201 protein-coding genes, 2 tRNA genes, 1 pseudogene and 1 riboswitch (1 of these 205 cut by a window edge) are annotated in these 229123 nt (G+C 56.6%); of the genes and pseudogenes, 110 read left to right on the top strand and 94 right to left on the bottom strand.

Going from position 1 to position 229123, the window contains the following annotated elements; all coding sequences use genetic code 11:
• The 7 genes from CPY64_RS14925 to CPY64_RS14895 all read left to right on the top strand — a co-directional run.
• Nucleotides 1–675, top strand: partial view of a magnesium transporter CorA family protein gene (locus CPY64_RS14925; protein ID WP_042486625.1) — the 3' portion only. The gene continues 279 nt to the left of window position 1, outside the view; 675 of the gene's 954 nt are visible here — the last part of the coding sequence; its start codon lies beyond the left edge, outside the window; it ends in the stop codon at nt 673–675.
• On the top strand, nt 672–1574 hold the full coding sequence (locus CPY64_RS14920) for a CorA family divalent cation transporter (RefSeq protein WP_042486622.1): 903 nt from the start codon (nt 672–674) through the stop codon (nt 1572–1574). Before CPY64_RS14925 ends, CPY64_RS14920 begins: the two co-directional genes overlap by 4 nt.
• A gap of 248 nt (nt 1575–1822) precedes the next feature.
• Complete coding sequence (locus tag CPY64_RS14915; protein ID WP_052362980.1) at nt 1823–3538, top strand: porin; 1716 nt, start codon at nt 1823–1825, stop codon at nt 3536–3538.
• A gap of 383 nt (nt 3539–3921) precedes the next feature.
• The gene (locus tag CPY64_RS14910) at nt 3922–4239 is read left to right on the top strand and encodes a hypothetical protein (protein WP_042486618.1); all 318 of its coding nucleotides are present in this window, start codon (nt 3922–3924) and stop codon (nt 4237–4239) included.
• Nucleotides 4240–4526: 287 nt separating this feature from the next.
• A complete protein-coding gene (locus CPY64_RS14905; RefSeq protein ID WP_042486616.1) occupies nt 4527–5039 on the top strand; it encodes a sigma-70 family RNA polymerase sigma factor in 513 nt (170 codons plus the stop codon).
• A gap of 5 nt (nt 5040–5044) precedes the next feature.
• Nucleotides 5045–6022 (top strand): FecR family protein, encoded by a 978-nt coding sequence (locus CPY64_RS14900; RefSeq protein ID WP_042486612.1) that lies wholly within the window; start codon nt 5045–5047, stop codon nt 6020–6022.
• Nucleotides 6023–6085: 63 nt separating this feature from the next.
• Nucleotides 6086–8509, top strand: coding sequence for a TonB-dependent siderophore receptor (locus tag CPY64_RS14895; RefSeq protein ID WP_226791385.1), 2424 nt, complete (start codon nt 6086–6088; stop codon nt 8507–8509).
• Between the two features lie 18 nt (nt 8510–8527).
• Here the strand turns inward: CPY64_RS14895 and CPY64_RS14890 are convergent, their stop codons facing one another.
• Both CPY64_RS14890 and CPY64_RS14885 read right to left on the bottom strand, forming a co-directional pair.
• Complete coding sequence (locus tag CPY64_RS14890) at nt 8528–9499, bottom strand: ABC transporter substrate-binding protein (protein ID WP_373862637.1); 972 nt, start codon at nt 9497–9499, stop codon at nt 8528–8530.
• 188 nt (nt 9500–9687) lie between these two features.
• The gene (locus CPY64_RS14885) at nt 9688–11532 is read right to left on the bottom strand and encodes a TonB-dependent receptor domain-containing protein (protein WP_052362979.1); all 1845 of its coding nucleotides are present in this window, start codon (nt 11530–11532) and stop codon (nt 9688–9690) included.
• A gap of 70 nt (nt 11533–11602) precedes the next feature.
• Nucleotides 11603–11767: riboswitch (cobalamin riboswitch) on the bottom strand.
• 142 nt (nt 11768–11909) lie between these two features.
• On the opposite strand from CPY64_RS14885, the gene metH reads away from it, so the two are divergent.
• Together metH and CPY64_RS14875 are read left to right on the top strand one after the other, a co-directional pair.
• On the top strand, nt 11910–15683 hold the full coding sequence (gene metH / locus CPY64_RS14880) for a methionine synthase (protein ID WP_042486609.1): 3774 nt from the start codon (nt 11910–11912) through the stop codon (nt 15681–15683).
• 1 nt (nt 15684) lies between these two features.
• Entirely contained in the window at nt 15685–16524 is an 840-nt protein-coding gene (locus CPY64_RS14875; RefSeq protein WP_042486606.1) for a helix-turn-helix transcriptional regulator, read from the top strand.
• 129 nt (nt 16525–16653) lie between these two features.
• Here the strand turns inward: CPY64_RS14875 and CPY64_RS14870 are convergent, their stop codons facing one another.
• Nucleotides 16654–17496: an AraC family transcriptional regulator gene (locus CPY64_RS14870; RefSeq protein ID WP_009458723.1), complete on the bottom strand. Its 843-nt coding sequence runs from the start codon at nt 17494–17496 to the stop codon at nt 16654–16656.
• A gap of 226 nt (nt 17497–17722) precedes the next feature.
• On the opposite strand from CPY64_RS14870, the gene CPY64_RS14865 reads away from it, so the two are divergent.
• From CPY64_RS14865 to pdxH, 8 genes are read left to right on the top strand one after another with little or no spacing between them, the layout of a single operon-like run.
• Nucleotides 17723–18613, top strand: coding sequence for a DMT family transporter (locus CPY64_RS14865; protein ID WP_042486602.1), 891 nt, complete (start codon nt 17723–17725; stop codon nt 18611–18613).
• Nucleotides 18614–18669: 56 nt separating this feature from the next.
• Nucleotides 18670–19380 (top strand): B3/B4 domain-containing protein, encoded by a 711-nt coding sequence (locus tag CPY64_RS14860; RefSeq protein ID WP_042486598.1) that lies wholly within the window; start codon nt 18670–18672, stop codon nt 19378–19380.
• Between the two features lie 52 nt (nt 19381–19432).
• Nucleotides 19433–21580, top strand: a complete 2148-nt coding sequence (locus CPY64_RS14855; protein WP_042486595.1) for an oxidoreductase — start codon at nt 19433–19435, stop codon at nt 21578–21580.
• 14 nt (nt 21581–21594) lie between these two features.
• Entirely contained in the window at nt 21595–21882 is a 288-nt protein-coding gene (locus CPY64_RS19280; protein ID WP_307188532.1) for a hypothetical protein, read from the top strand.
• 40 nt (nt 21883–21922) lie between these two features.
• Entirely contained in the window at nt 21923–22684 is a 762-nt protein-coding gene (gene trpD, locus CPY64_RS14850; RefSeq protein WP_232623241.1) for an anthranilate phosphoribosyltransferase, read from the top strand.
• A complete protein-coding gene (gene trpC / locus CPY64_RS14845; RefSeq protein ID WP_035270368.1) occupies nt 22681–23472 on the top strand; it encodes an indole-3-glycerol phosphate synthase TrpC in 792 nt (263 codons plus the stop codon). The genes trpD and trpC overlap by 4 nt, the downstream gene beginning before the upstream one ends.
• A 54-nt stretch (nt 23473–23526) precedes the next feature.
• Nucleotides 23527–24813 (top strand): hypothetical protein, encoded by a 1287-nt coding sequence (locus tag CPY64_RS14840; protein ID WP_096917398.1) that lies wholly within the window; start codon nt 23527–23529, stop codon nt 24811–24813.
• 11 nt (nt 24814–24824) lie between these two features.
• Complete coding sequence (gene pdxH / locus CPY64_RS14835) at nt 24825–25466, top strand: pyridoxamine 5'-phosphate oxidase (protein WP_009458730.1); 642 nt, start codon at nt 24825–24827, stop codon at nt 25464–25466.
• A 65-nt stretch (nt 25467–25531) separates the two neighbouring features.
• On the opposite strand, the gene CPY64_RS14830 is transcribed toward pdxH, so the two are convergent.
• Nucleotides 25532–26965: a DHA2 family efflux MFS transporter permease subunit gene (locus CPY64_RS14830; RefSeq protein WP_042486592.1), complete on the bottom strand. Its 1434-nt coding sequence runs from the start codon at nt 26963–26965 to the stop codon at nt 25532–25534.
• A gap of 77 nt (nt 26966–27042) precedes the next feature.
• Here CPY64_RS14830 and CPY64_RS14825 point away from each other — a divergent pair, with 77 nt between their 5' ends.
• The 4 genes from CPY64_RS14825 to CPY64_RS14810 all read left to right on the top strand — a co-directional run bounded on the left by CPY64_RS14825 (nt 27043) and on the right by CPY64_RS14810 (nt 29484).
• Nucleotides 27043–27234 (top strand): DUF3460 family protein, encoded by a 192-nt coding sequence (locus tag CPY64_RS14825; RefSeq protein ID WP_042486589.1) that lies wholly within the window; start codon nt 27043–27045, stop codon nt 27232–27234.
• Nucleotides 27235–27279: 45 nt separating this feature from the next.
• Nucleotides 27280–28122 carry a segregation and condensation protein A gene (locus CPY64_RS14820; protein ID WP_042486887.1) on the top strand — a complete coding sequence of 281 codons (843 nt, stop codon included), beginning with the start codon at nt 27280–27282 and terminating at the stop codon, nt 28120–28122.
• Nucleotides 28123–28133: 11 nt separating this feature from the next.
• On the top strand, nt 28134–28982 hold the full coding sequence (panC, locus tag CPY64_RS14815; protein WP_042486585.1) for a pantoate--beta-alanine ligase: 849 nt from the start codon (nt 28134–28136) through the stop codon (nt 28980–28982).
• Nucleotides 28983–29208: 226 nt separating this feature from the next.
• The gene (locus CPY64_RS14810) at nt 29209–29484 is read left to right on the top strand and encodes a response regulator transcription factor (protein WP_042486583.1); all 276 of its coding nucleotides are present in this window, start codon (nt 29209–29211) and stop codon (nt 29482–29484) included.
• 1 nt (nt 29485) lies between these two features.
• On the opposite strand, the gene CPY64_RS14805 is transcribed toward CPY64_RS14810, so the two are convergent.
• Nucleotides 29486–30124 (bottom strand): hypothetical protein, encoded by a 639-nt coding sequence (locus tag CPY64_RS14805; RefSeq protein WP_042486579.1) that lies wholly within the window; start codon nt 30122–30124, stop codon nt 29486–29488.
• Nucleotides 30125–30258: 134 nt separating this feature from the next.
• On the opposite strand from CPY64_RS14805, the gene coaE reads away from it, so the two are divergent.
• The 6 genes from coaE to CPY64_RS14775 all read left to right on the top strand — a co-directional run bounded on the left by coaE (nt 30259) and on the right by CPY64_RS14775 (nt 40834).
• Entirely contained in the window at nt 30259–30861 is a 603-nt protein-coding gene (coaE, locus tag CPY64_RS14800; RefSeq protein ID WP_042486884.1) for a dephospho-CoA kinase, read from the top strand.
• 50 nt (nt 30862–30911) lie between these two features.
• Nucleotides 30912–31667, top strand: coding sequence for a cell division protein ZapD (gene zapD, locus CPY64_RS14795; RefSeq protein WP_042486576.1), 756 nt, complete (start codon nt 30912–30914; stop codon nt 31665–31667).
• A 222-nt stretch (nt 31668–31889) separates the two neighbouring features.
• A complete protein-coding gene (locus CPY64_RS14790) occupies nt 31890–33161 on the top strand; it encodes an efflux RND transporter periplasmic adaptor subunit (protein ID WP_042486573.1) in 1272 nt (423 codons plus the stop codon).
• Between the two features lie 3 nt (nt 33162–33164).
• Entirely contained in the window at nt 33165–36251 is a 3087-nt protein-coding gene (locus CPY64_RS14785) for a multidrug efflux RND transporter permease subunit (RefSeq protein WP_042486571.1), read from the top strand.
• Nucleotides 36248–39352, top strand: a complete 3105-nt coding sequence (locus CPY64_RS14780) for an efflux RND transporter permease subunit (RefSeq protein WP_042486567.1) — start codon at nt 36248–36250, stop codon at nt 39350–39352. Before CPY64_RS14785 ends, CPY64_RS14780 begins: the two co-directional genes overlap by 4 nt.
• A 6-nt stretch (nt 39353–39358) precedes the next feature.
• Nucleotides 39359–40834 carry an efflux transporter outer membrane subunit gene (locus CPY64_RS14775; protein ID WP_042486564.1) on the top strand — a complete coding sequence of 492 codons (1476 nt, stop codon included), beginning with the start codon at nt 39359–39361 and terminating at the stop codon, nt 40832–40834.
• Between the two features lie 299 nt (nt 40835–41133).
• On the opposite strand, the gene CPY64_RS14770 is transcribed toward CPY64_RS14775, so the two are convergent.
• From CPY64_RS14770 to CPY64_RS14760, 3 genes are read right to left on the bottom strand one after another with little or no spacing between them, the layout of a single operon-like run.
• Complete coding sequence (locus CPY64_RS14770) at nt 41134–41859, bottom strand: spermine/spermidine synthase domain-containing protein (RefSeq protein WP_042486561.1); 726 nt, start codon at nt 41857–41859, stop codon at nt 41134–41136.
• Entirely contained in the window at nt 41856–42857 is a 1002-nt protein-coding gene (locus CPY64_RS14765; protein ID WP_042486557.1) for a Nudix family hydrolase, read from the bottom strand. The genes CPY64_RS14770 and CPY64_RS14765 overlap by 4 nt, the downstream gene beginning before the upstream one ends.
• Nucleotides 42850–43716, bottom strand: coding sequence for an ATP-binding protein (locus tag CPY64_RS14760; RefSeq protein ID WP_042486554.1), 867 nt, complete (start codon nt 43714–43716; stop codon nt 42850–42852). Before CPY64_RS14760 ends, CPY64_RS14765 begins: the two co-directional genes overlap by 8 nt.
• 173 nt (nt 43717–43889) lie before the next feature.
• On the opposite strand from CPY64_RS14760, the gene ispB reads away from it, so the two are divergent.
• The 3 genes from ispB to CPY64_RS14745 all read left to right on the top strand — a co-directional run bounded on the left by ispB (nt 43890) and on the right by CPY64_RS14745 (nt 47233).
• On the top strand, nt 43890–44855 hold the full coding sequence (ispB, locus tag CPY64_RS14755; protein WP_042486551.1) for an octaprenyl diphosphate synthase: 966 nt from the start codon (nt 43890–43892) through the stop codon (nt 44853–44855).
• Between the two features lie 253 nt (nt 44856–45108).
• Nucleotides 45109–46338, top strand: coding sequence for a sodium/glutamate symporter (gene gltS, locus CPY64_RS14750; protein ID WP_042486547.1), 1230 nt, complete (start codon nt 45109–45111; stop codon nt 46336–46338).
• A 91-nt stretch (nt 46339–46429) separates the two neighbouring features.
• A complete protein-coding gene (locus CPY64_RS14745; protein ID WP_042486545.1) occupies nt 46430–47233 on the top strand; it encodes a formylglycine-generating enzyme family protein in 804 nt (267 codons plus the stop codon).
• An 8-nt stretch (nt 47234–47241) separates the two neighbouring features.
• On the opposite strand, the gene CPY64_RS14740 is transcribed toward CPY64_RS14745, so the two are convergent.
• Both CPY64_RS14740 and norR read right to left on the bottom strand, forming a co-directional pair.
• Nucleotides 47242–47940 carry a Crp/Fnr family transcriptional regulator gene (locus CPY64_RS14740; RefSeq protein WP_042486542.1) on the bottom strand — a complete coding sequence of 233 codons (699 nt, stop codon included), beginning with the start codon at nt 47938–47940 and terminating at the stop codon, nt 47242–47244.
• On the bottom strand, nt 47933–49474 hold the full coding sequence (norR, locus tag CPY64_RS14735) for a nitric oxide reductase transcriptional regulator NorR (protein WP_042486538.1): 1542 nt from the start codon (nt 49472–49474) through the stop codon (nt 47933–47935). Before norR ends, CPY64_RS14740 begins: the two co-directional genes overlap by 8 nt.
• A 306-nt stretch (nt 49475–49780) precedes the next feature.
• Here norR and CPY64_RS14730 point away from each other — a divergent pair, with 306 nt between their 5' ends.
• From CPY64_RS14730 to CPY64_RS14720, 3 genes are all read left to right on the top strand, one after another.
• On the top strand, nt 49781–52060 hold the full coding sequence (locus tag CPY64_RS14730; protein WP_042486535.1) for a nitric-oxide reductase large subunit: 2280 nt from the start codon (nt 49781–49783) through the stop codon (nt 52058–52060).
• Between the two features lie 207 nt (nt 52061–52267).
• Nucleotides 52268–53413 (top strand): copper-containing nitrite reductase, encoded by a 1146-nt coding sequence (gene nirK / locus CPY64_RS14725; protein WP_096917397.1) that lies wholly within the window; start codon nt 52268–52270, stop codon nt 53411–53413.
• 197 nt (nt 53414–53610) lie between these two features.
• Nucleotides 53611–53940 (top strand): c-type cytochrome, encoded by a 330-nt coding sequence (locus CPY64_RS14720; protein ID WP_042486532.1) that lies wholly within the window; start codon nt 53611–53613, stop codon nt 53938–53940.
• A gap of 24 nt (nt 53941–53964) precedes the next feature.
• On the opposite strand, the gene CPY64_RS14715 is transcribed toward CPY64_RS14720, so the two are convergent.
• The 3 genes from CPY64_RS14715 to CPY64_RS14705 all read right to left on the bottom strand — a co-directional run bounded on the left by CPY64_RS14715 (nt 53965) and on the right by CPY64_RS14705 (nt 56099).
• Complete coding sequence (locus tag CPY64_RS14715) at nt 53965–54759, bottom strand: exodeoxyribonuclease III (RefSeq protein ID WP_042486529.1); 795 nt, start codon at nt 54757–54759, stop codon at nt 53965–53967.
• A gap of 72 nt (nt 54760–54831) precedes the next feature.
• Nucleotides 54832–55641, bottom strand: a complete 810-nt coding sequence (locus tag CPY64_RS14710; protein ID WP_042486525.1) for a DODA-type extradiol aromatic ring-opening family dioxygenase — start codon at nt 55639–55641, stop codon at nt 54832–54834.
• A 56-nt stretch (nt 55642–55697) separates the two neighbouring features.
• A complete protein-coding gene (locus CPY64_RS14705; RefSeq protein WP_042486521.1) occupies nt 55698–56099 on the bottom strand; it encodes a DoxX family protein in 402 nt (133 codons plus the stop codon).
• Between the two features lie 220 nt (nt 56100–56319).
• Between CPY64_RS14705 and CPY64_RS14700 the strand changes: the two genes are divergently transcribed.
• Nucleotides 56320–57210 (top strand): LysR family transcriptional regulator, encoded by an 891-nt coding sequence (locus CPY64_RS14700; RefSeq protein ID WP_042486518.1) that lies wholly within the window; start codon nt 56320–56322, stop codon nt 57208–57210.
• Nucleotides 57211–57263: 53 nt separating this feature from the next.
• Nucleotides 57264–57938 carry an orotate phosphoribosyltransferase gene (gene pyrE, locus CPY64_RS14695; RefSeq protein WP_026484434.1) on the top strand — a complete coding sequence of 225 codons (675 nt, stop codon included), beginning with the start codon at nt 57264–57266 and terminating at the stop codon, nt 57936–57938.
• 91 nt (nt 57939–58029) lie between these two features.
• On the opposite strand, the gene gatB is transcribed toward pyrE, so the two are convergent.
• The 3 genes from gatB to gatC are packed head-to-tail and all read right to left on the bottom strand — an operon-like array spanning nt 58030 to nt 61325.
• Nucleotides 58030–59487, bottom strand: coding sequence for an Asp-tRNA(Asn)/Glu-tRNA(Gln) amidotransferase subunit GatB (gene gatB / locus CPY64_RS14690; protein ID WP_042486516.1), 1458 nt, complete (start codon nt 59485–59487; stop codon nt 58030–58032).
• Entirely contained in the window at nt 59487–61007 is a 1521-nt protein-coding gene (gene gatA / locus CPY64_RS14685) for an Asp-tRNA(Asn)/Glu-tRNA(Gln) amidotransferase subunit GatA (RefSeq protein WP_042486514.1), read from the bottom strand. The genes gatB and gatA overlap by 1 nt, the downstream gene beginning before the upstream one ends.
• 9 nt (nt 61008–61016) lie before the next feature.
• A complete protein-coding gene (gene gatC, locus CPY64_RS14680; protein WP_003801948.1) occupies nt 61017–61325 on the bottom strand; it encodes an Asp-tRNA(Asn)/Glu-tRNA(Gln) amidotransferase subunit GatC in 309 nt (102 codons plus the stop codon).
• Nucleotides 61326–61596: 271 nt separating this feature from the next.
• On the opposite strand from gatC, the gene CPY64_RS14675 reads away from it, so the two are divergent.
• The 5 genes from CPY64_RS14675 (at nt 61597) to rodA (ending at nt 67161) form a co-directional block, all read left to right on the top strand.
• The gene (locus CPY64_RS14675; protein ID WP_003801946.1) at nt 61597–62640 is read left to right on the top strand and encodes a rod shape-determining protein; all 1044 of its coding nucleotides are present in this window, start codon (nt 61597–61599) and stop codon (nt 62638–62640) included.
• Between the two features lie 61 nt (nt 62641–62701).
• Nucleotides 62702–63583, top strand: coding sequence for a rod shape-determining protein MreC (gene mreC / locus CPY64_RS14670; protein ID WP_009460381.1), 882 nt, complete (start codon nt 62702–62704; stop codon nt 63581–63583).
• Nucleotides 63567–64148 (top strand): rod shape-determining protein MreD, encoded by a 582-nt coding sequence (mreD, locus tag CPY64_RS14665; protein ID WP_080723797.1) that lies wholly within the window; start codon nt 63567–63569, stop codon nt 64146–64148. Before mreC ends, mreD begins: the two co-directional genes overlap by 17 nt.
• Before the next feature lie 14 nt (nt 64149–64162).
• On the top strand, nt 64163–66022 hold the full coding sequence (mrdA, locus tag CPY64_RS14660; RefSeq protein WP_042486512.1) for a penicillin-binding protein 2: 1860 nt from the start codon (nt 64163–64165) through the stop codon (nt 66020–66022).
• Entirely contained in the window at nt 66019–67161 is a 1143-nt protein-coding gene (gene rodA / locus CPY64_RS14655; protein WP_042486509.1) for a rod shape-determining protein RodA, read from the top strand. The genes mrdA and rodA overlap by 4 nt, the downstream gene beginning before the upstream one ends.
• Before the next feature lie 35 nt (nt 67162–67196).
• On the opposite strand, the gene mutY is transcribed toward rodA, so the two are convergent.
• From mutY to CPY64_RS14640, 3 genes are read right to left on the bottom strand one after another with little or no spacing between them, the layout of a single operon-like run.
• Nucleotides 67197–68288, bottom strand: coding sequence for an A/G-specific adenine glycosylase (gene mutY, locus CPY64_RS14650; protein ID WP_042486875.1), 1092 nt, complete (start codon nt 68286–68288; stop codon nt 67197–67199).
• On the bottom strand, nt 68288–69196 hold the full coding sequence (locus CPY64_RS14645) for a cell division protein FtsX (protein ID WP_042486508.1): 909 nt from the start codon (nt 69194–69196) through the stop codon (nt 68288–68290). Before CPY64_RS14645 ends, mutY begins: the two co-directional genes overlap by 1 nt.
• Nucleotides 69193–69864 (bottom strand): cell division ATP-binding protein FtsE, encoded by a 672-nt coding sequence (locus CPY64_RS14640; RefSeq protein WP_009460544.1) that lies wholly within the window; start codon nt 69862–69864, stop codon nt 69193–69195. The genes CPY64_RS14645 and CPY64_RS14640 overlap by 4 nt, the downstream gene beginning before the upstream one ends.
• Nucleotides 69865–70084: 220 nt before the next feature.
• On the opposite strand from CPY64_RS14640, the gene CPY64_RS14635 reads away from it, so the two are divergent.
• From CPY64_RS14635 to CPY64_RS14605, 7 genes are all read left to right on the top strand, one after another.
• Entirely contained in the window at nt 70085–71101 is a 1017-nt protein-coding gene (locus CPY64_RS14635) for an amino acid ABC transporter substrate-binding protein (protein ID WP_042486504.1), read from the top strand.
• A gap of 98 nt (nt 71102–71199) precedes the next feature.
• Entirely contained in the window at nt 71200–72387 is a 1188-nt protein-coding gene (locus CPY64_RS14630; protein WP_042486500.1) for an amino acid ABC transporter permease, read from the top strand.
• Nucleotides 72388–73482: an amino acid ABC transporter permease gene (locus CPY64_RS14625; protein WP_042486498.1), complete on the top strand. Its 1095-nt coding sequence runs from the start codon at nt 72388–72390 to the stop codon at nt 73480–73482.
• Nucleotides 73483–73542: 60 nt separating this feature from the next.
• A complete protein-coding gene (locus tag CPY64_RS14620) occupies nt 73543–74280 on the top strand; it encodes an amino acid ABC transporter ATP-binding protein (protein ID WP_042486495.1) in 738 nt (245 codons plus the stop codon).
• Between the two features lie 69 nt (nt 74281–74349).
• Complete coding sequence (locus tag CPY64_RS14615; protein WP_042486492.1) at nt 74350–75339, top strand: Bug family tripartite tricarboxylate transporter substrate binding protein; 990 nt, start codon at nt 74350–74352, stop codon at nt 75337–75339.
• A 181-nt stretch (nt 75340–75520) separates the two neighbouring features.
• The gene (locus tag CPY64_RS14610) at nt 75521–76183 is read left to right on the top strand and encodes a YiaD family glycine zipper/OmpA-like lipoprotein (protein ID WP_026484424.1); all 663 of its coding nucleotides are present in this window, start codon (nt 75521–75523) and stop codon (nt 76181–76183) included.
• A gap of 561 nt (nt 76184–76744) precedes the next feature.
• Nucleotides 76745–77695 carry an IS110 family RNA-guided transposase gene (locus CPY64_RS14605; RefSeq protein ID WP_042486490.1) on the top strand — a complete coding sequence of 317 codons (951 nt, stop codon included), beginning with the start codon at nt 76745–76747 and terminating at the stop codon, nt 77693–77695.
• Between the two features lie 801 nt (nt 77696–78496).
• On the opposite strand, the gene thiC is transcribed toward CPY64_RS14605, so the two are convergent.
• From thiC to CPY64_RS14590, 3 genes are all read right to left on the bottom strand, one after another.
• Nucleotides 78497–80413 (bottom strand): phosphomethylpyrimidine synthase ThiC, encoded by a 1917-nt coding sequence (gene thiC, locus CPY64_RS14600; protein WP_042486487.1) that lies wholly within the window; start codon nt 80411–80413, stop codon nt 78497–78499.
• A gap of 190 nt (nt 80414–80603) precedes the next feature.
• Nucleotides 80604–80981 carry a helix-turn-helix domain-containing protein gene (locus CPY64_RS14595; protein WP_042486484.1) on the bottom strand — a complete coding sequence of 126 codons (378 nt, stop codon included), beginning with the start codon at nt 80979–80981 and terminating at the stop codon, nt 80604–80606.
• Between the two features lie 213 nt (nt 80982–81194).
• Entirely contained in the window at nt 81195–81569 is a 375-nt protein-coding gene (locus tag CPY64_RS14590) for a helix-turn-helix domain-containing protein (protein ID WP_042486482.1), read from the bottom strand.
• 112 nt (nt 81570–81681) lie between these two features.
• On the opposite strand from CPY64_RS14590, the gene CPY64_RS14585 reads away from it, so the two are divergent.
• Entirely contained in the window at nt 81682–82458 is a 777-nt protein-coding gene (locus tag CPY64_RS14585) for a response regulator transcription factor (protein WP_042486479.1), read from the top strand.
• A gap of 72 nt (nt 82459–82530) precedes the next feature.
• On the opposite strand, the gene CPY64_RS14580 is transcribed toward CPY64_RS14585, so the two are convergent.
• The 5 genes from CPY64_RS14580 to rplU form a co-directional block, all read right to left on the bottom strand.
• Entirely contained in the window at nt 82531–83784 is a 1254-nt protein-coding gene (locus tag CPY64_RS14580) for a D-amino acid dehydrogenase (RefSeq protein WP_042486476.1), read from the bottom strand.
• A gap of 129 nt (nt 83785–83913) precedes the next feature.
• Nucleotides 83914–85071 (bottom strand): glutamate 5-kinase, encoded by a 1158-nt coding sequence (proB, locus tag CPY64_RS14575; RefSeq protein WP_042486473.1) that lies wholly within the window; start codon nt 85069–85071, stop codon nt 83914–83916.
• A gap of 134 nt (nt 85072–85205) precedes the next feature.
• A complete protein-coding gene (obgE, locus tag CPY64_RS14570; RefSeq protein ID WP_042486470.1) occupies nt 85206–86294 on the bottom strand; it encodes a GTPase ObgE in 1089 nt (362 codons plus the stop codon).
• Between the two features lie 286 nt (nt 86295–86580).
• Entirely contained in the window at nt 86581–86841 is a 261-nt protein-coding gene (gene rpmA, locus CPY64_RS14565) for a 50S ribosomal protein L27 (RefSeq protein ID WP_009460566.1), read from the bottom strand.
• Nucleotides 86842–86891: 50 nt separating this feature from the next.
• On the bottom strand, nt 86892–87203 hold the full coding sequence (gene rplU / locus CPY64_RS14560) for a 50S ribosomal protein L21 (RefSeq protein ID WP_003801901.1): 312 nt from the start codon (nt 87201–87203) through the stop codon (nt 86892–86894).
• 395 nt (nt 87204–87598) lie between these two features.
• On the opposite strand from rplU, the gene CPY64_RS14555 reads away from it, so the two are divergent.
• Together CPY64_RS14555 and CPY64_RS14550 are read left to right on the top strand one after the other, a co-directional pair.
• On the top strand, nt 87599–87802 hold the full coding sequence (locus CPY64_RS14555; RefSeq protein WP_009460568.1) for a CsbD family protein: 204 nt from the start codon (nt 87599–87601) through the stop codon (nt 87800–87802).
• 104 nt (nt 87803–87906) lie between these two features.
• Entirely contained in the window at nt 87907–88068 is a 162-nt protein-coding gene (locus CPY64_RS14550; RefSeq protein ID WP_009460570.1) for a DUF1328 domain-containing protein, read from the top strand.
• 73 nt (nt 88069–88141) lie between these two features.
• On the opposite strand, the gene argJ is transcribed toward CPY64_RS14550, so the two are convergent.
• Both argJ and CPY64_RS14540 read right to left on the bottom strand, forming a co-directional pair.
• Entirely contained in the window at nt 88142–89368 is a 1227-nt protein-coding gene (argJ, locus tag CPY64_RS14545) for a bifunctional glutamate N-acetyltransferase/amino-acid acetyltransferase ArgJ (RefSeq protein ID WP_042486466.1), read from the bottom strand.
• Nucleotides 89369–89461: 93 nt separating this feature from the next.
• On the bottom strand, nt 89462–89992 hold the full coding sequence (locus CPY64_RS14540) for a MarR family winged helix-turn-helix transcriptional regulator (RefSeq protein WP_042486464.1): 531 nt from the start codon (nt 89990–89992) through the stop codon (nt 89462–89464).
• Nucleotides 89993–90724: 732 nt separating this feature from the next.
• Here CPY64_RS14540 and CPY64_RS14535 point away from each other — a divergent pair.
• Nucleotides 90725–92374 (top strand): AMP-binding protein, encoded by a 1650-nt coding sequence (locus tag CPY64_RS14535; RefSeq protein ID WP_042486462.1) that lies wholly within the window; start codon nt 90725–90727, stop codon nt 92372–92374.
• 54 nt (nt 92375–92428) lie between these two features.
• Here CPY64_RS14535 and hemL read toward each other — a convergent pair whose 3' ends face one another.
• From hemL to CPY64_RS14520, 3 genes are read right to left on the bottom strand one after another with little or no spacing between them, the layout of a single operon-like run.
• Nucleotides 92429–93712, bottom strand: a complete 1284-nt coding sequence (hemL, locus tag CPY64_RS14530; RefSeq protein WP_042486460.1) for a glutamate-1-semialdehyde 2,1-aminomutase — start codon at nt 93710–93712, stop codon at nt 92429–92431.
• A gap of 44 nt (nt 93713–93756) precedes the next feature.
• Nucleotides 93757–94443 (bottom strand): thiamine phosphate synthase, encoded by a 687-nt coding sequence (gene thiE, locus CPY64_RS14525; RefSeq protein ID WP_042486457.1) that lies wholly within the window; start codon nt 94441–94443, stop codon nt 93757–93759.
• Nucleotides 94436–95245, bottom strand: a complete 810-nt coding sequence (locus tag CPY64_RS14520) for a bifunctional hydroxymethylpyrimidine kinase/phosphomethylpyrimidine kinase (protein WP_063691640.1) — start codon at nt 95243–95245, stop codon at nt 94436–94438. The genes thiE and CPY64_RS14520 overlap by 8 nt, the downstream gene beginning before the upstream one ends.
• A 140-nt stretch (nt 95246–95385) precedes the next feature.
• Here CPY64_RS14520 and CPY64_RS14515 point away from each other — a divergent pair, with 140 nt between their 5' ends.
• The 4 genes from CPY64_RS14515 to CPY64_RS14500 all read left to right on the top strand — a co-directional run bounded on the left by CPY64_RS14515 (nt 95386) and on the right by CPY64_RS14500 (nt 97396).
• Complete coding sequence (locus tag CPY64_RS14515; protein ID WP_009460582.1) at nt 95386–95550, top strand: rubredoxin; 165 nt, start codon at nt 95386–95388, stop codon at nt 95548–95550.
• Between the two features lie 112 nt (nt 95551–95662).
• A complete protein-coding gene (locus tag CPY64_RS14510) occupies nt 95663–96184 on the top strand; it encodes a YqgE/AlgH family protein (protein WP_052362978.1) in 522 nt (173 codons plus the stop codon).
• Nucleotides 96177–96608: a Holliday junction resolvase RuvX gene (ruvX, locus tag CPY64_RS14505; RefSeq protein WP_042486448.1), complete on the top strand. Its 432-nt coding sequence runs from the start codon at nt 96177–96179 to the stop codon at nt 96606–96608. The genes CPY64_RS14510 and ruvX overlap by 8 nt, the downstream gene beginning before the upstream one ends.
• 23 nt (nt 96609–96631) lie before the next feature.
• Complete coding sequence (locus tag CPY64_RS14500) at nt 96632–97396, top strand: lysophospholipid acyltransferase family protein (protein WP_080723795.1); 765 nt, start codon at nt 96632–96634, stop codon at nt 97394–97396.
• Between the two features lie 5 nt (nt 97397–97401).
• Here CPY64_RS14500 and CPY64_RS14495 read toward each other — a convergent pair whose 3' ends face one another.
• From CPY64_RS14495 to mpl, 8 genes are all read right to left on the bottom strand, one after another.
• Nucleotides 97402–98238, bottom strand: a complete 837-nt coding sequence (locus tag CPY64_RS14495) for a symmetrical bis(5'-nucleosyl)-tetraphosphatase (protein WP_042486443.1) — start codon at nt 98236–98238, stop codon at nt 97402–97404.
• A gap of 3 nt (nt 98239–98241) precedes the next feature.
• Nucleotides 98242–99402, bottom strand: a complete 1161-nt coding sequence (gene lptG, locus CPY64_RS14490) for an LPS export ABC transporter permease LptG (RefSeq protein WP_042486440.1) — start codon at nt 99400–99402, stop codon at nt 98242–98244.
• A 53-nt stretch (nt 99403–99455) separates the two neighbouring features.
• A complete protein-coding gene (gene mtgA, locus CPY64_RS14485) occupies nt 99456–100226 on the bottom strand; it encodes a monofunctional biosynthetic peptidoglycan transglycosylase (protein WP_373862641.1) in 771 nt (256 codons plus the stop codon).
• Nucleotides 100177–101028: a shikimate dehydrogenase gene (gene aroE / locus CPY64_RS14480; RefSeq protein WP_042486433.1), complete on the bottom strand. Its 852-nt coding sequence runs from the start codon at nt 101026–101028 to the stop codon at nt 100177–100179. Before aroE ends, mtgA begins: the two co-directional genes overlap by 50 nt.
• Before the next feature lie 106 nt (nt 101029–101134).
• The gene (locus tag CPY64_RS14475; protein WP_042486430.1) at nt 101135–102004 is read right to left on the bottom strand and encodes an energy transducer TonB; all 870 of its coding nucleotides are present in this window, start codon (nt 102002–102004) and stop codon (nt 101135–101137) included.
• Nucleotides 102005–102009: 5 nt separating this feature from the next.
• Nucleotides 102010–103899: a ribonuclease catalytic domain-containing protein gene (locus CPY64_RS14470; protein WP_042486429.1), complete on the bottom strand. Its 1890-nt coding sequence runs from the start codon at nt 103897–103899 to the stop codon at nt 102010–102012.
• A gap of 41 nt (nt 103900–103940) precedes the next feature.
• Entirely contained in the window at nt 103941–104528 is a 588-nt protein-coding gene (locus CPY64_RS14465) for a YqiA/YcfP family alpha/beta fold hydrolase (RefSeq protein WP_042486425.1), read from the bottom strand.
• A gap of 28 nt (nt 104529–104556) precedes the next feature.
• Nucleotides 104557–105921, bottom strand: coding sequence for a UDP-N-acetylmuramate:L-alanyl-gamma-D-glutamyl-meso-diaminopimelate ligase (gene mpl, locus CPY64_RS14460; RefSeq protein WP_042486422.1), 1365 nt, complete (start codon nt 105919–105921; stop codon nt 104557–104559).
• Nucleotides 105922–106062: 141 nt separating this feature from the next.
• On the opposite strand from mpl, the gene CPY64_RS14455 reads away from it, so the two are divergent.
• The 8 genes from CPY64_RS14455 to CPY64_RS14420 all read left to right on the top strand — a co-directional run bounded on the left by CPY64_RS14455 (nt 106063) and on the right by CPY64_RS14420 (nt 112825).
• Entirely contained in the window at nt 106063–106527 is a 465-nt protein-coding gene (locus CPY64_RS14455) for a TlpA family protein disulfide reductase (protein WP_226791384.1), read from the top strand.
• A 161-nt stretch (nt 106528–106688) separates the two neighbouring features.
• The gene (gene aroQ, locus CPY64_RS14450; RefSeq protein ID WP_009460608.1) at nt 106689–107123 is read left to right on the top strand and encodes a type II 3-dehydroquinate dehydratase; all 435 of its coding nucleotides are present in this window, start codon (nt 106689–106691) and stop codon (nt 107121–107123) included.
• An 86-nt stretch (nt 107124–107209) separates the two neighbouring features.
• Nucleotides 107210–107662, top strand: coding sequence for an acetyl-CoA carboxylase biotin carboxyl carrier protein (gene accB, locus CPY64_RS14445; protein WP_009460610.1), 453 nt, complete (start codon nt 107210–107212; stop codon nt 107660–107662).
• 4 nt (nt 107663–107666) lie between these two features.
• Complete coding sequence (gene accC, locus CPY64_RS14440) at nt 107667–109016, top strand: acetyl-CoA carboxylase biotin carboxylase subunit (protein ID WP_009460612.1); 1350 nt, start codon at nt 107667–107669, stop codon at nt 109014–109016.
• A 96-nt stretch (nt 109017–109112) separates the two neighbouring features.
• Entirely contained in the window at nt 109113–110033 is a 921-nt protein-coding gene (prmA, locus tag CPY64_RS14435) for a 50S ribosomal protein L11 methyltransferase (protein ID WP_042486416.1), read from the top strand.
• A gap of 24 nt (nt 110034–110057) precedes the next feature.
• Nucleotides 110058–111326, top strand: coding sequence for a zinc-ribbon and DUF3426 domain-containing protein (locus tag CPY64_RS14430; protein ID WP_042486413.1), 1269 nt, complete (start codon nt 110058–110060; stop codon nt 111324–111326).
• An 8-nt stretch (nt 111327–111334) separates the two neighbouring features.
• Nucleotides 111335–112276: a carbohydrate kinase family protein gene (locus tag CPY64_RS14425; protein WP_042486409.1), complete on the top strand. Its 942-nt coding sequence runs from the start codon at nt 111335–111337 to the stop codon at nt 112274–112276.
• Nucleotides 112277–112333: 57 nt separating this feature from the next.
• Entirely contained in the window at nt 112334–112825 is a 492-nt protein-coding gene (locus CPY64_RS14420) for an outer membrane lipoprotein (protein ID WP_042486408.1), read from the top strand.
• Between the two features lie 53 nt (nt 112826–112878).
• On the opposite strand, the gene CPY64_RS19135 is transcribed toward CPY64_RS14420, so the two are convergent.
• The 5 genes and pseudogenes from CPY64_RS19135 to CPY64_RS14400 form a co-directional block, all read right to left on the bottom strand.
• Nucleotides 112879–113493, bottom strand: coding sequence for a methylated-DNA--[protein]-cysteine S-methyltransferase (locus CPY64_RS19135; RefSeq protein ID WP_174435196.1), 615 nt, complete (start codon nt 113491–113493; stop codon nt 112879–112881).
• Nucleotides 113482–114123: pseudogene (locus tag CPY64_RS19125) on the bottom strand (DNA-3-methyladenine glycosylase family protein); the annotation flags it as partial. The pseudogene CPY64_RS19125 and the gene CPY64_RS19135, both read right to left, overlap by 12 nt.
• Before the next feature lie 138 nt (nt 114124–114261).
• Nucleotides 114262–114825, bottom strand: coding sequence for a YggT family protein (locus CPY64_RS14410; protein ID WP_042486404.1), 564 nt, complete (start codon nt 114823–114825; stop codon nt 114262–114264).
• A gap of 114 nt (nt 114826–114939) precedes the next feature.
• Nucleotides 114940–115839 (bottom strand): histone H1-like repetitive region-containing protein, encoded by a 900-nt coding sequence (locus CPY64_RS14405; protein WP_080723804.1) that lies wholly within the window; start codon nt 115837–115839, stop codon nt 114940–114942.
• A gap of 461 nt (nt 115840–116300) precedes the next feature.
• Complete coding sequence (locus CPY64_RS14400; RefSeq protein WP_042486401.1) at nt 116301–119759, bottom strand: indolepyruvate ferredoxin oxidoreductase family protein; 3459 nt, start codon at nt 119757–119759, stop codon at nt 116301–116303.
• 112 nt (nt 119760–119871) lie between these two features.
• Between CPY64_RS14400 and CPY64_RS14395 the strand changes: the two genes are divergently transcribed.
• From CPY64_RS14395 to CPY64_RS14385, 3 genes are all read left to right on the top strand, one after another.
• On the top strand, nt 119872–120330 hold the full coding sequence (locus CPY64_RS14395; RefSeq protein WP_009460635.1) for an Lrp/AsnC family transcriptional regulator: 459 nt from the start codon (nt 119872–119874) through the stop codon (nt 120328–120330).
• A 99-nt stretch (nt 120331–120429) separates the two neighbouring features.
• Nucleotides 120430–120939, top strand: a complete 510-nt coding sequence (locus CPY64_RS14390; RefSeq protein WP_042486398.1) for a hypothetical protein — start codon at nt 120430–120432, stop codon at nt 120937–120939.
• A 76-nt stretch (nt 120940–121015) separates the two neighbouring features.
• Nucleotides 121016–121564 carry a YaeQ family protein gene (locus CPY64_RS14385; RefSeq protein ID WP_042486394.1) on the top strand — a complete coding sequence of 183 codons (549 nt, stop codon included), beginning with the start codon at nt 121016–121018 and terminating at the stop codon, nt 121562–121564.
• A 169-nt stretch (nt 121565–121733) separates the two neighbouring features.
• Here CPY64_RS14385 and gltX read toward each other — a convergent pair whose 3' ends face one another.
• The 5 genes from gltX to CPY64_RS19045 all read right to left on the bottom strand — a co-directional run bounded on the left by gltX (nt 121734) and on the right by CPY64_RS19045 (nt 128150).
• Nucleotides 121734–123143: a glutamate--tRNA ligase gene (gene gltX, locus CPY64_RS14380; protein ID WP_009460641.1), complete on the bottom strand. Its 1410-nt coding sequence runs from the start codon at nt 123141–123143 to the stop codon at nt 121734–121736.
• Nucleotides 123144–123246: 103 nt separating this feature from the next.
• Nucleotides 123247–123888 (bottom strand): response regulator transcription factor, encoded by a 642-nt coding sequence (locus CPY64_RS14375; protein WP_042486390.1) that lies wholly within the window; start codon nt 123886–123888, stop codon nt 123247–123249.
• On the bottom strand, nt 123885–124964 hold the full coding sequence (locus CPY64_RS14370; protein ID WP_042486387.1) for a sensor histidine kinase: 1080 nt from the start codon (nt 124962–124964) through the stop codon (nt 123885–123887). The genes CPY64_RS14375 and CPY64_RS14370 overlap by 4 nt, the downstream gene beginning before the upstream one ends.
• A 130-nt stretch (nt 124965–125094) precedes the next feature.
• Complete coding sequence (gene mgtA / locus CPY64_RS14365) at nt 125095–127827, bottom strand: magnesium-translocating P-type ATPase (protein WP_373862640.1); 2733 nt, start codon at nt 127825–127827, stop codon at nt 125095–125097.
• Between the two features lie 104 nt (nt 127828–127931).
• Nucleotides 127932–128150: a hypothetical protein gene (locus CPY64_RS19045; RefSeq protein WP_123794676.1), complete on the bottom strand. Its 219-nt coding sequence runs from the start codon at nt 128148–128150 to the stop codon at nt 127932–127934.
• Between the two features lie 391 nt (nt 128151–128541).
• Here CPY64_RS19045 and CPY64_RS14360 point away from each other — a divergent pair, with 391 nt between their 5' ends.
• A complete protein-coding gene (locus CPY64_RS14360) occupies nt 128542–131013 on the top strand; it encodes a bifunctional acetate--CoA ligase family protein/GNAT family N-acetyltransferase (protein ID WP_042486384.1) in 2472 nt (823 codons plus the stop codon).
• A gap of 99 nt (nt 131014–131112) precedes the next feature.
• On the opposite strand, the gene CPY64_RS14355 is transcribed toward CPY64_RS14360, so the two are convergent.
• Nucleotides 131113–131781 carry an alpha/beta hydrolase gene (locus CPY64_RS14355; protein ID WP_035270496.1) on the bottom strand — a complete coding sequence of 223 codons (669 nt, stop codon included), beginning with the start codon at nt 131779–131781 and terminating at the stop codon, nt 131113–131115.
• Nucleotides 131778–132332 carry a ribosome biogenesis factor YjgA gene (gene yjgA, locus CPY64_RS14350; RefSeq protein WP_042486381.1) on the bottom strand — a complete coding sequence of 185 codons (555 nt, stop codon included), beginning with the start codon at nt 132330–132332 and terminating at the stop codon, nt 131778–131780. Before yjgA ends, CPY64_RS14355 begins: the two co-directional genes overlap by 4 nt.
• 67 nt (nt 132333–132399) lie before the next feature.
• Here yjgA and pmbA point away from each other — a divergent pair, with 67 nt between their 5' ends.
• From pmbA to erpA, 7 genes are all read left to right on the top strand, one after another.
• Entirely contained in the window at nt 132400–133767 is a 1368-nt protein-coding gene (pmbA, locus tag CPY64_RS14345) for a metalloprotease PmbA (RefSeq protein ID WP_042486380.1), read from the top strand.
• Nucleotides 133768–134047: 280 nt separating this feature from the next.
• A complete protein-coding gene (locus CPY64_RS14340; protein WP_042486377.1) occupies nt 134048–135151 on the top strand; it encodes a TRAP transporter substrate-binding protein in 1104 nt (367 codons plus the stop codon).
• A gap of 330 nt (nt 135152–135481) precedes the next feature.
• A complete protein-coding gene (rplM, locus tag CPY64_RS14335) occupies nt 135482–135910 on the top strand; it encodes a 50S ribosomal protein L13 (RefSeq protein ID WP_003801836.1) in 429 nt (142 codons plus the stop codon).
• A gap of 9 nt (nt 135911–135919) precedes the next feature.
• Nucleotides 135920–136312: a 30S ribosomal protein S9 gene (rpsI, locus tag CPY64_RS14330; protein ID WP_009460666.1), complete on the top strand. Its 393-nt coding sequence runs from the start codon at nt 135920–135922 to the stop codon at nt 136310–136312.
• Between the two features lie 159 nt (nt 136313–136471).
• A complete protein-coding gene (gene argC / locus CPY64_RS14325; protein ID WP_042486372.1) occupies nt 136472–137536 on the top strand; it encodes an N-acetyl-gamma-glutamyl-phosphate reductase in 1065 nt (354 codons plus the stop codon).
• A 35-nt stretch (nt 137537–137571) separates the two neighbouring features.
• The gene (locus tag CPY64_RS14320) at nt 137572–138309 is read left to right on the top strand and encodes a DUF6776 family protein (protein ID WP_123794674.1); all 738 of its coding nucleotides are present in this window, start codon (nt 137572–137574) and stop codon (nt 138307–138309) included.
• 80 nt (nt 138310–138389) lie between these two features.
• Entirely contained in the window at nt 138390–138758 is a 369-nt protein-coding gene (gene erpA / locus CPY64_RS14315) for an iron-sulfur cluster insertion protein ErpA (protein WP_003801826.1), read from the top strand.
• A 215-nt stretch (nt 138759–138973) separates the two neighbouring features.
• On the opposite strand, the gene CPY64_RS14310 is transcribed toward erpA, so the two are convergent.
• Together CPY64_RS14310 and CPY64_RS14305 are read right to left on the bottom strand one after the other, a co-directional pair.
• A complete protein-coding gene (locus CPY64_RS14310) occupies nt 138974–140071 on the bottom strand; it encodes an anhydro-N-acetylmuramic acid kinase (RefSeq protein WP_042486370.1) in 1098 nt (365 codons plus the stop codon).
• 3 nt (nt 140072–140074) lie between these two features.
• Nucleotides 140075–141442: a M23 family metallopeptidase gene (locus CPY64_RS14305; RefSeq protein WP_042486368.1), complete on the bottom strand. Its 1368-nt coding sequence runs from the start codon at nt 141440–141442 to the stop codon at nt 140075–140077.
• Nucleotides 141443–141684: 242 nt separating this feature from the next.
• Here CPY64_RS14305 and tyrS point away from each other — a divergent pair, with 242 nt between their 5' ends.
• From tyrS to CPY64_RS14275, 6 genes are all read left to right on the top strand, one after another.
• Nucleotides 141685–142911: a tyrosine--tRNA ligase gene (gene tyrS, locus CPY64_RS14300; protein WP_042486366.1), complete on the top strand. Its 1227-nt coding sequence runs from the start codon at nt 141685–141687 to the stop codon at nt 142909–142911.
• 19 nt (nt 142912–142930) lie between these two features.
• A complete protein-coding gene (locus CPY64_RS14295; protein WP_042486364.1) occupies nt 142931–143566 on the top strand; it encodes a YbhB/YbcL family Raf kinase inhibitor-like protein in 636 nt (211 codons plus the stop codon).
• Nucleotides 143567–143749: 183 nt separating this feature from the next.
• A complete protein-coding gene (glyA, locus tag CPY64_RS14290) occupies nt 143750–145000 on the top strand; it encodes a serine hydroxymethyltransferase (protein ID WP_042486362.1) in 1251 nt (416 codons plus the stop codon).
• 36 nt (nt 145001–145036) lie between these two features.
• Nucleotides 145037–145498 (top strand): transcriptional regulator NrdR, encoded by a 462-nt coding sequence (nrdR, locus tag CPY64_RS14285; RefSeq protein WP_003801815.1) that lies wholly within the window; start codon nt 145037–145039, stop codon nt 145496–145498.
• A 4-nt stretch (nt 145499–145502) separates the two neighbouring features.
• Nucleotides 145503–146651: a bifunctional diaminohydroxyphosphoribosylaminopyrimidine deaminase/5-amino-6-(5-phosphoribosylamino)uracil reductase RibD gene (gene ribD, locus CPY64_RS14280; protein ID WP_042486356.1), complete on the top strand. Its 1149-nt coding sequence runs from the start codon at nt 145503–145505 to the stop codon at nt 146649–146651.
• Nucleotides 146652–146893: 242 nt separating this feature from the next.
• A tRNA-Ser gene (locus CPY64_RS14275) sits at nt 146894–146984 on the top strand.
• Between the two features lie 106 nt (nt 146985–147090).
• Here the strand turns inward: CPY64_RS14275 and CPY64_RS14270 are convergent.
• The 7 genes from CPY64_RS14270 to CPY64_RS14240 form a co-directional block, all read right to left on the bottom strand.
• Nucleotides 147091–147498, bottom strand: coding sequence for a YgiW/YdeI family stress tolerance OB fold protein (locus CPY64_RS14270; RefSeq protein ID WP_042486354.1), 408 nt, complete (start codon nt 147496–147498; stop codon nt 147091–147093).
• 87 nt (nt 147499–147585) lie between these two features.
• Nucleotides 147586–148986 (bottom strand): ATP-binding protein, encoded by a 1401-nt coding sequence (locus tag CPY64_RS14265; protein ID WP_042486351.1) that lies wholly within the window; start codon nt 148984–148986, stop codon nt 147586–147588.
• Nucleotides 148983–149651: a response regulator transcription factor gene (locus CPY64_RS14260; RefSeq protein ID WP_042486348.1), complete on the bottom strand. Its 669-nt coding sequence runs from the start codon at nt 149649–149651 to the stop codon at nt 148983–148985. The genes CPY64_RS14265 and CPY64_RS14260 overlap by 4 nt, the downstream gene beginning before the upstream one ends.
• Nucleotides 149652–149797: 146 nt before the next feature.
• On the bottom strand, nt 149798–150532 hold the full coding sequence (gene arsH, locus CPY64_RS14255; protein WP_139125384.1) for an arsenical resistance protein ArsH: 735 nt from the start codon (nt 150530–150532) through the stop codon (nt 149798–149800).
• A complete protein-coding gene (arsC, locus tag CPY64_RS14250) occupies nt 150501–150932 on the bottom strand; it encodes an arsenate reductase (glutaredoxin) (protein ID WP_042486346.1) in 432 nt (143 codons plus the stop codon). The genes arsH and arsC overlap by 32 nt, the downstream gene beginning before the upstream one ends.
• Nucleotides 150933–150954: 22 nt before the next feature.
• Nucleotides 150955–152244: an arsenic transporter gene (locus CPY64_RS14245; RefSeq protein WP_042486343.1), complete on the bottom strand. Its 1290-nt coding sequence runs from the start codon at nt 152242–152244 to the stop codon at nt 150955–150957.
• Between the two features lie 96 nt (nt 152245–152340).
• Nucleotides 152341–152664: an ArsR/SmtB family transcription factor gene (locus CPY64_RS14240; RefSeq protein ID WP_042486340.1), complete on the bottom strand. Its 324-nt coding sequence runs from the start codon at nt 152662–152664 to the stop codon at nt 152341–152343.
• Nucleotides 152665–152925: 261 nt separating this feature from the next.
• On the opposite strand from CPY64_RS14240, the gene CPY64_RS14235 reads away from it, so the two are divergent.
• Complete coding sequence (locus CPY64_RS14235; protein ID WP_080723794.1) at nt 152926–154047, top strand: transporter substrate-binding domain-containing protein; 1122 nt, start codon at nt 152926–152928, stop codon at nt 154045–154047.
• Between the two features lie 9 nt (nt 154048–154056).
• On the opposite strand, the gene CPY64_RS14230 is transcribed toward CPY64_RS14235, so the two are convergent.
• Nucleotides 154057–154935, bottom strand: coding sequence for a LysR substrate-binding domain-containing protein (locus tag CPY64_RS14230; RefSeq protein ID WP_042486338.1), 879 nt, complete (start codon nt 154933–154935; stop codon nt 154057–154059).
• Nucleotides 154936–155298: 363 nt separating this feature from the next.
• Here CPY64_RS14230 and CPY64_RS14225 point away from each other — a divergent pair, with 363 nt between their 5' ends.
• Together CPY64_RS14225 and CPY64_RS14220 are read left to right on the top strand one after the other, a co-directional pair.
• Nucleotides 155299–155934: a LysE family translocator gene (locus tag CPY64_RS14225; protein WP_042486335.1), complete on the top strand. Its 636-nt coding sequence runs from the start codon at nt 155299–155301 to the stop codon at nt 155932–155934.
• A gap of 274 nt (nt 155935–156208) precedes the next feature.
• Entirely contained in the window at nt 156209–157513 is a 1305-nt protein-coding gene (locus tag CPY64_RS14220; RefSeq protein ID WP_123794672.1) for a hypothetical protein, read from the top strand.
• A gap of 216 nt (nt 157514–157729) precedes the next feature.
• Here CPY64_RS14220 and CPY64_RS14215 read toward each other — a convergent pair whose 3' ends face one another.
• Nucleotides 157730–159376 (bottom strand): long-chain-fatty-acid--CoA ligase, encoded by a 1647-nt coding sequence (locus CPY64_RS14215; RefSeq protein WP_042486329.1) that lies wholly within the window; start codon nt 159374–159376, stop codon nt 157730–157732.
• Nucleotides 159377–159741: 365 nt separating this feature from the next.
• Between CPY64_RS14215 and CPY64_RS14210 the strand changes: the two genes are divergently transcribed.
• Nucleotides 159742–163332 carry an ATP-binding protein gene (locus CPY64_RS14210; protein WP_042486326.1) on the top strand — a complete coding sequence of 1197 codons (3591 nt, stop codon included), beginning with the start codon at nt 159742–159744 and terminating at the stop codon, nt 163330–163332.
• On the opposite strand, the gene CPY64_RS14205 is transcribed toward CPY64_RS14210, so the two are convergent.
• On the bottom strand, nt 163329–164087 hold the full coding sequence (locus CPY64_RS14205; protein ID WP_042486323.1) for a hypothetical protein: 759 nt from the start codon (nt 164085–164087) through the stop codon (nt 163329–163331). The two genes, CPY64_RS14210 and CPY64_RS14205, sit on opposite strands and share 4 nt — an antisense overlap.
• Before the next feature lie 154 nt (nt 164088–164241).
• Here CPY64_RS14205 and CPY64_RS14200 point away from each other — a divergent pair, with 154 nt between their 5' ends.
• Both CPY64_RS14200 and CPY64_RS14195 read left to right on the top strand, forming a co-directional pair.
• Nucleotides 164242–166200 (top strand): alkyl/aryl-sulfatase, encoded by a 1959-nt coding sequence (locus CPY64_RS14200; protein ID WP_052362975.1) that lies wholly within the window; start codon nt 164242–164244, stop codon nt 166198–166200.
• A 186-nt stretch (nt 166201–166386) separates the two neighbouring features.
• Complete coding sequence (locus CPY64_RS14195; protein ID WP_042486319.1) at nt 166387–169707, top strand: autotransporter outer membrane beta-barrel domain-containing protein; 3321 nt, start codon at nt 166387–166389, stop codon at nt 169705–169707.
• A gap of 121 nt (nt 169708–169828) precedes the next feature.
• Here CPY64_RS14195 and CPY64_RS14190 read toward each other — a convergent pair whose 3' ends face one another.
• Complete coding sequence (locus CPY64_RS14190) at nt 169829–170356, bottom strand: DUF2478 domain-containing protein (protein WP_042486317.1); 528 nt, start codon at nt 170354–170356, stop codon at nt 169829–169831.
• Nucleotides 170357–170640: 284 nt separating this feature from the next.
• On the opposite strand from CPY64_RS14190, the gene CPY64_RS14185 reads away from it, so the two are divergent.
• On the top strand, nt 170641–171390 hold the full coding sequence (locus tag CPY64_RS14185) for an IclR family transcriptional regulator (RefSeq protein ID WP_042486315.1): 750 nt from the start codon (nt 170641–170643) through the stop codon (nt 171388–171390).
• Between the two features lie 117 nt (nt 171391–171507).
• Here the strand turns inward: CPY64_RS14185 and CPY64_RS14180 are convergent, their stop codons facing one another.
• The 3 genes from CPY64_RS14180 to acuI are packed head-to-tail and all read right to left on the bottom strand — an operon-like array spanning nt 171508 to nt 174440.
• Complete coding sequence (locus CPY64_RS14180; RefSeq protein ID WP_042486314.1) at nt 171508–172260, bottom strand: enoyl-CoA hydratase/isomerase family protein; 753 nt, start codon at nt 172258–172260, stop codon at nt 171508–171510.
• Nucleotides 172257–173408 carry a CaiB/BaiF CoA transferase family protein gene (locus CPY64_RS14175; RefSeq protein WP_042486312.1) on the bottom strand — a complete coding sequence of 384 codons (1152 nt, stop codon included), beginning with the start codon at nt 173406–173408 and terminating at the stop codon, nt 172257–172259. The genes CPY64_RS14180 and CPY64_RS14175 overlap by 4 nt, the downstream gene beginning before the upstream one ends.
• 45 nt (nt 173409–173453) lie before the next feature.
• Complete coding sequence (gene acuI / locus CPY64_RS14170) at nt 173454–174440, bottom strand: acrylyl-CoA reductase (NADPH) (RefSeq protein ID WP_035273442.1); 987 nt, start codon at nt 174438–174440, stop codon at nt 173454–173456.
• A gap of 341 nt (nt 174441–174781) precedes the next feature.
• Here acuI and CPY64_RS14165 point away from each other — a divergent pair, with 341 nt between their 5' ends.
• The 4 genes from CPY64_RS14165 to CPY64_RS14150 are packed head-to-tail and all read left to right on the top strand — an operon-like array spanning nt 174782 to nt 179335.
• Nucleotides 174782–175780 carry a Bug family tripartite tricarboxylate transporter substrate binding protein gene (locus CPY64_RS14165; RefSeq protein ID WP_052362974.1) on the top strand — a complete coding sequence of 333 codons (999 nt, stop codon included), beginning with the start codon at nt 174782–174784 and terminating at the stop codon, nt 175778–175780.
• A gap of 34 nt (nt 175781–175814) precedes the next feature.
• Nucleotides 175815–177917, top strand: a complete 2103-nt coding sequence (locus tag CPY64_RS14160) for an acetate--CoA ligase family protein (protein ID WP_042486310.1) — start codon at nt 175815–175817, stop codon at nt 177915–177917.
• A 43-nt stretch (nt 177918–177960) separates the two neighbouring features.
• A complete protein-coding gene (locus tag CPY64_RS14155) occupies nt 177961–178713 on the top strand; it encodes an enoyl-CoA hydratase/isomerase family protein (protein ID WP_035273445.1) in 753 nt (250 codons plus the stop codon).
• A gap of 55 nt (nt 178714–178768) precedes the next feature.
• On the top strand, nt 178769–179335 hold the full coding sequence (locus tag CPY64_RS14150; protein ID WP_052362973.1) for a cysteine dioxygenase family protein: 567 nt from the start codon (nt 178769–178771) through the stop codon (nt 179333–179335).
• A 1-nt stretch (nt 179336) separates the two neighbouring features.
• Here CPY64_RS14150 and CPY64_RS14145 read toward each other — a convergent pair whose 3' ends face one another.
• The 5 genes from CPY64_RS14145 to CPY64_RS14125 all read right to left on the bottom strand — a co-directional run bounded on the left by CPY64_RS14145 (nt 179337) and on the right by CPY64_RS14125 (nt 183390).
• On the bottom strand, nt 179337–180098 hold the full coding sequence (locus tag CPY64_RS14145) for an alpha/beta hydrolase family protein (protein WP_035273449.1): 762 nt from the start codon (nt 180096–180098) through the stop codon (nt 179337–179339).
• Nucleotides 180095–181219: a DUF3182 family protein gene (locus CPY64_RS14140; protein ID WP_042486306.1), complete on the bottom strand. Its 1125-nt coding sequence runs from the start codon at nt 181217–181219 to the stop codon at nt 180095–180097. Before CPY64_RS14140 ends, CPY64_RS14145 begins: the two co-directional genes overlap by 4 nt.
• Before the next feature lie 45 nt (nt 181220–181264).
• Nucleotides 181265–182059, bottom strand: a complete 795-nt coding sequence (gene otsB, locus CPY64_RS14135) for a trehalose-phosphatase (RefSeq protein ID WP_052362972.1) — start codon at nt 182057–182059, stop codon at nt 181265–181267.
• A gap of 1 nt (nt 182060) precedes the next feature.
• Nucleotides 182061–183032: an SDR family oxidoreductase gene (locus CPY64_RS14130; protein WP_042486303.1), complete on the bottom strand. Its 972-nt coding sequence runs from the start codon at nt 183030–183032 to the stop codon at nt 182061–182063.
• An 85-nt stretch (nt 183033–183117) separates the two neighbouring features.
• Nucleotides 183118–183390, bottom strand: coding sequence for a KGG domain-containing protein (locus CPY64_RS14125; protein ID WP_042486300.1), 273 nt, complete (start codon nt 183388–183390; stop codon nt 183118–183120).
• Between the two features lie 137 nt (nt 183391–183527).
• On the opposite strand from CPY64_RS14125, the gene CPY64_RS14120 reads away from it, so the two are divergent.
• Nucleotides 183528–184589, top strand: coding sequence for a mechanosensitive ion channel family protein (locus CPY64_RS14120; protein ID WP_042486298.1), 1062 nt, complete (start codon nt 183528–183530; stop codon nt 184587–184589).
• Here CPY64_RS14120 and CPY64_RS14115 read toward each other — a convergent pair.
• A complete protein-coding gene (locus tag CPY64_RS14115) occupies nt 184534–185934 on the bottom strand; it encodes an alpha,alpha-trehalose-phosphate synthase (UDP-forming) (protein ID WP_042486295.1) in 1401 nt (466 codons plus the stop codon). The genes CPY64_RS14120 and CPY64_RS14115 overlap by 56 nt on opposite strands.
• Before the next feature lie 63 nt (nt 185935–185997).
• The gene (rpoN, locus tag CPY64_RS14110) at nt 185998–187374 is read right to left on the bottom strand and encodes an RNA polymerase factor sigma-54 (protein WP_042486291.1); all 1377 of its coding nucleotides are present in this window, start codon (nt 187372–187374) and stop codon (nt 185998–186000) included.
• Between the two features lie 232 nt (nt 187375–187606).
• On the opposite strand from rpoN, the gene CPY64_RS14105 reads away from it, so the two are divergent.
• Complete coding sequence (locus CPY64_RS14105; RefSeq protein ID WP_042486288.1) at nt 187607–188143, top strand: DUF4142 domain-containing protein; 537 nt, start codon at nt 187607–187609, stop codon at nt 188141–188143.
• A 40-nt stretch (nt 188144–188183) separates the two neighbouring features.
• On the opposite strand, the gene CPY64_RS14100 is transcribed toward CPY64_RS14105, so the two are convergent.
• Both CPY64_RS14100 and CPY64_RS14095 read right to left on the bottom strand, forming a co-directional pair.
• The gene (locus tag CPY64_RS14100; protein WP_226791383.1) at nt 188184–189212 is read right to left on the bottom strand and encodes a sigma-54 interaction domain-containing protein; all 1029 of its coding nucleotides are present in this window, start codon (nt 189210–189212) and stop codon (nt 188184–188186) included.
• A 353-nt stretch (nt 189213–189565) separates the two neighbouring features.
• Complete coding sequence (locus tag CPY64_RS14095; RefSeq protein ID WP_042486285.1) at nt 189566–190042, bottom strand: YbaK/EbsC family protein; 477 nt, start codon at nt 190040–190042, stop codon at nt 189566–189568.
• 117 nt (nt 190043–190159) lie between these two features.
• On the opposite strand from CPY64_RS14095, the gene CPY64_RS14090 reads away from it, so the two are divergent.
• Entirely contained in the window at nt 190160–190579 is a 420-nt protein-coding gene (locus CPY64_RS14090) for a DUF411 domain-containing protein (protein ID WP_096917395.1), read from the top strand.
• Nucleotides 190580–190695: 116 nt separating this feature from the next.
• Nucleotides 190696–191079 (top strand): DUF4168 domain-containing protein, encoded by a 384-nt coding sequence (locus CPY64_RS14085; RefSeq protein ID WP_035273462.1) that lies wholly within the window; start codon nt 190696–190698, stop codon nt 191077–191079.
• A 301-nt stretch (nt 191080–191380) separates the two neighbouring features.
• Here CPY64_RS14085 and CPY64_RS14080 read toward each other — a convergent pair whose 3' ends face one another.
• Nucleotides 191381–192334 (bottom strand): DUF3829 domain-containing protein, encoded by a 954-nt coding sequence (locus CPY64_RS14080; RefSeq protein WP_042486282.1) that lies wholly within the window; start codon nt 192332–192334, stop codon nt 191381–191383.
• Nucleotides 192335–192546: 212 nt separating this feature from the next.
• Nucleotides 192547–193650: a metal-dependent hydrolase gene (locus CPY64_RS14075; protein ID WP_042486280.1), complete on the bottom strand. Its 1104-nt coding sequence runs from the start codon at nt 193648–193650 to the stop codon at nt 192547–192549.
• Nucleotides 193651–193862: 212 nt separating this feature from the next.
• On the opposite strand from CPY64_RS14075, the gene trhO reads away from it, so the two are divergent.
• Together trhO and CPY64_RS14065 are read left to right on the top strand one after the other, a co-directional pair.
• Complete coding sequence (gene trhO, locus CPY64_RS14070; protein ID WP_042486277.1) at nt 193863–194870, top strand: oxygen-dependent tRNA uridine(34) hydroxylase TrhO; 1008 nt, start codon at nt 193863–193865, stop codon at nt 194868–194870.
• A gap of 148 nt (nt 194871–195018) precedes the next feature.
• On the top strand, nt 195019–195702 hold the full coding sequence (locus tag CPY64_RS14065) for a glutathione S-transferase (protein WP_042486274.1): 684 nt from the start codon (nt 195019–195021) through the stop codon (nt 195700–195702).
• A gap of 246 nt (nt 195703–195948) precedes the next feature.
• Here the strand turns inward: CPY64_RS14065 and CPY64_RS14060 are convergent, their stop codons facing one another.
• Entirely contained in the window at nt 195949–197340 is a 1392-nt protein-coding gene (locus CPY64_RS14060) for a dicarboxylate/amino acid:cation symporter (RefSeq protein ID WP_042486271.1), read from the bottom strand.
• Between the two features lie 268 nt (nt 197341–197608).
• Between CPY64_RS14060 and CPY64_RS14055 the strand changes: the two genes are divergently transcribed.
• Complete coding sequence (locus CPY64_RS14055) at nt 197609–199465, top strand: sensor histidine kinase (RefSeq protein WP_042486835.1); 1857 nt, start codon at nt 197609–197611, stop codon at nt 199463–199465.
• A gap of 2 nt (nt 199466–199467) precedes the next feature.
• Complete coding sequence (locus CPY64_RS14050) at nt 199468–200808, top strand: sigma-54-dependent transcriptional regulator (RefSeq protein ID WP_042486267.1); 1341 nt, start codon at nt 199468–199470, stop codon at nt 200806–200808.
• A 53-nt stretch (nt 200809–200861) separates the two neighbouring features.
• On the opposite strand, the gene CPY64_RS14045 is transcribed toward CPY64_RS14050, so the two are convergent.
• The 10 genes from CPY64_RS14045 to gloB all read right to left on the bottom strand — a co-directional run bounded on the left by CPY64_RS14045 (nt 200862) and on the right by gloB (nt 211633).
• A complete protein-coding gene (locus CPY64_RS14045) occupies nt 200862–201422 on the bottom strand; it encodes a MarR family winged helix-turn-helix transcriptional regulator (RefSeq protein WP_042486265.1) in 561 nt (186 codons plus the stop codon).
• Nucleotides 201423–201791: 369 nt separating this feature from the next.
• Nucleotides 201792–202586 carry an SRPBCC family protein gene (locus CPY64_RS14040; protein ID WP_080723792.1) on the bottom strand — a complete coding sequence of 265 codons (795 nt, stop codon included), beginning with the start codon at nt 202584–202586 and terminating at the stop codon, nt 201792–201794.
• Between the two features lie 15 nt (nt 202587–202601).
• Entirely contained in the window at nt 202602–204962 is a 2361-nt protein-coding gene (locus tag CPY64_RS14035; RefSeq protein WP_042486262.1) for a xanthine dehydrogenase family protein molybdopterin-binding subunit, read from the bottom strand.
• The gene (locus tag CPY64_RS14030) at nt 204955–205464 is read right to left on the bottom strand and encodes a (2Fe-2S)-binding protein (RefSeq protein WP_042486259.1); all 510 of its coding nucleotides are present in this window, start codon (nt 205462–205464) and stop codon (nt 204955–204957) included. Before CPY64_RS14030 ends, CPY64_RS14035 begins: the two co-directional genes overlap by 8 nt.
• Nucleotides 205457–206332 carry an FAD binding domain-containing protein gene (locus CPY64_RS14025; RefSeq protein ID WP_042486256.1) on the bottom strand — a complete coding sequence of 292 codons (876 nt, stop codon included), beginning with the start codon at nt 206330–206332 and terminating at the stop codon, nt 205457–205459. Before CPY64_RS14025 ends, CPY64_RS14030 begins: the two co-directional genes overlap by 8 nt.
• Nucleotides 206333–206344: 12 nt before the next feature.
• Nucleotides 206345–207337 (bottom strand): substrate-binding domain-containing protein, encoded by a 993-nt coding sequence (locus tag CPY64_RS14020; protein ID WP_042486254.1) that lies wholly within the window; start codon nt 207335–207337, stop codon nt 206345–206347.
• Between the two features lie 9 nt (nt 207338–207346).
• Nucleotides 207347–208318, bottom strand: coding sequence for a tripartite tricarboxylate transporter substrate binding protein (locus tag CPY64_RS14015; RefSeq protein WP_052362968.1), 972 nt, complete (start codon nt 208316–208318; stop codon nt 207347–207349).
• Nucleotides 208319–208584: 266 nt separating this feature from the next.
• The gene (gene fabI / locus CPY64_RS14010; RefSeq protein ID WP_026485384.1) at nt 208585–209370 is read right to left on the bottom strand and encodes an enoyl-ACP reductase FabI; all 786 of its coding nucleotides are present in this window, start codon (nt 209368–209370) and stop codon (nt 208585–208587) included.
• Between the two features lie 33 nt (nt 209371–209403).
• Nucleotides 209404–210813, bottom strand: a complete 1410-nt coding sequence (locus tag CPY64_RS14005) for a transglycosylase SLT domain-containing protein (protein ID WP_042486250.1) — start codon at nt 210811–210813, stop codon at nt 209404–209406.
• Between the two features lie 10 nt (nt 210814–210823).
• Nucleotides 210824–211633, bottom strand: a complete 810-nt coding sequence (gloB, locus tag CPY64_RS14000) for a hydroxyacylglutathione hydrolase (RefSeq protein ID WP_042486827.1) — start codon at nt 211631–211633, stop codon at nt 210824–210826.
• A gap of 23 nt (nt 211634–211656) precedes the next feature.
• Here gloB and CPY64_RS13995 point away from each other — a divergent pair, with 23 nt between their 5' ends.
• From CPY64_RS13995 to CPY64_RS13970, 6 genes are all read left to right on the top strand, one after another.
• Nucleotides 211657–212418 carry a class I SAM-dependent methyltransferase gene (locus tag CPY64_RS13995; protein ID WP_042486247.1) on the top strand — a complete coding sequence of 254 codons (762 nt, stop codon included), beginning with the start codon at nt 211657–211659 and terminating at the stop codon, nt 212416–212418.
• Entirely contained in the window at nt 212415–212858 is a 444-nt protein-coding gene (rnhA, locus tag CPY64_RS13990) for a ribonuclease HI (RefSeq protein WP_042486244.1), read from the top strand. Before CPY64_RS13995 ends, rnhA begins: the two co-directional genes overlap by 4 nt.
• Nucleotides 212859–212957: 99 nt before the next feature.
• A complete protein-coding gene (locus tag CPY64_RS13985) occupies nt 212958–214004 on the top strand; it encodes an efflux RND transporter periplasmic adaptor subunit (RefSeq protein WP_042486240.1) in 1047 nt (348 codons plus the stop codon).
• 9 nt (nt 214005–214013) lie between these two features.
• On the top strand, nt 214014–217091 hold the full coding sequence (locus CPY64_RS13980; RefSeq protein ID WP_042486238.1) for an efflux RND transporter permease subunit: 3078 nt from the start codon (nt 214014–214016) through the stop codon (nt 217089–217091).
• Nucleotides 217092–217177: 86 nt separating this feature from the next.
• Nucleotides 217178–217903: a DNA polymerase III subunit epsilon gene (dnaQ, locus tag CPY64_RS13975; RefSeq protein WP_042486234.1), complete on the top strand. Its 726-nt coding sequence runs from the start codon at nt 217178–217180 to the stop codon at nt 217901–217903.
• A gap of 94 nt (nt 217904–217997) precedes the next feature.
• Nucleotides 217998–218072: transfer RNA gene (locus tag CPY64_RS13970), tRNA-Val, on the top strand.
• Nucleotides 218073–218092: 20 nt separating this feature from the next.
• On the opposite strand, the gene CPY64_RS13965 is transcribed toward CPY64_RS13970, so the two are convergent.
• Entirely contained in the window at nt 218093–219073 is a 981-nt protein-coding gene (locus CPY64_RS13965) for a Bug family tripartite tricarboxylate transporter substrate binding protein (RefSeq protein ID WP_042486230.1), read from the bottom strand.
• A gap of 26 nt (nt 219074–219099) precedes the next feature.
• The gene (locus tag CPY64_RS13960; protein ID WP_042486227.1) at nt 219100–220587 is read right to left on the bottom strand and encodes a chlorohydrolase family protein; all 1488 of its coding nucleotides are present in this window, start codon (nt 220585–220587) and stop codon (nt 219100–219102) included.
• A 117-nt stretch (nt 220588–220704) separates the two neighbouring features.
• On the opposite strand from CPY64_RS13960, the gene CPY64_RS13955 reads away from it, so the two are divergent.
• Nucleotides 220705–221607, top strand: a complete 903-nt coding sequence (locus tag CPY64_RS13955) for a LysR family transcriptional regulator (RefSeq protein WP_042486224.1) — start codon at nt 220705–220707, stop codon at nt 221605–221607.
• A gap of 60 nt (nt 221608–221667) precedes the next feature.
• Here the strand turns inward: CPY64_RS13955 and CPY64_RS13950 are convergent, their stop codons facing one another.
• Entirely contained in the window at nt 221668–222981 is a 1314-nt protein-coding gene (locus CPY64_RS13950) for a short-chain fatty acid transporter (RefSeq protein WP_042486221.1), read from the bottom strand.
• A 358-nt stretch (nt 222982–223339) separates the two neighbouring features.
• Between CPY64_RS13950 and CPY64_RS13945 the strand changes: the two genes are divergently transcribed.
• The 4 genes from CPY64_RS13945 to CPY64_RS13930 are packed head-to-tail and all read left to right on the top strand — an operon-like array spanning nt 223340 to nt 228281.
• Nucleotides 223340–225385, top strand: coding sequence for a TonB-dependent receptor plug domain-containing protein (locus tag CPY64_RS13945; protein ID WP_080723789.1), 2046 nt, complete (start codon nt 223340–223342; stop codon nt 225383–225385).
• A 39-nt stretch (nt 225386–225424) separates the two neighbouring features.
• A complete protein-coding gene (locus CPY64_RS13940) occupies nt 225425–226504 on the top strand; it encodes an ABC transporter substrate-binding protein (RefSeq protein WP_042486218.1) in 1080 nt (359 codons plus the stop codon).
• On the top strand, nt 226501–227517 hold the full coding sequence (locus CPY64_RS13935) for a FecCD family ABC transporter permease (protein ID WP_042486215.1): 1017 nt from the start codon (nt 226501–226503) through the stop codon (nt 227515–227517). The genes CPY64_RS13940 and CPY64_RS13935 overlap by 4 nt, the downstream gene beginning before the upstream one ends.
• Nucleotides 227514–228281, top strand: coding sequence for an ABC transporter ATP-binding protein (locus CPY64_RS13930; RefSeq protein ID WP_042486212.1), 768 nt, complete (start codon nt 227514–227516; stop codon nt 228279–228281). The genes CPY64_RS13935 and CPY64_RS13930 overlap by 4 nt, the downstream gene beginning before the upstream one ends.
• 15 nt (nt 228282–228296) lie before the next feature.
• Here the strand turns inward: CPY64_RS13930 and CPY64_RS13925 are convergent, their stop codons facing one another.
• Entirely contained in the window at nt 228297–228857 is a 561-nt protein-coding gene (locus CPY64_RS13925) for a MarR family winged helix-turn-helix transcriptional regulator (protein WP_042486210.1), read from the bottom strand.
• Between the last annotated feature and the right edge of the window lie 266 nt (nt 228858–229123).

The raw sequence follows: 229123 nt of genomic DNA, 5'->3' as shown, positions 1-229123 counted from the left end.
CAGGACGTCCGGGTTCATACGCTGGAGCGAGTCAGCCAGCAGTTGAACGCCATGGCAGAGGCCGGACAAGCTGCGCCCAGCCCCGCGTCAATTCTGTTCATGATCCTGCAGGCTCTGAACGACCAGGCTCGTGCCACGATTTCCGATATTGCCGAACGTCTGGATGAGCGCAGCGATACGGTGGCGGCAGCCAGTGGCGGCTTTGATACCTCCGGCCGTCAGGCCGGGGTAGCGGATATTGCCAGTACCGCTATCGGTCTGGGTGAGGCCGAGGAGCTGGTCGCCAAAACCGTGGAAGGGCAATTGATGCTGGCTCGCGCAGGCCGTTGGCTACGTCGTACTCCCGGTGGTGAAAGCGCAGAGAACCTGTCCATGTTGCTCTCGGATATTCAAAGCTTGCGTCGCTATGCCCGCTTTCAGCACGACAAGATCCGCAACTTGCAGCAGTCCTTGATGACCACGCTGGATTTGAAGCAGAACCAGGTGATCAAGGTCTTTACAGTGGTTACCGCGGTGTTCTTGCCGCCTACGCTGATCGCGGCGTTCTATGGTCAGAACTTTGCCAATATGCCCGAGCTGGAAATCATCGGCGGTGAGTGGCTAGTCATGGGCATGACCGCTGTATTTGCCTTGGCTCCTCTGGCGTATGTGAAACGTAAAGGGTGGATGCGATGACGGCCCGCTTCAAGGATATGGCTTCCTGGCGGCGCTTGCAGGCCCCCGACCGTCAGGCGCTGGAAGATCTGGGCAAGCTGTATCGCGTGGATCTGCTGCCGCAAGCCCAGGCCAGCCTCGGGATGGCGACACGCATACGCTGCGTGCGCCTGAACGACGAGCAGATGCAGGTGTCCGATCTGATCTGGTGTCTGGGCGAGGACGACCAGCCCCTGTATACCGTGGAAACCGGCCATCGCCTGTTGCGTCCGGGTCAGGCGCTGGAGCGCTTGAGTGCCCAGGAAATGTCCCTGTCCAGCTCCCACGCCTTGGCGTTGACCCTGCTTTATCAATTGCTGGCGCAGACCTCGCAAGTGCTGGACCGCATGGACCAGGGCCTGAGTGTCTCGACCCTGTCCTTGCGCGGCTTTCTGTCCAATGTAGGTACGGACTATTCCCGTGGTGCCGAGGACATGATTGATCTGGACAGCCACATGGCAACCCTGCACAAGCCGCTGTCCCACGTGATGCATTCCATTGATGATCTGGAGCAGGCTGCGCAGCGCTTGCGTCGTTGGGTCTATCAGGAAAAAAGCATGAATCTGGGTCGCGTGGACGAGCTGATTGCCGCCATTGAGGGCATGCAGCGCCGTGCGCATTTCGCCATTGAACGCCAGCGTTTTCATTGGCGCGCTGCCGGTGAGTCCGTAGCCATGAGCGATCTGAACGTGACCAAAGTCTTTACGGTGCTGTGGGCCTTGCTGGTGCCCGGTACAGCCCTGATCAACTGGTATGGCCAGAACTTCCATGTCATGCCCGAGTTGTCTTGGGAAGGCACCATGTGGGTGCAGTTGGTCACCGTCTTGCTGTTAACGGCAGTACCGATCTGGACAATCAAAAAATCGGGTGCATTGCGTTGATGGGAGCGCTGTGTGCCGGCCCGCTGGTGCGGCACGCAGGCTGTTTACTGAAGAACTCATTGAACGAAACAGAGGTGTCGATGGCCGATGACCACGAGATAGTGCCCGCTGGTTCTGAATGCAAGCCAGCGGGCGGCAACTCCTACCCGAATCAATTCGCGATTTTTGTCTTTCCACTGCGACGGTAAACACATCCTTAGCCTTTTAGAGCGGGGTGGCCGTCCCTGCACCAATGTGTAGAGGTCCCCATGAATGCAAGCCAGTTTTACCATCCCGATCACAGCGCCGTCGTACACCAGAGCCCGGTGCGTCTGGTACGCCGCGCCCACTGTGCGCTGAGCTACTACGCCACCCGCAGCGTGCCACAAGTGTTGCAAGCCTTGAATACCCAGCGCCACGGTCTGGCCTTTGATGAAGTCTTGCGCCGTCTGATACAGAACGGCCCCAATCAAATACGGGTGCTGCGTTCCAGCCCCGCTGATCTGGTCCAGGTGGTCCAGACCATGAAAAAACAAACCTGTCAGGTGCGCCGTGATTTGACCATGTACGATCTGGCGCGGGATCACCAGTCACGCGTGCCGGCTCGTATGCTGGTGACTGGCGATATCGTGCTGTTGTCTGCCGGTGATTACGTGCCGGCGGATCTGCGCTTGATCCATCAGGATCACCTGATTCTGAACCGCGCCATTTTGCAGGCTGCACCCGATACGTGCGCCATGGGCGACCGGGTTGTGGCCGGGACCGCACACGGTGTGGTGGTGGCGACGGGTAGTCAAACCTTGTTAGGCGTTCTGATGCGTGAGTCTGTTCCTGTCGCTTCCGGCTGGCGTCGTGTGCTGGAGCGCAGCCCTTTTCAATTGAGCAAAGCCGCTGCTTTAGCGGCAGGGGTGGCCCTGTTTGGTCTGGCAGGGGCGCTGATGCCTGGCCACAGCCATGCTGAAACCTCGGTGCAGCTCTATGGCACTTTGGATGCCGGTTTGGGCTGGACGCGCGTGAGCGGCGAAGGCTCGCAGCGTGACCTGCTAAGTGGCGGGCAGACGGACTCCCTGTGGGGGATTCGCGGCCATGAGGATTTGGGCGATGGGCTTCGTGCCACCTTCAATCTGGAAAGCGGCATTGATCTGGCTGCAGGCCGGGCCGAGGAATCCGATCGACTGTTCAACTATCAGGCCTGGCTGGGTCTGGGCAGTAACAACTGGGGCGAATTGCGTTTTGGACGCCAGTACACCGTGGGCCAGGAATTTGTCTCTGCCATTGAAGTGGGCTCCTGGAAAGACTTTGGCATGGGCGCCCTGATGCGTGCCTCGGACAACTACCAGATCTCCAATCAGTTCAGCTGGCGCAGCCCGCAATGGGCTGGCATGCAGTTAGGAGCCAGCTACAGCGCGGACGTGGGCGAGCAAGGCATGGGAGGCTCTCGCAGCAAACTCTATAGCGTGGCCTTGCGCTACGAGGAGGGGGCCTGGTTGCTGGGGGCCAGCTACGAGAGCTTGAGTCGTGTCGAATCCAATCGTCCTACGGCCTGGCAATTGGGTGCCAGCTATGACTTCGAGGTAGCCCGCCTTGCAGCAGGCTGGAGCCGTCAGAGCAATGGCTTTGTGGGCCTGAATGGTGATGATGGCCCTGCCCATCTGGAAGACAAGGGTTTGGAAGGCTTGGGCCCGGCGGAGTTCATTAACGGTGGCCGTTTGGATACCTGGTATGTAGGTACGGCGATTCCTGTGGGTAAGGGCGAGTTTCAGCTGCAATGGTCCCTGGGTCGTCCGAACTGGAGCTGGGAGGATACCGATGAGCGCGCACGTCGCATTCAGGTGATGTCTGTGGGCTATGTGCATGCCTTGTCGCCCCGTACCAGCGTCTATGCCTTTGCGGCTCAAGGACGTCGCTTTGATATGGAAACGGCAGCCAGTGCCAGCGAACCGCGTAGCAGCCGTGTGGCTTTGGGTGTGACGCATCACTTCTAAATAAAGCACTGCATTCCTGCGCTTGGGCTGATCCTGTATCAGGCCAGGGGGTCCGCAAAGCTGGCAGGTGTCTGGGGATAAGGGAGCAAATCACTTATCCCTAAGTATATTTTTGATGGCTTCAGGGTGATGGAAAGTGTGCCAATGCCAGGCAGACAAGCCCACACACAGATGCGAAAATACTGTTGGTGCAAAAACCCTTGCGCCTTCTTTTTTAACTACTCACGTTTAAAAGTAAATGGACCCTGATCCTTCTTTATGGCTTTGTTCCTGTAAAGGGCAAGCCTCCTTAATGACCAGTCAATTGGACGCTGGACCACAAAGCGGGCCCCTCTGATGAGGTAAGCACTCTTTCTGGGCCCCCGTGTCCGAAGGAGAATGCTATGTTCCACCTCAACCTGTTCCGTTCCGCTCCACACAACAACGCTCTACAAGACGCTCTGCGCCTGGCTGCATCCCGCCAGCGCCAAGGCTACCTGCTGGAGCTGCTGCAAACCCACGGTGCCCGCAAGTTTGCTTACGCCCTCAACGACCTGTCCGGTCGCACCATTGAAAATGCACTGTCCACACTGCCTACCGTGGAGCGCAGCCAGGTCCTCAAGCATCTGTCCCGTCGTGCCAAAGCCCGTCTGAACGATGTAGAAGGCTTCCGCTGCCAGCCCACTCACGCTGTGCTGACCCTGCCTTCCTTTGTGATGTAAGGGTTTGGCAGATGCCCCGGAAACTCGGGGCTTAATCTCGCGTTGTTGGAGTGATCTGTGCATGGATCGTTGGGCGGGCATGGCTTGATAGCGATGCCCGCCTTCTTGTTTCCAGTCCGCACGCCTTTCCCCTTTGTTTTTGACAGCCCTTGCAGGGCGATTAGCTGCTTTTCGGCGATGATCTGTCGTGGCCAGACGACGCTTGCAGCCCTTGCCATCAGAATCCTTGTCTTTTCATGTCATAATTTTGGAATGAGAATGATTATTGATTAGTGCGTTCAGGGTCTATGGACTATCCGTCAACGCCCATCGGGATGGGAGATTTCTATCAGGATCACCGTGGCTGGTTGTTGCGGTGGTTGCGCGCGCGTCTGCATTGCAGCTTTACGGCGGAAGATCTGGTTCAGGACACTTTTGTGCGTCTGCTGCTGGCCCCCTGCGCCGTTCATCATTTACGTCATCCTCGTGCGTTTCTGGCTACCACGGCCAGAAGGCTGTTAATTGATCGCAGCCGACGCATGGCTGTCGAGCAAGCATATCTGGAAGCCTTGGAGGCGACCTTGGCCGAAGGGGCACAAGCACCCTCGGCAGAGCAGTGCGCCCAAACCCTGGAAGCGCTGGCCTTGTTGGCCCAGGCTCTGGACGAGCTGCCCGCGCGAGCTCGCATGGTGTTTCTGAGCTGCTATTTGGATGGGGAAACGCAATCCACCGTGGCCAAGCGCCTGGGTGTCAGCGAACGCACCGTGCGCAATGATCTGGTGCAGGCCTTGCTCCATGTTCAGACCTTGATCCCAGCTTGAGCCCCATGTCCAGCGAGGAAATAGAGCGACAGGCGGCCCAATGGGTTGTGCTCTTGTCTGATCCCGAACAGTTCACCGAACAGGCTCAGGCCGAGTTCATGGCCTGGCGCGCGCAGGATCCGCGTCATGAAGCTGCAGCCGTAGGCATGGAAGCGGTCTTGGGCAGAGTCAGAAAACTGGCTGTACAAGCCAATACCCCCCCTGGCCGCAGTGCGCTGGATGCAGGATTGTCGGCGCGTCCCAAGCTGTTGCGTGATTGGCGTCAGGGCATGATGCTGCTGCTCTGGGCCGTGGTGTTTATCTTGCCGATTCTGGCCTTTGTGTTGCCTTGGTCTCATCAGTCCGTACACACCGCTGCCGGAGAATGGCGCAGCGTGGTGCTGGAGGATGGCACTCGCCTGGAGCTGGCCGGGGCCTCGCAAGTCAAGATTTTGTATAGCAAGCAGTATCGGGATATTGAGCTGCTGGAAGGGCAGGTCCGAGTGGTGGTGGCCAAGCAGCCGGATCGGCCTTTGCGGGTCTTGAGCAGCGAGGCCGTCTCGCAAGCCTTGGGTACTGAGTTTATTGTGCAGGAACAGCCGCAAGGCACACTGCTGACGGTGCTGTCTTCTCGGGTGCTGGCTTATCCGCGCAACCGGGGTCCGGAAGCGGCTCGCGAACTGGAGCCGGGCGATCAGGTGCAGATTAATGCGCAAGGTCTCGGGGCGAATCTTCAGACCGATGTGAACCGCGTCATACGGACTTGGGATCAGCGACAGCTGCTTCTGGAGCATGTGCCTCTGGCACAGGCTCTGGAGCAGATCACCCGCCAGTATTCCGGCAAAACACAGATCAATCCGCAAGGCATGGAGGGGCTGACGGTCAGCGCGGTCTTGCCTGCTGACAAACCCTTGTCGGCTCTGGCTTTGCTGAAAGATTTGTATCCCCGCTTGCAGGTGCAGAACACGCCAGATGAAGGATTGATGATTAATTTCAGGCCTTGATTGCCGCTTTTTTGGGCTCGTGCGTCTTTAACGGATAGACCTTGCCAAAGAAGGAGAGATTTCATGGTCCCGAAGAGTGCGCCGCCTTTGGCGCTTGTGAAGACGACGTTCATGCCCAATACCTGCCGCCGCCTGCTGGGCTTGGCCTTTGTGGGGGCCTTGATGCTGAATGTGGCACCGGCCTCGGCCCAGACGACCCAAGCCTATGCGCTGGAAGCCGGGGATCTGGCCAACCGCTTGAGCCAGTTCGCTCAACAGGCCGGGGTAGCGCTGGTGATGGATTCCTCCCGATTGCAAGGCCTGCGCGCTCCGCGCTTGCAGGGTCAGTATTCCGTGCAGGAGGGCTTTGCCGCCTTGTTGGCCGGGCAGCCGTTTCAGGTTCAAAGCCGGGATCAGGGCTATGTCTTGATTGCCGTGCCCGATAGCGGTGCTTTGGCTGATGACGCTGGTGTGCAGTCGTTGGCCAGTATTGAAGTACGCCGTAATGCGCTGGGCGATATCACCGAAGGTTCAGGCACGTATGCGGCGGGCACGATTGCCACGGCAACCCGTTTGCGCCTGACGCCACGTCAGACACCGCAGGCCATCAGCGTGACCACCCGCAAGAAGATGGACGACTTCAATCTGACCAGTATTGATGATGTGGTGCGCCATACGCCGGGCGTCAGCATCATTACTTACGACAGCGAACGTACCGCCTACGAGGCTCGTGGCTTCGATATCAAGAACTTCCAGTACGACGGTATCCCCACCTTGCGGGATTCGCCTTACTCCGCCGGTAATACGCTCAGCGATATGGCAATTTACGACCGCGTTGAAGTCTTGAAAGGGGCCTCCGGTCTGTTGACCGGCAGTGGCAACCCTGGCGCCACAATCAATATGATTCGTAAAAAGCCAACGCCAGAGTTTCAAGGACACGCCAGTGCGGGCGCAGGTACCTGGGATAACTATCGTGGTGAGGTGGATTTCTCCGGCCCCTTGAACGAGACAGGCTCCATACGTGGCCGTATGGTCGGCGCTTATCAGGACAAGAAAAGCCAGCTGGACCATTACCAGCGTCAGACTTTGGTGCTGTACGGCATTGTGGAAGCCGACCTGACACCGGATACCCGCCTGACCCTGGGGGCGGACTTGCAGGACAACGACCCCAAAGGCTCGACCTGGGGCGGCATCCCGATTTATGACGCGCAAGGCAACTTCAACGATATGGACCGCTCCTTTAATAACGGTACGCGCTGGAGTCGCTGGAATCAGTACACCCGCTCGGCTTTTGCCACTTTGGAGCATGAGTTCGACAGCGGCTGGATGGCCAAGGTGCAGCTCAATCATCTGATCAATGGTTATGACTCCGAGTTGGCGGCGGTAGCTGCCGGTAATCCCGATCCTTTGACGGGCAAAGGCACCTCCTTATGGTCCGGGCGCTACGTGGGCAAGACGGTCTCCAATACGGCGGACTTCTATGCGACCGGCCCCTTTGAGTTGTTCGGGCGCGAGCATGAGCTGGTTGTCGGGGGCGGCGTATCGCGTCGTCGCTGGACCAATGCGTCTTATGGTGAAAACAGCAATACCGATGTCGCGAATTACTACGATTGGGATGGCCGTTGGCCGCGCATGAACTGGCAGCATCTGGGCGATGATCGTGAAGTAACACGAGAAAATGGCTTGTACGTCAGTACGCGCCTGAACCTGCGTGACGATTTGAAGCTGCTGCTGGGTACCCGCTACGCCAACTACAACAAGATGGATATGCGTGAGACGGGCGTATGGGTGCCTTACGTTGGAGCCGTGTACGACCTGAACGACAACTTCTCGGTCTATGCCAGCTACACCAATATCTTCCAGCCTCAAGACCTGCAAGACGAGGGCGGCCGTACTCTGGACCCCTTGCGCGGCGATAACTACGAGGTGGGTGTCAAAGGTGAATTCATGGGTGGCCGCTTGACGTCCAGCCTGGCTTATTTTGAGCTGCGTCAGGATAACTTTGGCAAGGAAACAGGTGGTCGTACTCCATCGGGTGGTATCGCTTACGAGGCGACTCAAGGTGTGCGCACGCATGGCGTAGAACTGGAAGTGGCTGGTCAGCTGACACCGCAATGGCAGATGCACGCAGGCTATGCCTACAAGCTGTCGCGCCGCGATGGTGAAAAGGTGTCGACCTTATCGCCCGAGCATCAGTTCAATATCTACACCACCTACGATTTCGAGGGTGATCTGAATGGTCTGACTCTGGGTGGCGGTGCACGTTGGCAAAGCAAGACCTGGGGGGACGTCAGCCGCCCCGGATCGCCGGGTAAGGTGCAGCATACGGTCTCGGGCTACTGGCTGGTGGATGCGATGGCGCGTTATCGCTTCAACAAGAATTTGTCGGCCACCTTCACCGTCAATAACCTGTTCGACAAGCGCTATTACTCCATGTTCTCCTGGTACAGCACCTATACCTGGGGCGAACCGCGCAACATGATGCTGGCGGTGAAGTATCAGTTCTAAGCCGAAGTAGAAAACCGCTCAGGATACCTGGGCTCGATAGCGATCCAGTTGCTCGCATAGTTCGCGAGTAGCCTCTATCAGCCTGGGGCCGGGGCGGTACAGCGCATCCGGGTTCAGGTTCAGCAAGGCGTGGGGACTTAGCCCCAGATGCTTTTCCCAGAACAGATGGCGTGCGCGCAGTTGGGCCGGGTCACGGTAGGCCATGATGACCACTTGCGGGCGCTTGTGCAGCACGTCTTCCAGGCTGATGGTGGGGGCGACGGCAGCATGGCGAGCATAAATGTTCTGCGCCTTGCAGGTGTTCAGCACATCTTGAATCAGAGGATCGCGCGCCAAGGTGTACAAAGGCTCAGAGCCGATTTCCAGAAACACGCTGACAGTCTCGCCCAAGCGGCTGTTCTGGCGCAGGGCGGCAATCTGATTGTCCAGCAAAGCAGCCATCGGCACGGCGACCTCAGCCGTATCCAGGCTGTCTCCTGCCAGACGGACAAAGGCGGGAATATCGTCCAGTTTTTCAGGAGCGGCAAAGATCAGGCTGATATGGGTTTGCTGTAGCTGGCGCTGTAATTCAGGACCGATCTGGTTGGCTTGCCAGGCCCAGACCTGATCAGGCTTTAGCTCCAGAAGCCGTTCCGGGTTCACGCGCAAGGCGTCCCCAATGCGGGGCAGCTCCTTGGCAGCTGAAGGGTAGTCGCTGGAACTGTCCACGGCGATCAAGTGATCTTGAGCACCGGCGGCAAACAGGATCTCAGTGATGTGAGGGGCAAGACTAATCGCGCGTGCTGGAGCAATGGTTTGTGGGGATTGGACTGCTTGCTCTGTCGCGGCTTTTTGTATTGTTTTATCTTGCTGCTTGCTCTGTACTTCTTGAGTGCTTTGCTCTGTGCTTGTCTGTGTCTGTGTCTGTGTCTGTGTCTGTGTCTGTGTCTCGGGCTGTGCTTGAGTCTGCGCCTGTGACAGCAGCGGGTCTTGCTCCTGCGCTTGCGTCAGGATAGGAAATCCCCAAAGCAGGACGCACAGGGAATGCAAACCCCATAGCCCCAATCCGCTCCAGACAGAGCGCGTCGGGTGCTGAAGACGATAAGTCGCAGGCAAAGAGGGCATCATGCGCCATTTAAGTAAATGGCGCGGCTCTTGTGCAGATCCGCGCCAGAATCAAGCAAAGCTGATTTTACTGATTACATGCGCCAGGCAAAGTTCAGGAACACGCTGGAGCCGGCGTTGTTATAGCCACGAGCCAAGGTGTAATCCTTGTTGAGCACATTGTTCCAACGCAGTTGGGCCTCCAGACTGGAGGTCAGAGGGTAGCTGGCGGTCAGGTTCAACAGGCCGTAGCTGCCCAGACGCTGTTCGTTCTTCGCATCTTCATAGCGATGGGAGGCGAACAGGTACTCTGCGCCGGTTTTCAGCTCACCAAACTTGTGCTCCACAGCCACTTTGTAGTTTTGCTTGGCACGGCGCACCAATTGCTTGTCGGTGTTTCTATCTTTTGGGTCGGTGAAGTCAGCACTGGCGCTCAAAGTGGTGTCGCCCAGTTGCTTCATGGCCGTCAAAGTCAAGCCGGTGATACGCGCTTTTTCGGTGTTGCTGGTCGTGCACTCGAAGTTGGCGTCACACACATAAGGGTTGATCATGTCGCGGATGCGGTTCTGGTAGACCACCAAGCCCAGCTCAGTCGTATCGTCCGTGTAGCGGATATGGCCTTCGACGTTGCGGGATTTTTCCGGTTTCAGATCCGGGTTGCCTTGGAAGCCCCAGTTGTATGGCGAGTACAAGTCCGCGAACGTAGGTGCACGAAAGCCCGTGTTGGCGGCGACGCCTACTGTCCAGTTGCTGGTGATATCCAGGTCATAGCCCAAGCCACCCGTTACCTTGTTGCCATAGCCACTGATATTGTCGTTACGCACGCTGGCTTGCAGGTGATGTTGATTGATATCGCCACGGTAAATCAGGGCAAAGGCATTGGTGTTGCGCTTGTCGTCCTTGTGTACGGTGCTGTGGGTCATGCGCTCTTCCAGACGCTCGGCCAGCAAGGAGACGGTATGACCTTTCGCCACAGTCAGGTCGTTTTGCCAGCTGTATTGGCGTTGCAGTGTGGAATAGCGAGAGCCAAAGGCACGGTTTTCTACTGTTTCTTTGCTTAGCGAGGCATTCAGGCGGCTGGTCCACAACTCAGACAGCTTGTTGGTGCTGGTCAGGCCGTAGGCTTGCTGACGTGTTTGCGTGCTGGGGGTGCGGCGTTCGGACAGGCCGTTGTCGAATTGACCATCCATAAAGCTGTTGATGGCAGTCAGGCCCAGGTGTTGGCCTTGTGCCCATTCATATCCCAGAGAACCGTTCAGTCCGTGTTGGGTGTAGCCATTTTTGTCCGGGTTGTAGCTGAAGGACAGCGGGTTGGTTGCGTTGAAACCATCGCTGGTGCCGTAGCTGGAAGCCAGGCTGTAGTCCCAGCCTTGGCCCGCACCTGAAAAACCGGCGCTGGCTTTGAAGGTGTCTTGCGAACCCAGGCCTACATTCCCCCATGCGCTCAAGGCACGGTCGCCGCCGCCTTTCTTGGTGATGATGTTCACCACACCACCAATGGCATCCGAGCCATAGAGGCTGCTGCCTGCGCCACGCACAATTTCAATGCGTTCGATCAGGGCGGGGTCAATCGCTTGCCAGTTCACCGAACCACTGGTGGAGCTGTTGATGCGCATCCCGTCGATCATGACGCGGGTATGTTGTGGATTGGTACCGCGCAGGTAAATGCCCGTTGTAGTCTGCGGGCCCCCACTGCTGTAAATCTCCACCCCAGGCTGACGCTGCAAAATTTCGGCCACACTGCTTTGACCTGCTTTCTGCAAGGTTTCCTGATCAATCACCGTCACGTCACCCACCACGTTTTTCAGTGGCTGAGCCATGCGGCTAGGGGTAACAACAATTTGATCCAGTTTGGCGACAGGGGCAGTTTGGGCCGTGGCGATCAAAGGCAGGGCGCCCGCCAGGGCGACCATCAAAGGTCTGATGGACAGTAGTGTCATGGAGATTCCTGTGAGATGTGCGTCCCCGCACATCAGTAAGCGAAGCCGCCCACCGTGGGACGGCCATGAATTCAGGGTCGAGAAGCAGGCTGGTATCGGGCTTTGCGCGTAGCAGGTACCGTTGCGGGGGCAGCACGTTTGGCAGTTCCAGGGCGGAACCGCTCACGTTTCCCATTTGACTTTCCCAGGCCCAGGGCTGCATGGGCCGGAAAGCACCTCTTTCCGAGCGGAAAATGTTACATGCCGCTGGGGCAAAGGTTAAGTGTTTAGGGTGGATTCGCTGTACAAAGCGCTACAATTGTGGCGCCAATCCACCATTCTCGCGGCTCTTGCTGTCAGATGCCGTCAATGTCCCGTTTCGTGTTACGGAGCTTTTAGTGTCTTATCCTGCCTTGCCTTATCCGATCTCTGCCTATACGCGTGGTGCCGAGTTTGCGCGCCGTTTGGGGCAGCAAATTCTGATTCTGGACGGTGCGATGGGCACCATGATTCAGCGTTACAAATTGGGCGAGGCCGATTTCCGGGGCGAGCGCTTTGCGGATCATCACAAGGATGTGAAGGGCAATAATGAATTGCTGTCGCTGGTACGCCCTGACATCATCCGCGAAATTCACGAGAAATATCTGTCCGCCGGCGCCGACGTCATCAGCACCAATACCTTTGGTGCAACGGATATTGCCCAGGGTGACTACGATTTGCAGGGCATCAGCTATGACCTGAACCTGGCTTCTGCCCAACTGGCCTGTCAGGCGCGCGATGCCTTCAGTACACCTGAATGGCCGCGTTTTGTGGCTGGTGCCTTGGGCCCGCAGCCCAAGACGGCTTCTATTTCGCCGGATGTGAATGACCCGGCCGCCCGTAACGTCACCTTTGAGCAACTGCGTGTAGCGTATACGGAGCAGGTTCGAGCCTTGCTGGATGGTGGCGTCGATATTCTGTTGATTGAAACCGTTTTTGACACGCTGAATGCCAAGGCGGCTGTTTTTGCTCTGGAAACGGTCTTTGATGAACGCGGTGAACGCGTTCCGGTGATGGTGTCGGGCACGGTCACGGATGCCTCGGGCCGTATCTTGTCTGGTCAGACCGTGGAGGCCTTCTGGAACTCCATGCGTCATGCCCGTCCTATTACGATTGGCCTGAACTGTGCCTTGGGCGCTGCCTTGATGCGTCCCTACGTGGCCGAGCTGTCCAAGATTTGTGACACCTATGTGTGTGTCTACCCTAACGCAGGCCTGCCCAACCCCATGGCGGAGACCGGCTTTGATGAAACACCTGCCGATACGTCCAGCCTGCTGCAAGAGTTCACGCAAGCCGGTTTGGTGAATATGGTGGGTGGCTGCTGTGGCACGACGCCAGAGCACATTGCCGCCATTGCCGAGCTGTGCCGCAAGCTGCCTCCCCGCATTGTTCCTGAAGTTCCTGTCAAAACCCGTTTGTCGGGTCTGGAGCCACTGAATATTGACGAAGAAACCCTGTTTGTGAACGTGGGTGAACGTACCAACGTCACGGGCAGTAAGGCTTTCTTGCGCCTGATTCAGCAAGAGAACTACGAAGAAGCCTTGTCGGTGGCCCGTCAGCAGGTGGAAAACGGTGCACAGATTATTGACATCAATATGGACGAAGGCATGCTGGACTCGGCAGCCTGTATGCATCGTTTCCTGAACATGATTGCCTCCGAGCCGGATATTGCCCGTGTGCCCATCATGATCGACAGCTCCAAGTGGGATGTGATCGAAACCGGTTTGCGTTGCGTTCAAGGCAAGGCCATCGTGAACTCCATTTCCATGAAAGAGGGCATTGAGCCTTTCCTGGAACATGCCCGTCTGTGCCGTAAATACGGTGCCGCCATTGTTGTGATGGCGTTTGACGAGCAAGGTCAGGCCGATAGCTACGAGCGTCGGGTAGAAATTTGCGAACGCGCCTACCGCTTGCTGGTTGATGAGGTTGGCTTCCCGCCAGAGGACATTATTTTTGACCCTAACGTCTTTGCTGTTGCAACCGGCATGGACGAACATGCGACTTACGGTCTGGACTTTATTCGCGGTGTGGGCTGGATTCACAAGAATCTGCCGCACGCACGCTTGTCGGGCGGTATTTCCAACGTCAGTTTCTCCTTCCGTGGCAACGAAGCCATGCGCGAGGCCATTCACACCGTCTTCCTGTACTACGCCATTCAGGAAGGTCTGACCATGGGTATTGTGAATGCCGGTCAGCTGGGCGTGTACGCCGATATCGAGCCGCATCTGCGCGATCTGATTGAAGACGTGATCCTGAACCGGGCCGAACCCAAAGGCAAAACCGATCCGGCGGACGAACGCACCCCCACTGAACGCCTGGTGGAAATGGCCGAGAGCGTCAAAGGCTCCGGCGCCAAGAAAGAGGAAGACCTGAGCTGGCGTGAAACCACCGTCGAACAGCGTCTGATCCACTCTTTGGTGCATGGCATTACCAGCTTCATCGTGGAAGATACGGAAGAAGTTCGTCAGAAGATCGATGCCCAGGGTGGTCGCCCTATCAGCGTGATTGAAGGCCCCTTGATGGACGGCATGAACGTGGTGGGCGACCTGTTCGGTCAGGGCAAGATGTTCCTGCCGCAGGTGGTGAAATCCGCGCGTGTGATGAAGCAGGCTGTGGCCCACCTGATTCCTTTCATCGAAGAAGAAAAGCGTCAGATTGAAGCCGCGGGTGGTGACGTGCGCTCCAAAGGCCGCATGGTGATTGCCACAGTGAAAGGCGATGTACACGACATCGGCAAGAACATTGTGTCCGTGGTGATGCAGTGCAATAACTTTGAAGTGGTGAATATGGGCGTGATGGTGCCTTGTGCCGAGATCCTCGCCAAGGCCAAGGAAGTGGAGGCCGATATTGTGGGCCTGTCCGGCTTGATCACCCCCAGCCTGGAAGAAATGGCCTACGTTGCGTCCGAGATGCAGCGTGACCCCTACTTCCGCGAGCGCAATATTCCCTTGATGATTGGTGGCGCAACCACCAGCCGTGTGCACACGGCGGTGAAGATTGCCCCGCATTACGACGGCCCGGTTATCTACACCCCTGACGCCAGCCGCTGCGTGGGTGTGGCTACTCAACTGGTGTCGGACAATGTGGACGAGTTTTTGGCCGAGGTGCGCGAGGAGTACGAACAAGTGCGCCAGCGCCATGCCAATCGCAAAGCCACTCCGCTGATCTCTCTGGAAAAAGCGCGCGCAGACAAGCCTGCCATCGACTGGTCCACCTACGTGCCGCCACGCCCCAAATTCATTGGTCGTCGTACCTTCAAGAATTACGACTTGGCCGATATTGCCCAGTTCATCGACTGGACACCGTTCTTCCAGACCTGGAGCCTGTTCGGCAAGTACCCGGCCATTCTGGAAGACAAGGTGGTGGGCGAGCAGGCCAAGACCCTGTTTGCCGAAGGCCAGGCCATGTTGAAGAAAGTCATTGAAGGTCGCTGGTTGACGGCAAACGGCGTGATTGCGTTCTACCCTGCCAACACCGTCAATGGTGAAGATATCGAGGTCTACTCGGACGAATCGCGCAGCGAAGTTCTGTTCACCTGGCGCAACCTGCGTCAGCAAGGCGTCAAGCGTGAAGGTGTCGATAGCAAGTGTCTGGCTGACTACATCGCTCCTAAAGAAAGCGGCGTGGCTGATTACATCGGCATGTTTGCGGTTACCGGCGGGATTGGCGTGGATAAATTGTCCGAGCGCTTCCAGGCTGCTGGCGACGATTACTCCGACTTGATGATCAAGGCGCTGGGCGACCGTTTTGCCGAAGGCTTTGCGGAATGTCTGCATGCTCGTGTCCGCACGGATTTGTGGGGCTATGTGACAGACGAGCGCCTGTCCAACGAAGAGCTGATCGACGAGAAATACCAGGGCATTCGTCCTGCACCCGGCTACCCGGCTTGCCCGGAACACGTGGTCAAGCACGATATGTTCCGCGTCTTGCAGTGTGAGGACATCGAGATGTTCATCACCGACAGCTACGCCATGATTCCGGCTTCCAGCGTGTCGGGTTTCTATTTCAGTCACCCGCAGTCCAAGTACTTCAACGTGGGCAATATTGGCCAGGACCAATTGCAAGACTACATCCAGCGCAGTGGCCGCACGGAAGAAGACGTACGCCGTACTCTGTCGGGCGTGTTGGGCTGATATGGGAACGACGGGGCCAACAGGGGCTAATCCGGGAGGCGCCGAGAGCGCGTCCCAAACCCGGCGTCAGGCGTTGGGGCGTTTCTTGCGTCATGCGCGGGAACGCATCCGGCCTGTCGACCTGGGCCTGGCCCCCGGCGTGCGCCGTCGCACTCCCGGTTTACGTCGCGAAGAGGTGGCTCAGCTGTGCGATATCAGCACCACCTGGTATACCTGGATCGAGCAGGGCCGCGACGTTACTGTATCTCCCACCGTCTGCGCCCGCCTGGCAACTGTTCTGAAACTGGCCCGAGCCGAGCGCCACTACCTGTTTGAACTGGCTGATTGCGCTGACCCTGAACATTGGCAGGGTGATATTCAACCCTTGCCGCAAGGCTTGAGCGCATGTGTCGATAGCGTCTCCGCTCCGGCCTACATTCTGGACCGCAGCTGGAACGTACTGGCCCGCAACGAAGCCTTGTTGGGTTTGTTCGATGGCTGGCCCGACCGTAGCGAGCAGCCCAATCTGCTGCGTTATATCTTCCTGGACCCCGCAGCGCGGGAGCTGGTGGTGGACTGGGAGCAGCGCGCCAGCCGCGTCGTGGCCGAGTTCCGTGCTGACGTAGGCGCCCATGCGGACGAGGCCGATATACAGGCTTTGATCCAGGAGTTGGCGCAGCAAAGCCAGGTATTCGCTTTCTGGTGGGGACGCCAGACCGTGGTGGAGCGGGAGGGCGGCTTGCGGGATTTCCGGCACCCCAGCCAGGGAGTGCGCCGCTTTCAGCAATTTACCTTTCGCCTGGCGATACGGCCGGATTGCAAGCTGGTGATGTTGCTGGAGGATGAGGATAAGCCGGTTTAAATTGGCTTCCTTATTATTTATTTTTCAAGATTGATTTTATTGCCAATCAAATTTTTTTCAATAAAATAAATTATCAAAATTATTGATTCTTGATTTGTCGTCTTGAATTAATTATCGGATTTCTCTCAATTACTTGAGCGCCGAAAAAGACTGCATTTTGCGAGATTGAGAGAGGGAGCCGGGCGTCAGGCCATAACTTGAGACGAAATGGCGGGTTAAGTGGCTTTGATCTGCAAAACCCGATAAAAGAGACGCTTGCAGTAAGGTGTGTCCTTGCATGATCAGGCGGCGTGCCATTTGCAGCTGACGCTGTAGTCGATACGCATGAGGCGGCAATTGCGTCACCGCCTTGAACGCCCTTAGAAATTGGAATCGGCTTAAACCGGCCTCCGTTGCCAGTTCATTAAGTGAGACCGGGATTTCTGGGTGAGCATCAAGACGAGCTTTGGCTCTGGCTAACTCGGCAGATAGAATCTCTGCTTCCGTGGGCTGATTATTTCCAAGCAGTGGCACCAGAATTTGAAAAAGCTCCTGCTCCGCAATTTCATCTATCAGTCCTTGCTTGGGCTCGCGCTTTGGATCGGTTAATGCCACGTACAGGCGCTTGAATGCCATGACCGCCGAGGTGTCGCCAAGAACAGGGTGGATAAACTCCACCCCGGCGCTATGCCCCATGGACTGGGCAAACTGGGCGATCAGCTCTGGGTCCAGATACAGCATGCGCCAGGTTCTTGCCTTGCCGTCTACGGGTCTTCCATCGTGAACTTCATTCGGGTTGACGGTAATCATGTTGCCGTTGGTCGCTCGTACCTGTCCGCGACCACTGGCTGAGTCCTGAGCTCCGCTGACCAGCACCCCTATCCCAAACTGATCGTGAGTATGCCGACCAAACGATTGGCTGGACATCGCTTCAACAGCGACGATATCTGTCTGCCCGCATACCTTCGCTTTGAATTGCTTACTGACCTTCATTTGGGATATTTCCTTTCATTTTCTAAGAGCGCACTTCGTGTTCCTGGATGAGTGGGGAAATGATTATTCTAGTCGTTTTCTATTTTTGTTTTTATCAAAAAAATAGTGCTCCCTCTTGATGCCTGCGGATTTTCTGTCTCCTTGCAATATCGTTCAAGATTTTTCTTGATCAATACTATTAAATACCAAGTTATTACGTGAATTGATTTGCGTCCTAGAGGAAAAGATGTCAAGTCGCAAACTTGGATATGTATTGCTGTCCTTGGCCATGATGACGGTTGGATCGACTGTCATTGCCTCCAAGCTGATCGCTGGCAACATGCCTGCTTTTTTGGCAACGGCACTTCGTTTTGCGCTTGCCTTGCCGGTTTTGCTTGCCCTGATGTTCTGGCAGCGAGAGCGGTGGCCCAAGCTGTTGTTCCGGGACTGGGTACTGTTGCTGCTTCAGGCCGGGGCGGGCAGTGTTGGCTATACGACCTTACTGATAGCAGGCTTGTCCCATTTGTCGGCGGCTGATGCGGGCGTAATCATCGGCACATTGCCCGCTGTGTCTGCGCTCTTCTCCGTGATCGTCCTGGGCGAGCGGCCAGGGCTAAGGCTGCTGATCAGCGTCGTGCTGGCGACCTTGGGTGTCATGGCAGTGGTCTGGAAGGGCTCAGGTCCAAGTTCGTCCATTGGCATGTTTTATATCCTGGGAGCCGTGGTTTGTGAGAGCGCATTCATTTTGCTTAACAAGCGCATCCCTGTGCCGCTGCGGCCTTTGTTGCAAGCCACCACGATGACCGGTCTGGGCCTGCTGGTGTCCTTGCCCTTTGCTTTGCTTGAGTTACCGCTTTCCATGCCAGATACCGCAGCGATAGGTGCTGTGGCTTGGTATGCGCTTGTCCCTACCGTTGCAGGGTTTTTGCTGTGGTATGGCGGGGCAGCGCGGGTCAGTGGCAGCGAAGCGTCTGTATTTACGGCGGTGGCTCCTTTGACAGCCGTCACCCTGGCAGCGCTGGTTTTAGGGGAGCAGATTGGGTGGGTACAGATTGTGGGTGTTGCCACGGTCATTCTTGCCATTTTTGTGTTGACCTTCCCGGAGCGAACCCGAGCACGAACCGTACTGACGCAATAGGCAGTGTGCTTGCCTGTATTTCACATTTTCAATTGGCGAAAGGTGCCCTGCATACCATGTACTTCAATCATTCTGACACTGTGTGGAACCGCTTTCCGAGGCTGACGGCATTGGTCCTGGTTTTACAAGGGGTGAGGGTAGCTAAACTCCAAAACGATGCCCTGAACAGCACATTTACGAGGGTTGGCCAGTTGCTGGAGCAGGGGCCGGAGAGCGAACTCCCGTCTATTCAGGCCTGGCGTCAGGCGTATTCCCAGATGGGCATGAAGCCGACCCAATACCGCTGTGCGGTTGAGGCATTGCTGCGTCGCTTTCGTAAAGACGGACACCTGCCTGGCTTTCATCCCTTGATCGATACTTTGAACGCAGAGTCTATGCAGGCAGCCATTCCGATTGCGGCATTTGACTGCGCCCATATTTCTGGAGGCATCACAGTTCGGCCTGCCGATGGTACGGAGATTTACCGAACCTTTCAGGGTGAGGTCGAACATCCAACAGAAGACGAGATTGTGTTTGCCGATGAGGCCAACCATGCGCACTCACGTCGCTGGGTTTTCCGGCAGGGGGCTCAGTCCGTGGTCTCTAAAGAGTCAGATACGGTACTGGTCGTCGCGGAGGCATTACATGAGCGGGCTTATGAAGATCTGGAGGCCTTGCACGAACGCATCACGATACGTGCGGCTGAGTTGGAGATAGAGGTTCTGAAGGAGGGAATGCTGACTCAGCACAGTCGATGTTTTGAGTTTGTGCCTGAACTCTGTAAGTAGGGCATGGCGTTGGCGTCTTTCAGGTCTGTCAGCACAACAATCAGAGATAACAATGACTATTTTCCCCCCAGTAACTGTTGATCGTTATGCACCACTTTTTGAGCCTTTGAGTATTGGTCCGGTAATCGCTAAAAACCGTTTCTATCAGGTGCCCCATTGCAATGGTATGAATCGGGTGCACCCAAGTGCAATGGCTCGAATGCGGGGGATCAAGGCTGAGGGCGGATGGGGTGTTATTTGCACTGAGCAGTGCGACATTCATTACTCCAGTTGTCATCCGAGAGAGCTTAGGCTTTGGGATACCAGGGATATACCTGTTTTATCCAAAGCTTGTGAGGAGATAGCGCGATACGGTGCTTTGGCAGGCATAGAGCTTGCTCACAATGGTTTTCACGTAACTAATTTGGAGACGCGTGCTATCCCTTTTGCCCCTTCCTTGGCTCCGACAAGAGGAGTGGCTCCCGTTACTGCCAGGGAAATGGACAAAAGTGATATTCGAGACTTTTTGCGTTGGCACAGGAATGCTGCGCTTAATGCTAAGAGAGCTGGGTTCGATATTGTGTACATCTATGCAGGCCACGACATGACGCTTCCAGCTCATTTCTTGTCGCGGCGTCATAACCAGAGAACAGACGAGTATGGGGGCAGCCTGGAAAATCGAGTGCGTTTATTAAAAGAGTTGCTCTTGGATACTAAGGAGGCCGTGGGGGATCGATGTGCAGTCGCTTTGCGATTCAGTGTAGATGAGCTGGCTGGACCTTTTGGTCTTTCTGCTAAGGGGGAGGGCCGTGATGTTGTTGAAATGTTGGCCGACTTGCCGGATCTTTGGGATGTAAATCTCAGTCCATTTGGGAATGATGGACAGACATCGCGTTTTAGTGATGAAGGTTTTCAGGACAGTTACATCAGCTTTGTGAAACAGGTCACTGGAAAGCCGGTTGTAGGTGTAGGTCGGTATACATCCCCGGATCATATGCTGTCATTAATCTCGACTGGGAAGTTGGATTTGATTGGGGCGGCGCGGCCCTCTATTGCAGACCCCTATCTTCCGGAGAAGATCAGAACAGGGGCATTTGAGGATATTCGAGAGTGTATCGGTTGCAATATTTGTGTGGCATCAGACAAGCTCAGTGTCCCCTTGCGATGCACTCAGAACCCCACCATGGGTGAAGAGTGGCGTAGAGAATGGCATCCAGAAATCATCCAGCCCAAAAATACAGATCATACAGTTTTGGTGGTAGGGGCCGGGCCTGCTGGTTTGGAGGCCGCATTGTGGTTGGGAAGACGTGGCTATGAAACGATCTTGGCTGATAAGGAGCGCAATCTAGGTGGACGTGCTCTGACGGAGGCTAGTTTGCCTGGCTTATCAGCATGGCGTCGGGTTGCCGATTGGCGAGTGGGGCAGTTGCGCAAGAATCCGAATGTCCTTGTTCTACCGGAGAATCCTGTTTCCGCCAGCATGGTTCTGGAGACAGATTGCGATTTGATTGCCGTGGCAACTGGCGCTCGATGGCGGGCAGATGGTGTGGGGCGTACCTACTCGGCACCCGTTGAAGGTTTGAACCGGTTACCGGTTTTTACTCCTGACGATGTAATGGCTGGGAGTTCGCTTGGCGGCCGGGTACTCATATTTGATGACGATCACTACTACATGGCAGGGGTGATTGGAGAGCGGCTTGCCGCCCAAGGTTGTTCCGTGAGTTTTGTGACGCCAGAGAGCTTGGTCTCGGCATTCACGCTCAATACGGCTGAGCAGCCAAAAATTCAGAAAAGATTGATCGAGCTGTGTGAGGGTGTACATGTATCCCACAAGCTAGAGAAGATTTTATCGGATGGCGTTGTGATTGCTTGTGTGTTTACCGGGCGCAAGCGATTTCTCCTTGCGGATGCGGTGGTATTGGTGACCTCACAGGTACCGAATGATTCCTTGTATCGGGAGCTTGATGCGCAGCTTGCTGTTCTCAATGAAGGGGATGGCCCCCAGCGACGAGTAGTGAGGATTGGTGATTGTTATGCACCGGGTACGATAGCTGCCGCAGTTTATGCCGGTCATTTGTTCGCTAGGACATTGGACAACCGTTTATATGACATACCTCCATTTCGTCGAGAGAATGTGACATTGGATTGGAACCAGACTCTCCCGGAGGATTTGGATGTATTCAATGCATTTCAGTCAGAGCGCATGGATATGTGTTCATAGCCGCTGAGGTTTTCATGCAGACCCCCATAACAATGCAAACCGACGCGTTTGATATCAAATCGGCTATTCAAGACCTTGTCTCGTACAGGTCGTTGAGTCGTAACGGTATGGCTGCTTTGATGGACAGTATCGTTTCTGGGAAAGCTAGCCAGGCACAAGTTGGGGCAGTGCTGACTGCATTACGCATGCGTGGTGAGACTATCGATGAGATAGTCGGTGCCGCTCTTGCAATGCGAGCACGTATGGTGACTATACAGGCTCCACCAGGAACGATGGATATCCTGGGAACGGGGGGGCGATAACTCGGGGACATACAACGTTTCTACATGTGCTGCTTTTATTGTGGCAGGTGCTGGAGTTCGCGTAGCCAAGCAAGGGAATAGAGCATTTTCCTCAAGGTCTGGTGCTGCTGATGTCTTGCGAGCGCTTGGGGTAAATCTGGACGTACAGCCTCACACGATTGAACGCTGCATTGATGAGGTTGGAATTGGGTTCATTTTTGCTCCTGCTCATCATCCAGCTCTTGCGAAAGCGATGCCGGTGCGCGTAGAGCTTGGAACCAGAACACTTTTTAATATTCTTGGTCCGTTACTCAATCCAGCTGGGGTTAAGCATCATTTGGTTGGTGTTTACGCCAGAAGCTTAGTTCGCCCTTTAGCTGCTGCTTTGGCTGAGCTTGGATCTGAACGGGTTCTTGTTGTTCATGGTTCTGATGGACTAGATGAAATTACTACCACAGGTCCGACTTTTGCAACGTTGGCTATCAGTGGTCATTTGACTGATCTCGAGATACGGCCAGAGGACCTTGGCTTGTCTATAGCTGCGCCTGACGTCTTAAAAGGAGGAGATCCGCAGACGAATGCACATGCACTGCGTTCAGTCCTCGAAGGGGAGGCTGGGCCTTATAGGGATATCGCATTGATCAATGCGGCTGGAGCATTAATTGCATCCGGGAAAACAGAGGGCTGGTTAGATGCCATACGAATTGCGCGTGCTTCCATTGATGAGGGCCAGGCATTGCGATGTTTGCAGCGTTTGATCTCTGTTTCTTGTCAGGGGGATGCTCCCCAACTGTTTTCCTCTGAGCTTTCTGGTGACCTATGAGTATTTTGAACACGATCAAGGCTTATAAGCTTGAGGAAATCGAACGAGCTCGTAGCGAGATGTCTCTATCTAGGTTTGAGTCTCTTATATCCCGGTTGCCACCACCTCGATGTTTCGTTTCCGCCATGGAAAAACGCGTGGTGCGAGACCAGATTGCACTGATTGCAGAGATCAAGCGAGCGAGTCCATCAAAAGGATTGCTTAGAGAAGGCTTTGATGTTGTTGAGATTGCCCAAGCATATAAAAAGGGCGGTGCAGCATGTTTGTCGGTTTTGACTGATGCCCATTTTTTTCAAGGGAAGGCAGGGGATCTGCAGCTTGCAAAATCTGCGTCTGACTTGCCGGTACTGCGTAAGGATTTCATTGTGGATATGTATCAGGTCTATGAGTCCAGAGCGATGAACGCCGACTGCATTTTATTGATTATGTCGATGCTAGGTGATGACTCCTTACTGAAAGAGCTGATGGAGCGGGCTCAAAGTCTTGGAATGGAAGCGCTGGTTGAGGTTCATGATGAGGCCGAGGCAGAACGCGCCTTGTCTATGAATGTACGAATGGTCGGGATAAATAACCGTAACTTGAGTGACTTCTCGGTTGATCTTGGCGTGTCAGAGCGATTGTTCAAGATGTTGGGGCCGCATTGTTTGGCAGTTAGTGAAAGTGGAATATCCAGTCCAGCAGAAGTGCTTCGTCTTAAAGCTAGCGGAATAAAGGGTTTTTTGATTGGTGAGCAGTTGATGCGAGTGTCTGATATTGAACATGCGACGCGCTCTATCACCTGTTTGTAGTGGGTGTTTGCAACCCACCTTTCTTTGTTGTGACTTTGTTTTAAGAGGAACACTATGTCGATATATGAGGCCGCAGAGCAAGACGTGCCGTGTTTGGATGTTCGTTATTTAGAGAGTCATTGGGTTTCAACAGCTAACCTAGCTAATATTTGCTCTAAATCCGGCACCCCTGTCTTTGTTTACAGCGAAAGCCAGGTTCTGAAGAACTTTCAGCGCATTACATCAGCCTATCGTGCTGCAGGCTTGGAGGGGCGTGTCTCCCTGTACATTCCGTTTTTCCCCAATGCAAACCCTCATGTCATGAAACCTCTTCATGATGCAGGGGCTGGTATCTTGTTACAGATGCCTAATGAGTACGAGCTACTCACACAGTATGGGTTTGACAGATTCATTATTTCTCCAGGGCATGTTTCGAACAAGGAACTCAGCTATTGGAATGCCAAAAAGCATTTGGTGTTTCTGGCTAGCCTTGATGAAATCGCATTTGCTATTGAGCAGAATGCGCCGACGATCAGTGCTCGTATAGATAGTCTTCGTTCGGATAAACCTGGGGTGAAGGTCGAGCAACTGGGACAATTAGCCCAAATGTTGAAAGATAGTGGGCGGACTCTGGAGTGCTTTGAGGTGTATTGCGGAAGTGGCAATTCACTTCAGGATATGGTTGATATCGTGCGTGAAATCTTCCACATGTTTGTTAAACACTTTCCATCAGCGAAATCAATTAATTTTGCGGGTGGGCATGGTTTTAACTATGAATTATGGGATGAAGAGGAAAAGCATTTTGACTGGAATACCTATTTCCTTGCGATCCGTGACCTAGCGGTCGAAATGAAAATACCTGAGACGGTTAAATTCTTATTTGAACCGGCCCGTGATGTGTTGGCTGACTCCGGTGTTTTGGTGTCAAGCGTCAAACGAGATGTAGTGCGTCATTCCAATGGGCATATCGTTGTTACAGATAGTTCTCGCATGTTGATGCCCTCTGCCCAGCTACGTAATCGGCCTCACAATACTGTCTTTCTGGACGACCACTTTCAGGAAATTACAGACTACAAGGACGCGGGTAGAGCCAAAATTCGAGGCCGCACGCTGCTACGGAATGACTATCCTATACCAGGTGAAGTGACTGTCCCTGCCTCGGTAAAGGCAGGTGATTATTTGCTGGTTCTTGATGTGGGAGCGTATTGCGCGACGCAGCATATGGAGTTTTTGAATGTGCCGCCTGCTGGTGAGGTGATCGTTGGCAAGGATGGCCAGGCTCGTATGATCAGCAAGCCGGGTGATGACGCTGATAAATGGCGCAATCTGCTGGCGGCGCCCCAACTACTTTCTTTCGCTTAGGTGTTTCGAAGATGACTCAAGTGACGCACGATGTGAGTGAGGCTTTTAACGATGAGACAAATACAGTTGTAGGCAATGACCCAATTGTTTTGTTTGGGGAATGGCTCGAGTTAGCTCATCGGAGTGAGGTGAACGATGCAAATGCGATGGCGCTTGCTACGTCTGATGCCTCTGGAATGCCCAATGTCCGTATGGTCTTATTGAAGAAATTTGATCAAGAAGGACTGGTCTTTTATTCCAATACACAGTCTCAAAAAGGAGGAGAGCTGCTTAGCAATATGCAGGCTGCCGGGGTGTTGCATTGGAAGTCTTTGCACCGACAGATTCGTTTTCGTGGACAGGTTCAGCAAGTTTCGGACGCCGAGGCTGATGCACATTTTGCGTCTAGAGATCGTGCAAGCCGGATAGGGGCGTGGGCAAGTCAACAATCCCGCCCTTTGCTCAAACGAGGGGACCTGGCCAAAGCGGTTGCGGTCCAGGCGGCTCGCTTTGGCATTGGTGAAGTTCCAAGGCCCTCGTATTGGACTGGGTTTCGTATCGTTCCTCTGTCGATGGAGTTTTGGATCGATAAACCTTTTCGGCTTCATGATCGGTTGGTGTTCAAACGCAGTTCTATAGAGATGCCTTGGGCCTCTAGCCGCATGTATCCATGATTACCGCTGAGGGTGTGGCCCCTTAATCGCGTTTGTTTTACCCGGGGTCAGTTTGGCATGTAGATCTACTTCTTCTGCAAAGACTCACCATCACTGGCTGAAAGTCGGGCAAAAGACAGGCTGGATATGGCGGTAATCGCACCCAGGATCAGAAAGGCCCAGATCGTATCCTGGGTCTCCACGCTGCTGGCTCCGCGCAATGCCATGCTGACATTCAGCGTTACCGCCGCACATGCCACACCCAGGCTGATGGCCAATTGCTGCGCCATGGCAGCGAAACTGCTGGCCTGGCTCATGGCTTCGGATTCCAGATCGGCGTAGGTCAGGGTGTTGACTGCAGTGAACTGCAGGGAGCGGAAGAAACCGCCTGCAGTCAGGACGGCAATCATGAGCCACATGGGCGTCGTAGCCTGGAACATGGCGCACAGGGCGATGAATACGCCCGTCAGCCAGGCATTCACGATCAGTACCTTGCGAAAGCCGTAGCGCCGGATGATAGGTGGGGCCACCAGTTTCATGCCCAAGGCGCCAATGGCACCAGTAAAGGTGATCAGACCCGCCGATAATGCGCTCATGCCAAAGTTGGTTTGCAGCATGATGGCCAACAGAAATGGTGCAGCGCCTAGCGAGAAACGGCACAGATTGCCGCCCAGCACAGAAATGGCAAAGGTTTTGGTGCGCAGCAAGGACAAATCAATAATTGGATAGGCTACTTGCCGCGAGTGCCAGATGTACCATGCCCCCGCGACCAGACCGGCCAGGGTCAGCCAGCCCAGCGTGGTCCAGCTGATGGTGCCGTGACCTACGTTCTCGAAACTGGTCACCAGCGTGGCCAGACAGATAGCGCTCAAGATAAAGCCCAGCCAGTCCAGAGGGGGGCGCTCGGTGGGATAGTCCTCACGTATATAGCGCAATACCAGAGCGATACCCAGCGCACCCACGGGGATGTTGATCAGGAAGATCCAGTGCCAACTGGCATAGGTGACTAAAAAACCACCCACAGGCGGGCCGATGATGGGGCCCAGCAAGGCAGGCAAGGTCAGCACCGCCATGGCGCTTAAAAGCTCATCTTTAGGGACGCGTCGCAGTAAGATAATGCGTCCCACCGGCACCATCATGGCCCCCGCCATGCCTTGTATCACGCGGGAAATGACTAATTGGGGCAGGGTCTGGGACAGGGCACATGCAACAGAACTGGCGGTAAAGAGTAGAATGGCGGCCAGGAACACCTTGCGTGCACCAAAGCGGTCTGCAGCCCATCCACTGATCGGAACGAATACGGCCACGGCCAGCAGGTAGCTGGTAATGATGGTATTCATCCGGATGACGCTGGTATCCAGTGACAAGGCCATCGTGGGCAGGGCAGTGGCTACAACCGTAGAGTCCAGCATTTGCATGAACAATGCACATCCCACAATGTAGGGAATAATGCGTATGGCTCGACGTTCTTGGGGGGACATGGTCGCCGCTTGGACGGCTTCGGTCTGTTCAGATGCCATGCAGCGAACTCTCTGGTGTGCGGTGCAGTAAACTCAAACTTTTCTGTTATCCAATTTATTTTAGGCGTACAGGTATTATGGCAAAGAATTTCGAATCCGAAATTACCCAGTTTCTTAAACAGTATAAAGATCAGAATGCGGATACCGAAGCACGGCAGCGTGAAGGCCGCTATCGTCTGTGGGACAAGCAGATTGATCAGGAGCTGCAAGACGGTTACAAGGCTGCTCGCACGCCTCAGAAACCTTACGTGTACTACGAAAACAACTAAATCTGTACACCTGCGCCTGTGACTGAGATTGCACAGCAGCCTGTTGTGGATACGCCAGCTCCTCAGACCGAGGATGTGCTGGCGCGTCTTTATGGCGAACCGCTGTTTGCGATCCCCCAGGATCTGTACATTCCGCCCGATGCGCTGGAAGTGTTTCTGGACGCCTTTGAAGGCCCGCTGGATCTGTTGCTGTATCTGATCCGTAAGCAGAACTTCAATGTGCTGGATATTCCGATGGCCCAGGTCACCGGGCAGTATCTGGCTTATGTCGAGCAGATTCGCGCCACGAATCTGGAGCTGGCGGGCGAGTATCTCTTGATGGCTGCGCTGCTGATCGAGATTAAATCGCGCATGTTGCTGCCGGTACGCCGAGCTGACACGGGTGAAGAGGTGGATGACCCGCGTGCGGAGCTGGTGCGCCGTTTGCTGGAGTACGAGCGCATGAAGGAAGGGGCACGTCGTCTGGACGAACTGCCCTTGATGGGGCGCGACTATCTGCTGGCCAATGCGCAGGCCGAGCTGGTTGTGGAAGCGATCCCGCCCGAAGTGAATGCGGATGATTTGCGCGAGGCCTGGCTGGGTATCCTGAAGCGTGCCAAACTCAATGCCAGCCACAAGATTACGCGTGAGCAGTTGTCGGTGCGCGATCACATGAGCCAGATTCTGCGACGTTTGCAGCATGTGCGCTTCATGGAGTTTACAGAGCTGTTTAATGAACGCCTGGATCAGGGTGATCCGGCGGCGGTGCTTGTCGTGCATTTTCTGGCGATGCTGGAATTGGCACGAGAGTCACTGCTTGAAATTACGCAGGCCGAGCCCTACGCTCCTATTTATTTGCGCCTGACCTATATTCGAGCGCAGGCCGATGGGCCTGATCTTATTCCGTAGCGGAGAATTTTTTGAAAGTCGTCCATAACATCCAAGAACTGCGCGATCAGCTCCAGGGCCAGACACGCGTGGCATTTGTTCCAACCATGGGGAATTTGCATCGAGCCCACCTGGACTTGATGAAGATGGCTCGCCAGCATGGTGATCCGGTGGTGGCCAGTATTTTTGTGAATCGTCTGCAATTTGGCCCGAACGAGGATTTCGACCGTTATCCGCGTACGTTGCAAGATGATGCGGCCAAGATGGAGCAGGAGCGTGATGTCTATGTCCTGTTCGCCCCCTCGGAGCGCGAGATGTACCCGGAGCCACAGAGTTTCCGTGTCAGCCCGCCTGATCATTTGGGCCGAATTTTGGAAGGCCACTTCCGTCCGGACTTCTTTGAAGGCGTCTGTACTGTTGTGCTGAAGCTGTTTTCCTGTGTGCAGCCACGTGTGGCGGTGTTCGGGAAGAAGGATTATCAGCAACTGATGGTGGTGCGTCAGATGGTGCGTCAGTTCCAGTTGCCGGTGAAGATTCTGGCTCACGAGACGGTACGTGAAGAAGATGGGTTGGCCATGTCTTCACGCAATCGCTATTTGAGCCCCGAGGAACGCGCTCAGGCTCCGCAGATTTATTACGCGCTGCAGGAAATGAATGAGCGTTTGCAGCAAGGTCAAAGCCGCGAGGAGATTGAGGCTTATGCGACCAAGAAAATGACGGATCTGGGCTGGAAGGTGGACTATATGGCCTTGCGTCGTCAGTCGGATTTGCTGGAACCGACTCAAGAGCAAATCGCAGCCGGTGAGCCCTTGGTGGCATTGGCCGCGGCCAAGCTGGGCGCGACACGCTTGATCGACAACCTGGAAATGGTTAAAGCCTGATTTTTTGTGTTCTTTGGTGAGAAAAGCACAGTTTTTACTGTGCTTTTTTTATACCTGCGCCACCCCAGCGCAGTGAAATCTTCGTCTCTATATTAGTCCTGTGACAAAAACATCCCGTATAAGTTAACAGTCGTGTAGTCCCTGCCTAAAATGACAAACTCTGTCTATGGTTAATTCTTCACATCGCAGGCGGCCTGTTCGCCTGGTACAGATATACGAGACTGACATGGTATTGAATAGTCATTTGCCCGCCTCTGTGCTGTTTGAAAGCCTGACTCCGCGCGAGCGCGACGTGCTGTCCTATATCGCCAGTGGCAAGGCGAATAAGGTGATTGCGGCTGAATTGGAGATTTCCCAGCGTACGGTGGAGGCGCATCGGGCACGCGTTTTTCAGAAGTTACGCGTGCGCAATGCGGTTGAATTGACTCGCTTTGTGTTCAGCGAGCCGGGCCTGCGGGATGTGTTGCCGCCCAGCCTGGTGGGCGGCCTGTCTGTGCCTTAGCTTAGCGGCAGGCTGGGGTGGCCTGACCGTCCAGTTCGCTGACCGGGTCCAGGTCGGCCTGGCGAGTCAGGTGGCTTTCCAGCGTAGGACGCTGCTGGTTGAAGGTATTGATACGCAAGACGTTATTGTTCACAAAGCTCAGGTCTGCCAGCGTCGAGTCGTTATTGGCCAGCAGGGCGATACGGGTGGGCTGTGTACCGATTGGAACCCAGCAACCGCTCTTGTGATGTTCCTGGCCAGCGCCTACCGGGGTGGCACGCATGCGCCATTGGCCAGCGGGAGCCAGGGTCACGCTGATTTTGTAGGGCTCGCAAGCGCCGCTTTGTGGCGGGCAGGACAGGGTACCCAAAAAGGTCTTGGGTTCGGCCAGTTCGGGAACGCTGCGATCGGCCTGGGCGGTGGGCTGTTCGGCGCGGGCCGGTGTAATGGCGTGCAGTCCTTCCTGGTTGCCAAAACCCAAATTGATTTGCGAGGGAGCACGCGCGGTGCCGCTGCCTTGCGCCTGGCGCAGGGCGTCTTTCTGGGTGGAGTCACGGCCCTCGTTGGGGGCTGGCTGGACGGGCGCCTGGGCACATGCTGCCAGCAACACGACCGAAAGCAAGGTAAGGGAACGCAGGGGGGAAATCTTGGTGAAAGACATGGCGGGCTTCCGTGGACTGGTTGATAGCTGAATTCTACGCTAGACCAGGGGCGGCGGGACAGTATCAGGTCTATTCAGGGTAGGAGGATTGGCGTGGGTACGTTACAGTTTTGTTTTTTATCCGTGGATTGCGCATGCTGACGATTGGGCTGACCGGTGGAATTGGATCGGGCAAAAGCCAGGTGGCCAATTTTTTTGCCTCCTGGGGGGCGGCCGTCGTGGATACGGATGTAATCGCGCATGAGTTGACTGCGCCTGGTGGCCTGGCCATTGAACCGATTCGCGCCGCCTTTGGTGCAGATGCTTTGGCAGCAGATGGTTCCATGGATCGGGATTGGATGCGGGCCTGTGTGTTTGCCGATCCCAATGCTCGTCATCGCCTGGAGGCGATCATTCATCCTCTGATTTGGAACGTAACAAAAGCACAGACCTTGAAAGCGCAAGGATGTTATCTTGTTGTGGTTGTACCCTTGCTGGTGGAGTCAGGACGATGGCGCGACCGTGTGGACCGGATTTGCGTTGTGGATTGTGATGAAGCGACCCAGATCGAGCGCGTACAAAAGCGCAACGGGCTGGCAGTGGCCACAATTGAACGTATCATGGCAGCACAGGCGCAACGTCAGCAGCGGCTGGACGTGGCCGATGATGTGGTTCTGAACGATGGACAGACGACGCTGTCCCTGTTGGAAGAGCGGGCACGGGCGGTGCACCAACGATGGTGTGCCTTGACTGCCTGACAACACGACGTGTCTGACTCTCCAGTCGACAAAAAAAGGTTTTTAAACGCGTGACTCTATACGAATACCCCTGCAATGAGCGTGTCCGGGCTTTACTGAGAGTCGAATACTTGTTCGATAGGCTGTTTCATTTTTCGGCCAACCAGGATGCGTACTCGCATCAGATCGCTGTAGCGACTTTGTTTGATTTGCTGGACATCGCGGATCGGACCGATTTGCGTTCTGCCGTTCTTCAAGACCTGGAGCGTCAGCGCGTGGCGCTGGCTGCGCTGCGCGAACACCCCGGTGTTCAGCTGCAGGCGCTGGATAAGATGATTGAACAAATTGTGCGTGCTGCCGCTGATCTGTCGGCCCAGGGTAGGGTGGGGCAGGGCCTGCGCGACAATGAATGGCTGGCCAGCTTGCGGGGCCGGGTGGCCGTGCCCGGCGGTACGTCCCAGGTGGACATGCCTTCTTATTACTCCTGGCAGCAGCGTTCCGATACGGATCGCGTTCAGGATTTGCGCCGCTGGTCGGAGTCTTTCCTGCCGCTGTATCAAGGGCTGGCCCTGATTTTGCGCTTGCTGCGCCAGTCGGGCGACTCGGCCGATCAGGTGGCCCGTGACGGTTCCTATCAAGAAATGCTGGCAGGCAAGACCTTCCAGCTGCTGCGGGTGTGGGTGGACGCGGGTGCGTGCATCTATCCGGAAATGAGTGCTAACCGCTATGTCATCTGGATACGCTTCGTGCAGCAGGATAATCAATTGAAACCGCAGGCCGTGACTGTAGATATCCCCTTTAGGCTGGCCCGTTGCAACTTCGGCTGAATACGCTGTTCATATAAGGTTCAGACAGCCGCTTTTATACTTGCTGTGCCAGCGTGGTCTAGCAAGGATGCTGTTTTGTCAGCGCTTGTATCTCTTGATCGTTTCAGACTAATTGCTATCGTGTTTTGGCGGCATAATGCGTGTCGCCGTCACGATAGGTAGTGCTTAAACGCTTATTTAGACCGTGCATAGAGACAATCAAGTTTTAGCCGGGGAGTATTCATGTCGGAGTTGAACACAGGCAGAGGACGGCGGTCCCGATCCTTCTATGTCTGGGTGTCGGTAGGACTGCTGGTAACAGCAGGCCTCGTTTATTACGCCCTGTCTTCCCCCTCAAGTACGCCCACTCCCCTGCGCGGGCCTCGCGGCATGATGGGGGCTACTAAAGTCCCGGTTCAGGTTGCCACGGTCAAGCAGGGCTTGATCGATCAAACGGTCAATGCCATTGCCACGGTCAAGCCTTTGCAGACCGTTGCGGTCCGCGGTGAGGTCGATGGCGTGCTGGAGCGCATCCACTTCAAGGATGGCCAGCGTGTGAAGGCGGGCGACTTGCTGGCTGAAATCGACCCCCGTACATATCAGGTGCAGCTGGATCAGGCCCGTGGGCAATTGGCGCAGAATCAGGCCCAATTGAAAGGAGCGCAGCAGGAGCTGGCCCGTCACCGCATCCTGTTCCAACAAAATTCGATTGCTCGCCAGGCCTTGGAAACCAAGGAAACGGCGGTTCAGCAGCTGCAGGCACAGATCAAGTCCAATCAGGCAGAAGTCGCTCGTGCTCAGGTCCAGCTGGATCGCACTCGTATCACAGCGCCTTTGGATGGTCGTCTGGGTTTGCGCAAGCTGGACCAGGGCAATCTGGTGTCTGCCGGTAGTACCGATGGGATTGTCGTGATTACCCAGACGGATCCCATCGGCGTGGAGTTCTCCTTGCCGCAGAACCAGTTGAGCAGCCTGCTGGAGGCCATGAAGCAAAGCGAGTCGCCTTTGCGCGTCTCCCTGATCGACAGCAAAGGCCAGCTCTTGTCGGACAAAGGCCGTCTGCAGGCCCTGGATAACCAGATCGACATCAATACCGGCACGCTGAAAGTAAAGGCCGAGTTTGATAATGCCGATGAGACCCTGTTTGCCAATCAGTTTGTGAATTCCCGCGTATTCCTGGGACAGGAACAGGGGCTGCTGATTCCTTCGCATGCCGTACAGCGGGGTTCGGTAGGCACGTATGTCTACACTCTGGATGAGGAGGACAAGGTCCATATTCAAGTGGTGGAACTGGGCACCGCTACCCTGGAATCGACACTGATCAAAACCGGCCTGAAAGAGGGCGATCGTGTAGTGGTTGAAGGCACTGACCGTTTGCGTGAAGGCTCGGAGGTCGAGGTGATGCAACAAGATGGCCAGGCCAAGGAAAAGCCTGCTCCAGCCGATGCAGCCGCCAAGCCGGAGCAGGGCAAACGTCCGGGTGAGGGTCGCCGTCCACGTCCTGCAAGCGAGTAAGCCGTGAGCATGTCGCGTATCTTTATCCTGCGCCCGGTGGCTACCACCTTGGCGATGGTGGCCTTGCTGGTGTCTGGCTTGCTGGCCTATCGCATGCTGCCTGTGGCTGCTTTGCCGCAGGTGGATTACCCCACGATTCAGGTGGTTACGCTCTATCCGGGTGCCAGCCCGGATGTGGTCGCGGCCTTGATTACTTCACCGCTGGAGCGGCGCTTTGGCAGCATGTCCGGCCTGTCGCAGATGATCTCGTCCAGCTCGGGCGGGGCATCGCGCATTACCTTGCAGTTTGATCTGGGCTTGCCTTTGGATGTGGCCGAGCAAGAGGTGCAGGCGGCGATCAATGCCGCCTCCAATATGCTGCCCAATGATTTGCCCGCTCCACCTATCTACAACAAGGTCAATCCGGCCGATACCCCGGTGATCTCCCTGGCGGTGACCTCCCCCAATATGCCCTTGCACGAGGTACGTGACCTGATTGATGTGCGGGTGGCACAAAAGCTCTCGCAGGTGACGGGTGTGGGCCTGGTCAGTATTGCGGGTGGCCAGGAGCCGGCCATGCGTATTCAGGCCGACCCCAATGCTCTGGCGGTACGCAATCTAACCTTGAGCCATCTGCGCCAGGCCGTGGTCGCGGCGAACGTAAACCAGCCTAAAGGGAATCTGGACGGGCCACAGCGCTCCACCAGTATCAGCGCCAACGAGCAGCTCAAAACAGTACAGGATTACGAAAACCTGATCGTCAGCTATAAGGACGGTGCCGCCGTGCGTCTGGGCGAACTGGCCAAGGTGGTACGGGATGCACAGGATGTGCGTCAGGCCGCCTGGATGGGCACCGTGCCCGCGATCTTGCTGAATATTCAGCGCCAGCCTGGGGCCAACGTTATTGATGTGGTGGACCAGATTCAAAGTTTGCTGCCGGAAATACGCCGTTCCTTGCCGGTAGGCGTGGATGTGGAAGTGGCCACGGACCGTACCCAGACCATTCGGGATTCGGTTGACCATGTGCAAAAGGAAATGATGCTGGCCATTGTGCTGGTGGTGCTGGTGACGTTTGTGTTCCTGCGCACCTGGACAGCTACGCTGATTCCCAGTGTTGTTGTGCCCATTTCCCTGATCGCCACCTTTGCCATCATGCTGATGTGGGGCTTCAGTATCAATAACCTGACCCTGATGGCCCTGACGGTCGCCACCGGCTTTGTGGTTGATGATGCGATCGTGATGATCGAGAACATTGCCCGCTATATCGAAAAGGGCGAAACCGCCTTGCAGGCGGCCTTGAAGGGGGCGGCGCAGATTGGCTTCACGCTGCTGTCCCTGACGATCTCCCTGATCGCCGTGCTGATTCCGCTGCTGTTCATGAGCGATGTCATTGGACGTCTGTTCCGTGAGTTTGCCATTACCCTGGCCGTGGCAATCCTGCTTTCTCTGTTCATTTCGCTCACGCTCACGCCCATGATGTGCGCGCGCATGCTCAAGCCCGAGGACGAGCGCCAGTATGGCCGCTTCACCACTTGGTTGGGCAATCAGATGGATCGCATCATTGCGGCCTACGATCGTGGTCTGATTGTGGTCCTGCGTCATCAGACCTTGACCCTTTGGGTTGCCGTAGGCACCGTGATCCTGACGGGCCTGCTGTACGTGATTGTCCCCAAAGGCTTCTTTCCCCAGCAAGATACCGGCCTGATTCAGGCGATTACCCAAGGGCCACAAACCGCGTCGTTCCGCGCAATGGGTAATTTGCAGCAGCAAGCCGTGGCGATTGTGCTGGAAGACCCGGATGTGGAGGCCGTCACCTCCTTTATCGGGGTAGATGGTACCAATGCCACGCTGAATAATGGCCGCCTGCAAATTGCCTTGAAGCCCATCGGCTCGGGCAGGGCTGGTGCAAATGAAATCATGAGCAGGCTGGATGAACGTCTGAAAGACATCCCCGGCCTGTCGGTGTACCAGCAGTCCATCCAGGAGCTGACGGTCGACGATCAGATCAGCCGCAATGTGTACCAGATGGCCTTGTCGGATCCGGAAACCGAGGTGCTGACCACCTGGATGCCGCGCTGGCTGGATGCCGTCAATGCCTTGCCGCAGATTAAAGATGCGTCCATGAGCCTGCAAAACGATGGCTTGCAAGTGCTGCTGGATATAGACCGGGATGCGGCGGCTCGTGTGGGCGTGACCAAAGCCAATATTGATGATGCACTGTACGACGCCTTCGGACAGCGCTTGATCTCCACAATCTACACGCAGTCTGCCCAATACCGCGTCGTGCTGGAGGTCAAGGATCAATACCGTCAAGGTCCGCAGGATCTAGAAAATATTCATGTGATGACGGCAGCAGGCACACCCGTGCCAATTACGTCCCTGGCGCGTATTCAGCTGGTGCCAACCACGCTATCGGTGGAGCGTTTGGGGCAGTTCCCGTCCGTGAATGTGTCCTTTGACCTGGCTGAGGGCTATTCCTTGTCCGACGCGATCGAAGCCATTGAAACGGTGCCTGATCAGATCGGCATGCCGTCCTCGGTCGATACCCGCTATTTGGGCGCGGCCAAGGCCTTCCATGCTTCTTTGTCCAGCACACTGTGGTTGATGTTGGCCGCCGTGCTGACCATGTACATCGTGCTGGGTGTTTTGTACGAGAGCTACATCCACCCTGTGACCATTCTGTCGACCTTGCCCTCTGCCGCCATTGGGGCGCTGCTGGCCCTGCTATTGGCCGGACGGGACCTGGATATGGTGGGGGTAATCGGGATCATCCTGCTGATTGGTATCGTGAAAAAGAACGCCATCATGATGATCGACTTTGCGCTGGAGGCGCAGCGCGAGCAGGGCGTAAGCCCCCAGGAAGCCATTCATCAGGCTGCCTTGCTGCGCTTCCGTCCTATCCTGATGACGACCCTGGCGGCTTTGTTCAGTGCGATTCCACTGATGCTGGCGACGGGTTCGGGAGCAGAGCTGCGTCAACCTTTGGGTCTGGTCATGGTTGGCGGGCTGCTGGCCAGTCAGGTACTGACCTTGTTCACGACTCCCGTGATCTATCTGTTTTTTGACCGCTTTACCCGTCGTGGTGCCAAGTCGGTACGCGAGTCGACATGAAGCGCTTGTTAGGGCTGTTTATCTTCCGGCCAGTGGGCTCCAGCCTGCTGGCACTGGCGATGGTCCTGGTGGGCGCACTGGCCTTGCGGCTCCTGCCTGTGGCGTCTTTGCCGGAAATGGATTTTCCGGTGATTGCGATCTCGGCCAATTTGCCCGGTGCCAGCCCTGAAACCATGGCTTCCAGCGTGGCGACCCCGCTGGAACAGGCTTTAGGTTCCATTGCCGGTGTCTCTGAGATGAGCTCTCGCAGCAGCGAAGGCTCCACCCAGATCATGTTGGTGTTTGAGCTGGATCGGGATATTGAAGGGGCCGCGCGCGATGTGCAGGCCGCTATCAATCAGGCTCGGCCCATGTTGCCTTCGGGCATGTCCAGTGTGCCTACCTACGAGAAGGTCAACCCTTCCTCCATGCCTATCATGGTGCTGGCGTTGACTTCGCAAACCGCGAACAAGGCACAGCTGTTTGATATGGCCAGCGGTATTGTGCAGCAGAAGCTGGCCCAGATTCCGGGTGTGGGCTCGGTTGATGTGGGTGGCGGTTCTTTGCCTGCCGTCCGGGTGGGACTGAACCCCAAGGCTCTGGCCTCGGCCGGTATCGCGCTGGATGATGTGCGTTCAGTGATCAATAACGCCAACAGCTTGCGTCCCAACGGCTATCTGGAAGGCGAGCAGGGTCAATGGCAGATCAATTCGGGCAAGCAATATAACCAGGCACGCTTCTTTGAACCCTTGGTGCTGAAGAATCAGGACGGGCAGGTTATCCGTTTGGGCGATGTGGCCAAGGTCGAGGACTCTGTCGAGAACATTCACAGTCTGGGGTACTGGAATAACCAGGAAGCGGTTCTATTGATTGTGCGCCGTCAGGCGGGTGCCAATATTATCGAGACCGTGAATACCATTCGTGAGCGTTTGCCCGGGATCGAGGAAATGCTGCCCAGCCAGGCGCAATTGACGGTGGCGCAGGATCGCACCCCCAGTATCCGTGCCACGCTGGAAGAGGCACAGCTGACCTTGATCATTGCGGTGGCTCTGGTGGTGCTGGTGGTCTTGCTGTTCCTGCGAAACTGGCGCGCTGCCCTGATTCCGGCCATTGCCGTGCCGGCATCCTTGATCAGCACCTTTGCCTTCATGCATTTGTTCGGCTTCACGTTGAACACCATTTCCTTGATGGCCCTGATTGTGGCCACGGGCTTTGTGGTGGATGACGCGATTGTGGTGCTGGAAAGCATTATGCGTTACCTGGAAAAAGGCTTGTCTCCCATGCGGGCGGCCTTGCGCGGGACGCGTGAGGTGGGCTTTACGGTAACCGCCATGAGCTTGTCGCTGGTAGCCGTGTTCATTCCCTTGTGGCTGATCGGGGGGCTGGCCGGACGCCTGTTCATGGAGTTTGCCGTCACCCTGTGTACCGCTGTGTTGGTGTCCTTGGTCATCTCCTTGATGCTGACCCCCATGATGACTGCCCGTTTGCTGCGCCCCGGGCCGCAAGAGCATGAATCCACTAATCCGGTCAGCCGCTTTCTGGGCTGGATAGGCAGTGTCAGTTGGCATGGTTACCGTCGCTCTCTGGATTGGGCGCTCAAGCATCATCGTTTGATGCTGTTCTCCTTGTTTGCCACTATTGGCCTGAATGTGTATCTCTACACCGTGGTACCCAAGGGCTTGTTTCCGCAGCAGGATACCGGTCAGTTGATGGGTTTCTTCCGGGTCGACAGGGGCACGTCGTTCCAGTCCATGGTGCCCAAGCTGGAGTATTTCCGTTCCATTTTGAATCAGGACCCGGATATCCGTTCGGTGGCTGTATTCGCCGGTGGTCGCAGTGGCAGCACTTCGTCCTTCATTCTGGTTGAGCTCAAGCCCATGGATGAGCGTAAAGCCAGTACGACGGATATTGTGAATCGCTTGCGTGATCCTTTATCCACCACGCCGGGAGCACGCATGTTTATGGTGCCGCAGCAAGATATTCCAGTTGGCAGCGGGGGCGGCGGGCGCAGTGGCTCCTATGACTACTCCTTGCTGGGCAGCGATCTGGAGTTGCTGAAAACCTGGTTGCCCAAGGTCCAGCAGGCCATGTCCGAGCTGCCTGAGCTGGTGGACGTGGATACCGGCACCGACGACAAGGCCGGTCTGGTTCAACTGGAAATTGACCGTGATATGGCAACGCGCCTGGGTATTGATATGTCCATGGTGGCTGGTACCTTGAACAACTCCTTCTCCCAGCGCCAGGTTTCCACTATTTTTGGTCGTTTGAACCAGTATTACGTGGTCATGGAAGTGGAGCCCCGGTTTGCCCAGGATCTGGAGTCCCTGAAGGAAATCGAGGTGGTGGCCAAGGACGGCACCCGCGTCCCCCTGTCAGCCTTTACTCGCTTTAGCACGGGCACCGCGCCGCGCAGCATTAACCATATGGGTCTGCTGGTGGCCGAGTCTGTGTCGTTCGGATTGGCCGAAGGCGTCACCCTCAGTCAGGCAACGGCGGCCATTGAACAGGCCATGGCCCGCATTCAGCTGCCTACACGCGAGATTCAGGCGGGCTTTGAAGGCAATACGGCGCAGATGCTCGATGCCCTGGCCAAGCAGCCCATGATGTTCCTGGCTGCTCTGGTTGCTTTGTACATCGTGCTGGGGATGCTGTACGAGAGCTACATGCACCCGCTTACCATTCTGTCCACCTTGCCTTCTGCCGGGATCGGAGCCTTGCTGGCCCTGATGATGACCAGTGGCGAATTCAACCTGATTGCCATGATCGGGGTGTTCTTGCTGATCGGTATCGTCAAGAAAAACGCCATCATGATGGTGGACTACGCCTTGCAAATGGAGCGTGAGCGCGGCATGGGTTCGCGTGAAGCCATTTATGAAGCCTGCCTGGTGCGTTTTCGTCCCATCATGATGACGACCTTGTCTGCCATCTTTGGTGCTATTCCCTTGATTTTGGCGTCCGGCCCAGGTGTGGAAATGCGCCAGCCTCTGGGCGTCACCATTGTGGGAGGTTTGGTGCTCAGTCAAATCCTGACCTTGTACACCACGCCGGTGGTTTATCTTTATCTGGATCGTTGGCGCCATCGCTTCATGCGCCGCAAGAACCAGACAACTTTGAATATATAAGCTGATATGCCTACTTCTAACGCCATGATTTTTCCGCGCTTCGCACTGGCTGGGATGGTGCTGCTCCTGGCCGCATGTGCTGTTGGCCCCGATTATCAGCGGCCTGAAGCACCAGTGGGCGAGCACTTTCGCGAAGAGGTACGTTCCACAGCCTGGAAGCAGGCTGAACCGGCTGATTTGAAGGATCGCGGCCCTTGGTGGGAAAGCTTTAACGACGGCGTACTCAATGCCTTGATGCAAAGCCTGAACGAGCAGAACTTCACCTTGCAGCAAGCACAGGCGCGCGTCCGTCAGGCGCAAGCCACCTTGTCCAATACGCGCTCGACCCAGTTCCCGCAAGTGGGCAGCTCGGTCGGCACGACGCGACGGGGCAGTGGGTCGGGTGATACTAGCCAAAGCAGCAGTGCTTACGACGCCAGCATCACGGTGAATTGGGAAGTGGACTTGTGGGGGCGGATTCGCCGTCAGGTAGAGGCCGGTGATGCGGGCCTGCAAGCCAGTGCAGCGGACATGGCCGCCACGCGCTTGAGCCTGCAGTCTCAATTGGCGCAGGCCTATTTGCAGTACCGCAGTGTGGAATCCAGCGAACGAGTGCTGGATGAAACGGTGGCCGCGTACGAGCGCTCTTTGCAAATCAATCAGAACCGCCTGGACGCCGGCTTTTCGGCGCCGGGGGATGTGGCGGCAGCCTTGAGCCAGCTTGAAGGTGCACGTACCCAGCGTTTGGCCTTGAACCGCGAGAAAGCGACGTATCAGCATGCCATGGCTGTGCTGGTCGGCCGTGCACCGTCCCAGTTTGAAGTCGTGCCCCATGCTCCGTGGCCTGTTGCTCCGGATATTCCGGTGGGCCTGCCATCCAGCTTGCTGGAGCGGCGCCCCGATGTGGCTCGTGCCGAGCGTCGCATGGCGCAGGCCAATGCCCAGATCGGTGTGGCCAAGGCGGCCTGGTTTCCCAGTTTGAGTTTGAAAGCCAGCGGGGGTTTCAGTAGCAGTGATTTAAGCGAATGGCTGACGGCTCCGGCGCGAGTCTGGTCCTTGGGGCCGGCCTTTGCCCTGACCTTGCTGGATTTTGGAGCGCGTCGCGCGCAAGTCGAGCAGGCTGAAGCCAGCTATGACGAACAATTGGCAGCTTACCGCCAGACGGTTCTGGACGCGTTGAAAGAGGTGGAAGATGCCTTGTCTGAGCGTAATGGCCTGGAGCTGGAGCAAGCCAGCCAGGCGCGTTCTCTGGCTGCGGCCCGCGAGTCCCTGCGGCTGACGCGCAATCAGTTTGATGCCGGTCTGGTGGATTTTCTGAGTCTGGCCCAAACCCAGGCCACGGCTTTGTCAGCCGAGCGGCAGGCTTTGGACCTGGAGTCTCAACGCCTGCGGGCGGCGGTCAAGCTGATGGTGGCCTTGGGCGGTGGCTGGGATGTAGCGACAGGCCTGAATCCTGAAGAGCCGAACGCGGTGGAAGCTGATCCAGCTGCGAAAGCAGAATAGGTTTGGCCTGACCTCCACTAATCTGACCTGATCTGACCCGATCCGATCCAGTCTGGTCTTAATCAAGTTTGGTTTAGTTTGGTTTGATCTGGTTCGGCGTTGGCTGAACTTCTTGGCGCTTGGTTGGGTTTGGCCGTTTCACCGTGCTCTCCGGCCTGGCTGGGCCGGAGCTTCAACGCCCGGTTTACCTCGTATGGACCAAGCAAGGATTGGACTACCTCTCAAGCTTGGGGCTGCAGTTTGCTTGCTTGCAGTTCAACAGCGGCTCATTCCTTGCTTGATAGTGCGTGGAAACCGCCTCAGTCCTGATCCATCCAGGCATACAGCCCGTCAACCCATTCCTCGCCGTCGGCCAAGCCCAGGGTGGCGTGGATTTCTTCGGCCCGCTGGTACAAATCATCAAAATCAATTTGCGGCGGGTCAGCAAAGGCCAGGGCAACCAGATTGCCATCGTGCGTTTCAGGCAACCAGACCACAGCCGGGAAACTCTCTTGCAGCGCATGCAGATTGCGCGCATGTACCATTTCCGACCCCAGCAGGTTCACCGTCAATAGTCCTTGCGGCCCCAGAGCTTTGCGACAGGCCTGATAAAAGGCTTCGCTTTCCAGGGCAGGGTGCTCGGCCTGGTCTGAATACACATCAATTTGCAGCACATCCAGCTCGCCGTAGACCGCGTCCAGATAATCCAGCGCGTCTACCGTGTGCACGTTCAGGCGCTCATCGTCGGGCGGTAGATTGAATAGCAGGCGGCTGGCCTGTACCACTTCCGGGTTGATTTCTACGGCGTCGATGCGCGCCTGGGGGAAATGCTGGTAGCAAAAGCGCGTCAGGCTGCCGGCGCCCAGGCCCAGTTGGGCAATACGGCGCGGATCGGTCTGGAACAAGGTCCAGATCATCATCTGACGGATGTAGTGCAACTCCAGTTGATCGGGCGCATCCAGGCGCATCGCACCCTGCACCCAGGCAGAGCCCAGATGCAGGTAGCGTACGCCTTCGTGTTCCGAAATCTTGACGTGTGGCGTCATGCCGGGTCGTTGTCCAGCATGTGGCGGATACCGGCAATACCGTGTGCGCCGTGATTGCGGGCGTCAGCCAGGGTCTTGGCCGATTGCCCGCCTATGGCAAACACTGGCAGGCCAGCTTGTTCCGCCAGACTGGCAAAACGGGCCCAGCCCATGCCGGGATCGCCGGGATGGGAGGAGGTTTCCAGGACATGGCCCAGAACCAGAAAGTCCGCCTGGATCTTGCGGGCTATTTCAATATCACTTTCATTGTGCGTGGACATGCCGATCAAGCCTTTGCTGATCGCAGGAAATGTCGTCAGCGTGTCGTGGCATTTCGCGGACAGGGCTTGGGCGTCGCTGGCGCGCAAATGCACACCATCAGCGTGGTCCCACCAGCTCTCGGGGTGCAGGCTATTGACCAGGCAGCGCGCTTGGTAGCGCTGGCACAGGTTCACAACTTGCAGGAACGCCTGGTGCAAATGGAATTCGGCATCGGGCCGGGCAGCCCAGGCTGGCTCACGAAACTGGACCAAGGCCGGGCCTTGTTGCAGGGCTTGTTCCAGTTGTTCCAGATAGGCGGGTAAGCGGGCCGGCTCGTCGATGTGGGTAATCAGGTAGCGTTCGGGCAGTTGCAGCCATTTCAGCGGCGGTTCGGTAGCAGGCAGTACAGGGCCGACTTCCAATGGACCTTTAGGGCTGACCCAGGCAAGCTCTTGGCCTTCCAGGCACTGGGGTTCGCCTTCCCATTCCCGCACCAGGCAGAAAGAGAGTTTGACAAAGTTCTTGGGGTATTCGTGTGTATAGGTGACCCAGGGGTGTGCATGGGTGGTTTCAATGCCGAGTTCTTCGCGCAGTTCCCGTACCAGCGCCTGTATGACGCTCTCGCCCGCTTCAATCTTGCCGCCTGGCAGTTCCCACCAGCCTGGCCAGGGTTTATCGGCTGGGCGTTTTCCCAGTAGCACTTGGCCGTGTTGGTTCAGTAAAACGCCAACGGCCACTTCCAACGTGGGTTTAGACATGTCTAGCGGTCCAATCTCTAGCAAATTGACGTGCTACCCGGCCGGAGCGCGAGCCACGTTCCAGAGCCCATTGCAAGGCTTCCGTACGCGAGCTTTCGATGTGTTCTGCAGGGCAACCCAATGCGCTCAGCCAGTAATACACAATGTCCAGATAGTCGTCTTGTTTAAAGGGGTAAAACGACAACCATAGTCCAAAGCGCTCGGACAGGGATACCTTTTCTTCAACCGCCTCACCGGGGTGGATCTCGCCGTCGGCGGACGTGGAGGCACTCAGGTTTTCTTTCATGTACTCGGGCATCAGGTGACGTCGGTTGGACGTGGCGTAGATCAGTACATTGTCGCCAGGGGAGGCCAGCGAGCCGTCCAGCACGGATTTGAGCGCCTTGTAACCGGCTTCGCCTTCTTCAAAGGACAGGTCGTCGCTGAAGATGATGAAGTGTTCGGGGCGGGTGCTGATCAGGTCGATGATGTAGCCCAGATCGCCCAGGTCGGACTTGTCCACTTCGATCAGGCGCAGGCCCTGGTCGGCAAATTTGGCCAGCATGGCTTTGACCAGCGAGCTTTTGCCCGTACCGCGAGCTCCTGTCATCAAGACGTTATTGGCCGGTTTGCCTGCCAGGAAATGATGGGTGTTGCGCTCAATAATGCCTTTTTGGCGTTCGATATGGTGCAGGTCGTCGGTCTGGATGGTGGCTACGTGCTGGACACCTTCCAGCCAGCCGCGCGAACCATTGGTACGCCAGCGAAAAGCAATGGAATCCCAGTTGATGGGAGGTGGAGCAGGGGGCAGCCAGGCTTCCAATTGAGCTAGAACCCGCTCGGCCCGGCTGATCAGGGTACTCAGGTCTTGCGAACTCAAGACGGTCTCCGTTTCAGGTTGAAATGCTTATTATCGCTAATTTGGCACCTTTTTCTGCGATCACTGTGGTGCATCACGCGTAACAATAGGCCCAAAGCGATTCAAAATCGTATAATCACCAAGTTACGGTTGGCCGCTATCGGCCCCCTCCCTTACTCGCCCGGAATTCTGTTTTGAACCTGTCCACCCTGATTGAACCTATTGCCGACGACATGAAGGCTCTTGATGTCGTCATTCGTGAGCGCTTGAATTCGGATGTGGTGCTGATACGCACAATCGGCGAATACATCGTTAGTGCAGGTGGCAAGCGCATGCGTCCCGCGCTGCTGTTGCTGGTAGCCCGTGCACTGGCGTATCAGGGGAACACGCATCATTTGCTGGCTGGCGTGGTGGAGTTTATCCACACAGCTACCTTGCTGCACGACGACGTGGTCGATGAGTCCGATATGCGTCGCGGTCGCCACACGGCCAATGCCGTCTACGGCAATGCGGCCAGCGTCCTGGTTGGCGACTACCTGTATTCGCGCTCCTTCGAGATGATGGTGCAATCGAACTCCATGCCTGCCATGGCCGTGCTGTCGGCCGCCACTACGGTGATCGCCGAAGGCGAAGTTCTGCAACTGCTGAACGTTCACGATCCGGACGTTTCACTGGATCGTTACCTGCAAGTCGTACGCTACAAGACTGCCAAGCTGTTTGAGGCAGCGGCCCAAGTAGGCGCGATTGTGGCCGGTGCTTCGCCCGAGATGGAAGAAGCGATGGCTGCTTACGGTCGCCACCTGGGTACTGCGTTCCAGCTGGTTGACGATGTGCTCGATTACACCGGCGACGCCCAGGCTCTGGGCAAGAACGTGGGCGACGATCTGCGCGAAGGCAAGCCCACCATGCCCCTGATTCGTGTGATGGAAGTGGGTACGCCCGAACAGGTTCAGCTGATCAAATCGGCCATTGAGACTGGTGATGCGGATTTTGCCGCTGTTGCCCAGGCTATCGAACAGACCGATGCATTGGCCTACACTCGCGAAGCGGCCAAGGCAGAGGCACAACTGGCTGTTCAGGCCCTGGCTGATGTTCCTGAGAGCGAATTCAAGCAGGTATTGCTTAGCTTGTGCGCGTTTTCCATCGAACGCGACCGCTAAGCATCACGCTTTCTCCAACCCGCCCATCGGCGGGTTTTTTTGTAATAAAGCGGACCGATTCAGGGAAATTGGCGTCATTAGGCGCCTGTTCATGTTATTTTTCTCGGTTTTACAACGCTGTTGGTGGTCAAGCCTTTATCCCACAAGGACGAAGTAGCGACGATAAACATGCCTATTTGAACAAATTGGTTTGAAGCCTCTGTCAGACACACAGGTGCAGGCCCCTTATTCCAAAGATGTAAGGAACGGATAGATGAACATTCAGCTCGATATCGCGCAAACGGTAGGTTTGGCGGCTGTCTTTCTCGTGCTGGGAGAATATATAAAGAATCGCGTTGCTGTATTGGCCCGCTATTTCATTCCCAGCCCCATTATTGGCGGTTTGATTTTTGCCTTGATTGCCTTGGTAGGACATCAGACCGGCTCGTTCAACTTTTCGTTCAACGACGATATACGCAATTTCTTGCTGATGGCCTTTTTCACGACCATCGGTTTTTCAGCCAGTTTCGAGCTGCTGAAAAAAGGCGGCCTGGCGGTTGCTCTGTTTCTGGGCTGTGCGGTTGTCCTGATTATTCTGCAAAACGTGATGGGCGTGACCTTGGCGACCCTGATGGACGCCAATCCCTTGCTGGGTCTGGCCGCCGGTTCGATCTCCATGACGGGGGGCCACGGTACCTCTGCTGCCTTCGGTCCGATGCTGGAAAATGCCGGTGCTGTCGGGGCTTTGCCTGCTGCCATTGCTGCTTCGACATGGGGGCTGGTGATGGGTTGCGTCATCGGCGGGCCCTTGGGTAAGCGCCTGATGAAAAAATACAATATTGATGGCCCTGCTCCACACCGTCGTCATCGTCGCCAGCACGAAGGTGCAGATGCGCCTCATGCGGTGCAAACCACGGTCAAGGAAACCGTTCAGGTTGACGATGGCGGCTTTGAAATGCCGGTATACGCCGTAGTGCTGCTGTCCATCGCGATTGGTGTGGGCAGTGTCATCATTGAATGGCTGGGCGAGCGTGGCATTGTCTTGCCCGCTTACCTGGGCTCCATGCTGGTGGCGGCCGTCATCCGTAACGTGATCGACTGGCGTCGTTACCGTTTGCCGGAAAAAGAGTTTGAAACCATGGGCAATGTGTCCCTGGCTTTCTTCCTGGTCATGGCGTTGATGGTAATGAAGCTGTGGGAGTTGGCTGACGTAGCGGGTCCGCTGTTGATTATCCTGATCGCCCAGACGGTGCTGATGTTCTTCTTTGCCAGCTACGTGACTTTCAAGGTCATGGGCAAGGATTACGATGCTGTGGTGATGTCGGCTGGCCATTGTGGTTTTGGCATGGGCGCAACGCCTAACGCCATGGCCAATATGCAGGCTTTTACAGAAGACAACGGTCCATCCCGCAAAGCCTTCTTTGTGATACCTCTAGTGGGTTCCTTGTTCATTGACTTCTTCAATGCCGTGATTATTACGGGCTTTGTGAATTTTCTGACCTAAGCCTGTGTAGACCAGCGCATCAATTTGCCTTGGCGCAAGGACGGTTTGCGGCGGCTGGGCTTCAATTGTGTTTGTCTCTAGGGAGTGCACAATGCGAAGCCATGTAGTGGGATCCGTGCTGGTAGTGGCCATATTGGCCGGATGTTCGGCTGGCGAGTCCAGCAATCCGTCCGCTTTGCCCGAGCTGGTGGAAGTGGCCGGTCCGGCCCGCGAGGTCATGCAGGCGGGTGAGTATTTGTTGGATGGCCGTCTGATCGCCTCCGATACCGTGATGTACGCGCCTGTTCCCACCTTGAAAGCCATGAAGTATCAGGTCAGCCAGTTCGAGTACGACCAATGTGTTCGTGCGGAACGCTGCAAGGCCGCTGACGCGGTGGGCCAAGGGCAGGCCAAGAATTTGCCAGTGGTAGGTGTCAGCTGGCAGGACGGGCAGGATTATGCAGCTTGGCTAAGCGAGCGCACGGGCAAGAAATTCCGTCTGCCGGATTACCTGGAGTGGAGCTATTTCGCAGACCAGAAAGTGCCTGAGTCGGCGCAAGGCGGGCTGGATGAAAACGAGCAGGCTGCCCTGTGGCTGCAGGAGTATCAGGACAGCTACAAGCGCAAGCAGGACCAGGAGGTTCCTCTGGCACCGTTGGGGCAGGGCGTTGCCAATGCTTATGGGGTGTTTGATGCGGGTGGGCAGGTGGCCGAGTGGACCAATACCTGTCACGTACGGGTACACCGTATCAGCATGCCGCGCGCGGAGTCGCGTCTGGAAAACTGTGGTGTACGCACCTTGGGTGGCGAGCACATTGCAGTGATGCCTGACTTTATCCGCGACCCTAAAACCGGAGCGTGTTCGGTTGGCGTGCCCCCGCGTTACCTGGGGCTGCGCCTGGTCACCGAAGACTAAGCGCTCGCTTAGCCTCGTTCCAGCACGGTTTGTGCAAATTTATCCAGGTCCGCAATCGTGATTTGTTTGCGGCCTGCCAGGATCAAGCCCTGATGATCCCAACTGCTGACTACGCGGCTGGCCGTATACAAAGTGGTTCCGGCCAGATCCGCCAGATCTTGCCGGGTCACCGGAATACTTAAGGACGTCCCTTCCGTGCCGCTTTGGCCCACCTGGCGAATCAAGCGCAGCAGGCTGTGAGCCAGCCGCTGCTCGACTTCCAGACTGTGAATTTCCAGCAAGCGATCATCGGCATCGCTAAGACGTCGGGCGACCGTGTCTTGGGCGGCGCTGAGCAGGCACGGAAAGCGTTGGGTCAGGCTTTCCCAGGACTTTTCTGGCCAGGCCAGTGTAGCGCTGGTGGTGACGCTGATGGCGGTAGCCGGGTAATTGCGACGGCGCAAGGCAGGGGCAATGCCGATCACATCGCCGGGCAAGGCAAAACGTACCAGCAGTTGTGAGCCATTGGGCATGGTGCGTACGACCTTGATCAGACCCTGCAGCAGGACAAAAAAATGGTCGCTGCTTTGTTCCTGACGGAAAACCTGGCTGTCTTTGTCGTAGTGGATCAGGCGTCCCTCTTGCCACAGGTCGTTGATGCTGGCTGAGTCCAGCAGGGAGAAAACGGGCAGGCTGGCTAACAAGGAGGGGTAGGATATGTCAGTCATCACTTAAGCTTTCTGAGCGGGTTTTAAGCCCTAGTTTGCTGGCCAGCTTGTGCAGATTGCTGGGGTCCATGCCTAGCTGTCGGGCAGCCTGGCTCCAGTTACGGTCTGTCTCTTCCAGAGCCTGTCGTATCAGCTGGCTTTGTAGCTGTTCAACGGACTGACGCAAGGATTGGCGGGGTGCACCAATTTCCATACTGGTCGCGGCGACAGGTTGCTGGGTAGAAGGTAACAAATTGAGATTATCGGCGCTAAGCGTAAATATTTGGTTACGGTCTGGCGTATCGACCAGCAGGCGGATGGTCGCCCGGCTGATTAAATGTTCCAATTCGCGAACATTACCTGGCCAATGATAAGCCAGTAAAGCGGCTTCTGCGTCGGGCGACAAGCGAATTCCGCGCAATCCCAAGCGAGAACGGTTGGTTTCCAGAAAGTGGCCTGCCAGCAGCAAGATGTCTTGATGGCGCTCGCGCAGTGCAGGGATGGTGAGTGGAAAAACCGACAGGCGGTGAAACAGGTCAGCGCGGAAACCGCCTTGGGCTATCTGCTGACTCAGATCACGGTTGGTGGCTGCCACCAACCGTACATTCAGCTTGATGGGATGGTCCGCCCCCAAGCGCTGAATCTCGCCATTTTGCAAGGTACGCAGCAGCTTGGCCTGAATCGTCAAAGACAGCTCACCGATTTCATCCAGAAACAGGGTACCGCCCTGGGCGGCTTCAAATCGCCCGGCCCGGTTCTCATGCGCGCCGGAAAAAGCCCCCTTTACGTGCCCGAACAATTCGCTTTCTGCCAGAGACTCGGGCAGGGCGGCACAGTTCACGTAGATCAAGGGCCGGCTGTGGCGTGGAGAGCGTTGATGCAGGCGTTGTGCAAACAGTTCCTTACCCACACCTGTTTCGCCCAGCAACAACACGGGCAGCTCGGAGGTCGCTACCGTATCCAGCAACTGAATCACTTCCAGCAAGGGTTTGCTGTTGCCAATAATGGCAGCCGAGTTGCTGCGCGATAAATAGTCGGGTGGCAAGGTGGAGAGCAGGCGCAGGCTGCGGTTTTCTTCCTCCAGTTCGCTGATGCGGATTGCACTTTCCAGCACCAGACACCAGTGCTTCAACTCCACCAGTGTGGAGGCGGAAAAAGTGCCGGGCCGCAAGGCATCCAGCGTCAGGATGCCCCAAGGCGTGCCCTGCACTTGCAAGGTAATTCCCACGCAGTCGTGCACGGGCAAGGGTTGCCCCAGCTTGTCATCAAGCAGGCCATCGTAAGGGTCCGGCAAGCCGCAGTTGGGCTCAAAGCGGGTCAGGTTGGGCGTGCTCAGAATTCGAGCCAGACGGGGATGATCCGCAATCACAAAATGGCGTCCCAGTGTGTCATGGCCCAGGCCGCTGGCCGCCACAATGCGCAGCACCGTGTCGTCCAGCTTCAGCAAACCGGCCGCATCACAGCCAAAGTGCCGCGCCAGCAGATGCACCATGCGCTGCAGGCGTAGTGGCCCCGGAATCTCGGTGGCAAGGTCGGCAATCAAAAGATCTAGCATGGGTGAAAAATACCCTTATGGTGAAAATTACCCAGTTTTGTCGAGGTAGTTTATACCCATGCTGGCGGCAAACCTTTGATCTATATCGTCCAGGACTTGGCACGGTCTTTGCTTTAGATGTTTTGTCATACATTTTTAAGGACTATGACATGACCCCCGACTTAGCAGAACATCGCTACAAGGCGTGTACTTCGGTCCGTCCCCCGTTCCGGGGCCGTACCCAAACAGGTTTTGACCAGGTAACTGGGTCCTGCCAGGACCTGTTTGGATTGGGTCGTTTGATTCATCAGCGAGACGGAGAAGAAAATGCGTAGCTATAAAAAACTATGGTGGTCCCTGGTGGCAGTCACCATGGTGACCTTTGCCATCCTGGGATGGACAGGCGTGGAGGTGTATCGTCAGGCACCCCCTATGCCCGTCAAGGTAGTCACACCGGATGGCCGTGAATTTACCTCACAGGAACAGATACATCGTGGCCAGTCCGCCTGGCAAAGTACCGGCGGCATGCAGCTGGGTTCGATCTGGGGGCATGGGGCCTACCAGGCTCCGGACTGGAGCGCCGACTGGTTGCACCGCGAGGCTCTGGCCTGGCTGGATCTGGCTGCCCAGCAAACCTACTCGCTGAACTACGATCAGCTGACAACCAGTCAGCAGGCCACTTTGCGGCAGGAACTGCAGGACGAGTACCGTCCCAACCGCATTGATGAAGCGACGGGCGTATTGCAGATCAGCGAGCGCCGCGCCAAGGCCATCGATACCACCGCCCAGTATTACATCGACCTGTTTGGCGACGCGCCCGAGCTGAAGTCCAGCCGCGAAAGCTTCGCCATGAAGGACAACACCTTGCCAGAGCTGCAGCGTCGTCAGGACATGACCCGCTTTTTCTTCTGGCTGTCCTGGGCTACGGTAACTGAGCGTCCCGGCACTACTGTCAGCTATACCAACAACTGGCCACACGAGCCCCTGGTGGATAACCATCCATCCACGGCCAATATCGTCTGGTCCATTGTCAGTATCGTGCTCTTGTTGGCCGGTATTGGCCTGCTAGTCTGGATCTGGGCCTTTACGCACAAAGAAGAGGAAGCGCCTGTTGCACCGGCAACCGACCCGGTTCTGGCTTTCCGCCTGACACCTTCGCAGCGTGCCCTGAAAAAATATGCCTTCCTGACGGTTGCCCTGTTTGTCATCCAGGTCTTCCTGGGCGGCTTTACCGCGCACTACACAGTTGAAGGCCAGATGTTCTATGGCATAGACGTGTCGCAGTGGTTCCCTTACTCGCTGACCCGTACCTGGCATATTCAGGCAGCTCTCTTGTGGATTGCCAGTGGTTTCCTGACCGCCGGTTTGTTTCTGGTGCCTTTGATTAACGGGGGTGAAGATCCCAAGTTCCAGCGTCTGGGTGTGGATGTTCTGTTCGGTGCTCTGGTTGTGCTCTTTATTGGTTCTTTTGCCGGCAACTTCCTGGCCATCAAGAACATCCTGCCACCCGAGCTGAACTTCTGGTTCGGTCACCAGGGCTATGAGTACCTGGATCTGGGCCGTTTCTGGCAGATCATCAAGTTTGTTGGCCTGGCTTTCTGGCTGTTGCTGATGCTGCGTGGCATGTGGCCTGCTCTGCGTCGTGACAAGGGCGACAACCACCTGCTGGTTCTGCTGACCATCTCGACCGTGGCCATTGGCCTGTTCTACGGTACCGGCTTGTTCTACGGCGAACACACCAATATCACCATCATGGAGTACTGGCGCTGGTGGGTGGTTCACCTGTGGGTTGAGGGCTTCTTCGAGGTCTTTGCCACGGTTGCCATGGGCTTTATCTTCCTGACCCTGGGTCTGGTTTCCAAGCGCAGTGCCACCATTGCTGGTCTGGCTGCCGCCTCGCTGTTCCTGGTTGGCGGTGTGCCTGGTACCTTGCATCACCTGTACTTCTCGGGCACGACTACACCGATCATGGCCATTGGCGCTTCCTTCAGTGCCTTGGAAGTGGTGCCCTTGATCATGCTGGGTTACGAAGCCTTCCATAACTGGAAGATGCAGAAACAAGCCAGCTGGATGAGCGATCTGCGTTGGCCTGTCATGTTCTTCGTGGCCGTGGCTTTCTGGAACATGCTCGGCGCCGGTGTGTTTGGTTTCCTGATCAATCCACCTATCTCGCTGTACTACATCCAGGGCTTGAACACCACGCCACTGCATGCACACGCAGCCTTGTTCGGTGTGTATGGCTTCCTGTCTCTGGGCTTTGTCTTGCTGGTGGTGCGTTATATCTCGCCAGAGGTTCGCTACAACGACCGCTTGATGAGCTGGGGTTTCTGGACGCTGAACCTGGGTCTGGTTCTGATGATGTTCGTCAGCCTGCTGCCAGCCGGGATTATTCAGGCCTGGGCCAGCATCTCGGAAGGCATGTGGTATGCACGCAGCGAAGAGTTCATGCAGCAGCCTATTCTGCAATCCCTGCGCTGGTGGCGTACCTTGGGTGACGTTGTGTTTATTGCCGGTGCCCTGCTCGTATTCCAGCAAGTTCTGGTACGTATCATGGCTGGCCGTCGCGGTGCCGCAGCGCATGCTGCAGGCGCAGTAAAAGCATCCTGATCCCTTGCCAGGACGGTCTCTTTGCTTCTGTGAGATTCCGTCTATGAAAAAAACCGCCTTCGGGCGGTTTTTTTTGTTGCTTCTACGAGATGCTTGCGCTGCAGCAAAGAGTGCGAAGTCTGATTGCGGTCCAATACATTCAGTAACTGTTAGATCTGAAAAACATTTAATCAGCAGGCATCACGCCTGGATCAAACCGGAGGTAGTATGGAACGTCGTCATTTCTTGAAAAGTGCTGGCCTAGGTGTCGCCGCAGGAACGACTTTGCTGGCGGCTCAAGTACAAGCCCGCGAGACGGCTGCACCAAAAAAGAACGCGCCCTGGCTGGCCGCGCGTACAGAAGCCCAGATCGCCAAGCTGGAGCGGGTCAAGGTGGATCTGGTTGCGCCTCCTATGGTCCACAAGCACGAGCAGAAAGTGGGTCCCGAGCCTCGCGTGGTGGAATTCCGCATGAGCATCGTGGAAAAAGAGATCGTGGTCGACCGTGACGGCACAACCATGCACGCCATGATGTTTGACGGCTCCATGCCCGGCCCCACCATGGTTGTGCATGAAGGCGACTACCTGGAGCTGACCCTGGTCAACCCGGCCAGCAACACCATGCCGCACAACATCGACTTTCACGCCTCCACAGGCGCGCTGGGCGGTGCCAAGCTAACCAATGTCAACCCTGGTGAGCAAGCCACACTGCGCTTCAAGGCCGACCGTACTGGTACCTTCATTTACCACTGCGCACCCGAAGGTTCGGTAGCCTGGCACGTGGTTCAGGGTATGCACGGTACCGTCATGGTGCTGCCACGCGACGGCCTGAAGGACTCGGCTGGCAACTCGCTGCATTACGACCGTGTCTACACCATTGGTGAATTTGACCTCTACATTCCTCGTGATGAAAAGGGCAATTTCAAGAAGTATGGCTCGTCGGCTGAAAGCTACGGCGACACCCTGGAAGCCATGCGTGGTCTGATCCCCAGCCACGTGGTGTTCAACGGCAAGGTCGGTGCCTTGATGGGCGATGGTGCCATGAAGGCCAATGTGGGCGAAACCGTGCTGTTCATTCACTCGCAGGCCAACCGCGACACCCGTCCTCACCTGATCGGTGGTCACGGTGACTGGGTTTGGGAACTGGGCAAGTTTGATGACCCACCCGCCAAGAACCTGGAAACCTGGTTCATTCGCGGTGGTTCGGCCGGTGTGGCGCTCTACACCTTCAAGCAGCCTGGTGTGTACGCCTATGTGAACCACAACCTGATCGAAGCCATGGAACTGGGCGCCGCAGGTCACGTCCTGGTCGAAGGCGAATGGAATGACGACTTGATGAAGCAAGTCAGCCCTCCCGGCCCGATCAAGGCTTAAGGCAGGAGCCAGCCCCGGTAGGCGGAATTGAGGAAAAGGTGTACGAATCAATTCCGCCCGGGCTTTCAGGCAGTACTCGGATAGTAATTAGTCAGTGAACAAGCAGGGGGCGCGGATTTTGAAAACCAGGCCTCTTGTTCAGAAAACGAAGTATCAGCCGGGCATGCGTTCATGCCGACTGTTTAAAGGGTAAAACCATGAGAACCTATCGCCCCGCCACCATGATGTCATCCGCAATGGCCGCTTTGCTCTTGTTGGCTGCTATACCTGCAGCACATGCCGATTCCGAAGAAGCTCTGAAGCTGTACAAATCTTCGTGTATGGTCTGTCACGCATCCGGTATGGCCAATGCTCCCCGTCTGGGCGACAAGGCTCGTTGGGCTCCCTTGATTGCTCAAGGCGAGGATGCCTTGATGGAAGTGGTCATCAATGGCAAGGGCGCCATGCCACCGCGTGGCGCTGCGCCCAAAGCCACTGATGAACAATTGCGCAGCGTGGTGCGCTACATGGTTGAGAAGGGCAGCTAAGGCGCTGACCCGCTCGGGCTGGACTTACAAGTTCCAGTCGTAATCAACCGTCAAAGGCGCGTGGTCGCTGAAACGCTCTTCTTTATAGACCGTGGCACTACGCGCTTTGGCAGCAATACCTGGGGTGGCAATTTGATAATCAATGCGCCACCCCACATTTTTGGCCCACGCCTGGCCGCGGTTGCTCCACCAGGTGTAGCACTCTTCGGTGGTATCGGGATGCAGGCTGCGATACACATCTACCCAGGACAGCTCGCCCAGCACTTTAGTCATCCAGGCGCGTTCTTCTGGCAGAAAACCGCTGTTTTTCAGATTGCCTTTCCAGTTCTTCAAGTCGGCTTCGTGGTGCGCAATATTCCAGTCACCACAAATAATGAACTCGCGGCCAGTATCGCGGTGTTCCTGCATCAAGCCATTAATCCACTGCTCAAAATGATCCAGAAAGCGGTACTTGGCGGTTTGACGCTCGTCGCCTGATGAACCCGAGGGCAGGTAGGCGCTGATAACGCTAAGGTCGTTCCAGTCGGCGCGGATGATGCGGCCTTCAGCATCGAATTCTTCACAGGCCATGCCTTCGGCCACACTTTCTGCCTTGTGGTTCAAGTACAGGCCGACGCCGCTATAGCCTTTTTTCTGAGCATGGTGAAAATGCCCGTGATACTGACCGGGGTTGGTCAGGTCAGGGGTCAGATCAGGCTCGCTGATCTTGATTTCCTGCATGCAGACAATATGAGGTTTCTGGGCTTCCAGCCAGTCGGGCAGGCCTTTACGAAAAGCAGCCCGAATACCGTTGACGTTTAACGAGGTGACGCGTAACACGTGGCAATTCTCCTTATAGCGTCAGCACTGTAACCCGTAATCTGCTTCGATGTCAGTGGCCGTCAGAGCTTGTTACGTGGCCGAGCCAAAACGGTAGCTGGACACGGTCAAGCCACCAAAGGCCTGGATTTCATGGTGGAAGCGATGCGCCGCATCTCCACGCGCAGCACCAGCGGCAACCATGACAGGGACCAGGTGATCCTCGCGGGGATGGGCAATACGTGCTGCCGGTGCCTGTTCCCAATTCATCAGGGCCTGACGACGTGCGGCAGGATCCTCCAGGCTCAGGCTTTGATGCAGCCAGGCATCAAACTGGGCAGAGGGCTCCACACCGCCGGGGCCCATATTGCGCAGGTTGTGATAGCTCAGGCCGCTGCCAATAATCAGTACGTCCTCATCTCGCAACGGTGCCAGCGCTTCACCCATGGCGTAGTGCAGGGCCGGGTCGTAATTGGCGTGTATGGACAACTGCACCATAGGGACTTTGGCTTGCGGGTAAATCACATAAGCCGGGACGAAGGCACCGTGGTCAAAGCCCCGCTGCGAATCCAGATGGGTGGGCAGGCCAGCGCCTTCCAGCAAATTACAGGCCTGTCGGGCCAGGGCAGGGTCGCCTGGTGCGGGGTAATGAATCTCGTAGGTATGGGACGGAAAACCGTAGTAGTCGTACACCATGCTGGGTTGTGCAGCGGCTGCGACCAGCAAATTGGCCTGTTGAGCTTCCCAGTGAGCGGAGACCATCAAGATCGCTTTGGGCGTGCGGCCCAATTGGCGTGGAATATCCTGCAAGGCAGCACGCAGCGGGGCGTACATGGTTTGCGCTTCAGGCATCCAGGGCCAGGGTCCGCCACCATGCGAGATGAAGTAGGTGGGCATTGTCATGATGATCTCCTGCCCCTGCCCTGATAGGGGCAGGGGATAAGGGGTTGGTTAAGGCGTCAGGCTTTGCCGCGGCCTGCGTCAATACTCCATGGGCCTGGGCCGGCAAAGGCCAGGTACAGGAAGGCAAAGCAGAACAGAACTGCCGCTTCACCACCATTGAGGATAGGGGTTGCGAAGGTGCTGCCGCTGGCGTGGCCAATAAAGTAGGCGAAAGCGCACAGGCCTGAAGCAATAAAGGCTGCAAAACGAGAGAACAGGCCAATTACCAGCAGGACACCCAGAATCAGTTCCAGAATGCCCGCAATACCGTAAATGGAGCCGATTTGCAGGTTGGCAAACATGTCTACTTTGGGGAAACCCAGGATCTTGGCAGTACCGTGTGTCAGCAGGAGATAGCCAGTAACGATGCGTAGCAGGCTAAGGATGCGAGGAGTCCAGCTAGAGGTAAGGGCGCTCATGTATTTTCCTTTGGAAAGTTGACAGTATCGGTAAAAGAAGCGGTTGGCCCGGTGTGGTGAAAGAAGCTCTGTGTCAGGCACGACGTGATGTCGGCCTGGTACTGGTCCCGCCCATTCAAGGTCCAGACGAGCACCGGGTTAGCGCTCGTTCAAGATTAATCAATTACTATCAGGAAATAAACAGGCCTATTTTCATTAGTTACTTTCTTATTAGGAAAGCATGGATACGATTCAGAGTTTGCGGGTGTTCCGGGAGATTGTGGCGGCAGGCAGTTTTGCAGCCGCGGCGCAACGTCTGGATATGTCAGCGCCTATGGTCAGCAAGCATCTGGCCAACCTGGAAAAACAGCTGGGCGCCCGCTTGCTCCATCGCAGCAGTCGTCGTTTGAGCCTGACGGAGTTGGGGCAAACCTACTTTGATTATTGTTTGCAGGCTCTCGATACCCTGGAGCGCGGTCAGCAGGCTTTGTCGGGTTCTGAGCATCAGCCCCAAGGGGTATTGCGGGTGACAGCACCCGTATGGTTTGCAAACCGCAAAGTGGCGCAACTGTTGCAGGATTACCAAACGCGCTTCCCGGAAGTGACCCTGGACATGAGCCTGAGCAATCACAAAGTGGATTTGGTGGCGGAAGGTTTTGACTTGGCCTTGCGGGTGATGCGTGAGCCTGCGCCGCATCAGATTGCGCGTCTTATTTGCCCCACGCCGTTTCATCTGGTGGCTAGCCCGGAGTTTGTGGCCCGGCACGGCATGCCACGTAACTGCGCGGAGGTGATGCGCCTGCCCGCTATCAGCCCCAGCTATTTGCAGCAGCCCAGTTTCGAGTTTATAGGACCGGATGGGCCGGAGTCCTTGCGTCTGAATCCATTCATGCGCTCGGACAATACAAATCTGACCTACTACAGCGCCCTGGGCGGAGCAGGGCTGGCCTATTTGCCCGAATGGCTGGTGATGGATGATCTGGACAGTGGTCGACTGGTTCGCCTCTTGCCCGATTACACCGAAGAGCTGCAACAACTGCACGCCGTCTATGCCAGCCGTCGCTATTTGACACCTAAAGTGCGCAGTTTTATCGACTTCTTGCTAGAAGAACTGGCTGAACCTGCCAAGTGATGGCTCACAACACGCTAAAATGCCTTTCGTCTCTATCTTTTTCATACTCTGTCATGTCGGCTAATAACGATAATCGTCGCAATTTTGTGCGCTTTTCCCTGGAACAGGGAGTGCTGCGCTTTGGGGAATTCAAGGTCAAGTCCGGCCGTTTGAGCCCTTACTTCTTCAATGCCGGCCTGTTCAATACGGGACGTAGCGTGGGTCAGCTGGCCCGTTTCTATGCCCAGGCTTTGCTGGATTCGGGCGTGTCTTTTGACATGCTGTTCGGCCCCGCCTACAAAGGCATTCCTCTGGCCGCCGCGACCTCGATTGCTCTGGCTGAACACCCGCAAATCGGTGATCGTGATGTGCCCTTTGCCTTCAACCGCAAAGAAGCCAAAGACCACGGCGAAGGCGGCACCCTGGTGGGCGCACCCTTGCAAGGCAAGGTCGTGATTATTGATGACGTGATCACCGCGGGTACGTCCGTGCGTGAATCCATGCAGATCATCAAGGCCGCAGGTGCGGAACCTGCAGCGGTGTTGATTGCTCTGGATCGCATGGAGCGCGCCGGTAATGATCAGGAACTGTCTGCGCATTCTGCTGTGCAGGAAGTGGAACAGACTTACGGTATTCCTGTGATCAGCATTGCCTCGCTGGCGGACATCATGGCGGTGCTGGCGGACGATACGACCCTGGCGGCTCACGCTCCCCAGGTGAAAGCCTACCGCGATCGCTACGGCGTCTGATCTCCCGCGTTTGTTAAGCAGGATTCAGTAGTAAAAAAAACACCAGGCCAAGGCCTGGTGTTTTTGTATCCGCGTAGCGCAGCGTCCGGACTTAGGCGTCCAGCTTTTGCTTGAGCATTTCGTTGATCTGCTGCGGATTGGCCTTGCCCTTGGCAACCTTCATCACCTGGCCGACCAAAGCGTTGAAGGCCTTTGGCTTGCCGGCACGGTGCTGCTCAACGATGCTGGGGTTGGCGGCCAGTACTTCGTCCACCATGGCCTCAATGGCACCCACGTCGTTGATCTGCTTCAAGCCACGGGCGTCGATGATGGCATCCACATCGCCATTGAGCTCGCCGTCCCACTGCGCCGCGAACACGTCACGGGCAATCTTGTTGGAGATGGTACCGTCAGCAATACGGGCAATCAGCTGAGCCAATTGCGCGGGGCTGACTTTGGACTGCTCAATGCTCAGCTCTTCACGGTTCAAGGCAGCCGAGAGCTCGCCCAGAATCCAGTTGGCGGCCAGTTTCGCGTTCGCCTTGGAGCCCGCTTGCAAGATGGCTTCGAAGAAGTCGGCCGTTGCACGGTCTACCGTCAGTTGCGAGGCGTCGTAACGGCTCAGTTCAAACTCCTGCTCGAAGCGAGCCAGTTTCTGGGCGGGCAGTTCAGGCATGTCCTGACGAACCTGCTCGATCCACTCTTCGCTGATAAACAGAGGTGGCAGATCAGGATCGGGGAAGTAGCGGTAATCGTGTGCATCTTCCTTGCTGCGCATGCTGCGGGTTTCGTCGCGGTCCGAGTCGTACAGGCGCGTTTCCTGAATGACTTTGCCACCGTCCTCGATCAGCTCGATCTGGCGGCGTGCTTCGTATTGAATGGCACGTTCCAGGAAGCGGAAGGAGTTGATGTTCTTCAGTTCGCAACGGGTGCCAAATTCCTTCTGGCCTTTGGGGCGTACCGATACGTTGGCATCCACGCGGAAAGAGCCTTCCTGCATATTGCCGTCGCAAATGCCCAGCCAGACTACCAGGCTATGCAGGGCGCGTGCATAGCCCACGGCTTCAGCAGCCGAACGCATTTCAGGTTCGGATACGATTTCCAGCAGCGGAGTGCCCGCGCGGTTCAAGTCGATCCCGGTGCTGGACTCGCCGTAAGGACCACGGAAGTTTTCGTGCAGGGATTTACCGGCATCTTCTTCCAGGTGGGCGCGTGTCAGATTGATGGTTTTTTCTTCACCGTTCAGCATGAAGCTGACTGTGCCGCCGCTGACAACGGGAATTTCCATCTGGCTGATCTGGTAGTTCTTGGGCAGATCCGGGTAGAAGTAGTTCTTGCGCTCGAACACGGAGCGCGGCGCAATGTGGCCACCGACGGCCAGACCCAGGCGAATTGCCCGTTCGGCAGCGCCACGGTTAAAGACGGGCAGCGCGCCGGGCAAGGCCATATCGACTTCGTTGGCTTGCGTGTTGGGCAAGGCGCCAAAGCGGGTGCTGCTGCTGGAGAAGATTTTGGATTCGGTCGAGAGCTGGGTATGGGTTTCCAGCCCGATCACAATTTCCCATTCCATTATTGTTGTCCTGGTTGACGTTGATGCCAGTCGGTGACTTGCTGGAAGCGGTCGGCAAAGGCCAGCAATTGGCCTTCACGGAAGTAGTTGCCAATGATTTGCAGGCCAATGGGCAAGGGGCGCTCATCCTTGCTGAAGCCGCAAGGAATGGACATGGCGGGCAGGCCGGCCAGGCTCACGCCCAGGGTGTAGACATCACCCAGCCAGTCCGTGGTGGGATCCTCGATGGTGGCACCCAGCTTGCGGCCCAGGGCCGGTGTGACGGGGCCCAGGATCAGGTCGCACTGTTCAAAGACTTTCTGGAAGTCGTCCACAATCATGCGGCGCACGCGTTGGGCTTGCAGGTAGTAGGCGTCGTAGTATCCATGCGAGAGCACGTAGGTGCCGACCAGAATGCGGCGCACCACTTCAGGGCCGAAGCCTTCCGAGCGCGAGCGCGAGATCATGCTGTTCAGATCGGTGTACTGGCTGGCGCGGTGGCCAAAGCGTACGCCGTCAAAACGCGACAGGTTGGTGGAGGCCTCGGCAGGGCTGATGACGTAATAAGTAGGGACAGACAATTCCGTCAGGGGCAGTTGCACGGTGACGCGTTCTGCACCCAGGCTTTCGTAGGTTTTCAGTGCAGCTTCGATGGCGTCGGCAACGACCGGGTCCAGGCCGGGGCCAAAGAACTGGGCGGGTACACCAATACGCAAGCCTTTCAGGGGCTGGCTGCCTTGGGCTTCTTGCTGCGCCTGTTGCTGTTCAAATTGCTGGCGAATGCGTGCGCCGTTATTGGGCTGGTCGTCGCAGAATTCCAGGCTGGTGGCATCTTGCGGGTCGAAACCACACATGGCTTCCAGCAGATCGAGCAAATCGCGGGCATTGCGGGCGATAGGACCGGCCTGATCCAGGCTGGAGCCGTAGGCAATGATCCCGAAGCGGGAAATTGTGCCGTAGGTGGGCTTGATGCCGCTGACGCCACACAGGGCGGCAGGCTGGCGAATCGAACCGCCGGTATCGGTTGCGGTTGCACCGGCGACCAGGCCAGCGGCCACAACAGCGGCGGAACCACCCGAGGAGCCACCGGGCACCATGGAGTGATCCCAGGGGTTGCGTACGGGGCCAAACACGGAGCTCTCGTTGCGCGAGCCCATGGCGAACTCGTCACAGTTCAGTTTGCCCAGCGAGACAGCACCGGCTGCCTGCAGCTTGGTCACAACCGTGGCGTCAAAGGGGCTGACGTAGCCTTCCAGCATTTTGCTGCAGGCGGTGGTCTGCCAATCCTTGGTGACAAACAAATCTTTGTGGGCGATGGGGATGCCGGTCAGTGGGCCGGCCTTGCCTTGAGCAATCAGGGCATCGGCGGCATCGGCCTGGGCCAGGGTCAGGGCAGCGTCCTGCTGCACAAAGGCATTGAGCTCTTTTTGGCGGGCGCTGCTGTCCAGAGCTTGCTGGGCCAGCTCGCGGGCACTGACGGTTTTGTTTTGCAGGGCTAGTCGCAGCGCTGCAATAGTCGCGAATTCAGGGGTAAAAGACATGGTTTTGCTTTATTCGATGACCGTGGGTACCAGAAACAGGCCATCCTGCTCGGCGGGGGCGTTGCGCATCATGGCCTGACGGCTTTCTACCGTTCCGGAAGGCAGGGCCTTGTCCTCGCGCAGACGCAGACTGATCTGCTGGCGGGCGGACAAAGGATGGGCCATGGGTTCAACGCCTTGAGTATCAACGGTTTGCAAGGTCTGGATCAGGCCCAGGATGCGCGTCAAATCGTGCTCGACCTGGGAGGCTTGTTCAGCAGAAAGATCAAGGCGCGCCAGTTGCGCTATACGGGCAACATCCTGTTCAGTGATAGACATGTGGGTGGGTACTGGAAAATGAGTAATAAAAAAAAGCGGAAATCCGTCAGTTAGGGACAGTTTGGCACTTTTACAGCAAATGCGGGGGTTACAGAACTTAACTGACCATTAAAACAGTCCTAATGTAGAGCAATTATAAGTTATCATTGACCGTTTCCTTCCCAGGTATTTTTGAATTCGTTGCCTGGTTCTTGTGCCTGTCGTTTTACGCTTGAGTTCCGCGCCGAATTTACCTGCCTTTTCCCCCAAACACTTTACACTTTGCGCGCCCATGTTCGGATTCCTACGCAGTTACTTTTCCAGCGATATGGCAATCGACCTCGGTACGGCCAATACCCTTATCTATGTACGCGGCAAGGGTATCGTACTGGATGAACCGTCCGTTGTAGCCATCCGCCATGAAGGCGGACCTAATGGTAAAAAAATCATTCAGGCCGTTGGGCAGGAGGCCAAGCAAATGCTGGGTCGGGTGCCTGGCAATATTGAAGCCATCCGGCCCATGAAGGATGGTGTGATCGCGGACTTTACTGTTACCGAGCAAATGCTCAAGCAGTTCATTCGCATGGTTCACCCCCGCAGCATGTTTGCCCCCAGCCCCCGTATTATCGTGTGTGTGCCTTGTGGCTCCACTCAGGTAGAACGTCGCGCCATCAAAGAATCCGCATTGGGCGCTGGTGCCAGCAAGGTCTACCTGATTGAAGAGCCCATGGCAGCAGCAATCGGCGCCGGCCTGGCCGTGTCCGATGCCAGTGGTTCCATGGTGGTGGATATTGGCGGCGGCACTACTGAAGTGGCCGTGATTTCCCTGGGCGGTATGGTCTATAAAGGTTCGGTTCGCGTCGGTGGCGACAAGTTTGACGAAGCCATTATTAATTACATCCGCCGCAATTACGGAATGCTCATTGGGGAACCGACGGCTGAATTGATCAAAAAAGAGATCGGTTCTGCATTCCCCGGTACTGAAATTCGTGAAATTGAAGTCAAGGGTCGCAATTTGTCCGAAGGGGTGCCCCGCAGTTTCACCGTGTCGTCCAACGAGATTCTGGAATCGCTTACCGATCCCTTGAATCAAATCGTCTCTGCGGTTAAAACCGCTCTGGAACAAACTCCTCCTGAACTGGGTGCGGACATCACTGACAAGGGCATCGTCCTGACCGGTGGTGGTGCTCTGGTTCATGACCTGGACCGTCTGCTGCAAGAAGAGACCGGCTTGCCCGTTGTGGTGGCCGAAGATCCTCTGACCTGCGTGGTACGGGGATGCGGCGAGGCTCTGGAACACCTGGAGCGTCTGGAGTCCGTATTCATTTACGATTGATCTTTGCTTGGCTTTCACGGCAATGTCTGCCTGTGGGGGCAAGCGATCGAGTGCTTGATTAATGCGAGAACAAGGCTCCATCCGGCTATTTAGGCGCGGCTCATCAGCTGAGCTGCGTTTGGCCGCTCTTTTGGTGCTGGCAGTGGGCTTGTTGATCACTGATGCTCGTTATGCGGTGCTCGAACCGGTGCGCCAGGCCGTGGCCACCGTCCTGTATCCCTTTCAGCGTGTCATGCTGGCCCCTCGCGATCTGGTCACCTACTTCAGCAGCTGGACCGACGCGGCCTCCACCGCCCGCTCCGAAAAAGAAGCCTTGCAACGCCAGCGTATCGAGCTGGCTCAGCTCTCTACCCATGCAGCCCAGCTTTCTGCTGAAAACGAACAGTTGCGTCGCTTGCTGCAAGTGGCTGATACCGTCACCCAACCCTCTGTGGCCGTGGAGGTTCTGTACGAACCGCCCAATGGCTATGCCCGTCACCTGATCTTCAATAAAGGCTCGGCCAGTGGCATTCGCCCCGGCATGCCTGTCATTGACGAGGGCGGGGTGGTGGGACAGGTGGTGCGTGTCACGCGCTTTACCTCGGAAGCCGCGCTGATTACTGACGACAAGGTCTCGGTACCGGTGCAGGTGCTGCGCAATGGCCTGCGTCTGATTGCCTTTGGTGGCAACCCCGGTGGCAAGGTGGAAGTACGTTTTCTGACGGCTGACGTTGATCTGGAGCCGAACGATACCTTGATTACCAGCGGTATCGGTGGCCTGTTTCCTGCCGGCCTGCCAGTGGGTATGGTCAGCAGTATCGAGCGTGACGACGCTTCCGGTTTCGCCCTGGCCTTGGTGACGCCCCTGTCACACCCGGAGCGTTACCGCCATTTTCTGATTTTGCTGGTGCCCGAGAGCGAGCGCCCTCTTGAACAGGACGATGCCAATGATGCGACGCGCTGAGTCCTCGGACACCTCTGGCCGTAAAACCCGGTCCTCATCCTTGAGTAGCTTGCAGCCTATTGATAGCAGCCCGTTTTCGCGCGCCTCCAGTCCCTGGCTGATATGGGGCTCGATTCTGCTGATGTGGCTGGGGTCCATGCTGCCCTGGCGCCTGCTGCCTTTCGCGCCGGACCTGTTGATGCTGGTGCTGGGTTTTTGGGCCGTTCATGAACCGCGTCGTGTGCCCATGTCCCTGGCCTTTGTGCTGGGCATTCTGGTGGATGTGCATGACGGTAGCCTCCTGGGCGAGCACGCCCTGGCGTATGTGCTGGTCGTGTATGGCGCCTTGCTCTTGCGCAAGCGCATCTTGAACTTTGGCATGTGGACCCACTTGCTGCATATGGCTGTCGTCATGCTGCTGGCCCAGTTGATCGTGCATGTCTTGCACGCCTGGCTGGTGGGCGAGTGGTCTGGCTGGGAGTGGGCGGGTGGCACCTTGCTGACCGCCGCCTTGTGGCCGCTGGCCGATAGCGTGCTGTTCTTGCCGCAGCGACGTCTGGACGAGTCCGACTCCGGTTCGTCCTGATTGGTAGGGCGGCCATGTTTGAATTCAAAAAAACCTCGCATCAGCTGCGCCAGCGCATTCTGTTTCGCGCCTTGGTAGCGGCCGTTCTGGCCTGCGTTCTGTTAGGGGTGCTGGGCGTGCGCTTGTGGTATTTGCAAGTGGTGCGCTACGAAGGCTTTGCCGCCCGAGCCGATCAGAACCGTATAGCCGTCATCCCGATTACCCCTCGTCGAGGCGAGATTCTGGATCGCAATGGCGAGGTACTGGCCCGTAATTACCGGGACTACACCTTGTCGGCCGTACCCGCCAGTTTGGGCGAGCCAGTAGACGATATGCTGGATCGAGTGGGTGAGCTGGTGGAGCTAAGTCCACGTGATCGTCGTCGATTCAAGCAGAACGTCGCGCAAAATAGCCGATATTCCGAAATACTGCTGCGTAATAATCTGAGCGATGATGAGGCAGCCTGGTTCTCCGCCCATGCTTTCAAGTTTCCTGGTGTGACCCTGCAAGCCCGTTGGGTACGCGAGTATCCGCAAGGTGAAGCGGCGGCGCACGTACTGGGTTATGTGGGGCGTATTTCCGAGGGCGATCAGCAGCGTCTGGAAGAAACCGGGCAAACCGGCAATTACCGGGGCACGCAGGTCATCGGCAAGAAAGGGATCGAGAAAACCTGGGAAAAAACCTTGCACGGACGCACCGGCATTGAGGAAGTGGAAGTAGCCGCTTCGGGCCGGCCGGTACGGACCTTGAGCCGTGTTGATCCTGTACCTGGTGCCAGCCTGCGCTTGTCGCTGGATATTGGCCTGCAGAAAATGGCGGAGGCCCTGTTCACCGGGCGACGTGGTGCGCTGGTGGCCATTGAGCCCAGCACCGGCGAAGTTCTGGCATTTGTATCAGCCCCATCTTTTGACCCGAACCTGTTTATCGATGGTATTGACGTAGAAAACTGGCGCAAGCTGAACGACTCACCGGATCATCCGCTGATTAACCGTCCGCTGTACGGCACCTATCCCATCGGTTCGACCTACAAGCCTTTTGTGGCTTTGGCCGCTCTGGAAACCGGCAAGCGCAAGGCAACGGATCGTATTTCCGACCCCGGTTATTTTGAATTTGGTGGCCAGCGTTTCCGTAACGCGGGTGGCGCGGTCTACGGCTCTACCGACATGCATCGTGCCTTGGTGGTTTCTTCGGATACCTATTTCTATTCCTTGGGCCCGGAAATCGGCGTTGATAATCTGCACGACTTCATGAAGCAGTTTGGCTTTGGCCAGCGGACGGGTATTGACCTGGATGGCGAGCGCCAAGGCATTTTGCCTTCTACTGAGTGGAAGCGTCAGGCCTACCGAAAACCGGCCCAACAGCGCTGGTATGCCGGGGAAAGTATCTCGGTGGCGGTGGGACAGGGCTATAACTCCTTTACCGTGCTGCAACTGGCGCATGCCACTGCCGTGCTGGCCAGCAATGGCATTGTGCGGCCTCCCCACCTGGTCACCCAGACGTTGAGCCCACATGACCCGGAGATTGAACAGCCTGTGCGTATTGATGCCAAGCTGATTCCTTTGAAGCAGGCTAATGTGGATGTGGTCAAACGCGCTCTGGTGGATGTGGTGCGCCTGGGTACGGCCCGCCGCGCCTTTGCGGGTGCGGCTTATCAGGCTGCGGGCAAGACAGGGACGGCACAGGTCTTTAGCTTGCGTGGCGCCAAGTACAACGCCAATGCTATTGACGAGCGTTTGCGCGACCACGCTTTGTTCATGTCCTATGCTCCGGCAGAGAATCCCAAAATCGCAGTGGCCTTGATTGTAGAAAATGCGGGTTGGGGTGGTTCGGTTGCGGCACCGATTGTGCGCAAGGTCTTTGATTACTGGCTGGTAGAACGAGGGCAGATGCAATGAAGCGACTTTTGCAACTGGGCCTGAGAGCCGTTACCGCCTTTGATTGGCCCTTGCTATTGTTGCTGGTCTTGATGGCCGCACTGGGTATGACCGTCATGCATTCGGCCGTGGGCGGTACGGACTGGCGTTTTGCAGACCAGGTTCGTAATTTCCTGCTGGCCTTTGGCGTGATGTGGGTGGCGGCCCTCATTCCTCCCACCATGTGGATGAAGCTGGCCCCAGTCGTTTATTCGGTTGGGGTGGTACTGCTTTTGGGGGTGGAGTTCTTTGGCGAGACCAGCAAGGGCGCAACGCGCTGGCTGGACCTGGGGGTGGCGCGTATTCAGCCTTCGGAAATGCTCAAGATTTCTGTGCCCTTGATGCTGGCCTGGTATTTCCACCGCTATCAGCGGCCCAAGATGAGCCTGCTGGACTTCATGGTGGCGGGTATCTTGCTGATGATTCCGTTCTTGCTGATCGTGCGTCAGCCGGACTTGGGTACGGCCCTGCTGGTGTTTGCGGCCGGTTTCTGCGTGATTTACTTTGCCGGTCTGTCCTTCAAGCTGATTGTGCCGATTGTGGTGGTGCTGGTGCTGGGTATCAGTGCCTTGCTCTACTACGAAGACTATATTTGCGTACCCGACCTGGACTGGGTAGTGCTGCACGACTATCAGAAACATCGTGTCTGCACGCTGCTGAATCCGGGTAGTGATCGCCTGGGCAGAGGGTTCCATACCATCCAGTCCATGATTGCGATTGGCTCGGGTGGTGTTTACGGCAAGGGCTATATGATGGGCACCCAGTCCCATCTGGACTTTGTGCCCGAGCGTACAACCGACTTCATTTTTGCAGTGTTTGCCGAAGAGTTCGGCTTGTATGGCGGCATCATGCTGCTGGTGCTGTATGCCTTGCTGATTCTGCGCGGCTTGTCGATTGCCGCTGTGGCCCATACCCAGTTCAGCCGTTTGCTGGCCGGTTCCATGTCCATGATGCTGTTTGTCTACGTGTTCGTGAACATAGGCATGGTGACGGGGATTCTGCCCGTGGTGGGCGTGCCTTTGCCATTCCTGAGCTATGGCGGTACAGCCTTGATGACCTTGGGCGTGGCCTGCGGGATGCTGATGAGCATCAGCAACGACAAGCCAGCGCGGCCTGCATAGTGCCGCTCAACCCGGATATGCCGGGGTTCCTGGCGTCAACTCAGAAGTAATTGTTCACTCTCTTTGCTCTGGTACAAGCCCAGCAGCAGCTTGCGTATGGGTGCTGGCAAAGCGGTCTGTTCCAATGCGTCATGATCCTGCCATTGCTGGCCAGCCACCGGCTCGGCCAGTAAGGATTTGTCCACTTGCAGCAGCCAAGGTGTGATGTGCAGCTTGAAGTGCGAGAACACATGCTGGAAAGAGGCCAGCGCAATCGCTTCCTCGTCAGACCAATGCAGTGCCGCCGTTTGCAGGCTGATGGCATCGTCAAACTGGGGCAGAGTGAGCAGGCCACCCCAAATACCCTTGTCGGGCCGTTGCTCCAGCAGGACCTGACCATTCAGCTCCAGAATCAGCACATGCGCATAGCGTTCATCCTGGCGGATGCGCTCTTTGGGGCTGGGCAGTTCGGACTGGACCTGGTGGGTGTGAGCATAGCAGTCGCTTTGAAGTGGACAGAGACTACAGGTGGGCTTGCTGCGCGTACAGCATTGCGAGCCCAAATCCATCAGCCCTTGGGTGTAGGCCGCCATATCCAGGCTGGCGGGAGCAAGCTCGACGACTTCATCGGCCTTGCCCCACAAGGTGTTTTCCACAGCCTTTTTTTGTGTGGGGCCATAAATTCCGAAATAGCGCGTGAACACACGTTTCACGTTGCCGTCCATGATGGGGCTGCGTTCGCCAAAACAGAAGGCGGCGATGGCACAGGCGGTAGAGCGGCCAATACCGGGTAAGGTCGCCAGGTCCGTGGCATTGTCTGGAAAACGGCCGTCCCATTTCTCAATGACCTCACGAGCACAGCGGTGCAGGTTACGGGCACGGGCGTAGTAGCCCAAACCGGCCCAATAGGGCATGACTTCATCTTGCTCGGCAGTGGCCAGAGCCTTGACGGTGGGGAAGCGTTCCAGAAAGCGCTCGTAATAACCCAGGACGGTGGCGACCTGGGTTTGCTGCAGCATGATTTCGGAGAGCCAGACGCGGTACGGGTCTTGCGTGTTCTGCCAGGGGAGGTGGTGGCGGCCGGAGGTTTTTTGCCAAGCCACCACTTTTTCGGCCAGATCTTGGGGACGGGGTTCAGGAAGTGACATCAATATTGGGTACTACGGGTAACAGACCAGCGAGCCGCCAGTGCGCCCAAAATGGCGACCAAAATAGCAGCTGTCAGCAAAAGAGAAAATTCCGGCAGCTGGAGCGTCAGCTGGACGCCATAGCTTTGGGCCAGACTGGATAAGGCCTTGTTCAGCGGGGTCAGTGCCAGCAAGGCCAGACCGCATGCCAGGACGCTGGCCGTCAGACCGGTGAGCGCACCCATATACAGGAAGGGGCGCCGTACAAAGGCCTCGGTTGCACCGACCAGACGAGCCACGGCAATTTCTTCGCGCTGGTTCAGGGCTTGCAGACGGACGGTATTGAACACGGTGGCAATCACCACTACGCCCACGCCCGCCATCAAAATCCATAGGCCAATGCGAATGAAGCTTAGAATTGCGGCCAGACGCTGCACCCATTCGCTATCCAGCAGCACGCTATCCACGCCTTCGCGGCCTTGCAGGGTCTCGGCCAGGGTGTCGGCACGCGTTACCAGATCCGGGGTTTCATGCAGGGTCAGCACAATGGCGTGTGGCAAGGGGTTGCTGGGCAACGCGCCCAAGGCGTCTGTCCAGCTGGGGTTGCTCTGTAATTGCTTGAGCGCCTGTTCCTTGCTGACCAGCCTGATCTGGGCCAATTCAGCTTGAAACTCTTTGCCCACGGCCTGGCTGAAAGCCTGCGCCTGTTCCAAGGTGCTGTTTTGCTTCATGAATACCGTCATTTCGGGCGAGGTAGGGATCTCGCGCACGACAGGCTGAGCGGCCAGCAGGATACTGGCCCCCAGCACAGGCACGGCCAGGGTCAGGGCAATGACCAGCAGGTTGGACAGTGAGGAGAAAGGTTGCACTTTCAGGCGGCGCAAGGCCACCAGGAAAGCGTATTGATGATGACGCAGCCAGGTTCTCATGCCAGCACTCCGGGGTGATCGGAAAAACGGCCGTCCTGAATGAGCAGGGTGCGGCGCGCATAGCGTGCCATCAAATTCAGATCATGCGAAGCAATCAAGGTGGTGACACCCACCCGGTTAAAGTCCATCAATACATCCATGATGCGTTTGGCGTTATCGGCGTCCAAATTGGCTGTTGGTTCGTCGGCAATCAAAATAGCCGGGCGATTCACAATAGCGCGGGCAATCGCCAGCCGTTGCTGTTCACCGCCAGACATTTCCACGGGCTTTAAATCCTCTTTGCCGCGCAAGCCTACTTTTTCCATGGCGGCGCGAGCACGTGCCTGGGCGGTGCTGGGCTCCAGGCCCATGACTGCCAGGGGCAGGAGCACATTGGCCAGGGCGCTGCGGTCTTGCAGCAAGTGCGTATCTTGTAAAACCACGCCCACCGCGCGTCGCAGATAGGGGCGGGCGCGGGCCGGCAGCTTGTCCAGCCTGTGCCCATTGACCTGAACCGAGCCACGGCTAGGTAGCTCCAGGCCGCCGATCAGACGCAATAAAGTGGATTTACCTGCTCCAGAGGGGCCGGACACAAAAATGAATTCGCCGTCATCAATGCGAAAATTAATGTCGGCTAGAATATTTTTACTGCGGCCATACGATTTAAAAACGTGTTGGAACTCGATCATCGCGACGCACAATTAAAGAGGAATCTGCTTGAAAAGCCCCTATGGAATGACCGACGGGGCTCGCATGAAAATGTCGGCGTAGGTAAAAGTATTAGTCAGATTGTTAGAGGGAAACCCCCGATTTGTGTTTGCACAGTCTGGCTCTACGATTGGACACCACAGCTTAGCTGCAATTGTAATCTGCATCCATTTACCAAAAGTAAACAGGAGGTGATATTCCATGACCTTAGTGAAAACCATTGCATGTAGTGTTGCGTTGATGGCCCTGGCCGCTAATGCACAAGCAGGTGAAACCCTGGACTCGGTGAAGAAGAAAGGCTTTGTTCAGTGTGGTGTCTCAACAGGTATTGCAGGATTCTCGCTGGCCGACAGCAAGGGTGTCTGGTCCGGCATTGACGTGGACATGTGCAGTGCGATCGCCGCTGCTGTTTTTGGGGATGCCAAAAAATACAAGGTTACGCCTTTGACCACTCAGCAGCGCTTTACTGCCCTGCAATCGGGTGAGGTCGATGTGCTGACCCGTAATACCACCGCGACGATCTCTCGCGACACAACTCTAGGTTTGGTCAGCACTGGCATTAACTACTATGACAGCCAGGGCGTGATGGTGAAAAAATCCCTGGGCGTGAAAAGCGCCAAGGAGCTGGATGGAGCCGCTGTGTGCGTACAGCCCGGCACCACGACTGAGCTGAACCTGGCTGACTGGTTCCGTGGTCAGGGTATCAAGTTCAACCCTGTGGTGATCAACAACCCTGAAGAAGCCATGCGCTCCTTTACCTCCGGTCGTTGCGACGGCTTTACCAGTGATAAGTCCCAGCTGGCAGCCATGCGTGCTGCTCAGGCCACGCCGGACGAGTTCGATATCCTGCCCGAGGACTTCTCCAAAGAGCCGCTGGGCCCCTTCGTGCGTCAGGGCGACGAGGACTGGTTCACTCTGGTGCGCTGGACGCTGAACGCCATGCTGGAAGCTGAGGAATATGGCATTACCAGCGCGAACGTTGATGAAATGACCAAGAGCGATAACCCCAACGTCCAGCGTATTCTGGGCGTATCCGGTGAGCTGGGCAAAGGTCTGAAGCTGGATAACAAGTGGGCCTACAACATAATTAAACAGGTCGGCAACTACGGCGAAAGCTTCGAGCGCAATCTGGGTAAATCGACCGCCTTGAAGCTGGAGCGCGGTTTGAATGCGCAATGGCGTGACGGTGGCGTGATGTACGGCTGGCCAGTGCGTTAAGATTTCGGTCTTCGCTGTTTGTTCTTGCGTCTGGCTTCGGCCAGACGCGCGCCACCTCGCAGGGCTACGCGTAGTGCTGCATCCACGGGTTTTACGCTATGGCACAAAATACACCTGCCGCGCCAGCCCCCCCTAAACGGCGCCTGTCCTGGAATGATCCGTTCACTCGCGGCATTATTTACCAGGTGCTGATTTTGGGTGTGCTTGGCTTTTGTGTGTGGTATCTGGTCTCCAATACCTTGCACAACCTGGCTGTTCGCAATATTTCTACAGGCTTTGATTTCCTGAATCGAGAGGCTGGCTTTGCCATTGGCGAGTCGGCGCTGGCTTATAAGCCCTCGGATACTTATGGGCGGGCCATTCTGGTCGGCCTGGTCAATACGTTGAAAGTAGCGGTGATCGGCATTATTGCCGCCACCGTATTTGGCACCTTGCTGGGCATTGCACGTTTGTCCAAGAACTGGCTGGTTTCCCGGCTGGCGGGCTTGTACGTGGAAGTGATGCGTAACGTGCCATTGCTGCTGCAACTGTTTTTCTGGTACGCCCTGATTACCGAAACCTTGCCCGGCCCCAGGCAGGCTTTGAACCCCTTGGGCGGCGTATTTTTATCGAATCGAGGTTTGAAGCTACCCACCTTGCAGGGCGATGGCATGGACTGGATCTTCATGGGTCTGGGGCTTGCTGTGGTGCTGTGGGTCTTGATGGCGCACTGGGCGCGTCGTCGTCTGGAAAAAACCGGCCGACCTTTCCCCACCATTCGTTTTGGCATTTTGTTGCTTGTTCTGATGCCGGCTCTGGCCTTGCTGATCAGCCCCCAACCCTTGGCGCTGGATATACCACGCCTGCAAGGTTTCAACTTTGTCGGGGGCGTGACCTTATCGCCTGAATTTGCCGCTTTGCTGGCCGGCCTGATTACCTATACCTCGGCTTTCGTGGCGGAAGTGGTGCGCTCCGGCATTCAGGCTGTGGGCAAAGGGCAATGGGAAGCGGCGCAGGCACTGGGTCTGTCCCGTGGTCGCATGATGCGTCTGGTGGTTCTGCCTCAGGCACTGCGCGTGATTGTGCCCCCCATGACCAGCCAGTATTTGAACCTGACTAAAAACAGTTCCCTGGCGGTGGCTATTGGTTATCCCGATATTGTGTCTGTGGTGAACACCACCTTGAACCAGACTGGGCAGGCGATTGAAGGCATCTTGATCATCATGGCGGCTTATTTGACGGTCAGTCTGTCGATTTCGGTCTTCATGAACTGGTACAACAATCGCATTGCTTTGGTGGAGCGCTAAATGAGTCATACGCCTACATCCACCGTAAGCGGGCCACCGCCATTGCAGCGGGGCCCCCTGGGCTGGCTGCGCCAGAACCTGTTTTCTTCTCCCTTGAATGCCATTCTGACAGCCTTGTCGGCCTGGCTGCTCTTGATGACCGTACCGGCCATGATCGACTGGTTGTTCATCAAGGCCAATTTCGATGCGCAAACCGCGCAGGATTGTCGGGCCAGTGCGGGTGCGTGCTGGGCTTTCATTCGTGAAAAGCACCGTCTGATCCTGTTTGGCATCTATCCCTATGACGAGCAGTGGCGGCCCTTGCTGGCCTCCATCCTGCTGACTTTGCTGATCGTGTGCAGTTGCGTGCGCTGGTTCTGGAAGCCGTGGCTGCCTTTGCTCTGGCTGGTTGGATTGAGCGTCGTGGGTATTTTGATGTGGGGCGGTGTGCTGGGTCTGAGCTATGTGGAAAACAGCCTGTGGGGCGGCTTGCCGTTGACCTTGATTCTGGCTACCTTCGGCATCGCTTTTGCCTTTCCTTTGGGCCTGTTGCTGGCCTTGGGACGTACCTCGCGCTTGCCGGCCGTCAAGGCGGTCTGCGTGGTCTATATCGAGCTGATTCGTGGCGTGCCGCTGATCAGCTTGCTGTTCATGTCCTCGGTGATGCTGCCTTTGTTCATGCCCGAGGGCTTTAACATCGACAAGCTGTTGCGCGCTCAGATCGCCATCATTCTGTTTGCGGCGGCGTACATCGCGGAAACCGTGCGGGGCGGCTTGCAGGCCATTCCCAAAGGACAGTACGAAGGGGCGGCTTCGCTGGGCTTGAGCTACTGGCGCACCATGCGGCAGATTATTTTGCCGCAGGCTCTCAAGATCGTGATCCCACCACTGGTAGGCATTTTCATTTCCCTGTTCAAGGACACCTCCCTGGTCGTGATTATCGGTATTTTCGATCTGACTCAGGCGGCCAAAGTGGCCTTGGCCGATGCAGCCTGGCGCGGCTTCAGCCGGGAAGCCTATCTGTTCATCGCACTGATTTATTTTGTGTTCTGCTACTCCATCTCTCGCTACAGTCGTTCGCTGGAGCGACGTTTGCAAACGGGTTATGAACGCTGACACAGGTAGCAAGGCTTTGGGTGTCACCTCGAGCCTTGCTGGCCAGACAAGGAGTTTTGCATGGCAGACGCCATTATTCAGCTAAAGAACGTCAATAAATGGTACGGGCAGTTTCATGTGCTGCGCGACATCAATCTGGACGTGGCCTCGGGCGAGCGCATCGTTATTTGCGGCCCATCGGGTTCGGGCAAGTCCACGTTGATCCGGTGTATCAATCGCCTGGAAGAGCATCAGAAAGGGCAGATTATTGTGGCCGGTGAGGAGCTTACCAACGATGTGCGCCAGGTCGAGGCCATTCGGCGTGATGTGGGCATGGTATTTCAGCACTTCAACCTGTTTCCCCACCTGACCGTAATGGAGAACCTGACTTTGGGACCGATGTGGGTACGTCGCAAGACCAAGGCGCAGGCGCAGGAGCTGGCCATGAAGTATCTGGAGCGTGTGCGCATCCCGGAGCAGGCCAACAAGTATCCCGGACAGCTTTCCGGTGGACAGCAGCAGCGCGTGGCTATTGCACGTTCCTTGTGCATGGAGCCTAAAATCATGCTGTTCGACGAGCCCACCTCGGCCTTGGACCCGGAAATGGTCAAGGAAGTGCTGGAAGTGATGGTGGAACTGGCCCATACCGGCATGACCATGCTGTGCGTGACCCACGAGATGGGTTTTGCGCGTAAAGTGGCAGATCGGGTCATTTTTATGGATCAGGGCGAAATCATCGAGCAAAATACCCCTGATGAGTTCTTTGACTCGCCACGCAGTGAAAGAACACGCGAGTTCTTAAGCCAGATCATTCATTAAGATCGGTGGCTGCTCTGAATGGGCTGCCTTGCGCAGCCCATATGCATTTTTATTTCAAGGAAAAAAGTGATGTTTCGTGTCTGTAAGTGGCTGCTGGCTGTCTCTGGTGTTGCGGCTGTCATGGCTGCCCCGGCTGTAATGGCAGAGGATTCCTATCCTTCCAAACCTATCCAGTTCGTGGTGCCTTACCCGCCGGGTGGCCCCTTGGATAGCATGGCACGCTTGCTGGCTGAACGTGTCAAAGGCGATCTGGGCACGGTTGTGGTGGAGAACAAGTCGGGCGCGGGTGGCAACATTGGTGCCAGCATCGTGGCCAAGGCCGCTCCGGACGGCTACACCCTGATGATGGGCGCCGTGGCTATCAACTCCATCAATCCCTGGTTGTACAAGACGGTTCCTTTTGATCCGGTCGAGAGCTTTGCGCCTATCGCTCTGGTTGCCTCGGTGCCTAACATCCTGATCGTGAACAAGGAATTTGCTGCGGAAAACAAGATTGCGTCCGTGCAGGATCTGATCAGCTATGCCAAAGAACACCCCGGTCAGATGAACTTTGCTTCGGGCGGTAATGGCAGTGCAGGTCATCTGGCTGGTGAAGTGCTGAATACCCGTGCTCAGATCAATTCCGTGCACGTTCCTTACGCCGGTGCCAACCCCGCCAAGACGGCCTTGCTGGCTGGCCAAGTGCATTTCATGTTTGACAACCTGGCTTCTGCAGCGCCGCTGATCAAGGCCGATACCGTCAAGGCACTGGCGGTGACTACTCTGGAGCGTTCCAGTTTCCTGCCCGACGTTCCTACCATGGAACAGGCTGGTGTGAAGCCTTTTGATCTGGGTACCTGGTTTGGTGTGTTCGCTACCGGCGGTACGCCACAGCCTGTTCTGGACAAGCTGTATGCCGCTTACTCCAAGGCTTTGATGGACCCGGCCGTGCGTGAGGCACTGGCTACCATGGGTTCTGATGTGCAGCCTGGTACCATGGCTGAGTTCAGCGAGCTTGTCAGCAATGATCTGAAGAAGTACAAAGAAGTCGTTGCCGACTCGGGCGCCGAGTTGTTCTAAGCTTTCAAAGACTTAGCCCCCAGGCAATCAGTGACTTAAGTTGGTCTGGTCGCTGGCAAGCTCAAGAATTGTTAAAGAAGGCAGTGAAGTCTGTTTTGAAGTACCTGCTTGCTGTTCATCTTGCTAGTATTAGAGGCATTCAAGCGGTCCTGGTACTTAATTTGAGATTACGGAGCCAATAATGACAATTTCCATTCGTTCTGCAAAATTAGCAGCATGTGCTGGTGCTCTTTCCCTCTTGGCCGCTTGCGGCACGATGGACAATATGAGCACTGGTGGTCGCACCGCAGTGGGTGCGGGTGGTGGCGCTGCTGTGGGGGCTGGTCTGGGGGCTTTGATTGGCGATAGCAGCAAGGCAGCCATGATCGGTGCAGGTATCGGTGCACTGGCTGGTGGTATTGCGGCTTATAACTGGTCTGGCATTAAAAAGGATGTTCAGCAGTCTGGCGCAACTGGCCTGGGTGTGGATGTGACCGAAATGCCGGACGGCAGCTTGCGGGTCAATATTCCTAGCAGCGTGTCTTTTGATACCGGCCATTATCAGTTGAAACCTGCTTTGCTGCCTGTTCTGGATAGTGTGGCTCGCGCCATGAATCAGCACCCAGAGTTGCGTGCCAAGGCTGTCGGCCATACCGATAGCACCGGGTCGGCACAGACCAATCAAACTTTGTCGGTTAACCGCGCAAGTGCTGTGACGAATTATCTGACGCAGCAAGGTGTGGGGCAAGGTCGTTTGATGGTGGAAGGCCGTGGCCCGAACGCTCCTATTGGTGATAATGCGACGGCAGAAGGCCGCGCCATGAACCGCCGCGTGGAGTTGTATTTGTACGCTCCGCAGAAGTAAGTCTCTGCTTGTACGCCTTCGGGCGTGTTGATAAAAGGCCCGGTTTTTTAGCCGGGCTTTTTTTGTGCTCGATCGGGGAGTAATGGGGTTTTAGGGCAGAATCCTCTGCTTGTTGCTTGTTGCTTGTTGCTTGTTGCTTGTTGCTTGTTGTTAGCTGTGAGCTGCCAATTGGTGCTTATCTGTTGTCGCTGATGACGTCACCGTTGCTTTGGGGTAAGACTGATTATTGAGTAGAACCCAGTAATGAGCACGCCCTTGGGGGCGGTGGAGACCCGGAGGGGCTTGAGCACTTGCCGGTGCTGCGCACCGGTCCCCTTGTCGAGGTCATCATCCGGGCGCACTCTGAACTTGTATGGTTAAGTTGTCGGGGTGGAGGGACATCCTGAACGATCGGCCAATGCCGGACCGACACCGCGAGAACTCTCCCGCCCCACCCATCACCGTCGATAAGGAACTGAGCGGCGCCGTTCATCGAACCGCGACCGCCGATCTGAACGCAAGTCAACGAGCCGGATGGCGTACACCCCGACGTTACTCATTGTGCGCTTTGGAGGTGCTCCCATGCAAACGACTGTGCTTTATATCGGTGCTGATGTTGCCAAGGCTGAGCTGGTCATAAGCGTAGCGGGCCAACGGCCCTGCATCATTGCCAACACGGCGACTGGCATTACCCGTTGGTTAAAGACAGTGTCAGAACACGCGCTAATTGCCATGGAGTCAACGGGCAATTACCACACCTTACTGGCCCAGTTGGCTTATCTGCATGGCTTGACGGTCTATATCTTGAACGCGCGTGATGTCTTTTACTATGCACGAGCCTTAGGCAGCCGGGCCAAGACCGATAATATTGATGCAGAGGTCATTGTCCGCTACCTGCAAGAGCATCAATCCAGCCTGCAAGCTTGGCAACCGCTCACCCCCGAGCAACAACAGTTGCGTCAACTGTTGTCTCGTCGCGCTCAAGTGATCACTCACCAGAGCGCTTTACGCCAGGCCTTTACCGACGTGGATCTATCAGGTGTCGATACCCAAGCGTTGCAACATGGATTTGATGTTGTGCTGGCCTCAATGGATCAACAAATACAGCATTTGATTGCGAACGACCCGCAGCTCGAACAGGGATATCAACGTTTACGTAGTGTGAGTGGCATCGGTCAACAGACAGCGGCCTTGTTGACCGAACTGCTCAATCGTATTCCCTTTGCCAATGCGGATGCCTTAGTCGCGTATAGCGGGCTCGATCCCCGACCCAACGACTCAGGGACCAAGCGAGGCCGTCGTCGTATCAGCAAGCGTGGGCCGACTTTGCTGCGCCGACAACTGTATTTGGCAGCGATGTCGGCCTGCCGCAGTGCGGCATGTAAACCGTTGTATGAAGCGTATCGTGCCCGAGGCCTGGCGGGCACAGAATCGATTGTGATTCTGGCTCGTAAGTTGCTGCGCATTGCATATGCCGTGTGGAAAAGTGGACAAGCCTTTGACCCGTCCAAACTATCACCTAAAACAGCTTGACCCAAACCATAGAACCTCGCGGGGTGGTTCGTCCCCCGGACGAACCACAAGCGTTCCGCTCAAACAGCAGAGTGCTTGCACCCCGGATCATGCCCCCGCCCGCGGCAAGTACTCTGAATCGCCCCTCCGGGTCCCCACCGCCCCCAAGGGCTCATACCGTGGCTATTCAAGTAATCATGTATTCAGGGTCTGAGATTTGGGATCTCGGATCTGAAGTTTGGGGCTTGAGGTTTGACGTTTGACGTCGGAGGTGAAAGGACTGAGGTGAGTGGTCGGAGGTGAAAGGTCTCAGGTGAGAGGCCTGAGGTGGGAGGTCAGAGATTCGACGCAGGTTAGGAAAGTGCCATACGCCATTCAAGGATGCAGTTTGAACTGTTCAGAAAAAAACGATTGTGAGCCAGTTGAGCCTAGCTTCAGGGTGTCCGGGCGGTTCAGAGGGTTTGCCGCGGGCGGGAGATAGCGTAGGGATGCAAGCATCCTGCTGTTTGAGCCGGACGCTTGTACTTGGTCCGGGGGACCAAGTACCCGGCGAGTTCAGGATGCGCCCGTAGCTATCTCCTGACAAGGGCACCGGTGCGCAGCACCGGCAAACACTCAGCCCGGACACCCTGAAGCTAGGCTTGACTGGCGTCTCCTGCAACGATCTCTTCTGCCTGACAAACCTCGCGTTCCTACAAATGAAGCAACGAACCCCGCACAAAAAAAAGCCCCAGGCAGAAAAAATCCACCCAGGGCTTTAACCCATCAAGGCCCGATCAAACAAAGATCATGTTCACACCCAGGCCCGTGTTCAACAAAGCATCAAGCCTCCTGATACAGCTTGCTGCCCTGCTGAACGAACTGTACTGACATCTCCTTCATCCCCTGATCCACAGCGGACTGCTCATCCAGACCATTAGCCTTGGCATAGTCCCGTACATCCTGCGAGATCTTCATGCTGCAGAACTTGGGCCCACACATGGAGCAGAAATGCGCCACTTTCATCGAGTCCTTGGGCAGGGTCTCGTCGTGGAATTCACGTGCCGTATCCGGGTCCAGCCCCAGATTGAATTGATCATCCCAACGGAATTCAAAGCGTGCCTTGGACAAGGCATTGTCCCGGAATGCCGCCGAGGGATGCCCCTTGGCCAAGTCCGCTGCATGTGCCGCGATCTTGTAAGTGATGATGCCGTCCTTCACATCCTTCTTGTTCGGCAAACCCAGATGCTCCTTGGGCGTCACATAGCACAGCATCGCCGTACCTTGCCAGGCAATCATCGCCGCACCTAAACCGGAAGTGATGTGATCGTAGCCCGGTGCAATGTCTGTAGCCAAAGGCCCCAAGGTATAGAAGGGGGCCTCATGACAGTGCTCCAGCTGCAACTGCATGTTCTCTGGAATCAGATGCAAAGGCACATGACCAGGACCTTCAATCATGACCTGAACATCATGCTTCCACGCAACCTGAGCCAACTCGCCCAAGGTACGCAGTTCCGCGAATTGCGCCTGATCATTGGCGTCATAGCCCGACCCGGGACGCAAGCCATCACCCAGCGAGAAAGCCACGTCGTACTGCTTCATGATCTCGCAGATGTCCTCGAAATGCTCGTACAAGAAGCTTTCACGATGATGCGCCAGACACCACTTCGCCATGATGGAACCACCACGCGAAACAATGCCTGTCATGCGGCTGGCCGTCATGGGAATGAAGGGCAAACGCACACCGGCGTGAATGGTGAAATAGTCCACGCCTTGCTCGGCCTGCTCAATCAAGGTGTCGCGGAAAATATCCCAGGTCAGATCTTCGGCAATGCCGCCGACCTTTTCCAGTGCCTGGTAAATAGGCACCGTACCAACGGGAACCGGCGAGTTGCGAATAATCCATTCGCGCGTCTCATGGATATTCTTGCCCGTGGACAAATCCATGATGGTGTCCGCACCCCAGCGAATCGCCCAGGTCATTTTCTCGACCTCTTCGCCAATGGTGGAACCCAGGGCGGAGTTACCGATGTTGGCGTTGATCTTCACCAGGAAATTGCGGCCAATAATCATGGGCTCGGTTTCCGGGTGGTTGATATTGGCGGGCAAAATGGCTCGGCCACGCGCAATCTCATCACGAACAAACTCGGGCGTTACGGTGGTGGGCAAGCTGGCACCGAAACCCTGACCAGGGTGTACCTTGGTCAGGCGACGAGCCATCTCTTCACCTTGTGGGCCACTGGCGCGCAAACTTTCAATGTATTGCTCGCGTCGCAGATTCTCCCGAATCGCCACAAACTCCATTTCGGGAGTGATGATGCCGCGCCGTGCGTAATGCATTTGCGTGACATTAGCACCCGAAATACTGCGCCGGGGTTGGCGCTTCAGTTCAAAGCGCAAGGTGTCCAGCTCCGGATCAGCCTGGCGGGCCTGACCATACTGGCTGTTGAGTCCTGCCATCAACTCGGTGTCATTGCGCTCGCTGATCCAGGCTTGGCGCACGGGGGGCAGGCCTTTGCGGATATCGATCTGTACCGAGGGGTCTGTGTAAGGACCGCTGGTGTCATAAACGCTTAAGGGAGGATTGGACTCGGCGCCGAAGTGGCTGGGCGTATCAGCCAAAGAGATTTCCCGAAAAGGCACACGCAGATCAGGCCGTGAGCCGGTTTGATAAGTCTTTCGGGAGTTGGGTAAGGGCTGGATCGCAGCCGGGTCTACGCTGGCCGCTGTGGCCGTAAAAGAAGGGGTTTTGCTTGTCATTGCAGCTCCAAAGAAATGGTGGAGCCGATATAGGAAGAAGTGCCGTGCAGGCATTGCACCTGTTGCACACGCTCCCAGCATCGGCATTATCCGTACTGGTACGAGGGTTTATCTCAACCCGCCAAATGGCGAGTACCCCTGCGTGCTGACAAGTATAGGTATCTTGGAGCTGCTTGTGGACGTATAAGGCTTATTTTCTTTTCATGCCGTTGAGCAGATGACGGATGGTTTGATCCAGATGGTCACGCTCTTTGGGTGGCAAAGCCACAATCTCGTCCACGGAAAAGCGGTTGAAGGGCCAGGTCACAATCGGTGGCCCTTCGCCAGAGTCTTGCAAGGTGGCGGCATGGGCTGCACTCAGCTCCATATTGCCCAGCCCGTTCTTGAGCCATTGGGCGCTGATGTTCAGAGCTTTGGCCAGATCCAGAATTTCACGCGCGTCACGCCGCGTGCCACTCTCGTAATTGGAGATGGCGCTTTGGCTAAGGTTACACAGGCGAGCCAGTTCGGCTTGAGAAAAGCCGCGTTGCAGGCGGGCGTGGCGGAGACGATCAGAGAAGTGTTTCACACTACAGATTGTTCATGGAACGCCCTGCACGATGGTTTTCAAGAAAAACCCCGTATGTGATAAAACTATCCAGCTCAACCAGCTTGCTAAACCAGAGAGAGGGTTAGGATAGGCGGGGTTGCAGCCTGGTATTGAACAGTGTGCTGCCAAGTACTTGGCAAAGCACTGCGAAGCGTGGTGGCAGGGCCAGAAGGTGGGAGAAAGGAGCCGCAGCTAGCGCTTTTTCATGCCGTCCAGCAAATGACGCAAAGTGCGATCAAGCAAATCACGTTCGCTATCTGCCAAAGCAACCACCTCATCAACGGAGAACAGACGGAAGGGCCAAGAGACAATCGGAGGGCCGGCCTGGGGTTCGGACAGTGTGTAGCCATCCTTGGTGAATTCCATCGTGCCGGTACCTTTGCGCAACCACACAGCGCTGACATTCAAGGCTCTGGACAATTCCAGAATTTCACGAGCATCTCGACGAGTACCGTTTTCGTAGTTGGAGATGGCACTCTGACTCAATCCGCATAGACGTGCCAAATCAGCCTGAGACAGACCGCGATATTGACGTGCATGGCGAAGGCGTTCGGAGAAATGTTTCACACAACAGATTGTTGATGCAAGCGCCAGCACGATGGTTTTAATTAAAAATCACGGTCGTGATTTATACTGTCCGACATAGTCATCAGATGTCATTATAGTTAAGGTATCAACTATGTCGGTTGCAAATGAAATTGCTGGCGGTCCTGTTGTGCTGTACCTGGCCACAGCTATCCCTGATCGAAACTTACTAGAACAAAAAATTCAGGCTCTGGCAGAACGTGGTTATCGTCTTATTTTTTGTCCGGATGTGACGGCTTTATTGCAGTTGGCCCAAACACGAGGCCGATATGCGGGTTCTATATGTATTGCCTGGCTGGGTGGGGCCTTGGCAGAGATCTGCTCGGCAGCCGTGCGTTTGCGTATGCTGTGTCCGCAAATTGGAATCCTGATGCAGTCCGATGCGACGGATTCGGCCATGCTGCAAGCCTTGCATAGCGGGGGAGACCAGTTTTGTCCCAAAGATGCGTCTTTGGAGCTGCTGGCGGCCAGTTTGCATAGCCTGCAGCGGCGCATGATGCAGATGCCCCTCATTCCTGAACCGTCTCTGCCCCAGGAATGGGTGCTGGATCAGGAGGGCTGGGCCTTGATATCCCCTGTGGGTATTTCGTTTAGTCTGACCAGCACGGAGCGCGCCTTCATCGTCCGTTTGCTGCGAGAAGAGGGTCGCCGGGCCAGCCATTACGAGTTGATGCAGGCTGTCGCCAGTAAAACGGATGTGATCAGCAATCCGCCTGGGGCTTTGCATATCAATCGTCTGGGGGTTTTGGTCAGCCGTATGCGGCGCAAATTCAACCAGGGTGGGACGGCTTTGCCTATCCGCTCGATTCATAACTGGGGCTATATGTTCGCTGCTAATTGCCAGTTGCTGACCGAGCCGATGCGTCATTAGGGCAGGGCAGTTGAAAAAGGCCCTGTCGGTCAAACCCGGCAGAGCCTTTGTTCATCGTGTGAGGGCAGGGGTTCAGTAGTAGCGCTGCACCGACAAGTCGTCTGCCCGGATGGCCGGCTCCTTGTTGCTGATCAGATCAGCCAGCAATTGTGCACTGCCGGTAGCCAAGGTCCATCCCAACGTGCCGTGGCCTGTATTCAAGAACAGGTTAGGGTAGCGGCTGCGGCCCACAATCGGGGTGCTGTCCGGCGTCTTGGGACGCAGGCCGGTCCAGAAATGCAGGTCGGCATCGCTTTGATAGCTGCCGGGGAACAGGTCGTTCAAGACCATCAGCAAGGTCTGCTCACGGCGGGGATTCAGACGCTTGTTAAAGCCGACTACCTCGGCCATGCCACCCACACGAATGCGATTGTCAAAGCGGGTCAGGGCGATCTTGTAGCTTTCATCCAGCAGGGTGGATTGGGGCGCACGGGAGGCGTCCGCAATCGTGGCGGTAATGGAATAGCCTTTCAAAGGGTAGACCGGGATGGCTTGCAGGTCTTTCATCAGACCCGTAGACCAGGAGCCCAAGGCCACCACGTAGGCATCGGCGGTCAGCAGGCCGTCGGAGCTTTGCACGCCGCTGATCTCCGTGCCATTGCTGTGAATGCGCTGAATGTTCTGGTTCCAGCGGAACTCCACGCCTTCCTGTTCAGCCAGTTCACCAAGGCGACGTGTAAACATCTGGCAGTCGCCGGTTTCGTCTTCAGGGAAACGCAGACCACCGCTCAATTTATGCTCTACGTGGCGCAGAGCTGGCTCAATCATGTGCAGCTCAGACGCAGACAGCAGCTCGTAAGGCACCCCGGCTTCTTTCAGTACCTCGATGTCGGCAGCAATACCGTCCAGCTGCTTTTGTGTACGGAACAACTGCAAGGTGCCTTGGGCGCGGTGCTCGAACTGAATATCGGTCTGGGCGCGCAGCTCGGCCATGCAGTGGCGGCTGTATTCAGCCAGACGCACCATGCGCTCTTTATTGATGGCGTAGCGGTCTGCCGTGCAGTTGCGCCACATGGCCAGCAGCCACTTGATTTGTGTCAGCGTGCCATCGGGACGAATAGTCAGGGCCGGGTGCTCGTCGAACATCCACTTGATGGCCTTGCGCGGGATACCCGGCGCGGCCCAGGGGCAGGCATAGCCAAAGGAAAGCTGACCTGCATTGGCAAAACTGGTTTCCAGAGCGGGCCCAGCCATGCGGTCGATGACCGTTACGCTGTGTCCTTGGCGGGCAAGATAATAAGCGCTGGTTACGCCTTCTACGCCAGCACCTAGCACGAGGATCTTCATACGGTTCCTTGGGCACATCGCCCGAAAGGGAAAGTGTTGCAATCAGGCGCGGAAAAACCGCGCGTACTGTCGCAATTCGATACGTTTTATCCGTCTATTTCAACAGGCGGGCAGGGCAGGGGTCAAGGTTTAGTCCTGGTCCGGAGCACTGCGCGGGAACACCATATTGTTGCGGTGGATCAGTTCCGTATCGTGTTCGCTGCCCAGCAACTCATTGATCAGGTGGCTGGGCTGGCCCATGATGCGGCGGGTGTCATCCGAGGAGTAGTTGATCAGACCACGGGCGTATTCCACGCCGTGCTTGTCCACGCAGGCCACCACATCGCCACGGTCAAACTCGCCCTCTACATGGGTGACACCCACGGGCAGCAGGCTCTTGTGGCCGTCTACCAGCGCACGTACGGCGCCTTCGTCCAGCGACACGCGACCACGCACACGCAGTTGGTCAACCAGCCAGCGTTGACGGGCCGAACGTACAGGCAGAGTGGCACGCAGTTCTGTGCCTATGCGTTCTCCTTGCGACAGACGCGACAGCACTTGCTGTTCACGGCCCGACGCAATAATGGTGTGACCACCGCTTTGCGCAGCACGCTTGGCCGCCAGAATCTTGGTGATCATGCCGCCGGTGCCGATGTTGCTGCCCGAGCCGCCTGCCATGGCTTCCAGGGTCGGGTCGCCCGCTTGTCCCAGCGAGATGAACTGCGCATCGGGATTGCTGCGCGGATCGGCGCTGTACAGGCCAGCCTGGTCGGTCAGGATGATCAGGGTTTCGGCTTCAATCAGATTGGTGACCAGCGCACCCAAAGTATCGTTGTCGCCCACGCGGATTTCATCCGTGACCACCGTATCGTTCTCGTTCACGATGGGCACCACACCCAGATCCAGCAAGGTGTTGATAGTGCCGCGCGCGTTCAGGTAGCGATGGCGGTCTGCCAGGTCTTCATGGGTCAGCAGGATCTGGGCGGTGCGCACGCCGTGGCGGGCAAAAGCCACTTCATAGGCTTGAATCAAGCCCATCTGGCCGACGGCGGCCGCCGCTTGCAACTCATTCATGGCCTTCGGTCGGCGCGGCCAGCCCAGGCGGGCCATGCCTTCGGCAATGGCACCGCTGGAAACCAGCACCAATTGCTTGCCTTGGGCATGCAGTTGAGCAATCTGGGTAGCCCATTGCTCCACGGCATCCAGGTCAATCCCCTTGCCCTCGTTGGTGACCAGGGACGAACCTACTTTAATAACCAATCGGCGCGATTGTGCAACGGCCGATTCAGAATGAGAAGAGTGCTGCATGACGAGTTCAGAAATCCATCGCTTGGCGTGTAAATAGAGAAAATGCCAGGAGTAGGGCGGCTGGCTTAACCGCGTCTTCCGGGCATTTTTAGAGTCAGTCCTGGAGTCTAAGTCCTGGACCTGTGTGGCAACGATCAGTCTGGGGCAAACCTCTCGTCGTAAATATGGGTGCCGTCAGCAATATCTTGCTCGATATGCTCTTTGCGGCTTTCTTCGTCCAGCCAGGACTGCAACTGATACACCAGATCCTGTGTGCCCACACCGGTCAGGGCGGAGATACCAAAGACCGGGCCTTCCCAGTTCAGCTCTTTGAGCAGGCGGGCTTTCAGGTCTTCCGGATCAGAGACCATGTCCAGCTTGTTCAGCACCAGCCAGCGTGGCTTGGCGTACAGCTCTTCGCTGTACAGGCGCAGTTCTTCAACAATGGCACGGGCCTCCGAAGCCACTTTGGCCACAATATCCTCGTCCGGATCCAGGCTGGATACATCCAGCAGATGCAGCAAGATACGGGTGCGAGTCAGGTGACGCAGGAACAAGTGGCCCAGGCCAGCACCTTCGGAAGCGCCTTCGATCAGGCCTGGAATATCGGCAACCACAAAGCTGTGTGCTTCGGACGAACGCACCACGCCCAGGTTAGGGTGCAAGGTGGTGAAAGGGTAGTCCGCAATGCGAGGCTTGGCGTTGGAAATACGGGTGATCAGCGTGGATTTTCCGGCATTGGGCATACCCAGCAGACCGACATCAGCCAGCACCTTCAGCTCCAGACGCAGCTTGCGATGCTCGCCTTCCTTGCCATAGGTAAATTGACGCGGGGCACGGTTCACACTGGATTTGAAGTGTAGGTTACCCAAGCCACCGGCGCCGCCTTGGGCCAGGGTGATGCGTTCGCCATGACGCTTCATGTCAAACAGCTGCTCGCCGGTTTCTGCGTCAAAAATCATGGTGCCTACGGGCACGCGCAGGGTGATGTCCTCGCCACCCGCGCCGTATTGGTCGGACCCACGGCCGTTTTCGCCGTTGCGAGCGCGGTGCAGGCGGGCGTAGCGGTAGTCGATCAAGGTGTTGACGTTACGGTCGGCCTCGGCATAGATGCTGCCACCGCGTCCGCCGTCGCCGCCATTGGGGCCACCTTTTTCAATAAATTTTTCTCGGCGGAAACTGGCAGCGCCGTTTCCACCTTTGCCTGCGACCACTTCAATGGTCGCTTCGTCTACGAATTTCATGGTGATGAGTGCTGTATAGGTCCAGGGGCCGCAGAACCGTACGGGCTGCTGGTCTGGGAGCAGACCATTTTAAACAAAAACCCCAATTGCTTAGTGTATAGGAGATTGGCTTATCTGCCGGTATGTGCCGTGATAGTGGCCGATTTTTAATCTCTTGCTGTGGCCGTAGGGAGACTGGCTAAGCCGGGTGTGTGGGCTTTCAGGATGGCGCAGGGGCCATGCATAAAAAAAGCCCTGCCTAGGGCGGCAGGGCTTTTTCGCAGCGAGTACGCTTGGATCGAGTGGCTTATTCGCCAGCAACGACCGAAACGGTACGCTTGTTCAGAGCACCAGTGATGGAAAATTTGACTTTGCCATCGACCAGGGAGAACAGGGTGTGGTCTTTACCAATGCCCACGTTCACGCCGGGGTGAAACTGAGTGCCGCGCTGACGAACAATGATGCCGCCAGCCGAAATTACCTGACCGCCGTAGACTTTAACGCCCAGACGTTTGGCCTGTGAGTCACGGCCGTTCCGCGTAGAGCCGCCGCCTTTCTTCTGTGCCATTTCTTTAGCTCCTAGATGAAGAAAATACCAAATTCGCTTTTAGCAACAACTTAGGCGTTGATCGCTTCGATGCGGATTTCGGTGTAGTTTTGACGATGGCCTTGCGTTTTGCGGTAGTGCTTGCGACGGCGCATTTTGAAAATCTTGATTTTGTCGTGACGGCCTTGCGCAAGAACAGTAGCCTTGACCACAGCGCCAGCAACGAAAGGAGCACCGATTTGCAGTGCTTCACCTTCGCCGACGGACAGAACCTGGTCAAGCGAAATTTCTTGCCCAATGTCTGCCGGTATCTGTTCTATTTTGAGTTTTTGGCCAGCAGTAATGCGATATTGCTTACCGCCGGTTTTTATAACCGCGTACATAGGGAATCCCTTAAAGAGTCAAACAGGCATCGCTTAAAAGGCCAATAAGAGCCCGCTACCATGCCATCTAACATAAAAAAATCTTGACACGCAAAATGCCAAGCAAAAAATAATAGGGCAAAAAGGCTTTGCTGTCAATGGCTTGGGCCTTCTCCTGTCTGTATTTTGCATCCAATCCTTTCGTTTTCCTCTGGGGAGCCAGGGGTGGCCCCTTGCCCGGGGATCGTAAAGGACGTGTGAGGGGACCTGCCTCGCCTAAAACAGGGCATATCGCTAATTGGTTACATTTCTCCTCAATCTGTGGCCTTTGAGGGGCTCGCCTTCCGCTACGGTAGAGCTGTTGCGTTCACAGAAGCGTAAGTCATTTATTTTTCGGACCTACTAAGGGGAAACGTATGAATAAGGACACGATCGAAGGCAAATGGAAACAACTGGCTGGTAAAGCCCGCAGCGTCTGGGGCGAAATTACGGATGATGAGTGGGCCAAGGTGAAAGGGGATGCCACGCAATTGGCCGGTCTGGTGCAAGAGCGCTATGGACGTACCCGCGAAGAGGCGGAGCGTGAGGTTAAAGACTTCTACGACAAGTACGACCGTTAGCGGGTGGGAACCTTTTTTGTCTGTAGGTATTTCATGAGCTGTCGTTGAGATGGCCCGTCAGACAAGGTGCTGTCCCTGTACGTACTGATGATGAGGAGAATCGTATGCTTTACTACGCCGTAATCTTTTTTATTGTAGCTATCGTGGCTGCTGTGCTGGGTTTTGGTGGCATTGCCGCTGGTGCTGCTTCGATTGCCAAGATCCTGTTTGTCGTGTTCCTGATTCTTGCGGTGCTCTCGCTGGTCAAGGGCATGGGCAAGAAATAGAACAAGCCCGCCAGTGGCGGGCTTGTCCGTATGGCAAAACCGTCTCCACCGATTGGGTGGAGGCGGTTTTTTATCAAGAGCGGTAGTCCGCGTTGATAGTGACGTACTCGTGCGAGAAGTCGCAGGTGTAGACCGTTTCGCTGTGTTGTCCGCGACCCAGGGATACGCGGACCAGAATCTCGGCTTCCTGCATGACGCGCTGGCCGTCCTCTTCCTGGTAGTCGGGATTGCGACCGCCATTTACGGCGACCAGTACATCACCCAGCCACAGGCGCAGCTTGTTGACGTCCAGGTCGCTAATGCCTGCGTAGCCGATGGCGCATAGAATGCGGCCCAGGTTCGGGTCAGAGGCAAAGAAAGCGGTCTTGACCAAAGGCGAATGGGCGATGGCGTAAGCCACTTTCAGAGCTTCTTCGCTGGAGCCGGCGTCATCAACCTGAATGGTCATGAACTTGGTGGCGCCTTCGGCGTCACGCACGATTTTCTGGGCCAGTTCGCGCGAGGCATCCACCAGAGCGTCGAGCAAGGCGTTGTAGTTCGGGTCTGCGATGGACTCTACCGTGACACCGCTCTGGCCAGTTGCCATGATGATGAAGGAGTCATTGGTGGAGGTGTCGCCATCAACCGTAATGCGGTTGAAAGAGCGGTCCGCCGCCAGACGGCACATATCGCGCAGCAGTTCGGGAGCAATGCCGGCGTCAGTGGCCAGGTAACCCAGCATGGTGGCCATATTGGGGCGAATCATGCCCGCGCCTTTGCTGATGCCGGTCAAGGTCACGGTTTTACCTGACAGCTGAATTTGACGGGACACGATTTTGGGCTGCGTGTCGGTGGTCATGATGCTGTGGGCAGCATTGAACCAGTTGTTGTCGGCCAGATCGTTCACGGCGGCGGGCAGGGCACCGAGCAGACGATCCATAGGCAGGGGCTCCAGAATCACGCCTGTGGAGAAGGGCAGCACTTGCTGGGGCAGGATGTTCAGCAGACGCGCGGCTTCTTTGCACGTTTGCTGTGCTTTTTCCAGACCAGGCTGACCCGTACCTGCATTGGCATTGCCAGTATTGATGACCAGGGCACGGATGCCATCGTGGGTAGCCAGGTGCGTTTCGCACACTTGCACTGGAGCGGCACGGAAACGGTTGGTGGTGAACACACCGGCCACGCTGGTGCCGGGGGCCAATTCAAACACGGTCAGGTCGCGTCGGTTGGCCTTGCGAATACCGGCTTCGGCAATACCGATTTTGACACCGGCAACGGGGTGAATATCAGATTCAGAGGGGATGAACAGATTGACGGCCATGACGCGATCCGAAAAACAATGTTAAAGGCGGCTCAAAGCAATAATGATACTTGCTTTGAGCCGCCTGAGCATAGCTTTGGTCGCCAGGCCTGATCAGCTTTCGCGGGCAGCCATGGCCACGTTGTTGCGAGTGATCAGTTTGAGTTCGCCCAAGGCTTCAAACAGGTTGGCGCGTGCCTTTTCCGACAGGTTGGCAAACATCTCCTGCAACCACTGTTCGTGGGAGGCGGCCATTTTCTTGAACTGGCGCTTGCCTTTGGGTGTCAGGCGGATCAGGGAGCTGCGACGATCGGTGAGCACCTTGATGCGTTCGACCAGGCCTTCTTTTTCCAGCTGGTCCGTAATGCCGGTGATATTGCCGTTGGTGACCATCAGGTGGCGGGACAGCTCGCTCATTTTCATGCCGGCGGGCTGACGTTGTAATTGCGCCATCAGGTCAAAACGAGGCAGGGTGGTGCTGTGTTCAGTACGCAGACGGCTGCGAATTTCGCCCTCGACCAAATTGGTGCAGGCCATCAAGCGTAGCCACAGTCGGGTGTCGAAGTGGTCGTCGCTGTGGGCACGGCTTTCCAAGTCGGGAGCGGCATCGGCGACGGCGGAAGCGGGGATATCGTTCATGATCATAGATAGCTTGCCTTAATGGTGCATGTCCAAAATATTTAGCTTTGAAGGACGCAGACCGCAGCCATGAGCAAGCTGGGTTAGCTTGGAAGGTATCTTAGGGGCTGGTTCGAAGTTTGACATTGCGACAGATCAAAGTAAATTCGTTTTTAAGCTTAAATTAATCAACTTGATAGAAAGCGCTGGCAAGGGTGACAAAGCATTGAGTAAAAAAATGCAAACTCTTGTCTGCTATTTACTTTTTCAACCGTGGCTTTGAATACTCCTGGGTCGGCGCTCTTACTTTGACCCGATGCGATAAGCTGGCTAAATGCAAGTGATTATTTAGTTGAAGTATAAGGCATTTGCTTCTGTATCGTTCATTTGCCTAATCATTTTCCTGCTATTTTTGATACTTTTTTTTGTTTCAAAAATAATGCCTGCAGTAATTTTTCTTAATTGAAAAATAGGCATGCTGTGGATCGATTTGTTTCTCGTATCCTGAAATTTATTATTGAATTTTGCGTTGCACAGGCAAGAACATCAGAGATTTACGGGCCAGTTCAGGATACCCCTGAAACAGCTGAGGATGATGCGCTACTGCGGATAACCCGTAGTCGGGATTGCTGATACTGAAGCGTTTTTTTTGCTAATATCCTTTAGAACTAAACAATATAGACCTTGCCAATTTGGCTGGCGCCTTTGATGGATCAGGGTCTACGCCTGAGTGGGGCGTAATCTACGCAGGAGATAAGGATGGAACGTTCAGCGCACCTTGATACCTTTGCACGCGACAATCTGCCACCCATGGAGTGGTGGCCGGAGATGTTGCTGGAAGGAAATCCGGATGTGGACTATCCCGCTCGTCTTAATTGCGCTGTCGCGTTGTTGGGGGAGCAGGTAGCAGCGGGGCATGGTGATCGCGTGGCTTTGCAGTGGGCACAGGGCGATGAGAATCGCAGCCTGACCTACAAGCAGCTGGACGTGCTGACCAACCGTATTGCTCATGTTCTGGTTGAGGATCTGAAGCTGGTGCCCGGCAACCGGGTTTTGCTGCGTGGCCCCAATAACCCCATGATGGCCGCTTGCTGGTTGGCCAGCATCAAGGCCGGTCTGGTGACGGTTCCCACCATGCCTTTGTTGCGTGCCGTGGAACTGAAGACCATTCTGGACAAGGCCGAGATTCATGCCGCCCTGTGTGATGAGCGCCTGCGCGAAGAGCTGGAGCATTGCATGGACTCCGCGCACGATTCCTACACGCCCGTTCTGAAGCAACTGCTGTGCTTTAACGATGAAAGCGCTAATGGTCTGGAAGCCTTGCTGGCTGACAAGCCCGAAGCGTTCACTGCTTGCGATACCGCGGCTGACGATATTTGTCTGATCGCTTTCACCAGCGGTACGACTGGCCAGCCCAAAGGTTGCATGCACTTCCATCGTGATGTGCTGGCAATGTGCGATACCTTCTCGCGCCACGTGCTGCGTTTGACCCCGGATGATGTGGTCTGCGGTACGCCTCCTTTGGCCTTTACCTTCGGCCTGGGTGGTCTGCTGTGCTTTCCGCTGCGTGTGGGGGCATCGACTGTCTTGCTGGAGCGTCTGACACCGTCCGATCTGCTGGGCATGATTGACCGCTTCAAAGTGACCATGAGCTTTACCGCGCCCACCTTCTATCGTCAGATGGCTGGTTTGGTGGACCGTTATTCCTTGGCCAGCTTGCGTGCCACCGTGTCGGCAGGCGAAGCCTTGCCCGATGCAACGCGTCAGCTTTGGAAACAGGCCAGCGGCATCGAGATGACGGACGGTATTGGTGGCACGGAAATGATTCACGTGTACGTGTCCAGTCCACCAGAAAAAGTGCGGGCCGGTGCGATTGGTCAAGTGGTGCCTGGTTATGTCGCCACGATTCTGGACGATGATCTGAATCCGGTGCCGGTCGGTACGGTAGGCCGCTTGGCCGTGAAAGGCCCAACAGGCTGCAAGTATCTGAACGATGAACGTCAGAAGCAGTTTGTTCAGGGCGGTTGGAATTTCCCTGGTGACACCTTCAAGATGGACGAGGACGGCTACCTGTATTACCAGGCCCGTAACGACGACATGATTGTTTCCTCGGGCTACAACATTGCCGGCCCAGAGGTGGAAGGTACCTTGCTCAAGCACGAGGCTGTTGCCGAGTGTGGCGTGGTGGGTGCTGCGGACGAAGAGCGTGGCCAGATTGTGCAGGCTTTCATTGTGCTCAAGCCCGGCTTTACCGGCAGCGATGAGCTCAAGAAAAAGCTGCAGGATTTTGTGAAGGAGAATGCCGCTCCCTACAAATACCCGCGTGCCATCGAGTTTGTGGCTTCCTTGCCTCGTACTGAAACAGGCAAGTTGCAGCGCTTTGTGCTGCGTCAGATGGCGCAGGACTGAGTCACCAGGCAATAAAAAAGCGGGCTTAGGCCCGCTTTTTTGTGTCCGGAGCGTTTAGTTCTTGAAAGTAGCAAAAACTTCGCGGGCCGCTTGCACGGTTGCGTCGGTAATGTCGGAGGTGTGCTGTACCGATACAAAACCGGCTTCAAAGGCTGATGGTGCAAAGTACACACCCTTGTTCAGCATGGCGTGGAAGAACTGCTTGAAGCGTTCGATGTCGCCAGCCGAGACTTCGGCCAGGGAGGTAGGGACGTTCTCGCTGAAGTAGATGCCGAACAAGCCGCCCTGGTGGTCGGCGGTGAAGGGCACACCGGCGTCTTTCGCAGCCGCTTTCAGGCCCTGAATCAAGTTGGCCGTATTGGCGGTCAGGGTGTCGTAGAAGCCGGGTTGAGCCAGTTTCTTCAAGGTGGCCAGACCAGCCGCCACAGCGACAGGGTTACCGGACAGGGTGCCTGCCTGGTAAACGCCACCGACGGGAGCGACGCATTGCATGATGTCGCGGCGACCACCGAAAGCACCAACGGGCATACCGCCACCAATCACCTTGGCCAATGTGGTCAGGTCAGGTCGAATGCCGGTCAGACCTTGTACGCCTTGAGGGCCAACGCGGAAGCCCGTCATGACTTCGTCAAAAATCAGTACGGCGCCGTATTCGGTACACAGTTCACGCAAGCCTTCCAGAAAGCCGGGGGCTGGGCGCACCAGGTTCATGTTGCCGGCAAAAGGCTCAACAATAATGCAGGCGATTTCGCTGCCTTTTTGTTTGAAAGCATCGCGCACGGCGTCCAGATCGTTGTAGTCCAGAACCAGGGTGTGGCCCACAAACTCGGCCGGTACGCCTGCGGATGTTGGGTTGCCAAAGGTCAGCAGGCCGGAACCGGCTTTGACCAGCAGGCTGTCGGCGTGGCCGTGGTAGCAGCCTTCAAATTTGATGATGGTGTTGCGGCCAGTAAAGCCACGGGCCAGACGAATGGCGCTCATGGTGGCTTCGGTGCCGGAGCTGACCAGACGCACTTGCTCGATGGACGGCAGCATCTTGGTCAGGGTTTCAGCCAGCACGACCTCGCCTTCGGTAGGCGCACCGTAGGACAGGCCGTGTACGGCGGCTTCCTGTACGGCCTTGATAACGTCCGGATCGGAGTGGCCCAGAATGGCCGGCCCCCAGGAGCCTACGTAGTCCGTGTATTGCTGGCCGTCTGCATCCCAGATGTAAGGGCCTTGGGCGCGTTCGACAAAGCAGGGTGTACCGCCCACGGAACCGAAGGCACGGACGGGCGAGTTGACGCCGCCGGGGATGACTTTGCAGGCACGTTCAAAAAGTTCGGAGTTACGGGACATGAGGCAAGAATCCAGAGGTGAAAAGGTCAAGGCCAGGCAAGGGATCAGCGCACAAAGCGCGACGGGGCCTGGGCGTGAAAGTAGTCGGTAAAACGTTGCGCCGTGGCGCGTATATCGCTGGTTTCAAACAGGCTGCTGATAACGGCAACGCTATCGACCCCTGCTTCCAGCAGTTCGGGCATTTTCTCGGGTGTGATGCCGCCAATCGCAACAATGGCAGCACGCCGTCCCTCGTGTTCTTGTTCTTGGCAAAGCAGTCTTGCTTGACGCAAGGTGTTCAGTTCAGCCGGTGGCGCTTCGGGTTTGACGCTGGAGGGATACATGGCTCCGAAGGCAATGTAGTCTGCATCGTCTGCCAGAGCCTGGCGCGCCAGATCCAGACTGTTGTAGCAGGAGCGTCCCAGCAGGGCTTGCGGCCCCAGTGCCTGACGGGCCTGGGTCAGTTCGCCATCGCTTTTGCCCAGGTGTGCGCCTTGCACGTCAAACTCTTGCGCCCAGCTCCAGTGGTCGTTTACCAATAGCGGCAAATCCAGGGACAGGCACAGCTTGATCAGCTCTTTGAGTTGCTGCTGGCGGATTGGTTCCGGGCCGTTCTTGCGACGGAACTGCAGAACCTGCAAACCACCTTCGTGAGCGGCACGCACGGCGTTCAACAAGCGGGCGGTGTCGTCCCATTCGGGAGTAACGCCGTAAAGACCGGCGGGAAAGCGCAAGGTGGTGGGGTCAGTCATCTTGGGGAGCAACAGGGTTGAACAGGCGATGGCCCATACCGGGCTGGAAGGTGTTGCTGGCGCGTGCCTGCAGATGCAACAAGGCTGATTCTACCGCGTTATCCAGCTCGTGACCTTGAGCCAGAAAGCTCAGGCAGGCGGTAGCCAGCAAACTGTCTATGTCCTGCTGGCGCAGGCCGCCATCCAGCGGCATGCTGTAGTCCAGTCGGCCATGGTGACCCTGGAAACGTGTGTGCCACTGCCCGGCGGTCCCTGGCACGCCCGTCACCAGTACGGCATTGGCACCGTTGTTCAACAAGGTTTCCACGGCATCCGGGGTGTCGCCCAGCAACTCGTCGGCTTGCCAGCGCTCCAGACTGGGATGGTCGATCAATAATAAGGAGCTCAGCGGCAGGAGCAGGCGTAAACTGGCATCAAGAGCGTCGTCCGCATCCAGTTCGTCCAGGCCCGTGGGCATGGCGCTCAGGTGCAGGACCAGGGGCAGTTCAGGGTAGTCAGAGCATAGCTCGGCCACCATGCTGGCGATTTCAGGGCTGTAGACAGGTCCGCACTTGATGGCCTGGATGTTCATGTCTTCCAGCAAGCAGCGCGCCTGGTCGTCGGCAATGTCTTCTGCCAGGGTCTGGATGTTTTCCTGCTGGGCGCTATCGCGTACCAGCAGGGCGGTTGGCACACTGACGATATGGCAGCCCAGATGAGCGCCAGTGATTGAATCGGCAGGCAGGTGGGCTCCACCGCTTGGGTCATAAGGAGCCAGCACGAGCGCCAGGGCAGGACTTGAATTTTTGATTTCAGCAGCCATCTTGTCTTGGATACACATGCAGGGCCAGCACGGCTCTGGATGTCACGGGTTGAGTAATTTAGTAATATGAACTCCATTTTAATGGATTGCCCCGATTTGCACGCGGATCGGACTATGTTTACAAATACAGTAGGAATACTATGCGTACGTGGATGTGCCTGATTTGCGGCTGGATTTATGATGAAGAAGCAGGTTTGCCTGAGGAAGGCATTGCGCCGGGCACACTCTGGGAAGATGTCCCTCCGAACTGGGTCTGTCCCGAATGCGGCGCTCGTAAGGAAGACTTCGAAATGATCCAAGTGTGATCATCTCAAGTTCCAAGGTGGTTTGTTTTGACGGGAGGTGTGTATGAGTGCCACTAGCCAGTCCCCGCTAATCCAAGAAAGCGCTGATCTAACGCACCACCTGTTACTTGCCATGCCCGGTGTGGTTTCGGGCAGCTTGGCCGATACGGTGATTTATGTCTGTGAACATAATGAACAAGGTGCTTTGGGCCTGGTCATTAATCGACCAACGGATCTGAGCCTGGTTGAATTGCTGTCTCGCATCGAGGTGGACGTGGAAAACCGGGCTGATCTGGCCGCGACCTCCGTCTACTTCGGTGGGCCCGTGCAAACGGATCGCGGCTTTGTTCTCCATGATTCTGACAAAACCTATACCTCCAGCCTGGGGGTGGGTGATCTGACCCTGACAACCTCCCGCGATGTGCTGCAGGATGTGGCTCAAGGCCAGGGGCCAGTGCATATGCTGGTTACGCTGGGCTATGCCGGGTGGGGCGCCGGTCAGCTGGAAAGCGAGATGGCCGACAATGCCTGGCTGAGCATCAAGGCCACCCATGAAATCCTGTTCTCTACCCCGGTTGGGGAGCGCTATGATCGCGCCCTGGCTTTGCTGGGAATCAGTCCTTTTACCCTGACAGGTGCTGCGGGCCATGCCTGAACACGAAACACCGTCAACGGTCAGCTCGGCACAAACCTTGCTGGCTTTTGACTATGGCCTGAAAAAAATTGGCGTGGCGCTGGGCAACACCTTGACGCGCCAGGCCCGCCCTTATACGATTTTGCGGCCCGTGACACGGGAACAGCGCTTTGCGGCGATCGAGGCCTTGCTCAAGGAGTGGCAGCCCGATCGCGTCGTGGTAGGTTTGCCTTTGACCCTGGATGGCGGCGAGCAGTATGCTTCGCTGCGGTGTCGGCGTTTTGCCAACCAGCTGCACGGTCGCTATGGCGTTGCAGTAGACCTGGTCGATGAGCGGGGCTCCAGCATGGAGGCTCAAGAATTGCTGGGCAATAATGACGATGATGATGCCATGGCAGCTTGCGTGATCCTGCAGCGATATCTGGACAGCCTGCCACCGGCCTGAGCCCTCTATAAGGTTGCAGCCTTTTGATTAGTTTATTTCGTTTTAGTTGGCGCGCTGTCGTTCTGATTGTGTGGATCGTGGTCGGCTTGTTAAGCGTCGGTCTGCTTTTTCCGGTATTGCGTCCAGGCGGACGCCGCGTCATGGTGCTGCGCATGTCGCGCCTCTTGATGCTGATCTGTGGCGTGCGCGTGCTCCAGCATGGCCAGGCCGTCCAGGATCGCTCGGTGCTGTATGTGTCCAACCATATTTCCTGGTTGGACATTTTTGTCCTTAACAGCGTGCGCTGCACTTCTTTCATTGCAAAAAGCGATATTCGCCGCTGGCCGGTCATTGGCTGGTTGGTTGCGGGTGCCGGTACGGTTTTCATCGAGCGTGGGCAGCGACGTGCCATTCAGGTCGTCAGCCAGCAAATGGCCGTGTGTTTCGAGCGTGGTGATGCCGTGGGCCTGTTCCCGGAAGGTACGACTTCGACGGGGCTGGATGTACAGCCTTTTCATGCCAGCCTGTTTGAGACCGCCATCAGCTTGAATGTAGATATCCAACCTGTTGCTTTGGTGTTTGAACAGAAAGGCCAGCGCAGCGAGCGTTTTGCCTTTGTGGGTGAGCAGTCTCTGGTTGGCAATATCTGGGTGTTGCTCAGCGCCCGCCATGTTTCCGTGCACTGCCATTTTCTGGATCTGATGCCTGCTCAGTCCTGTACGCAATGGGGGCGCTCACAAACGGCACAAAACGCCCGTGAACAGATTCGTGCGATCGTGTGCCCCGAGGCTGTCACCGTCGAGGCCTGACAGGCTTAGCCCGGTTTCTTGCTTTCCGGGCAGTGGATCTGAACCAGATGCCGGTCTTGCAGGCGTACAGCGCTAAGCTGACGACCCCAGACGCAGCCGGTATCCAGACTGATTACGGTAGGCGTATTCAGCAAGCCTAGTGTAGACCAATGACCAAAAATAATAGGTACCTGGGCACAGGCACGATTTGGCAATTCAAACCACGCCAGCAAACCCGATTCGGCATCCGGCGCACCCTTGTGCTTGAAGTCCATGCGGCCATTCACCTCGCACATGCGCATGCGGGTCAGGGTACTGACAATGGCGCGCAGGCGGTCGTAACCTTCTAGCTTGGCATCCCAACGATCCGGGTGATTGCCGAACAATTCGATAATCTTGTCTTGCCAATCATCGGCGCGCAGAAGCGCTTCCAGTTCGTGGGCGTAGCCCAGCGTTTGCTCCGGGCTCCAGTCGGGATGCACACCGGCATGAACCATCAAATGTCCATGTTCGTAATGAGCCAGGGGCTGGTGTCGCAGCCAGTCCAGCAGCTCTTGTGCGTCCGGCGCAGCCAGCAGTTCCTGCAAGGTATCCTGCTTGCCGGATTTGCGTACCCCGGCAGCAACTGCCAGACAGTGAATGTCGTGGTTGCCCAGCACGCAGACGGCGCGATCGCCCAGAGAACGAATCAGGCGCAACGCTCCCAGAGAGTCCGGGCCACGGTTGACCAGATCGCCTGCAAACCAGAATTTGGCCTGGCTGTCGGCTGCAACATCAGGATGGCTGAGCAAGCTGTCCAGGGGGCGGCAGCAGCCTTGAATATCACCAATCGCCCAGATGGCGGGGGAAGTAGCTAAGGACATGATTTAGTTGGTTGTGCTGGAGTTGCGACGACGCCGGTTGTGCCGGTTTTCCATCATGATAAGCGCACTCAAGGCCATGGCCATGGCGATCAGGTTCGGAACCAGGGCCGTGACCCACGGCGCCAGATTGCTGAGCATGGCCACGTTCAAGGCCAGCTGGTTGATCATGAAAAAGCCCACGCCCAGCAAGATACCGGTAAAGACCTTGGTGCCCACACCGCCGTGGCGGGTCTGCATGAAGCCGATAGGCGCAGCAATAGTGATCATGACCAGCAAGGTGAAGGGATAGGCAACTTTGCGCCACAGGGCCACAACCTGACGTTTGGTTTGCAGCTTGTTGGCGTCCAGATAGCCGATGTAATCCTTCAGGTCCAGAATGGACATGCGCTCGGGAGTCACGACGCGTGCAATCAGTCGATCCGGCGTTAGCGTGGTGGTCAGCGTCAGGGTTGGGCGTTTTTCAATTTTGACCAGTGCTTGATCGGGTGCCTTATCCTGTGACAGAGCCGTGTGGGCCTGTTCATTGACGTGGGTCTCAGTAACGTCCTGCAAGTCCAGCTGGTTCTTGTGAAACTGCCCGCTGGGCGCTTGGGTCATTCCACTCAGGCGTTGTCCATCCGAGAAGTCGAACACGCTGACATCGCTTACCTTGCCATCGCCTTGCAGGTTGGCAATATTGATGATGCGCACCCCGCCATTGTCATTGTTTTCCTTGAACCAGTACCCGCTGTCCAGGCGTCCCCCACCGGAGCGGCCCAGCAAGGCCATGCCTTGTTCACTGGATTTGATCTCGGCCATGGGGGTGACGTACTCGGATAGCACAAACGCACCACCTACCAGGGGCAGGGTAATGGTCCAGAGCATCAGCATCATGTGCAGGCCGCTGACGCCCGATGCACGCAAAATCACCAGTTCATTACGTTGTGCCAGACTGGCCAGGGCCAGGGTGGCGCCAATCAGCAAACCGATGGGTAGCAGGTCGTACAAACGGGTGGGCAGTTCCAGGGCCTGGATGTAAAACAGATTCATCAGGGTGAATTTGGAACCGACCTTGTCCAGCTCTTCAATCAGGGCGAAAAAGGTAAACAGGCCAAGCAGGGCAATCAGCACCACGGCGCTGGAGCGATAGATTTCGGAAGCGAGATAGCGGCGTGCGGTGCGCATGAAAATAGGGCCCAGGAAAGACGTGGCTAGCTTAACAAAAATGCGGATTGCAGTCAGGGAATAGCGACTTGTCGCATACGTTGACTGATGGTGCGCGTGCGCGATTGCAAATAGGGGCTGTTACGGTTTTTGTCATAGTAGGCCGGGTTGGGCAGCATGCCTGCCAGACGGGCGGCCTGCATGGCACTGAGCCTGGCCGCATCCACCTTGAAGTAGTGGCGTGCCGCCGCCTGGGCGCCAAAAACGCCTTCCCCCCATTGGGCGACGTTCAGGTACAGCTCCAGAATGCGTTCCTTGCTCATGACGGTTTCAATCATATAGGTCAGAATCAATTCCTGACCTTTACGCAGATAACTGCGTGATTCCGACAGAAACAGATTCTTGGCCAATTGCTGGGAAATGGTAGAGCCACCGCGACGGCGGGCAGAGCCCTTTTCTGACTGGCGACGGTTGTATTCCCAGGCTTTACGGATGGCATCCCATTCGACACCCGAATGGTTCAGGAAGTTCGAGTCTTCGGAGGCAATCACCGCGCGTTTCAAATTGGCGCTGATCTTGTCGTAAGGGACCCATTGGTAGCGCAGTTCGGCATCCGCATTGGCGCTGCGCAACTGGCCCTGTTCTGCCGCCATGAAGGTGGTCATGCGAGGTGGCACCACGCTATACCAGAGCACCATCAGGAACAGGGCGATCTGATAAAGCAGAACACCGACGGCCACAGCCAGAACGGCCAGGCCAGCCAGTTTCCAGGGATGGGCCAGAAGGCGACGCACGTCAGACTTGCCCGATGTCCTGGCGCAGCTTGGCCAGTACGGGTTCGACATCGGCCTCTACGCCGTGCCAGATCTGAAAGCTGGCGGCTGCCTGACCCACCAGCATGCCCAGGCCATCTTTGCTATGTGTGGCACCGGCTTGCTCGGCGGCACGCATGAAGGCAGTGGGTTCACTGGCATAGAACATATCGTAGGCCAGGGAGTTGCTGCGGTAACGGGCGTCCGGCAGTTCGGGTAGATTCTGGTTCAGGCTGGCCGAAGTGGCATTGATTACAATGTCCCAGTCGCCACAGTGGTCATCCAGACCGCCCGCACTCAGGCGGCGCGAGGCATCCGGGTCCAGGGCAACGACCTGTTCGCGGATGTCGTAGGCTTTGGCGCTGGTGCGATTGATGATGTGCAGCATTTCGCAACCGGCTTCCAGCAAGGGAAACACCACTCCGCGCGAGGCACCACCCGCACCGATCAGCAGGATACGCTTGCCTTCCGGGTTGTGGCCAACACGCAGCAGATCCGAGCACAGGCCCACGCCATCGGTATTGCAGCCATGCAACTGCCCCTCTTCCAACCACAGCGTATTGACGGCACCAGCCATGCGAGCACGACGGCTCAAGCGCGGGCCGACCAGATCGTAAGCCTGTTCTTTGAAGGGCAAGGTTACGTTCAGGCCGCTGCCGTCCTTGAAAAACGCTTCCACCGTGGTGCTAAAGCCATCCAGTGGTGCCAGGATGCGCTCGTAGCTCAAGGCAAGGTTGAACTGGCTGGCAAACTGCGTATGGATTTGTGGGGAGCGGCTGTGCTCGATAGGGTGACCAATAACGCCGTAGCGCTTGGCGGGAGTCGTGTCGGGCATGGTTAAGCGATGCTTGTCTTGTTATGAGGTGTCAGCACCCAGGCTGAAAGCAGGTATTTTACCTCAGGGTCTGCTTTCGCTTGAGCTTGCTGTGGACAATACCGTCTTACTGCGTATCTGTGCTGTGCATACTGAGCCTGTCATGGGTAAAGCTCCAACTGCGGGTAATGACGAGCACATCTGCTCCGGGGGCCAACTGCTCGGGCAAGGGGGCAAAAGGGGCGGCCAGTTCCACAATGCGGCGTGCGGCCAGATTCAAGGCGGCTTGGTCTGAGGGCTGAGTGATCTGGGCGCGCAGCAGGCTGCCATCACGCCGGATATAAACCGTCATTTGCAACTGGCCGTATAGCTGCTTGCCGTCCTGTTGCGGGTAGTGGCGTGTACCAGTTTGTTCAACTTTTTGACGCCACTGGTCCAGGTATTGGGCTTGCTCGCTGGCTTTGGCGCTGGGGCCCACGTAGTGGTAACGGGGCTGGCGTTGCTGCTCCCGAATCTGCTCACGCAAGATTGCCAGTTGGCTATTTTGAACTTTGGGGGCCAAGTCATGGTCGTCCGGACCAGGCTCAATGGAGGCACCGATATATTCAGGACTGGGTGTGGAGGGAGGCACTTTGTCCTGACTGTCCAGTTCCCCCAGCAGGCGCTGCTGTTCGGCTTCCAGGCTTTGCTGGCGCGCACGCAAGGCCTCCAGCACTAACTGGTTGGGCAGGTTGGGATCAGTCAGCGGCAAAGGATTGCTGGCCTGTCCTTGCTGATGCTCTCCGCCACCGTCCAGATTCAGCTGCGCCAAGAGTTGAGGACTTAATGGTGCGGAGTCGGTGCTGAAATTGACCAGTGCTACATCCAGACTGTTGGTCGGAGCGGGCGAGGGCGCGCGAGTCGGCCAGAAGATCAGCAAAAGATGGATCAGTGCCGAAAGGGCGACCGCCAGCCACAAATAGTCTTTGGACGCGTGGCGGCGGTCGAGCTGGCTCATGGTCGTCAGTCAGCCGTGGCAACCGAGCGCAAACGGGCTTCTACCGTCAAAGCCAGCTCGTCAAAGGACAGTAGATCCAGCGTCACTTCCTGACCACGCTCCAGTGCAGGCAGGCCAGGAACGTGCAGAACCAGCGGCGCATTGGTCAGGCGCACCAGATCTTCCTTGATGAAGCTGGCCTGTACCTGCTTGATGTCGTTTTGTTGCAGCCAGCGCAGGCACCAGAAACGCTCCAGAGAGGACTGGTAGTCCGACCACTGCGTGTATTGCGATTCAAAGGCACCAATAATGGCGTACAAATCCGCATCTTTGGGTTGGAAGGGGGCGGCCAGACGTGCAGAGATGCCGTGCTCGGCCGCCGCCAGAATCTGGCCCTGATTGATCAGGTCCACATAACGGCGCAGAGGCGAGGTCGACCAGATGTATTGCGGCACCCCAATGGATTCGTGCGGGCCGGGGGTGGTGGACATACGCGTACGCATGAACTGCTGGGAGCGATAAATACCGGGCACATTGTGCTCGGCCAGCAAACCGCCCCACAGCTGATTGGCCAGAATCATGTATTCAGCCACCAGCAGGCTTAGCGGCGCATTGCGCACGCGTGGCACCAGACGAATGATGGAGTTTGGATCGTCGTGCGGGCCATCCAGCTCGAAGCTGTATTCCACACGGTTATTGTTTTCCGGTTTGCCTCGCACGGCTTCACGCTGGGCTGACAGTTGGCGCGAGAAGTTCCATAGCGGACGCAGCCATTGTGCATAGGGCAGTTCGGCGTTTTCGTCGGCCAGAGCGTCTTCGCTGATGAGCGGGTCCAGCTCGTGTTGGCGCAGGTTGCCCGCCACGGTAATGCGTTCCAGACGAGTCTGATGCGACAGGATTTCACCAGTGCTGATGTCGGCGTCTACATACAGCGACAGGGTAGGACGAGTCTGCCCTTGATCCAGGGAGAAATGCGTGATCAGCTCAGGCGGCAGCATAGGGATCTTGTAGCCCGGTGTGTATACCGTTGCCATGCGATTGCGGGCAATCTGGTCGATCTCGTTGCCACGAGCCAAGGCCAGCGAAGGCACGGCAATGTGAACCCCGATACGCAGGCGGCCCGGTTCCGGATGCTGGACGGACAGGGCGTCGTCAATTTCAATCGTATTGGCGTCGTCCACCGAGTAGGCGGTGATATCGGCCTCGGGCAGGTCCTGCCCCCAATTTTGCAGGGCAATCTCCGGAAAGCCTGTCCCTTTGGGGAAGTGCGCGGCCAAAAAGCGATGTTGATGCAAAGTCAGTGGATTGGACCAGGCACCCAGCGACAGCAGCAGCTTTTCCGTGCTGACACCCAGTTCTTTCTGGGCCTGATCAAACGCTTTCCACTCCAGCGTGTTCTTGTCTGGCTGAGTCAGGAAGGTGCTGGCTTTCTCGGCAACTTCGGGCGGCAGTTCGCCCTTGATCATCTGTTCGGCCCAGGTCTGGATTTGCTCTTGCTGCAGGCGTTTCTTTTCAATGGCGGCCAGAGCGGCTTGCAAAATTTCTGGCGGAGCAGGGCGGTACAGCCCTTTGCCACGACGGTGAAAGTAGGCGGGTGCGCTGTGCAGGGCAAAGATAGTGCCGGTTTTTTCGACAGCGCTGGGCGCGTGACCGAAATAATCCTGTGCCAGCGTGGACGCTTCAAACTCCTCCTGGGGGGCGCATTCCCATAAAAAATTGATATCCAGGGATTCGGCCAGCGCTTGGGCTTTTTCCAGCAGTTCTGCCGGGGCGGGCTGCTCGAAGGTAAATAGAACGCTGTTTTTCTTTATTTTGCTGCGTTTGCCAGACGCGGATTCCACCTGCATGGTGGTATCGCTGTCAGAAAATATTTTTTCTGCTTTGAAATTACCGCTGTCTTCAAAAAGGACGTACATGATTTTCCATCTGGATGGTGCTGGCCATCCGGTAAAGATAGTTAAGGTTGTTGCAGGGCAAAGCGCAAAATTTCGTTGATCCAGGGATCAAAGTCGGTCAGGCCGTGATCTCCGCCTTCCAGAATGTGACCTTGGCTGCCTTTGTACCAGTCCGCCATCTCGCGCCAGTTCAGGACTTCATCACCTTTGGCGGCCAGCAGGTAAAAGCGCTGGGGATCGCTGGGGCGTGGTACGTGAATGTCGTTCAGTTCATCCACATAGTCGGGCAGGAAGTGAAACGGGTCGGGCGAGTGATAACAGACATGCTCGCCCACCTGCGTAGCCAGATCGCGCCCTGCGTAGACCACCGGGTTAAGCAGCACGGCGCGGCTGTGATAGTGCTGCGCCAGGTGGCTGGCATAGTAACCGCCCAGCGAGGAGCCGATCACACACAATTGATCGGCGCTCATGCCTGCCTGCATTTCCGTGTCCACAATGCGCTTGCACATGGCAATGGCCTGGGCCGGGCTGGCGGGCAATTGCGGGCAGCGCCACAGGTGCAGCAAGCCCCTGTCCTGCATGGTTTGTTTCAGGCGCTGCGCTTTGTAGGACGAAGGCGAGGAACGAAAGCCGTGTAGATAGAGGATCATGGAGGCACCTGCTATATAGAGAAGAGGGTCAGCGTGACAGTTGATCCAGCAGGCGCTGATGAATGCCGCCAAAGCTGCCGTTACTCATCACGACAATGGCATCGCCGGGCTGGCTGGCCTGAACAATGGCCTGAACCATTTTATCCAAATCATTCCACGCTGTGGCGCGATCCCCTAAAGGAGCCAGGACCTTGGCCGCATCCCAACCCAGCGCGTGCTTGCCCTGGGTCTCGCCGTAGCAAAAAACCAGGTCGGCATCTTCCAGCGAACCGGGCAGGCGGGCAGCCATGGCACCCAGCTTCATGGTGTTGGAGCGTGGCTCCAGCACGGCCAGAATTCGGGTGGCTTTACCTGTCTGGCTGCGCAAACCGGCTAGCGTAGTAGCAATGGCGGTAGGGTGATGGGCAAAATCGTCGTAGACGGTAATGTCATTGACCACGCCACGCACTTCCATGCGGCGCTTGATGCCAGCGAATTGGCTCAGTGCCGCGCAAGCCTGTTCAGATTTGACGCCCACATGGTGGGCAGCGGCGATGGCGGCCAGAGCGTTCAGGCGATTGTGTTCGCCGGTCAGTGTCCATTGGACGATGCCTTGGGACTGGCCTTTGAACATCACGTCGAAAGAGGTGGCGCTGATTGCCTTGCTGTCCCAATCTCCGTCGGGGCCAAACTGTTCAACCGGCGTCCAGCATCCACGGGCCAGGGTTTCGTCCAGGCTGGGGGTGTGGGTGGGACGCAGAATCAGCCCGGTGGAGGGGATGGTACGCACCAGATGGTGAAATTGGGTCTGGATGGCGTGCAGATTAGGGAAGATATCAGCGTGATCGTATTCCAGATTGTTCAGGATGGCCGTGCGAGGGCGGTAGTGAACAAACTTGGAGCGCTTGTCGAAAAAGGCGGTGTCGTATTCGTCGGCCTCGATCACAAACAAGGATTGTTCAGGATTGAAGCGTGCCGAGACGCCCAGGCCGGGGGCCACGCCACCGATCAGGAAGTTGGGGGATAGATCGGCCTGTTCCAGGATCCAGCCCAGCATGGAGCTGGTGGAGGTTTTGCCGTGCGTGCCGGCCACCGCCAGAACGTGCTGCTTGTGCAGGATGTTCTCGCCCAGCCATTGCGGTCCGGATGTGTAAGGCAGGCCCTGATCCAGAATCGCTTCCATCAGAGGATTACCGCGCGTAACCACATTGCCCACTATATAGAGATCAGGGGCCAGCCTGGTTTGCTCTGCGCCAAAGCCTTCAATAAGCTCGATGCCTTGTTCTTCCAGCTGCGTGCTCATGGGCGGGTAGACCCCGGCATCGCAACCGGTAACCGTGTGGCCAGCTGAACGGGCAATCAGGGCCAGACCACCCATGAATGTGCCGCAAATTCCTAGTATATGTATGTGCATGACAATCCTCCGGCCTGTATTCTAGACGACTGTTTGATCTGATGCGTGAGCTTTGGTGAGGGCCGGTGCTATCATCCCCAGATGATATTTTTTCAGGTGTGAGCCGGTATGCGTAGGCGTCTTTTTCTGCAGAAATCGCTAGTGTGTGCAAGTCTTTGGGCCCTGCATCCCGCCCCTTGGGCCAGTTTGCTGCCTTCAGACCCTTTCCTGGCGCAAAGCTTCAAGGATCTTCAGGGTGAAGATCGCGCGCTGTCTACTTATATGGGCAAGCCTCTGGTGATCAACTTCTGGGCCACCTGGTGCGCGCCCTGCGTCAAGGAAATGCCGGACCTGCAGGAATTGCACAAACGTTACCCGGACGTGAACTTTGTAGGCATTGCAGTGGACTCGCTGGATAACGTAAACGAGTTTCTGGAGCGCGTGCCCGTCAGTTACGACATTTTGCTGGCCGGTTCAGGTGGCTTGAAACAAATGCGCAGCGTGGGTAATAAAAAGGGCGGTTTGCCCTTTACCGTAGTCTTTGGCAGCAACGGCCGGGTCAGCGAACGCATTTTGGGCCAGATAGATCCCGAAAAGTTGGACGAAGTTATTAAAGCTCAACGCTAACTGGCCGACTTTTTCGCTTAATTTCGTCAAATTACCGGTCTGGTCCACCCCTGTTTAAAACGGGATTGGACCAATGCTAACTGTTTGTAAGCCAAGCAGGTTTATGGACAAATGACGTTATTTAGCGTAAAAAGGCGGTCTGTCTTGACGAAAAATCCGCTATGGCGAAACATGTCCTGGTCCTTAATGGGCCCAACCTCAACCTGCTGGGTACCCGGGAACCCGATGTCTACGGACATCAGACGCTCGACGATATCAACAGTGGTTTACAGGTGCTGGCCGACCAGCATGGCGCGCAGTGTCATTTTTTTCAAAGTAATCACGAAGGCGGGCTCGTCGATCGAATTCATCAAGCCCGTACCGAGGGCGTCGATTTCATCCTGATCAATGCTGGGGCCTATACCCATACCAGCGTGGCGATACGGGATGCACTTGCCGGTGTCGGTATTCCGTTTATTGAAGTTCATCTGTCCAATGTTCACCGTCGTGAGCCGTTCCGTCACCACTCCTATCTCTCTGACATCGCTAGCGGTGTCATTGTTGGTTTGGGGGCCTACGGTTATGAAGCCGCCCTGCGGTTTGCTTTGAATAGTTAGGCGGTTCGTTTCGTTTTTTTGACCAATATTTTTTTAATGCCGTCCTGACCCAGTCAGTGGCTAGTGCGGCGTTGCGGGAAGTACGCATGGATCTTAGAAAACTCAAAACCCTGATCGATCTGGTAGCCGAGTCTGGCATTGCCGAACTGGAAATCACTGAAGGTGATGACAAGGTTCGCATTGTTAAATTTTCGCAAAGCTCGGCAGCTCCCGTTGTCTATGCTCCTGAGGCTCCCGTAGCTCAGGTGGTAGCCCCCGCCGCTGGCGCTCCAGCCGCTGCTCCCGCAGCACCGGCCGTTCCCGAGGGCCACGCCGTCAAGGCTCCTATGGTTGGCACCTTCTACCGTGCTCCCAGCCCAGGCGCTGCTCCTTTTGTGGAAGTGGGCCAAACGGTCAAGGAAGGCGAGCCTTTGTGCATTATTGAAGCCATGAAGCTGCTCAACGAGATCGAAGCCGACAAATCCGGCGTGATCAAGGAAATCCTGGTTGAAAACGGCGGGCCGGTGGAATACGGTCAGACTCTGTTCGTCATCGGTTGATGATATGTTTGAAAAAATCCTAATCGCCAATCGGGGCGAAATTGCCTTGCGTATCCAGCGCGCTTGCCGCGAGATGGGTATCAAGACAGTCGTCGTTTATTCTGAAGCTGATCGTGGTGCCAAGTACGTGCGTCTGGCCGACGAGGCCGTGTGTATTGGCCCCGCCCAAGCCCGTGACAGCTACCTGAGCATGCCTGCCATTATCTCGGCAGCAGAAGTCACCGATGCGGAAGCCATTCACCCTGGCTATGGCTTTATGGCTGAAAACGCGGACTTCGCTGATCGTGTCGAAAAGAGCGGTTTTGTCTTTATCGGCCCACGTCCCGAGAACATCCGCACGATGGGCGATAAGGTCATGGCCAAAAAAGCCATGATCGAGGCCGGTGTGCCTGTGGTTCCCGGTTCGGATGGCGCCTTGCCCGACGATCCCGCAGAAATCGTGCGCATTGCCCGTGAAGTGGGCTACCCGGTCATCATCAAGGCCTCTGGCGGTGGTGGTGGTCGCGGTATGCGCGTGGTCTACACCGAAGCCGCTTTGCTGACGGCCGTTGCCACGACCAAAACCGAAGCCGCCGCTGCGTTCAATAATCCCGAGGTCTACATGGAAAAGTACCTCGAGAATCCACGCCATATCGAAATTCAGGTATTGGCTGATGGTGATCGCAATGCCGTCTGGCTGGGTGAGCGCGACTGCTCCATGCAGCGCCGTCACCAGAAAGTGATTGAAGAAGCACCGGCTCCAGGTATTCCACGGCGCCTGATCGAACGCATCGGCGAGCGTTGTGCTGATGCCTGCCGTCGCATGCGTTACCGCGGTGCTGGTACGTTTGAATTCCTGTACGAAAACGGCGAGTTCTTCTTTATCGAGATGAACACCCGTATTCAGGTCGAGCACACCATCACCGAAATGATCACCGGCATTGATCTGGTCCAGGAACAGATCAAAGTGGCCGCAGGCGAGAAGTTCGTGCTGCGCCAGCGTGACATCGAGTTTGAAGGTCACTCGATCGAGTGCCGTATCAACGCGGAAGATCCATTCAACTTCGTACCAAGCCCAGGCTTGATTACCAAGTGGCACACTCCCGGTGGCCCTGGCGTGCGTATCGACTCGCACGTGTTCACCGGCTACACCGTGCCGCCGTACTACGATTCCATGATTGCCAAGCTGATTACCTACGGTAAGACGCGCGAGCAAGCCATTGCCCGTATGGACATTGCCTTGTCCGAAATGGTGGTGGAAGGGATCAAGACGAACGTGGATCTGCACCGGGAATTGATGCAGGACGCCAGCTTCAAGGCAGGCGGCACCAGCATTCACTACCTGGAACAAAAGCTGGCCCAACGTAGCAAGTAAGGGCAGCAACAGGTCAGGCCACAGGCCTGACCTGACAAGAATGATGACTATGTAAAACAGGGGCGAGCCCCCTGTTTTGCTTTATGGAAACTATGTATGCGTGAACTCTTACTGAGCTGCCAGGAACACGAGGCCGAGCGCTTGTCCGATGCCTTGCTTGAAGCGGGCGCCTTGTCGGTGTCGGTGGAAGATGCCGATGGAGATACCGACCAGGAAAAGCCCCTGTTTGGCGAACCTGGTATCGAACCGGATGTGCTGGCCTGGGACCGAAATCGGGTGGTGGCCTTGCTGCCCGAGGAGCTGGAGCCAGAAGAGTTGTTGCAACCACTTTTTGAAGCCGGTGTGCTGGATCCTGCAAAGGCTCAGTGGAGCGTGCGCGAAGTGCCCGACGAGGATTGGGTTCGTTTGACACAGTCGCAGTTCGGCCCCATTCCGGTGGGCGATCGTATCCTGATTGTGCCCAGCTGGCACAAGGACGACGAGGACCTGCCTGTCGCCCAGGAAGGCGATGACGGTCTGGTTCGCATCGAACTGGACCCCGGCCTGGCCTTCGGTACCGGCAGCCACCCCACGACGCACTTGTGTCTGGACTGGCTGGCGCATCATGTGCAAGCGAGTCAGACGGTACTGGACTACGGTTGCGGCTCCGGCATTTTGGCGATTGCGGCCCGCAAGCTGGGCGCTGGCCATACCGTGGGTGTGGACATTGACGAGCAGGCCGTGATTGCCACGCGCTACAATGCGCAAGTCAATCAGGTCGAGGTTGAAGGCTTGCTGCCCGATGCCATGCCCACCGGGCAAACCGATCTGGTCGTTGCCAATATTCTGGCCAATCCCCTGCGTATGCTGGCCCCCATGCTGGCTAATCGAGTCAAACCGGGCGGGCATCTGATTCTGTCCGGTATTTACGATTGGCAGGCCGAGGAAATGATCGAGGTCTATTCCGCTTACCTGCCCATGTCGGTCTGGCAGGAACGCGATGGCTGGGTGTGTTTGGCTGGTCAACGCCCGTTATAAGACGGCAGAACTTAAGGTGAGTTCATGGAGCTAAAGACTCGCTGCCCCCGTTGTGGGACATCGTTTGCAGCCAGTGTAGAAACGCTGCAACGTCGTCGGGGCTATATACGCTGCATTCAATGTGCGCATATCTTCGATGGCTTTGAAGAAGTCATTGATGAGCAAGCCCCTGAGCCTTCCTATCACTCTCACGCCGCGCCGGCTCAAACCGAGCCGCGCTTGACACCCGAGCCATCTGCTTCGCCACGGCAGGAACAGGTGGAGACGGTGGATCTGCAAGCCCCCATACCGGGCCCACGTTTTGTGGAGCATTCCCGTCACGCTCCGCCGCGTGATGAAGGCACGGCTCACGAATCCTTGCAGGTACGCAAATTCCCCGACTCCATCCTGGCTCAAGCACCTGTCACTCCGGCGGAGCCTTCTGGTGTAAGCGCAGAGCCCTTTTTCCGTTCGGCAGAGCCGCCGGTTACCTCGGTAGAACACTCGATCCGCTCTGCGGAACCCTCTGTCATTCGCGCTCGCTCCAGACATGAGCCTTTGCCGCAGGATGATCAGGACACCTCGTTTTTTGTATCGGCTGGTCCTTCTTCTGAACCGGACGGTGATCATCATATTGGCCAGGCCTCCTGGTCGGCAGCCGAGCCCGAGTTCAGTGTGGGGGACCGTGCCAGCGCCTTGCGCGCTTCTTACCCCTCGCGTCAGGCTGATGGCACTCATGACGATGATGGCGAGCATTTCCAGCAGGACTGGGTCATCGATCCCAACCCTGCCTTGCAACGCGAAACGCGTTACGAGGGCGAGGCCAGCTTTGGCCAGCGCGTAGGTTCCTTGATCTGGACCAGTTTGTGCATAGTGGGCGCGGTGCTGTTCATTTTGCAGCTGATGTACGTGTATCGCGTGCAGATTGTCAGCCAGATCCCTATGCTGCGCCCGGTATTCGAGAGTACGTGCCAGACCTTGTCGTGCAAGGTTCCCTACGAGCGTCGTCTCGACCAGATTCGCGTGCAGGCTTCGGCCTTGCATAAAGCGCCGAATCAGCCCGGACAGTCCACCTTGGGCTTTACGCTGCGCAACGAGTTTGAGCGGCCCCAGGAGTGGCCTACGCTGGTCCTGGATTTGAAAGATTTTTCCGGAGCCTTGATCGCCCGGCGCAATATCACGCCCGATCAGTATCTGGCCCCCGAGCGACGCGAGCCCGCGTTTGCAGCGCGCAGTGAAATTATGGTGCGTCTGCCTTTGAATACCGGGCAGCTCCAAGTTAATGGCTACCAGATTAGCCCTTTTTTTCCTTAAGGTAATTTATGACCGAGCGAGTGCTGGTATGTGGTTCGATCGCGTTTGATACGATCGCGGTTTTCGAGGGGTACTTCAAAGATCACATCTTGCCCGATAGCATCAAGACCCTGAGCGTTTCTTTCTTTGTGCCCAGCTTGCGTAAAGAGTGGGGCGGTTGCGCTGGCAATATCTCCTACACGCTGAACATGCTGGGTGGCCAGCCTGTGCCTGTGGGTGCTGTTGGTAGCGACGGTGTGGATTATGTGCAGCGCCTGCAGAACCTGGGCATTGATACCAGCATGGTGCGTGTGATGCCCGAGATGTTCACCCCTCAGTGCTTCATCACCACAGACCTGGCCGCCAGCCAGATCACCTCTTTTCACCCTGGCGCCATGGTCAGTTCGGCCCAGATTGATTTGTCCGGTCAGGAGGCGGCCTGGGGCATTGTGGCTCCGGACTCCAAAGACGGCATGTTTGCCCATGCCCGCCGCCTGCATGCGCAAGGCACGCCCTTCATTTTCGACCTGGGCCAGGCCATGCCTTTGTTCGCTGGCGAGGACCTGCTGGAGATGCTGGAACTGTGTCAAGTTCTTACGGCTAACGAATACGAAGCCGAAGTTATTGAACAGCGTACTTCCAAGAGCATGGCCGAGATTGCCCAGGGCCTGCAAGCGGCTGTCGTGACGCGTGGAGAGCATGGCAGCACGCTTTACCACAACGGTCAGACTTACGAAATTGGCCCGGTGCCCGTGGAAAATGTGGTGGATCCTACCGGCTGCGGCGATGCTCATCGCGCAGGCCTGTTATATGGGCTTACAAAAGGCTGGAGCTGGCAGGAGGCTTGCAGCTTGGGCAACTTGATGGGCAGTATTAAAATCCAGGCTGATGGCCCACAAAATCATGAATTTAAACGGTCAGATATCTCGGCCATGCTAAAACAGCACTATGGGATTGAACGCAGTCTCTAAGATAGCGTCCAACAATTTTTTATGGTTCGGCCAGCTACGTTTTTCGGAGTAAACCGTATGTACGTCTCTTTTTTCGATCGACCCAAAGTACGTCTGCTGGTAGTCGCTAGCCTGGCAGCACCCGTGTTTTTGCTGGCCGGTTGTGCCAATAAATCGGCCTCCAGCGCGGTGTACAGCTACGGTCAGGCTCAGCGCGAACAAATCGTGCGTTTGGGTACCGTTGTTTCGGTGCGCGCCGTCACTATTCAGGAAGATCAGAGCTCCGGCGTGGGCACCGTGGGTGGTGCTGCCCTGGGTGGTGTGGCTGCCAGCAGCATTGGTGGTGGCCGTGGCAGCATTCTGGCCAGTATTGGTGGTGCCATTCTGGGTGGTCTGGTGGGTAATGCCGTTGAAAACCGCATGGGTAAAACCCAGGGTCTGGAAATCACGGTTCAGCTGGATAATGGTGAAACGCGTGTGGTGGCCCAGGAAGCCGACGTTCCTCTGTCCGCAGGTCAGCGTGTACGTATGCTTAGCGGTAACGGCCCAACTCGTGTGGTGCCTTTGTAATCAAGGTCCCAAAGCTTTGTGCATAAAAAAACCCGGCCAATGGCCGGGTTTTTTTATACCTGCTGATAGAACCTGTCTTGGGCGCGCTCGCGCTCCAGCAAGGTTTTCTTGCGCTCCAGTCCCCAACGGTAGCCCGCCAGATCACCACTTTGCCGCAAGACTCGATGGCAGGGAATGGCGATGGCCAGGATATTGCTGGCGCAGGCTCGTGCGACTGCTCGGGCGCCTTTGGGCATGCCCAGGCGCTCGGCAATCTCGGTATAGCTCAGCGTCTGGCCTGCCGGGATATGACGCAAAAACTCCCAGACACGCTGTTGAAAGGCGGTGCCTTGAATGTCCAGAGGCAGGTCCAGACTTTGGGCAGAGTCTTCCACCATGGCAAGCACTTGAACGACCCGTTGCTTGAGAAGAGAGTCCGCACGAATCAGTTCAGCAGCCTTGAAGCGATCCTGCAACTGTTCCTGCAAGACCTGGGCATCATCACCCAAGGAAATCGCACAAATCCCGCGGTCGCTTTCTGCAACCATCAATACTCCTAAGCTGGATTGGGTAATTGCAAAACGAATTGGGCTGTCTGGACCTTGCTGGCGAGGTGTCTTGGCCTGCACGCGTGGACTGCGATGTACAGCGTTTGGAGCAGGGGCGGTTGCGGGTACCTGCTTGGGCATGCGCCACAAATACCAGGAAGCCACGCTGCGATAGGGTGCCCAAGCCTGGCCGATGTCACGCAAGGCGCGGGCTGAGGGGGCTTTGTCCAAGCGCTTCAAATGACGATAGCCCTCACGCACCCCGAAGTCGTCTGCGGGCAGAATATCCTCATGCTCCAGCGTGTACATCATCATCATTTCCACTGTCCAGCGGCCTATGCCGCGTAGTGTGGTCAGCTGCTTGATCAGATCTTCATCAGGCATTTGCAAAGCGGTGGCCTGATCGGGAATGATCCCATCCAGACGTGCCTGCGCCAGCCCCAGAATGCTGTTGGCCTTGGCCCCGGACAAGCCACAGGCGCGCAGGGTTTCATAGGGAGTAGCCAGCACCTCTTCGGGTGTTGGACAGTTGCCGTGCGGATAAATATCAATCAGGCGCTGCAGGATGCGTTCAGCGGCACGAGTATGCAATTGCTGATACACCACCGAGCGGATCAGGGCTTCGTACGGGTCGCGTTCGGGGCGTGGCTGATGGATGCAAGGACCCACGTGGGCGACCAATGCTTGCCAGTCCGGGTCCAGCGCGGCCAGAAACTGTTCGGCCTCGCGGTAGCGGCTGGCGGGGTCCGGTTTTGATGGAAGACGAGTCATGACAGTGGCCTGCTGATGGGTGATGAGGCCAGTATAAAGTCGGTGCAGGGACAAGACACCCTGATTCTTGCTCTTGAATTCGGAGTGAAAAAAAACCTGGGCATGGCCCAGGTTTTTCAAGTTTCCAGCGTGCAGTGCTTAGATTGGTACCAGGCTGAACGCCGTGCGAGTGATGACCATATTGAGCACTTGTGTCAGCAGCAGGACAACCAGCGGCGACAGGTCCAGGCCACCCAGATCCGGCAGGACACGACGTATCGGGTCCAGCAAGGGGGCGGTAATCGAACGCAGCAAGGGCATGCTGGGTGATTGTGGCTGAATCCAGGACAGCAGCGCTTGCAGCAGCACGACCCAGAAGATCAGGCTCAAGGTCCAGCGCAGCACGGTAAAGACGGCGGCCAGCAAGAACATGGGGAAGTTCGAGAGCATGGACACTGAGCCGGTCAGCACCATGGCACTCAGAACCAGGTAGACCAGCGCGCTTAGCCAGGCTGCGACCAAAGAGGTCCAGTCCCAATGATTGCCGCTTTTGATCACGCGCCGCAAAGGCATGACCAGCCAGTCCGTGACCTTGAACATGGCTTGCGAATAAGGGTTGAAAGGATGGATTCTGAGCGCATACACCCAGGCACGCAGTAGCAAAATCGTGCCCAGCAGCGACAGAACAATATGGATTAGGAAGAGGGCGACTTCACTGAACATAGTTGCTTGGTATGAATTGATGGGAGAGGGAATTGTCGCATGCAAGTGCTACAAACCAAAGAGCCACCCTGATCAGGGTGGCTCTTTGGGGAGAAATATGAAAGCAGCGCGCGATTAAGGACGCTTGCCAGTTGGGAAGGGCCAGGAGCCAGCCGGGTTGACGTCTTCGCGGCGAGGTTCAGCAGGCGCTGCCGCCGTTTTGGTCGCTTTGCGAGCCGCTGTTTTATTGCCTGCTTTAGCGGTGGCTTTGGTCGTTGTGCTGGTCTTTGGGGTCTTGGTTTCTGCGGTCACGGATTTAACTTCTTTCTTCTTTGGAGCTACGGGTTTCTTGGCACTGCCAGCAGGACTGGCTTTTTTAGCCGCGGTCTTTACAACTGCCTTGGTGCCGGTTTTGGTGGCAGGTTTCGCTGCCCCTTTGCTGGGTGTGGCTTTTTTGGCCACGGGTTTGCTTGCCTTGGTGCTGGCCGGTTTTTTTGCGGCAGCGGTGGCAGCAGGTTTGGTGGTAGCGGGTTTGGCGCTGGCCGTTTTGGGCGCAGCGGCTTTTTTAGCTACCGTTTTTTTGGCAACCACTTTCTTTGCCACCGTTTTCTTGGCTACCGCTTTTTTAGCGACGGCCTTTTTGGCAACGGCTTTCTTGGCCACAGCCTTTTTAGCGACCGTCTTTTTGGCGGCTGCTTTTTTGGCTACGGTTTTAACGGCGGCTGTCTTGGTTGCGGCGGCTTTGACTGCCGTGGTTTTCGCTGGAGTGGCTTTCTTTACCGCTGCTTTTTTCGCGACTGTTTTCTTGGCAGTTGCGCTAGTCGCAGACTTGGCAGGGGCTTTTACAGCAGCCTTGCTGGTCTTGGTAGCGGTGGTTTTAGCGGGGGACTTGGGGGCAGCGGGTTTGCTGCTGGGACTGGTCTTGGTAGCAGTAGCTTTTACGGGTGCTGCGGCTGCTTTTGCTGGCGTTGCTTTTTTTGGGCTAACGGCTTTTGTGCTTGCTGCTTTTGCTGCGCCTTTCTTGGCTGTTGCCATGATCATGCTCCTTGAGAACAAGTCTTTAGTTTGTCCACACCCATTTGACCTGGCCTGGAAAACTGCAATGGCCTTTTTCAAATGACGCAGGCGTTTAAGGTCGATACCTTATACGCTTAGAAGTCTAACGCAAGCCCCTACACAGTCAAGCATTAATCATGGCTTGGGGCTTATGGATTTAGGAATCGGTGTCTGCTGTCTCAAATAAGTTGCGTTCTCGACACGCGCAATCACACCATTGCTGCATCCAAGTCCCTGATTTTTGACGCATTGCTGGATGGATTGCATGGCGGTTTTCTGCTTTGAATGCTCTGTTTCAAGCATGGAAAAGGCGCTTGAAAACGGTCTTTAATTCGAGGTTGATTGATGCTTTTCAATGTCGCTTCAAATCAAAAAAAAGCCCTGCATAAGCAGGGCTGAAAGGGCAGGTTAATCGTTTCGAAAGCCGCAACGGGCAAGGCTTAGGCGGGAACAGCCTGAATTTCCGGACCTGTGTTTTTCAATTGCTGCGACAGCTCGGCAAAGCGGGCTTCATACTTCTTGGCCGACTCCATTTTCACGGGACCGAAGCCGCGTAATTGTTGAGGCAGTTCGGCCAGTTCCAAAGCGGTGGCGTAGTTGGCTTGGTCCAGATTCTTGCTCAAGTTGTTGAGCAGGTTCTGGTATTCGCGCCAGAAGCGACGCTCCATCCGACGTTCATGGGTGTAGCCAAAGGGATCCAGTACCGTGTTGCGCAGACCTTTGCCTTTCGCCATCCAGCGCAGCAAGGTGGCCGTGCGTGGACCCAAGGTGATCTTGCGTGGGCGGCCGGTAGCCGGATCACGGCGTGCCAGCAAAGGCGGTGCGAAATGAAAGCGCAAGGAGAAGTCACCTTCAAATTGCTGTTCCAGATCCTGGCGGAATGCAGGCGAGCTGAACAGGCGAGCGACTTCGTACTCGTCCTTGTAGGCCATCAGCTTGTACAAGCTGCGTGCGGCTTTTTCAGTCAAGGCAGGGCGCTGACCCGGACGCAGTTTTTGCTCGGCGTCACGCAGTGCATTGATGGTGTTGGTGAAGCGCTGGGCATAAGCGGCGTTCTGGTATTGCTCCAGGCTGCTGGTGCAGCGCTGCATGATTTGCTCCAGTGTTTCGCGACGCTGCAAGGTCACCACTTGAGCGGCCGGAGCCAAGAGGCTGGCCAGTGCTTTTTCATCGTGAGCCAACACGCGACCCAAATGGAAGGCATCCAGGTTGGCCTGAATGGCCACCCCGTTCAGACGGATGGCCTGTTCAACCGCCGCGCTGCTAACGGGCATGGAACCTTGCTGCCAAGCCATACCCATCAAGAGCATATTGGACAGCAGGCTATCGCCGAACAGCAGGGTGGCAGCCTGGTGAGCATTGAACGACCGTACCTGGTTTTCGCCAGCAGTGGTCTTCAGTTGGCTCAGCAAGTGCTGCGCATCCAGAGGGGCATCCGGGTTGCGAGTGAACTCGGCTGTGGGGGCCAAGTATTCGTTGATGATGGCGTGAGTATGACCAGGGCGCAGGCAGGACAGGGCATTGGGGTGAGCGGCTGCCACCACATCGCACAAGATCGCCAGGTCAGCCTGACCGGGGTCAACACGCACGGCCCCCGTGTTCTCCTTATTGGCAGACAGACGAATGTGGCTGATGACGGTGCCGCCTTTTTGCGCCAGACCCGTCATGTCCAGCACCGAGCTGGAACGACCTTCCAGGTGCACAGCCATGGAGAGCACCGCGCCAATGGTAATCACACCCGTACCACCCACACCAGCCACAATCACATTGCAGTCGCGCGCTTGAATGGCGGGTTGTGGCAGCGTGTCCAGCTTGGCCAGCAACTGGGCCTTCATATCGGCCTGACCGTTTTGATCACCACGGCGCAGGGCACCGCCCATCACCGACACAAAGCTGGGGCAGAAACCGTCCACGCAGGAGTAGTCCTTATTACAGCTGGACTGGTCGATCTGGCGCTTGCGGCCTTCGGGCGTTTCAGCAGGCACCAGAGACAGGCAGTTCGATTGCACACCGCAATCCCCACAGCCTTCGCAGACGGCCTTGTTAATAAAGAGGCGGCGGGCAGGGTCGGGGTACTCGTTCTTTTTACGACGACGGCGCTTTTCAGCCGCACAGGTCTGGTCGTGAATCAGAATGGTGACGCCAGGGATCTCGCGCAATTCACGCTGCAAGCGATCCAGCTCGCGACGGTGATGTACATCCACACCGGCAGGCAGGCTGACACCGCGATAGCGCTCAGGCTCATCGGTGGTGATTACCACACGACGCGCACCTTCACCAATGGTTTGCTGGCAAATGCGGGGTACGGAGATCGGGCCGTCAACCGGCTGACCGCCCGTCATGGCAACCGCATCGTTAAACAGAATCTTGTAGGTAATGTTGGCACCCGCGGCAATCGCCTGACGAATCGCCAGATAGCCGGAGTGAAAGTACGTGCCTTCACCCATGTTCTGGAACATGTGGCCCGTTTGGATAAAGGGTGACAGGCCCACCCAGTCCGTGCCTTCGCCACCCATTTGAGTCAGACCACGGGTTTTGCGGTCCATCCAGGTTGCCATGTAGTGACAACCCACACCGGCCATGGCCTGGCTGCCTTCGGGCACTTTGGTGGAGGTATTGTGCGGACAACCCGAACAGAAGTAGGGGCGGCGGGTCAGACCATTGGTGTCAATCGGTGCCAGGTTTTGCACCGTACAGGCAGGCAGCTGCACATGGGCGTGATGACCCAGCCAGCGGCGCAGACCCACGGCCACACGAGCAGGGCTGAGTTGGCCATCGGCAGGGATCAGCACTTCATTCTCGATATCGCGCTTGCCCGACACCGTGGGGCGTTGGGCACGGTTAAAGAGCAGATTCTTTAACTGGTCTTCAATGATCGGGCCCTTTTCTTCAATGACCAGAACGTGGTCCAGGCCTTCAATAAAATCGTTCAGCGATTGCGGGTTAACTGGCCAGCTCAAACCGATCTTCAGATGACGGATAGCGGGCAGGTCCTTCAGGCTGCTGAGCTGTTGCAGCGCATCCAGCGTGTCCAGTGTGGCTTTGCCGGTGGAGACAATACCGATACGCGCATCAGGTGCCGCTTCAAGGATGCGGTCCAGGCTGTATTTATGGGCGAACTCGCGCACGCTATCCAGGCGGGCATCCAGAGTGCCTTCCATGGATGGCGTCAGGAATTTGCTGGGGTCGTAGGGGTGCTTGCCGCCTTGCTTGTCGGCCAAGGCCGGGGCCAGATCATCCAGAGGGGCAATCTCGAAAGAGCGGCCGCTTTCCACGGTTTCGGTAATGGCTTTGAAGGCCACCCAGGAGCCGGAGTACCGCGACAAGGCCCAGGCCCAGATCCCAAAGCGTTCGTATTCTTCAACAGAGCTGGGGTTGACCACCGGGATGCCCCAGGCGATCAGGGATTGTTCGCTGGCATGGGGAATGGACGAGGACGAGGCCACGTGGTCATCACCCACAATCATCAGGACGCCACCGTGCTGGGAGGCGCCGGCAGCGTGACCGTGGTGCAAGGCATCGCCCGCGCGGTCTACACCGGGGCCCTTGCCATACCACATGGAGAACACGCCATCGACAGTACGATCGGCACGCTCGCCCGCTTGCTGGGTGCCCATAATCATGGAAGCAGCCAGGTCTTCATTAATAGCCGGTTGGAAACGGACCTTGGCCTGGTCCAGATGCTTCTGGGCCTTCCACATGATCATGTCCACGCCACCCAGTGGCGAACCACGGTAGCCAGAGACGAAACCGGCGGTGTTCAAACCGTGTTCTTTATCCAGGCGGGCCTGGGTCAGCAACATGCGCACCAGGGCCTGTGTGCCAGTTAAAAAGATGCGTCCTGATTGTGCGGTCAGGTTGTCGCTGAGCTTGTATTGAGTGTCGACGGACTGCGTCATGATGAAACCTCCAGATAGAGATCATGATAGAGAGTCTGCCCTCGCTTTTTTTTGCGTTATAGTTGCGTGTATTCCCTATTCTTTGAAATGTTCATTTCGTAAATATTCAAATATGGATAAAACTGACTTAAAAATCCTGGATGCCTTGCAGCTGGATGGCCGAGCCTCGGCTCAGCAGGTCTCCGAGCAGGTGGGTTTGTCCACCGCGCCCGTCTGGCGGCGCATCAAAAACCTGGAAAAAAACAAGGTTATCCAAGGCTATTATGCGCGCGTGGATCGCCGTCAGGTGGGGCTGCAAAGTTGCATGTTTACCCAGATCAGTCTGGACCGTCACTCGGGTGAGATTGTCGATAACTTCATTCGTGCTGTGCGCGATGCGCCCGAGATTCTGGAATGCCACGCCGTGACCGGCGATGCGGATTTTCTGCTCAAGATCATGGTGCCCAGCGCCGAGTCCTACGACGATTTCCTGCACCGCTTCCTGTTCAATATGCCGGGCGTGCGCCAAACTCGCACCATTGTGGCCATGCGTGAAATCAAGAACGTGACCCGCTTGCCTTTGCCACTTTGAAGCATCTTGTTATGGGGTAATACAAGCGCCTTCAGGTAGAATAATCAGGATTCGCCGGCCTGTGGTGGGTCGGTATGTACGCATGAAGGACGGGGTTTTATGACGAAGGCGAATATCTTGCGACGCACTTCCTGGGTTGCTGTGCTGGCTACCGTGTTTTTAAGCGCCTGCGCGGTCAAGGCGCCGGCTCCCGAGCCAGCTGCACAAGCGGCTGCCAAGCCTGTTCATCCTGCATGTCAGCCTGCTGCAGCTGGAGAACAATTGGCTGGTAACTGGTTAAGCAAACACCGCCAGAAAGGCGTGGTTGGCGAGCTGCGTACCTTGTTCACTTTGCAAGCCGACGGTTCCATGGCCTATACCGAACAGGTCAAGCGTCCTAACAAACCTTCGCAAGGTTTGAACGAAAGCGGTTGCTGGGTACGCAAGGGCAATGATTTGCAAATCAGTACGCAAGAATCCAATGGCGTCACCACCGAGCCTGGCGACCCGATTTACGAAAACCACTACAACATCGTCAGCCTGACAGCCCGCAATCTGGTGCTGCGTGACCAAAGTGGTACCACTTACCGCCTGACCAGAATGTCGCCTGGCTACCGCCTGCCGTTCTGATCACTGCTTGTTTGAATGATTCCTGGCCGTCCTGGGGGCGGCCAGTTTTTTGTCTGTTTCTTTTGCTGGACGCTCCATGGCTCTGCGCGCAACGATTTATAAAGCTGAACTTAATGTGGCCGATAACGACCGGGCCTACTATGGCAGTCATACCTTGACGCTGGCCCGTCACCCCTCCGAGACCGAAGAGCGTCTGATGGTGCGTTTGCTGGCTTACGGTTTGTATGCGCAAGCGGACGAAGCCCTGAGCTTCTCGCGCGGGCTAAGCGACTCGGACGAGCCCGCCCTGTGGGAGCATGATCTGAGCGGCAATCTGCTGCATTGGCTGGAAGTGGGCCTGCCGGACGACAGACGTCTGATCAAGGCCAGTGGCCGTGCCGAAAAAGTGACGGTGCTGGCTTATGGTCGCAACGTATCCGTCTGGTGGAGTGGTATCAAGGACAAGATCAGCCGCGCCCGCAATATACAGGTCTATGCGCTGGATGCCGCCGGGACCGATGCTTTAGCCGCCTTGGCCGAGCGTGGCATGACCATCAATCTGAATGTCCAGGACGGCACGGTCTGGGCCAGTAGCGACAAAGGTGAAGCCACTATCGAAGTCAGCCACCTGAATGCTGCCGCTTGATATGAGCCAGCAGCTCGCTGCGAAATAAAGTGGCCGCTGGCGCAAAGAGCATTGAGGTAGCTCCCTTGAAATCGGCGTATGGTTGCACTCAGGCTTAGCTTCTACGTCAGGGTATCAAACAAAAAGGGCACCTCGAATGAGATGCCCTTCAAGTACCGATCTATAACTCTTACAGCCCAGCCAAACGCCCCAACACCTTATCGCGCCCAACCAAAGCCAGCACAGCATCCACCGCAGGCGTCTGCTTCTGCCCCGTTACAGCCACCCGCAAAGGAATAGCCAACTTGGGCATCTTGACCTCATGATCGGCCAGAACCTGCTTGATCAAAGCAGCCAGATTCTCCGTATTCCACTGCGGCAAACTAATCGCCTTGCTGGCAAAGTCCCGCAGCAAAACACGCGCTTCCGGCGTCAACACCTCGGCCATCAGCTCATCGCTGGCGGGTTCGAAAGGACGGCAGAACAACAAAGCACCTTCAGCCAGCTGATTCAAGGTCTCGGCGCGGTCTTTCAACAAACCCATGATGCCGGGCAAATCCTGACCATCCGTCTTGCCACCCAAAGCCTCAATACGAGGCGCCACACGCTCGGCCAGATCCGCATTGTCGCTGGCCTTGATGTAATGGGCATTTACCCAGTTCAACTTCTTGGGGTCCCACTGCGAAGCCGACTTGCTCAGACTGCGCGTATCAAACCACTCTACCAACTGCTCGCGAGTGAACAGCTCGTCATCACCATGACTCCAGCCCAAACGGGCCAGGTAATTGATCATGGCTTCAGGCAGATAACCGTCCTTGTCGTAATCCATGATGCTGACCGCACCATGACGCTTGGACAGCTTCTCGCCATCAGGACCCAGAATCATGGGCACATGACCGTACTCAGGCAAGGTAGCACCCAAAGCCTGCAAAATCACAATTTGACGTGGCGTGTTGTTCACGTGATCGTCACCGCGGATCACATGAGTGATCGCCATGTCCCAATCGTCCACCACCACGCAGAAGTTGTATGTAGGCGTGCCGTCAGGACGGGCAATGACCAGATCGTCCAGCTCGCTGTTATCAAAGCTGATGCGGCCCTTCACCATATCGTCCCAGCTGGTTGCGCCGGACTGCGGGCTCTTGAAACGAACCACAGGCTTGCGGTCAGCCGGGATGGCAGGCAATTGCTTGCCAGCCTCAGGACGCCAGGTGCCGTCATAACGAGGCTTCAAGCCCTGAACACGCGCCTTCTCGCGCATGGCTTCCACTTCCTCGGGACTGCTGTAGCAGTAATAAGCATGGCCGTCTTTCAGCAACTGGGCGATGACCTCGCGGTAACGATCCATGCGCTGCATCTGGTAGAACGGACCTTCGTCCGCATCCAGGCCCAACCATTGCATGCCATCCAGAATGCCTTGGACGGCCTCGGGGGTGGAGCGCTCCAGATCCGTATCCTCAATACGCAGCACAAAAGTGCCTTGATGATGACGAGCAAAAGCCCAGGAAAACAGTGCAGTGCGTGCGCCGCCCAGGTGCAGATAACCAGTGGGCGAGGGGGCAAAACGGGTACGGATGACGTTGGAAGTAGACGTGCTCATAACTTGTGTGTGGCCTTGACCTTGGGAAGCCCGCATACGGGACCGAATCTGCGTATTTTAACCCAGCACGCCAACTAGGAAAGAACCGCTGCGCAGAAGTGTCCTAATGGCCGCTTTCTGTCTTGAGCTGATCGAACTGACGCACCAGCTCGGCCAGCGAACCGGCCTGCATTTTTTGCATCACGCGTGCGCGTCGCACTTTGACCGTAACTTCCTTCACATCCAGCTCGGCAGCGATCTGCTTGTTCAGCAGGCCTTGTACCACCCGCTCGAACACATCGCGCTCGCCCGCGTTCAGGCTGTCCCAGCGTTGCTGCAAGGTCAGGCGGGTTCTGGCTTCTTCCTTGCGCTGCGCATCAGCGGCCAGAGCCGACTGCACGGCATCAATCAGGGCCTGATCCGCAAACGGTTTAGTCAGAAAATCCCAGGCACCATGCTTGATGGCTTTGACCGCCATATGAATATCGCCGTGGCCTGTAATAAAGATGACCGGCATGTGCAGCCCGCGCGACTCCATCTGCAAATGAAAGTCCGTGCCGCTTTGCTCGGGCATGCGCACATCCAGCACCAGGCAGGCGGGGGCCTCGGATAAAGGGTGTGCCAGAAAGTCCCGCGTGGAAGCAAAACTTAGCGCGTTCAAGCCTACGCTGGCCAGTAAATCGTCCAGGGCAGCGCGAACGGACGGATCATCATCAATGATGTAGACCGTGGGCGTGTTCAGAGAGGAGTCCAGATTTTCTGTCATGGCGCCAAAGGTAAGGTGAAATGAAAGGCAGCACCGCCATCAGGCTGGTCAGTCGCCCAGATATGGCCGTTATTGGCATCAATAATGGTGCGGCTGATGGTCAGACCCAGGCCCAGACCGCTTGCCTTGGTGGTCCAGAAGGTATCAAACAATTGGGACAACTGCGTGCCCGACAGGCCGGGGCCGTTGTCCTTGATGGAAAACAGCACCTTGTTGGCTTGCGGCTTGTCGCCGGGCAAGAGGCTGGTCTCTATGGTGATATGAGCCGCATGATAGTCCGAGGGAGGAGACAGGGCTTCAATGGCATTGAGCAGCAAATTGGCCATCACCTGCTGAACCTGAACCCGGTCGGCAAAGACCGGGGGCAGATCGGACTGCAAGGCCAGACGCAGATCAATATGCTGACGTCGCATCTCGCCACCGGACAGGCTCAGCAGCTCGGTCAAGGCCAGGTTCAGATCAAAAGCGCTGCTGGTCGGTGCTTCGTTACGGGTAATGCTGCGTACCCGGTCCAGGACATCTTTGGCGCGTTGGGCGTCGTACACAATCCGCTGTGCGGCAGCCTGTGCCTTCTCCACATTAGGGGGCGAGGCCTCCAGCCAGCGCTGACAGGCACCCGCGCTGCTGTTGATGGCGGCCAGAGGCTGGCTGACCTCATGGGCAATGGAGGTGCTGAGCTGCCCCAGGGTAGTCAAACGGGACAGGCGCAGCAAATGCTCGCGTGTCTCATGCGCTGCTGCCTGTACGGACTTGAGCTTCAGCCCCAGATACGAGGTGATGGCGATGGCAATAATGCTGATGCCGGTATTGACCAGGCCCACATCGTAGTCGCCCGAGCGGGTCAGGGCGAAACTGATGACAGTCAGCACCATGCTGATGCTGGTCAGGGCAATCACCTGTCGGGCGGACAGGAAGCGAATCGCTATCAGCAGCAGCGGAGTATGAAAGACCGCGGCAGCAATAGCGTAGTTGGTGACCGTATCGGCAATAAAGACCAGTGCCATCAAGATGCAAATGCCGGTCAGGGCCAAGGCTCGGTACGTTTTGCTCGATAGGAAGCGAAGGGGTGGTGTCATATCTGTCGTGTATGGGCCAGGCTGCAGGATCGTGTCTGTAGTGTGGCCATCATATACCCGAGGTTCTGCCAGAATGCGCTTCAAGGCCGGGCCTGCCGGAAGGATTTCCGGAAGGCCTGGCCTGTTAGACTTAGAACCATTGGCCAAAGCGGCGGATGTACAGCATTTTCATACCCTGTGCGACCAGGCAGTACGCCAGCAAGGTGCCGATCAGCCAAGGGAAGTATTCCCAAGGTAGTGGCTGCAGGCCCACCATGGCACCCACGCCGGAGAAGGGCAGGTAAATGCCAACAGCGGCAATCAGGAAGGTCATCAGCATCACAGGCAGGGCTGCCGTGCTTTGGATGAAAGGGATCTTTTGCGTACGCAGCATATGCACGACCAGTGTCTGCGAGAGCAGGCCCTCAATAAACCAGCCGGACTGGAACAGCGATTGCAGTTCGGGCGTATTCGCTCCAAAGACGTACCACATCAAGACAAAGGTAGTGATGTCGAAGATGGACGAGGTCGGGCCAATCCAGATCATGAAGCGGCCAATATTCTTGGCATCCCATTTGCGGGGCTTGCGCAGAAAGTCCTTGTCCATGCGGTCCCAGGGCAAAGCCAGCTGGGAGATATCGTAGAGCAGGTTCTGAATCAGCAAGTGAATGGCCAACATGGGCAGGAAGGGGATGAAGGCACTGGCTACCAGCACCGAGAACACATTGCCAAAGTTGGAGCTGGCCGTCATGTTCAGGTACTTGATGATATTGCCAAAGGTCTCGCGGCCTTTGATCACGCCTTCTTCCAGAACCAGCAGGTTCTTTTCCAGCAGGATGATGTCTGCCGACTCCTTGGCAATATCCGTGCCGCTATCGACCGAAATACCCACGTCGGCATCGCGCAGGGCGGGGGCGTCGTTGATGCCATCACCCAGAAAACCGACGGTGTGACCATTGGCCTGTAGCGCTTTGAGCACACGCGATTTTTGCAGGGGAGTGAGCTTGGCAAAAACCGAGTGACGTTCGACAGCGCAACGCAGATCGGGGTCTTGCATCAGCTCGATTTCAGGCCCCAGCAAAGGTTTGCCGGGCTCCAGCCCCACTTCACGGCAGATTTTTGCGGTAATGATTTCGTTATCGCCGGTCAGGACTTTCACGGCCACACCGTGCTCGGTCAGGGCGGCAATCGCTTGGGCAGCACTTTCTTTGGGTGGGTCCAGGAAGGTCAGCAAGCCTTGCACGGTCATCTCGCGTTCGTTCTGGGCCTCGTAACGGCTCTTGGCCTGTTCGACAGGAATGCTGCGAGTGGCAATCAGCAAGACACGGAAGCCGTCCGAGTTGTAGCGGTAGGCCATTTTCAGCAGACGGGCACGCTGCTCGGTATCCAGTGGCAAGCGTTGATCACCATCTTGCACGTGGGTGGCAATGCTTAGCATTTCTTCCACCGCACCTTTGCACACCATCAACTGTTCGCCCTGGGGGTTTTGTACGACAACCGACAGGCGACGCCGCACAAAGTCAAAAGGCAGTTCGTCTATCTTGCGGTAGGAGCCGATGGCTTGCAGGGCAGAGGGTGTTTTCTCTGCAAAGCGTAGCACGGCCTGATCCATCAGATTTTTCACACCGCTTTGGTGCAGGCTGTTGAGCAGGGCCAGTTCCAGAATACGTGGGCTGTTGCGATCATCCAGACCCAGATGGTGCTCCAGAATGATGCGGTCTTGTGTCAGGGTGCCGGTCTTGTCGGTGCACAGCACGTCCATGGCACCAAAGTTCTGGATCGCGTTCAGACGTTTGACCACCACCTTGTTCTTGGCCATGGCCACCGCGCCTTTGGCCAGGTTGGAGGACACAATCATGGGCAGCATTTCAGGGGTCAGGCCCACGGCAACGGCCAGTGCGAACAGGAAGGCTTCGGTCCAGTCGCCTTTGGAAAAACCGTTGATCAGCAGCACGATAGGCACCATGACCAGCATGAAGCGAATCAGCAGCCAGCTGACGCTGTTCACACCCCGGTCAAACGAGGTCTCGGCGCGCGAACCCACAATGGCCTTGGCCAGCGATCCAAAATAGGTCCTGGCGCCGGTGGCAATAACGACGGCCGTGGCTGTGCCGCTGACCACGTTGGTGCCCATAAAGCACATATTGTTCTGTTCCAGCACGCCGGCCTGGGAGCTGGACGCCGTGGCACTTTTGCTGCTGACTGCGCTAAAGACATCGTACTTTTCGACAGGCAGGGCTTCACCCGTTAGAGCCGCCTGGCTGACGAACAAGTCTCGGGACTCTATCAAGCGCAAGTCTGCCGGAATCATGTCGCCAGCCGACAGGCGCACAATATCGCCCGGCACGATCTGGCTCATGGGAATTTCGCGCATGACTGTGGCGCTGGACACGGTAGAGCGTCGTTGCACGCTGGCGGTGGTACGCACCATGGCTTTCAGGGCCTGGGCGGCTTTGCCGGAACGATACTCCTGCCAGAAACGCAGCAGGCCGCTTAATGTGACCATGACCACAATAATCAGCACGCCGGTGTAGTCCACTTCTTCGCCCGAGCGCATGGGCAAAATAATGTCGGTGACAGCACTGACGGCGGCCAGCACCATCAGGACCGCAATAAAGGGATTTTTAAAGGCCAGAGCCAATTGAATCAGGGCGTGGGCGGGCTTGTCCCGGGCGACCTCGTTAGGGCCGTATTCGGTCAGGCGGCTCAAGGCTTCAGCGTCGGTCAGGCCGTTCAGATTGGCTTGCACAGAGGCCAGAGCCGTCTCCAGGCTAAGCCCGGTTTCGGTGGCCGTGCGCAGCTTGGCGTCGTGGTCCACTGAACGCAGTGGCGGACGGTGTTGTTGAATGCTCATGTAATGCTCCTGGGGTACAGGCGTGACCATGCTGCCCGTCCCAAAAGACGGCCGCAGCAGGTCCTGCCGACCGGTTTCACGGTCGGTAAACTAAAGGTAAGAACAAGCGGATTTAGTTGGCGTCAGGCCAGCGTTTAGTGGCTGGGCAAGCTGTAGCGCCACACTCGCGCTGAGGGTGGTTTGTCACTGTCTGCAATCCAGTGAATTTCTGGCTTGCGACTGGCCGTGTTGATACGCCAGGCAAGAGCGGGACGGCGACTGGGGGCAGTGCGCTCGCGTGGGCAATGTGTGGCAAGATGCGAACCCGATGAGCTCAGGGTCCGAATCGGTCCAGTATGAATAATGCGGTGCATGGTTGACTCCTGATCGTGCTGCGCAAGCCACATCAGCAGACAAGCCGGTAGGTCAGGAGTGTCTGAGGGGCCTGTGCAGCATCTTTCTTCGACTGTCGTCGCTGGACATAGTGTGTTTTTCCTGTCAGAGAGAACGAAAGGTGCTGCTTTCCGAACGGATGTTATTTTACGGTCTGCAAGCCGCTTTGCGACTGGCTTTGAGCCGTTTTTACCCAGGCATTGGCGTATGGCCGCTATACGAAAGTATATGAATGGCCCTTTGCGGGGTAAAAACCGGCGGCATGATGCAAGACAGAGATAGCCGGCCAAGTCTCTTTTATTTGTAGACAGCTGTGCTTAAGATGAGGGAATTCATTATTTTGGTGTGTGGTCTTCTTATGGCGGAACAATCATGGCAGCCCTAAGGCATCGTCTGACAGCATTGTTTGAGCCCCGTTCGGTGTTGGTCGTTTCCACCTTGCCCTTGCCCCTGATCAACGAGATGCCAGCCCGATTGGCTGGACGGATCACGCAGGCACGGATTACGGCCACGCAGGTGCTGGTGCCCGATCGTCTGGAAGGATTGACCGATACACAGCGTCTGGATCTGGCGCTGGTGTGTATTGAACCGGTGCGTTTGCCGCAGGCTCTGGATGCCATTCGAGTGCACAAGCCGCGTGTGGTTCTGCTCCTGCCTTCGAATCTGGCTTCCCGCGATCCCATGGAAGACATGGTGTATGCGCGCTCCTGGGCCCGTATCAATAATTGTCTGGTGCTGGGGCCGCGTGCCTTCGGAGTACAGCGGCCACATCTGGGCATCAATTTAAGTCACGAGCCGCAAATGGCATTGGCGGGCCGCGTGGCGCTGGTGTCCCAGTCGCGCTCCATTACCTCGGCCTTGATGGACTGGGCTGAAGATGTCAGCCTGGGTTTCTCCGCCATTGTGTCGGTAGGGGACGAGGCTGTTATCGACGTGCCCGAGGTGCTGGAGTATCTGGCCATGGACCCGCGCACAGACAGTATTGCGCTGTATCTGGAGCACACGCCTGCGTCTCGCCGTTTTACCAGTGCCTTGCATGCGGTGGCGGCTGTCAAACCTGTGGTGGTCCTGAAGGTAGGCGGCCAGCGTCAGCAGGGCGAGGCCCACGAGGCGGTATTCAATGCCTTGATGCGGCGCGTGGGGGCGGTGCGCATCCGTTATTTTGTGCAGCTGTTCTCGGCCCTGAAGGTGCTGGTGTATACCCGTCGTCCCAAAGGGCGGCGTATTGCCTTGTTTTCCAATGGGAACGGCGCGGCGCAGATGGCCCTGGACGTACTCGGTTCGGATGCGGCGGTGACGTGTCCGGAGCTGTCGCCCTCGACCCAGCGAGCGCTGGATAATCTGCTGGCGCCTGGCGACCAGGTTCAGAACCCGGTGGTGACCTATGTGCCGTTGACGCCCATGCGTATCGACTCGGTCATTTCTACCTTGCTGGACGATAAGGATATCGACGGAGTGCTGGTCTTGTTGACCCCGGACCCTTTGGCCGATATGCCGGCGGTATCGCGTGAGTTGGCCATGTTGTCGGCCAGTGCTCGCAAGCCCATCATTACCTGCTTGATTGGGGATGCGGATATGCGGCCCCTGCGTCATCTGCTGGATGGGGTGGGGACACCGGCTTTCCGTACCCCGGATACGGCGGCCAATGCCTTTGACCTGCTGGCCCGCTATCACTACAACCAGCATTTGTCGCAGCAAACCCTGCCGCCTTTGCCGCTGGGCACCTTGCCAGAGGTAGAGCCTGCTCGCGAACTGGTGCGCCAGATTCAAAGCGAGCGACGCGAGGCCAGCGAACAGGAGTGTCGTGATTTGCTGCGCTACTTCCATGTGCCTGTGGTGGATTTGCGCGTGACGCACGATCAGGGAGAGCCTGATCCCGATGTTCCGCCCATGGGTCTGCGTTTTGAGACCGATGACAAGCTGGGCCCTTACGCCGTGTTCGGTGGAGCCGATCACGCGGATTGGCTTTCCTCATCCTATCCGGCGGTAGAACTGCCACCTCTGAACCGCTATCTGGCACGCCAGTTGGTAGAGCGTAGTCCTTTGTGGCGCAAGAGCCTGTCCTCGCAATTGACCCCTTTGGTGTTGACGCAGCTGTTGCAGGTGCTGGAGCGTTTGTCGGACTTGATGAGCGAGCTGCCCGGTGTGCGTCGCGTGGTGCTGGACCCCATCATGGCGGGCGAGAACAGTCTGTATATCAAGAGTATTTCGATCTCGTTGAGCAAGCAGTCCATGCTGGTGCTGCCCGAGACAGCGGGTTATCGCCATATGGCGATTCACCCCTACCCGCGTCACATGATTGAACGGCGTCAGTTCAAGGACGGGCAGCGCTGGACCTTGCGCCCGATCCGCCCTGAGGATGCCGAGGCCCTGCAGACTTTTATGCGTGGCCTGTCGGACGAAAGCCGCTACATGCGCTTTGTGTCCATGCTGCGCGAACTGACACCACGCATGCTGTCCCGCTACACCCGCATCGACTACGACCGGGAGCTGGCCTTGATCGCCACTGTGCGTTCACCCAACCCAGATAACCGTAACCATCCGCGCGACGAGATTATTGGCTTTGCCCACTATCTTCGTAATGGTGATGGTCGGGGGGCGGAATACGCCCTGGTCATTGGGGATGCCTGGCAGCGGCGCGGTCTGGGCGTCACCTTGATGGAGGCGCTGATACAGGCCGCCGCCGAGCAGGGGCTGACCTATATAGACGGTTATGTGCTGGCTTCCAATGCGCCCATGCAAGCCTTGATGAAACGTCTGGGCTTTCAGAACGACGCCGACCCGGAAGATCCCAGCATGCGTCGTGTCTGGCTGGATCTGGGCGAAACGCGCCGATCGGACTGATTTTCAGGCTGTATCAGTCCATAAAAAAACGCCACTGGATATCAGTGGCGTTTTTCTTGCACTTCGCCTGCCAGGCAATCGCTTTTGCAGGCGCGAAGCTTACTTCAGTACCTGCTTCAGAAACTGGCCAATCGCGCTGATTTCTTCCGGGCAAACAGCGTGGGGCATGGGGTAGACATTCCATTGCACCTGATAGCCCATGGCTTCCAGCTGCTGACGGCTGGCTTCGGCACGGGTAAGCGGTACGACCGGGTCCATGCTGCCATGCGCCATGAAAATAGGCGTGTTCTGATTGGCCTGATGACGTTCTTTTTCCACCGCAGCGGCCAAGGGCAGGTAACCGGACAGGCAGAGCATGCCAGCCAGGCGCTCGGGCAAGCGCAAGCCGGTTTGCAAGGTCATGGCACAGCCTTGCGAGAAACCGGCCAGCACAATGTTTTCTGTAGGTATGCCGCGAGCGTTTTCACGGGCAATCAGATTCTGCACTTCGATCTGCGATTGGCGCAGGCCGCTTTCGTCCTCGTGACGCACCAGGTCGGCAACATAAATGTCATACCAGGAACGCATGGCCATGCCGCCGTTAATGGTGACGGGCTGGATGGGGGCGTGCGGGAAAATGAAACGGATAGCGGGGGCATTTTGCAGGCCCAGCTCTGGCACGATAGGGGCAAAATCGTGGCCGTCTGCGCCTAAGCCATGCAGCCAGATAACGGCGTGCTGGGGATTGGCACCGGTTTCAATTTCAATCGACTCAAGCAGAGGGTTCATGCGGACTCCGAAAGATCTACCAAGGTCTTGATGTACTGGTACAGGGCGCGGTAGTGCTTGCGTTGTGGATCCTGGCCTTGTACCAGTGTGGAATTTTTCTCCGCTTCTTTGCGTGCGGCACGAATCAGGGTGCGCAATTGCTGGATATCGGCGCCGGAAAATTCATTCATGAATTCGGTCAGAGCGTCGTCATCACGCAACAACAGGTCGCGCAAGGCTTCCAGCCTGTGCATGGCGCGGGTGTCTTCCTTGGAGCCGTTTTCCCAGACGTCCAGTTGTTTCAGGATCGGTTCGGGATCCACATTGCGCATCAGCTTGCCCACATAGTGGATTTGACGGCGGCGTCCTTCGCGGGCCGTCGGGCTGATGCGCTTGGCATCCTTGATGGCGGCCATCAAGGACTCGCCCAGATCAAGTTGTTTGAGTCGGTCGTCCGAGAGCTCGATCAGGCGTTTGCCCAGGTCGAGCAGAGCGTGCATTTCGCGTTTTACCTGCGATTTGCTGGGGCGGTCGTAACCGTTTTCATCGATTTCAGTGCGTGGACGGGCCATAAGAAGTGAAATAGCAAAGATTGTCGCCAATTGGCTATGATAACCGCCTAACCCTCAAAGAGTAGCAATGAGTCATCCAACTATTTCCCAATTGTCGATCAGCGCCAATCAGTTCCAGTTCTGCGAATTGGTGGACGAGGCGCTGCGGCATGCCAAAAAACTGGGCGCCAGTGATGCTGCCGTCGACATTTCAGAAAACAAAGGTCTGGCCGTCTCCGTGCGCCAGATGGAATTGGAAACGGTAGAGCAGACGCAAGACCGCTCCTTGGGTGTGACCGTGTTTGCAGGCCAGCGCAGTGGCTCGGCCTCCACGTCGGACTTTTCGGTCAAGGCACTGCGTGAGACCGTGGAAGCCGCCTGGCATATTGCCCGTTATACCGCTGAAGATCCCTTTGCCGGTCTGCCTGAAAAGGACATGCTGGCCCAAACCTATCCCGATCTGCACTTGCATCATCCCTGGATGCTGGATGCCGACCAGGCTGCCAAGCTGGCCATCCGTGCCGAGCAGGCTGCGCTGGAGTTGAGCCCCCTGATCAGCAATTCCGAAGGCGCGTCAGTCGATACGCTGGAAGGGCATTTTGTGATGGGCAACAGCCGTGGTTTTCTGGGGGGCTATCCCTACAGTCGCCACTCGCTCAGCGTCAGCCCCATTGCAGGCAAGGGTGACAATATGCACCGCGACTACTGGTACAGCAGCTCGCGTGATCCTTCGCGTCTGGCCAGCCCCGAGTCGGTGGGGCGCTACGCGGCCGAGCGAACCTTGTCGCGCCTGTCCGCGCGCCGGATTCCTACGGGTCGTTACCCGGTTTTGTTCGAGGCTCCTTTAGCCGTGGGCTTGATTGGTTCCTTGGTGCAGGCGACCAGCGGCTCGGCTCTGTATCGCAAAACCAGCTTCCTGCTCGATAAGCTGGGCAAGTCCGTCATGGCCAAGCACATTGATGTGCTGGAGCGCCCGCATCTGTCAGCGGCCATGGGCAGTGCACCATTTGATTCGGAAGGGGTGCGCACCTGCGACCGTGATGTGGTGCGCGGCGGCGAGCTGAAAGGCTATTTCCTGTCCTCTTATGCCGGTCGCAAGCTGGGCATGCCTTCCACAGGAAATGCCGGTGGCTCGCACAACCTCTTGCTGAGTTCGCGTCTGACCCGTCCCGAGGACGATCTGGATGCCATGTTGAAGAAAATGGGTCGCGGGTTGCTGGTAACCGAGCTGATCGGTCAGGGTATTAATTACCTGACCGGCGATTATTCGCGTGGCGCCTTTGGTTACTGGGTGGAAAACGGCCGTATTCAGCACGCGGTGGAAGAGGTGACCATTGCGGGCAATCTGGCCGAGATGTTCGCACAGATTGTGGCCGTGGGCGCCGATACCTTTGCGGCCGGCTCCAAACGCACGGGCTCCATCCTGATCGAGCAGATGTCGGTGGCCGGTTCCTGATTTCTGCTGCCTGGAAAATTTGCTTGGCCCGCCATGCCTGGTCACAGTCAAGAGGGCGCTCAGAAATCAGATGATTACGGCCTGAGTTCAAACTTGCTTTCGACTCAGGCCGTTTTCCATGGGGTGCCGTTCAGGTGTTTCAGATCAAAGACCCGACAATATAGGGCCGGATTTGCGGGATAATCCGGGCTTTCCCAGCCCCCTATTCGGGGCGCGCCAGTGTACTATCCATAGCATAAAAATATTTCCCAGTTACCGAATACCCACAAGGAGGTTATTCATGCAGCGTCGCTCGTTTCTGAAAAAGGCAGGTCTTGGCGCCGTAGCCAGTACTGCCGCTATTGCTGCTCCTGCTATTGCCCAAAGCAATCCCAAGGTTAATTGGAAGCTGACATCGACATACGGTCCCGCTACCCCGGCTCTGTTTTCGACAGCCCAGTCGTTTTGCAAGATGGTGGAAGAGGCCTCTGACGGCAACTTCAACATTCGTCTGTATCCTGCTGGTGAAATCGTCCCCGGTTTTGGTGTGATGGACGCTGTTAGCAATGGCACGGTGGAATGCGGCCAGACGGCCTCGTATTACTACTACGGTAAAGATCCTTCTTTCAGCTTTGACACAGCGGTGCCATTTGGTCTGAACGCTCGTCAGATGAATGCCTGGATGCAGGAAGGCAACGGTACCAAGCTGCTGCGTGAACTGTTCGCCACCCGTAACATCATCAACTTTGCTTTCGGTAATACCGGCACCCAGATGGGTGGTTGGTACCGCAAGGAAATCAATTCCCTGGAAGACCTGAAAGGTCTGAAGATGCGTACCGCCGGTTTTGCTGGCGAAGTGCTGGCCCGCATGGGTGTGGTGCCTCAGCAAGTGCCACCAGGCGATATTTATCCCTCGCTGGAAAAAGGCACGCTGGACGCCGTGGAGTTTGTGGGTCCAGTGGACGACGAAAAGCTGGGCTTCCAGAAAGTGGCCAAGTACTACTACTACCCCGGTTGGTGGGAAGGTTCGGCCCAGGTGTCGCTGTACGTGAACGACGCCGCTTTCCAAGCGCTGCCCAAGCAATATCAGTCCCTGATTGAAATTGCCTCGCGTGCTGCTGGCGAGCGCATGATCTCCCAATACGACGCCCAAAGCCCAGGCGCACTGCGTCGCCTGATCGCCAGCGGTGCGGTACTGAAAGCTTTCCCGCGCGACGTGATGGACGAGTCCTTCAAGACCGCCAATGTTCTGTACAAGGAATTCTGCGACAAGGATCCTATGTTCAAGAAGATTCACGACGACTACATGGGCTTCCGTGACGCGATTGTGCCTTGGTTCCGTGTTGCCGAAGGCTCCTACGACAACTACCTGGGCATTGCTTTGGCAAACCAGAAAAAAGGCTGATCTCCGTCGCTTGGGCTGGGCAGAGCAATCTGCTCCGGTTCGACCGGCCAGTCTTGCTAACCCCTGTTTTTCCTTTGGAAGGCAGGGGTTTTTTATGTGCTTTCCCTCTATGAGAGCGCGCCGGGTTGTGGCGAAAAACCTGTGTTTTCGTACAAAACCCTAGTGTTATCCACTATTTATGTTATTATGGCGAGCTATTTGGCAGAAATGCACGGGCGGAATATAACGCCTTGGCAGGGCCAAATGGAGCTGCCCAGCTTGAAAAAGCGGGTGGATTGTATGGGCCAGGCATGTTGCTTTGACCCAGAATTTTAATATTTAGGAACCATCATGAAGACCTTCGTGGCCAAGCCGCTTGAAGTCAAACGTGACTGGTTTGTGATTGACGCTAAAGGCAAAGTCCTTGGTCGTGTGGCCAGCGAAGTCGCACGCCGTTTGCGTGGTAAGCACAAACCCGAATACACCCCTCACGTTGATACCGGCGATTACATCATTATCATCAACGCTGCTGACATTGCCGTGACCGGTAACAAGGCGCAGGATAAGAAGTACTATCGTCACTCGAACTACCCAGGCGGTATTTACGAAACCAACTTCCAAACCATGCAAGAGCGCTTCCCAGGCCGTGCCATCGAAAAGGCCGTCAAGGGTATGTTGCCAAAAGGCCCTCTGGGCTACGCCATGGCCAAGAAACTGAAGGTTTACGCTGGTGCCGAGCATCCTCACAGTGCTCAACAGCCTAAAACTCTGGACATCTAAGGATAGGTCATGATTGGTAACTGGAATTACGGTACGGGCCGTCGCAAGACCTCCGTTGCTCGTGTCTTCATCAAGAAGGGTACGGGTCAAATCGTAGTCAACGGCAAGCCTGTTGACGAATACTTTGCTCGCGAAACGGGTCGCATGATTGTGCGTCAGCCTCTGGTGCTGACCAACCATGTTGAATCGTTCGACATCAAGATCAACGTGCATGGCGGCGGCGAAAGCGGCCAGGCCGGTGCTGCCCGTCACGGCATCACCCGCGCTCTAATCGACTACGACGCAACACTGAAGACAGAACTGAAACAAGCTGGCTTGGTGACTCGCGACGCTCGTGCTGTTGAGCGTAAGAAAGTCGGTCTGCACAAAGCACGTCGCCGCAAACAGTTCAGCAAGCGTTAATTCGCCTCGCGACCTGTTTATGGTGCTCAAAAACCCCGGACCTGTCCGGGGTTTTTGTTTGCTGGCTACATTTGTCCTGCTTTGCCCGCTCTGGTACTTGAGAACAGGCAGGACTACGTTAAGATAGAATTTTTGCTCGTCTCTCTTTCAGGAAAGTTCATGGCTACACATAGCGATACCCGGATCAAGGTAGGGATTGTCGGCGGTACAGGTTACACCGGGGTCGAGTTGCTGCGTCTATTAAGTCAGCACCCTCAGGTGGAACTGGTCGCCATTACCTCGCGTAAAGAGGACGGCGTGCCTGTCTCGGATATGTATCCGAACTTGCGTGGCCATGTGGATCTGAAGTTCTCTACCCCTGAAAACGCCAATCTGGAACAGTGCGATGTGGTGTTCTTTGCCACTCCGCATGGCGTGGCCATGAGCCAGGTTGAGCGTCTGCTGGAAGCAGGCGTGCGCGTTATTGACCTGGCTGCAGACTTCCGCCTGCAAGATACGGACGTGTTCCAGAAGTGGTACAAGATGGAGCACAGCTGCCCGGATATCCTGAGCCAGTCGGCTTATGGCCTGCCAGAGCTGCTGCGCGACAAGATTGCTCAAGCCAAGGTTATTGGTAATCCTGGTTGCTACCCCACCACCGTCTTGCTGGGCCTGGCTCCCTTGCTGGAAGGCGGCAAGGCGCTGGTTGATACCCAGCATCTGATTGCAGACTGCAAATCCGGTGTGTCCGGTGCTGGTAAAGGGGCTTCGGTTCCCAATCTGTTTGCTGAAGCCAGCGACAACTTCAAGGCTTACGGCGTGTCGGGTCACCGTCACCACCCGGAAATTGTGGAACAGTTGCAGCGCCTGGCCGGTGGCCCGGTCGGTCTGACCTTTGTGCCTCACCTGGTGCCCATGATTCGCGGCATGTTCTCCACAATCTACGCGCGCATCAAGCCGGAAGCCATGGATACAGACTTCCAGGCCTTGTACGAGCAGCGCTACGCCCAGGAAACCTTTGTGGATGTGCTGCCTGCCGGTACTCTGCCAGAAACCCGCTCGGTGCGCGCTTCCAATCAGCTGCGCATTTCCGTGCAACGTCCTGGTAATGGCGACCAACTGATCATTCTGGTGGTGCAGGACAATCTGGTTAAAGGCGCTTCGGGGCAGGCGGTGCAGAACATGAACATCTTGTTCGGTCTGCCAGAACAAACCGGCTTGAAGCACGTTGCTATTTTGCCTTAAAGGGAACTTGGCCTTGGTGAACAGGTCAAATGTTTATGGCTGAATCACCGCAAAGCAATTCTCATACTGTCGCTCCTTCCCGCTCGCGGGGCGGAGCGACGACGATTGGACTGGCCGTATTGCTGGGAGTGCTGTTGGGCGGCGGGGGCCTGTGGCTTTACCGCAGCCTGACTCAGCCTGCCGATCAGTCCGAACAAATACAGCTGGCCATGCAGAATCTGGCGCGTAGTCAGCAATCCTTGAAGCAGATCCAAAGCGAGTTTGAAGGGCTGCGCGGCCAACTGGTGCTGGAAGAGAGTACGCGCAAGGGTTTGGAAAAGTCCTTGCTGGCCACCCAGACGGAACTGGCCCAAACGCGTGAACAACTGGCTTTCTACGAACAGTTGCTTCCGCCCGGCCCTAGTGGCTCGGTGACTGTCCGAGCTCTGGACGTTGCTAAAAGGGGCGATTTGCTGGAGTACAAGGTGCTGCTGCAACGTAACGCCCCAGAAGGAAAGGCTTTTTCCGGCCGCCTGCAGTTTCAGCTGACTGGGCGACAAGACGGAAAAAACGTTAAAATCGATTTATCACCCAGTTCCGGGCCGGACTCGGTACTGGCAGAGTCGTCTGTAGAACAGATCGATCCCTTGGTTTTAAACTTCAACCAGTTTCAGCGCGCCATGGGTTGGCTGGCTTTGCCGCCAGGCTTTGAACCCACCGCCTTGACGCTGAACGTCCTGGAAGGAAGCGTTATCCGCGCCTCTCGCCAGGAAAAAATCGCCCAGCCAGACTAATCACCTTACCCGCGGGTGGTCATGTGCAAGGCGATCACATGATAATTATTCATGCCGGCGGGGGCCGGCAGGAGAACCACATGAGCACTCTTACCGAATCCGTTGATCTGCAAGCCCCTCCTTCCCCACTGATCTTTACTGATTCAGCGGTTGAGAAGGTCCGTGAGCTCCTGATTGAAGAAGGCAGCCCCGAACTGAAGCTGCGCGTCTTCGTGCAAGGTGGCGGCTGTTCCGGCTTCCAGTACGGCTTCACCTTTGACGAACTGGTTAACGACGACGACACCATTATTGATAAGGATGGCGTGCAACTGCTGGTTGACGCCATGAGCTTCCAATACCTGGTGGGCGCTGAAATTGATTACAAGGACGACCTGGACGGTGCTCAGTTCGTTATCCGTAATCCTAATGCGACAACTACCTGCGGTTGCGGCTCTTCCTTCACGATGTAAGAAGAAAGGGTTGGCGCTGATTGTTCGGCGCGGATAGCTTTGGAAGGTTTGTACAAAAACACCCCAGACTCTGAATGCAGGGTCTGGGGTGTTTTGTTTGCTAGGGTTGGGAGTCCGGGTGCGGCTGCTTGGTTGCGACGTTGTCGGCTGGGCTCTGACCTGTGGATTATGATTCCGCAGGTCTTTAAGTTAGCCTTGCTACGTCAAGATGGCTTTCAAGCCGGATAACAAGCGCCCAGCACCGTAGCGCGTCGCGCACCTGTCACAGCAGGCAGCCCGGCAGGAATGCGTTCGATATGCGCGTAAGCCAGCCAGGCAAAGGCCAGGGCTTCGATGGATTGCGGATCCATGCCCAGCTCGGCGCTGGAGCGAATAGGCATAGTCACCAGATCGCCCAGGCGTTTCAGCATGGCAGGATTGGCAGCGCCACCACCACATACAATCAGCTCTTGAATCTGATCTGCGTAAGGCTGGATGGCTTGTGCAACGCTATGTACGGTCAAATCCATCAGAGTGGATTGCACCGTAGCAGGCTGAAGCTCGCCTTTCGGATCAACACGATCCAGGTGCTCCTGCAGCCACCCCAAATTGAACAGATCACGGCCCGTAGATTTAGGCGCAGGCAGAGCAAACCAGGATTCGCTTAACAGACTGGCAAGCAGGGCAGGGTCAGACGCCGCGCTATTGGCCCATTGCCCGTCCTTGTCGTAGGGCTGGCCTTCATGTTTGTTCACCCAGGCATCCAGCAGCATGTTTGCCGGGCCAGTATCAAAGCCAAAAACATCACGCCCAGGCAGCAGCAGGGAAATATTCGCAATCCCGCCCAGGTTCAGAATGACGCGTCCATGCTCGTGACGGAAAAGCGCCTCATGAACAATGGGCACCAATGGCGCACCTTGGCCACCCGCTGCAATATCCCGGCTGCGGAAATCCGCAATCACGTCCACTGCGCAGCGTTCGGCCAGCAGGGCAGGGGCATTCAATTGCAGGGTATAGCCCTGGTCAGGCGCATGGCGGATAGTCTGGCCGTGTACGCCAATCGCTCGGATCAGGTCTTTCTCCGGGCCTTGGGTCCAGGGCAGGCAGGCTTGGGCGTAGAGTTCGGTCAACTGCAGGGCGGCGACACTGGCACGGGCCAGTTCATTGTGCCCAGGATGCTGTAAAGCCAGCAGCTCATCTCGCAGAGCAGCTGGCATGGTCAGGCTGTGGGTTTGGTGTATCTGTGCCCCCTGTGGACCGAAGGATGCCAGCACGGCATCCACTCCGTCCATGCTGGTACCAGACATCAGTCCGATAAACAGGGGGGCTTTCATGGTTTAGCGGCTAGCCAGCTTCACGGGTTCAGCATCTGTGTGCAGCAAGGCAAAGCTGTTCTGGTAGGAAGCCAGGGTTTGCTGGAACTGTCTGCGCTGTGGGGCATCCAGAACGCGTGCGACTGGCAGGTCTACCGACAGGGGATCAACCGCTTTTTGGGCGATTCGGAACTCGTAATGCAGGTGTGGGCCTGTTGCCCAACCGGTCGAGCCTACATAGCCAATCAACTGACCCTGTTCCACGCGGTCGCCCTTGCGCAGACCGGCTGCAAAACGGCTCTGGTGAGCGTACAAGGTAGTGAACTGACCATGATGCTTCAGAATGATCGTATTGCCGTAACCGTTTTGGCGGCCAATAAACTCGACCGTGCCATCTGCGGTAGCGTGGATCGGGGTGCCTGATGGGGCGGCGTAGTCCACGCCTTTGTGGTTGCGCCAGCCGCCATGTACTGGATGGCGGCGGCCCCCAAAGGTAGAGCTGATACGGGTGAACTTCAGGGCGGTGCGCAGGAACGCGCCTTTCAGGCTTTGGCCGCTGAAGTCGTAGTAACCGCCGGAGCCGTTTTCAGGCTGGAACCAGGCGGCTTCATGAGTTTTGCCCTGATTGATGAATTCCACGGCCAGCAGTCGGCCCGAACCCACGTCCTGGCCTTCATGGCCGTAGGACTCGTAGACCACGCGGAAACTGTCGCCCTTACGCAGGTCTTTCAGGAAGTCAATCTTGCTGCCCATCACATCCGCCATTTGCAGGGTGATGTTGTCGGGAATGCCGGCCTGATCACTGGCGCCAAACAGCGAGCTGTTGATGGTGGCCTGGGCCACACGCACACGAGTCTGTGTCAGGTCGGTCTGTTCCTGGGCGGTAAAGCCGTTGTTTCCGTCCGGGCGTACTTCCAGCCAACTGGCCTGACCCTGGCCAGCTTGCTCGGTATAAGGGGTGTGACGGTAGCGCAGCCACTGCAAATTGCCATTGGCATCCAATGCGGCTTGTATGGTGCGGCCAGGGTAAAGCTTGTAGATGGAGCGCGCTTTCTTGTCGTGCGTCAGAAATTGCAGCAGCCCTTCTTCACTGACCTCCATGCGCTGGAGCAGGGCGGACAGGGTGTCGCCACGGCGGATGCGGGTTTCAGTAATGTAGGCTTGTTGATCCTGAGCTTGCAGGACGGTCAGGTCCGACGGCAGGGTCAAGGCGGTGCGGGCCTCGTAGATCTGGGGTTCCGGGCTGCTGGGCATGACCACGGCAAGTGCGCCGGCGGCTACAAAAGAGCCCAGAGCAAGCGTGATCAAACCGGCGCGGATAAAAAGGGCTCGGGCGGACCGAGGCTGGTGGATGTCGAGGTGGGAGGAGGAGCGTTTCCCTTTGCTGAACATAAAACCAGAACCTTGTTGGACGTACGGTTTACTGTCCACCCGGCAGGCAGGCGGAGGTCAGTTGTACTGGGCGGACAGAACATTCCAGCCCTGGCAATCTGACCTGCGCGGGAATGATAAAATAATTTGGTTTACGAAACCTTGCTCATTAATTAAGCACGTCTCGCAATAGCAGGCTATCCTAGCGCATTAGGCTTAATTTTTCGAGCATTTTTACTCATTAGTTTGTCACCAGATTTGTTATGTCATCCCCCTCAGAGCCCCTTTCTCCAGAAGTCCTGGCTGATTTAGCCATCGTCAAACGCGGCTGCGACGAATTGCTCGTCGAATCCGAGTTTGCCCGCAAACTGGCGCGCAGCCATGCAACAGGACAGCCCCTGCGTATCAAGCTGGGTCTGGACCCCACGGCTCCCGACATTCACCTGGGGCACACGGTGGTGCTCAACAAGATGCGCCAGCTGCAGGATCTGGGGCATACCGTCATCTTTCTGATTGGCGACTTCACCTCCACCATTGGCGATCCCAGCGGCCGCAACACGACTCGCCCGCCTTTAACGCCCGAGCAGGTCATTGCCAACGCCAAGACCTACTACGATCAGGCCGCGCTGGTTCTGGACCCGGCCCGTACCGAAGTTCGCTACAACTCGGAATGGTGCGACAAGCTCGGTTCGCGCGGCATGATTCAGTTGGCGTCGCGTTATACCGTGGCTCGCATGATGGAGCGCGATGACTTTACCAAACGCTTTAAAGGCAATCAGCCTATTTCAATTCACGAATTTCTGTACCCCTTGCTGCAAGGCTACGATTCGGTTCAATTGAAAGCGGACGTGGAATTGGGCGGTACCGACCAGAAATTCAATTTGCTGGTGGGCCGTGAATTGCAAAAAGAATATGGTCAGGAACAGCAATGTATTTTGACCATGCCATTGCTGGTGGGTTTGGACGGCGTAGAAAAAATGTCCAAATCCAAAGGCAATTACATTGGTATCAGTGAAACGCCGGACTCCATGTTCGGCAAGTTGATGTCCATCTCCGACACCTTGATGTGGCGTTACTTCGAGCTGCTGTCGTTCCGTAGTCTGGAAGACATCGCCGGTCTGCAAAAGCAGATTGAAGAAGGCCGTAACCCGCGTGAAGTCAAAGTGGAGCTGGCACAGGAGATCGTCACACGTTTCCATAGCGCCCAAGCCGCCGCACAGGCACTGGAAACATTCGATGCCCGTTTCCGTCGTGGCGAAATGCCCGAAGACATGCCCGAGGTAACCGTGGCCGGTGAACTGGCCTTGCTGCGCGTCTTGCGCGAAGCAGGTCTGGTTGCTTCTGGCAGCGAAGCCCAGCGCAACGTGGAGCAGGGCGGCGTGCGCATCAATGGCGAACGTGTGGACGATAAAGGTTTGCAACTGGAGCCGGGCAGCTATGTGCTGCAAGTGGGCAAGCGCAAGTTTGCGCGAGTCACTTTGACCGGCTGATTGATTGTGGAGGTCTGCAATGAAACTGCGTAGTGATTCTTTTCAAGATCAGAGCGTGATTCCCGAGCGTCTGGCGTTTTGCCGTTATGACGCGCAATCGAGAGTCGCCTTGGCCGGTAACGCCAATCCGCATCTGGAATGGTCCGATGTTCCCGAGCAGACCCAATCCTTTGTGGTCATTTGCCACGACCCCGATGTCCCCAGTAAACCGGACGATGTGAACCAGGATGGGCGCGAGGTACCGGCGGATTTGCCACGGGTGGATTTCTTCCATTGGGTCTTGATCAATATCTCGCCCGAGCTGCGTAGCCTGGCCGAAGGCTCTTATTCCAAGGGCATTACGCCGCGTGGTAAAGCCGGTCCATTGGCTCTGGACGATACGCGCCAGGGCGTGAACGACTTTACCAACTGGTTTGCCAGTGACCGCGACATGAACGGTGATTACTTCGGTTACGATGGCCCGTGCCCGCCGTGGAACGATGCCTTGCCACACCGCTACGTTTTTACGGTCTATGCCCTGGATATTGCCGAACTGCCTTTGGAAGGTCGTTTCAGTGGCCAGGACGTGTTGCGCGCCATGGAAGGTCATATTCTGGGTCGAGCATCCCTGACCGGCCTGTATAGCCTGAATCCCCGTTTGATCCAGCAATCCTGATTCCCCAGGGCGGACTGTTTGAGTTTTTTTCATATTCTCTTGAGTCCGCCTGCCGCCGCCTTACTTATTTCCGTATTTTTTGGGGTTTCTGCCACCGGAGACATTTGTCTCGGTGGTTTGATGCGCTTCCGCGCTAAAATGTTGCTTTCTTAGTTTGCTACCACTTTATCCTTAGGAACCCTCATGTTTGACCGTTCTGCGACTCTTGACAAAGTTGACCCCGATCTTTGGGCTGCGATTCAAAGCGAAGATGTGCGCCAGGAGCAGCACATCGAGCTGATCGCCTCGGAAAACTACACCAGCCCCGCCGTGATGCAGGCCCAGGGCACACAACTGACCAACAAATACGCGGAAGGTTATCCGGGCAAGCGCTACTACGGCGGTTGCGAGTTCGTGGACGTGGTCGAGCAATTGGCTATTGACCGCCTGAAAGAGCTGTTCGGCGCTGAAGCCGCCAACGTGCAGCCCAACTCCGGTTCGCAAGCCAACCAGGGTGTGTACATGGCTGTGCTCAAACCCGGTGATACCGTTCTGGGCATGAGCCTGGCTGAAGGCGGTCACTTGACCCACGGTTCCCCCGTGAACGCCTCGGGCAAGCTGTACAACTTCGTGTCTTACGGTCTGGACGAGAACGAAGAGCTGGACTACGACGAACTGGAGCGCCTGGCTAAAGAGCACAAGCCCAAGCTGATCGTGGGTGGTGCTTCGGCTTACGCCCTGCGCATCGACTTTGAACGCATGGCACGTATCGCTCACGAAAACGGCGCCCTGTTGATGGTGGACATTGCTCACTATGCTGGTCTGGTTGCAGGTGGTGCCTATCCCAACCCCGTACCTCACGCTGACTTTGTGACGTCTACCACTCACAAGTCTCTGCGCGGTCCTCGTGGTGGCGTCATCATGATGAAGGCCGAACACGAAAAAGCCATCAACTCGGCTATTTTCCCCGGCATTCAAGGTGGCCCGCTGATCCACGTGATCGCTGGCAAAGCTGTTGCATTCAAGGAAGCCCTGGCTCCAGAGTTCAAGACCTACGCGGCTCAAGTTGTGAAAAACGCTGACGTTCTGGCCCGCACTCTGGTTGAGCGCGGTCTGCGTATCGTGTCCGGTCGCACCGAAAGCCACGTCATGCTGGTGGACCTGCGTCCCAAGGGCATCACCGGTAAAGTGGCTGAAGAAGCACTGGGCAAGGCTCACATCACGGTCAACAAGAACGCCATTCCTAACGACCCTGAAAAGCCATTTGTCACCAGCGGCGTGCGTTTGGGTACACCTGCCATGACCACTCGCGGCTTTAAAGAAGCCGAAGCGGAATTGACGGCGCATCTGATTGCTGATGTACTGGACAATCCTCACGACGAAGCCGTTTTGGCGGACGTTCGTCGCCGTGTACACGAGCTGACTGCCAAGTTGCCCGTTTACTCCTCCAAGTAATCCAGCCGGAGCGGGCCGCAAGGCCCGCGATCTTGAATGAAGTGTCCGTTCTGCCACCATGCCGATACCCAGGTGATCGACTCTCGAATCACCGAAGAAGGCGACGCCATACGGCGACGTCGTAAATGCTCGGCCTGTGAACGGCGCTTCACGACTTACGAGCGTGCTGAGCTGAGCCTGCCTGTTGTGGCCAAGCGCAATGGCACCCGTATGGATTTTGACCCCGCACGTTTGCGGGCGAGCATGGGCGTTGCGCTGCGCAAGCGTTCCATCCCCATGGCTCAGGTCGATGCCGCTGTGCAGCGCATCGAAGAAAAGCTTCAACTGACTGGCGAGCGCGAAGTCTCCTCCGAGACCATAGGCGAGCTGGTCATGGCCGAGCTCAAGCAGTTGGACCAGGTTGCGTATGTGCGCTTTGCTTCGGTCTACAAGAGCTTCAAGGACATCCGCGAGTTTGTAGAGGCGATCGACGAAATGAACGATCCCGACCGCGGCTAAGGCGATGGTCGAGCAAGAAGACGTCATCTGGATGCGGCAAGCCCTGGAGCTGGCCGAGAAATCCCTGTATATCAGTGCCCCTAATCCGCGAGTTGCCTGCCTGATCGTGCGCGATGGCCAGTTGCTGGCTTCGGGTTCGACACAGCAGGCGGGTGGCCCTCACGCAGAAGTGATGGCCTTGCGCCAGGCCAAAGAGCGCGGCGTGAATGTGGCGGGTGCTACCTTCTACGTCACCCTGGAGCCTTGCAGCCACCATGGCCGCACGCCTCCTTGTGCCGATGCCCTGATCAAGGCAGGAGCTGGGCGAGTCGTCTTTTCCATGTACGACCCCAACCCTCTGGTGGCAGGTAACGGCGTTTCACGCCTGCGCCAGGCGGGAATTACGGTAGATGGCCCTTTGTGCGTAGAGCAGGCGCTGGCGATCAACGCCGGTTTCTTTGCCCGCATGACGCGTGGACGTCCTTGGCTGTGGATGAAAATGGCGGCCTCCCTGGATGGTCGCAGTGCCTTGCCCGATGGCAGCTCTCAATGGATTACCGGGCCGCAAGCTCGTGACGATGGTCATCATTGGCGCGCCCGCAGTTGTGTCGTGTTGACGGGCATAGGTACGGTTAACGCGGATAACCCGCTAATGAATGTGCGGGCGGTTTCCACGCCACGCCCCCCCATCAAAGCCGTGCTGGATACGCATTTACGCCTGACCCCCAGCGCTGCCTTGCTGGATGGCACGCCTTGCTGGGTATTCAGCCACCGTCGTGATCCCGAACGCGAAGCCGAGCTGGCAGATCGCAATGCACAGGTTATTCCCATGCCTTTGCACGAAGGCCAGGTGGATGTGCGTGCTGTTCTGGACTGGATGGCAGATCAGCAGATCAATGAAGTGCACGCAGAAGCCGGTGCCCGTCTTTCCGGTGCCTTGATTGATGCAGGAGTGGTTGACCAATTGCTGATGTACCTGGCCCCCAAGATTCTGGGACAGGGGCGGGGCGTTGCCGATATTACCGAGCTGGCCGGTCTGGACGATGTAGAGCCATTTGAGTTCACCGATGTGCGCCTGCTAGGTGCCGATCTGCGTGTCCTTGCACGCCAACGTGATCATTGGGAAGCCTTGCTGCGAGCGGTGGGTGGGGCTTATCCGTCTGACTCGGAATAATTCGTTTTTCTGCTTTAAGGCCTGGCCTAGAATGCAGGCAAGAGGCTTGCGAAAGCATGGCAATGATCCTTATGCGCACGGGCCCACAGAACATGTTCAATGCAGATGGATGTTGCTGCTTGGTTACCACCAACAATTAGCCACGGAAAAAATTTGAGCACTTGCGTTACAAGGATAAGTGCTGCTATTATTATGGACTTGGCATTAGCAGCTTCAAATTGCTTGGCCAAAAAGAACAATTAGGACAGGTGGCCGAGTGGTTGAAGGCGCACGCCTGGAAAGCGTGTATACGTTTATAGCGTATCGGGGGTTCGAATCCCCCTCTGTCCGCCAAGAATTCGATATGAAAACCCGCCCAGCACAAGCTAGGCGGGTTTTTTTATTGCCGGTGGTGTCGGCGTCTTTCTGCTGGGGTGATGCTTCGCAGCACAGGCGCTGTTTAAGGAACCAAAGTCAGACGGTCGACTTCAAATTCAGTCTTGCGCAGGCCCTTGTCGAATTCCCCGGTCAGCTCCACTTTTTGTTCAGCACTGATGCTTTGGCCGGCCGGGAAGTCTTCGTTGTCGATCTCTACGGTGATACGACCGGTGGCGTCTTCAAACGTATAGCGTTCGTCGCCTTCAAAGGAGACCAGGCGACCTTGCAAACGCGCGATCTGGTCATCGCGGCCGGTTTCCAACAGTTGCTTGACCGTCATTAGCGGCACATTGCTAGGGCCCGAGTACGAGCCTGTGGCGTTGGTGGCCTGAGGGACATTGCTTGGGCCCGTGTAGCCGGCCGGTTGCGCGATAGCAGCGGTGGCGCTCAGGGCAAGGACGGCGGCGAGGGTAGGTAAAGTGAATCGCATGATTGGGTTTCCTGTATCGGGTTATCGGGTCAATGTTCCGCCGATTGCGGAATGGTTTTATTAAACCCCCCGAACCTGAAGGCAATCTTAAGATACTTGATTGGGTGGAAAATCCAGCACGACGCTCAGGCCCTGGCCGTCCAGTCCGTCCTCAAAGGATAGTGCGGCATCGTGCAAGGCAGCGATGCGGGCCACGATAGACAAACCCAGACCGTTGCCGGCTTGGCCGGTGCCCAGCACGCGAAAGAATCGCTCTCCTAGTCTGGATCGCTGTTCCAAGGGAACGCCAGGCCCATTGTCGCGAACTGCCAGACGGACACCGCCATCATGTCTGCGCGTCGTTTCGATTCGTACCCGGACACCTGTGCCGCCGTAACGAATGGCATTGCCAATCAGGTTGCGTAAAGCGCTGCTTAATAATACGGGCGCCGCCTGCAAGCTTGTGACGGCCAAGGCTCTTTCCATATTCACTGATACAGAGGGCCATGATGGACTCAGACTGTCCAGGAGCTGATTCAGGTCTACGGTTTCAAGTTTAAGGGGTTCCGCCTGCGGTTCCAGTCTCGTCAGGGCGAGCAGGCTTTCTACCAGGGCGGTGCAGCGATCCAGGTCGGCACGCAATTGCTGCAGATGGGCATCGGGCAGTTGCAGCTCGCGCTCAATCAATTGAACGCGCATGCGCAGCCCGGCCAGCGGGGTACGCAGCTCGTGCGCGGCATCGGAGGTAAAGCGTCGCTCGCTTTCCAGGGCGGTGGATAGCCGTGCCATCAAGGTGTTGAGGGCATCCAGCATGGCCTGCAGTTCACGTGGCGGATTGCCACCTTGCACGGGCGTGAGGTCATCGGGTGATTTGGAGTTGATCAGCTTGGCCGTGTCTTCTAACGGCCGCATCAGGCGTCGTATCAAGAGCCAGCTTGATAGGCCTAGCAGCGCCAGCAGCCCCAATGCGGGCCAGGCCAGATTTTCGGCCATATCTTCCAGCAGTTCCAGGCGCTCTTCCATAGGCTGGGCGACCTGGGCGGTGACCCCTCCCGAACCGGGGCGGACGTAAACCCGCCAGAGCTCATCGTCGACCCAGACAGTTGTGGTTTGCTTGCTGTGTGCCTGCGGTAAAAAAGCCGTTTCAGGAGTATCGTCGCCGCGCAGCAGCACACGGCCGTCTGTCGCGACCAACTGGTAGTACATACGCAGCTTGAGTGCGTCGTCACGGTTCAGGCGCGTGCCAGTAGTAGTGGCCCCGGCCGATGCCTCCTGCGGGTCCAGCATCAAGACCAGACGGGCTCCTTCCTCCAGAGCGTCATCCAGAACATCACCGGTGGCGTGCCAGGCGACACCGACCACAATGGACAGGCTGACCAGCCACAGGCCAATACTGGTGCCCATGACAGTCAGCAGCAGGCGACGCCGTAGTGACCAGCCTTCAGCGCGTGATGCCGAGGATCTGGGCTTGGCGCGGCCAGGAGTCAGTTTCTGGAGCAAACGTTTCATGCGGGTGCCAACACGTAGCCTTGATTCCGTACAGTGACGATGAAGTCGCTGCCCAGTTTCTTGCGCAGATTGTAGATGTGGACTTCGATAGCGTTGCTCTCTACTTCTTCGCTCCAGCCATAGAGGGCTTCTTCAAGCTGGGCGCGACTCAAAATATGGGTGGGATGGTGCATCAATGCCTGTAGAACAGCGAATTCACGGGCTGTTACGGGCACGGGTTTATCGTTCAATGTGACGCGTTTGGCTGTCGGGTCTATGGCGACAGGGCCGTGTCGCCATTCGGGACTTGCTTGCGCAGCGCTTCGACGCAAGGCGGCGCGTACCCGTGCGGATAGCTCTTCCAGGTCAAACGGCTTGACCAGATAGTCGTCTGCTCCCAGGTCCAGACCCTGCACCCGGTCAGCCAGGGTATCGCGCGCGGTGATCACAATGACTGGAACCTGTGTATGGGATCCACCGGCCCCTCGCAGGGTGCGCAGGACCGCATCACCGTCCAGACCGGGAAGGCCCCGATCCAGCAATATGCATTGATAGGTATGAGTCGCCAAAGCCGTTGCAACTTGATCGCCACGTTGCAACCAGTCCACAGCATAACCGTCCAGATGCAGCCAGGACTGCAAGGAACTGCCTAGCGAGGGATCGTCTTCGATTAAAAGAATACGCATGTGCAAAGCCTGGCAGGGAAAGATGAAGGGAATCTGATGCTAGTGTGAGGCATGCCTCAAAGCAGCTGCAAGCCCGGAAGTGCTTGTATAACTGCCGTGTATTTTAAAAGCACGCAGGTTCTGCGTTTTCCATCCCGCTCGGGCTATTAGATAGTTCGCTGCTGCACCCGTGCTGACAGTTCCTGTGCCGTTTCCGTGCGTTCACTGTATCTGTCGACCAGATAATCCGCGCAGTCACGCGTCAGCAAGGTGAATTTAAGCAGTTCTTCCATCACATCCACCACCCGCTCGTAGTAGGACGAGGGTTTCATGCGACCTTCTTCGTCAAACTCCAGAAAGGCTTTGGCAACGGAAGACTGGTTGGGGATGGTGATCAGGCGCATCCAGCGGCCCAGGACCCGCATCTGGTTCAGGGCGTTAAAGGATTGGGAACCGCCGGAGACTTGCATCACGGCCAGGGTTTTGCCTTGTGTCGGGCGCACGGCACCGATGCTTAAAGGAATCCAGTCGATTTGTGCTTTCAGGACGCTGCTCATGGCACCGTGGCGTTCGGGCGAGGTCCAGACCATGCCCTCCGCCCACTGCACCAACTGGCGCAGTTCCTGCACCTTGGGATGCTCTTCTGGTGCGCCATCGGGCAAAGGCAGCTCGTGTGGATTAAAAACCCTGGTTTCGGCACCCATTGCTTGCAGGAGTCGCGCTGCTTCTTGCGTCAGGAATCGGCTGTAGGAGCGTTCTCTCAGGGAACCGTATAAAAGCAGAATCCGAGGTGGATGTGTGGCACGTTGTGGAGGCAGCAACCGCGCCATGTCCGGGATTTTAAATGCGTGCTCGTCCAGATTGTCCAGGTCAGGATGGCTCAATTCTTTGTCCTTTTTCATCAATGACAGCTTGGCCGTCTTCTTTCCGGAATGCGCCTTGTTGAGGCTGGGGCAGTATTTCCAGCACCTGTTCCGAGGGGCGGCACAAGCGTGTGCCCAGTGGTGTGACAACAATGGGGCGGTTGATCAGAATCGGGTGCTGCAACATGAAATCAATCAGTTGCTCGTCACTCCACTTCGGGTCGCCTAGTTGCAGCTCCTCATAGGACGTTCCCTTTTGACGCAGGACTGCACGCACACTCAGGCCACTGTCTGCTATCAGTCTCGTCAGCGTGGCGCGGTCTGGCGGTGTGTGCAGGTACTCGATGATGGTGGGCTCTTGTCCGCTATTGCGGATCAGGCCCAAGGTATTGCGGGAGGTGCCGCAGGCAGGGTTGTGATAGATGATGATGTCTGTCATGGCGCTGTCTTGATCTCAGGACTTAGTGAGCGATACCCAAGCGCAGGGCCAGGGCCGCCAGGGTGATCAGCAATATGGGCGTGGTCAGGATGGCTCCCACCTTGAAGTAGTAGCCCCAACTGATTCTTGTGCCTTTCTGGGCCAGTACATGCAGCCACAGTAAGGTAGCCAGACTGCCGATAGGGGTGAACTTGGGGCCCAGGTCGCTGCCAATGACATTGGCGTAAATCATGGCTTCCTTGATTGCGCCCTGGGCGCTGGAAGCATCAATCGACAAGGCAGTCACCAGCACAGTGGGCATATTGTTCATGACCGAGGACAGCAGGGCAGACAGAACCCCCGTGCCCAGGGCGGCCCCCCAGATTCCAGCCTGGCCGAATTTGTCCAGCAGCAGGGCCAGGTAGTCTGTCAGGCCCGCATTTCGCAGACCATACACCACCAGATACATGCCCAGCGAGAACACGACGATCTGCCAAGGAGCACCACGCAGGACTTTTCTGGTACTGATGACCGTGCCACGGGCAGCAACGGCCAGGAGGATCATGGCTCCCACGGCGGCAACTGCACTGACGGGAATGCCCATGGGTTCAAGTGCAAAAAATCCTGCCAGCAACAAGGCCAGTACTATCCAGCCTGCCTTGAAGGTCGCCATGTCCGTAATGGCGTGTGCGGGTGGTTTCAACTGCTCAAGGTGATATCGGGCAGGAATGTCACGCCGGAAATACAAGATCAGGACGAGCAGGCTGGCTAATACGGACACGATATTGACGGGCACCATGATGGCGGCATAGTCCGTGAAACCCAGTTTGAAATAGTCCGCCGAGACGATGTTGACCAGGTTGGAGACGACCAGTGGCAAGCTGGCGGTGTCGGCAATAAAGCCCGCCGCCATGACAAAGGCCAAGGTCGCGGCCGGCGAGAAGCCCAAGGCCAGCAACATGGCCATGACGATAGGCGTCAGAATCAGTGCAGCGCCATCGTTGGCAAACAGCGCGGAAACGGCAGCCCCAAGAATCACGATAAAAGCAAAGAGCTTGCGCCCACTGCCTGCGCCCCAGCGTGCAACATGCAGGGCGGCCCACTCAAAGAAACCGGCTTCATCCAGTATCAGGCTGATGATAATGATTGCTATAAAAGTAGCCGTTGCATTCCAGACTATGCCCCAGACCACGGCCAGATCACTCCACTGCACCACGCCTGAAAGCAGGGCGGCGGCAGCTCCCAGAGAGGCGCTCCAGCCTATGCCCAGACCTTTGGGCTGCCAGATGACCAGGATCAAAGTGGCAAAGAAAATCAGGGCGGATGTAATCATGGGAATGCTTGTCGAGAAGGGTAGGTAGCAGGGGGAGTGGGGGCAGGGCCAACAGGTGGCCTGCCGAGCCGAACTGGTGTGATTTGACCCCTTCGTTCAGGGAAGTTGGCACGAGCTGGGTGCCTTGATGCAGCTTTCCCCCTGACAGCAGTTTTCAGTCAGGTAGGCGAGCAAATTATTCATGGTGGGAAAGGTGGCGCTGTAGAGCAGGTTGCGGCCTTGGCGCTCGGCATGGATGAGCCCCGCATTGCTTAACTCCTTTAAATGGAAGGAGAGGGCATTGGGGGCGATGCCTAGCTGTTCCGCGAGGGTGCTGGGAGTCAGCCCGGATGGGCCTGCGACGACCAAAACACGAAACACCCGCAGGCGGGCTTCGTGGGCCAGGGCGGCCAGTGAACGGATAACTTGAGATTCTTCCATAAACAGATAATACAACAATTCTTGAATTATTGAATGAATGTGTTTATGTGCCGCAAGGCAGGCCGTTTGCTCATGCAAATGTGCGTGAGCATATTCATTTGTCAGGCATTGTGAAACCATCAGTCTGCATCTGCGGATCTGCGGGGAATTGGGAACAGGCCTGGTTTCAATTTGCTATCCTCTACCAGAATGTTCGTCCGTCCGTGTCATTCTCAGCCCGCCTGGTACACGGAATTTCTGACTGCTCCGACAAGACTGACTATGCAAACATCTCTTCTGAGCCGCCATCAGCTTGGCCGCCACATTGCTCAAGCACGACTTCTTTGCTTGGCTTTTTTTCTGGTTTTACTGGTCGCCTTTCCTCAAACAGGACATGGCAAAGAGCCGTCATTGACGGTAGGCGTATTGGTCTCGCCGCCGTTTGTGATGAAAAATGATGGAGCCTTTACCGGCTTGGCGATAGACCTTTGGGAAAACCTGGCAGCAGAGAAAGACTGGGCGTACGAATACAAGGAATACAGCACATTTCGGGATTTGCTGGGAGCGACAGAGTCCGGAGCGCTTGATGTTGCCATGACCAATTTGACCATTACTCAGCAACGGGCGCTGAAGGTAGATTTCACACAGCCCTGGTTTGATGGTGGTATGCGCCTGATGGTCAGCTCCGATCAGGGAACGGGTTTTCAAAGTGTCATCAAGGGTTTGGCACAGGCTGGTTTTATCACTGCGTATGCATGGATTGCCTTTGTCATTCTGTTTGCCACTGGTGTTTTGACCTTGTTTGACCGACGCTTTGATCAATCTTTTCCCGCTCGCTGGCGTGATGGCGTAGCCGAGAGTTTCTATACCGTGATGTCTGTCGTGACCTCGGGGCGTGCTCCGGCCAGAAAAAATCTTTTTGGTTGGTTGGGGCGTATCTGGCAGGGGTTATGGCTGGTCTGCGGGGTAGGCATCCTGGCCTTTGTAACGTCCTCCGTCACCAGCGTGATGACGACCTTGGCTATCTCAAACCAGATCAATAGCGTGGATGATTTAAAAGGGCGGCCGGTGGGAGTGTTGGTCGGTACCGTAGAAGAAGACTATGCCCTCAAGCAGGGGCTGGCCATGCGCAGTTATCCTAGTTTGGAGGAGGCCACAACAGCCTTGGGCAACGGGGATGTCGTGGCCGTGATTGCCGACGCCCCTGTGCTGGAATATTACGTGTACACCAATCCTGGTCTGCCTGTGAATGTGGTGGGGCGGCTATTCGAGCGTGACAAGTACGGGTTTGCATTGCCACTGCAAAGTGAGCTCTCCCGAGAAGTCACCTTGGCCGTTCTCGGAGCCGTGGATGAAGGCAAGGTGGAAGAGTTCAAGACCAAGTATTTTGGCTTGGGCCAATAGTAGCCTGGCTCATTGGTGTGGATTCGTCCTTTGGCTCTCGAGTTGCTCGCTTAACCAGCTGGCGAACACTTCTGCGCGCGGGTTCTGATCCAGCGCCTGCGGGGAGAGCAGGTAGTAGGCCGAGCCGTCGGGGATGAAGCCTTGCGGGGCGATGAGCTGGCCGCTTTGCAACTCATCCTCCACCATCAGGCGCGACACGATAGTCATACCTTGTCCGGACAGGGCAGCCTGGATACATAAATAAAAATGCTCCAGCTCCAGCTTGCCGGCTGATCGCAGGGAGTTGCCGCTGAGCCGTGCCCACGTGGCCCAGGCCTGAGGGCGGGAGCTGCTCTGTATCAATATCTGCTTGGTCGTGTCTTGTATGTGCGGGTATTGAGCTTGGCAGACCGGCCCTATCATCTCTTCGCACAACTTCAGTCCGCACACCGAGTCTGCCCAATGAAAGTCGTCGCGGCGTATGGCCAGATCCACTCCCATTTGAGCAAAGTTCACCGGGCCTCCGGCCGTTATCAGGTGCACGGTGATATTGGGGTACAGAGTGTGAAAATCTCCCAGACGCGGAATCAGCCACTTCATGGCAATAGTGGGCTCGCAGGAGACGGCCAGAGCATGTTCGCGCTGGGTTTGCTGCAGTTGGTAAACCACATCTTCCAGGCGCTCAAACATGGGGGCGGTGACATGCAAAAGCTGGCGGCCTGCAGGCGTCAGAAACACGGCCCGATTGCGCCTTTCAAACAGTTCTACCCCTAGAGATTCTTCCAATGCACGAATTTGTCGGCTGACAGCGCCGTGAGTGACATGAAGCAGCTGGGCTGCCTGCACAAAACTGCCTGCCTGAGCCGCAGTATTGAAGTAGCGAAAGGCCGTGAGGTTGGGGATTTGCATGGTCGATGAAAACTCACAGAAGGGACGCAGTAATTATCGTTTTTAAATTAGCACAGGATTATCAATAATGACATCCTGCCAGGACAGATGTGAACAGGAAATGAATTGTTTATGGTTGATTTTCTTTCCTGAGGCTGAGGAATTTTGATTATTCGGACCAAGAATGAAAATGCCTTGGAAATTCGATGGAATCATAAGTTCTCCGAAAATATGCTCTGTACCTGACAAAACTGCCTTTTTGCAGATTGCTGTCCCGCTGGGCAAGACTGTATCTCTTGCCAAGAGTGTAGGACTGGTCCTGCGTTTTGGCTGCTCGTGCAGTCGCTCATAAGGCCGATTTCATCAAACTTAGGCTTGTTAAACATGCATGAACTGTTGGCTGTTGCCACTATCACTATCCTGGCTGTGATCAGCCCCGGCCCGGACTTTGCCATGATCACGCGCAATGGTTATTCCTTTGGTCGCAAGACGGGTCTGATTTCAGCGTTGGGCATTGCGGCCGGAGTGCAGGTGCATGTGGTCTACACGGTGCTAGGCGTGGCGATTCTGATTACTCAATCCCCCACTCTTTTTTGGATGATGAAAGTGGTGGGGGCGGCGTACCTGATGTACCTGGGCTATCAGTCTTTCAGTAACCGTGCTGCGCTTGATACCGATGGCGACGCGGGCAGTGTGCCCAGCGCCTGGCAGGCTTTTGGCATGGGTTTCTTAACCAATGCCCTGAATCCGAAAACCATGTTGTTTGTGGTGGCCACCTTCACCCAGCTGGTGCAGCCGGATGCGCCGTTCTGGCTGAATTTTGCCTACGGTTTCTGGATGTCCTTCGCGCATTGGGTCTGGTTCAGCATTGTGGCCCTGGTGTTTTCAAACAAGCGCCTGCGGGCGGGCATGCTGGCTCGGCAAAGATTGCTGGACAAGGTGATTGGTGTGGCCTTGCTGGGGCTGGGCGCCTCACTTCTCTTTGCCAACTCGGTGCCCCCGGGGGAGCTTGCTGGATAGGTGCCGGGGAGAAAAGACGGTGTGAATGGCCTGATTATTCAAGTTTTAATGAATTTTTATTGGTTGAATAATTGAAATGATTTTCGAGTTCTTTTTTTTTAATTATTCAGTAATTATTTATAAGGTGATTAATATTAAAAATATAGAAAATAATATGAATAAAATTTTAAAAAGAATATCTGTTATTTTTTGTCATTTATTGATGAGTGTCTGGGTATTATCGACAAGGTGCAGTATGAGGTTTCGCACACTACTTGTAGATAGGGAGACACGAATGACTTGCCATCATCTAAATGCAAAAACGATAGCGGGTTCCTGCCTGGCTTTATTAGCTGTCTTGCAGGGCCCTGCCATGGCCCAAAGCCTGGAACCCCGGCTGGATACCAGCCAGCTCTATGCTGACGTACATTTTCATGCATCCAACTATGCCATGCAGGGGATTCCTTTAAAGGAATACGCAGAACGGTATATGCGTGGCAATCTGCAGCAGATTGTGCGCTCGACCATCATGCCCATTCCCTTGCAGCAACGGTGGGACGGGTTCGAGCAATATCAGGCTCAGGGCCCAGGCAATCAGATGTACGGGCCCAATTACTATATTGGCCCCAAGGCAGACCTGTATTACTACTCCTTTGTCGATGCCATGTTTGCACGCGAGTACGAGCGGCTGCCACCGCAATATCAGGAAAAGCTGGATGTCATGATCACGGCGTTCAACCCGATGGACGTGTATGCTTCGCAACATATCAAGCGTGCGGTGCTCAGTTTTCCAGGCGTGTTTTCCGGGGTGGGGGAATTCACCATTCACAAGGAGCTGGTATCCAGCAAACTGGCTGGTGAAACCGTAGAGCAAACCAAGGCTCCCTCGGTGCCCTTGCCACCGGATGCGGGTGATGGCAGCAAGGTGTCGCTCTATTCCGAATCCCTGGAATACCTGTTCAAGACGATTGAGGAAATTGGCCTGGTCGCGATTTTGCACAACGATATGTACCGGGTTGAGGTCAATTACCAGGGCGAGCTGGAGCATGCCTACCCCGACCAGGATTATGTGGATGGCTTGAAGCATGTGTGCGGCCATGCACCCAAGGCCAGGGTGGTGTGGGCGCATACCGGCTTGGGGCGCTTTGTGAAACCGACTCAGGATCACCTTACGCGCGTCAAGAAAGTGCTGGATGCTTGCCCCAGCTGGTCTACCGATATTTCCTGGGATCTGGTGCAGGACTATATGCTCAATCCCGAGCCCGGAATGCCCAGCCGTCAGGATTGGCTGAACTTCTTCAAGGAATACAAGAACCGGATTTTGTGGGGTTCGGATGTGGTGATCTTCACGCGTAACCGTTTTGAGTCGACCCCTCCCACCTCGGTGGCACCGGGTGGCTTGATGTCGCCAGACCAGTATCACGCGGATCTGTCCAAGATGAGGGACTTCCTGGGAGAACTGCCTTTGGACGTTGGCAACAAGATTCGCTATGAAAACTATCTGGCGCTGTTCAACCGTGCCAAGTTCTCTGTAAGGGCTTGGGAGCGTGAGAATGCGGACCTGAATATCTGGGACATTCCTACACCCGTTCATCCTTGAGAAGGGCCTGTTGCATAGCCATAGCCAGAACCAAAGCCTATGTCTCTGGTCCTGGCAAAGGCGAAGGTAAAGCTAAAAGCAAAAAAACTGCCCCCCGAATATTTGGATAGTCATCCAGCTTTCGGGGGGTAGTTTGCTATCGCACTCCAAGGCCGCCTAGACCGGCTCCTTGATTTTGCTGTCAGACGCCTGGTTTAACGTCTGTTCGGGCATCGCTTAGATCGCCTTGTTTTGCGCAGCCAGCCTGTCCAGATCGTCCTGAATCAGCTTGCGAATAGCGGTTTTCAAGAGCTTGCCCGTTGCCGTGTGGGGCAGTTCATCCACCACGATCAGCTCGTCAGGAATGCTCCATTTGGAGACTTGCTCTGTAAACAGATCAATCATGTCCTGCTTGGTGAAGGTGGCATCTTCTTGCAACTGCACCACCAGAACCGGACGCTCGCCCCAGCGCTCGTCGGGCTTGGCAACCACGGCCGCTTCCTTGATGGCCGGGTGAGCCTGGGCAATGTTCTCCAGCTCGATCGAGCTGATCCATTCGCCACCGGATTTCACCACGTCTTTGGTCCGGTCCACGATCTGGATAAAGCCGTCTTTATCAATGGTGACCACATCGCCGGTATTGAACCAGCCATCTTCCGTGTGGGCGGAAGAGTCCTTGCTGTTGAAGTAAGCGCTGGCAATCCAGGGGCCGCGCACCATCATGGCACCAAACATTTTGCCGTCGCGCGCAATGGGCTGGCCGTCGTCGCCATCCACTCGGAACTCGACGCCAAATAGCGGGCGCCCTTGCTTGGCCAGCAGCTTGAGTTTTTCGTTCTCGGGCAGGGCTTCGTGCTGGGGCAGCAAGGCCGCGGCCAGGCCGACTGGACTGGTTTCAGTCATGCCCCAAGCGTGGCGCACTTTTACGCCCAGCTTCTGGAAGCGGGTAATCATGACTGGTGGCGCAGACGAGCCCCCAATGACCAGGCGTTGCAGGCTGCTGAAGGTTTTCCCATTGGCTTGCATCCAGTCCAGCAGACCCAGCCAGACCGTTGGCACACCGGCCGTCATGGTGACGCCTTCGTTCTCAAACAAGGTATGCAGGCTGGCGCCGTCCAGTTTCGGGCCGGGCAAGACCAGTTTGGCGCCCACCATCAAGGCCGCATAGGGCAGGCCCCAGGCATTGACGTGGAACATGGGCACGATGGGGGTGATGGTGTCGGAGGCAGACAGGCACAGGGCATCGGGCATGCTCAAGGCAAAGGCATGCAAGATAGTGGAGCGATGGCTGTAGAGCACGCCTTTGGGGTTGCCCGTGGTGCCGGAGGTGTAGCACAGGCCGGAGGCCGTGTTTTCGTCAAACACTGGCCAGTCGAAATGATCGGATTCAGACGCAATCAGGGTTTCATAGCACTGCAGATTGGGCAGCAAGTCCGACTTTGGCATGTGGGCTTCGTCAGTCATGATGACCACGGCTTTCAGCTTGGACAACTGATCGGCCAAGGCTTCCAGAATTAACATGAAGCTCAGGTCGGCAAACAGCACGCTGTCGTCTGCGTGTTCAATGATGTAGCCGATTTGATCCTGAAACAGACGCGGGTTGATGGTGTGACACACCAGGCCCGAGCCCGAAACGCCGTAGTACAACTCCAGGTGACGATAGCCATTCCAGGCCAGGGTTCCGACACGGTCGCCATGTTGCAGGCCCATTTTCTTCAACGCATTGGCCAGTTGCTGGCTGCGTTTGGATAGCTCGGTATAGGTGTACCGGTGAATGTGGCCCTCAACGGTTTGCGAGACGACCTCTCGGTCTGCGTGATAGTTCGCTGCATGACGCAGTATGGATGATACTAGCAGTGGGGTATTCATCATCATGCCAAGCATGGTCTTCGTCCTCCCTGGGAGTAAATCAAACAGAACTGACGGGCCCTACAACATGGGGATTGGGAGCAGCAGATGGATGAATTTACACCACTGACTGTCATGGCCGCTTCAGGAACAGTAGCCTAAAACTCACAAATACGTCTACGTAGTCGTTTATGTTTGCTTGCGCAATGCCAAGGCTTCTACAAAATCCGGAACCCCGGGAAATTTCTGGACACAATTAATACTCTTTGATTGAAGATTGAAGGGCTTTGAGTACAATCGGCAGCTAATTACAGCTTTTTTAAGACGTAGTGTCGGATTTGCTGTCAATTTGACACGGGTGACGCTGGGCCGAAATGGCCCTGTGCTCGGAGCATCGTTCAATGATCGTGCTAGGTTTGCTGGGCCCATTTCGCTTTATTGTCGATCAGGTGGATCGCACTGCATTGCTTAGCTATGACAAGGTCAAACTGCTGGCTGCGGTGCTGTGCCTGGCGCAAGGCAAGGCGCTGCAGCGCGAGCGGCTGGCACAAATGCTTTGGCCAGATCTGACACGAGACAAGGCACTATCGCGCTTGCGCCACGCGCTGCATGTGTTGCGCAAAGCCCTGGGCGGGCAGGCCGCTTGTCTGGTCGCCAATGCCGAAGGTGCAATGGCGTTCAAGCCTGAAAGCGTGCAAATGGATGTGCTGGAATTTCTGCAGGCCGATGCCGCGCAGGATGCTCGTCTTTCACAGCGCTTGAGCCTGCATGTCGGTCCTTTTCTGGACGCGATTCAATCCCCCGATACTGAAGCTTTTATTTCCTGGCGACAAAGCTGGGAAGATCGCCTTGCTTTGGAGTTGCTTAGCTTGCGTGCCCGCCTTTTCGAGCAGCTCTTGCAGGCTCGTCAACTGGATCAGGCGCTTGCATTGGCGCAGGAGTGGGTGCAGCAAGCTCCCGAGCAGGAGGTCTATCACCGCCTCTTGATCAGTGTCTTGATGCAAAGAGGGGACAGGCAGGCCGCCTTGCAAGCCTATGCTCATTGCGAGCAGGCTTTGCGTCAGTACCTGGGAGTACGTCCCGATCCTGAAACCCGCCGCCTCGCCCAAGCCCAATGGCCGGTAGCAACAAGCAAGGCACCCCCCAAATCCGCCCAGGCTCATCGTACGGTTGCCACGCTGGCCTTGGCCCTGTCCTGGCTGCCAGCGAAGGACTCCGAGGCGCATCTGGATGGCGATCTGGTGCCGGATCAAGCCGTGGCGTATCTGGAGTCCTGGCACGAGCAATTGCTGGATATTTTGCGTCAGCACGGGGCTTGGTTAAGTCAGTCCAGCGGGTCCACCTTGTTGGCTCATTTTGGCTGGCCACATGCGCAGTCCGAGCCGGTGAATCGGGCGGTTGAACTGGCTTGCGTGATTCGTGCTTTGCGAACGCCGCCGGGGATCAGTATCGGTCAGGTAGTGCATGTGAGCCTGGCCTTGGTGGACGAACAGCAGGTCAATACACATAGCCTGTTTGGGCAGTTGGTCATGCCTTTGGTGTGGAAGGCCAGGCATGGCGAGATTCTGCTGAGCGCGCAGGCCGTTGCTCGTATGGCGGATTGGCAGATCAATCAGCATCGAGGCCCGGAGGGGGTGTATTTCAGCTTGGGTGAGGGGAGGTGGATGAACGATCCTCTTTATGGCTGTCAACCCGAGTTCGAGCAACTGGTGGCGCAATGGCAGCAGTGCAGTCGTCAGTCCCACAAAGCCGCCTACAGAGTTCATGGTGATCTGGGCTCGGGCAAATCCCGTTTGGCCGAAGCCTTGCGTAGCTACATTGTGCGTGATGGTGGGCAGCCCTTGCTGATTGATTTCTCGCGCCAGGATGTGTTGGAAGGCGTGCGCGAGATGATGCTGGCTCGTCTGGATGAAGGGAGTGGTCCCCAGGACTTGCCCCTTGCTTTAAGTCAGTGCCTGCAGGCCTGGTTTGGTCTGTCTGATTCCCATTGGGATCAAGTGCTGCAAGATGTTCACTGTCTGAACACGGAAGATAACCAAGTTGTACCCGATCCGTGCCGCTTGCTATTGGCGGCGGTGCAGGCCTTTACCAGTCAGAACCAGCCTGTGCTGGTGATTCTGGACCATGTTGATGTACTGGATGCCGGTTATCAAAACAGCTTGGCGGCGATATGGGCTGCAGTGCAAAAGCAGTCTGCCGGGGTCCTGTTATTGATCTTGTCGCGTCAGGCTCAGTTGGTTTTGGACTTTGCTCAAAGCATGGCTTTGCGTAGTTTGTCCGAGGCGGATGTGGGTAAGGCGATGAGCTTTTATGCACGTGGCAAGCGCTTGTCCTCGGACGCCAGTACGCAGATTCGTAGCCAGCGTTTGAGCAATCCCATGTTGATCAAGGACATGCTGCATTTGCAGCGTTTTGGCATGCCGCTGGATTACTTGCCACGTCTGGCAGACCGCTTGCTGCTGAGTCTGGAGCAACTGGATGCGGACAGCCGTTGCGTGCTCTTGATGACTGTGTTGTGGGAGCGTGCCACGCCTGCGGGTTTGGCCCAGGCCTGCAATTTGCCTTTAGGCGTTGTAGAGCAATCCTGGATCAGCCTGTTGGACAAAGGCTTGTTGCAGCAAGACAGCCAGGGCCAGATTTCTTGCGCTCCAGTGATGCGTTCCGCCTTGCGACGTTTGATTGCCAAGGAAGAAAGTAGGGCTTTGTACGGCAAGCTTGCCCATAGCCTGATTCAAATGCAGCAGGCTGAAGAAGAAATTGCCGCTTGTCTGGCGCAGGCGCAAAGCGAGCAAGCAGCCATCTGGTGGCGTAAAGCCATTGATACATCGCTGCGCAGTGGTGACAACCTGCAAGCGGCAGAACAGTTGTCGCAGGTCCTGAGCAGCCTGCAATACATGAGTGATGTGCAGTTGCGCCGTCAGTACGAGCGCGACAGCTACGTCACCTTGGGGGCGCTGGAAATCAGTCGTGGCGGACCTGCCGCCATGCCCGTGTCGCAAGCATACGAGCAGGCTGCTGGACGTAGTGAGGGCGGCGAGGATGATTTGCCCGTGCTGTGGGGCCAATGGGTGATGCTGCATGGTGTTGGCAAATTGCCGGAAAGTCTGGCCCATGCCAAGCAATTGCAGGAGCAGTCGCGGCGTCAGGGGCAAAGCGCCTGGTATGGCTGGGGTTTGTATGCCGAGGCCCAGTATCTGTTCTGGAAAGGTCGTGTGCAACAGGCCGAGCTGGCCTTGGATGAGGCGCTGCGTGCCCTGGCGTACGAGCAACCCGTTCCGGCCATGGATGCGGCTCTGGGCCATCATTGTCCGGCTTTGGTACACAGCCTGCTGGGGCTGGCTCAAGTGCTGCAAGGGCGCTTTGAGCAGGGCGTTGCCAATGCTCGCCATGCCCAGTTTCTGGCCAGTCAAAGTCAGTCTCGAATTTCGGCGGTGATTGCAGAAATCCAGATGCTGCGCATCCTGTATCTGCAAGGCAATCTGGACATGCTGGCTGGCCGCAGTCAGGCTTTGCTGGGCATGTTGCAACCTGTCTTGCCTGGCAGTGTGTGGTGTGCCGTGGCTGAAACCTATGTGCTGTATTGCCGTTTGGTACGAGGTGAAGAAACAGGCTCGGAGCTGGAGCGCCTGCTGGGGCTGTTGCCCGAGTTTGCACGCAGCATGCCTTTGGCGACGGATGCTTTTCTGTGCATTGTGGCCCGCTGCCATTTGGCCCAAGGTGAAATCGAACGTGCCAGCCAGGCTTTGGATCAAGTTGGCCAGATCGCGCAGGAGCGGGCTTCTACCCTGTATCTGCCGGAGCTTGACTGCTTGCGGGGGGATCTGGCCTGGGTCCGTGCGGATAGACAGCAGGCGCAGGTTTGCTGGGCGCAGGCCCAGCAAGAAGTCTTGCGCAGCGGCTTGTACGCCTATGAAGGCTGGATCCGACATCGGCGCGAGCGCCTGCCCGATCTGGCGGCGCGCAGTGTGTGGATCCAGCGCCAGCCCGGTTAGAACTGGAAGTTGATACCCGCAAAAATTTGCCATACCGGTGCTCCTGCGCCTTTCTTGTCCACTGAGTATTGTGGTTCGATAAAGGCGTTGATCACGCTCTTGCCGGGCTTGAACACCTTGCCCAGGCCCAGACCTACAGGAATGTGATGGGTGTGGTTTTTCAGGTCAAAGGTCCACACCCCGCTGGAGCGCAGGTAAAAGCCATTGGGCAGGTTATAGAACAGAGCGGGCTGGAAGGTGGCCATTTTGACCTTCTCGCGGTCCGAGTCCCCGGCAAAGGATTGTTGAAAGGTCAGTAGCCCGCCTGCCAGACCCCAATCCCTGCTGGCAACCAAAGCTGCTGCACTGCCAATTTGCCATTTGCCTTGTCCCAGCAAATCGTTCGATGCCGTAGGCATCACCAGCAAGGGGCCGATGCCATAAGAAAAACTGCCTGCGTTTTTCATGAATACATCCATGAAGGTGATGTCGCCCAAGCCGGATTTGCTGCCCAGACGATCATGGTGCAAGGCCACAATCGGTACATTCAAACGCCATAGCTGCGGCAGACCAAAGGTCTTGTTGGGCAGGACGGCACGCAGCACCGTCTGGTTTGCCCAGGCATTGTCGAGCTTGTACAGCTCGGGCACGTAGTAGTCGTGCAGGCTGACCATGGGCCGGGGGCTTAGCGGGTTATTGGCGTCGTTCTGGGACTGGGCCAGGGCACCCGTGCTGATCAGGCTGGTGGCCAACAGGCCAAATATTGTCTTTTGCATATGCATACCTCCTCGAAAAACCGAAGGTAGAAAAGCGGCGTTGAAAAAGCATTTAAAGCGGGCCACTGTGGCAAATCCGCAGATTGGGCTATCAGGTCCGCTTTGCTCCCAGAATGAGACGCTTGTTGAAAAAGCCCATCAGGAGGAGCGTGTCATGGCACATGCAGCAATAAGAACAGTCATGCTGGCGGCAGTAGTCAGTGCGGGTTTGGGTCAGGCGCAGGCGGCACCTGCCACGCAGGCAACGCAGGAGCGTCACGCTCAGTGGATGAAAACGCTCCCGTTTGATGACACCCACGATTTCAAGAATGCCCAGCGCGGTTTGATTTACCGCGAGCCCAGCCTGCAGATCAAAGGCGTGAACGGCAACGTGGTGTGGGATCTGGATTCCTACAAGGCCTTCATCAAGCCCGATAGCGCTGCGCCCAGCACGGTGCATCCAGGTTTGTGGCGCATGTCACAGCTGAACCTGCTCGATGGCGTGTACAAGGTGACGGACAATATTTATCAGGTGCGCGGCTATGACTTGTCCAACATCACCTTTGTACGCGGCACAAGCGGCTGGATTGTGTTTGATGTGGGTACCTCTACCGAAACGGCTGCCGCCGCGTATGCCTTGTTGCAAAAGCATGTGCAGGCAGCCCCCATCAAGGCGATTGTTTACAGCCATTCCCACATAGACCATTACGCGGGAGCCAAGGGGCTGGTGGATCAGGCCGCGGTGGATTCAGGGCAGGTACAGATCATTGCACCAGAAGGCTTCGTGGAGCATGCCATCAGCGAAGGAGTGATTGCCGGCAATGCCATGAAGCGCCGTGCGACCTATATGTACGGGGCTTTCTTGCCGCGCGGTCCGGAGCACAGCGTGGGCTCGGGGCTGGGCATGACTAATCCGCTCGGTTCCGTCTCCCTGATTGCGCCTACGCGTTCGGTGTCCAGGTCGGGTGAAAAGTTGGTGGTGGATGGCGTTGAAATGGTCATGCAGCTGACGCCCGGCACCGAGGCTCCGGTGGAAATGAATACCTACCTGCCACAGTTCAAAGCCATGTGGATGGCCGAGAACACGACCAACACCATGCACAATATTCTGTCCTTGCGCGGTACACAGGTGCGGGATGCCAGGGAATGGGCCAACTACATCAATGAAACCATTGATCTGTTTGGCGATGGCACGGAGGTGAAGTTTCAGGCGCACCACTGGCCTGTGTGGGGCAAGGAGCAGGTCCACGATTACCTGATCAAGCAGCGTGATCTGTACAAGTACATCCACGATCGCAGCGTAAACCTGATGAACAAGGGCTATACCGGCGAAGAAATTGCCGAGCTGATCGAGCTGCCCGAGTCCTTGCAGAAAGACTGGGCGACGCGCGGTTATTACGGCACGCTCAAGCACAATGCACGGGCGGTGTATCAGTACTACATGGGTTGGTACGACGGCAATCCTTCCAGTCTGGATGTCTTGCCACCTACGGCAGCGGGGGCGAAGTATGTGGAATATATAGGGCGTGATCGTCTGCTGCAAAAAGCCCAGGAAGACTTCGATCGGGGCGAATACCGTTGGGTGGCCATGGTGGTGAAGCATCTGGTCTTTGCCGATGCCAAAGATACGGAAGCGCGCCAATTGCTGGCCAATAGCTATGAGCAGCTGGGTTATCAGGCCGAATCCGGGCCGTGGCGTTCCATCTACCTGCAAGGGGCTTTGGAACTGCGCAATGGTGCACCGGACCTGCCTGTGCCGCCGAACAATAACGCCGATATGCTGGCCGCACTGACGCCCGAGATGATGTTTGACTTGATGGCTGTGCGTCTGGACGATGAAAAGGTCAAAGACAAGGAGCTGACGGTTGCTTTCCACTTTGTGGATATAGATACGACTTACACCATCAGCATTGGCAATTCGGTGCTCAATTACAGTACGCGCCCCGGTTTGCCGGCTCAGGCCACCATGTCAGTCAGCCTGGCGGATTTCAAGCTGATTCAAGGCAAGATGCTGGACTGGAAAACGGCTATGAAAACGGATCGTGCCAAGCTGCAAGGGGCGGGTCGCAAGTTCCAGGAATTTGCGGGTTTGTTTGAGGAGCCCGGCTTGTGGTTCAACATCGTGACGCCTTGAGCAGGTAGTCAGGAGCACGCGGGCGGGCCGCGTGCTTGTTGCTATGCGGCGACAAGGGCTTGGGACGGCACGAATTAAACGTTTTTTGCGCGTTATTTGCATTAAGGTGCTGGCTCGAGGGATTGCCTCTGGGGTGCTTACTGCCAGGGACGCCTTGTGTTCTTCTCAATCCTGGAACTCTTGCCCATGTCCGCGATCTTGAAAACCCTGTTCAATGCTAGTGTCTTGCTGTTGGCTTCGGCCAGCGCCCAAGCCTATCAGTCTGAAATGATCCACAACAAGAACGGGGAGGCCGTATATGAACTGCGTATTTTCGGTACGCAGGATGGGGCCTACTCAATGGATGATCCGGTTAATGGGGCACGCTCAGTTTTTGATCTGGACGACAATGCCTACCTGAAAATTCGAGGCGCAGTCAGTCGCTGGGCAGAAATCGTGTCTTTGAAGCCGGGGTATGTCCCAGCTATTATTAATGTCGGCACAGTGAGCGGCCAGAACGCCCGGGCTGGGACCAACGTGACGCCTGATCCGGATTCAGCAGGCTTGCTTTACCTGCTTCTTCCCCAAGCGGCCTTGCTTAACAAGCTGGACAGCGAGCAGGTCCAGCTCCCTCTTGCCGAGGTTGTGGTGGGGCGTATCAATTTTGAGACTGCCGCGCTTCGCCCCAGCCAGCTTCCCTTGAATGATCGAGCAGATTACGCAGCTGTCATATTCCATGAGTTTGGTCACACGATGGGGATGATTGGTGTTGCACAAGATAAATGGGGCTCGGATACACCTTACATACGCCCGTTTCTGACATCTTGGGCGCAGGGTTTACGCGATGACAATGGCAATGCGGCTCGGCCGGAGCAGGCGGTGCTGTGTTCGATGTGCAATAACGCTTACGATCCAGATGCGTTTGATCTGCGCAAGGACCAGGGCTATTTTACGGGTCAGCACGTGCAGGAAGTATTGGACGGTGCCATGCCAGGCATACCGGTGCGGATTTTGAGTTATAGGCGTGGGCAGCCAATTGGGGTGGATACCGATTACATGGGGCATTCGGAGCTGCGTAACAGTCTGATGAGCCACCAGTCTTATCGTAATTACACCAATATGATGGAAGCGGAGCTGGCATCCTTGCAGGATATGGGCTTGCAGATCGACCGACGTAATTTCTATGGCTATTCTGTCTACGGCGATGGGCTCACACTGACGAGCAATAATGGTTTTTTTGCTCGAAACAGCGAAGGGACTGCTTATCTGCCGGGCCAATACAACCAGGCGACTCAAGGCGTGGGGTTGCATATTTATGGTGAACGCAACACCCTGACGCAGGCCGCTGATTTGTTAAGTGCAGGCCCAGGCGGGCTTGGTGTGCGCGTGGATGGTAGCGAGAACACGCTCATCATCCCCGAAAGTACCCGTATTCATGCACAAGGCTGGTATGGCCGTGGCCTGCAGTTCAGCTATGGTCGCGAGCACACGATTGTGCAGCGGGGTGAAGTACGCGCTGAGGGTGAAGATGGCGTCGCTGCTCTGTTCGACTTCGGCAATAATGCGATGGGCAATTTTGCGGATGGCATTGGGGGTGGGGACTATCGTGGCTCCTGGCTCTTGAATGATCAAGGTGACCTGGCTCCCGCCGAGTTTTTGCCTTTGGCCTTGCAGGGCGCACTGATCAAGGACTACCATTTATCCGGTCTGCTGTCGGGCAAGAAAGCCGCTATTCAGATTTCCAGAAATGCCCAGGTGGAAAACATCAACATCATGCAGGGAGCCCGGATTCAGGGCGATATCCTGTCTGACTACTCCACTCGCCAAGGCAATGGAAAATTGTTTGTCACCCATGTGAATTTTGGGCAAAAAGCAGATGAACAAGGGCGTGCCACGCTGCAGGCCGATCCTGATTTTCGTCTGCGCTACGACAGCAATATTCAGGGTGTCGATAATCTGGCTGTCGTGATTGCGGGGGGTGAGAGTTCGCTCAATGGTCAGCATCAGTTGCATGGCCTGCGTGTGGATGCAGGCGCTACGCTAAGCGGCAATAGCAGCTACGTCATCAATCCGGAAGGTAATTTCAGTAACCACGGTACCTTGAGTCCGGGTAACTCCTTTGGTCAGATGACGATTCAAGGCGATTTCATTCAGGCCCCCGAAGGCCGGGTGTTGATCGAAGCCGACACGCGTCAGCATGACCGGATTGAGGTGCAGGGTCTGGCTCAGCTGTCTGGTGAGCTGAAATTGCAGTTGCAGCCGGATTGGTATGCCGATGGCTGGTCCTTGAGCCAGAACACGGTCTTCCAGGCCACACAGACCCAGGGCGGTTTTGATCTGCTGACAGCCAGCCTGAATTCGCCCAGCCTGAGCGTGCATGTGAATAACGGTGGCTGGTTTGTCAGCCGTCAGGCGGCCGCTTACTCGCCCTATGCAGGTAATCCTAATGCGGTTGCCGTAGGTCGCAGTCTGGAACAGGCTTCCACTGACCATCAGCGCCCCTTGGCTTCTATCTATCAGGCTTTGGATTTCTCCAGCGCGGATGGCAGCGAGATTGGTGACGCGCTCAATCAGTTAAGTGCCGGTGCTTATGGGGCTCAATTGGCTGCCAGCGTGCGTCGAGAGCAACTGGTGTCCGAGCAACTGCGCCAGCGCCCTGGCCTGGGCAAGGATGGCTGGCAGACTTTCATCCAGCCTTTTGGTGGCCGTTATCACTGGCAGTTAAGCAGCAATGATGTAGACCACCGCAGTCAGACTTATGGTGTCGTGTTCGGTGCGGAACATCGCGCTGCAGGCAGCGATTGGAGTTTGGGTGCCCATGCGACTGCCAATGAGCAAAGCTTGAATATAGATGCCCCTTATCAGGCCAAGAGCACGCTGACGGGGTTGGGTGCCGGTGTGCATGCCTTATATCGTGCCGATGCTCGCGAGGGCTGGAAAGGTCTGGCGCAAGTTCGTATGGGCTTGGAGCAAGGCAAGCTGAACCGACGCATCGCATTTTCTGACTATCAGGCCAATCCCAAATCTGACTGGACCGGTCATACCTTTGCAGCGGGCGTTCAGACTGCCTATAACTGGCCTTTGGGTGAGGCAGGCAGCATAGGCCCGGTTCTGGCCTTGGATTATCTGCGTTATAGCCGCCCTGGTTTAAGTGAAGAGGGTGATGCTGGTAGCCGCTTGCAGCTGGATTCGACCCGCGCCCATTCTTTGCAAGCGTCGCTGGGCCTGGCTGTCAGCCAGGCTTGGGAATTGAAGCAGGGCCGTCGTTTACAGGCGGAGGTCTCCGCGTCCTGGGAGCAGGCTTTGCTGGGCCGCAAGCAAACGCAGTATGCACAGTTTGAAGCTTCACCGCAGACGGGCTTTGATGGTCGCTATGCACGGGTAGACAATCATGCTCTGGCCTTACGCGCAGGATTGACCTTACAAAGCTCCGAGCGCTTGCGTTTGGGTGTGTCGGCGGGGACCCGCTTGTTGGGTAATAGCCGGGCAGATATCTCGGGGAATGTGTCGCTGAACTGGGCGTTCTAGGCTCGCTTAGCCGGGGTTTTGAAGGGCTGGCTATCTGTCAGCCATGACTGTTTGATAAGGAGCTGCCGGATTGATTCTGGCAGCTCCTTAAGTTGGATCAAGCTAGTTCCGTCGGATGCCCTTAGGCCGCCTGACGGCTGCGCTCGAACCAGTCCCACAGAGCCTGACGATCAGGCGTCAGTTCCACCGCCAGGCCACCCGTAAACTCACGCCATGCAGGCAGGTAGGTGTGGGCCACAACAGTCAGCACCGGGTAGCCCTGGTCGATCAGGGCCATGATCTCGTTATTAAAACCCTGGCCGTCCGCTTCCATAATTCCAAAGCGATTCACAATAACCAGATCAGCCGGGCTTTCCAGCGCCCGACGCAGCACTTCGCTGGCTTCCAGCAAGGCACCAATGTCCAGGCAACAGGCGGTGGATTCCGAACCCAGATTCTGGGTGATGGGATAAAGCGTGCCCTTGTCCAGATCCTGCACGGTGCGCAGGCTATGGTCTTCCTTCTGAATTTCTGGGCCTTGCACTAGACCGCAGACAAGGTAGTTTTTCGCGCGCAGTTCCTGCACGAATTCCAGTAGCAAGGCGTCAGCGCTGCCTTTGCCTGCGTGCACGATGGCCGCAAGGGCAAGAGGCGGAGAAGTAGTGTCCATCGGGGTGCGGCTCCGGGGAGTAGAAAGAGAGGGCAAGGCTCTTTGTACACGCATTCGGCCTGGGCTGGAAAGTGAAAAAATCTCTGTGTTGATAGCCGGTGTTTGATCTTGGCGGGCAGAGGTTGCCTGTTGAAGGTTTAAGTCTTTAAGCCAGTCTTTTTGCAAAACTGGTGAAAATGTTGTGAAAGCCGCTTGCTGCTTTGCTATACGGGCTTGTCTGGCTATGGCGCGGTTCGGTTCCATGAGACAATTCATGCACTTTTAGTGACTGATGGGATATTCGATTGGACAAGACTTTTGTTAAGGGCCTGGTGCTCCTGGAAGCCCTGGCCAAGCACGAACGCGGTTCGGGTGTCACCGAACTGGCCAATCAATTGATGCTCAATAAAAGCAATGTGCATCGCCTGTTGCAGGCCCTGGTTCACCAGGGCTTTGCACGCAAGAATGAAGATACAGGTCGCTACGAGCTGACCATGAAGCTCTGGGAACTGGGCTCGGGCCTGGCCAACCGGCTGGATGTGCGGGTGGAGGCCTTGTCCTTCATGAAAGAGCTGGCCGAGCAAACCCAGGAAACGGTGCATTTGTCGCTGCTGGACGGGGGCGAGGTGCTGTATATCGAAAAGATAGACAGCCCGCAGCCCGTGCGCGCCTACACCACGGTGGGTGGTCGCTCGCCCGCGCAATGTGTGGCAACCGGCAAGGCCATGCTGGCCTGGGCCAGTGAAGATACTTTGAATCTGGTCAAGAATCGCCTCAAGCCTTATACGCCTCGCAGTCTGGTCAAGTTTGGTGATTTGCGCCGAGAGCTGGAGCAGGTGCGTGAACAGGGCTATGCCATTAACCGTGGTGAATGGCGTGAGCAGGTCGTGGGGGCGGCTGCACCTATTTACGATAGTCGTGGAATGGTGGTGGCTGCTTTGGGTATTTCCGGGCCTGCGGAACGTCTGGAAGAAGCCCGGCTGGTTCAGGCCGGTAAAACTTTGATGACGGCAGCGGCACAGATCTCGCGTCGTTTGGGCTATAGCGGCCGTTAAGCTGCTACAGCCCTAGTCAGCTTGTCCGGGCTGCAAGAAGCCACCCGGATGCAAATTGCCCCCAAAATCTGGATGCTTCTCCAGTTTTTGGGGGCAGTTCCATTCAGGAAAGAAAGTTCAAGATTTTGCGGCTTGCCTGAAGGCCGCAATTCTTTGTTTGAGGCCGGGTGCGGAAGCAGAACGTACCAAGGCTGCCATATCCCGGTCAGCTTGTTGTGGGCAGCCCGTTAACTGGTGCAGATAGGCGCGACTGGTGGCGTCCAGCAAGCCCGCAGTCTGTTGAGCCTGCTCGATGACAGCAGGCCATGCATCGGGCTCTTGTATGTCGTTAATAAAACCCAGTTGCTCCGCTTTGGCAACATCAAAAATCTGGCTACCTGCTAGAAGTTGGTGAGCCTGCTGACCGCCAACCAAGGCCGCTAGTCTGCCCGTTCCCAGTGCCAGACCAAATTGCAGTCCAGGCATGCGAAAGCGGGCATCGGCGCTGGCGATGCGCTGACGGCAAACAGCAATCAAATCCACCCCGGCGCCGAAGTTCTGCCCATGCGCCAGAGCCAGGGTGGCGCAGGGCGTATGGGCCAGCATCTGCAAGAGGGTTTCAATGCGGATAAAGCGCAGTACCAGGTCCCCCTCGCTTTCTTGCTCGTAGTCACTGAAGTCAAAACCGGCACTGAAATTGCGGCCTTCACCGCGCAATATCAGCAGACCAGCCTGGGCCTTTTCCGCGGCCTGCACGGCCGCGATCAAGGCTTCGACCAGATCGGCCGACAAGGCATTGCGCTTGTCGGGCCGGTTTAGCGTCAGTGTCCAGACTCTGCCCGCGCAGTCCACGTTCAGGCTGGGACTGCTGCTGCAATACGGCTCTGTCATGGGGTAACTCCGTGCAAGATGCTGTCGTTATGTTCGCCCAATGCCGGGGGCGTCAGACGGACGGGCAAGCCCACCCCATTGATACGTAGGGGCGAGACAAAGGTGCGCGTTTCGGTATCCGTACCCGGTAGGCGAATGTTTTGCACCCACTCCATGTGCTCGACCTGCGGGTCTCGCAGCACGTCGGAATAGCGGTTGATGGGACTGCAGGGCACGCCTTGGGCACGGAATTGAGCCAGCCAGTGTTCGGAGTCGTGCTGCGCAAAGATAGCTTCCAGCAATTCACGCAAGGCATCTTGGTGTTTGGCGCGCAGGGTGGTGCTGGTAAAACGCTCGTCTTCGGTCAGATCCGGGCGTTCTACAACCTGACAGACGGAGCGCCACAGTGCGTCGTTGCCCGCTGCCATGGCGAAGTAACCCCCTTTGCACTGGAACGCCTGGTAGGGCGCATTGCGTGGGTGGGCGGAACCCAGCTTGTCCGGGTCGCGGCCACTGCCGAAATACTCTGAGGTTTGCAGTGCGGCGATGGCCAAGGTGGTCCCCAACATGGGCACGTCGATATGTGCCCCCTGACCGGTAGCGCGAGCTTGAGGCAAGGCGGCACTGATGGCAAACGCCGCATACAAACCGGCCGCAAAGTCCGCCAGTGGCACCCCGCATTTAACGGGGGCGCCGCCTGCTTCGCCCGTTACGCTCATGACGCCGCTCATGGCCTGAATTGTCAGGTCAAAACCGCCTTCTTGTGAGCGTGGACCGCTTTGTCCGTAGGCAGAAATTGAGCAGTACAGCAGTCTGGGATTCAGGGCCTTCAGGCTTTCATAATCCAGCCCTAAACGCTGCATGACGCCCGGCCGGTTGTTCTCCAACAAGACGTCTGCATCCAGTACCAGCTGGCGCGCTTTGGCCACATCTTCGGGGTTCTTCAGATCCAGCGTTACCGAGCGCTTGTTACGGTTCAGCGAAGCAAAGTTCTCGCTATAGCCCTGGTTGATGGGCGGCCAGCTACGCAAGGTGTCACCCCCTTTGGGGTGTTCGATCTTGATGACGTCAGCCCCCATATCGGCCAACAACATACCGCAGTACGGGCCAGCGGCCACATTGCAAAATTCCAGTATCCGAACCCCGTTCAGGGGCAATGTCGTATCCATGAATCAGCTCCAGAGCGTGATAGGTAGATGGGGGCCGACAGGGCCTTAGGCGTTCACATCAACCACGATGCGGCCGCGTACCTTGCCTTCCAGTAACTGGCCGGCTTGATCAATGGCTTGGGAAAGCGTGATGGTACTGGCACCGATGCGCTCCAGGGCTTCGATAGACAAATGCTTGGCCAGCAAATCCCAGGCCGCCAGACGCTCAGGTTTGGGGCAATGCACGCTGTCCACCCCAATCAATTGCACACCACGCAGAATGAATGGGGCCACGGAAGCGGGGAAATCCATGCCTTGGGCCAGACCGCAAGCGGCGACTGCACCCAGGTATTGTGTGCCTGCGCAGACATTGGCCAGGGTATGGCTGCCTACGCTGTCGATTGCTCCGGCCCAGCGCTCCTTGCCCAGTGGCTTGCCCGGTTCACTCAAGGTGTTGCGGTCCACAATTTCGCTGGCGCCCAGCGCCTTCAGATAGCTTTCTTCCTGAGGTCGGCCTGTGCTGGCCATCACGGTATAGCCCAGGGCATGCAGCAGGGCCACGCTGACACTGCCTACGCCACCAGCGGCTCCTGTCACCAGAATCGGCCCCTTGTCGGGCGTGACGCCTTGGCGCTGCAAGGCACGTACGCATAGGGCGGCGGTATAGCCGGCGGTGCCAATCATCATGGCTTGCTGGGTGGAGAAAGCGTCGGGCAGGGGAATCAGCCAATCGCCCTTGACGCGGGCCTGCTGTGCCAGACCGCCCCAATGGACCTCACCCAAGCCCCAGCCGTTAAGCACTACTTTTTGGCCGGACTTGAAATTCGGGTCGCTGCTGTCGGTCACCGTGCCAGCAAAGTCGATGCCGGGCACCATGGGGAACTGGCGCACTACGGGGGATTTACCCGTCATGGCCAGGCCGTCTTTGAAATTCAGGGTGGAGTAGTCGATGCGGACGGTAACCTGGCCTTCGGGCAGGGCGGACTCGTCCAGGGATTGCAGGCTGGCTTTGTATTGGCCGTCGGTTTTGTCGATGACGATGGCAGAGAACATGAGTGAATTCCTTCGATCAGTTAAGGGTTTGTGTTCTGATATTTGGAACAGCGTTCTTTAAATTGACATGGAAAAGCAGTGTTTTCATTTTATCCAGAAGCTCGTTGCGGTCAAGCCCAATGCGACCAGATGATCGAACTGGGGAAATCCCGAAGGGGTTTAATAGTTGACACCTGAAATCAAATATCCCACTATTTGAACCGTTGTCCTAAGTTGCTTGTGTTGTTGCTGTCTGTTGTATTCAAGCCGTTCTCACGGCATTTTTAATATCAAAAACAAGAACAGCGTTCTATATATTGGAACAACAAGAGAGAAAAACTCTCACACAGGAGGCAAGGATCATGTTCAGTTCTTTTTTTTCGCGCACAGGGTTTCTACGCACAGTGCTGGTCTCGGGACTGGCGGCAGTCAGCAGCTTTTCTGCCCCGGCGGCCATCGCGGCCGATACCTATCCCAGCCGTGAAGTGACCTTTGTGGTTCCCTATCCCCCGGGCGGCAACAGCGACAATCTGGCGCGTCTGTTTGCCGACCGTCTGCGCGTCAAGCTTGGCGTTCCCATCGTGATTGAAAACCGGCCCGGCGGCACCACCTCGCTGGGCACGTCGATCGTCGGTCGCGCCAAACCTGATGGCTACACCTTGTTGCTGGCCACCAGCACCGCCTTTACCGTGCTGCCCTATATACGCGACGTGCCTTATGACCCGGTCAAGGGTTTTGATTTTGTAGGTAGCCTGGCGGGGTATCTGCCCATCATGACGGTGCGCAATGATTTGCCCGTCTCCAATCTGAAAGAGTTTGTCGAGCTGGCTCGCAAGGAGCCCGGCACCCTGACCTATGGATCGGCAGGTATTGCGTCTGGCGGTCATTTGGCGGGCGAGATTCTGGAAAACTCCGAGAAGCTGGACCTTCTGCACGTGCCGTTCAAAGGCTCGGCAGACACCATGACGGCATTGATGGGCAATCACATCGATTTCTTTATAGATGGTGTCGGGCTGGAACTGGTGAAAAGCGGCAAGGCCAAAGCCTTGGTGACGTATGCCAGCGTGCGCCATCCCGAACTGCCGGATGTGCCCACACCGAAAGAAGCCGGTTTTGATCTGGCCCTGCCCTTTGAAGGGTTCTGGGGGCTGGCGGTACCGGCAGGCACGCCTGACGATGTCATGAAGAAGCTGGCCAAGGCTACCGAAGAAATCCTGGCCGAGCCGCAGACCCAGGAGCGTTTCCACCGCATCAGCGTCAGTGCCAGCTGGAAAGACGGCGATGCGTATGCCAAGGATCTGGAGCAGAGTCGGGCTTATTACAGCGAGCTGCTCAAGACCATCAAGATGAGCGATGACTAAACGCTCACAGAACCACCAACAGGAGACAAACGTGATGGAAACCGTCACTTGCGCCAGCACGCTGGACGCTTTGCTGGACCCGTCATCCATAGCTTTGGTCGGCGCCTCGGAAGATCAGTCCAAATTTGGCGGGCGACTGTTCCGTATGCTGCTCAAGCACGGTTATGGCGGCAAGGTTCTGCCCATCAATCCCAGCCGTAGCAGTTTGTTTGGTTTGCCCGCTGTGCCCGGTCTGGCTGCACTGGACAGCGCTCCGGATCTGGCCGTGTTTACAGTGGGGGCCGATACCGTCCTGGAGCAGGCGCAGATTGCGGCTCAAATGGGGGTGCGCGGTCTGCTGGTGATCTCGGCAGGCTTTGCGGATGCAGGCGAGCGCGGGCTGGAGCGTGAGCAAGCCTTGCTGCGTATCTGCCGTGATTCGGGCATGCGACTGATCGGCCCCAATTGCCTGGGCATGATCAGCCCCAGTCGCCATCTGGTGCTGTGCTCTTCGCCGGTGCTGGACAGAGACAGTCTGCCGGAGCGGCCTATTGGTTTTGTCAGTCAAAGTGGTGCCTTGATGACTACCTACTTTGATCGAGCCTGGGCCATGGGCGGCGGCTTTACCTATGGATTTTCGGTGGGTAATCAGGCGGATCTGGACCTGTGCGATTTTGTGGATTTTCTGATCGATGATCCCAAGACGCAAGTGATCTGTACCTATATAGAAGGCATTAAAGATACCCAGGCTTTACGGCGCACCGCTCGTCGGGCGCAGGCCGCGGGCAAGCCCTGGCTGGCCGTCAAGGCCGGGCGCTCCAGTGCGGGCAAGGCAGCCGCCTTTTCGCATACCGCCAGCGTAGCGGGGGACCATGATGTGTTTGCCAGTGTCTGCCGCGATGAAGGCATCAGCCTGATGGACGATATGGGAGCCATGCTTCTGTTGGCAAACAGCATGGTGCGCTTTACCAGCAACAGGATTTCCAAAGTCGCGATTGTGACGCCTTCGGGCGGCGGCGGAGCCTTGGCAGCGGATGCGTTGGCAGAGCATGGCGTGGAGCTGTCCGGCTTTTCTGCTTCTACCAAGCAGGCTCTGGCTGCCCACTACCCGTCCGGGCAGGCGGATAACCCGGTGGATCTGGGCGCTCGTCTGACCCAGGATTCCACCGAAGTGGCCCGCGCCACTTTGGATGCCTTGATGCAGGATCAGCAAAGCGATGCGGTATTGATTACGGCCTCCATGTGTCCGCAGGAATGGATGGCGGCTCTGATTGAAAAAATCATCCACCCTGAACCGCACTGGGCCAAGCCGGTCATGGTGGCGTTTGATGCGGGTGCAACGTCCGAGCCTTTGCGGCAGAAGCTGGCCCAGCACGGCCATGCGTATGCCAGCTCCAGTCTGGAAGCAGCCTTGGCCTTGTCGGCCTGGAAACGTCATGGGCAGTTTGTGCCGCGTCAGGCGGCTTTGCGCCCCAGCGCTTGCCAGGCTCCTACCGTGATGCCGCGTGGCGTCCTTAATGAAGACCAGTCCAAGCGCTTGCTGGCGCATTACGGCTTGCCGGTGAATCTGGGCCAGGTGTGCGAGGACGTGGAACAGGCCGTGGCGCAGGCCGAGCAGATTGGCTATCCGGTGGTGATGAAGATTGTCTCCCCCGACATCGTTCATAAAACCGAAGCGGGTGGGGTGGCGCTGGATGTGGCCGAAGAGGCCAGCTTGCGACGCGATTTTGCCCGGCTCTACGCAAATGCCAAAGCCTATAAAGCGGATGCCCGTCTGGAGGGGGTTTTGGTGCAGGCCATGGCCAAGGGCGATGTGGAGCTTCTGATCGGAGCACGTCAGGATGCACAGTTTGGCCCGGTGGTGGTGTTTGGTGCGGGCGGCATTCTGGTGGAAATGTTGTCAGACCGGGTTATTGCGGCTGCACCGTTGACCCTGGCTGATGCGGACCGGCTCTTGTCCACCTTGATGATCGACAAGCTATTGAAGGGATACCGAGGGCGCATGCTGGATCGGGCCGGTGTGCTCGATGCGATTGTGCGTGTCAGCTTCCTGGCTCACGACCTGCGCGACACCGAGTTTGAACTGGATATCAACCCATTGATCGTGGCGGCCACCCGTTGTCACGCTGTCGATGCCCGCCTGTCCATAGGCACATAAAACCAATACTTATTCTTTGAAAAATACCCAGGAGGAGTAAACCATGTCGGATTATCAGTGCATTCTTGTAGAAAACCACGATGACGGTGTTTCCATCTTTACGATCAATCGTCCTGATCGCCGCAATGCCTTGAGCGCCACCGTGGTCAAGGAGCTGCAGCAGGCATTTCTGGCCTTTGATGAAGACCCCACACGCCGTGTAGCCGTGCTGACCGGGGCAGGCAATGACGCTTTTTCTGCCGGGGCGGATATTAATGAGTGGCCCGAGTTGTGGCGCGCCATTCCCACGGTAGGTTTTGAAACCGACAAGCCCATTATTGCGGCCGTTAGTGGTTGGTGTGTGGGTGGAGCCCTGGTGATGGCCATGATGACGGATTTGCTGGTAGCGTCCGAGAGCGCCAAGTTCTCCTACCCGGAAGCCAAGCTGGGCTTTACCGGCGGCATTATCTCGGGCCTGGCCTCGCGCATTCCGCATCATGCCGCCATGGAAGTGATCTTGTTGTGCCGCACGCTGGAAGCCCGCCGTGCTTACGATCTGGGTTTTGCCAATGAAGTGGTGCCGGTGGGCGAGCAAGTCCAGGCTGCCGTGCGCATGGCGCAGGACTTGGCCAAGATGTCGCCACGTGTTTTGCAGACCTTGAAGCGCTTTATCAATAATGAAGTGCTGACGCGTGGCCCGTCCGAGCAAATGGCGCGCACCATGCGACAACTGAAGGCGATCGAGGATAGTTATGATGCCAAGGAAGGGATGAACGCCTTCAAAGAAAAGCGTGCCCCGGTGTATCTGAACAAATAAGAACTGATTCACGAATTGGGCCGCAAGGCCCAGTCAACTATGGAGACATCCCCTTATGCACCCCCGTTTTGAGCGTTTTATTCAAGGGATGAATGAATTGACCGGCCGCCCGGCTGTCGCCGAGGCGGATATCCTGCGTGATGGCCGTGTCCTGCTGGGCGAACTGGTAGCCCAGGACGATTGGCTGGCCTCGGAGTACACCCAGCCCCATCCCCAGTTTTATCAGCAGTACTTGCTGTATTGCTGTCCGCAGGAACGCTTTTCCGTGGTCAGCTTTGTGTGGGGTCCCGGCCAGAAAACCCCTATCCACGACCATACCGTGTGGGGCTTGATTGGTATGTTGCGTGGCGCGGAACGCTCCCGGCCTTTTGACCGTGATCCCGATACCGGCCATATGACAGAACAAGACACACAGACTCTGGAACCAGGCGTGGTGGAAGTGGTGTCACCCACGGTGGGTGATATACACGAGGTTTCCAATATGTATGACGACCAGGTGTCCATCAGCATTCACGTTTATGGTGCGGATATCGGCAAGGTACGCCGTCACGTCTTCGACCCGCAGACTGGGCAGGCCAAGGAGTTTGTCTCCGGCTATGCCAACCGCCCGGCTGTCGCGTGAGTCAAGTGGTGTTGTTGGGCAGGTGCCCAATACGGGCGCCAATAATCATTTCCTGAATCCAGCGATACAGCAGCACGGAGTAATCACGCTGGGCGACTTTCTCGTCCAGCGCGTGGTTGCTGCCTTCCAGCACTCGATGTGTCAGGGAATGAGCCTGGCTGAAGGCTTGGCGATACGTTAGCAAGGTCTGGCGGGGAATCAGCTCATCGTATTCCGCTTCAAACAGCAAAACATCTCCCGTGAATTTGGAGCAGGCCTGCAAGGCGCGGTTCTCTTGCGGAGAATGAGTATGCAGACGGTAGTCCTGCAGCAACTCTCGGTTGAGCTGATCCTTTGGAGACAGCCAATCGTCGTCCGGGTACAAGGCAGGAGCCAGCAAGCTGAGCCAGCGTACCGATCGAAATTCACTTAACAGGCAGGCCAGATAGGCGCCATAACTGTGCCCCACAATGGCGATGGAGCTGGAGTCCACCATAGGGTGGCTGCTCAAGGTGTCAAAGGCCGCGCAGATGTCCTGAAAGTTCTGTTCTCGGGTGACTTTCTCGCGCTCGTGCTGATTGGCATTGTGCCCGGCAAGATCAAAGGTCAGACAAATACAGCCCATACCGGCAATGGTGTGGGCGCGTTTCAGGTCAAAGTGCTGGCTGCCGCCCCAACCGTGCACGAACAAAATGCCAGGGACAGGGGATTGGGGGACTAGCAGGCGTGCATCCAGGTGCTGATGGGGCACTTTGATGGTGGTGTTGAAAATTTCCGTACTCATGATGGTAGTGGGCCGCCGAAGCGGGCAAGATAAGCCTCGTCTTCTTGGTCGAGGCTGTAAAGATGAGGGGAGTTTTTCACCAGGCTGGCATCGTCCAGATAGCGCTCGCGTGTCCATGCGTGGGTATGTTGGAGCTCAGGGTGGCGTTGCAGGGTGCGGATGGCCAGAATCTCTGCAATGGACGCTCCGCCGAAACGCCAGGAATGTTCCAGTACGGCTGCCTTGTAGTGGCCACGCGCATTTTTACCGACGATGAGGTCATAGTTGCGGCGTGAGGCATACAGTTCAGGAAAGGCCTGCCTGATGTTTTTTTCGTAGCTTATGGTCAGCTCAAGCAGATGCTCAATGCGCTTCATGCCCGAGAGTTGCAGCAACTGCTGAAACCCGCCGCGAACCAGTAGCAAGCTGGAGCCGCCATATACGGACTCGTGCTGCAGGTTGTTGGTCTGGTGTTGCTGGCCGATATAGGAAAAAAGATGCTCGCCCACCTGGGTCTGGCCGATGCTGAAGGTCTCGCCATCGAGCAGGTTCTCCTCCAGTACCAGACCCTGTTCCAGTTGACTCTGCCACGGCGGCAGGTTCAAGAGCTCTTCCAGCTCTTGACGGCTGTAGATCACCTTCTGGCCTTTGCCTGCATTAGCACTGGCCAGTTTGGCCCGTATGCCGGCCTGGCCTGCTTCATCCAGAAGGCTCATTGTGCGTAGCGCGTCGTTTCTTGAAAAGACGCTGTAGCCTGGCAAGACCGCGTGCCGTAACGCCAGGCCCAGCTCATTGTTCCAGCCTTCCGGGCGATCCATATCGTCTTGGGGAAGGGGGTGGGCGACGGTTTTATGGGCCAGAAAGTCATGTGGCACTACACCCCCATACAGTTGGGAGGCCTGTTCGATACCCAGTTGTCGCGCCTGCTCCAGGCTCAAGGTCTGCAGGGGGAGGTAGTAAGTGTTTTCGGAGCTGGGCTTTAGCTGGTCCTCATAGTCAATATGGACTCGAGGCAGATCCAGGAATTGCGCCAGTTCCCTGGCCATGAATTCCAGACTTTGGAGCGCGCCTTTGTTGCAGCCCTTGCTGGGCAGGCTGATTTGCAAGGAGGTCTTGGGCGTAGAGGTAAGTATCTTGCTCATGGGGCCATCCTTTTAAGTAAAGAGAGTGCGGCCAGTGTCAGCGAGTCATGGCGCAACCGTTTTGGCGCCTGAGGGCGTTCGCTGTGCCAGCTCGGAGAAAAAGCGCGTCTCCAGCAGACTGGTTTGCAAAAGTGTCAGCAGGTCAGAGGGGTGTGGCAAGGAAAGCTGGGCCGCGCTGGCTGGCTCCTGAGGACCGATGCGTATGCTCAGCCCGCCTTTCTGGTTCACAAACTCAAAGGCGGCCTCATCGGTCAAGTCGTCGCCAATCATGACGGGCTTGCGGTCGGCGAACGCGGGCAGGCGTTGGGCCCGGGCCAGGGCTTGGCCTTTGTCAAAGCCGCTCATGCGCAGTTCGATGACACAATGTCCACGGATCAGATCAAAGCCGGGATATTCCGAGCACAGCACCTGCAGTTCTGTGGCCAAGGCCTCGCCAACTTCAGGGCGTTGCCGAAAGTGCACAGCCACACCGTGCGATTTGCGCTCCATCCAAACCAGTGAGTAGGGGTGGATCAGGGCGGCGACAGAGCGGGACAGGCTGTGGTGCTCAGCCGGGTTGATCGGGATGTTCCAGCATTCCTGACCCTCGGCGTCATACATGGCTGCGCCGTGGCTGCTGATCATGGCAAGCGGAAGCTTGGTGCAGGCGATATGCAGGCTGTCATAGTCGCGGCCTGAAACCAGTGCCACCGCGCCGTCGCAGGCAGCGTGCAGATTCAGCAGCAGGCCGGCGGTGGACGGGGGAAGAAATACCTGGTCAGGCCGCGCAGCCAAGGGGACCAGCGTGCCGTCCAGATCCAGAAACAAGGCGGTCTGATCCAAATGCAGAGCGTTATTCATATCAGCTTCCTGGGTAACCCGTGATGGGGAGCACGGTGCCGGTGATGTAGCTGGCGGTGATCGGGCTGGCTAGGTAGACATAGGCAGGCGCCAGTTCTTCCGGCTGGGCGGGGCGGCCAAAGACCGTATCGGCACCAAACTCGGGGATTTTTTCGGCCGGGGAGTCGGCGGGGTTCAAGGGGGTCCAGACGGGTCCGGGAGCGACCGCGTTTACACGTATACCTTTGGGCGCCAGGTTGGCCGCCAGGGAGTACGTGAAGGCAATAATGGCGCCCTTGGTGCTGGAGTAGTCCAGCAGATGAGCGGCCCCGCGCAAGGCTGTGACCGAGCTGGTATTGACGATGGCATCGCCCGCGTGAAGGTGCGGCAGGCAGGCCTGGGCCATGTAGATATAGCCATAGATATTGGTGTGGAAGGTTTCATTGAGTCGCTCCGGGCTCAGGTCCAGCAAGGATTGGGCATGTTCCTGAAAGCCGGCATTGTTGACCAGAATATTCAGGTGACCGAAGCGGTCCAGTACCTGCTCAATCGCTTGTCGGCAAAATTCAGGGTCTTTCACATCGCCGCGCAGTGTCAGGCATTGGCGGCCTTCGGCCTCGACGGCCAGACGAGTGCGTCCGGCATCTTCATCCTCGTGCAAATACACAATCGCCACATCGGCACCTTCTCGTGCATAGAGCACGGCAACGGCCCGGCCTATGCCCGAGTCCCCACCGGTAATCACGGCTACTTTTCCTTCCAGCTTGCCGCTGCCCTTGTAGCTGGAGGCTTCGTAGCGGGGGGCCGGGTCCAGATCACTTTCACATCCGGGCTTTTCCAGGTGCTGTTGGGGCAGGGGGGGAGTGGGGTAGTCGCTGCCTGGATGGGTTTTGTCATGCGTGACGGGCTCGTTTTGGCCGACCCCGTTCTTGTCCTTTTGGTCCTGCTGCTCTTGCAGGTGGCGTTGCTCTTTCATTGTTTGACGCGTTGTCATGACGGCTCCTTGGATAGGCAAAGAATGGAACAGGGCGCGGCGGCCCTGGAGGGGGCGTCGCGTCCACCTGGGGCTTGGCTAAGGCTTAGCGTCGCTGGTCCTGGGTAGCCTTGCCACCCTTGGCGCCAGCCTTGCGGGCCTCCTCGGAGTCAAACTCATGGGCCGTGCCCTTTTCATGGGCGGCGCGACCACCCTTGGCACCGGCTTCGCGAGCCTCTTCGGAGTTGAACTCGTGCGCTGTGCCTTTTTCGTGCGAGGCACGCCCGCCTTCTGCTGCGATCTCACGCTGCTTCTTGTCGTCCATGGAGGCAAAGCCACGTTGATCTTTATGATCCTGTTTGTCTGTGTGCTGGGTCATATAACTCTCCTTGAGAAAGAACACCAATCACGTGATTGGTTATGACTTGCCCAGCACAAAGCGTGCCTGACGGTTTTGGCTCAGGTAGCGGCACACAAGTTGCTGTATCTGGAGACATGTTTTTCAGGAGAGCAATCATGATGTCAATGACGTGGTGGATGTGGCTGCTGTTATTGCTGGGCGGCTGGGCGATACTGCTGCTGGTGCATTTTTTAGGCGGCAAGATCATTGAAAGGCTGGCCTCGCCAGAGCACTTTCTGCGTCTTTTTAGCGAGCGAATACGGTGGCCGTCACGGCTGTTTTTTCTGGCTGCGTTTTTGCGCGTGTGCATCCCCTTGGCACCTATTTCGGCCAAGTGGCAGTCCTATCTGATTGTTGGAGACATGATCGTGCTGATTATCTGCACGACCTGGATGCTGATGAGTGCTGTTGAAGCCTTGTTCCAGCTTGTGGTGATGCGCCATCCCTTGAATGTGTCTGACAATTTGCGTTCGCGTCAGATCTACACCCAGGCACGGGTCCTGGCACGCAGTGTGCATTTTTTATTGGTCTTGCTGGGGCTGTCGTTTGCTTTGATGGTTCTACCCGGCGCACGGCAACTGGGCACCAGCTTGCTGGCATCAGCAGGGGTCGCTGGCTTGGTGGCCGGTATTGCCGCCCGGCCGGTGCTGGGTAACTTTATAGCCGGTTTGCAGATTGCATTTACCCAGCCCATACGTATTGATGATGTGGTGATTGTGGAGGGGGAGTGGGGCCGGATTGAGGAAATTACATCCACCTATGTGGTGGTACGTGTCTGGGACGAGCGCCGTCTGATCGTTCCCTTGCAATGGTTTGTAGAAACCGTTTTTCAGAACTGGACCCGTCGCAGTGCCTCGTTGTTGGGCACGGTGTTTTTATGGGTGGATTACAAGGTGGAAATGCAGGGCTTGAACGCGGCATTCAAGCACCTGTGTGAGTCCTCTGAACTGTGGGATCGACGCGTTCAGGTCTTGCAAGTGACCGATACCAATGAGTGGGGTATGCAATTGCGATTCCTGGTCAGTGCTGCAGATTCGGGCCGTTTGTTCGATTTGCGCTGTCTGTTGAGAGAGCGCCTGGTGGCCTATCTGAGTCAGCACCAACCGGAGGCGTTTGTACGAGTCAGGATGCTGGAAGCTCAGCCAGAGGACTATGTGCCTGATTCGAGCCGGAGCTAGCGCTCAGGTCATGCAGGAACTGTTCGCACCACTGTCCCAGGTCTTGCCGGCGCAATTGCATCAATAAATGCTGGTGGCGCCGGCGTCGTTCCTCCAGTGACATGTTCAAGGCTTGATACAAGCTGTGTGCGCTGGCGTCGGCATCATAAGGGTTCACGGGCAGGTAGCCGCCCTGCAGGGATTGTGCCGCGCCGGTAAAGGTGGACAGAACGAGTACTCCGGGGTCGTCGGGGTCCTGGGCTGCGATATATTCCTTGGCAACCAGATTCATCCCGTCACGCAAGGGAGCAATAAAACCGACGCGGGCGCGGCGCAACATGCGCATGAGCTGGCCCGCCGGAAAGGCGCGGTTCATGTATACCACCGGACTCCATCCTGGCGTGGCAAACTGCCCGTTAATCTGACCCGCCAGACTTTCCAGTTCTTCCCGCATGACCTGATAGTCGTGGATATCGCCGCGGGTAGAGGGCGCAATCTGCACGTAGGTTGTCTGCCCATGCAACGTGGGATAACGGCGTAGCAGGGTATCCAGAATGCGCAGGCGATAGGCCAGGCCCTTGGTGTAGTCCAGTCTGTCCACGCTGATAATGGTGTCAGGCCCGTGGACCGGCTCGATGGGGGTGTTCCCATCGTCCCATGAGGGGGCTTTGGCCAAGGCCTGAATCAGGTCTATATCGATACTGATGGGGTAAACGTCTGTGCGGACTACACGGGCCTGCGGGTCGCTTGTGCGTGGTGGGGCCAGAGTCTGCAGGGCGGCGATCAGCGCACTATGGTCGCTGCGGCTTTGGACGCCGATCTGGTCGTAATGGCGCAGCATGGGCAGCCATTGTTCGTAACGGGGAATGGAGCGCAAAATCTCCGGGCAAGGGAAGGGGGTGTGAAAGAACAGCCCAATGGCCTGCTGCATGCCTTGCTCGCGGCAAAAATGGGCCAATGGCATCAGGTGGTAGTCATGTACCCAGATCAGGTCGTCCTCATCAGCAATCTGGCTCAAGTACGCGGCAATTTGCCGGTTGATCTCCAGGTACTGCTGGAAATGATGAGTCTGGAAGTCCATCAGGTCCAGACGGTAGTGAAAGGCGGGCCACAGGCAGGTGTTCGCGTAGCCGCAGTAAAACTGCTCGTATTGCTCCTGGGTAAAGGAGAAGGTTACGGCCTGATAACTGCCCCGGTCCTCTGTGCGCAGCGAGTCTGGCTGTGAATCACATTGGCCGTTCCATCCTAGCCAGATGCCCTGGGTTCGCTGTCGCTTTAGTAATTGATCTACCGCGACGGCCAGCCCGCCTGTGCAAGGTTGATCGGAACTGGCCACGCGTACGGACACCACAATGATTTTGCTCATGCTGATTCTCGCTTTGTTTTATTAAGGGATCTTCGTTGGAGAATCAGCAAATTGCGTACCTGCTCAGTAAAAGGGGCGCGCAGTTTGCTCGCTGACCGCTCGCAGGCGTGCCCGTTGCAGGCGTTCGCGGGCATTGGGAATACCCAGCTGCAGGCGGTACTTGGTCACGGTTCGTTTGGACAGTTCCACACTATCCTGGCGCAGTGCCTGATGCAGTTCTACATCGCTTAAAGGCTGGTGGTCTGGTTCCTTGGCGATCAAGCGGCGTATCTGTTCTTTGACCAAGGCGGTGGAGCAACTGCCACCGAAATCAGTTTCCAGCTCGCCGGAGAAAAAGTGCCTGAAGCTCAAGGTGCCAAAGGGAGTGCTCATGTACTTGTTGGCGGTCGCTCTGGATATGGTGGATTGATGCAGATCCAGCTCCTTGGCCAGGTCGCTGATGCGCAGGGGCTGCATGCCTTGCTCGCCCAGCTCGAAAAACAGGATCTGGTGCCGGACGATGAATTCAGCCACGCGGCACACCGTACTGCGCCGCATCGCCAGGCTTTCGGCCAGCCAATGAGCCTGCGTCAGGGCGCTGTGCAAAGGGCGGTTTTGCTGCGTGCGTGCCTGCTGCTCCAAGGTGGCGGCATATTCCTGATGCACCTGAACCCGGGGCAGGCTGCGAGGGTCCGCGAGCACGCGCCAATGCTTGCCATCACGGTAGACATGAACGTCTGGCGTAATGGCCTGGCGCATCGGCTCCAGATATGCCAGGCCAGGATTGGGGTCCAGGCTTTGCAGTTCGCGCAGAGCCTGATGAAAGTCTGCATCCGACAGGTTCTGGCGGCTTTGTACTTGGGCCCACTCGCCTTGTGCCAGCGCGGGCAGCTCGGTAGACACTAGCTTGAGCAGTCTCTGTTTCAGAACCGGGTCAAGAGACTGACGCGCCTGGATCTGCAAGCGCAATGCCTCGGGTAAGGAGTGGGCGCCTGTGCCGGGAACAGACAGGGACTGGACCAGCGCCAAGGCGGCTTGCCACTCGGCGAGGGGGACGTGTTCGTAGCCGGCCGGGAGCAGATTTTCAAAGTGATCGCGCAGATAACCGTTGTCATCCAGTGCGTTCACGATCAGGGCGCATAAGGCCTTGCAACGCTCGCTGGCGCGACTCAAACGTACATGGTCCAGGATCTGTTCGTCACGGCTGCGGATTGCCTTGCTCGTGTCGTAGTTATCGGCAAAGTGGGCGCTTTCACTGGAGACAGGATGGGAGAGCCCCTCCCGTACGGGAGCCGGGGGCGCGGGCTCCGGGCCGGGTTCCAGTAGTGGATTGTCTTGCAGGCTGTCCTGTACCAGCGTCTGCAGTTCCTGCGCCGAGAGCTGCAGGATTTGCGCGGACTGTTGCAGTCGTTGCGAGAGAGTTTGCTGCATGTGTAGCTGCGGAACCATTTCCAGCTTCATGGTGGAGTCTCCTTGTTGTTCGTGATGAAGAACAGATGGTTCTTCGGCCACAGGTGCCTGGATGATCCGGGCTCTGTGCTATCTACATAGCAAGTTCTGTTCCCGACCCTAAGCCTGTGGAGCGGGTACGGTCTTTGCTAGGACACTGTCAAGGCTTTGCTGGTCATGTAGACAGGCTTTGGGTCAGCAAGGGTGTCCTGGCTTCAGGTAATGATGTGTTTGGAGGTGTGCGATGCGAGTAAGACATCTGATGTGTTTGGCAGTGGCGGCGGGCCTGGTATTGGGCTTGAGTGTTCGTAGTGCTGCTGCCATTGAGCTGTTTTCTCCAGATAAAGGGTTTATGAGAGATGCAGCGAAATCGGGTCATTTTGAGGTGGCGGCCGCCAAGCTGGCTCTGGAGCGCAGCAAGAACCAGCGCGTGGTCGAGTTTGCGCAAATGATGATTGATGAGCACGAGCAACTGGCCCAGGAACTGCAGACGCTGGCACAGGCACGCAAGGTGGAGTTGCCCACGGAGCCCAGCCTGATGCAGCGTGGCAAGATTTCCATGCTGGAGGGCGCGGAGGGTGAACAGTTTGATGCGGACTATGCCAACGAAGCGGCGGTCAAAGCACATGAGGACACCATCAAGCTCTTTGAGGACTACATCAAGGACGGCAAAGACAAGGAGGTCATGGGTTTTGCCCAGGACGCTTTGCCCATGCTGCAGCAGCACTTGCGACATGCTCATGCGCTGGCAGACTCCATGAAGCCTGCCGTTGCCCAGTAAGCTTTTGCCAAGCTTGCTCAGTTCCACACTGGGCAAGCATTTATTCCATGGGGTCGGCCTCCATATTGATTTCCACTTGATCGCTGTTGCTCATTACATAGCTGCGCAGTACCGCATTGCGTAGCTGGCGTATATTGCCCGGCCAGTGATAGCGCTCGATCTCCTTCATGCTGGCCAGGCTCAGTGAGCGGTTCTGCTGATGCTCCTGATTCAGCTGTTCTACCAAGTGCTGGGCGATCAGGACGGCATCGTCGCCGCGTTCACGCAGGGGGGGGATTTGAATCGGAAAGACCCCCAGGCGGTAATACAGATCTTCGCGCAGTTTCTTGTCCTCAATAGCGCGCATGGGCGGGCGATTGGTCGCAGCGATGATGCGGGCATCATGTTTGATCAACTTGTCGCCACCTACCTTCATGTATTCGCCATTTTCCAATGCGCGCAGCAGCTTGGTTTGGGCGTCTATGGGCATTTCGGTGATTTCGTCCAGGAACAGCGTGCCCTGGTCAGCCAGTTCAAAGTAGCCCTGCCGATTACGTTCGGCTCCGGTAAAACTGCCTTTTTCGTGGCCGAACAGCTCGCTTTCGATCAACTGCTCTGAAATGGCTGAACAGTTGATGGGTACATACGCCTGTTCCTTGCGAGCGCTGCAGCGGTGAATGGCCCGGGCCGCCAGTTCCTTGCCGGTGCCACTCTCGCCAATCAGTAGCACGGGCAGATCGGTGCTGGCCACTTTGCTGATCTTTTCATAGAGTTTTTTCATGGGGGCGGAACAGCCTACAAACTCGCCGAAGTCATGATGCTGCTCGGCTTGGAAAGCACAGCTGCCGTTTTGGTACTTGGCTTTTAATTGCTCCAGCAAGGTACGCAGTTGCGCCTGGTCTTGCTGGGTCGAGCCACTGTAGGCGTGCAAGGTATAGCTTTCCACCGCATCCATTCCGATGCGGCGGCTCAACTCCTGGGCCTGCAGAGCGCTGACACTGGGCCCAAACAGCAGGGCATCAGGAGTTTTCTGGTGATAGCGGATCAGAACATCTTCTGGCGTATTTGCAGCGATGGCGGAAAAGTTCATCTGCCGCGCCAGTGCCAAAAAAAGGCTTATAAAAGCTGAATCTGTCTCCAGCAATAATAGGTGGGGCATTTTTTCCTCTGGGATAAACAAAGTTAATTTGAAATCCGATGTCTTATCCTAATCAGGATAGAAAGGGCATTCGTTACCAGATATGGCAAGTACGAGCCCGCTTCTCTGCTGAAAATACCGTGTGGCCGCGTCCCTATGCCTTGGGCTCTTGTGGTGTTTTTTGTCGCCTGGTCATGTACGTATTCAACTTACACATCTGTTTACCAGTCGGGCATGGGCAGGCTTGCCTGTGCCTGGGAGACACAGGCAAGCAGGTCAAAATCTGACCCGATAACAGTGCTTGTTCAGGATTGGACTTGAGGCGGCTGGGTCACATCAATCCATTGCGCGCTGGTCAGCTCGGCCAGGCGTTGTGGGGTGATGCGTACTGCAGAATTGATAGAGCCTGCCGCAGGCAAGACCGTGTCGTAGCCCTGCAGGGAAAGGTCACAGTAGATCTCCAGTGGCGTGGCCAGACCAAAGGGACAAACCCCGCCTACCGGGTGGCCCGTCAAGGCTTCGGTACTTTCCAGATCCAGCATTTTTACGCGCGTGCCAAAGGCAGTACGCAGCTTCTTGTTGTCCAGACGGGCATCGCCCCGAGCGACCAGCAGCACCACTTTATCGCCCACTTTCAAGCTAAGTGTTTTGGCAATTTGCCCCGGTTCAACTTGGTGGACCTGGGCGGCCAGCACGACGGTAGCTGTGCTTTCGGTGGTTTCAATCACCTGGATATCGGCAGCGTGTTCGTTAAAAAACTGTTTGACGGAATCAAGACTCATGACGGATCAGGACGAATTAGTGTGTTTTGTTAAACTTTTTTGCGAGCACCTAGTCTTAGTCAAGAGCATGAGAGTGTCAACCAGAGCGCTGTGGCGCTGCAAAACAGGAATGTAATTGTGATTAAACCTTTATTGTTGACGGCCAGCCTGATGGCCTTCAGTTCCATGGCGTTGGCAGAGGGTCCCGTTATTACGATGTACCAGGATCCTAACTGTGGTTGTTGTGGGGGCTGGGCACAGCACATGCGCGATGAAGGCTTTGAGGTCAAAGAGGTCAAGGTCGTGAAGATTCAAGACGTGAAGCGGCTTTTGAGAGTGCCGGAGAACCTGGCGTCCTGCCACACCGCGATGATTGAAGAGACGGGGCAATTGATTGAAGGCCATGTGCCTGCCAAGGTCGTCAAACGCATGATGAATGATGGCAGTGTGCGTGGGGTGGCCGCGCCCGGCATGCCCGCCAATTCACCCGGCATGGGCCAGATGGACGGCAATTTGGTAACCGTGGACTTTAACGGACGTCCTTACTCGCGCGACTGAAGTCTGTAACGGGAAGGGTGGCATGCAGATACACGAAACTACATTGAGAAACTTGTAAGCTGCTGCCGCTCTTGTCATGATGATCGTTCATTGACTCTGTTTAGGAGGTTCTATCCATGCAGCCCTCAGTTAAAGCTTTTCTTGCTGCTACCGCAGTCGCATTTGGCATGTACAGCCCTTTTGCGATGGCCCAGGGCAATGCGGCTCCGGCCAACTCGGCAGCCCCTGCTGCCACCCAGGTCGTTAAACCTACGGATTCTCAGCTGGAGCAATATGCGCGCACCTACAAGAAGGTCGCTCAAACTGCTTCGGAATATCAGCCGCGTCTGGATGCGGCCAAAAGTGATGCAGAGCGTCAGGCTATTGTTCAGGAAGCCGACCAGCGCCTGGTAGGCGTGGTCAGTGCCAATGGCATGGATCTGGCGGACTACAACGGTATCAGTCTGGCGATTCAGCAGGACCCGGCCTTGCGCCAGCGTGTTGAAGGGATGCTGAAGTAAGGCTTGTTTGTGATCCTCGGGTTTGACAGAGCGCCGGGTGTCATTTTGTAGTGACCGTAGTGGGTAAATTTAAACCCTGGACGTAATCGTCCAGGGTTTTTTTTGTCGCCGTGCTGCCCCAAAGCTCGGCGCCCCCGGTAAAAAGCCCCCTCGGAGGCACTAAGCCAAAGGCGCAGCGTGGGTGCTGATTGTGTAGGTCGCTTCAATACAAAGCGTGCCGGCCAGAGCCAGCATGACTGCCTGCATTGAGACTGGAGCCTGACGCCAGATATACGGCTTCAAGCTCAGTCTCTGGGTGGCATTAGCAACGGGGATAGTTAAGCGCCCCGATCATTGCATTGAATTTCAATTGCAAGCTGCTGGCGTCATTTTTTATGGGGTTATTGATCTGCCAGCTGATCGAGCCTTGCTGAGGTACGTAATTGCCTTCAGAGGCATGCTGGATGACGCTTCTGCCCTGAGCCAGGAATTCATTCATTTTCGACATGATTCTTGGGCATCCTTGCGGCGTTTCTTCCTTGAATTTTTTATCCCAGTTGCTGATCATCGCGGCTGCCTGGTCAAGACTTTCCTGGAAGGGGGGAATGCTCTCTTTTGCTCCCTGCTGCTCGAAAATAGCATCGACCTTGTTCATGGCCTGCTTGCTGAACAGCACGGCACCCAAACGGTAATGCTCCATTGAGTCCTTGGGAGCTTTATCGAAAGAGGTCTGGATGTTTATCTCATCCTGTTTCTGAATACCTTGGAGAAATGCAGCCTCTGCCTGTACGACTTCTGTCAGGGCGCTGACGAACGCCTCGTTATTGTCGGCTGCCTTCTTGCCGCCATCCGTCAGAAACTCTTTTGATTCGGCATAGTTGTTCAACTCGGAATTGAGAGGTGCCAGCTTGGTCAAGGAGTCGTCAAACTGCTTTGCTGGTCCATCTATTTCCGGCATGTTGGCTTCCAGTGCCAAGGCGGATTTCAGTTTTTCCTGGGTGTTCTTGATGCTTACCAGTGAAACAACGGAATAGTTATCCAGTTTCTTGCCTGAGCGCACGGCAGGCTCGTAGACGGTTTGATAATCGGAAAGCGCACGGTAGAAAGGCGTATGCAAGCTATTGGCGACTTCAACATAGGCATTGTATTTCTGGATAAAGCCTTGCTCGGACGAGACCGCTTGAGATGGTGCTTCTGTCGCTTCTTCGCTGTTGCAGCCCGCAATAGCGATGCAAAGGCCCAGCGTGGCGAAAACAGATATTTTTTTTAAATTCATGATGAAAGTGATTGATGCTTTTGATGCGTTGGCAATGCGTTATAACCCCTATCGGGCAGGACGCAACTTTTTAGCTTCACCACTTCGTATTTTGTATCAAGCTAGGACCTTATGTTTCAGGAGTGCGTACTACACGCGGCCGGGCGGGTTAGCAAGAGTTTGCTATGCCCGCCCTGCACAGGTCCGTCTCCATCACTGGTTTTGGGCTTTGCTTAATCCATGGCCTGGAAGTCTGGGGTTGCCCTGGGAATAGGCACACCGGCGTCAATGCGTTTGGCCCATTCTTGTAGCGGTAGCGGCGGAATCGGCTCCCAAATACGACGCAGAACGGGCTTTAGCAAAGCAATATTGTGACCACTGGCCCAACGATACGGAATCACCGGCAACCAGGTGTCGTCGGCAATGCGTTCGGCTACAACAAAGCGGAAACTGTACTGGCCAGGGCCCAGGCTCATGCGTATATCACTGACCACCAGCAGGTCATCGATGATGTCGTAGCGCAGCCAATCGTCCGAAAACCAGCGTAGTTGCTCCAGCTGCTTCAAAGGCGGGAACAACTGAGTGTAGTCGCTATGAACGGGCAGGCACAGGGATTCATATTGATGCCCCTTGGGTGCACGCAGCCGGTCCAGCAGGCCCACCATGACTTCGCATTCCCGGTCCTGTGTGTCGCGCACCAGTACACGCCAGAGCAGGATGTTCATGGGTTGGGCGGCGGAGTATACCCGTGCGATTTCCACCTGCTCTTGTTTGAGCTGTGTGGTCGCCTGTTGCTCGGCCCAGAACTTGGCACCTACCGAGGCCGCCAGATACAGACTGCTCAAGAGCAAGGCCCAGTTGCAGGCCCGTATCGTTGCGGGTACCGGCCCACGTATCAAGCCTATGATCGTGGCGATCAGTAAGGGCACGGTATAGAGCGGGTCAATAATGAAGATGCTGGACCAGGTTGCCGGGGTAGCGGCCAAAGGCCACAGCAATTGCGTTCCGTAACTGGTAAAGGCATCCAGCAGCGGGTGGGTAATCAGGGCCAGCCAGACCGCCAACCCCAGCCTCCCCGCAGAGGCACGTGCCTGTGGAAACAGCAGTCGCCACAAAAGGGTGACCAAGATGCCTGCGGCACTCAGCACAAACAAAGAGTGCGAGAAACCGCGATGACTGACCATGGAGGTAATCGGGTCTCCATATTGAATGAAGACATCCAGATCGGGCAGGGTGGCGATGATGGCACCGGACAGGACCGCCTTGCGGCCATACTGCCGCCCGAGGAGGGAGCCGCAGATGCTGGCACCGAGGACTGCTTGTGTTACGGAATCCATAGCTCTCGTGCAAAGTGAAACAGGGACCGGGGCCAGATGCGGCCTGACGGCTTTAGCGTTATGATTTTAAAGTTGAATCCCCGGCCCGCCCTATTTTTTTGACGAGCGTCAAAGGCCCAAGGGGTATCAGTCGCGTATAGTGTACGATGGCCTACGCTGTCCTACCGCCTGCGGGCTGCGCCACCGCTTCTATCCAGAGAATTCGTTTACCTATGTCTACCTACCTGATCGCGGCTTTATATAAGTTCGTGGAATTGCCCGATTTCGCCCAAATGCGCGACCCCTTGTTTGCTTTTTGCGAGCAGCACGAGGTCAAGGGCACGCTGTTGCTGGCGCGCGAAGGGATTAACGGCACGATTGCCGGCCCTCAGGAGGGTATTCGTGCCGTCTTGGCATATCTGAACTCCGATCCACGTATTTCTGGCCTGGTGCATAAAGAATCCTATTCCGACAAGGCTCCGTTTTACCGCCTCAAGGTGAAGCTGAAAAAAGAGATCGTTACCCTGGGCGTACCGGATCTGAAAACCGCCGAGATGGTGGGCGAGTACGTTGCTCCCGAAGACTGGAATGCCCTGATCAGCGATCCGGACGTGGTGGTGGTGGATACCCGTAACGATTACGAAGTGGGTATTGGCACTTTTAACCGCGCCATCAACCCCAAGACCCAAAGTTTTACCGAGTTTCCGCAGTGGGTGGCCGAGCAGTCCAAGGAAGGCGGCGTTTTGCATGGCAAGCCGCGCGTGGCCATGTTCTGTACCGGCGGTATCCGCTGTGAAAAATCCACGGCCTTCATGCGTTCGCAAGGCTTTGATCAGGTTTACCACCTGCAAGGCGGCATTCTGAAATACCTGGAAGAGATTCCAGCGGCAGAAAGCCTGTGGGATGGTGACTGCTTTGTGTTCGACGAGCGCGTATCGGTACGTCACGGTCTGGAACCCGGTGATTACGACTTCTGTCGTGCTTGCCGCATGCCTATCAGCGAAGAGGAAAAAGCCTCGCCTCAGTTCGAAGAAGGTGTCAGCTGTCCCTACTGCCACGGCCACAGTTCCCCCGAGCAGATCGAGCGTTTCCGCGAGCGTCAAAAGCAAGTGGCTTTGGCGCGCGAGCGTGAAGAGCGTCACATTGGCGTCAGCATGGACGAGTTGACCGAGCGCCGTGAAGCCGCCCGTCGCAAGGCGGAAGAACAACGCCTGCTGGCTCAGCAAGGCAAGGACGCCTAGCCCTGGTCGGGCCACTGTGTTACCTCTACTAGCTTGATTCTGGCGCTGCGTCGTTTATAGTCCGCCCTTCTGCTACAGAAGGGCGCTTTGCATGAGCGCCAGCGCTTTAAGTCCGTGCCTGTGGCGCGGCTTTTTAACGGGATTGAGCATGTCCTTATCTGATCTGCCCATTTTGTATTCCTTTCGCCGTTGCCCCTATGCCATGCGGGCACGGTTGGCTATTGCAGCCAGCGGCGTAACTTGTCAGTTGCGCGAAGTTGTACTGCGCGACAAACCCGAGGCCCTGCGCCTGGCCTCTTCCAAGGCCACTGTGCCCGTGTTGGTCCTGCCTGATAGCAAGGTCATCGACGAGAGCCTGGATATCATGCATTGGGCCCTGGGCATTCAGGACCCCCAGAATTATTTGCAGCCTGAGCAAGGCAGCACCGAGCAAATGCTGGCCCTGGTTGCGGCCAATGACGGGCCTTTCAAGAAGCATCTGGATTGCTACAAGTACCCGGACCGTCATACGGGTGACGACGCCTTCACCGATGCGTCCAGTTTCTCGGCCCAGCACCGGGCACAGGCCAGCGAACAATTGATGGGGTTGAATGCACGTATTGAGGAGCAGGGCTATTTGATGGGCCGGCGCCCGTGTCTAGCCGATTTGGCGATTGCACCGTTTGTGCGGCAATTCGCACAGGTGGATCGGGCCTGGTTTGATGCCCAGCCCTGGTCAGCCTTGTCAGCCTGGCTGTTGAAGTTTCAGACAAGCCCCTTGTTCTTGAGCATCATGGATAAATATCCCGCCTGGACTCCAGAGTGCGAGATAGTGCGTTTTCCTTCGGCCTGATTGATCAAGTTATCAGCAGTCGATGTAGTGGCTGTTGGAGCGCGTGACGCTTACTCAGTGACTTGCCGGGCGTTTGAGCGTTTTATCGACGGCATCTTTCCTCCCTTCAGGGCGGTCAGTGACAGGTTGAAGAAGCTAAAGCGAAATGGCCGGAACGAGCCTGCAGGAGCAGGTTCGCAGGAACAAGCAGGCAAGAAAAAGGCCGGTTTTCAATGGAAAACCGGCCTTTCTTCTTAAGTACCCGAATCAGGCAGCAACGGTCGCACGTGGCTCGCTGGCCTCTTGAGCGGGAATCTCCATTTCACCACGCTGATGCAAGGTGACACTGGTATCCAGTGGTGGCAGCTCGCCATTCATGGCGCTGTTAAGTTGATCGGCATCCAGTTCGCCTTCCCAGCGGGCGACCACAATGGTGGCAACCGCATTGCCTACCAAATTGGTCAGCGCACGGCATTCGGACATGAAGCGGTCAATCCCCAGGATCAGGGTCATGCCAGCGATAGGCACTGAAGGCACCACGGACAGGGTGGCCGCCAGGGTAATGAAACCGGCACCCGTCACACCCGCCGCCCCTTTGGAGCTGAGCATGGCAACCAGCAATAGCAGAACCTGCTGCTGCAAGGTCAGTGGAATATCACAAGCCTGGGCGATGAACAGGGCCGCCATGGTCATGTAGATATTGGTGCCGTCCAGGTTGAAGGAGTAGCCGGTAGGTACAACCAGGCCCACAACCGACTTGGCACACCCGGCGCGTTCCATCTTCTGCATCAAGGTAGGCAAAGCCGCTTCCGAGGAGCTGGTACCCAGCACCAGCAGCAGTTCTTCGCGGATGTAGCGGATCAGCTTGGTGATGGAAAAGCCGTTGTAGCGGGCCACGGCACCCAGAATGATCAGCACAAAAAGCACGGAGGTGACGTAGAAAGTCACCACCAGTAGCGCCAGGCTGGACACGGATTCAATCCCGTATTTACCGATGGTGAAAGAGATGGCACCGAAGGCGCCGATGGGGGCGGCTTTCATCAGGATGGCTACCAGCTTGAAAACTGGCGTCATCAAGGCTTGCAGCAGTTTCAGCACGGGTTTGCCGTGATCGCCCACAGCGGCCAGGGCAATACCAAACAGCACGGCCACAAACAGCACCTGCAAGATGTCGCCGCCGGTAAAGGGGCTGATCAGGGTGGCAGGGATGATGTTCATCAAAAAGCCCGTCAGCGTGCTGTCATGGGCTTGCTGCACGTAGCCCTGGATAGAGCTGGGGTCCAGGGTGCCGGGGTCAATGTTCATGCCATGACCGGGCTGCACGATATTGCTGACCACCAGACCCACAATCAGGGCCAGCGTGGAGAAGGTCAGAAAGTAAATCATGGCCTTGCCCACCACTCGGCCTACTTTTTGCAGATCCGTCATGGCGGCAATGCCGGTGGCTACCGTCAGGAAAATGACGGGCGCAATAATCATCTTGACCAGCTTGATGAAGGCATCGCCCAGGGGTTTCATGCTCTCGCCCAGCGAGGGGTAGAAATGGCCCAGCAAAATCCCGATAGTGATGGCGATGATGACCTGTACGTACAAAATCCGATACCACTTGATTCTGACGTTTTGCGGTACCGGACGGTCTCCTGTGCTTATATCCATCATGATGTCGTCTCCGTGACTTGATGTAGCCAACCTGGCAGTCGGCTGGTGACCTGCTTGGAATTTTGTGTAGGCAGGCGGTTTACGCTCGCCGGGATCCATGTCCCGGCCCATAAGCTCATGACTAAAGCAACATCCGTGCCAATCTGTGCGCAAAGGGGAAAGCAGTAAATAAGCGGCTTGCCGGCAGAAGACTTTCCCGCTTGCGGCTGATGTGTGCGAAAATCCGCACAGCTATTACTATTTTTTGGCGATATTTCGCACAGGTTTCATGAACTCCATTCCGGTTTCTTCGGGCATGCGGCGGCGCTTCAGGCTCGAATGGTTGCTGCTGCTGAGCTTGGCCGTCGTACTGGGGCTATTTGCCTTCTGGCGCTCGGCCGATTTGGGGACGGCTCGCTTGCTGGCACAAAGCGAGCAGCGGCTTGACTCATTGATGCGCGGCAATGCGGGCTGGATCAGGACGATCCGAGACAAATTTCGCACCCTGTCCTTTGCGCTGGCCCAGGACGAGGCGCTGCGCCAATACCTGATGGGCAATCCTGCCTATGGTGATGCCGAGGCTTTGAATCGCAAGTTCGAGCAATTGGCCGAAGATACGGGCGCTCCTGTTCTGTACCTGCTGGATATTCATTCGCAGACGCTGGTGTCCAGTAACTGGCAGGAGCCCGACAGCTTCGTGGGCAATCACTACGGTTTCCGCCCTTACTTCACCAAAGCCCTGGAACAGGGGCATGCTGAATACTTTGCCTTGGGTACTGCCAGCGGCAAGGCGGGTTTATACATTTCACGCATGGTGCAAGATCAGGATGGCAAGCCGGTTGGTGTGGTCGTCATCAAGCTGGTATTCGATCTGCTGGAAAAAGAATGGGAAGGTTATGGCGATCGCATGTTTGTCAGTGATCCCAATGGCGTGATCCTGCTAAGCGGTGAACCGGACTGGCGTTTGCATAGTCTGGATCAAGCCGGGCCCGAGCAACTGGTCAAGCTGCGGGCCAGTCAGCAGTTTGGTAATGAGCCCTTGGACTCAGTGGGCTTGAGCATGTCGGATTCCGGCGAACGAGCCTCTTTCTGGACACTGGGGCAGGAGCGCTTTTTGCATGTGCAGCAGCCAGTCGCAGGCAGTGATTGGACTTTGCACGCGATGGCTCCTATGGATGCCGCGTTGCAGACCCAGGCCTTTCAATCCCGTCTGACGGTGATGGGACTATTATTCGCGGCGCTGGTGCTGACGGCCTTGGCGCTGCAACGCAGTCAACAGCGACGAGAAGCCCAGGCGCGGCAGGAGTTGCTGCGTGATGCACTTGAAGAAGCGGTGGAGTCCCGCACTGCCCAGTTGCAGGTGGCGCGTCGCCGCCTGGAACAGGAGATGCAGGCCCTGCAAGAAGCCCGGTCGCGTGCGCGTGATCTGCGTGAGCAATTGGAGCAGGCCGAGAAACTGTCCTTTCTGGGGCAAGTGACGGCTGGTGTCGCTCACGAAATCAACCAGCCCGTGGCGGCGATTGAGGTCTATGCCGACAACACCTTGCGTTTGCTGGATCAGGGCCAGACGGAAACGGCCCGGCAGAACCTGTCTCGTATCCAGACATTGACCCAACGCATCGGCAGCATCACCTCCCAGTTGTGTCATTACGCCCGCAAGCCCCAGGAGCAGGAGGGCCCGGTACGGGTACGCTCAGCCGTGGACAGTGCCTGGCAGTTGCTGGAACACCGGGCAAGGGCACAGGGCGTAGATCTGGAGCTGGAAGGCGTGAACGAATCTGTGCGTGTATGGGCTTTGCCGGTGCGCCTGGAACAGGTTCTGGTGAATTTACTGCGTAATGCACTTGATGCTCTGGAAGGGAGCCGTCAGGGGCGCATTCGTATTGAAGTGATGAGCGAGCAGTTGCATGTGCGCATTGTGGTTTCCGACAACGGCCCCGGCCTGAGTCCGGAAATCCGCCAGCGCCTGTTTACCCCCTTTAGCTCCAGTCGCCGGCAAGGCGTGGGCCTGGGGTTGGTGATCTCGCACGATATTGTGGCGGCCCTGGGTGGCCGTTTGGAAGAAGGGCCTTCGCGCCTGGGCGGAGCCACATTCCATATCGTGCTGCGCAATGCCGATAGCGAGCTGGACCAGGGAGAGAGATAAGAATGGAAGTTGCGTTTGTTGATGATGATGCGGATCTGCGTGCCGCAGTGGTGCAAAGTCTGGAACTGGCGGGCCTGAAAGTGGTGGCCTGTGCCAGCGGGCAGGAGGCCCTGAGCCGCTTGCCCAAGGATTATCCCGGTGTGGTGGTGACGGACATTCGCATGCCGGGCATGGATGGTCTGGCGCTGATGCAAGCCTTGCATGCTCGTGATCCCGAGCAGCCGGTCGTGCTGATTACCGGCCACGGTGATATTGATATGGCCGTGCAGGCCATGCACGATGGCGCTTTTGATTTTCTGACCAAACCCTATCAGGCCGAACGCTTGCTGACGGTGATACGCCATGCCGCCATGCAGCGTAGCCTGGTTCTGCAAAACCGTGCCTTGCGCGAGGAACTGGACGAGGACGGCCAAGGCCCGGCGCTATTGGGTAATTCAGAGGTCATGGTCAATTTGCGCAGCACTTTGCGGCATCTGGCTCAGTCCGATGTGGACGTGCTGGTGGAAGGGGAAACCGGCACAGGCAAGGAAGTAGTGGCCATGTTGTTGCACCGCTGGAGCGCCCGAGCCCAACACCGTTTTGTGGCGCTGAACTGTGGCGCCCTGCCCGAAACCATTATTGAAAGCGAGCTGTTCGGTCACGAAGCGGGGGCCTTCACCGGCGCGCAGCGCAGACGCGTGGGCAGTGTGGAGCATGCACATCAGGGCACGCTGTTTCTGGATGAAATCGAAAGCATGCCCATGATTGCGCAGGTTCGCTTGCTGCGTGTGCTGGAAACCCGTTGTGTGACTCCTTTAGGTTCCAATGAAGAACATCCGGTTGACATTCGCGTGGTGGCTGCCAGCAAGGTGGACTTGTCCGACCCTGCCCAGCGAGCCAATTTCCGCGCCGATTTGTATTACCGACTCAATGTGGTCACCTTGCGTCTGCCACCGTTGCGAGAGCGCAAGGAGGACATCCCCATGCTGTTCGCCCACTTTGCGGCGCTGGCTGCCAAGAAGTACGGCATGCCGCAAAAGATGCCCGATGCGCGCAGCCTGGCCTATATGCAATCACACCATTGGCCGGGCAATGTGCGCGAGCTGGCGCACTTTGCGCAACGTGAGGTATTGGGTGTGCAGCATCCGGAGATCAAGGAGCTGGACAGCGAGGACTTGAGCCTGCCCGCCCGCATGGAGCAATTCGAGTCGCAGCAGATACGTCAGGCGCTGGCGCGTCACCGTGGCGATATCAAGGCGACCTTGCAGGATCTGCGCATCCCGCGCAAAACCTTTTACGACAAGCTGCAACGGCATGGGATTTTGCGCAGCGACTTTGTGGAAGAGGGGGCGCAGGGCGAATAAAGACTGGGATAAAAGTGAGCTAGATAGGGGTTTTGCTCAAATTTACGATCAGGCTACATATTCCTCAGGGCAGCGCGCCCATATTGATTGTTGTGCTCCACAATGCGGGTCAGCATATCCATGAATACCTGACGTTGCTTGGTGGTCAGTGGGTCCAGCAGACGTTCCTGTGCCTTGTTCATGCCAGCGCTCAGTCCTTGCATGACGGCCAGGCCGGCCTCGGTAATGTAGGTTTGACGCGAGCGGCGATCATCAGGGTTGACGCGTCGTCCCAGCAGTCCTTTCTCCTCCAGACGGCGGATGACTTCTGCAGAGGTCGTGCGGTCCAGGCCAAGCTCATAGCCTATGGTTGTTTGGTCTAGCCAGGGTGAGCCCATCAGGACGGACAGTACCCCGTGCTGGACAGGGGTGATATCGCTTTTGCATTCTTCGTAGAACATGGCGTAATGGATTTGGTTCAGACGTCGAACCAGAAAGCCGGAACGCGACCACAGCTTTTGCCGGAATAATTCGGCATTTTCTTCTTTTACTGGGCCGAGGGATTCGGCCTCGCCGGATTTCGGTCCTTTCTCTTGCTTTAACTCGGTGTGATTCTTCATGCTTAAGCCAGACATCAAGAGTGTGGTCAGTAAGCTGTGACTTGTGAGGCCCCAGCTTGATGGCAGGATTAGCCCCAAGGGGGCAGTAGTAACAAGGTCGGCGATTATAGGGAAGACAGCGCCAGACTTGGGAAGGCAGGCGCTGGATTCTTATTTTGTATTCGTTTCCACCTGGTGCTGTCCATGCTCAATCTCTCAGTTATTTCCCGACTTGCTGAAAAAATATAATCAGTGTGCTGCTTTATTGATTTTTCTTGGTGAACTGTTTTCTTATTTAAATCAAGAGCTTGTTGGGCGTTTTAATTGCTGCCTGCAGGCGGCTGATTTGTAGTTGCAGTGGCAATCTAAGCGCCGGGTATGAGGCGCTTAGATTCTCCGTGGTCTTTACGCGGGATCCTTGCGCCCGAACAGTCTTCCCACTCGATAGCGTATCTGCGACCAGAAGGCTTTGAGCCCGATAGATAGCATATTGAGCTCGCCTGCAGCGTCATCATCCTCGCGGCCACGTGCTTGCAGCCTTAGCAGGGTTTGTTGCATCTGGGCCTGTAGCTGTTGGGTTTGAGCGAGCACGGCTTGGGATTGATAGAGGATGGCCTGGGCTTCGATAGTGGAAACTGGCGTGGCAGCTATTGGGGGCATGTTGATAGCTGTACCGCCGGGTGCGGCCGTCATGCCCGGGTGGTTCGGGGGGGCGGGGATATCAGCCCCCTGTGCAGGGGCGGCGTCACCCCGCACCATGCGCGCAAGGTTGCGCTCGAACTGGCCCAGGATCTGTCCAGCTACTTCGGCAATCATGCCGCTGCCGCGTCCATATTGGGCCACAGCTCCTGACAAGGTCAGTTCTGTACTGACCTCCACGTCTGTCCCACCTTCTGGTGACGGTGTCAGCGCAAAGCTGAAGTCCGAGCTGGCTGAGCCGCGTCCTTTGGGGTCCAGACCGGCGCCACGCAGATAGGCAATGTGGTTTTCCTCATCGGTGTTGACCAGCTCCGCAGTTCCATCGAAAGAAAGTTTGATCGGGCCGAGTTTGACTGAAACCGAACCCTGGTACTTGTTGCCGTCCAAGACATCAGTCAGTTTGGCTCCGGGCAGGCAGGGCATGATGCGCGGTACATCCAGCATTAGCGCCCATGCCTGATCCAGCGGTAGAGGAATATGAAACCGGTTTTTGAAATTCATGGCAGCTTTCCTGTTTTATTGTGTCGGTTGCGTGGCCTGATCGATCAGTTCCAGTAGTCGCATAGGGCTCAGCGGGAACTCGTTGATGCGCACATTCAGTGGTGACAGTGCTTGCTCCACGGCGGAGATCACGACGGCGGCGACGGCGATGGTGGAACATTCGCCCACGCCTTTGACTCCTAGCGGATTCAAGTGCGTGGGGGAGGGACAGAACAGCACCTCGATATTTGGTACTTCGGGAGCGGTGGGTAGAAGATACTCGGCGCACGTGGTGGACAAAGGCTGGCCTTCGGCGTCGTAGGCCATTTGTTCGAGCAGGGCATTGCCCAGGCCATGGACTACACCGCCGACGACCTGACCTTCCACAATCATCGGGTTGATGAGCGTGCCGCAATCTTGCACAGCCAGATAGCGTGTGATGTGGATAGCGCCAGTGCTGGCATCTACCTCCACTTCACAAGCATGCGTGGACCCGGCATAGGTTTGCTCGTCGCAGTGAAAATGGGCGGTGCTCTCCAGGCCCGGGTCCGTCTTTATAGGCAGGCTGTAGCCCGGCACGCCCTTGAGCTCCATGGCCAGCCTGGCCAGACTGATGGTCGTGGTAGTTGCACTGCTGCTGACGATGCCATAAGAAATATCCAGAGTATCTTGAGGGACCTTCAGGACAGCGGCCGCTGCTAGCAATACTTTATGGCGTAGTTGCCGCGAAGCTTGTTCAACGGCTGTACCGGCCATAATCGCCTGGCGACTTGCGAAACCGCCCATCCCAACGCCGATGTGACGTGTATCGCCGGCGTGAACGTCTATGCCTCCTGGTTCTACCCCGAAATGCGCCGCGCAAATCTGCGCCAGGGAGGTCTTGATGCCTTGGCCCATGGCCAGGGCTCCAGTGAAAACGGCAATCCGGCCTGATGGGAAAATCTTGACGGTGGCGGACTCATAAGGGCCGCGACCCGTTGGCTTGACGGCATTGGCCAGGCTTTGGCCCAGATAACGGCCTTGAGCAAGGGCAGCCTGTCGTCGTTGCTCAAAACCGTCGCGGTCCATCGCCTGCTCTGCCATGGCTTGCATGCGGGGGAAGTCACCGCTGTCGATAACCAGTGGTATACCCGCCCTGGATTTCAGTGGCTTGGTATAGGGGATTTTGGCGGCAGGAATCAGGTTCAGTTCGCGGCAGCGGATGGGGTCCATGCCGATATGTTGCGCAAGCCGATCCATTAGTCTGTCCATGACGAAAGCGGCCTGCGGATAGCCCGCGCCGCGCACGGTAGCGACTGGTACCTTGTTCGTGTAGGCCACGTCAGCAGTCAGACTGAAAGCCGGAACTATATAGGGGCCCGTCATGGATGAGGCTGCGTTGTAGGGGACGTTGGTTCCCTGCGGGGTGTAGGCTCCATGGTCATGGATAAAATTGCCGCGCAGGCCGCGTATGCGCCCGTTTTTATCGGCCGCCAGAGATACTGACCATAATTGGTCGCGCTCCTGAATAGAGGTCAGGAAGTTCTCGCGTCTGTCTTCTACCCATTTGACGGGACGACGCAGCAGGCGGGCGACAGCTGGAATGACGATTTCTTCGGGGTAAATCATGAACTTTGCCCCAAAACCGCCGCCCACATCAGGGGTGATCACACGCAATTGATCTTCGCGGTGGCCCAGCATCAGGGCCAGGGTATAGTGCAGTTCGTGCGCCATCTGGGTGGAAGACCAAACGGTCAACTCGTTGCCGGCAGGGTCCAGTCGCGCAAGCACGCCTCGCCCTTCGATAGGGTGAGCACAGCCGCGGTGGGCTGAAAATGACTCTTCGATGGTGATGTCTGCCTCAAGGAAGGCGGCATCTATATCGCCATAGGCCAGTGTGTAGTTTTGCAGGCTATTGCTTTGCAGCTCGGTGCGTACCACCGGTGCGTTCGGTTCGAGAGCCTGACGCAGGTCAGAAATCGCTGGCAGAACTTCGAAGTCGATAGCCACTAGCGCCGCCGCATCTTCGGCCACGTGGCGGGACTGGGCGACGATCACGGCAATCGCTTCGCCAACGAAGGCAACTTCCTCGCGAGCCAGAACGAAGGGGACGGTATTTTCTGGCAGTACGGCAAAGGCAAAGCCCAATGGCATGCGCCAATGAGTTAATTCGCCCATCAGGTCCTGTGCGGTAAATGCTCCGTGTACGCCGGGTAAGGCCCGGGCGGCCGACAAGTCTATGGAACGAATGCGTGCGTGCGCGTGAGGACTACGCACAAAGCACGCATGTAATACACCCTCCATGGGGATGTCATCAAGAAATTGGGCCTGTCCGGTTAACAAGGCCTCATCTTCCAGGCGCAGAAAGGAGTGCCCCAGGCCGCAGGCGGCCTGTTCCCGCTGGTGAGGATCATTCATGAGCATGGTTGGCCCTCATGGCAGCAGCGGCTTTCTGTACCGCACGCACAATATTTTGGTAGCCGGTACAGCGGCATAGATGACCGGAGAGCACGTCGCGTATCAGCTCGGGGCTGGGATCGCTGTGGTTCTCCAGCAGCTCGACGACGGACATCAGGATGCCCGGCGTACAGAAACCGCATTGCAGGGCGTGTAGTTCGCGAAAGGCTTCCTGGATGGGGTGCCAGCAACCTTGCTCATTGGCAAGGCCCTCAATGGTGCGAATATGCTTGCCTTGGGCTTGTACCGCCAGCATCAGGCAACTACGGGCGGAGTGGCCGTCGATCTGCACGGTACAGGCACCGCAGACGCCGTGCTCACAGCCCACATGGGTTCCGGTCAAACCCAAGTCGTGGCGCAGGAAATCGGCCAGATTGACGCGAGGTTCGGCATGGGCTGTCAGGTTCTGGCCATTGACACACAGTGTGATGGGGCGACTGCCCGAAGGAAGGGGATTACTCATGCCGTTGTCCTGTACGAGAGAGCGCTAGCCGCAGGGCACGCGCGGTATATTCTTTGGCCAATCGCTGGCGATACCAGCCCTGGACATAGCTGTCGCTGGAAGCATCGACCTGGCCACATAGTTCGGCGGCTAGTTCAATATCTGAGGGGCTGGCCGGGGTGCCCAGCAGGGCGTTTTCTGCCTCTGTCATACGAAGGGGAAATGCACCTACTCCGCCCAGAGTGATGCTGACGCGACTAACCAGACCTGCTGCGTCCAGCAACAGCAAAGCCGCGCAAGACACGATGGCAAAGTCGCCATGACGACGGGAGAATTCCAGGAAAGCCCAGCCGTGACCGGCGGGCCACGGTTGGACCTGGACGCGAATCAATAGCTCGTCAGCCTGCATGTTGGGAGTCATGTAGGCTGCCGGAAAATCGGCCATTGAAAGTGTTCTTTCTCCACGTGTGCTGGCTACGGTCAACACAGCATCCATCGCCATGCTGACTGTCGGTATTTCGGCAGAAGGGTCCAGCTGACAAAGACTGCCGCCCACTGTTCCTCGGTTACGAGTCTGGCGATGCCCGACGTTGAGGATTGCATCCTTCCAGAGCGGCAGACGTGTTGCCACCAGCTCAGAGAATTCGATGTCGCGCTGTCGTGTCATGGCACCCATCGCGATATCGCCATTCTCTTGCTCTTGCAGATAGGACAGTTCGGGCAACTGGTTGATATCAACCAGGGTGTCCGGAAATGCAAAGCGCATATTGAGCATGGCCAGCAAGGACTGGCCTCCAGCCAATACACGAGCGTTTTCCTGATTGGCCAGCAACCCCAGTGCCTGAGCCAGCGTTTCGGGGGCGTAGTAATTGAAAACGGGAGCCTTCATGCCGGGTTTGCCTTATATCTTGGAGAGATCCAGCGAGGAGGCCGCGAACAGTTCCTCGGGTTTGACCAGGCGTTGCGACATGCCCTGATCGTGGTGGTACTGCGCAAAGGTCTGGATGGTGTGGCGATTTGCCTCCAGGCCATAGGGCCAGTAGTCCTCTCCCATCAAGGCTTTGGCTTCATTGTGATGGCGCACCATCCACGGAAGGGTGACAGCCAGATGGCACAGCTCGTTCAATTCATGCACGGCCAGCTCTTTGGCCTTCAGAAAGGACTTGTACACACTGACCGGCAGCCAGGGGTTGTCCTGTACCAGAGACTTGCGGATGCCAACCATATGCATGATCGGGAAGATGCCCGTGCGGCGGAAATAGTCTTTTTCCACTTCCACGTACTCATCTCCGAACAGACGGCCCACATTGGGGGCGTTGCGCAGGAAGCATGAAGGTGCCCGTGCGCCTATATATCCATCGATTTCGCCTTTTTCCAACATGTCCGACAAAGTGCGGTCATCCGGGATCTGCTCCAGGCTGATGTCATCTGGCAGATCAATGGGAGCGCGCTCGCCCCGGCCTGGCTCTTCGATTCCTCCCCGTACCCATTTGATCTGATTGGGGCGGATACCGAACTCATCTTGCAAGATGCCCCGGATCCAGACATTGGCCGTGATCTGGTATTCGGGTACGCCAATGATTTTGCCTTTCAGGTCTTCGGGCTTGCGGATGCGGTCGGTACGCACATAGATGCCGGAATGGCGGAAGACGCGTGACAGAAAGGCTGGAATACCCACGTACTGATTGTCGCCACGCGCGGTAGTCATCATGTGGCTGCTCATGGAGATTTCCGTGATATCGAACTCCTCATAGCGAAATGCACGATGAAACGCTTCCTCAGGCTCCAGGGATACGACATTGATATCACAGCCCTCAATTCCGACACGTCCATCTTTCAAGGCCAGGGTACGGTCGTAATTGCCAATCGATACGCTTAACTTCAGTTTGCTCATGGTGGATCCTTAGTTGATTGTTAGTCCAATTTTTTGTGCCAGTTCGCGAAACCGGTCGATGTCGGCATTGATCATCGCCTGGAACTGGGCGGGGCCGTCGTGGGCAACGGTGTAGCCCAGGCTTGTCAGCTTGGCTTGCACATCTTCGCGCGCAATGATTTTTTCGATCGCCTCGTGCAGTCTTTGCACGACAGGCTCAGGAGTGCCAGCGGGAGCCAATAAACCGTGCCACTGGTTCAGCTCGTAGCCTGGGTAGCCAAGCTCGGCGATCGAGGGCACATCGGCCAGCAGGGGACTGCGCTCTGCCGAGGTCACCGCCAAGGCACGTACCTTCCCGCTTTCAATGAACGGCAGGGTGCTGGACGCAGTGACGAAGGCTGAGCCTACCTGATCACCCATCACATCGTTCAGAGCGCCACCGCAGCCTTTGTAGGGGATATGCGCCATCTCCACGCCTGCTGCTTCGTTGAGCATTTCGCCGGCCAGATGTTGCGGAGTGCCGTTGCCGCAAGAGCCAAAGAACACTTCACCCGGTTTTTCCTTGGCAGCCGTGAGCATGTCTTGCAGTGTCTTGTAGGGCGAGTTGGCCGGCACGATGACGACCGATGGAACAAAGGCGAAGTTGGAGACGGCGGTGAAGTCATTCTTGGGATCAAATGGCAGCTTGTCGAACACGGCCGGGTTGACGGCAAAGGAGCTGTTGACCATCAGTAGTGACTGACCGTCGGCCGGGCGCTGGGCCACCATACGAGCGCCAATATTGCCGCTGGCACCGGGGCGGTTGTCCACAATCGCGGGCTGGCCAAGTTGTTCGTTGAAGTAATTCCCGATCAGACGGGCCAGTAAATCCGTGCCCCCTCCTGGTGGGAAGGTGACGATAATTTCGATCGGTTTATTAGCACTGGCGGTGGCGGGGGCCAGCATTGCACAGCTCAGCAAAAGCCCAGCCAGGGCCAGCAGACGCGGTTGGCGTTGGAACATTGTGTCTCCTCGAGAATCGAGTTCTGTGATTGATTTTTTATGCTTTAATAGTCAGTGCACTGACATAAATATTATTCACAGATTATTTTTTATATCCTACTAGGGAAAACGAGAAAGTCAGTGTACTGATTTATTTATGTTTTTTATTGCTTATATAAGAAGCCAGTAGCGCAAATTGCAGCTGATCCAGGGCCAAAAAAAAGGAACAGTGCAAAAGCCTGTTCCTTTTTGTCATCAGGATGCTTGTAGGCATCTGATGCTAGCCTTTACTCCTGCATACCCGGAACGATGCAGTTAAAGCCGGCGTCAACGTGCGTGATTTCGCCCGTGATACCGCTGGCCAATTCGGACATCAGGAAGGAGGCCACATTGCCCACTTCTTCGATGGTGACGTTGCGTTGCAAGGGAGCGTGCGTCTCTACGAATTTCAGAATGGTGGAGAAGTCCTTGATGCCGCTGGCAGCCAGGGTTTTGATAGGACCGGCCGAGATGGCGTTGGCACGAATGCCGTACTCGCCCAGCGCTACCGCCAGGTAACGCACGGAGGCTTCCAAAGCAGCTTTGGCCACGCCCATGGTGTTGTAGTTGGGAATGGCTTTTTCAGCGCCCAGGTAGGTCAGGGTCAGCACCGAGCTCTTGCGACCTTTGAGCAAGGGCAGGGCAGCCTTGGCCAGTGCGGGAAAGCTGTAGGCCGAAATGTCGTGAGCGACGCGGAACGATTCACGCGACAGACCGTCCAGGAAGTTGCCCGCAATGGCTTCGCGAGGAGCAAAACCAATGGAGTGCACCAAACCGTCCAGACCGTCCCAGCGCTCGCCCAGCGAGGCCATGGCTTGTTCGATCTGATCGTCTTCGGACACGTCACAGGGCAGCACGATATCCGTGCCCAGTTCTGCGGCAAAGCCTTCAACACGTTCTTTGAAACGCTCGCCCACATAAGTCAGGGCAATATCAGCACCTTGTTGGCGACATGCTTGCGCAATCCCGTAAGCAATAGAGCGGTTCGAGAGGACGCCTGTGACCAGGATGCGTTTTCCTTGCAGGAAACCCATGCTGAAAATCCTTTATGTAATTAGTGGGTGGACTTAGCCACGAATATTGGAACCGGGAACACGCAAACGTGTCCCCCTGGAAAGAGAGCTGCCTTTGATATTGTTCAGGCGTCGCAGTTCAGCCACCGAAGTGTCGTACCGTTTGGCCAAGGCGTAGAGTGTATCGCCCTGTCGAACCGTATGGGTGCGCACGTTGGCGCCGCGACGCAAAACAACAGTGTCATTCTTGCGGTTGACGCTGGCCGTTTGCGTACGTGCACGATTGGCAGTCCGGGCCACGGGAGCGGCTGGTGTATTGGTCAGAGAGGCCAGTTGCAGGCTGCCTTCACCCAAGGTAGTGCTGGGCACCAGCAGTGTCTGTGCAACAGCCTTGGTGCTCTTGCGGCTCAAACCATTGATGGAGCGCAGTTGCGACAAGGTAATGCCGTGGCGCTGGGCAATGGACAGATAGCTCTCGCCGCGCTTGGATTGGTACGCTTTCCAGTTACTGAGCTTGCCTTGATAGGCCGCCAGATTGGCATTGAAAATGTCCACCTTGTTGGCGGGCAGCAGCAAGGTGCCGCGATCGGCAGGGATTGTGGGGCGATTGTGGGCAGCGTTCAAGGCCTTGAACTCGTCCACGGAGATTTCAGCCAGCTCGGCGGCAAGGGCTACGTCAATGTCCTTGTTCTTGCGCACGGCCGTGAAATACGGTGTGTTGCTGACTGGAGGCAGGGTGATGCCATAACGCTCCGGGTTAGCCACAATGTTTTTGATCGCTTGCAGTTTGGGGACGTAATTACGTGTTTCGTCCGGCATCTTCAGCGATAAGTAGTCAACATCCAGGTTGGCCTGTTCATTACGCTCCATGGCGCGGCGTACCGAACCCTCACCCCAGTTGTAGGAGGCCAGGGCCAAATACCAGTCGCCCTGGAACTCGTACAAGTAAGACAGATAGTCCAAAGCAGCGCGAGTGGACTCGACCGGGTCACGGCGCTGATCTACCCACCAGTTCTGCTCCAGCTTGTATTGTGTACCGGTGCTGGGGATGAACTGCCACAGACCGGACGCATGGGAGCGCGAATAGGCGACGGGGTTATAGGCACTTTCCACAAAAGGCAGCAAGGCCAGTTCGGAAGGCAGGCCACGGGCATCGAGCTCGTCCATGATGTGGTACAGATAGCGCGAGGCGCGCTGGCTCATGGTACGGATGGATTCGGGGTGCGAAGCGTAGTAGTTGGTCCAGTAATCAACCAGATCGGTATGCAGGTTGGGGATGGAGAAACCCCGGCGCATCCGGTCCCACGCGTCTTTGGGTGGGTGGGTCAGATCAATGGTGCGAGACGTATCGGCGGCAATGCTGGTGGAAGTCTTGGCGGCTTTTTGAGGGCTGACCTTGGGGCCGGTGGCGCAGCCTGCCAGCACGAAAGCGCATAGCAGCGCAAAAAGTCTCATTAGGTTCATTGCGGAATCTTCAGAAATTGTTTTTCCAGTCGCGCAGGCTGGCAAATACCTCGACAGGATTATTCAGGGACCGGGCGGCATGGCGCTCGGCGGCCTTGATAACAGCAGTCGTCTCGCAACGCAGAAACGGATTGGTAGCCAATTCTGTTTTCAAGGTGGGGGGCACCGTAGGCAAGTTTTGCTGACGCTTGAGATTATCCTGTTCCCAACGTTCATGCAGTTGGGGATTGTCCGGCTCTACCTGTAGAGCCCAGCGTAAATTGGATAAGGTGTACTCGTGCGCACAGCAGATCAGGGTGTCCGATGGCAGTTTCGCCAACTTGCCCAGGGAATCCGTCATTTGTGCCGGGGTGCCTTCAAAAAGACGTCCGCAACCAGCAGCAAACAAGGTGTCACCACAGAAAACAAAGGGCTGTTTTACCTCATTTTGACCAAAGTACGCAACGTGTCCGGCGGTGTGGCCGGGGATGTCTAAGACTTCCAGCGTCAGTTCCAGCGTAGGTAATTCGACCTTGTCGGACTGGCCGACACGCACGTCACAGGTGGGCAGGCGCTCGTGGGCCGGGCCCCAGACGCGGGCCGGATGCCTGGCCAGGATATCCATGACACCCCCAACATGGTCACCATGGTGGTGTGTCAGTAAAATGGCATCCAGTTGTAAGGACTCGCGTTCCAGCCAATCCAGAACCGGAGCGGCCTGGCCGGGGTCTACAACCAGGGCGTGACCGTTTCGACTTAAAGCCCATATATAGTTGTCGTTCAGGGCAGGTAGTGGAATCAGGCGAACATCGCTTGGCACAGGCCAGGTAAATGCATTCATCATGGTAGAGGGAGAAAGCGCCAGTGGAGCAGACTTTGAATGATCAATTTGCCCAGTGGTTGGAAACCGTACCGGGGCGATATGTGCGGGCTTGGGAACAAGCCGGAATCGATGCGGAGGTGGTCAACACCTTCGGGTATCATGCCATACAAATTGGATTGCCGCATTGGGACCTCCTGGCGCACAGCCGCATCTCTTGCAAGGTATGCACGGCTCAGGCTGGCGTCTTGCCCCCTCAGCAGAAAAACCTGGTTTATGCCGAACCCGAGCATCTGCCCTTTGATACGCAAAGCATTGATCTTTTGATCCTGCCCCATACGCTGGAAAGTGCCAGCGACCCGCATCAGGTATTGCGAGAGGCCGAGCGTGTGCTGGTGCCTGAAGGACGCATCATTCTGACGGGCTTTAACCCTTTGAGTTTATGGGGGGCTCATGACTGGATTCCGGGACTGGAGCGGGGTACGCCGACCTTGCCGGGCGATGTCATGTCTCCCTTGCGGTTGCGGGACTGGTTGAAGCTGTTGTCCTTTGATGTGCAAGGCACGCAGATGGGCTGTTATGCGCCCTTGTGTCGTCAACAGGTTTGGCTGGATCGCTGGTCCTGGATGGAGCAAAGCGGGGCGCGCTGGTGGAGCTTTGCGGGTGCCGTCTATATGATCAGTGCGGTCAAGCGTACGCCTGCCTTGCGCATGGTCGGACCCAAGTGGAAGAAAAACCGTCGGCGTGTGCGTCGGCCTATGGTGGTTGCAGGACGCGCTGCCGATGAAGGAATTAGCAAGACATGACTGATGTTGTCGATATCTGGACCGATGGCGCCTGCAAGGGCAACCCGGGTTTGGGTGGCTGGGGCGCTTTGTTGCGCCATGGCGGCCGTGAAAAAGCCATTTGTGGCGGCGAGGCCGATACCACCAATAATCGTATGGAACTGATGGCCGTGATTGAGGCACTAAAAGCCTTGAAGCGCCCTTGTCAGGTGCGGGTGCATACCGATTCGCAATACGTGCAAAAAGGCATGAATGAATGGCTGCCCGGCTGGAAGGCACGCGGCTGGCGAACTGCGGACAAGAAACCCGTCAAGAATGCGGATCTTTGGCAGGAACTGGAGCAGCAGGCGGCCAAGCATGAGCTGACCTGGTTATGGGTGCGCGGTCATGCTGGCGATCCTGGCAATGAGCGGGCAGATCAGTTGGCTAATGAAGGGGTGGAAATAGCCAGGCAGTTATAAGATCTTGGGCAAACTTCAAGCCCGCTGATAGTACTATTAGCCACCCGTCATATTTTGTCAGACAGCTTCACCGGCCTGGCCGGTCAGGATAAGCCGCCCATGATTTCCACGCTGCGCCCCACGATTTTTTCTTTGTTCCTCGTACTGTTTGCCAGTAGTACGCCCAGCTGGGCGCAGTCTGACGCCACGCGGGTGGAAGTGCTGCCAGTGCGGCAAACCGAATTGATTCGTGATGTGGCGGCGGTGGGGACCCTGGTTGCCAGAGAGTCCGTCGTGTTGCGCCCCGAGATCAGTGGTCGTATTTCAGCCATCAGTTTTGAAGAAGGCCAGCCCATCAAGAAAGGGCAGGTGCTGATTCAGCTGGACCCGGCCATGGCGCAGGCGCAGTTAAATCAGGCACAGGCAAATTTGAATCTGGCCAACAGCCAGCACAAGCGCTCTTCGGAGCTGAGCCGTCAGGGCTTTATCAGCCAGCAGGCAAAAGATGAGTCGGGCAGTCGTTTGGCCGTCCAGCAAGCCGAAGTGCAATTGGCGCGCGTGCATCTGGACAAGACCCGTATTCGTGCTCCGTTCGACGGTGTTACCGGGCTGCGCAATGTATCGGTAGGCGATTACGTGGGGCCGGGCACGGATCTGGTGCAGCTGGAAGCGGTTTCTACCTTGAATGTGGACTTCCGTATTCCGGAGCAATATCTGGCCGATGTCAAAGCCGGTATGCCGGTTGAATTGCGCTTTGATGCGTTCCTGGGCGAAATCCGCCATGGCTCGGTATTGGCTGTCAGCCCTGCCGTTGATACGGCGGGCCGGTCCATTTTGCTGCGGGCCCAGGTGCCGAATGACGATGGTGCACTGCGCCCGGGTCTGTTCAGCCGCGTGCGCCTGGAACTGTCGCGCTACCAGGCCTTGATGGTGCCTGAAACCTCCCTGGCTCCTTCGGGGCAGGATCAGTACATCTATATTGTGAAAGACGGCCGGGCAGAGCGCCGTCAGGTACAGATCGGCGTTCGTGAGCAAGGTTGGGTGCAAGTGACGGGTGATCTGAAGGCTGGAGACAATGTGCTGGTAGCCGGGCTGCAAAAAGTACGTGATGGTGTGCCAGTCGATATTCAGGAAGTGATCGACGTCCAAACACAGCCGCAGCAATAGGACGGGATCATGGTTCTTTCTGATTTATGTATCCGTCGCCCGGTTTTCGCCACGGTTCTGTCTTTGGTGATTGTGCTGGTCGGTTTCATTTCCTATGAACGCCTGACCGTACGTGAGTACCCGGCCATTGATGAGCCGGTGGTATCCGTCATCACCAACTATAAAGGGGCCTCACCGGAGGTGATCGAGTCCCAGGTGACCAAGCCTTTGGAGGATCAGTTGTCCGGGATTGAAGGCGTGAACGTGATGACCTCGCGCAGCCGTTCCGAGCGTAGCCTGATCAACATCAAATTCAATCTGGACCGAGCCCCCGATGCCGCTGCGGCAGACGTGCGTGACAAGGTTTCGCGCGCCCGCCGATTCTTGCCCGACGAGGTGGACGAGCCCATCATCAACAAGGTCGAGGCAGACTCCACCCCGATTATTTATGTAGGGGTGGATACCGGCGACTACAGCATGCTGGAGGCCTCGGACTACATCAACCGCTATATCAAAACGCGCTTGTCTGTCTTGCCCGGTGCAGCAGAAGTGCGTGTGTTCGGTGAACGTTTGCCCGCCATGCGTATTGACGTGGACCGTACCCGACTGGGGGCGTACCAGCTGACCGTGCAGGATGTGGAAGATGCGCTGCGCAAACAAAACGTGCTGATTCCGGCAGGCCGTATCGAGTCCGATGCGCGCGAGTTTTCCGTGGTGTCCTCCACCGATCTGGAGACCCCGGAAGAGTTTCGCAATATCATCGTTGCCCAGGCAGCGGGCTATCCGGTCCGTATCTCCGATATTGCCGAGGTGCGTATCGGGCCAGCCGAAGAGCGGGTGCTGGCCCGCTTCAATGGGCAAAACAGCTTGAACATTGGGGTGACCAAGCAGTCCACCGCCAACCCGCTGGATCTGTCCAAAGCCGTGCGCGCCGAAGTGGAACGCATCAACGAAAGCTTGCCGGGCAATATGAAGCTGGCCGTGTCCTACGACAGCTCCATCTTCATTCAGAAATCCATTGATTCGGTCTATACCACCATTGCCGAGGCCATCTTGCTGGTGGTGCTGGTGATTGTGTTTTTCCTGCGCAGTTTCCGCGCCAGTCTCATCCCCATCGTGACGATCCCGATCTCCCTGGTCGGGGCCTTCGCCATCATGTACATGCTGGGCTTTTCCATCAATACGCTGACTTTGCTGGCCATGGTGCTAGCGATTGGCCTGGTGGTGGACGATGCGATTGTGGTGCTGGAGAACGTGTACCGCCATATCGAAGAGGGCAAGACGGCCATGCAGGCTGCCTTTTTGGGTGTGCGTGAAATTGCCTTCGCTGTGATTGCCATGACGCTAACCCTGGTGGCGGTGTATGCCCCACTGGCTTTTGCCACAGGCCGTACCGGGCGATTATTCATTGAGTTTGCCCTGACCTTGGCGGCTGCCGTGCTGGTGTCCGGTTTCGTGGCCCTGACCCTGACGCCCATGATGTGCTCGCGCATGTTGCGTCCGCATGGTGCGAAGGTGGGCCGCGTCAGTCAGGGTATCGAGAACTTCCTGGTCTGGCTGACACGAGGCTACCGCCGTATCCTGATTCGCGCCTTGCGCTGGCGTTTTCTGGTCTTGTTCATTGGTGTGGCCGTTGCCGCGACCAGTGGGCTGCTGTTTACGGTCATCAAAAGCGAACTGGCTCCGATTGAAGACCGAGGTGTGATTTTCGGGATTGTGAATTCGCCCGAAGGCGCTACGCTGGATTACACCTTGCGCAATGTGGAGCGGGTGGAAGAGCTATATCGCGGCATACCGGAGACAGAGGGGTATCAGTCCATTATTGGTTTCCCTACCGTCACCGATTCCTTTGCAATTTTGCGCTTGAAGCCGTGGGAGGAGCGCACACGTAACCAGCAATCCATTGCGCGTGAACTGCAACCGCATTTCTCCGCCATTCCCGGTGCGCGTGCTTTCCCCACTAACCCGCCGTCTTTGGGACAGCGGGCCACTTCCAAGCCAGTGGAGTTTGTGATTATGAGCCAGGCACCCTATCCGGAGCTGGCCAAAATTGTGGACGGTTTTCTGGCTGAGTTGCGAGACTATCCAGGGCTGTTGAACGTGGATACGGACTTGCGCTTGAACACACCGGAAATTCGTATTGATGTAGACCGCGACAAGCTGGCCGATACCGGCGTATCGGTGGAAGCCGTGGGCCGCACTCTGGAATCCATGCTGGGCGGGCGTCAGGTCACGCGCTACAAGAGCGATGGCGAACAGTACGACGTGATTGTGCAGGTGGATAAGCAGGCTCGTTCCAGCCCGCAAAACATTCTGGATATTTACGTGCGCACCAAAGACGGTGGCATGGTGCAAGCTTCCAACTTCCTGAATGTGCGCGAGAGCGTATCGCCGCAATCGCTGAACCACTTCAACCGCTTGCGGGCGGTCATTGTGGAAGCATCGGTGGCACCCGGCTATGCCTTGGGTGAAGTGCTCGAACACATGAATGAGGTGGCTCGCAAGACCTTGCCGGAAACCGTGCAGACAGATCTGGACGGGCAATCACGAGAATTCCGGGATTCGTCGGGCAGCATCTATCTGGTTTTCCTGATGGCCCTGGCCTTTATTTATCTGGTGCTGGCCGCGCAGTTTGAAAGCTGGCGCAATCCGCTCATCATCATGCTGTCCGTGCCCTTGTCCATGACGGGGGCCTTGCTGGCCCTGTGGCTGTCGGGCGGGACCTTGTCCATTTATAGTCAGATCGGCTTGATTACCCTGGTAGGCCTCATTACCAAGCACGGCATCTTGATTGTGGAATTTGCCACTCAACAACGCGAAGCCGGGGCCAGTTTGTACAATGCCGTGGTGCGCGCTTGCGAGATGCGCCTGCGCCCCATCCTGATGACAACCGGCGCCATGGTGCTGGGCGTCTTGCCGCTGGCCTACGCCTCTGGGGCGGGTGCCGAGTCCCGCCAGCAAATTGGCTGGGTACTGGTGGGTGGCTTGTCCTTGGGTACCTTGCTGACCTTGTTTGTCGTGCCTGTGGCCTACACCCTGATCGCCGGCAAGAAAGGGGGGCAGGACAAGCAGCTGGAACTGATTGACAAGCCCGAGGCCACTGTCTGAACCTGTGGTGCTGGTCTCCGGGGACGCTGCTCGTACAGCCGCCTTGTCGAGTGCCATTACCGTGATTGAATTTGTAGGGAAAGTGAATGCGTCAAATTATTCTGGATACTGAAACCACCGGTCTGGAGCCACGCGAGGGGCACCGAATTGTTGAGGTGGGTGGGGTAGAGCTGTTCAACCGCAAATTGACGGGCCGCCACCTGCACCTGTATCTGAACCCGGATCGGGACTCCGACCCCGAGGCATTGGCAATTCACGGCCTGACCACGGAATTTCTGTCTGGCCATCCACGCTTCAAGGATGTGGTGGATCAGGTGCTGGATTTTGTGCAGGGCGCGGAAGTCATTATTCATAATGCTTCTTTTGACACGCGCTTTCTGGATGCCGAGCTGCAAAAGGTAGGTAAAGGCCCGTTCTCGCAATACTGCGACAGCATCACCGACTCCTTGCTGGTGGCGCGGGAAATGCACCCCGGCAAACGGAACTCTCTGGATGCCCTGTGCGAACGCTACGGCATTTCCAACTCTCACCGCACGCTGCACGGCGCTTTGCTGGACTCGGAATTGCTGGCCGATGTCTGGCTGGCCATGACGCGGGGGCAGGATGCTTTGCTGATGGACTTTGACGAGTCCGATGGGCAAGGCGGTGACGGCAGCAATCTGAGCCTGGGCAAGTTTGATACCAGTGTGCTGAAAGTACTGCGTGCCTCCGAAGCCGATCAGGCCGAGCACGAAAAGTACATGGACGTTCTGGAAAAACAGAACAAGAAGCCACCCATGTGGCGCGAGATGCTCAATCCCGCCACTGAGTAATTATTCAGGAAAAATAGCCGGCCCAAACCTTGTGAATCGGGCAGGGCCGTGCTATAGTTTCTTTCTTCGCAGCTTTTCAGTTCTTGAAAGCTTCGGGCGGTTAACTCAGTGGTAGAGTGCCACCTTCACACGGTGGAAGTCACAAGTTCGAACCTTGTACCGCCCACCATCTCCATTCCCCTATTTCAGCTAGTCCAAGGCCAATTTCAGGTCGGCAATGATGCGCCCATAGCGATCGTAATCTTCGCGTATGGCAGCATCGAGCTGCTGTGGAGTGCTACCTATTCCTACCGTTCCTGAACTGGCTAGTACGCGATTGAGGTCTGTGTTGTCCATCACGTGCTTGAGGTCACGCGCGATTTTTTCGCGTATGGCTATGGGGGTGCCCGCTGGTGCCATCAGGCCGGACCACGAAATAAAATCGCCATACGTCTCGCCGGTCGATTCAGTCAGTGTGGGCGTGTCTGGCAATAGCGGACTGCGCTGCTGCGCGGCGATGCCCAACAGTGTCACTGTTTTTCCTTGGATAAAGCCCAAGGCGCTGGGTAGTTGCGCAAACATCAGATCGACATGGCCGCCTGCTACGTCAGTAATGGCCGCCGAGACGCTGTTATAGGGAATGTGGTTAAGTGTCAGCCCATGTTTGCGAGCAAATACTTCAGCGGCCAAATGTGCCTGACTGCCCACGCCAGGAGAGCTATAAGTCAGGGTTTGACCTGCTTGCTGAGCGAGCTTGATTAAATCGGCCGTGCTTTGCAGCCCTAGCGCCGGGTTCGTGATCAAGACGTTGGGTACTGAGCCTACCTGGCTGACGGGATCCAGATCCTTCAACACATCAAAAGACCGTTTCTTGTAGAGGTGTGGATTAACAGCCAAGTCAGATACGGGCACCGAGACCAGGGTGTAGCCGTCGGCCTTGGACTTGACCACGCTCATGATTCCAATCGTACCTATACCCCCTGGCTTGTTTTCTACGATGACGGTCTGTCCCCATAGTTGAGTCAGTTTGTCGCTGATTGCGCGTGCCAGAATGTCCGCGCTTCCGCCTGCTCCGTAGGGGACGATGACGCGTACAGGGCCTTGCGGAAAATCCGCCTGCTGCGCTTGTGCCATCGGAAGCGTGTTCAGTAAAGCCGTTGCGACAATAGCGAGAGCTGTTTTTTTGATCATGTCTTGTCTCCTCGTTGAGGGTGTTTTTATAGATGTGTACAGCGGCTGATGGGGCACATATCTTGTGCGCTGCGTTTGAGCTGATCCCAGTCCTGCAGGCTGGGCCAGATGTCTTCGGCAAAGTCCTGAACCTGACGGCGCAAGGCTGGCAGGTCCACCTTTGGTATGACGCCGTCTCGCATGCTGATTCTGCCATTGCAGATCACGGTGTCCACGTCGTCGCCGATGCCGCATTCAACCATGCTGCGGATGGGGTCCCAAATTGGGCCATAGCGCAGCACGTCGCTGCGGCCGATTCGGATCAGGATCATGTCCGCCCTGGCATTGGCAGCCAGTCGCCCCAAGTCCTCCCGACCCAGGGAACGCGCTGCTGCCACGGTGGCGGCTTCAAATACTTCAGCGGCACTGGCAGCGGTCAGGTCATGGCTCATGACTTTCCCGTGGTAGGACGCGGTACGCATGTTCATGAACATGTCGCGCGGGTAGGTATCGCTGCCGATGGTGATATTGACTCCTGCCTGGCGATACGCTTTCCAGTTATCCAGTGTGCGAGCTCGCCGCACAATATTGACCGGACAGTGAGAGATGGATACTTTTTTCTGCCCCATTAAACCCAGGTCGTCTCCACCCGAATAGTTCATTTTCGGGTTGTTGGAGATCAGGTTGGCATGCCCAATATTCAATGTGGGACGCAACATCCCGACATGGTTCAGCAGCTCGATAGGGGTCAGTCCGTGTTCGCGTACGGTCTCCATGAACTCGATCACGTTGTAGCCAGCATGTGTGGCCATGGGCAGATTCAACTCATCGGCCGCACGCACTGTTTGACGCAGCAATTCCAGGCTGCAGTTTTCAATTTCCCGAGGGACCAGGATGCCGTGAATCAGGTCGGATTCATGGGCTTGTGCACGGCGGATAAATGCCAGGGCATCCTGGAAAAGTTGCTCGCCCTGGTCCGGGTAAGGAATACGTTCGAGCTGGCCCTTGTCATCGGATTGCCATCGACCACTATCGTAGCCAGGGCCAAGGTATCCACGAATACCTAATTCCTCACATTGAGCCCACAATGCCTCTTGAACGAGTACATGTCCGCCCAGTTCTACAAAGGTGGTGACACCGTTGCGCAGCAGCTCGGCTGCGGTAAAGGCAGCATGCAGAGCAATGCCGGGATCTTTTGCTGCTTGCTCCTGATCCAGATAGTTGGGGTAGCCGCGTATTTGTGTACCTTGGCGTGCAATGGTCACGTCCATGTAAGGCTGGCCGAATAATGCAGGGCGACCACCGTCGGCCAGAAGCTTGTGCAGTGCCCGATGACCGGAGTGGACATGGGTATCAATAAAACCAGGAGCCAGCACGCTGTCAGGTGCTTTAATGATCTGGTCCACATGCCCGTCGTAACGAGTGCCCACGTATATGATATGTTCGCCTTCGTAGACGAGCTGGCCGTGGTCGATCACGCAGTGGCGTCCTTGTTCGAACGCAATGACCCAGCGCGCTTTAATCAGAGTCCTCATGGGGTTTCCTGTGGTAGTAAGTTGTTGAACTAGTGTCCGGGAGGCCTGAAAACGAGGCAATTCCGTATTGGAATGATTGATTAGGCTGAAATGGAAATACGTGAGCAGGGGAGTGAGATGAAGAATCTGGATTTGGTCCAGTTGCGTACTTTTCTTGCTGTGTTTCGAGAAGGAAATGTCAGCCGTGCCGCTTTGACGCTGGAGTCCAATCAGTCCACGGTAAGCAAGGAAATCGCGAAGCTGCGTTTGTATTTTGGTGACGCCTTGTTTTTGCGGACGGCACAAGGCGTCGAGCCCACCCACAAGGCGCGCGCTTTGGCGCCCCGTATTGAGCAGGCCTTGAGCTTGCTGGATGATTTGTTGCAGACCGACAAGGCGCGGCTTGAACCATCCAGTCTGGACGTACGTTTTCGGGTGGCGACGACGGAATATTTGTCTTATTTATTGATCCCGGCCTTGACAGCACATTTGCAGCTGCATGCTCCGCGGTGCAGCCTGGAAGTCCTGGATATGGCGGATTTTGGGGCTGAAGACTGGCTGTTGGGCGGGCGAGCCGACCTGGTGCTTTCATCGTCGGCAGCTGTGTCCTACCCGCTGTTTCGCCAGGAGCTTTTTCATGACCGTTATGTGGTGGTGATGCGATCTTGCGGGCGTAATGGCCAGGCGATGGCATTGGACGAGTTTTGCAGACGTAGCCACATTGGGGTGCCTGGCCATAACGGCAGCCGTGAGCGTCGTTTGGCTGACGCGTTGCAAACACGTCAGTTGCAACGTCAGGTGCAAGTGAGCCTGCCTCATTTTTTGGCAGTTCCCGGCGTGTTGGAACGTACCGACTTTGTAATCAGTTTGGCAGAGCGCATGGCTCGCCTGCTATGTGCCGGACACAAGCTGGATGTGCTGGAGCATCCTTTGGATTTAGCCCCGTTTTGTGTGTACCAGATTTGGCATGAACGCACGCGCGCCAGTTTTGCCTACGCATGGTTTCGGGAGCAAGTCAGTCACGTATGCCGTGAGCTTTAAATTGCAAAGGGCCCGCAGTTAGCGGGCCCTTTTACGTTTTACTTTTATTGCTTGGCTGGTTTACAACCAGGTCAAACCAATCGAAATCACGATACCCGAGACAATCAGCTGAATCAGGCAAAAGCCCATAATGTCTTTGGCTTTCAGTCCGGCAATGGCCAGTACTGGCAAGGCCCAGAAAGGCTGCAGCATATTGGTCCAGGAGTCACCCCAGGCAACGGCCATGGCGGTGCGGGCCATATCAGCATCCAGAGCCTGAGTAGCAGCGATTACGACCGGGCTTTGTACCGCCCATTGTCCACCGCCCGAAGGCACAAAGATATTGACCAGACCGGCGCTCATGAAAGTCCAGAAAGGCAAGGTGGTCGCCGTGGCAAAGGACACCAGCCATTCGGACAAGCTGGCCGCCAGACCGGAGTCGATCATGATGGCCATGATGCCGGCGTAAAAGGGGAACTGGATCACAATCCCGGCTCCACCGCGAATGGCTTCATCCAGACTTTTCAGCAGACGACGGGGTGTGCCATGCAGCAAGATGGCCAGAATCAGGAAGGTGAAGTTGATCACGTTCAGGTTCAGGGTCGCACCACGCAGCACGTAGTAGTCAAACAGGTAGGCCAGGCCAGCAACACCGATCACAATCGAGATCAGACGGCTGTTTTCCAGACGGTCTGCAGGGCGATCGGTGGTTTGGTTGACATCGTCTGGAGTGTCTTCCAGCAGCTTGGGATCGACATAAATGCTTTCCTTATCGCTGGGCAGCATCAAGCGGTTGATCAGCGGCACCAGGATAAACAGGGCGATCACAATGGCCAGATTGAAGAAGGCAAAGATAGTGTCAGATGTACTGATGATACCGATCTTGTCTTCAGAGAAGTGGCCCGAGGTGGCAATGGTCAGTGGTACAGAACCGGCCAGGCCACCGTGCCAGACCAGAAAGCCCGAGTAGGCACTGGCAACCAGCAAGCGGTAGTCTACACGGACCTGACGGGCCAGCTCTTTGGCGAACAGGGCACCGACCACCAGGCCGAAACCCCAGTTGATCCAGCTGGCGGCCAGCGACACCAGGGTCACCAGAATAATGGCCGAACCGGCTGATCGGGCCAGCGAGGCCAGGCCACGCAACCAGCTTTTTACCAGCGGTGTGCTGGCCAGCATGTGACCGGTCAGCAAGACCAGCAGCATTTGCATGGCAAAGGTCAGCAGGCCCCAAAAACCGTTACCCCAATATTGGATGATCTCCATGGGAGAGCGTTGCTCAAACGCCATGGCCGCAATACCGGCAATCAGTGTGAGCAGGATGACGAAAATATACGGATCGGGTAGATAGCGTTCAACCAGGCGGACCGAACCGCGCGTCATGGCTTTAAACATAAATTGTGCTCCTGTGGATTTGCGCCAGTATTTGCGCGGGTCCTGATGTCTTGGGATCGTTTGGGTGCCCGTTTGTGCAGGCACCTTGCTGGCAGCATTTTGATGTAAATGCTCAGTACAGCCGTATTGTTGGCGAGAAGCCGCAAATTGGGAAGACGGGAAAACCTGAACCTTAAAGTTTCTGGCTAGTTGTTGTTCTTCGCTATATGCTCTACTATATAGCGGTGTTTTCGAAAGAACCATCACTCATCGCTCGATGATGGGTTCTATTTACGGGCCCCTTGGGGCCCGTTTTTTTTTGCACCACTGTGTGGTGTCAGTTCATAAATCAATTAGAAAGATCGAATAGGGAAGTGGAATGAGACATCAGTCCAAACGCGCTATCGCGGCGCGTCATCAGTCCGTCTGTTTTGTGCCTCGCGCAGTGGTCTTGAGCTTGATGGGGGCCTTGGCAGTTGGCCACGCTCAGGCTCAGGAAAACAATGACCGCGTGTTTCAGTTGGGCAAAGTGGTCGTGCAGCCCAATCTGGATCGTGAAGCTGCCTTGGGAGAGAGCGCGGTTAGCCAGAAAGAAATGCAGGCTTTTGATTTGCGCGATGTGGGTGCTGCCGTTAGCGTGCAACCCGGCGTGACCGTTTCGGCGGGCGGTGCTCGTAACGAACAAATGGTCTATGTGCGCGGTTTCGATTCGCGTCAGGTGCCTTTGTTCCTTGACGGTATTCCACAGTACGTGCCGTACGACGGCTATGTGGACTTTACCCGTTTCACCACCATGGACCTGAGCGAGATTCGCGTGGCCAAGGGCGCAGCTTCCTTACTGTATGGCCCCAATATCATGGGCGGCGCCATCAACCTGGTGACCCGCAAGCCTGTCAAAGAATTTGAAGGCGAGTTTCGCGCTGGTTACGCCACGGGCGATCAACGCTACAGTGCCTTGAACGTGGGCACCAACCAGGGCTCCTGGTACTTGCAAGCTGGCCTGTCCTGGTCGGGCGAGCGTACCTTCCCCTTGGGCCGTGGCTTTGAAGATCAAAAAGCACGTCCTACCGATACCGGCGGCATGCGCAGCAATGCTTCGCAAATGGACAAGAAAGCGTCCTTCAAACTGGGTATCACCCCCAATGCGACGGATGAGTATGTCATTGCTTACGTGAACCAGAAAGGTCAGAAAGACAATCCGGTTTACACCGGTGTGAACGATGCCAAGCTGGGTCAACGCTACTGGCGCTGGCCATACTGGGACAAGGAAAGCCTGTACTTCCTGAGCTCCACCCAGATTGGCGAGAGCAACACCATCAAGACCCGCGTGTACGAAGACAAGTACAAGAACGGTCTGGATATGTATAGCGATGGTCAATACGCGACCCTGACTGGCCCGACCAGCGAGTACACGGACCGCACCCGTGGTGCTGCCCTGGAGTGGGTCAACACCAGCCTGGACAATCACGAGCTGCACTTCGCCTTGCACTACAAGGAAGATCAGCACCGTGACCCCAAATCATCGGGCACCGAGCACTACAAGGATGTGACCACGTCTCTGGCGTTTGAAGACCGCATCGCCTTGGGTGAGCTGTGGCAGTTGCGTGTGGGTGCCAGTCACGAGCGTCGCAAGGCCAAAGAAGCGCACAACTTTGAAACCGGCGATACCGATGCCACCAACGGCTTGCTGGAGCTGGGTTACGACTGGAGCGAGGCCATGCAGGTCTACGGCAGTGTGGCCTACAAGACTCGTTTCCCCACGATTAAAGATCGCTACTCCAGCCGCATGGGTTACGCCCAACCCAACCCGGATCTGAAACCCGAGCACGCCATTCATTACGAACTGGGCTTGCGTGGTCAACCCTGGGAAGGCGCACAGCTGGAATCGGCGCTGTTCCTGAGCCAGGTGCGTGACATGATTCAAAGCACCGTCATCCAGGCTCCTGGTTGTGACAAGTACCGTCCAGTGGGGTTTTGTGATCAGGCCACCAACGTCGGCAAGGCGAGGCAAATGGGTCTGGAGCTGTCCTTGCAGCAGGAGTTTTCTGCTCATTGGTCGGCAGGCCTGGCGTACACGTATTTGAATCGCCGCAACCAGTCTGACCCGGACGTCAAACTGGTGGATACGCCCAATCACCGCCTGTTTGCTCACTTGAGCTGGAAGCCCACTGCGCAGTGGGAAGTGATGGGTTCGGTGGAAACCGAAAGTGGCCGTTACTACTCCTACGCAAACAATAAGGGTGATCAGATCTACGAAAAAACACCGGGCTTTGCCTTGTTGGGCTTGAAGGGTATCTGGCGTCCCAACTCGGACATCACCCTGGAAGCCGGTGTGCGTAACCTGGGCGACAAGTTGTACCAATACAAAGAAGGCTACCCCATGCCCGGACGTGTCTGGTTTGTGGGCGGAAGCTATCGTTTCTAAAGCCGTGCTGTTATAGGCAGTTAAAAGAGGAAGGGCGGGATGAAGCGTCGTGACATATTGCGTGCCTTGGCGGCACTGCTGGTTTTGGCGCCTCATGCCCGTTTGCTGGCTCGGCCTGAGCAGGCGGGAGCCAGCGCCCCGATCAATCTGCATATCAGCGTGGCGGGCAAATTGCCCGATCCGGCCCATGTTGGCCGGGTGGTGGCGGCCGGTCCGCCCGCTTCGGTGCTGGTGTATTGCCTGGCACCCCGCACGCTGTCAGGTTGGCCTTTTCAGCTGGCTCCTGCTGCACGCAGCATGATGCAGGCCGCTGGTTTTTCCTTGCCGTATCTTGGCCGTCTGTCCGGTCGGGGCAGTACCTTGTCCCTGGAAAGCCTGCTGGCCTTGAAGCCCGATATGGTCGTGGATATAGGTGATGTGAATCCCTATTACGAATCTGCCGCCAAGTCCGTGCAGGAGCAGACGGGCGTGCCCTATGTCTTGCTGGATGGTCGTCTGAACGACAGCCCGGCGCAGTTGCGTCAGGCAGGTCATATCCTGGGGCAGGCCGAACGCGGCCAGCAATTGGCCATGCGTGCACAGGCTATTCTGGACAGCGCACATCAAGCTGCCAGACCCCGAGCCAAAGGCTTGAAAGCCTATCTGGCACGCGGTAACGATGGTCTGGAAACCGGCATGGGCCAATCCATCCACACCGAGGTGCTGCGGCTTTGCGGCTTGACGGTAATGGGTGATGAGAAAACCGATAATCGTCTGGGCCGTATTTCCTACGAACAATTATTGGCCTGGGACCCGGATATTCTGTTTGCCCAGGATGATGCTTTCTTTGAACTGGCCCGTACCCAGGCGCCGTGGAGTCAACTCAAGGCGGTGAGGGAAGGGCGTTTGTATCGTGTGCCAGCCCTGCCCTTTGGTTGGCTGGATGGCCCACCGGGAATCAATCGTCTGGCCGGTGTGATCTGGCTGAATGCCTTGTTGGAAGGTAGCGCGGCCATGCCACGCATGTACTCAGAGTTGCAGGCGTTCTATTCGGCCTTTTACGGCATGTCCCTGGACCAGATGCAGGTCAAGCGATTGGTACAAGGGCTGGACCCGCTGGGTCCGCAGCAAGGCGCATGAAAGCCAGTTTGCCTTACGGGCTATTGCTGCTTTTGCTGGGGCTGATTCTGGCCGTCTTGGTGGTGTTTGCCTTGGGGCAGGGGGCGTATCCTTTGTCCGGGACGGAAGTGCTGCGCGCCTTGGCCGCCGGTTTTGGTAACGATCCAGAAGCGGGGCAGAATCAGGCCGTATGCGTGGTCTGGGATTTGCGTCTGCCACGTATTGCAGCGGCTTTGCTGGTGGGGGCGGCGCTCTCGACCGCAGGCGCGGCGTATCAAACCATGTTTCGCAATCCACTGGTTTCACCCGATATTCTGGGCGTGTCCTCGGGCGCAGGTCTGGGGGCGATTCTGGCCATTTATTTGAATTTTTCCTTGTTCGGCGTGCAGATGGCGGCCTTTGTAGGCGGCCTGCTGGCGGTGGGCATTGTCTTGAGTCTGGCGCGCATGCTTCGCCATCATCCGCCTATTCTGATACTGGTCCTGGCCGGGATGGCGGTTGGCACCTTGCTGGGTGCAGCCTTGTCGCTGATCAAGATCCTGGCTGATCCATATTCCCAATTGCCTTCCATGACCTTCTGGTTGCTGGGTGGGTTAAGTGCTGTGCGCTCTTACGAAGTCTGGCCCGCCGCGATGATGGTGTTGGCGTGCATCGTCCCTGTATGGCTTTTGCGTTGGCGTATCAATGTCCTGGCGCTGCAAGATGAGGAGGCCCGCTCCCTGGGCATGCCCGTCTCTGCCTTGCGTTGCCTGCTGATCGTTTGCGCGACTTTGATGACGGCGGTGTGCGTGGCCCTGGCAGGCATTATTGGTTGGGTCGGTTTGCTGATCCCGCACGCGGCCCGTTTATTGGCTGGCCCGGACTTCTCCCGTCTATTGCCCGTTTGCTTGTTGGTGGGCGCCGCCTTCCTCTTGTTAACCGATACCTTGGCACGCAGCATAGGCACGCTGGAATTGCCCCTGGGTGTGCTGACGGCCTTGGTGGGTGCTCCCGGCTTCTTGCTGTTGCTGGCTCGTGGTGCGAGGCAGCGATGAGCGGGCAAGGCTTGGAAGCGATTGATCTGGCCGTAGGCTACGGGCGCAAGCAAGTCGCCAGCAATTTGAATCTGCGTGTACAGACCGGGCAGGTCGTCTGTTTGCTCGGGCCCAATGGCAGCGGTAAGTCCACCTTGCTGCGCACCTTGCTGGGCCTGCAGCCGCCTTTAAAAGGACAGGTGAAGGTGCAGGGCAAGCCTCTGGAACAATGGAGTGCGCGTGCCCTGGCCAGACAACTGGCCTATGTACCGCAAGCGCAGGAGTCTGCCTTTGCCTTTACGGTAGAGCAATGGGTCTTGCTGGGTTGCGCCAGTGAGCTGGCCTGGTACACCCAACCGAGTGCAGCAGATCGGCAATGGGTTGGCGTTTGCCTGGAGCGTTTGGGCATCGGGCAGCTGGCTCAAAAACGTATTGATCAGATCAGCGGTGGAGAGCGTCAGCTGTGTGTGATTGCACGTGCCTTGGTGCAGCGTTCACAGTTCTTGATCATGGACGAACCTGCCTCCAGTCTGGACTTCGCGAATCAATTACGCGTACTGGATCAGGTCTCGCACTTGCGTCAGGAAGGTCTGGGTGTGCTCTTGTGTACGCATCAACCCGAGCATGCGGCCCGCGTGGCGGACTGGGTGATCTTGTACCGGGATGGGGGCATATTGGCGCAGGGACAGCCCCGCGACATGCTCAGTCAGGCCAGTTTGCGCCAGCTGTACCAGTTGCCAGCGCATGCCTTTGAACTACCGGATTGGTATGCGCGAGGGGCCTGAGGCCCCCCGAATTTCTCACATGTTTTTCAGGGCAGCACGACCATATTGGTTGTTGTGCTCCACCACACGCGTCAGCATGGTCATAAAGGTTTGACGCTGCTTGGCGGTCAGTGGATCCAGCAGCCGTTCCTGGGCACGGTTCATGCCCGCGCTGATTTCCTGCATCGCCGCCAGGCCGGCTTCGGTGATGTAAGTCTGGCGAGAGCGGCGGTCTTCGGGGTTGATACGACGCCCCAGCAAACCTTTTTCCTCCAGCCTGCGGATGACATCGGCCGAGGTGGTGCGGTCCAGCCCCAGCTCGTAGCCGATCGTGGTTTGATCCAGCCAGGGTGAACCCATCAACACGGACAGGACACCGTGCTGGACAGGGGTGAGGTCACTTTTGCATTCCTCGTAAAACATGGCGTAGTGAATCTGGTTAAGACGGCGAACCAGAAAACCGGGCCGGGACCACAGTTTGCGTCGATACAGCTCGGCATTTTCTTCTTCCACTGGACCCAGGATTTCGGCCTCGTCGGCTTCCAGTCGTTCTTCTTGCTTTAGCTCGGCGTGATTCTTCATGGATAAGTCAGTCATCGATTGAGTGGCTTTCAGCCTGTTGCCAAAAAGGCAGCACACTGAAAGCGGGACGACCTGCAAAGGGTACGGCTGCAAGGTCGGCGTCTACAAGGAAAGCAGGGCTACGCTAGCGTGAACAGAAGCCCCGATTTCTGATTTGTAGTCTTGTCTACAGGCGCTGTCCACGCCCCAAAGTATATGTGATTTCCCGACTTGCTGAAAACAATAATAATCAGCATACTGATAGATATTGTTGGGGGGTCAAACGATTGACCTTATGTAAA

The sequence above is a fragment of the Alcaligenes faecalis genome, assembly GCF_002443155.1.
GTDB lineage: Bacteria > Pseudomonadota > Gammaproteobacteria > Burkholderiales > Burkholderiaceae_B > Alcaligenes > Alcaligenes faecalis.
Note: the sequence above shows the minus strand (reverse complement) of the source record. Positions and strands in the feature narration are given on the sequence as shown.

Bases quoted from the DNA above. Each gene is read 5' to 3' on its own strand.
- CPY64_RS14375 (WP_042486390.1), bottom strand. From the start codon at position 123,888: ATGACAGAAAATCTGGACTCCTCTCTGAACACGCCCACGGTCTACATC.
- trpC (WP_035270368.1), top strand. From the start codon at position 22,681: ATGAGTATTTTGAACACGATCAAGGCTTATAAGCTTGAGGAAATCGAA.
- CPY64_RS14210 (WP_042486326.1), top strand. From the start codon at position 159,742: ATGATCGTGCTAGGTTTGCTGGGCCCATTTCGCTTTATTGTCGATCAG.
- tyrS (WP_042486366.1), top strand. From the start codon at position 141,685: ATGTCATCCCCCTCAGAGCCCCTTTCTCCAGAAGTCCTGGCTGATTTA.
- CPY64_RS14765 (WP_042486557.1), bottom strand. From the start codon at position 42,857: ATGTCTAAACCCACGTTGGAAGTGGCCGTTGGCGTTTTACTGAACCAA.
- CPY64_RS14620 (WP_042486495.1), top strand. From the start codon at position 73,543: ATGGCAGACGCCATTATTCAGCTAAAGAACGTCAATAAATGGTACGGG.
- CPY64_RS14430 (WP_042486413.1), top strand. From the start codon at position 110,058: ATGGAGCTAAAGACTCGCTGCCCCCGTTGTGGGACATCGTTTGCAGCC.
- CPY64_RS14425 (WP_042486409.1), top strand. From the start codon at position 111,335: ATGACCGAGCGAGTGCTGGTATGTGGTTCGATCGCGTTTGATACGATC.
- CPY64_RS13945 (WP_080723789.1), top strand. From the start codon at position 223,340: ATGAGACATCAGTCCAAACGCGCTATCGCGGCGCGTCATCAGTCCGTC.
- CPY64_RS14310 (WP_042486370.1), bottom strand. From the start codon at position 140,071: ATGAAAGCCCCCCTGTTTATCGGACTGATGTCTGGTACCAGCATGGAC.
- gltS (WP_042486547.1), top strand. From the start codon at position 45,109: ATGAACATTCAGCTCGATATCGCGCAAACGGTAGGTTTGGCGGCTGTC.
- arsH (WP_139125384.1), bottom strand. From the start codon at position 150,532: ATGAAAAAGGACAAAGAATTGAGCCATCCTGACCTGGACAATCTGGAC.
- CPY64_RS14105 (WP_042486288.1), top strand. From the start codon at position 187,607: ATGCGAGTAAGACATCTGATGTGTTTGGCAGTGGCGGCGGGCCTGGTA.
- prmA (WP_042486416.1), top strand. From the start codon at position 109,113: ATGCGTGAACTCTTACTGAGCTGCCAGGAACACGAGGCCGAGCGCTTG.
- CPY64_RS14535 (WP_042486462.1), top strand. From the start codon at position 90,725: ATGGAACGTTCAGCGCACCTTGATACCTTTGCACGCGACAATCTGCCA.
- CPY64_RS14885 (WP_052362979.1), bottom strand. From the start codon at position 11,532: ATGACACTACTGTCCATCAGACCTTTGATGGTCGCCCTGGCGGGCGCC.
- rpmA (WP_009460566.1), bottom strand. From the start codon at position 86,841: ATGGCACAGAAGAAAGGCGGCGGCTCTACGCGGAACGGCCGTGACTCA.
- CPY64_RS14165 (WP_052362974.1), top strand. From the start codon at position 174,782: ATGTTCAGTTCTTTTTTTTCGCGCACAGGGTTTCTACGCACAGTGCTG.
- mrdA (WP_042486512.1), top strand. From the start codon at position 64,163: ATGTTTGAATTCAAAAAAACCTCGCATCAGCTGCGCCAGCGCATTCTG.
- gltX (WP_009460641.1), bottom strand. From the start codon at position 123,143: ATGAGCACGTCTACTTCCAACGTCATCCGTACCCGTTTTGCCCCCTCG.
- CPY64_RS14320 (WP_123794674.1), top strand. From the start codon at position 137,572: ATGGCTGAATCACCGCAAAGCAATTCTCATACTGTCGCTCCTTCCCGC.
- CPY64_RS14005 (WP_042486250.1), bottom strand. From the start codon at position 210,813: ATGAACCTAATGAGACTTTTTGCGCTGCTATGCGCTTTCGTGCTGGCA.
- ruvX (WP_042486448.1), top strand. From the start codon at position 96,177: ATGCCTGAACACGAAACACCGTCAACGGTCAGCTCGGCACAAACCTTG.
- CPY64_RS14700 (WP_042486518.1), top strand. From the start codon at position 56,320: ATGGATACGATTCAGAGTTTGCGGGTGTTCCGGGAGATTGTGGCGGCA.
- hemL (WP_042486460.1), bottom strand. From the start codon at position 93,712: ATGTCCCGTAACTCCGAACTTTTTGAACGTGCCTGCAAAGTCATCCCC.
- fabI (WP_026485384.1), bottom strand. From the start codon at position 209,370: ATGGGTTTCCTGCAAGGAAAACGCATCCTGGTCACAGGCGTCCTCTCG.
- coaE (WP_042486884.1), top strand. From the start codon at position 30,259: ATGCTGACGATTGGGCTGACCGGTGGAATTGGATCGGGCAAAAGCCAG.
- CPY64_RS14470 (WP_042486429.1), bottom strand. From the start codon at position 103,899: ATGTACGTCCTTTTTGAAGACAGCGGTAATTTCAAAGCAGAAAAAATA.
- CPY64_RS14305 (WP_042486368.1), bottom strand. From the start codon at position 141,442: ATGTTCAGCAAAGGGAAACGCTCCTCCTCCCACCTCGACATCCACCAG.
- gatA (WP_042486514.1), bottom strand. From the start codon at position 61,007: ATGTCTTTTACCCCTGAATTCGCGACTATTGCAGCGCTGCGACTAGCC.
- CPY64_RS14615 (WP_042486492.1), top strand. From the start codon at position 74,350: ATGTTTCGTGTCTGTAAGTGGCTGCTGGCTGTCTCTGGTGTTGCGGCT.
- CPY64_RS14145 (WP_035273449.1), bottom strand. From the start codon at position 180,098: ATGAGTACGGAAATTTTCAACACCACCATCAAAGTGCCCCATCAGCAC.
- CPY64_RS19135 (WP_174435196.1), bottom strand. From the start codon at position 113,493: ATGCCCAAGCAGGTACCCGCAACCGCCCCTGCTCCAAACGCTGTACAT.
- glyA (WP_042486362.1), top strand. From the start codon at position 143,750: ATGTTTGACCGTTCTGCGACTCTTGACAAAGTTGACCCCGATCTTTGG.
- CPY64_RS14825 (WP_042486589.1), top strand. From the start codon at position 27,043: ATGGCAAAGAATTTCGAATCCGAAATTACCCAGTTTCTTAAACAGTAT.
- gatB (WP_042486516.1), bottom strand. From the start codon at position 59,487: ATGGAATGGGAAATTGTGATCGGGCTGGAAACCCATACCCAGCTCTCG.
- CPY64_RS14675 (WP_003801946.1), top strand. From the start codon at position 61,597: ATGTTCGGATTCCTACGCAGTTACTTTTCCAGCGATATGGCAATCGAC.
- CPY64_RS14405 (WP_080723804.1), bottom strand. From the start codon at position 115,839: ATGGCAACAGCCAAGAAAGGCGCAGCAAAAGCAGCAAGCACAAAAGCC.
- CPY64_RS14475 (WP_042486430.1), bottom strand. From the start codon at position 102,004: ATGAGCCAGCTCGACCGCCGCCACGCGTCCAAAGACTATTTGTGGCTG.
- mreC (WP_009460381.1), top strand. From the start codon at position 62,702: ATGCGAGAACAAGGCTCCATCCGGCTATTTAGGCGCGGCTCATCAGCT.
- CPY64_RS14840 (WP_096917398.1), top strand. From the start codon at position 23,527: ATGTCGATATATGAGGCCGCAGAGCAAGACGTGCCGTGTTTGGATGTT.
- CPY64_RS19280 (WP_307188532.1), top strand. From the start codon at position 21,595: ATGCAGACCCCCATAACAATGCAAACCGACGCGTTTGATATCAAATCG.
- CPY64_RS14370 (WP_042486387.1), bottom strand. From the start codon at position 124,964: ATGACACCACCCCTTCGCTTCCTATCGAGCAAAACGTACCGAGCCTTG.
- CPY64_RS14915 (WP_052362980.1), top strand. From the start codon at position 1,823: ATGAATGCAAGCCAGTTTTACCATCCCGATCACAGCGCCGTCGTACAC.
- CPY64_RS14015 (WP_052362968.1), bottom strand. From the start codon at position 208,318: ATGTTCCAACGCCAACCGCGTCTGCTGGCCCTGGCTGGGCTTTTGCTG.
- CPY64_RS14515 (WP_009460582.1), top strand. From the start codon at position 95,386: ATGCGTACGTGGATGTGCCTGATTTGCGGCTGGATTTATGATGAAGAA.
- CPY64_RS14040 (WP_080723792.1), bottom strand. From the start codon at position 202,586: ATGAATTTCAAAAACCGGTTTCATATTCCTCTACCGCTGGATCAGGCA.
- CPY64_RS14510 (WP_052362978.1), top strand. From the start codon at position 95,663: ATGCCCGGTGTGGTTTCGGGCAGCTTGGCCGATACGGTGATTTATGTC.
- CPY64_RS14630 (WP_042486500.1), top strand. From the start codon at position 71,200: ATGGCACAAAATACACCTGCCGCGCCAGCCCCCCCTAAACGGCGCCTG.
- CPY64_RS14140 (WP_042486306.1), bottom strand. From the start codon at position 181,219: ATGAGCAAGATACTTACCTCTACGCCCAAGACCTCCTTGCAAATCAGC.
- CPY64_RS14410 (WP_042486404.1), bottom strand. From the start codon at position 114,825: ATGTTCAGTGAAGTCGCCCTCTTCCTAATCCATATTGTTCTGTCGCTG.
- CPY64_RS14635 (WP_042486504.1), top strand. From the start codon at position 70,085: ATGACCTTAGTGAAAACCATTGCATGTAGTGTTGCGTTGATGGCCCTG.
- acuI (WP_035273442.1), bottom strand. From the start codon at position 174,440: ATGTTCTCTGCCATCGTCATCGACAAAACCGACGGCCAATACAAAGCC.
- CPY64_RS14025 (WP_042486256.1), bottom strand. From the start codon at position 206,332: ATGAAGGCTCCCGTTTTCAATTACTACGCCCCCGAAACGCTGGCTCAG.
- CPY64_RS14900 (WP_042486612.1), top strand. From the start codon at position 5,045: ATGTCCAGCGAGGAAATAGAGCGACAGGCGGCCCAATGGGTTGTGCTC.
- CPY64_RS14065 (WP_042486274.1), top strand. From the start codon at position 195,019: ATGTCCTTATCTGATCTGCCCATTTTGTATTCCTTTCGCCGTTGCCCC.
- CPY64_RS14175 (WP_042486312.1), bottom strand. From the start codon at position 173,408: ATGGATACGACATTGCCCCTGAACGGGGTTCGGATACTGGAATTTTGC.
- CPY64_RS13940 (WP_042486218.1), top strand. From the start codon at position 225,425: ATGAAGCGTCGTGACATATTGCGTGCCTTGGCGGCACTGCTGGTTTTG.
- rplM (WP_003801836.1), top strand. From the start codon at position 135,482: ATGAAGACCTTCGTGGCCAAGCCGCTTGAAGTCAAACGTGACTGGTTT.
- CPY64_RS14080 (WP_042486282.1), bottom strand. From the start codon at position 192,334: ATGAATTTAAAAAAAATATCTGTTTTCGCCACGCTGGGCCTTTGCATC.
- CPY64_RS13955 (WP_042486224.1), top strand. From the start codon at position 220,705: ATGAAGAATCTGGATTTGGTCCAGTTGCGTACTTTTCTTGCTGTGTTT.
- CPY64_RS14870 (WP_009458723.1), bottom strand. From the start codon at position 17,496: ATGAAGGTCAGTAAGCAATTCAAAGCGAAGGTATGCGGGCAGACAGAT.
- mtgA (WP_373862641.1), bottom strand. From the start codon at position 100,226: ATGTCGAACCCGTACTGGCCAAGCTGCGCCAGGACATCGGGCAAGTCT.
- CPY64_RS14295 (WP_042486364.1), top strand. From the start codon at position 142,931: ATGAAACTGCGTAGTGATTCTTTTCAAGATCAGAGCGTGATTCCCGAG.
- CPY64_RS14235 (WP_080723794.1), top strand. From the start codon at position 152,926: ATGCAAACATCTCTTCTGAGCCGCCATCAGCTTGGCCGCCACATTGCT.
- CPY64_RS14270 (WP_042486354.1), bottom strand. From the start codon at position 147,498: ATGCGATTCACTTTACCTACCCTCGCCGCCGTCCTTGCCCTGAGCGCC.
- yjgA (WP_042486381.1), bottom strand. From the start codon at position 132,332: ATGGCCCGTCCACGCACTGAAATCGATGAAAACGGTTACGACCGCCCC.
- thiC (WP_042486487.1), bottom strand. From the start codon at position 80,413: ATGACAAGCAAAACCCCTTCTTTTACGGCCACAGCGGCCAGCGTAGAC.
- CPY64_RS14020 (WP_042486254.1), bottom strand. From the start codon at position 207,337: ATGAGCAAACTGAAGTTAAGCGTATCGATTGGCAATTACGACCGTACC.
- proB (WP_042486473.1), bottom strand. From the start codon at position 85,071: ATGCAGCACTCTTCTCATTCTGAATCGGCCGTTGCACAATCGCGCCGA.
- CPY64_RS14100 (WP_226791383.1), bottom strand. From the start codon at position 189,212: ATGAACTTTTCCGCCATCGCTGCAAATACGCCAGAAGATGTTCTGATC.
- CPY64_RS14160 (WP_042486310.1), top strand. From the start codon at position 175,815: ATGGAAACCGTCACTTGCGCCAGCACGCTGGACGCTTTGCTGGACCCG.
- CPY64_RS14060 (WP_042486271.1), bottom strand. From the start codon at position 197,340: ATGATGGATATAAGCACAGGAGACCGTCCGGTACCGCAAAACGTCAGA.
- pyrE (WP_026484434.1), top strand. From the start codon at position 57,264: ATGTCGGCTAATAACGATAATCGTCGCAATTTTGTGCGCTTTTCCCTG.
- gloB (WP_042486827.1), bottom strand. From the start codon at position 211,633: ATGAATGCATTTACCTGGCCTGTGCCAAGCGATGTTCGCCTGATTCCA.
- CPY64_RS14050 (WP_042486267.1), top strand. From the start codon at position 199,468: ATGGAAGTTGCGTTTGTTGATGATGATGCGGATCTGCGTGCCGCAGTG.
- CPY64_RS14495 (WP_042486443.1), bottom strand. From the start codon at position 98,238: ATGTCCTTAGCTACTTCCCCCGCCATCTGGGCGATTGGTGATATTCAA.
- argC (WP_042486372.1), top strand. From the start codon at position 136,472: ATGGCTACACATAGCGATACCCGGATCAAGGTAGGGATTGTCGGCGGT.
- CPY64_RS14745 (WP_042486545.1), top strand. From the start codon at position 46,430: ATGCGAAGCCATGTAGTGGGATCCGTGCTGGTAGTGGCCATATTGGCC.
- CPY64_RS14520 (WP_063691640.1), bottom strand. From the start codon at position 95,245: ATGGCTGCTGAAATCAAAAATTCAAGTCCTGCCCTGGCGCTCGTGCTG.
- lptG (WP_042486440.1), bottom strand. From the start codon at position 99,402: ATGCGCACCGCACGCCGCTATCTCGCTTCCGAAATCTATCGCTCCAGC.
- CPY64_RS14395 (WP_009460635.1), top strand. From the start codon at position 119,872: ATGGATAAAACTGACTTAAAAATCCTGGATGCCTTGCAGCTGGATGGC.
- CPY64_RS14200 (WP_052362975.1), top strand. From the start codon at position 164,242: ATGGCACATGCAGCAATAAGAACAGTCATGCTGGCGGCAGTAGTCAGT.
- CPY64_RS13935 (WP_042486215.1), top strand. From the start codon at position 226,501: ATGAAAGCCAGTTTGCCTTACGGGCTATTGCTGCTTTTGCTGGGGCTG.
- pdxH (WP_009458730.1), top strand. From the start codon at position 24,825: ATGACTCAAGTGACGCACGATGTGAGTGAGGCTTTTAACGATGAGACA.
- dnaQ (WP_042486234.1), top strand. From the start codon at position 217,178: ATGCGTCAAATTATTCTGGATACTGAAACCACCGGTCTGGAGCCACGC.
- CPY64_RS14220 (WP_123794672.1), top strand. From the start codon at position 156,209: ATGACTTGCCATCATCTAAATGCAAAAACGATAGCGGGTTCCTGCCTG.
- CPY64_RS14360 (WP_042486384.1), top strand. From the start codon at position 128,542: ATGGCAGCCCTAAGGCATCGTCTGACAGCATTGTTTGAGCCCCGTTCG.
- trhO (WP_042486277.1), top strand. From the start codon at position 193,863: ATGTCTACCTACCTGATCGCGGCTTTATATAAGTTCGTGGAATTGCCC.
- CPY64_RS14115 (WP_042486295.1), bottom strand. From the start codon at position 185,934: ATGAGCAAAATCATTGTGGTGTCCGTACGCGTGGCCAGTTCCGATCAA.
- CPY64_RS14465 (WP_042486425.1), bottom strand. From the start codon at position 104,528: ATGATCCTCTATCTACACGGCTTTCGTTCCTCGCCTTCGTCCTACAAA.
- CPY64_RS14195 (WP_042486319.1), top strand. From the start codon at position 166,387: ATGTCCGCGATCTTGAAAACCCTGTTCAATGCTAGTGTCTTGCTGTTG.
- CPY64_RS14385 (WP_042486394.1), top strand. From the start codon at position 121,016: ATGGCTCTGCGCGCAACGATTTATAAAGCTGAACTTAATGTGGCCGAT.
- pmbA (WP_042486380.1), top strand. From the start codon at position 132,400: ATGAGTCATCCAACTATTTCCCAATTGTCGATCAGCGCCAATCAGTTC.
- norR (WP_042486538.1), bottom strand. From the start codon at position 49,474: ATGCTAGATCTTTTGATTGCCGACCTTGCCACCGAGATTCCGGGGCCA.
- CPY64_RS14245 (WP_042486343.1), bottom strand. From the start codon at position 152,244: ATGATTACATCCGCCCTGATTTTCTTTGCCACTTTGATCCTGGTCATC.
- erpA (WP_003801826.1), top strand. From the start codon at position 138,390: ATGAGCACTCTTACCGAATCCGTTGATCTGCAAGCCCCTCCTTCCCCA.
- CPY64_RS14400 (WP_042486401.1), bottom strand. From the start codon at position 119,759: ATGACGCAGTCCGTCGACACTCAATACAAGCTCAGCGACAACCTGACC.
- CPY64_RS14260 (WP_042486348.1), bottom strand. From the start codon at position 149,651: ATGCGTATTCTTTTAATCGAAGACGATCCCTCGCTAGGCAGTTCCTTG.
- obgE (WP_042486470.1), bottom strand. From the start codon at position 86,294: ATGAAATTCGTAGACGAAGCGACCATTGAAGTGGTCGCAGGCAAAGGT.
- CPY64_RS13985 (WP_042486240.1), top strand. From the start codon at position 212,958: ATGATTTCCACGCTGCGCCCCACGATTTTTTCTTTGTTCCTCGTACTG.
- mutY (WP_042486875.1), bottom strand. From the start codon at position 68,288: ATGTCACTTCCTGAACCCCGTCCCCAAGATCTGGCCGAAAAAGTGGTG.
- accB (WP_009460610.1), top strand. From the start codon at position 107,210: ATGGATCTTAGAAAACTCAAAACCCTGATCGATCTGGTAGCCGAGTCT.
- otsB (WP_052362972.1), bottom strand. From the start codon at position 182,059: ATGAATAACGCTCTGCATTTGGATCAGACCGCCTTGTTTCTGGATCTG.
- CPY64_RS14905 (WP_042486616.1), top strand. From the start codon at position 4,527: ATGGACTATCCGTCAACGCCCATCGGGATGGGAGATTTCTATCAGGAT.
- CPY64_RS14895 (WP_226791385.1), top strand. From the start codon at position 6,086: ATGGTCCCGAAGAGTGCGCCGCCTTTGGCGCTTGTGAAGACGACGTTC.
- CPY64_RS14230 (WP_042486338.1), bottom strand. From the start codon at position 154,935: ATGCAAATCCCCAACCTCACGGCCTTTCGCTACTTCAATACTGCGGCT.
- CPY64_RS14645 (WP_042486508.1), bottom strand. From the start codon at position 69,196: ATGAGAACCTGGCTGCGTCATCATCAATACGCTTTCCTGGTGGCCTTG.
- CPY64_RS14130 (WP_042486303.1), bottom strand. From the start codon at position 183,032: ATGACAACGCGTCAAACAATGAAAGAGCAACGCCACCTGCAAGAGCAG.
- CPY64_RS14550 (WP_009460570.1), top strand. From the start codon at position 87,907: ATGCTTTACTACGCCGTAATCTTTTTTATTGTAGCTATCGTGGCTGCT.
- CPY64_RS14855 (WP_042486595.1), top strand. From the start codon at position 19,433: ATGACTATTTTCCCCCCAGTAACTGTTGATCGTTATGCACCACTTTTT.
- CPY64_RS14085 (WP_035273462.1), top strand. From the start codon at position 190,696: ATGCAGCCCTCAGTTAAAGCTTTTCTTGCTGCTACCGCAGTCGCATTT.
- CPY64_RS14775 (WP_042486564.1), top strand. From the start codon at position 39,359: ATGCCTACTTCTAACGCCATGATTTTTCCGCGCTTCGCACTGGCTGGG.
- CPY64_RS14265 (WP_042486351.1), bottom strand. From the start codon at position 148,986: ATGAAACGTTTGCTCCAGAAACTGACTCCTGGCCGCGCCAAGCCCAGA.
- CPY64_RS14875 (WP_042486606.1), top strand. From the start codon at position 15,685: ATGGGAACGACGGGGCCAACAGGGGCTAATCCGGGAGGCGCCGAGAGC.
- CPY64_RS14390 (WP_042486398.1), top strand. From the start codon at position 120,430: ATGACGAAGGCGAATATCTTGCGACGCACTTCCTGGGTTGCTGTGCTG.
- CPY64_RS14155 (WP_035273445.1), top strand. From the start codon at position 177,961: ATGTCGGATTATCAGTGCATTCTTGTAGAAAACCACGATGACGGTGTT.
- CPY64_RS14180 (WP_042486314.1), bottom strand. From the start codon at position 172,260: ATGACAGAGCCGTATTGCAGCAGCAGTCCCAGCCTGAACGTGGACTGC.
- arsC (WP_042486346.1), bottom strand. From the start codon at position 150,932: ATGACAGACATCATCATCTATCACAACCCTGCCTGCGGCACCTCCCGC.
- CPY64_RS14770 (WP_042486561.1), bottom strand. From the start codon at position 41,859: ATGACGCCACACGTCAAGATTTCGGAACACGAAGGCGTACGCTACCTG.
- nirK (WP_096917397.1), top strand. From the start codon at position 52,268: ATGGAACGTCGTCATTTCTTGAAAAGTGCTGGCCTAGGTGTCGCCGCA.
- CPY64_RS14640 (WP_009460544.1), bottom strand. From the start codon at position 69,864: ATGATCGAGTTCCAACACGTTTTTAAATCGTATGGCCGCAGTAAAAAT.
- CPY64_RS14860 (WP_042486598.1), top strand. From the start codon at position 18,670: ATGTACTTCAATCATTCTGACACTGTGTGGAACCGCTTTCCGAGGCTG.
- CPY64_RS14205 (WP_042486323.1), bottom strand. From the start codon at position 164,087: ATGCAAAAGACAATATTTGGCCTGTTGGCCACCAGCCTGATCAGCACG.
- CPY64_RS14710 (WP_042486525.1), bottom strand. From the start codon at position 55,641: ATGACAATGCCCACCTACTTCATCTCGCATGGTGGCGGACCCTGGCCC.
- CPY64_RS14830 (WP_042486592.1), bottom strand. From the start codon at position 26,965: ATGGCATCTGAACAGACCGAAGCCGTCCAAGCGGCGACCATGTCCCCC.
- CPY64_RS14035 (WP_042486262.1), bottom strand. From the start codon at position 204,962: ATGAATGATCCTCACCAGCGGGAACAGGCCGCCTGCGGCCTGGGGCAC.
- CPY64_RS13965 (WP_042486230.1), bottom strand. From the start codon at position 219,073: ATGATCAAAAAAACAGCTCTCGCTATTGTCGCAACGGCTTTACTGAAC.
- CPY64_RS14585 (WP_042486479.1), top strand. From the start codon at position 81,682: ATGTCGGTTGCAAATGAAATTGCTGGCGGTCCTGTTGTGCTGTACCTG.
- aroE (WP_042486433.1), bottom strand. From the start codon at position 101,028: ATGCCCGACACGACTCCCGCCAAGCGCTACGGCGTTATTGGTCACCCT.
- CPY64_RS14240 (WP_042486340.1), bottom strand. From the start codon at position 152,664: ATGGAAGAATCTCAAGTTATCCGTTCACTGGCCGCCCTGGCCCACGAA.
- CPY64_RS14340 (WP_042486377.1), top strand. From the start codon at position 134,048: ATGCAGCGTCGCTCGTTTCTGAAAAAGGCAGGTCTTGGCGCCGTAGCC.
- CPY64_RS14045 (WP_042486265.1), bottom strand. From the start codon at position 201,422: ATGTCTGGCTTAAGCATGAAGAATCACACCGAGTTAAAGCAAGAGAAA.
- CPY64_RS14780 (WP_042486567.1), top strand. From the start codon at position 36,248: ATGAAGCGCTTGTTAGGGCTGTTTATCTTCCGGCCAGTGGGCTCCAGC.
- CPY64_RS13960 (WP_042486227.1), bottom strand. From the start codon at position 220,587: ATGAGGACTCTGATTAAAGCGCGCTGGGTCATTGCGTTCGAACAAGGA.
- accC (WP_009460612.1), top strand. From the start codon at position 107,667: ATGTTTGAAAAAATCCTAATCGCCAATCGGGGCGAAATTGCCTTGCGT.
- CPY64_RS14790 (WP_042486573.1), top strand. From the start codon at position 31,890: ATGTCGGAGTTGAACACAGGCAGAGGACGGCGGTCCCGATCCTTCTAT.
- rpoN (WP_042486291.1), bottom strand. From the start codon at position 187,374: ATGAAGCTGGAAATGGTTCCGCAGCTACACATGCAGCAAACTCTCTCG.
- mreD (WP_080723797.1), top strand. From the start codon at position 63,567: ATGATGCGACGCGCTGAGTCCTCGGACACCTCTGGCCGTAAAACCCGG.
- CPY64_RS14030 (WP_042486259.1), bottom strand. From the start codon at position 205,464: ATGAGTAATCCCCTTCCTTCGGGCAGTCGCCCCATCACACTGTGTGTC.
- CPY64_RS14120 (WP_042486298.1), top strand. From the start codon at position 183,528: ATGATGTCAATGACGTGGTGGATGTGGCTGCTGTTATTGCTGGGCGGC.
- rplU (WP_003801901.1), bottom strand. From the start codon at position 87,203: ATGTACGCGGTTATAAAAACCGGCGGTAAGCAATATCGCATTACTGCT.
- ribD (WP_042486356.1), top strand. From the start codon at position 145,503: ATGGTCGAGCAAGAAGACGTCATCTGGATGCGGCAAGCCCTGGAGCTG.
- CPY64_RS13980 (WP_042486238.1), top strand. From the start codon at position 214,014: ATGGTTCTTTCTGATTTATGTATCCGTCGCCCGGTTTTCGCCACGGTT.
- CPY64_RS14215 (WP_042486329.1), bottom strand. From the start codon at position 159,376: ATGCTTGGCATGATGATGAATACCCCACTGCTAGTATCATCCATACTG.
- CPY64_RS19045 (WP_123794676.1), bottom strand. From the start codon at position 128,150: ATGCACCGCATTATTCATACTGGACCGATTCGGACCCTGAGCTCATCG.
- gatC (WP_003801948.1), bottom strand. From the start codon at position 61,325: ATGTCTATCACTGAACAGGATGTTGCCCGTATAGCGCAACTGGCGCGC.
- mpl (WP_042486422.1), bottom strand. From the start codon at position 105,921: ATGCACATACATATACTAGGAATTTGCGGCACATTCATGGGTGGTCTG.
- CPY64_RS14420 (WP_042486408.1), top strand. From the start codon at position 112,334: ATGTACGTCTCTTTTTTCGATCGACCCAAAGTACGTCTGCTGGTAGTC.
- aroQ (WP_009460608.1), top strand. From the start codon at position 106,689: ATGGCGAAACATGTCCTGGTCCTTAATGGGCCCAACCTCAACCTGCTG.
- CPY64_RS14555 (WP_009460568.1), top strand. From the start codon at position 87,599: ATGAATAAGGACACGATCGAAGGCAAATGGAAACAACTGGCTGGTAAA.
- CPY64_RS14355 (WP_035270496.1), bottom strand. From the start codon at position 131,781: ATGAACCCTCTGCTTGAGTCGATTGAAATTGAAACCGGTGCCAATCCC.
- CPY64_RS14150 (WP_052362973.1), top strand. From the start codon at position 178,769: ATGCACCCCCGTTTTGAGCGTTTTATTCAAGGGATGAATGAATTGACC.
- CPY64_RS14610 (WP_026484424.1), top strand. From the start codon at position 75,521: ATGACAATTTCCATTCGTTCTGCAAAATTAGCAGCATGTGCTGGTGCT.
- CPY64_RS13930 (WP_042486212.1), top strand. From the start codon at position 227,514: ATGAGCGGGCAAGGCTTGGAAGCGATTGATCTGGCCGTAGGCTACGGG.
- CPY64_RS14705 (WP_042486521.1), bottom strand. From the start codon at position 56,099: ATGAGCGCCCTTACCTCTAGCTGGACTCCTCGCATCCTTAGCCTGCTA.
- CPY64_RS14625 (WP_042486498.1), top strand. From the start codon at position 72,388: ATGAGTCATACGCCTACATCCACCGTAAGCGGGCCACCGCCATTGCAG.
- nrdR (WP_003801815.1), top strand. From the start codon at position 145,037: ATGAAGTGTCCGTTCTGCCACCATGCCGATACCCAGGTGATCGACTCT.
- CPY64_RS13950 (WP_042486221.1), bottom strand. From the start codon at position 222,981: ATGTTTAAAGCCATGACGCGCGGTTCGGTCCGCCTGGTTGAACGCTAT.
- CPY64_RS14910 (WP_042486618.1), top strand. From the start codon at position 3,922: ATGTTCCACCTCAACCTGTTCCGTTCCGCTCCACACAACAACGCTCTA.
- rnhA (WP_042486244.1), top strand. From the start codon at position 212,415: ATGACTGATGTTGTCGATATCTGGACCGATGGCGCCTGCAAGGGCAAC.
- CPY64_RS14580 (WP_042486476.1), bottom strand. From the start codon at position 83,784: ATGAAGATCCTCGTGCTAGGTGCTGGCGTAGAAGGCGTAACCAGCGCT.
- CPY64_RS14805 (WP_042486579.1), bottom strand. From the start codon at position 30,124: ATGTCTTTCACCAAGATTTCCCCCCTGCGTTCCCTTACCTTGCTTTCG.
- mgtA (WP_373862640.1), bottom strand. From the start codon at position 127,827: ATGGTCACGCCTGTACCCCAGGAGCATTACATGAGCATTCAACAACAC.
- thiE (WP_042486457.1), bottom strand. From the start codon at position 94,443: ATGACTGACCCCACCACCTTGCGCTTTCCCGCCGGTCTTTACGGCGTT.
- CPY64_RS14730 (WP_042486535.1), top strand. From the start codon at position 49,781: ATGCGTAGCTATAAAAAACTATGGTGGTCCCTGGTGGCAGTCACCATG.
- argJ (WP_042486466.1), bottom strand. From the start codon at position 89,368: ATGGCCGTCAATCTGTTCATCCCCTCTGAATCTGATATTCACCCCGTT.
- CPY64_RS14190 (WP_042486317.1), bottom strand. From the start codon at position 170,356: ATGGACACTACTTCTCCGCCTCTTGCCCTTGCGGCCATCGTGCACGCA.
- CPY64_RS14095 (WP_042486285.1), bottom strand. From the start codon at position 190,042: ATGAGTCTTGATTCCGTCAAACAGTTTTTTAACGAACACGCTGCCGAT.
- CPY64_RS13925 (WP_042486210.1), bottom strand. From the start codon at position 228,857: ATGACTGACTTATCCATGAAGAATCACGCCGAGCTAAAGCAAGAAGAA.
- CPY64_RS14075 (WP_042486280.1), bottom strand. From the start codon at position 193,650: ATGGATTCCGTAACACAAGCAGTCCTCGGTGCCAGCATCTGCGGCTCC.
- CPY64_RS14720 (WP_042486532.1), top strand. From the start codon at position 53,611: ATGAGAACCTATCGCCCCGCCACCATGATGTCATCCGCAATGGCCGCT.
- rpsI (WP_009460666.1), top strand. From the start codon at position 135,920: ATGATTGGTAACTGGAATTACGGTACGGGCCGTCGCAAGACCTCCGTT.
- CPY64_RS14865 (WP_042486602.1), top strand. From the start codon at position 17,723: ATGTCAAGTCGCAAACTTGGATATGTATTGCTGTCCTTGGCCATGATG.
- CPY64_RS14055 (WP_042486835.1), top strand. From the start codon at position 197,609: ATGAACTCCATTCCGGTTTCTTCGGGCATGCGGCGGCGCTTCAGGCTC.
- CPY64_RS14225 (WP_042486335.1), top strand. From the start codon at position 155,299: ATGCATGAACTGTTGGCTGTTGCCACTATCACTATCCTGGCTGTGATC.
- CPY64_RS14740 (WP_042486542.1), bottom strand. From the start codon at position 47,940: ATGACTGACATATCCTACCCCTCCTTGTTAGCCAGCCTGCCCGTTTTC.
- CPY64_RS14810 (WP_042486583.1), top strand. From the start codon at position 29,209: ATGGTATTGAATAGTCATTTGCCCGCCTCTGTGCTGTTTGAAAGCCTG.
- rodA (WP_042486509.1), top strand. From the start codon at position 66,019: ATGAAGCGACTTTTGCAACTGGGCCTGAGAGCCGTTACCGCCTTTGAT.
- CPY64_RS14540 (WP_042486464.1), bottom strand. From the start codon at position 89,992: ATGATCATGAACGATATCCCCGCTTCCGCCGTCGCCGATGCCGCTCCC.
- CPY64_RS14920 (WP_042486622.1), top strand. From the start codon at position 672: ATGACGGCCCGCTTCAAGGATATGGCTTCCTGGCGGCGCTTGCAGGCC.
- CPY64_RS14605 (WP_042486490.1), top strand. From the start codon at position 76,745: ATGCAAACGACTGTGCTTTATATCGGTGCTGATGTTGCCAAGGCTGAG.
- CPY64_RS14125 (WP_042486300.1), bottom strand. From the start codon at position 183,390: ATGACCCAGCACACAGACAAACAGGATCATAAAGATCAACGTGGCTTT.